The organism is Paenarthrobacter sp. 10L412 (assembly GCF_056395565.1).
Window position 1 is genome coordinate 171260 of the sequence record NZ_JBFTJT010000006.1, and the last position, 230686, is coordinate 401945.

A 230686-nucleotide genomic window follows, 5' to 3' on the forward strand; every position below is an offset into this window, starting at 1 on the left:
GCGGCTTGCCAGTCCCACCGCGAGCGCCACGCCGCAAGCCACCGCCAGGAAAACGACCAGGGTAAACAGGGTGGTTGGATCAGCGATGGACAGGGAACCCACGGGTTCGGCCGAGAAGTAGTTCAACAGGAAACTGCCCAGCACCGCCGCGACCACGGCGGGCCACAGGCCTCCGATGGCGGCAACGGCCACGGCCGCTGCCAGCTGAAGGAGCATGATCATGGCGAAGTTGCGGAAGCCCAGCACAGTGACCATGACTTCGACGCCGGGCGGCAACAACAGGGCAAGGACAAGGCCAGTCACGATGCGTCCACGGCCGATTCCCCGAACCGCGGGAAGGCGCAGCAGAACGGCGTCGGAGTCGCTGCTTTGTGCTTCAGGACCTGGCATGGCTACATCCTTCCACGGTTGGCAGGGTGGGCAGTTCTACCCACCCTGCTGTGCCACCAGTGCCCGCGGTCCGCTCAAGGACTAGGCTTGCATTCAGTATCTGGTCCGGCATGGCGCCGGACAATCCAAAGGTCTATCCAGGGGGATATACATGGACCCGAACAAAGGCGCCGCAGGCAGCGGGGCTTCAGGAAACGGCGCGTCAGGCAACGGCGCGTCAGGCAGCGGCGCTGCCGGGGACGGCCAGGGCCCTGACGCGGGCAAGAGTCCGCCCAAGCCTCCACCGTGGCAGGTGCCCAAACCCGAGCTCCATCCTGAGCTGATCCCTCCTGCCATTGACAGGGACAAAGCTCCGAGCGGACAGGAGCCAGATTCCTCCAGGTCAGGTTCCTCCAAGCCCGAGCCCGGCAAGCCGCTCCCCATCATTGACCCGTTTGCCAAGGAACGTGAACGCGAATCAGCCCAAGCCGAGGCCCGGAAGAAGCGCTCCCGGCGCCGCACCGTCGTCGTGGGTTTGGGTGTTACCGCCCTTCTGGCCGGAACCATCACCGCAGTAGTTGCCAGCAGCGAACAAGAGGCTGACTACGCGCAGGTCTGTTTCAACGATGAAACCGGCGAGCGCGTGGACGATTCCCAGTGCAACAACAGCAGCTCGGATGGTCGCGGCTCAGCCATCTACGCCTGGTACTTCTACTCGCGGGGAGCCACCGTGCCCGCTGTGGGACAGAACCGCAACTCCTACCCGAGCTACACCAAAACAGTTCCGCAGGGCGCCAAGACGTCCACGGGTTACAGCACCAAGGGCGGCACAGTCAGCCGTGGCGGCTTTGGCAGCAGCTCCAAAAGCGGCGGAAGCTCAGGAGGCTAGGCGTGCAGCGTTTGCCCTCCGAGCCCAGGCCCGACTGGAAAAAGAAGATCGAAGAACAGGGCCTGGTCTTTTCGACCACCACCATGCCCGATGGCCGCAAAATCGAATACTGGAACGAGTCGGCGTACTACGAATTCACCATGGACGAGGTGGAGACACTCGAGAAGACTGCCGAGGACATGCACCTCATGTGCCTGGAAGCAGCAAAGTTCCTCGCCACCGGGGCCATGGGCGATATTGGGATCGGGCAACAAGCGCTGGAGCTCGCCGGCGAATCGTTGCAGGCCGGGGACATGGATATCTACGGTCGCTTCGACTTCATCTATGACGGCAAGGGTGGGCCGGCAAAAATGTTGGAGTACAACGCCGATACCCCCACAGGCCTCATTGAAGCCTCCGTTGCGCAGTGGTTCTGGTTGCAGGATGTGTTCCCGGAAAAGGACCAGTGGAACGGAATCCATGAGGCGCTGATCCGGCAATGGAAAAAGCTGCAGTTCCGCACCGGGATGAGCACACTGCATGTGGCTCATTCGGAGGCCGAAGAGTCCGGTGAGGACTGGATGACTGCCGCCTACATGCGGGATGTGGCGAGCCAGGGTGGGTGGACGACCATCGGCATCAATATGTCCGACATCGGCTGGGACCCGAACCTGAACCGCTTTGTGGACCTGGACAATTTCATGATCAGCACCATGTTCAAGCTGTATCCGTGGGAACTGATGATGAAGGAACCTTTCGGGCATCGGTTGCTGACGCGGGCCCACAACCCCCGGTGGGTGGAGCCCGCGTGGAAGATGCTGCTCTCCAACAAAGCCCTGCTGGCTGCCCTGTGGCACCTCTACCCCGGCCACGAGAACCTCCTGCCGGCCTACCTTGGCGATCCTGGCCCGCTCAAGGAATGGGTGGCCAAGCCTCTTCATGGCCGCGAGGGCGATAACATCCGCATCCACGCCCCCGGCATCGAGCTGCAGCAGCCCGGCGGCTATGGCCGTGAAGGGTGGTGCTTCCAGCAGTACCACGCACTCCCCGACTTCGATGGAAACCATCCGGTGCTTGGTCTGTGGGTGGTGGACGGCGAGTCCGTGGGCTGCGGTATCCGTGAATCGGATGGCCCTATCACGGACTATTTCTGCCGCTTCGTTCCCAACACCATTGACGCCCCGGCGCCTGCCGCGCCCACAACTACTTCTTACGGAGCTGCATTGTGAACACAGAAAGCATGAGCACTGAAAACCATGAGCACTGAAACCTCGACGCCGGACGGCGGTTCAGCGGGCGGCGACCGTACCGCCGTCGTACCTTCCAAAGGCCTCCATGCAGGCATCCTGGACCTTGGTGACTCCGTCATGCTCGGGCTGGCGTCAACGGCGCCTGTGTATTCACTGGCCGCTACGCTGGGGCTCATTGTCGCCGTCAACGGCAACTACACTCCCCTGATCCTGGTCCTTGCCTTCATTCCAGTGCTCTTCATCGCCTATGCATTCCGCGAGTTGAACAGTGCGCTCCCTGACTGTGGCACCACGTTCTTCTGGGCCCGCAAGGCCTTTGGTCCGTGGGCGGCCTGGCTGGGCGGCTGGGGCGTGGCACTGGCCGGCATCGTCGTCCTCGCCAACCTGGCCCAAATTGCCGGGAAATATCTGTGGTTGCTGATCGGCGACGGTTCCCTGGCCGGCAACACCTGGCTGGTTACCGCCACCGGGGTCCTGTTCATCGCGTTCATGACCTACGTAAATCACCGGGGCATTCGGCTGGGCGAGCACGTCCAGCGGACCCTGACCTACATCCAGTACATCTCACTGGGCATCTTTGCGGTGGCCATTATTGTTGGGATCGCCGGTGGCGCGCCTGGCGAAGCCAACGGCAGCGACGCCACCATCCAGGCTTTCGACCTTGAGTGGTTCAACCCCGCGGGTGCCTTCGCCGATCCCAGCGCCGTGGTTCACGGAGTCCTGCTGGCCCTGTTCATCTACTGGGGCTGGGACACCTGCCTGGCCCTGAACGAGGAGACCGAAAACCCTGCGAAGACTCCGGGCCGGGGTGCCGTCATCTCTGCGTTCGTCCTGGTGGCCATCTACGTTTCGGTGGCCCTGCTGGTGATGATGTACGCGAGCGTCGGGACCGAAGGCATCGGCCTGGGCAATGAAGCAAACCAGGACGACGTCTTCCTGGCCATGAAGGATGTAGTGCTGGGCCCGTGGGGTTGGCTGATCGTGGTGGCCGTCCTGGCATCCGTGCTGTCCTCAACGCAGACCACCATCCTCCCCACAGCCCGGGGAACCCTGTCCATGGGCGTGCATGGTGCCCTGCCGGCGCGTTTTGGCAAGGTCCACGAACGGTTCCAGACACCGGGTTTCTCAACCCAGGTCATGGGCGTGGCTGCCGTGGCGTACTACGTGGCCATGAGCTTCCTCAGCGAGGACCTGCTGGCGGACTCCATCAGTGCCATCAGCCTGTTCATCGCGTTCTACTACGCCCTGACCGGTTTCTCGTGCGTGTGGTTCTTCCGTTCAACGCTTCGGGATTCTGCCCGCAACCTGTGGTTCCGAGGCATCCTGCCCTTCCTGGGAGCCGTGTCCCTGACGGTGGCGTTCTTCATTTCGGCGGTGCAGATGTGGGATCCGGTGTATGGGGATACCCAGATCTTTGGAATCGGCGGAGCCTTTGTCAGCGGGGTCCTGCTTCTGCTCCTGGGCGTGGTGCTGGCCATCGTGTGCCGTTTCGCACCTGCCACGCGTGGCTTCTTCACTGGGGAGCGCGCTGACGCCGGGCTGGTGCGCGGCGAGTAAACGGCGAGCGGACTAGCGTCGCGCTGCGGTCCACTGACGCAGCCGGGTGGGAATGTCCGGGACCTCGATCTGGACGGCATCCCGCCGCAGCGCGACCAACCAGCAGACCAGGATCGCCACGGCGCAGAACACCCCCGCGCTGGACGCCATGATCCAGAGCCCCGGCGTCTGGACGTTCAGGTCCGCGGCACCCAGCGCCGAGCCGATGGTCTTTGGCGAATAAAAGAAGACCAGCGTGGAAACGACCAGCACAGCGGTCATCACAATTCTCTGCGCCCTGTACCGGCCAGGAGTTTCCTTGATGGTCCAGGCGAATGCCGGCAGGACCACAGCCATCCAGACCCAATGGTGGGACCACGAGACCGGGCTGATGAGCAGCATGGTGAGTGCCGTCGTCGACATCGCAATGACTCGGGCTCCTTGCGAGCTGGCCGCGCGGATCAGGAAGGCCGCCAGCACAACCGTGGCGAGGCTAAGCGCGAGCCAGGGAACGGTTACTGAATCCTGCGGCACGCCGAAGTGCAGCAACGCGCCCTTGACGGAGAGGTTGTCCACGTAGCCGGCGCCACCGATCCGGGACGTGTCAGGGAGGATTTCCAGCCAGAACTGCAGCGACTCAGCTGGCCGAACCACCCATGCCAAAAGGACGGTCCCGGCGAAACCGATGGACATGTTAGCCAGTCCGCGCCAATCCTTACGCATCAGGAAGTACAGGCCAAAGACAAGGGGCGTCAGCTTGATACCCGCCGCTATGCCCACCAGGAAGCCGCTGCCACGGAACCCCCGACGACGGGAGGCGCCCAGCAAGTCGACAGCCATCAAGCCCATGAGCAGGATGTTGATCTGGCCAAATGCCAACGTCTCACGCCACGGGCCGAGGAACAGGACCGCCAGGAACAGGCCCCCCGCAATCCAGCGGCTGCGGCCGGATGACAACGCAGTGCGCCAGTCGTGCTTGGAGGCCCAGTACTTCACAATGGTGGCGGCAACCCAGGCGGCAATCGCTACGCCGGCCACATTGAACAGCATCAGCGCGGCGGGTTGCGGCCAGAGTGCCAGCAGCCCGAAGATGAGCGCTGCGAACGGCGGATAGGTAAAGGGAAGCTCCGGTCCCCCGGCTGCGGCAACGCTTGGGCCGTACAGGTCCGAAGGCGAGGCGCCGGCGTCGTTGAGGATGCTTCCGCCGAACCAGTACACACTGAAGTCCAGGCCCTGCTTACTCCACTCGGCAAGCATCAGCCACACAGGCCACATCAAGAGCGGCCACGGGAGCCAATGCAGTGCGCGTGAAGTGGTGGATGCAGACCTCCCGGCACCCGCCTTAGCCTGTAAATCGACGCCGGGCAGTGCCATGTCTTTATCCCCCAATATTTTCTTTGCGCAGTGGGATCCCAGTGGTCCCCAAATACATACTACTTAAACGCCCGGCGACGGCCCGATCCGGCTGACGGCGCGGGGGGGCGTCTCGGGTGACGGTCCGGGGGCGTCCGCCTCATGCGGGCATCCAGCCGCTTAGGATGCTGGAATGAGCGATTCAACGACGAACACCTCGGACGTGCTGGCCCTCGATTCCCTGTTGACCAGCGAAGAACTGGCTCTCCGCGAGAAGGTCCGGGATTACACAACCCAGCGGATCCGGCCGAATATCGCGCGCTGGTATGAGGACGCAGTCTTCCCGCAGGAGATCGCACCCGAGTTGGGCGAGCTCGGCGTCCTGGGAATGCATCTGGAAGGTTACGGCTGCCCCGGACGGACCGCCGTCGAATATGGCCTGGCAGCCATGGAGCTGGAGGCCGGCGATTCCGGCATCCGCACCTTTGTCTCGGTACAGGGCTCGCTCGCCATGACGGCCATTCACAAGTGGGGCTCGGAGGAACAGAAAGAACAGTGGCTCCCACGGATGGCTGCCGGCGAACTGATCGGCTGCTTTGCGCTGACGGAGCCGACGGCGGGTTCGGACCCGTCATCGATGGCCACTTTCGCTCGTGAGACCTCCGACGGCTGGGTCCTCAACGGCGCCAAGCGCTGGATCGGACTCGCCTCAATTGCCGACGTCATGGTGGTGTGGGCCCAAACGGAAGATAACGCGGCAGGCATCCGCGGCTTCCTGGTACCTGCGGGCACGCCAGGCGTCACGGCCACGCCGATCGAGCCGAAGCTCTCAATGCGGGCATCAATCCAATGCGACATCAAGTTCGACGACGTAAAGCTGGGTCCGGAGGCAATCCTCCCGGGTGCCACAGGACTTCGTGGACCGTTCTCCTGCCTGAACGAAGCTCGCTACGGCATCGCGTGGGGAGCCATGGGCGCAGCCCGCGACTCCTATGAGGCCGCGCTGGAGTATGCCGGTAGCCGTCTCCAGTTCGGGCGGCCACTGGCTGGATACCAACTGACGCAGGAGAAGCTCGTGAACATGCTCCTCGAGATCCAAAAGGGCACCATGCTCGCCCTGCACCTTGGCCGCCTGAAGGACGCCGGGCACCTCCAGCCCCAGCAGATCTCCGTGGGCAAGCTCAACAACGTTCGCGAGGCCATCAAAATCGCCCGGGAGGCCCGCACCATCTTGGGCGGCAATGGCGTCACGCTGGACTATTCGCCGCTGCGGCACGCCAACAACCTGGAATCGGTGCGCACGTATGAGGGCACTGACGAGGTTCACACCCTGATCCTGGGGCAGCACATCACGGGGGTTGCCGCGTTCCGGGGCTGAGCACCCAAGTAAGTCGCAGTTAAGCGCGTTCTGACGGTTCAAAACGCGCTCAACTGCTACATAGTTGGGCCGGGGGTAGGGTAGCCCGGGTCAGGCGGAAACCGTGGCGGGTTGCTTCTTGGCCGCATCCTTGCGGATGGTTGCGCTGATCACCGCAGCTACCGTGCACATCGCAGCTGCGCCCAGCCAGGCGTAGTTGTAGTGCCCGGTAGCATCCCGGATAAACCCGGCGGCCAGGGCGGCGGCAGCCGCTCCGAGTTGATGGGCCGCAAACACCCAGCCGAACACCACGGAGCCATCGGCGCCGAACACCGAGCGGCAAATGGCTGCTGTCGGGGGCACCGTAGCTACCCAGTCCAGGCCATAGACCACAACGAAGATGATCATGCTGGGTTCCACGGATGAGCCCAACAACAGGGGGAGCACCAGCAGGCCGATCCCCCGGAACTGGTAGTACACCGCCAACAGGACCTTGGGGTTGAACCGGTCCGTCAGCCAACCGGATGCGATGGTTCCCACGATGTCGAAGATCCCGACGACGGCCAGCAAGCCCGCCGCTGTGGTTTCCGGCATGCCGTGATCATGAGCTGAGGGAATGAAGTGGGTGCCGATGAGCCCATTGGTCGTGGCGCCGCAGATGGCGAAGCCCGCCGCCAATGCCCAGAACGTGCGGACCTTGCTGGCGCGTTTGAGGACCTGCAGCGCCCGGACGGCGGCGTTCGCGGAATCCGGCTTGGCTGTTACGGAACCCGTCGGTGGCGACGCAACTGCAACGCCCGGCGTCGTGCTCTTTGAACCGGCGGCACCAGCGTCAGGTGCTTCCGCGCCGTAAGGCAACACCCCGACGTCGGCGGGTGAGTTCCGCAGCCACCGCAGGACCAGCGGTACCACCGCGAGCGCACCGGCGGCGATGAGCAGCGACGCTCCCCGCCAGCCCGGGTTCTGGGCCAGGGCGGCGATGAATGGCAGGAACACGAGTTGGCCAGCAGCGCTGCCGGCGGTCAGGATGCCGATCACCAGGCCACGGCTCTTGGCGAACCAGGTGTTGGCGATGGTCGCTGCGAAGACGAGGGCCATGGATCCCGTTCCCAGGCCTATCAGCACGCCCCATGTGAGCAGGATCTGCCATGACTGGTTCACGAACACGGTAAGCGCTGAGCCCAGGCCAATCAGGCAAAGCGCGAGCGAGGTGACTTTGCGTATGCCGAAGCGTTCCATCAAGGCTGCGGCGAAGGGTGCCGTCAGCCCGAACAGGACGAGGTTGATGCTTACTGCAAGGGACAACACTGTGGTGGACCAGCCGAATTCCTCTTGGAGCGGGACCATCAGCACTCCGGGCGCGGCCCTGAATCCGGCCGCCCCAACCAGGGCGAGGAAAGCTACGGCGGCCACCATCCAGGCCGGGTGCAGCCTGCGGCTGGGTCGCTTGCCGGGTTGCTTGCCGGTTGGGACGGCTGCATTGCTTGTCGGAGTTCCTGTGACATCGGGAGCGGTCATGCGGAGATCTCCGTTTCAGGGGAAGTTGTTGGTACGGGTGCTATGGCCAGGGGCAGGGGATGGTCGCTGCGTGTGAAGCTATGCCAGCTTGTATTGGCGGCTGTCAGGTGGACCCCACAGTGCGTGCAGGTGTCCGCCGAGGCTGTGACTTGTCCGCAGTCAGTGTGGACGACCCGCATATGGGACACCTCATCGGGGGCGTCCAGGTGTTTCTCTGCCCAGATGATGATGGCATTGAGGACGGGGAGAGCATCCTCGCCCTTGGGTGTGAGCACGTACTCCTGGCGGGTCCGGGCACCATCCTGGTAGGGACGTTGCGCCAGCAGCCCCGCCTCGAGCAGCCATGCAAGACGTTTGCTGAGCACGTTGTCCGCGACTTCCAAGCGCTGCTTGATGGCGTCGAAGCGGCCGTTTCCGAAGAAGATCTCGCGCAGAACCAGGCTCCCCCATGGATCGCCGAGGACATCGAGGCCACGGGCAAGGCTGCACGTGCGGGCGGACCAGTCGGATCGCAAAGGCATGTGGACAAAGTACATGACTTTTCTAAAGAAAGCTATGCTGCAGGTGGCACCGCAGCGAACTCTGTTGGCTCCTGACCTTCTTTCGAGCTTGGACTGCCCGAAAGCACCCAATTTTGATTGACTTGCCCCCACGTTCGTGGCAAAGAAGGTCAGGAAGCCCGCCCTTCCTCGTTGGCCGCCCTTCCTGGTCGCCCCCCGAAGACCACCGCATGTGATCTTCGGGACACGCCCCACTGGTTTGCCGTAGTTTCATCACTGGTTTACCCGGACTGCCTAGGCTGGCTGCGTCAACTCTGACCACGAAAGGCACCCTGAATGTCCTCGAATATCCCTGAGCAGGTTAATCGTTTCATCAGCGCTTCCCGGCTTTCCCGTCGCGGCTTCCTGGGCACCGCGGCCGCAGCGACGGCGCTTGCGGCCACGGGCTCCCTGCTGCCTCCATCCGTGCAGGCGGCAATGGCCAAGCCTGTCCCAACGGGAAACCTTCAATCCATCAAGCACGTGATTGTGCTGATGCAGGAAAACCGCTCCTTCGACCACTACTTTGGCTCCCTGCGGGGCGTCCGGGGCTACGGGGATAAGTCCGTGACGCGCCTGCCCAACGGGAAGTCGATGTTCGAGCAACCCAGGGCGACAGGGGAAACCGTCCTGCCGTTCTCCCTCCGCAAAGCAGCGGAGCTCGCCGGCCGCCCTGGCTCCGACATCCAGTACCTGGGCGATCTTGACCACTCCTTCACCGGCACTACGACGGCGTGGAACAACGGCTGGTGCGATAAGTGGATTCCTGCCAAGAGCGCCTCAACCATGACGTTCTACGAGCGTGCAGACATTCCACTGCAGTACGAACTCGCGGACACGTTCACCATCTGCGATGCCTACCACTGCTCCGTCAACGGATCCACCAATCCCAACCGCAACTACCTCTGGAGCGGCACCACGGGCAACGAGCCAGGAAGCACCAAGCGGGCCGTGACCAACGCGGCCTACGGCTACACCCACGGCGGCTACGACTGGACCACCTACCCCGAGTGCCTGGAGCAGTCCGGGGTTTCGTGGCAGATCTATCAAGACTGGGACAATTTCACGGACAACGCCGTGGAGTACTTCCAAACCTTCAAGGCAATCGGCAGGAAGATGCTGGCCTCAGTAGAGGGCAACCTGAACACCACAGAGGAGTTCTACGACAAGCTGGCTGGCAAGGCCCCTGCTGAGCAAGACCGGCTTCTTGCCCAGCTGGAGCAGGGCCGGGCTTCGCTCAGCGAGTCCGAGAAAGCCCTCTTCGACAAAGCAATGTGGCGTGGGCGACCCAACACCCTGCTGGAGCGCCTGGGCACGGACATCAAAGATGGCACCTTGCCTCAGGTCAGCTGGCTGGTTCCCTCGGCGGCGGACTCCGAGCACCCAGGAGCATCCACGCCAGTGGGCAGCGCAAACTTCGTGTACAGGCTGCTGGACACCGTGGCCAGCAACCCGGATACGTGGGACTCCACCGCGATCTTCCTCAACTTCGACGAGAACGATGGCTACTTCGATCATGTACCACCGCCGGTCCAACCACGCCCGGAGTCGGGAGAGTCCACCGACTGGACTACCGCACGCCCCATCGGTTTGGGCCCGCGCGTCCCTATGACCATCGTTTCCCCGTGGACCGTGGGCGGCTATGTCAGCTCCGAGGTCTTCGACCACACCTCCGTGCTCCGCTTCCTGGAACGCTGGACCGGGGTTGAAGAGCCCAACATCTCGCCCTGGCGCCGTGAAGTCTGTGGGGACCTGACAGGCGTCTTCAACTTCGATTCCCCGGGGACTCCCCCGGTTTTGGACCACCCCGGCGCTGTGCCTGCCAAGATCAGCAGGTGGCGACCGAACCCGCCGGCGGTCCAGGTGGCCCCCATCCAGGAGCCCGGAAGCCGCCCGGCCCGGCCGCTTCCATACCGGCCCCAGGTGTCAGCCGCGGTTCAGCCAGGAAAAATCACCCTGGCCTTGGCAAACAGCGGCACCCGGTCCACCCACTTCACCATTTATGGGTACACCGGCGAAGTCACCGAACCCCGACATCTGGACGTGCGGGGCAACCAGAAGGTGGAGCTTCCCGTCCCGTCCGGCGAATTCGACGTCGTCGTCACCGGCCCAAACCGCTACCACTACGAGCTGAAAGGCTCGACGGCGGGTGTTGCAGCCGGCGTCGATGTCACCGTGAACGGTCAGCGCGGTAACAAAGCGGTGGAACTGGAAGTACGCAACAACGGCACGGCCACCGTCACGCTTCGGCTTGAGTCCCTGCAGTATGCGGACGGCAATGACACTGTGAAGCTCAAGCCAGGGCAGAACAGGAAGATCGGTTGGGAGACCCTGCAGGGTTGGTACGACCTTCAGGTCACCTCACCCGAGGATGCTTCCTTCCGCAGGCGCCTAACCGGCCGTGAGGAAGACGGCCGGGAAGGTGTCTCGGGCTAGCAGGACCCCCGCCGCTTTGAAGAATCCCGCTCTTGTTCGTCCCACTTAACGCAGAACGGTGAAGAGAGCGAACAAGGGCGGGACTCCGCGGCTCCAGGGCGGCCGCCCCGAATGCGTGGGTGCGCAATCCCTAAGAGCGGGGATAGCCTTCCCTGATGTCGTGGGACCCTGCGACTCCGGCTCGAATCCGGGTAGCAACGAGGCCCGTCCGCGAAGGCCGATATGCCAGCGCCCAGTACACCAGCAGAGCGATTCCACACACCACACCCAGGCTTGACACCATCAACTGCCATTGCGTTTGGGGGTCCTTGCCCCACTCGGCAGCACCGGCCCAGACGGCAAGGTTCTTTGGCGTCATATAGAAGGCAACCGTGGAACAGGCCACGATGATCCACCCTGCTGTTCGCATCCGCCCGTTGCGGGACGGGACCCGATGCATCGCGAACGCCATGCTCGGAAGTGCCACTGCCACCCAGACCCAGTGGTGGGACCAGGAGACGGGGCTGATCAGGAGCATCAGGATGGCCGTGGCCGAGACGGCGATGAAGTTCTCGTCCACATCCACGGCCCACTTAATGATCTTTGCTGCAAGGGCCGCGAGTCCCAGGGAAAGAACCATCCACACCACGCTGGTGAGAGAGGAATCCGGCATGCCGAAGTGCAGGAGCAACCCCTTGACGGACAAGTTGTCCACGTAGGCCGGGCCGCCGATGCGTCCGGTATCGGGGAGGATCTGGGTCCAGAATGCCAGGGATGCTTGCGGCAGGATGACCCATGCGACGGCGATGGATCCGAAGAATCCGGCGGCCATCCATGCCAGCGCCTTGAAGTCGCGGCGGACCAGGAAATACAGGCCGAAGGCCAGCGGCGTGAGCTTCACACCTGCGGCCAGGCCGATCAAGAGTCCTGCGGGCCACCGGATGAGGCCAGCCCGCGCCTTACCGTAGAGCGCGAAGTCTGCCAGGATCACGCCCATCAGGATGATGTTGATCTGGCCGAAAACGAACGTATCCCGCCATGGGCCCAGAAGCAGGATGGCTCCCGTTCCCACTAAAGCCGTGGTCCTGAAGCGATAGTCGGCGAATGCTGAACGCCACGTCGTCAGGCCGAAGTAGTGGCGTGCCAACCAGGCAGCCACCACTGCGGCACCTGCCAAGGCGGCGATAATGAAGACCATGCTGCTGGCAAAGAAACCCATTGCTGCCAGCCCGGCGAAGAGCAAGGCCGCGAACGGCGGGTAAGTGAACGGAAGGCCATCGCGCACAGCATAAAGATCCCCGCCTTGGAGAACCTTGCCACCTCCGTAGAAATAGACTTCGAAGTCGTTCAGGAACGGCTGGTAGTCCGTGTAGAGGAACCAAACGGCGACGGCGAGGGTCAGCACGCCTGCGATGGTCAGGATCCAGCCGCGCTGGGCAGCCGAAACAACCGTGGGTGAAGAAGAAGCCACTGTGTCAGCCGTTGCTGATCTTGGCGAAGGCCTGCTCAAGGTCCGCAATCAGATCCTCGGACTCCTCGATGCCGCAGGATAGGCGCAAGAGGTTCACGGGAACGGCCAGTTCGGTTCCCTTAACGGAGGCGTGTGTCATCTCCGAGGGGTAGTTCATGAGGGACTCGATTCCCCCCAGTGATTCGGCCAGCGTGAAGATCGAGGTGGATTCGGCAACTGTACGGGCCGCGGCCTCACCGCCCTTGAACTGGACAGAGACCATGCCGCCGAACTTCTTCATCTGCTTCGCCGCGAGTGCGTGGCCGGGGTGGTCCGGGAGGCCCGGGTACAGCACGGCTTCAACTTCGGGGCGCTGCAGCAACCATTCGGCCACAGCCTGGCCGTTCTCGCTGTGCCGGTCCATGCGCACGCCAAGGGTCTTGAGGCCCCGCGTGGTGAGGAAAGCATCCATCGGTCCGGAAACGGCACCAACGGCGAACTGGATGAAGCCGATCTTCTCGGCGAGTTCGGCATCGTTGACGACGATCGCGCCGCCCACCACGTCCGAGTGGCCACCGATGTACTTGGTGGTGGAGTGGATCACGACGTCGGCACCCAGGTCCAGTGGGGTCTGCAAGTAGGGAGACGCGAAGGTGTTGTCGACCACCAGGAGGGCACCGGCGTCGTGCGCTATCGCGGCGAGCGCGGCAATGTCAGTGATCTTCATCAGGGGGTTGGACGGGGTTTCCACCCACACCATGCGCGTCTTGTTCGCTGCAACGGCACGTGCCACAGCATCGAGATCGGACATGTCAACAGGAGTGTTGCCGATGCCCCAGTCGCCGAGCACACGGTCGATGAGGCGGTACGTGCCACCGTAGGCGTCGTTGCCCAGGACGATGTGGTCCCCGGGACGTGCCACAGCGCGGATCAGCGAGTCTTCGGCAGCAAGGCCAGAACCGAACGAGAACGCGGCGGAGCCACCCTCAAGGGCTGCCAGCTGCTCCTGCAGGGAGTCACGTGTGGGGTTGCCGCCGCGGCCGTATTCATAGCCGGATCGCAGCCCGCCGATTCCGTCCTGGGCGTAGGTTGAGCTGAAGTGCAGAGGCGGCACCACAGCGCCTGTCCGGGGTTCGAAGGCCTGGCCCGCGTGGACGGCCCTCGTGTTGAACCCGGCGTTGTTGTTGACGGACATGGAAGCTCCTCTTTCAGTGTTCAACGGTTGGAAGTGGGCGCGTGGCGCTCAGTTGCTCAGGTAGGCCAGGAGGTCGTGGCGGGTCAGGATGCCCACGGGCGCCCCCACGAACGTGACCATGACAGTATCGACGTCGGACAACAGCTCGCGTGCCGCGGAGATGGTCTCCAGCGATCCGATAACGGGCAGGCGCTCGCCCATGTGTTCGGCGATCTTGTCCGTGAGTTTGGCTTCGCCGCGGAACAGCTTGGTGGTGAGGCTGCGCTCATCAACTGCGCCCAGGACCTCGCCCATGACCACGGGTGGTTCCTGCGAGAGGACAGGGATGTGTGAGACGCCGAACTCGTTCATGATGTTGATGACGTCTCGAACAGTCTCGTTCGGGTGGATGTGGACCAGGTCCGGCATCTCGCCAGTCTTGGACTTCAGCACCTCGCCCACGGAGGACTCTTCGCCGCCGGAAAGGAAGCCGTAGGAGCGCATCCATTGATCGTTGAAGATCTTGGCAAGATAGCCACGGCCGGAATCGGGGAGGATCACCACAACCACCGCGGACTCGTCCAGGTCCTTGGCGGCCTGAAGTGCGGCGACCACGGCCATGCCGGAGGAGCCACCCACCAGGAGGCCCTCCTCGCGTGCCAGGCGGCGGGTCATGGCGAACGAATCGGCATCCGAGACGGCAATGACCTGGTCCGGCACGGTTTTGTCGTAGTTTGCGGGCCACATGTCTTCGCCAACGCCCTCAACGAAGTACGGGCGTCCGGTGCCGCCTGAGTACACAGAACCTTCCGGGTCCGCGCCGATGACCTTGACCCGGCCGCCGTCGGACGCGGGCCTGTCTGCCGAGACTTCCTTCAGGAAGCGGCCCGTGCCCGTGATGGTGCCGCCCGTTCCAGCGCCGATGACCACGTGCGTCACCTTGCCGTCAGTATCGCGCCAGATCTCCGGTCCTGTTGACTCGAAGTGGCTGCCCGGGGCTGCGGGGTTGGAGAACTGGTCCGGCTTGAAGGCGCCGGGAATTTCCTTGACCAGGCGATCGGAGACGCCGTAGTAGCTTTGCGGGCTGTCCGGGGCGACGGCTGTGGGTGTCACCACGACTTCGGCACCGTACGCTGCCAAGACAGCGCGTTTGTCCTCGCCCACTTTGTCCGGCACCACGAAGACGCACTTGTAGCCCTTTTGCTGGGCTACGAGCGCCAACCCGACTCCGGTGTTCCCCGACGTCGGTTCAACGATGGTTCCGCCTGGCTGCAGCCGGCCGTCCTTTTCCGCTTCTTCGATCATCTTCACGGCGATGCGGTCCTTGATGGATCCGCCGGGATTGACGTACTCGAGCTTGACCAGGACGGTGGCTTTGATGCCGTTCGTTACGTGGTTGAGCTTGATGAGCGGCGTATTACCGATGAGGTCCAACACGGACTGGGCGTACTTCATAGGTACAAAGTTACCGCCTGCCCGTAGTCCGCCCTGCCGTGCCTCACTTGCGCAGCATCACTTCCCGGCGGAGGAGTCGGTTTGCCAGAGGCCCAGGATGTTGCCCTCGGTGTCTTTGAAGTAGGCGTACCAGCCCATGCCGGGGACGGCGTCCTTACCTTGAACGATGGAGCCACCAGCGGATTCCACCTGGCCGAGGGCAGCATCCACATCGTCCACATCGATGGTGAGGATGGGATTCTTCAGGTTGTCTGTGCGTGGAAACAGCGCACCATTGATGGCTCCGGGTTCGCTGGGCATGCCGGTCTCTTCATCTGATGGAGTCGTGATGGCGATCGTGTAATCCATTTCCTGCATAGGGCTGAGATTCCAGCCGAAAGCACTTTGGTAAAAAGTGTTGGCCCTCTCGTTGTCATCCGTGGGAATCTCGAAATGCACTATTCCGGCCATGGTTTGCGCTCCTGGATTTTGGGCTTCGGACGCGGCCCACCCGCGCCACATCAGGGAGTCTAGACCCGTGAAGCGGCCCCCGTAAGAGGCTTACAAGGAGTGAATTGTCAGCCAGCCGTGGGACCATGAAAATATGACCATCGCAGACGCCCCGCCCCTTGTTGCGGCCGCGGCAGACGCTTCCATACGATGGCACCCCGGCGCCTCCTACAGGCTCGACCAAACCATGTTTCCCCTGATGCGGGGCAACGCCGACCCCTCTTTCGCGGCCCATCCCAACGGTTTCTGGATGGCCTTCACCACACCTTCAGGAGCTGTCACCCTGCGGCTCTCCGCGGGTGGACTGGGCGAGGATACGTTCGTTGATGCCCAGGCCTGGGGGGCGGGAGCGGAGGAGGCCGTTGCGGGCGTTCCCCGCCTGCTCGGTGCGGACGACGACTGGTCGGCTTTTGACGAACCCGTCTTCCATGCAACGCTCCCGCGCCTGGTCACTGAAGCACGACGCCGGAACATGGCACTGCGGCTGCCCTCCACCGGGCGGCTGGTTGACTCGCTGGTGCCCACCATTCTGGAGCAAAAGGTCACCACCTTGGAGGCAAGGCGTGGCTACCGGTACTTGATGTACCGCTTCGGAACGAAAGCCCCGGGCAGTGTGGCTCCCGCAGGACTCCTCGTACCTCCCACGGCGCGGCAATGGTTGGCCGTTCCGTCGTGGGAGTGGCATAAGGCGGGAGTCGGGCCACAACGCTCGGCGACAGTGATGCGGGCGCTGCAATCCGCCGTCGCGCTAGAACGTTTGGCTGACCTGGACCCAGCCCGTGCCGGAGCCAAACTGCAGACCATTCCCGGCATCGGCGTTTGGACTGCTGCGGAAGTGGTCCAACGTACCCACGGCTGCCCGGATTCGATTTCCGTGGGCGACTACCATTTGGCCTCTTATGTGGGCTACGCGTTGCTGGGACGGAAGATTGACGACGCCGGCATGCTGGAGTTGCTGGAACCTTGGCGGGGACAGAGACAGCGGCTGGTGCGGATGCTGTATTTGAGCGGCTTCCGGAAGCCAACCTTCGGCCCACGAATGACCGTCCAGGACCACCGCGCCCACTAGAGGTGCAGGCGGGACACGGCTTCCTGGCGCATATCCACCTTCCGGACCTTGCCCGAGACGGTCATCGGGAAGCTCTCGCGGACATCCACGTATTTCGGAATCTTGTAGTGGGCAAGCTTGCCCTTGCAGTACTCGGCGATGTCCTCTGTAGTCAGCGCCTCACTGCCCGGTTTGAGGATGATGCAGGCCATGAGCTCCTCGCCGTATTTGGCGTCCGGAACACCGATTACCTGCACGTCCTGGATGGACGGATGCAGATACAGGAACTCCTCGATCTCGCGGGGATAAATGTTCTCGCCACCTCGGATCACCATGTCCTTGATCCGGCCTTCGATCACCAGATACCCGTCCTCGTCCATGCGGGCGAGGTCGCCCGTATGCATCCAGCCCTCAGCGTCAATGGCCTCGGCCGTCTTGTCCGGCTGGCCCCAGTAGCCCTGCATCACCGCGTAGCCGCGGGTGCACAGCTCGCCGATGACGCCGCGCTCCACCACTTCACCCGTACCCGGATCCACGATCCGGCTTTCAAGGTGCGGCATGGTCCTGCCCACTGTGCTGGTCCGGTGCTCCAAAGTGTCCCCCGCCCGGGTCATGGTGGACACCGGCGACGTCTCAGTCATGCCGTAGCAAATGGCCACGTCCACCATGTGCATCTCATCGATGACCCGGCGCATCACCTCAATGGGGCACAACGACCCCGCCATGACGCCAGTCCTGAGCGTGGAGAGATCGAACGTGGCGAAGTCCGGCAGCGCGAGTTCGGCAATGAACATGGTGGGCACGCCATAAAGCGACGTGCCGCCAAAGTCCTGCACGGCTTCCAACGCCGCAGAAGGGTTGAATCCCCTGCTTGGGATGATGGTTGCCGCCCCGAAGCTCAGGGCATTCAGGTTGCCGATCACCATTCCGAAGCAGTGGTAGAACGGCACCGGAATCACCACGCGGTCCTGTTCGGTGTAGCCCAGGAGGCGGCCGATCGAGTGTCCGTTGTTGAGGATGTTGTGGTGCGTGAGGGTCGCACCCTTCGGGAAGCCCGTGGTGCCTGATGTGTATTGAAGGTTGATGGCATCGTGCGGATCCAGTTCGGCCATGCGGTCCCGTAGGGCAGAAGGCCCGACGCCGTCCGCCCGGGTCAGGAGCTCGGCGTACGTCAGCTCGTGGCCGGCCTCGGGGACACCCGGCGTGAGCCCCGCAACCGGGTCTCCGGGGAGGAAGACGATCTCCCTGAGTTCGGGGCACGTACCCGCAGTCTCCCTGGCCATGCCCACGTAATCGCTGTTCTTGTCCGAGGGCGCAGTCACCAGCATCCGCATGCCGTTCTGCTTGACCACGAAGTCCAGTTCATGCCGGCGATAAGCCGGGTTGACGTTGACCAACACGGCCCCGATCTTTGCCGTGGCGTACTGCAGGATGGTCCACTCGGCACAGTTGGGGCTCCAGATGCCGATGCGCTCGCCTTTCTCCACACCCAGGGCGAGGAGCGCGCGGGCGAGGTGATCGACGTCGTCGTTAAGCTTTTCGTAGCTCCACCGACGGGCGTCCCCGCCGGGCGTGGCAGCGGCTTCTATCAGCGCGTCCCTGAGCGGAAACTGCGCTGCGATGCGTTCAAAATTGGCACCGATGGTCTCTTCGAGCAGCGGGACGTCAGTGTCTCCGGCGGTGTAGGACAACATGACCGAACGCTACCAAGACAGTGCGCGCAACAGAACCGTAAAGTGGACAATCGGCTCCGTGTCCTCCCGGTAGGGTTGGATCCATGAGTGCACCCATCGACCTGCAGGCCACGTTCATCCCCAACGACGACGAATTCTTCCGCGTGAAGCTCGCCCTGGAAATCGCGATCGACGAGGTCGTCAACGAGCCCGGCTGCATCCGTTATGAACTGACCGAAGCCACTGAGGAAAAGCTGGTGCTCACCGAGCGCTGGGAGTCTGAGGAGGCTCTGGAGAAGCACTCCAAGGGCATTGCCGTCCAGGACCTGAACGAGTCCCTCAGCGCCTTGCTGGCTGAGCCGGTCAAGCTCGAACGGCTCTAGCCTCTCCCAGCACCAGCTCAGCGAAATCGCCGCAAGACTGCGGGAACGCCTTAAAGCATCGAGGTCGCCGGAATTTTCCGGCGACCTCGATGCTTTTCCGGCGATTTCGCCGGATGGGTCTAGCTTTCCTGGGCCTCGGCACGTGCCTTGGCCACATGGGCGTGGACTTCTTCCATGTCCAGGCCCTTCACGGCCTCAATAACCTGCTCCAGCTGCGGGCCATTGAGGGCACCCGGCTGAGAGAAGACAAGCACTTTCTCGCGGAAGGCCATGAGCGTCGGGATGGACGTAATCCCGGCTTCGGCGGCGAGCTGCTGCTCAGCCTCGGTGTCCACTTTGGCGAAGACCACGTCCGGGTGCTTCTCGGAAGCTGCCCCGTAAGTGGGCGCAAACTGGCGGCACGGGGCGCACCAGGCAGCCCAGAAATCCACCAGGACAATGTCATTGCCTTCGATGGTCGATGCGAACTGTTCTCCAGTGATGTCAACTGTAGCCATGTTTCCACGGTACGCGACCCCGCTCGCTAAGTCCCGTGGAGAGGGCCGTTGTTCGCTTCCCGCGTCACCGGGAATAAACGGCTACTTGGCCAGGACGTACTTGAGCGCGGACGCGTAGAGAGGAGCCACCTTGTTGTGTCCGGTTTGGTTCAGGTGCACATTATCCAGATAGTTCCAGGTGGCCCCGGCGATAGTTGCTGTGCCGGCCATCGAGATGCGTGGCCAGCCCCGGACAGCAGCTTCGCGGGTCAGGAGCCCGTCCACCCATCGGCGCTGGAAATGGCTGGCGTCATAGCGGGAAAGAACACCGGTGATAAGGATCGTGCTGCGGGGATATTTACGGCGCAGTTCATCCCACAACCGGTTGGCTTGGGACAGGATCGCGGCATCGGTGGCAAAAATCCGGGCATCGTTTCCACCAAGCGTCACCACCACCAGCCCAGGGTTGCCTTGGGGCAGGAGGATCCGGTCCAGGAGCACGGCATCGGTCGCTGAATTGCCACCGACCGCGGGGCTGCCCGAAACGTATCCCATCCCACCGATGCTCCGCACCACCTGGTGGGTGTAGCCAGCGGCCCGGGCACCCTGTTCGCCCCATGAGTCAAGATCCAGCTGCGAGTCTCCAAGGAAGACCACCGTGGAGGCGTCCACTGCTTCGGCTGAATACAACTCCTGCGTGGAATCGTTCCAGATGGTTTCCAACTTTTGGAAGGCAACGTGGGAGCCCCTGGCATCGGACCAGGTATCGCGCACCGGCCAGCCGAATTCGCCCGGATTGATGGACCACACTTTGTACGTGGAGTGCCCCACAATCCGCGCTCCCGTTGCAGGCCCCCAAACAAGCCAGCCGTTGGCGAACTGCTGCACCAGGCCCCCGGCCCGCGGAAGTTTGTCCGTGAGGGGCAAGCCCAATTGTCCGGCTGCTCCACCCAGGGAAACGTAGCGGTTGTGGACATCGCCGTGGGTGGTCGAATGCGCACCCGTTGCCGCCGACCAATAGACCGTGCCGCCCTGGAAGAGTTGGTAGACGAAGTCGTTTTGCCGGTATTCCTCGCTGACCGGATATCCCAGGGCACCGTTCTGGCCTCCAGTCGCGGACCAGTAGCTCCGGATAGCTCCGGTCAGGGCCCTCGCGCCGGTGGCGGGCGACCAGATGATGGTTCCACGCTGGTACTGCTGTGACGAGCCACCGTTTCGCAGGCCCGTCGCTTCATCCGTAGTGGGATACCCAAACTCCCCGCTTTCCAGCCCCGATTGGCGCCAGCGCTCACGTATGGCGCCCATGGAGGGATGTGCCCCAGTCGCCGGGGACCATACGATAAAGCCGTGCTCGAAGAGCTGGTAGGCACCGCCGTCGGGCAGTCCTGTGCGTTCACTGCCAGCGGGGTACCCGAGGAAACCAGCCTCAAAACCCGCTCTCCCCCACGCCAAGTGGATGGACCCCGTTGTGCGTTGGGCACCAGTAGCTGCCGAGAAACTGATCGCTCCTCTTTCGAAGAGTTGCTTGGAACCACCATTGCGCAGGCCGCTTAGAGTGTCTGTTGTGGGATAGCCGTGATAGCCCGCGGGGCCATCGGCTTCCCACCAAGCGTTGCGGACCGGCCCATTGACCACCACACGCGCTCCCGTGCGGGCTGACCACGCGATATCGCCACCGACGAACCGTTGCACGCAACCGGTGCTGGAGCATTCCTCCGCTGCCGTGGGCCGGATCAGAACGCTTCGGGCCCAAGTGCTGGTGCTGTAAAGCTGTCCGATGGCGCCTGCGACGGGAGGGGTGGAAGTCTCAAGCTGGATGCTCCCCGATGGGGCAGCTTGCACAGGTATCTCGGTTCCGAGCAGGCCAAGGACCAACAGCAGCGCCGCCACTGATCCGGCGATTTTGCTTTTCTTCGACGACGAAGCCGACCCCGCACAACCCACTTATCTACCCCTGCATCTTCGGGCCCAAAGGCCCCGTCACTGCTCCCCCACGAAGACAGTGAAGTCAGTATCTTCGACGGCGGCACTTCAGACGGCGACGACTCAGCGTTTGGTGTCACATCGTTATGTTCCCCGAACGGCGGGCACCGTTTCGCTGAGTCGCGGGAAGGCCTGTCATCGCCGGATCCTTCGTCCTAGACTGGCCTCCCATGGTGACGTGGGGACGGGTTGCGTTGCCTGCCCTGACCAGTTCTTGCCCGGCGGCCACGCATTCAATGAAGGGATGAACGTGGAGCCTGAGGATAACAAAGCGCTGGTGAGGCGCTTCTACGAAGCGATCGATGCCGGCAACATCGAAGCGATGGATGACCTGGTTGCCGAAGACTACCTGGACCATCACCCTCCGTTCCCCGGGCTCTCGGCAGGACGGGAGGGCCTGAAGGAGGCCTTCCGCATTTTCCTCAAAGCTACGCCGGGACATCACGTTATCGAGGATCAGATCTGCGAAGGCGACAAGGTAGTCACCAGACTGACCGCCCATGGTCGACACGAAGGCGAGTTGCCCGGTCCACTACCTGCTACAGGCGCTCAACTGGACGAAACCGCCGTCGCCATCCACAGAATTCAGGACGGACGGATCGTGGAGCATTGGTCCGATCGCGACGACCTCGCGCTGATGCAGCAACTGGGCATCATCCACTTGCCGGGCGCCTGAATCGAGCCGTAATTCTCTATGCGAAGCTGCCCGAAGTCTGCGCAAGTAGCCTCGCGTCCGTTGGAGCCAATCCCTGCCTCTTGCTAGCGATTGAACAACTGTTTAGTGTATGAAACATGCGTTTAACCGCAGAGGATTTAACCACCCGTGCACGGATCCGTGATGCCGCCATCGGACTGTTCGGCCGCGATGGTTTTGGCCCTGCTACCGTCCGCGCGGTCGCCTCTGCAGCGGGGGTCAGCCCTGGCCTGGTGATCCATCATTTCGGCAGCAAAGCAGGTCTGCGCGAAGCATGCGACCAGCATGTCCTCGCGCAGACCGCCAGCCAGGGTAGGGAGAAAACAGACCCTGCCACCGCACGTCAATTGATCCAGGACTACCTCAACCACCCGGACCAGTACGCCGATGAGATCGCCTACATTCGCCGCTCCCTGAGCGATGAATCCACGGCCGGGGACGCATTCTTCGACGCCGTGGTGCGCCAGACGCAGGACATCATCGAGGCCGGGATCGCCGTCGGCACCATCCGTGACTTCGACGACGTCCGGTCCACCGCCGTCGTCGTCGCATCAAACAGCCTCTCAATGCTCATGCTGGGCAGGCACCTCTCACGGGCGCTGGGAGCGGACGTAACAGAACCGCACGGCATAGGACCCGAATTGCTGCGGCAACTGACCATCCCCGCGCTGGACATCTACACCAACGGCTTCTACGCGGATTCGCGGTTCCTGGACTCGGCCCGCGACGCCCTGCAGCAAGACACCATCAACCAAGGAAGGGAGCATGCCCAGTGACCCAGGCAATCGTCGTCGAAGGGTTGCGCAAGAAGTTCGGCCAGCGCGAGGTCCTCCACGGACTCGACTTCGCCGTTGAACCGGGAACGGTCTTCGGCGTTATTGGACCGAACGGAGCGGGCAAAACCACCACCATGCGCTGCCTGCTGGATAGTATCCGGCCAAGCGCGGGAACCATTTCAGTGTTGGGGCAGGATCCACGCCGTGCCGGAACCGGACTGCGCCGCAGGATCGGTTATCTCCCTGGCGAACTCCATTTGGAGAACCGAACCACAGGCCGACGCCTGCTTGAACACTTCGCGGCCATCAGCGGCCCGGTACAGCCCAAATATGTCAACGAATTGGCAGAGCGGCTGGATCTGGATCTGGACCGGCAAACCCGCAAGCTCTCCAAAGGGAACAAGCAGAAGCTCGGCCTCCTGCAGGCGTTCATGCACCGCCCCGAGCTCCTGGTGCTCGATGAACCAACCAGCGGCCTGGATCCCTTGGTCCAGCAGGAGTTCCATGCACTGGTCCGCGAAGTGGTGGACGATGGCGCAACGGTCTTCCTCAGCTCACACGTACTGAGCGAGGTCCAGCAGGCCGCCGACGCCGTAGCCATCCTCCGCGACGGTGGCATCGTGACGATCTCCACCGTAGAGGCCTTGAGGAACGCGGCCGTACGGCAGTTGCGGTTCAACGCAACCGGCGCAGAAACGCACGACGTCGGCGCGCTGCTGGCGCGGGTGCCGGGCGTCGCCAATGTTGTGCTGCGGGAGCTTCCTGGTGACGGCGCAGCGGAAGCCACCGTCGAAGCAACGGCGACACTTTCGGGTCTGGTCCAGCCACTGGTGCAGGAGCTGGCGCGGCTGAACCTCACAGACCTCGTCCTGGAGGAACCGGATCTGGAGGAAGCCGTGCTGACTCTCTACACGGGGCGTCATGTGGGCAACGGAAACGGACGAAACGGAAACGGGCGCGGAGGAAACGGGCACAAATCCGTGAGCCACACGGAAGGAGCACACCATGCCTAGGTTCCTCCCCCTCTTCACCAAAGCCTTGACAGACTCGTGGCGGTCCACTGTCGCGTGGGCCTTGGGACTGACGGCTGCGATCATGCTGTACCTGCCCCTTTATCCGTCCATCGGGGGCAGCGCGCAAATGCAGCAAATGATCGACGCACTCCCGCAGGAGATGACCAAGGCCCTGAACTATGACCAGATAGCCACCGGACCTGGCTACACACAGGCCACCCTGTTCGGGTTGATCGGTTTCCTGCTGATGTCCATGGCGTCCGTGGGTTGGGGCGCGGCCGCAGTGGGCGCGGACGAGGAGTCGGGGCTGCTGGAATTGACCTTGGCCCATAGCGTGACCCGAATCCAGGTGGTCCTTGAACGCGCCCTGGCACTCGTGGTGCGCGTCGCGATCCTTTCGGCCTTGGTCTTCCTGCTGGTGCTGGTGCTGAACGGACCCTCGAAACTGGACATCGACGTCGGGCATCTCTTCGGTGCGGTAGTGCTGTTTGCCGCTTTGGCACTGCTGAGCGGAACAGCGGCGCTGTGCGTAGGTGCTCTGACAGGACGGAAGGTTTATGCGATTGCGGCGGGTGCCGCCGTCGCCGTCCTCGGCTATGTCTTCAACGCTGTTGGGAGGCAAAGCCCCGACGTCGACTGGCTGCTGAACCTTTCGCCGTACCACTGGGCATACGGTAATTCACCGGTAACGAACGGTGCCGATTGGGGAGCGGCTGCAGGCTTGCTGGGTATCTCTGCGGCGCTTATCGCCCTGGGCGCGGTTGCACTTCAGCGGCGGGACGTAGGTGTTTGAGTTCGCCTAAGCCCACACGTGCGGAGCTGGCCGGCGGGCTCCCAGGAGCGCATTGTTCTCGCGCCACTCATGGATCCACTCCGGCAATTCCAAGTCAGCCGGTGGCGCACCGAACTCAGCAATGATCTCTTCCTGCGTCACCGGCTTCCCCTTGTTCACCAAGCGGGTTGCTATGTGGGCGCGAGCGTAGATCTCACCGTCCACCACCATGCGCTGCTCAAAGTAGATGGCTTTGGTGTCCAGCCCGATGATGCGCGTTTCGATGGTGTAGCGCTGCCAGAGTTGCAATGACTTGCGGAAAGCGATGGTCTCTGCGGCTGCAACGGGACTCCAGCCGCGCCTGCGCATCTTTCTCCAGATACCGCTGCGAACCATGAGGTCGAAGCGGCCAAGGTCCATCAAGGAGAAATACATGCCGTTGTTCACGTGCATCGCGATGTCGATGTCCGTCGGCAGAACCCGCAGGGGCAGCGAGGACGTTTCCCAAGCACCCAAGGGTGAACGCTTGGATGAGGTGAACAGCAGCATGAGGGTGCGGAGAAGCAAATGCATGCGAGCTATGTTACCCGCGAGTAACTTCGGTGGGAATAGACAGACCGCATAGTGGACAGGGTGTTGGCGCAGCATTAATACATCCAGCGCTTTATGTCCAACGATTGCACAAACGTTTACCGCCAGTTCATCCATCCCGTGCACAATGTCTGAAACCCGGAAACACCGACTCACACCCAGGGGGATCCCTTTGAGCACTCTGCAAACCACCAAGCCGCACGCCGACGTCTGGCCCGACCTCGCCCGGCACCAGGACGTCGTGCTCCGGGACGCCCGGGGCAACCGCATCGAAGGAACCATCGACGGCATGACCGATGACCACAGCACACTCTGGGTACAGCTCAAGGGCGGTTTGGGCCGGCAACTGGTTCACCACATGGACGGATACTGGCTGGAGACTCCCACCGTCTGATCCGTTTTCCAGTGGCGTGCATTGTTGCTGTGGCTAGGATTCCCGTATGACTCAAGCGCGATACCGGGACCTCGTCGAATGGCCCCTCATGGCGACTGCACTTATTTTCCTCATCGCATATGCCTGGCAGGTCATAGGTCGCGTGGACGGGGCGGCCGGCCTCCCCTTCGAAATAATCCTCTGGATTACCTGGGGGATCTTCGCGCTGGACTACTTCGCCAACCTCTGGCTGGCGGAGGATCGAAGGCGATGGTTCGTCTGGAACCTGCATGAACTCCTCATCGTGGTGCTCCCCTTCTTCCGGCCACTCAGGCTTCTTCGGCTGGTCACGCTCCTGTCCGTACTGCAACGCACCGTGGGAGAAACCCTGCGCGGACGCGTAGCCACATACGTTGCCGGCTCGGCCGCCATGTTGGTGCTCATCGGCGCCCTGGCAGTGCTTGACGTGGAGCAGAATGCACCGGACGCCAAGATCCTGACGTTCGGAGACGCCGCATGGTGGGCCATCACCACCATCACCACAGTTGGCTACGGAGACCTCTACCCCGTCACCCCCATCGGCAGGATCGTGGCGGCGGCGCTCATGATGAGCGGGATTGCCGTCCTGGGTATCGTGACGGCCTCTATTGCCTCGTGGTTGGTGCAACGAATCGAGGAAAACGCGGAGGATGTTGCGGCGGCCGCGGAAACCAAAGCAGCAGCCGCCGAAGAACCGGTCCGCGCTGAATTGGCAGACCTTGTCACTGAAATTGCAGCGCTGAGGCGTGAGATCGCCGAGCTTCGGGAGAGCGCGGCTGCCAGGCGTGACACTGGCACGGAGTCGCCAGCCAGCTGAGAATCCCCGGACTCGTTCGAATTCCCCGCCGCACAACGGTGAGTACAGCGAACGAGAGCGGGAGCCGTGGGTTCCTTGGCCCCTGCATTCGCGGCGCGTGCCCCCCCGAACGCGTGCACCCCGAACGCGAAAAATCCCCGGAACCTGTTGGTTCCGGGGATTTCCCTTTGGGTGGCAGATGAGGGATTCGAACCCCCGTAGGCGTTGCCAGCTGATTTACAGTCAGCCCCCTTTGGCCGCTCGGGTAATCTGCCGAACTTCAAAAGAAGATCACTTCCGGAGACCGTTTCTTTTCGATCCGGTAACCGAAGGCAGAGACAACCTTACAGAACTTCCGGCCAAGAATCTAATCGAGGGCGGACACGCCGGAATGGCCTGTATTTCAGGCTTCTCCGAGGATCCGGCCAGCCAGTTTCGCTTCAAACTTTTCTGCTTGCTCAGCCGTGATTTGGTTGAGCTCCACAGCACGCAGCAAATCGGCGTGCACCCCGTCCATCCGCGAGGCCGCATCCGGCACCGGGCTCAGGACGATCGACGCCGCCACTGTCACCGCTGCCACTGCACTCGCCGCGGCTGCCGCTGCCGTACCGATCGAACCAGCTGCCGCGGATGCGGATTTCGTGACGTAGTGGACGGCCTTGTGGCTCATGCTTACCTCCGTGGGTGGGCTCTTCCAACTGGTACAACTCTCAAACATCCACCTCGGTTCCAACCAAGCATGTGCTGTGAGCGAACTGTGAAAGTTATCCACGGCCCCATCCCGCGCCTTCCGTACTAGGCTGGATGGCAGACAAACCGCCCTTACCGGGCCCCCAACCTAAGGAGAGTCATGGCAGGCGAATCAACATTCGACGTCGTCAGCAAGGTAGACAAGCAAGAGGTCGCCAACGCGCTCAACCAGTCCCAGAAGGAAATCGCCCAGCGCTACGACTTCAAGGGAGTCGGCGCGGAGATTGACTTCAGCGGCGAAAAGATCCTGATGAAAGCCAACTCGGAGGATCGCGTCCTCGCCGTCCTGGACGTCTTCCAGTCCAAGCTCATCAAGCGTGGCATCTCCCTGAAGTCCCTGGACCAGGGCGAGCCATACCCCTCCGGCAAGGAATTCCGGCTGGAGTGCACCATCAAGGAGGGCATCGCGCAGGACATCGCCAAGAAGATCAACAAGATCATCCGCGACGAAGCCCCCAAGTCCGTCAAGTCCCAGATCCAGGGCGACGAGCTTCGCGTCACCTCCAAGTCCCGCGATGACCTGCAGGAAACCATGAACATCCTCAAGAAGTTCGAAGAGGCAGACCTGCAGTTCGTGAACTTCCGCAGCTAGACTGCCGACGCTGCACCGCCAGCGTCATAAAAGCCGGGGTCCGGCGCCGCTCAGGCGCTGGACCCCGGTTTTTTATGGGCTGGCTACATCGATTGTCGTAATGGCCGCAGACATTAGGGCACAAAGTTTTTGCGTAATCACCCCATGGCAGTATTCTTCTTCATTAGGCAAGCCTAAGTATGGCTCCCCTGAGTGAAAGAAACGCACATGACCGCCAACTTCCTGATAGGCCTGCGTGAAGGCCTCGAGGCCTCGCTCATCGTGGTCCTCCTGATGGCCTACCTCATCAAGACCGGCCGGCAGTCCCTGCTCCCCCGGCTCTGGACCGGCGTCGGGCTGGCCATTGTCATCTCCCTCGCCTTCGGCGCCCTTCTTACTTTCGGCCCGCGGGGTCTCACCTTCGAGGCCCAGGAAGCGATCGGCGGAGGGCTGTCCATTGTTGCCGTAGGACTCGTGACCTGGATGGTCTTCTGGATGGCGCGCACTGCGCGGAGCCTCGGAAGCGACCTCAGGTCCCACGTGGACAAAGCAGCCGACGGCGCCGCATGGGGCCTTGTGCTGGTTGCGGCACTGGCCGTGGGCCGCGAAGGACTCGAAACGGCACTCTTCATTTGGGCGGCAGCGCAAGCCACCGGCGAAACCACGTTCCCCCTCCTCGGTGCCCTGCTTGGCCTCCTGACAGCTGCCGGACTCGGATACCTGCTCCACCGGGGAGTCCTCAAGGTCAACCTGGGCCGCTTCTTCACCTGGACGGGAGTGGGACTCATCGTCATTGCCGGGGGCGTCCTTGCTTATGGCATCCACGATCTCCAGGAAGCCGGCATCGTTCCGGGCCTGCACAGCCTGGCCTTCGACCTCTCAGCCGCCGTTCCGCCGTCGTCCTGGTACGGAGCCTTGCTGAAGGGCACACTGAACTTCTCCCCGGCCACCACGTGGCTGGAAGCAGCAGCCTGGCTGCTGTATGTCGTCCCGGTCCTGTTCCTGTACATCCGGGCCAACCGCTCCCAACCTCCGGCGGCAGCAGCGAAGACGTCAGCCCCGAAGCCCGCAGTCGCCGTTCAGCAGTAAGAAACCTCCACCCCAACCCGCGCGCAGCCCTCGCACCCCGCGCCTTCCCCCAACACAAAGGACCCCCATGCTTGGCACGTTCCTGTCCACGTCCCCTTCCCCGAAGCTTCGCAGGACCCTCACCGTCATCGGCGTGGCTGCGGCCGTCCCCATGGTTCTGGTGGGCTGCACTGACAATGCGAAAACCACGGCGGCCACGGATGGGCCGATCCAGGTCAGCAGCACCGCGAATGAATGCAAGGTCTCCACAGCTACTGCGCCCAGCGGCAACCTGACGTTTGCCGTGAAGAACGAAGGCACCGAGGTCACCGAGTTCTACCTGCTGGCCGAGGACGGTTTGCGGATCATCGGCGAAGTGGAGAACATCGGGCCTGGAATTACCCGGAACCTGGTGGTCACGGCTCCTGCAGGCAAGTACAACACCGCTTGCAAGCCCGGTATGCAGGGCGAAGGCATCCGGGCTTCGTTCGAGGTCACGGAATCCGGAAACAAGCCGAGCGCGGACGCTGATTTCCAGAAGCTCCTTGAGACCGGCTCCCAGCAGTACGCCGCCTATGTGAAGGATCAAACGGAGCAACTCGTCACGGGCACCAAGGCCTTTGCAGACGCCTTTGCAGCGGGTGACGCCGCCAAGGCCCGTGAGCTCTATGCCGCGACCCGTATGCACTGGGAGCGGATCGAGCCCGTTGCGGAATCGTTCGGCGATCTCGATCCCAAGCTGGATGCACGCGAGGCTGATCTGGAGCCCGGCCAGGAATGGACCGGATGGCACCGCGCAGAGAAGGACTTGTTCCCGCCTGCGGACTACACCGCCATGACGTCGGCCGAACGTACCGCGATTGCCACTCAGCTCGTTGCAGATACTGCAGACCTCGCAACGCGTACCCGCACAGTGGAGTTGACGGCTGACAAGCTGGGCAACGGCGCCAAGGAACTCCTCGATGAGGTTGCTACCGGTAAGGTGACGGGCGAGGAAGAGATCTGGTCCCACACCGACCTCTGGGATTTCCAGGCCAACGTGGACGGCGCCCGCATCGCCTTCGAGAGCCTGAAGCCGGCATTGGAGCAAAAAGACGCCGAGCTTGCCAAGTCCCTGGACGAGAAGTTCACGGCCCTCCAGGCCGAGCTCAAGAAGCACGCCAAGGGCGATGGCTTCTCCTACTACAACGAGCTGAGCCAGGATCAGATCCAGCAGCTCGCCGCGCTGGTCGATTCCTTGGGCGAACCCCTGTCCAAGCTCACCTCGGCCGTCGTGCTGTGAGCGGCTGCCCCTACGGGCACGCCGGCGAAGCCCCGGAGGCTCCAGGTGCCGGACAGCCTGTGAATGTGAACGATTCCGCCCGCCCAGGCGAGGCGACCGGCGTCGTACGTTCCACGGCGACGTCCGACGGCGGTGCGTCGGCTAGCGCTGGCACCTCCCGCCTGTCCCGCCGTGGCCTTCTTTCCCTTGCCGGAGTGGGCGGCGCTGGCGCAGTAGCTGGCATCGCCGCAGGCTTCCTGGGACACGACGTGGTCACAGCCGGTGCTGCATCGGCCGCGGAACCCGACGCAGGGGATGCTGTTGTTCCCTTTTTCGGCGAGCACCAGGCCGGCATCACCACCCCGGCCCAGGACCGCCTTCACATGGCTGCCTTCGATGTCACCACGGAGGACCGGAAAGAGCTGATCAAGCTCTTGAAGGACTGGACTGTTGCGGCTGAGGCCATGACGGCGGGCCGCACCACGGGTGCGACTGGCGCCGTCGATGGCCCTTACGATGCCCCGCCGGAAGACACCGGTGAGGCGTTGGACCTGGCCGCCGCGCAATTGACGTTGACCTTCGGTTTCGGCGCAGGGCTGTTTGAGAAGAATGGCAAGGTGCGCTTTGGCTTGGACGGTCGCAGGCCCGAAGCCTTGATCGACCTCCCGCACTTCCCGGGTGACGACCTTCAACCTGGCCGCACCGGGGGCGACATCGTGGTCCAGGCATGCGCCGACGACCCCCAAGTGGCCGTACACGCCATCCGTAATCTTGCCCGCATCGGCTTCGGAAAGGTGCGTGTCCGCTGGTCCCAGTTGGGCTTTGGCCGCACGTCCTCCACGTCCCGTGCGCAGGTGACGCCCCGCAATCTCTTTGGCTTCAAGGACGGCACCAACAACCTCAAGGTTGAGGACAATGCCCTCCTCGATGAGCATGTCTGGGTACGTTCCCCTGCTTCGTCGAATGAAGAGTGGATGAGGGGCGGCAGCTACCTTGTGGCGCGCAGGATCCAGATGCACATCGAGATCTGGGACCGGACGTCATTGCGCGAGCAGGAAGGCCTGATCGGCCGGACGAAGGGCGTGGGAGCGCCGTTGTCCGGTGGCGAAGAGTTCACGGCGCCCGATTTCAAGCTCGCGGGCCGCAACGGTGATCCACTCATTCCCTTGGACTCGCACGTCCGGCTGGCCCACCCCGACCAGAATGGGGGTGTGCGGATGCTTCGCCGTGGCTACAACTTCACCGACGGCTCAGACGGACTCGGGCATCTGGACGCGGGGCTGTTCTTCATCGCGTTCGTCAAGGATCCAAGGACCCATTACGTTCCCATGCAGCTGGCGCTGGCCAAGGGCGATACCTTGTCCGTGGAATACCTGAAGCACACGGGCTCGGGGCTTTTCGCTGTGCCTCCGGGGATCCAGCAGGGCGGCTTCATCGGCGAGGGGCTTTTCGCGTAGGCTGATTCCTCTTTTGGGCTGATTCCTCTATTACGTTGTGAACCCGCTATTCCGTTGCTGGCCAACCACGGAATAGCGGGTTCACGACGTTTTAGGCCTTGGAAAGCGGCGTCCTTAGGAAAGCGGCCGCCCAGCCATCCGTTCAAGCCGAGTGATGCGTTCCTTCATGGGCGGGTGTGTGGAGAATAAACGCCGCATGCCACCGCCACGGAAAGGGTTCGCGATCATGAGGTGGGAGGCATTAACGAGCCGTTGATCCTGTGGGAGCGGAAGCTGGGAGACGCCCGATTCGATCTTGCGCAGTGCTGAGGCGAGCGCCAGTGGATCGCCGGTCAGCTCCGCGCCGTCCTCATCGGCGTCGTACTCGCGGGTGCGCGAGATCGCCATCTGGATCAACGAGGCCGCGAAGGGCGCCAGCAGGGCCATGGCGATCATCGCGATCGGGTTGGCGTTGCGCCGATCCCCGCCGCCGAAGAACAACAACATCTGCCCCACGGACGTGATCACGCCCGCAACGGCAGCCGCCACGGAGGACGTCAGGATGTCCCGGTTGTACACGTGCATAAGCTCATGCCCCAGGACACCCCGGAGTTCGCGGGCATCAAGGACATGCAGGATTCCCTCGGTGCAGCAGACGGCGGCGTTCTTGGGACTGCGCCCGGTAGCGAAGGCGTTCGGCGTCATGGTGGGCGAGAGGTAAATCCGCGGCATGGGCTTGTTGGCCCGCACGGAAAGCTCCCGGACAATCTGGTACAGCTGCGGGGCCTGCGCTTCGGTGACCGGATAGGCCGCCATGGAGCGGATGGCGATCTTGTCGCTGTTCCAGTAGCCGTAGGCGGTAGTGGCTACCCCGATGAGGGCAAAGATCCAGATGGGCGTGGTGCTGCGTGTGCCGGCCCCGATAATGGCGCCCAAACCCAACAGCACCGCCCACAGCACACCGAAAAGTGCTGCGGTCTTGAGTCCATTGTTGTGTTTGTGCACGGTTGTTCTTCCACTCTCGTTGGCTCGTGAACGGTTCTGTACGGATTAACGCCGACGGCGGTCGCCGTGTTCCGCAGTTGGCATGCCTGGGCTGGCACGCCTGGGCTGGCGTCGACCTTTGGGCTCGCAGACTTTTTGTGCCAACACCGTCCTGCCCGAGGCCTGCTGGCTACGGCACCGGATGCTTCGCATCGTACGCGACGAATCCCGGCTGCAGGCGCGACGCCAGCCAGGCCAAGACAATGCAGACGATCCCGCCGATCAGCAGCACGCCGCCTTCGCTGAGGGATTGGGTGACACCGCCAGCCAGCATATCCCCCACTCGAGGGCCTCCTGCGACCACCACGATGAACACTCCCTGCAGTCTTCCGCGAAGGTGGTCGGGCGTCGCGGACTGGAGGATGGTGGTGCGGAAGACCGCGCTGACAGAATCGGAAATCCCCGCCAGCGCACAACACAGGGCAGCAGGAAGGAGCCAGGGCGTTACGCCCTCGCGGCCCGAATCTCCAGCCAGCAACACCACCAGGCCAAAGCCTGCAATCGAGGCGCCCCATCCGACCACCGACCACACCACTGCGCTGCCCTGGCGCCGCACCCTGCCGAGGGGACCGGAAAACAAGCCAGCCAGGAAGGCACCCACGGCGGTAGATGCCAAAAGCACGCCCACCGTCGTTTCACCGCCGCCAATCATGACTGCACCAATTGCAGGCATCAGGGCACGCGGTTGCGCGCAGATCATGGCGATGAGGTCAATGATGAAGGTCATCCGGACATTGGGCCGCGTACCCAGGAACCGGAAACCCTCCACTACGGAGCGAAGCCCGGGCCTGGCGGCATTCTTTGACGGTGGCAACGGTGGGAGTTTGGCGAGGCCCCACAGGGCAAAGGTGAAGCTGATGACATCGATCGTGTAGGTCCATCCGAAACCGATCGTGGCCACCAGCACGCCCGCCAGGAGTGGTCCGGCGGTCATGGACAGGCCGAACGTCAGCATGCTCAGGGCGTTCGCCGCCGGGAGCAGGTCCTTGCGGACCAGGAGCGGAATGATGGCGCTTCGGGCTGGACCGTTGATGCCTTGGGCACCGCTTTGGATGGCAACCAACGCGTAAAGTATCCAGATGTTGCCGATCTCCAGCCAAGCCTGCAGTGCCAAGCCTGCGGTTGTGGCCCAAAGCACCAGTGATGCGATCAGCGCCACTTTGCGGCGATCATAGGCATCTGAGATGGAGCCACCGTAAAGCCCCGCGATAACAAGCGGAACCAGGGCGAAGATACCCAGGAGGCCCACGTAGAAACTCTCCTGGGTCAGGCGGTAAACCTCCAAGCTGACGGCCACCAAGGTGAGCTGGGTACCGATGGCAGCCACCGAGGCTCCAAGCCAAAGTCTCCGGAAGGCCGGGCTCTCCTTGATCGGGGTGATGTCTGCCAGTAGTTTCGCCACCTAGCCACCCTAGCGACCCCAGTGACGTCGTTGTCCGTTTGGTTTGAATGGTGCGTCTCCCGCCGTAACGCGCTGGTTGGTAGGCTCACCCGGGGGAAGGAGTCCACATGGTCTTGTCGCGACGATTGCTGTTCCGCTCGGGCATCTGGGAAATTGCCAGGCCGCGCCACCCTTTGACGGCCGGGCACGTGCTGATCCGCCTCTCGGACCCCTCCACGGAATTTACGGAATCCTCGGCGGCCGATTGGTTGTTCTGCCACAACCTCGCCCGGGCAGCGTTGGACGACGTCCTTGGCGCGAAGCGGTTCGCCGTGATGTTCGCCCACCGTTGGCACCCGTTGGGTTCCGCTATCGGCGAGCCGGTGGCTGAGTCGTCTACGCCCACGTTTCACCTCTTCGCTCGTTGGGAGGCGGAAAGCACGACGCCGGGACGCCAACTCGCGCTGCCGGCCCACCATCGGGTGCCCGAGCCTGAGGACAGCCTGGACATCATGGATGCGCGGATCCGGGATTCGCTGGGTCTTGGTGCCGCCAGCATCGCGAAAGAAGCCCCTGCACAGGTGGGGTCCGCTCAGGTGGGATCCGCGCCTGTGGCCACGTCCGGCGTCGTACCCGTCCAGGTGCCGGTCCCCTTGGTCGCGACAGTTGATGCAGCCCGCCACCACAGCGTGATTGAGCCCGCCAGCGGGGCGGCTGCGATTTCCAGTGTCCTGCCGGGGGAACTCGTTGCCATGGGTAGCGCCCTGTCTGTCCTGCCGCTGAGCAGTGGACTCACCGGCTTCAGCTGCGTGGCTATCGAAGGAGGGAATCCGGGTTCTGCCCTTCGCATCCACGCCGTGGGTCGATCTGCCGCGGAGCAAGCCAATCCGATGGTGGATTTGTTTAATTTGCCGGAAGTTAGCTTTGCCTTATTGTGAACTGCTCAAAATAAGTGGTTCAATGAGTGCATGACCGATCACACAGCCGACCAGGAAGCATGGGCCAGTGCCCTGCATGCCCACGGCAGGCGTGTGACCAAACAGCGGCTGGCAGTGCTGGCCGCTGTCCAGCACCATCCGCACTCCCCGGCAGAAGGCATCCTTGCCGCTGCCCGCAAAGAGCTTCCTGAACTGACGGCGCAGTCCGTTTACGTTGTGCTCAGCGACCTCACGGATTTGCAGATGCTGCGCCGCTTTGAACCCCCACACTCCCCGGCGCTCTACGAAACCCGGGTAGGCGACAACCACCACCACGCTGTCTGCATCAGTTGCGGCCGCGTGGAAGACGTGGACTGCGCCGTGGGACACGCACCGTGCCTCACGCCGCACTGGGATGAAAATTCCAAGCCAATGACCATCCAGATCGCAGACGTCCTGTATCAGGGCATCTGCCAGGATTGCCAGGCAAAACAACAGCTCCCCAAACAAACGTCCGTAACTCAAAAATAAGAACAAGGAGAACAATGACTGCTATTTCAACAACCCAGTCAGGTGCCCCCGTTACTTCCGACGCGCACTCCAAGTCCGTCGGCGCCGACGGTGCCATCATCCTGACCGACCACTACCTGGTGGAGAAGCTTGCACAGTTCAACCGCGAGCGGGTCCCGGAGCGTGTAGTGCACGCCAAAGGTGGCGGCGCTTTCGGTACGTTCAAGACCACCTCGGACGTATCGGCCTACACCAAGGCAGCATTCCTGCAGCCGGGCGTCGAGACGGACATGCTGATCCGTTTCTCCTCCGTTGCCGGCGAGAATGGTTCTCCTGACACCTGGCGCGACCCCCGCGGTTTCGCCGTGAAGTTCTACACCTCCGAGGGCAACTACGACCTCGTGGGCAACAACACCCCGGTGTTCTTCATCCGCGACGGCATCAAGTTCCCGGACTTCATCCACTCCCAGAAGCGCCTCCCGGGTACCCACCTGCGTGACGCTGACATGCAGTGGGACTTCTGGACCCTCTCCCCCGAATCCGCACACCAGGTCACCTGGCTCATGGGCGACCGTGGCCTGCCGGCTTCCTGGCGTGAAATGCAGGGCTACGGCTCGCACACCTACCAGTGGATCAACGCCGCTGGTGAGCGCTTCTGGGTCAAGTACCACTTCAAGTCCAACCAGGGCGTCAAGACCATCACAGGCGACCAGGCTGAGGAGCTGGCAGGCTCGGATGCAGACTTCTACATCCGCGACCTCTCCGAGAACATCGAAGCCGGCAACTTCCCCTCCTGGGAACTGCACGTCCAGGTCATGCCCTACGAGGACGCCAAGACGTACCGCTTCAACCCGTTCGACCTCACCAAGGTCTGGCCGCACGCGGACTACCCGCTGATCCACGTGGGCACCATGGAGCTGAACAAGAACCCGGAGAACTACTTCGCGCAGATCGAGCAGGCCACCTTCGCGCCGTCGAACTTCGTACCGGGCATCGCTGCCTCGCCGGACAAGATGCTGCAGGCCCGCATCTTCTCCTACGCCGATGCACACCGCTACCGCGTGGGTACCAACCACGCCCAGATCCCGGTGAACCAGCCCAAGAACCAGGTCAACAACTACAGCCAGGACGGCGCCGGACGTTACCTGTTCAACGCCCCCACCACCCCGGTCTACGCACCGAACTCCGTTGGTGGCCCGGCTGCTGTTGAGCCCGCTTCACCGGCAGGTGGCTGGGAGAACGACGGCGAGCTCACCCTCTCCGCACACACCCTGCACTCCGAGGACAGCGACTTCGGCCAGGCCGGTACCCTGTACCGCGAGGTCTACGACGACGCCGCCAAGGCCCGCTTTCTGGACACCATCACCGGTGCCGTGGGCGGCGTGAAGAGCGCCGACATCAAGGAACGCGCCATCCAGTACTGGACCAACGTTGACGCAGAACTCGGCGCCAAGCTGCGCGCCAACCTCGGTACAGGCCAGACCTCCTCCGACGCCGAAGCAGCCAACAAGCTCTAAGCGTCTGAATCGGTAGGAATTACCGCCGAACACCCCGTTGCAGATCTCCGCAGCGGGGTGTTCTTCTTTGTTTTCCACATAGACGGGCTGGGCTCTGGCTGCTCTGGCGCCGCGGTCCATAGGATCCTTCCATGAGCACATTCGAGGGAATTCCGTCCGCAGCCTTCCGCTTCTATGAAGAACTGGAAGAGAACAACAACCGCGAGTGGTGGTTGGAGCACAAAGACATCTACGACGCCGCCGTCAAGGAGCCGCTGGCGGCCCTCCTTTCGGAGCTGGAGCCTGAGTTCGGGCCGGCGAAGATCTTCCGGCCCAACAGGGACATCAGGTTCTCCCAGGACAAGTCGCCTTACAAAACGGCCCAGGGCGCCTTCGCAGCGTCACACGAAGGCCTCGGGTTCTACCTCCAGGTCAGTGCCGATGGCCTGTTGATCGGTGGCGGCTGCCATTCATATACTCCCGCGCAATTGGCACGCTTCCGCGCCGCTGTGGACGCTCCTGATAGTGGAGGGGAATTGCAGCAGATTGTGGACTCAGTTGCCGCAGCGGGTTTCGCCATCCAAGGCGAGAAGCTCAAGACCGTACCGCGGGGCTTCGACAAAGATCATCCCCGCGGCGAGCTCCTGAAGCACAAGTCCTTGTCTGCCGGGGTGGAGGTTGGTGAGCCGGAATGGCTGTCCACGCCGTCAGCAAAACAGGAAATCGCTGACCGCTGGGAAGTGCTGAGGCCGCTGGTGGATTGGGTGGGGAAGCACGCTGCACCGTAGGCCTCTGTCCCGTTCGCGGTGTCCGGTCGCAGTGCCGTAGGGTGACGGCCTAGGAACACCAAAAGCGCCCGGGAATTGACGCTCCCGAGCGCTTTCGATGGTGATTCAAGCCAGCTGTCTGACAAGCAGCTGGGATTGGTTTAGACCCTGGTAAAGGAGTCTTCGTCCTCGTCGCCCTTGACCGCGGGGGTTGCAGAACCGCCATTAACGGCTGCCCTGGCTGAGGCGAACTTCTCGTTGAGCCGCGAGTGGCGCTGCCCGTAAGAGAAGTAGATGACCATTCCAATGACCAGCCAGATCGCGAAGAAGATCCAGGTTTCGACTGCCAGGTTGGTCATGAGGTAGACGCACAGGATCGCGGACACCCAGGGCAGGACCTTGCCGAAGGGGACCCGGAACGCAGGCTTGAGGTCCGGCCGCTTCTTGCGCAACACCAGGATGCCCAGGCTGACCATCACAAAGGCGGACAGCGTTCCAATGTTGATCATTTCCTCAAGGAGATCCACGTTGGTCAATCCGGCCACCAGGGCAACTGCTGCACCACAGATGATCTGCAGGCGTGCAGGGGTGGAGCGCTTTTCGCTGGTCTTGGACAGGGACCGTGGCAGCAGTCCGTCGCGGCTCATGGCCAACACCACACGGGAAAGGCCCATGAGCAGCACCATGATCACGGTGGTCAGGCCCACCAGCGAGCCGAAGGCAATGACCTTGGCGGCGTCATTGTTGCCCACGGCCTCGAAAGCTGTGGTCAGCGTGGGGTTCTTTTCCTCCGCCAGTTGGGTGTAGGAGACCATGCCGGTCAAGGCGAGGGAGACGAGGATGTAGAGCAGCGTGACCACAGCCAGGCCACCGAAGATACCGCGTGGCAATGTCTTCTGCGGGTTCTTGACCTCTTCCGCAGAGGTTGCAACAACGTCAAACCCAATGAACGCGAAGAACACCAGGGCAGCACCAGCGAAAATGCCCAATGTGCCGTACTGGGCAGGAGCAGCACCGGTCAGGAAGCCGAAGAATGACTGCTTCATGACATCGGCGGCACCTGTGCCCGTTGTCGGCTCCGAGGCGGGAATAAACGGCGTGTAATTGGAGAACTTCACGTAGCTGAAGCCCACAACGATCACGAACAGCACTACCGCGATCTTGATCAAAGTGAAGATATTGCCAACGCGGGCGGACAGCTTCGTCCCCAGCACCAGCAGCACCGTGAAGATCGCGACAATGAGGAAGGCGCCCCAATAGAGGTCAACGCCGCCCAGGCTGAGCGCCGGCGGGATGTCCAGGCCCATCAGGGCGAAGACTTTGCTGAGGTAGATGCCCCAGTACTTGGCGATCACTGCGGCAGCAGTAAAGAGTTCGAGGATGAGGTTCCATCCAATGATCCACGCGAGAACCTCGCCCATGGTGGCGTAAGTGAACACGTAGGCCGAGCCTGCCACGGGGATTGCCGTGGCGAATTCGGCATAGCACATGATGGCCAAGGCACACGTGACGGCTGCGATGGCAAAGGAGATGGTGACGGCCGGGCCGGCAAAGTTTGCAGCAGCCTTGGCACCAACGGAGAAGATACCGGCACCGACAGCGACGGCGACACCCATGATCATCAGGTCCCAGGTACTGAGGCTTCGCTTCAGCTTGCGCCCGGGCTCGTCGGCGTCGGCGATCGACTGCTCGATCGACTTGGTCCTGAAAATGTTCATAAAAATGCCACATTCTGGATGGGGGTGGTATAGGACTCATCAAGAATAGTGTCCGGTCAGTGGACGACCATATTTATCCCAGATAGTGAGACGGCCCACGAGTCCACGTTACTGATGTGACTGGTGTGACGGAGGCGAGTAGCCCCCGTCACACCACTAAACACCCGGAACGTCCCAGTCCATGATCGTGGAGCGGATCAGGAACCGCTTACCCTCCGGGGACTCGACAGAGAAGCCGCTTCCTCGGCCTGGGACCACGTCAACAGTGAGATGTGTATGGGACCAGTAGGCGAACTGTTCCCTGGACATCCAGAACTCGAGAGGCTTTGGATCCTGGCCCGCTCCGGTTCCGAAGCCTGCACTGATATCGAACCGGCCCAGGAGCACATCTGAATCGCCGGTGAGGAACTCCCCCGCCGGGTAGCACATGGGAGCGGAGCCGTCGCAGCACCCACCGGATTGATGGAACATGAGCGGGCCATGCTGCTCCCAGAGCTTCCGTAATAGTTCGACGGAGGCCGCGGTGAGCGCCACCCGGGAAAAGGTCTCCCCGGAGAGCGTCACCGCAGCTTCCAATACGGGGTGGTCCATCAGAACTTCAGAACCACTCGGCCATCGATCTTGGAATGCTTCATCTCGTCAAAGACCGCATTGACCTCAGACAACTCACGGGTGGAGACCGTGGGCTTGATCTTGCCTTGTGCGTAGAACTCCAGCGCTTCCTCAAGATCCTGGCGGGTGCCAACAATCGATCCCCGCACCGTGAGGCCCTTAAGGACGATCTCGAAAATGGGTGCCGGGAAGTCACCGGGAGGAAGCCCGTTGAAGACGATGGTCCCACCACGGCGGGCCATTCCGATTGCTTGCCCGAAGGCAGAAGGGTGCACCGCCGTCACCAGGACACCGTGGCAGCCGCCGGTTTCGCGCTGGATGACCTCGGCTGGATCCTCATGCAGAGCATTGACCGTTAGTTCAGCGCCGTGTTCCTTGGCCAACGCCAGCTTGTCGTCGGCAATATCCACGGCGGCCACACGAAGTCCCATGGCTACCGCATACTGGACGGCAATGTGTCCCAATCCGCCGATTCCAGAGATCGTGACCCACTGGCCAGGCCTGGCTTCGGTCATCTTCAAGCCCTTGTAGACGGTAACTCCGGCGCACAATACCGGAGCAACCTCCACGGGATCCGAGCCCTCCGGGATGCGCGCTGCAAAACGAGTGTCCACCAACATGTACTCGCCAAACGAGCCGTCCACACTGTAGCCACCGTTCTGCTGGGACTCGCACAGCGTTTCCCACCCGGTGCGGCAGTACTGGCAATCTCCGCAGGCAGACCACAGCCACGCATTGCCAACAATGTCCCCCACTGCGACGTCCGTAACTCCTTCGCCGAGGGCCACTACTTCTCCCACTCCCTCGTGGCCGGGCACGAACGGAGGGGTGGGTTTGACCGGCCAGTCACCTTCGGCCGCATGCAGGTCGGTATGACATACCCCCGACGTGATCAGGCGCACCAGCGCTTGGCCGGGACCCGGCGTCGGCCTTTCCATCTCCATGACCTTAAGGTCGGTTCCGAACTCCGTAACTACTGCAGCTTGCATGGTTGTGGACATTGACGATCTCCTTTGATCTCTACGAATGGAGCGGGATGGTGCACAGCCAATGCCCCTTTCCGAATAATGAGGGGCATCGGCTGACCACAAACTCCTAGAAGAAGCCGAGTTTGTTCTCGTTGTAGCTGACCAGGAGGTTCTTGGTCTGCTGGTAGTGGTCCAGCATCATGGCGTGGTTTTCACGGCCAATGCCTGAGGACTTGTAGCCACCAAAGGCGGCACCGGCCGGGTAGGCGTGGTAGTTGTTGACCCACACGCGGCCGGCCTGGATTTCCCGGCCCGCGCGGTAGGCGACATTTCCGTTGCGCGACCAAACGCCGGCACCCAGGCCATACAGGGTGTCATTGGCTATGCCGATAGCGTCGTTGTAGTCGCTGAACCTGGTCACGGAGACCACAGGGCCGAAGATCTCCTCCTGGAAGATCCGCATCCGGTTGTGGCCTTCGAAAATCGTGGGCTGGACGTAGTAGCCGCCGGCAAGGTCACCGGAAAGCTCTGCCCGTGCGCCGCCCGTGAGGACCTTTGCGCCCTCCTGCTTTCCAATGTCGATGTAGGAAAGGATCTTCTCCAGCTGGTCGTTGGAAGCCTGGGCACCGATCTGGGTTTCCGTGTCCAGCGGGTTGCCCTGGATGATCTTGTTGGTGCGGGCTACGACATCAGCCATGAAGGAGTCGTAAATCCCCTCCTGAACCAAAGCACGCGACGGGCAGGTGCAGACCTCGCCCTGGTTGAAGGCAAAGAGCGTGAAGCCCTCCTGTGCCTTGTCGTAGAAAGCGTCATTCTGGGCGGCGACGTCGTCGAAGAAAATGTTGGGGCTCTTGCCGCCAAGTTCCAACGTGACAGGGATGAGGTTGTTGGACGCGTACTGGCTGATAAGCCGGCCCGTGGTGGTCTCGCCCGTGAAGGCGATCTTGCGGATCCGAGGGCTGGAAGCCAGTGGCTTTCCGGCTTCGACGCCGAAACCATTGACCACGTTCACTACACCCGCTGGCAGCAGGTCACCGATCAATTCCATGAGCACCAGGATGGAGGTCGGCGTCTGCTCGGCTGGCTTGAGCACGACGGCGTTACCCGCGGCAAGCGCGGGGGCCAGCTTCCAGACGGCCATGAGGATGGGGAAGTTCCAGGGGATGATCTGGCCAACCACGCCCAGCGGTTCCTTGAAGTGGTATGCGGTGGTGTCGTCATCGAGCTGCGAAAGGTGGCCCTCCTGCGCACGGACAGCCGATGCGAAGTAGCGGAAGTGATCGGCTGCCAAGGGAATGTCCGCGTTGAGGGTCTCCCGGACGGGCTTGCCGTTGTCCCACGTCTCGGCAACCGCGAGCAGCTCTACGTTCTCGTCTATGCGGTCTGCGATCTTGTTCAGAATCGCGGCACGTTCCGTAGCTGACGTCTTGCCCCAGGATGGCGCGACCTTGTGCGCGGCGTCGAGTGCCAGTTCGATGTCCTCGGACGTGCCACGGGCAACTTCGCAGAAAGCCTTGCCTGTGACGGGCGTGATGTTTTCGAAGTAGGCGCCCTTGACGGGAGCAACCCACTCCCCGCCGATCCAGTTCTCGTACCGGTCCTTGAAGGTGACCTTCGAACCCTCGGCACCCGGCTGTGCATAAACGGTCATTGCTAGCTCCTTTGCTGCGAATCACGGTGGCTGTCGCCATTGATTCGAGCCTAGGAGCGGGCAGGTTGCAGCTACGTTGCAACCGTGTGAGTCAGCTCACGCTTAATGGTTCAGGCCGACAGTTCCGTTTCGATCCGCTCAAGGTCAGCCACGACGGCGGCACGCTTGGGTGAGCGCGGCGGCAGCAGCTTCAGGACGGCAAGGCGGAGATCGACGTCGTACTTGGCCTCGGGCAGCTCAGCGTACTTTAAGAGCGAATCAACGCTGCCGTCACTCAGGAGCGCTTCCCGCAGCAGATGCGAAACCCGTTCACGCAATTGCACGACGCCGGGCGCCTCCGAGCGCGGCAGGACTGCGCCTTTGTAGATCTCCAAGGCAATCCGGTGGGCACCGCGCTGCAGGCAACTGAGCACCTGACCCGAATCGGGAAGCAAGTCAACAGGCAAGCGGTAGGGCCTCGATTCGGGAACCGCCTCGGGGCTGAGTTCATGGAGAACTTTGCGCAGGCGCACCATTTCCGCCCGCAACGTCACCGCCGAGCCGTCTCCCGGGTATAGCTGGGCGCAGAGGTCATCCGCGCTGAGGCCGGCCGGTTGGCTGCAGAGGATAGCCAGGATTTCGCTGTGCCGGGCCGACACGGAAACGGTCCGGCCATCAATGCTGAGAAGGGCCTGATCGCGGCCCAACAACTGCAGGCTATTCCGATACAGAGTGTGGCTGGAAGCAGAAGTTGAGCTCCGGCGTCGTGGTTTTTCCCGCACGGCAGCGGCGAGCTGGAGACGCTCGATGCGCAACTGCGCCTGTGCAGCCGCAACGGTTGCTTCCACCAGGGAAACCGTGTGCGGGGCCACCGCGGTCTCCGTTCCCGTGATGTCCACGACGCCCAGCACGGCACCGGAATCGGGATCATGGAAGGGAACGGCGGTACAACTCCATGGGTGAACCGATCTCTTGAAGTGCTCCGCACCGGAGATCTGGATGCTCCGATCCAGGGCTAGCGCCGTCCCGGGAGCGCTTGTACCCACTGAGGCTTCGGACCAATCGGCGCCCGCAACGAACATCATTCCCTCGGCCCTGCGCTGCATGACGGGATCGCCATCCACCCACAAAAGCCGCCCGACATCGTCCCCCACCGCCACGAGCAGCCCACTGTCATGGCTGGGCTGGACCAGCAACTTCCTGATGACGGGCATGATCGCGGCCAACGGGTGTTGACGGCGGTAGTCCTCCAGTTCGTCGCGGTCCATCGCGAGCGGCGCTTCCGGAACATCGGGATTGGCCAGCAGGTTGGCCGAACGCTGCCAGGATTCGCGCACCAAGCGCCGGAGGCCGGAGATTTCCTCAGGAGTCCCGGCCCGCAGCATATCCAATTGTTCGTGGCCAGCCAGGGCGCGCTTCTGCACCAGCCTCCCGGCTTCGCTGCCTGGAACAGGCGGATGGATTGGATTCCTCATCGAACTCCCCGGTAATCCGCAGTGACAGTGCGCTGCGTATGTGCTGGCGGCACAGTACCCGAAAGTCTAGTTCCAGGAGTGGAGTTTGTGTACAGCTGACGGGTTTGCGAAGCCTGTTGAGGGCGTTGGCGTGCACAAACCCAAAGGTTAGCCGCGCGAGATCTGGATCATTTCCTCACGCGGAACTACCTTGATGCGTTCCCGGATCACGCCGTTGCCGTTGCCGGATGCGGACTCCGATTTGGACCACGCGGCACCCAGGGCGGCCTCGTGGGCATCCAGGCGGTTCCACCCCTCCCAGGTGGTGTATTCGATGCCGCGTTGCTCAAGGAGATCGATGATGGCCTGCGGATCCGGGTTCTCTGCCGGAGGCAACGTGAGCCGGTCTTCGAGGAGGCAGCCGATGGTCTCCAGTGCATCGCCCTTGGTGTGGCCGATCAGGCCTACAGGTCCGCGCTTGATCCAGCCGGTGGCGTAGATTCCCGGTACGGGCTTGCCGTCGGCCTCCAGGACGCGACCGCCGTCGTTCGGTATGACACCGCGGCGGGCGTCGTACGGAAGCTCCTCAAGCGGCGAGCCGTGGTAGCCGATCGCGCGGTAGACGGACTGCACCGGGTACTCCACGAATTCACCGGTGCCCTTGACGTTGCCGGTTCCATCCAATTGCATGCGCTCGAACTTGATGCCGGAAACCTTGCCGGGAGTTTCCGGCGAGTCCAGGATCTCCACCGGGCTGTGCAGGAAGTGCAAGTGCAGACGGCGCGAGGATGGCTGCTCGGACTCCGCGTGTTCTTCCACCAGCCAGTTGGTCATGGTGTTGACCATGGTCTTGATCTGGTTGTTCGTACGGATTGCCTCATCGGAGGCTTCATCAAACTCGAAGTCCTCCGGGTACAGCACAATGTCTACGTCGTTGCAGTGGGACAGCTCCCGCAATTCCAGCGGCGTGAACTTAACCTGTGCAGGACCGCGGCGCCCAAACACGTGGACGTCGGTAACAGGTGATTTCTTCAACCCCTCATACACATTTTCCGGGATCTCGGTGACCAGCAGCTCATCGGGGTGCTTGACCAGCATACGAGCCACATCAAGGGCAACATTGCCATTGCCGATGACCGCAATCTCCTTGGCATCCAGCGGCCAATCGCGGGGAACGTCCGGGTGTCCGTCGTACCAGGAAACAAAATCGGCTCCGCCGAAGGACCCTTCCAACCCGATGCCCGGGATGTTCAGGTCCGCGTCCTTGATGGCCCCCGTGGAGAAGATCACGGCGTCATAGAATGCACGGAAATCGTGAAGCGTCAGATCCCGACCGTAGGTCACGTTGCCAAGGAAACGGATGTCCCCCCTGTCCAGCACCTTGTGCAGGGCATTGACGATGCCCTTAATGCGGGGGTGGTCCGGAGCCACGCCGTAGCGGATCAGCCCATAGGGCGCAGGGTACGCCTCAAAGAGATCGATGCTGACCTCCACGTCCCCGTCCTTGACCTCGTTGGACTTGGTCAGGATGTCGGCGGCGTACACGCCGGCGGGACCGGCGCCCACGATGGCGACGCGAAGCGGACGTTTGGGGGTGGTTGCGGCTGAGTTGGACACCGTAAGCCCTTCCGAAGCAGTAAGCCACGCCGTTGTTGGGGCGCGCAGATTCCAATTCTAGATGTCCGCCCCGCACCCGGCCTCCTATATGGCGGGAGTCACACGAAAACAGGCGATTGATGCCAACATTGCGGAATATTGCGCTCACGTTTGGTGTTGGCGACATTGTGTCGACACCCGAGCAGATCACCGCAAACTCGTCCACTTCCAGCCAGCCCGCGACTGCGAGTGCGTCCAGCAGTGAACTTCATGCCTCTGGCGGGAGCACCCGCGGACGAAAGCCGGTCTGGAGCGAGTCGACGGCGGGAATCCTCTTTGGGATTGGCGCTTACTCTTTGTGGGGACTGCTTCCCCTGTACTTCCTCGCGCTTCAACCGGCCGGGGCCATCGAAATCGTTGCCAACCGCGTCGTTTGGTCGCTGATCTTCTGTGCGCTGCTGATCACGGTCACGCGGGCCTGGCGGGTCTTTGGCGCAGCCGTGAAGGACCGCTCAGTCTTTGGGCCGTTGGCTTTGGCCGCTGGATTGATCGCAATCAACTGGCTCACCTATACCTTCGGCGTCACCACAGGCCATGCCGTTGAAACGTCCCTCGGATACTTCATCAATCCGTTGGTGTCGGTCCTGCTCGGCGTATTCGTGCTCAAGGAGAAGTTGCGGCCCCTCCAATGGGCAGCAGTGGGCATCGGCTTCATCGCAGTGGGCGTCCTGACCTTTTCCTATGGCCAGCTTCCCTGGATCGCGTTGATCCTTGCCTGCAGCTTCGGCCTCTACGGGTTCGTTAAGAAGCGCGTCGGTCCCAGGGTTGATGCGCTCACCAGCCTCTCCGTTGAAACAGTGGTCCTGGCTCCCTTGGCAGGCGCAACCATGGTTGTCCTGGGCATAAGCGGCGTCGCAACCCTCACCGCACATGGGCCCGTGCATTTCTGGTTGCTTCTGGCATCCGGCGTCATCACCGCTGTGCCGCTGCTATTCTTCGGCGCCTCGGCCCGTCGCCTGCCCATGACCACCATCGGCCTTCTCCAATATTTCGCACCGATTCTTCAGTTCATCGTGGCGCTGGCCGTCTTCAACGAGACCATGACCACGGCCCGCTGGATCGGATTCTGCGTGGTGTGGCTCGCCCTGCTGGTGCTCACGGTGGACATGCTGCGCACAGCGAAGAAGAACTCGTCGCTGAAGAAGAAGGCCCGGATCGCGGCCGCTGCGGGAGCTTAGCCCTGCTGAACTAGCCCCTGCCGAGAACGCCGGAGGCGTGTCACAGCGCTGGAGCGCGTCGAGAACGCCGGAGTTTTCCGGCGTACTTGTAGCTCTCCGGCGTACTCGCAGCTCTCCGGCGCACTCGTAGCTGGCCGGCGTACTCGTAGCTTGCCGGCGTTTTGGGCGTGCTTGAGCGCATCGAGAACGCCGGAGAAGTGCCACAGCGCTGGAGCGCGTCGAGAACGCCGGAGTTTTCCGGCGTACCTGCAGCTCTCCGGCGAGCTCATGGCCTGAGCACTTTTGTTCATTTCTGTTGAGGGGTCCGTTAACCGGACATAAAGTTGCGGAAACTCTCGCCGCCACGTCCACCCCAACACGCCCTTAACGCCCGCCGCCCAAGTAACTCGCAGTAGTGGTTGTTCCCAGCGCTGGGACTTCCGCACCGCTGGTGCCGCGGCACTAGCCGGTGCCCTGCTTTCCCGTTCCTCTCCAGCGTTTGCGGAACCGGCACTCGGGCTGCAGGAACTCATAGACCGACGCCGATTGGTCCTCACCGGAGGACAAAGTGCTGCGGGCATCCCGGAGCTTGCCAACCAGCTACAGGGAATGGGGAAAATCGCCGAAAATTGGTGGACTTCCATGGATAATTCCGCCACCCGCACGTCCTTGTGGAATGACATTCCGCTGACGGGTATCGGTCAGTCAACGGCCGCCACGGGCAACATGGGCCTGCACTTCAACCGGCTCTACGATATGGCGCTGGGGTACGCAGTTCCGGGCAATCCCTATGCCGGAAACCCGGAATTGGCCGCAGACATAGTGGCTGGCCTGAAACTCCTGAACGACACCGCCTATAAGCCGTCCATCAAGGCAGCCGGCAACTGGTGGTTCTGGGAAATAGGCGTACCCCGCAAAACAGCGGACATCCTCACACTGATGTATGCAGAAGTCCCGGAAGACTTACGGACATCATTGCTGGCAGCGGTCCGTTGGTTCGCTCCGAATCCGAATTGGCGTGGACGCGCCACGTCGCTCGCAGAGACCGGTGCAAACCGCGTGGATAAATCCTTGGCCTGCTGCATGCGCGGAATCCTGGACAACAATGTGGACGACATAGCCCTTGGCCGGGACGCATTGAGTGACACCGTCCGCGGCGGGAAAAACAGCGTGTTCACGTACGTAACCAGCGGCGATGGCTTCTACACAGATGGTTCGTTCGTGCAGCACGGTTATCTGCCATATGCCGGAACCTACGGTGTTGTGGCTCTGGCTGGCATCGCCGAGATCATTGCGATGCTCGGTGGAAGCACCTGGGCAGTCAACGACCCCAAGCGTTCCGTTCTCCTGGACGCAGTGGAGGACACCTACGCCCCGTTCGTGTGGGACGGCCGCATCATGGACACCATCCGTGGCCGTGCCGTGTCCCGGCAGCGCGAGCCCGACTACGTCAGCGGCTTTGCCCTAATCTCCGCCGTCTTGTTGCTGGCACCCGGCTGCAACGAGCCCTACCGTTCAAGGTTCCTCGCCTTGGCCAAGGGCTGGCTCGAGCGCTGTGCAGACCAGAAACTCGTGGGGCATCCAACGCAGAGCCTGGCAAAGTCTTTGTTGTCGCTTGGCGTCCTGTCCGATTCCTCGGTAGTTTCAGCACCGGCACCGGTGTATAGCCGGATGTTCGCCGACCAGGACCGGCTGGTCCACCACAGGCCACAGTGGGGCTGCACTGTGAACCTCTCCTCCAAGCGCATCGGCCGCTATGAGTGGGGTAACAGTGAGAACAACCTTGGCTGGTACCAAGGTGACGGCATGACTTTCCTTTGCACACGCCAGGATCCCTCCCAGTTCAGCGCAGACTTCTGGCCCACCGTGGACCCCTATAGCCTTCCCGGGACCACCGTCAACGATCAAGTGCGGGCTAGCGGAGCAGGCACGGCAGGAACCGGCATCCCACGCGCTTTTCAGGCGTTCGCTGGTGGCCTCACAGTAGACGGTAGATGGGGTGTGATCGGCATGGACCACCTCAACCACAACAAGACGCTATCCGGCCGAAAGTCATGGTTCTTCCTGGATGAGACAGTGGTCTGCCTGGGCTCCGCCATCACGGGCACTGGTGGGGCGGCGGTACGGACCACCATCGAGAACAGGTCCTTTGCCATGGGATCCATTCCGGTGGTGCGGACGGATTCAAGGATCCGCAACCTGGCACCTGGGGACGTGTCCGTCCCATTGAAGCGATCAGTCCACATCGACGGACATGGCGGCTACGTTTTTCTGGATGCTCCGGGCGTCTCCGGTGCGGCGGAGCTGGCAGTGGTACGCCGCACGGGCAGCTGGTACGACATCAACTCGGGCGCAGACACCGGCGGATCCCCTGATCCCGTCACCCGGGATTACGTGACCATCACGCATCACCACGGCACAGATCCTGTGGGGTCAGGCTACGCATACATGGTGTTGCCTGCCGCAAGCCATGAGGTCACGTTCTCAGAATCCGCAAACCCCGGCGTGAAGGTGCTGGCCAACTCTGCGGAGGTGCAGATGGTCGAGATGGACAGGAATAAGCTGACGCTGGCCAACTTCTTTGCCGCAGGCGCCGCCAATGGATATACGGCTTCTGGCCCATGCACCATGGCATCCCGCCAGACCGGGGACCAGCTCGCTGTCTCCGTGGCAGATCCGTCCCGGACCCAGTCCAGCGTCCGGATCACCCTGCCAGGGACCCAGTGGCGCACCTTGGCTCAGTCGGATCCTGGGGTGGCCCTGGTGAGCTCCGATCCCCTGGTCATCGAGGTCCAACTCGACGGACATGGCCACCAGAAAAACCTGACCCTGGGCACCTAGGCGGGCTCCGCCGTCGTGCGTTCCGCTGGTTCTTTGCGCCGAGGACGCAGGAACAGTGCAAGACCGCCGGATAGCTCCGGCGGTCTGGACGCGCTCCCGCGAACTCGGCGAACTCGGGCGCGCTCCCGCGAACACGGCGCGCCGCCCCTTAACGCACAAGGAGGGCCGGGGAAAACCCCGGCCCTCCTCCCAAACAAGCGTGGAGACTTACGCGTGGGCCTTGATGGCTGCAGCGAGGACCTCGAGGCCGTCGATGAGCAGCTCATCGCTGATCACGAGCGGCGGAAGCAGGCGGATCACGTTGCCGTAGGTGCCGCAGGTCAGGATGATGACGCCTTCCTGGAGGCAAGCGGCAGCAACGGCCTTGGTGAGCTCAGCGTTGGGTTCCTTGGAGCCGGGTTGAACGAGCTCGATGGCCAGCATGGCGCCACGGCCACGGATGTCGCCAACCACGGAAACTTCTGCTGCCAGTTCGCGGAGCTTGCCGAGGGCGAGCTCTTCGATGTGGCGGGCACGGCCGTTGAGGTCGTGCTGTTCCATGGTGTCGATGGCTGCGAGGGCGGCTGCACAAGCAACCGGGTTGCCACCGTAGGTGCCACCGAGGCCGCCCGGGTGAACGGCGTCGAGCAGGTCCGCGCGGCCGGTGATGGCGGACAGCGGGAGGCCACCGGCGATGCCCTTGGCCATGGTGATGATGTCCGGGACAACACCTTCGTGGTCAACGGCGAACCATTCGCCCGTGCGGCAGAAACCGGACTGGACCTCGTCGGCGATGAAGACGATGCCCTTTTCCTTGGCCCATGCGGACAGTGCCGGGAGGAAACCTTCGGCCGGGACGATGAAGCCACCCTCGCCCTGGATGGGCTCGATGATGATCGCGGCAACCTGGTCGCCACCGATCTGCTTCTCGATCATGGTGATGGCGCGCTTGGCAGCCTCAGCACCGGTGATCTCCGGGTTCTCTTCACGGAACGGGTAGCTCATGGGCATGCGGTAGACCTCGGGCGCGAACGGGCCGAAGTTGGTCTTGTACGGCATGGCCTTGGCGGTGAGTGCCATGGTCAGGTTGGTGCGGCCGTGGTAAGCGTGGTCGAAGGCAACCACTGCGTCGCGGCCAGTTGCCAGGCGTGCAACCTTGACGGCGTTCTCCACGGCTTCAGCGCCGGAGTTGAACAGCACGGTGCGCTTGGCGTGATCGCCCGGGGTGAGGCGGTTGAGCTGCTCGGCCACAGCTACGTAACCCTCGTACGGGGTCACCATGAAGCAGGTGTGCGTGAAGTGCGCAGCAGCTTCCTGGACAGCGGCGACGACGGCGGGATCGGACGCGCCGACGCTGGTCACGGCGATGCCGGAGCCGAGGTCGATGAAGGAGTTGCCGTCGACGTCGCGGATAATGCCGCCGTCGGCGTCTTCAACGTAAACGGGGACACCGGAGGCGACGCCGGCAGCAACGACGGCGGAGCGACGCTCGGCCAGTGCCTGCGACTTGGGGCCGGGGAAGGCGCCGTTGATGTTGCGCTTCTGCTCGATGCGGTACGAGAGTTCGTTCGCGGTAGTAGTCATGAGGTGGTTGCCTTTCTGGGAATTTCGTACGGGTTACGCGAACGCGTTATGCATCGAGTGCAGACATCACGTGCTTGATGCGCGTGTAATCCTCAACGCCGTACATGGAGAGGTCCTTGCCGTAGCCGGACTGCTTGAAGCCGCCATGGGGCATCTCTGCCGTCAGGAGGATGTGGGTGTTGATCCAGACCGCACCGAAGTCCAGGTCGCGGCTCATGCGCATGGCCGTGCCGTGGTCGGTGGTCCAGACGCTGGATGCCAGAGCGTATTCGACGTCGTTGGCCAACTCGAGCGCTTCGGCTTCCGTGCTGAACTTCTGGACGGTGATGACCGGACCGAAGGTTTCCTTCTGCACGATGTCATCGGTCTGCTTGGCGCCGGAGATGATGGTGGGCTCGAAGAAGAAGCCCTTCTCGCCTGCGCGGTGGCCACCGGTCTCGATCTTGCAGTTGGCCGGCAGGTGCTCCACCACCGAGGTGACGGCGTTGAAGTGGTTCACGTTGTTCAGCGGGCCGAAGTAGTTTTCTTCGTCGTTCTGCGAACCGGTGTGCAGGGTCTTGGTGTGCTCCACCATTGCTGCCACAACATCATCGTGGACGGAGTCTTCCACCAACACGCGGGTGATGGCCGTGCAGTCCTGGCCCGCGTTGAAGAAGGCGAACTCGGCGATGGCCGCTGCACTCTTCTTGATGTCGGCGTCCTTGAAGACAATGGCCGGAGCCTTGCCGCCCAGTTCCAGGTGGGCACGCTTGAGGCCCTTGGCTGCGCCGCTGGCGACCGCGATGCCGGCGCGAACCGAACCGGTGATGGACACCAGGCCGGGAACCTTGTGGTCAACCATCATCGCGCCGGTTTCGCCGGTGCCGAGGACAACGTTGAGCACGCCGGCCGGGAAGATCTCGCCGGCGAGGCGCGCCAGGACCAAGGTGGATTCCGGCGTGGTGTCCGAGGGCTTGAGAACAACGGTGTTGCCGGCTGCAAGGGCGGGGCCGATCTTCCAGATTGCCATCAGGAACGGGTAGTTCCACGGGGCAACCTGGGCTACGACGCCGATCGGTTCGCGGCGAACATAGGAGGTGTGGCCCTCAAAGTACTCCCCGGCGGACTTGCCTTCCATGATGCGTGCTGCACCGGCGAAGAAGCGGAGCTGGTCAGCACCTGCGGCAACTTCCTCGGAAGCGATCAGGGACCGGACCTGACCGGTGTTGCGGTGCTGGGCGTCAACGAGTTCGTCGCTGTTGGCCTCCACGGCGTCGGCGAGCTTGAGCAGCATGAGCTGGCGTTGGCCCGGCGTAACGTGCTTCCACGTCTTGAAGGCTTCGCTGGCTGCAGTCATGGCGGCGTCAACATCGGCCTGCACCGAAATCGGCGACTTGGCAACGATCTCCCCGTTGGTGGGGTTCACGATGTCCAGGAGACCCGTACCTGCCGGCGTAACGAATTCGCCGTTGATGAAGTTCTGCAAGGTTTGAACCACGGTGTGCAACCCTCTTTCGGTGTCTGGGGCATGGGTTTTAGCTGATCAGAGCCTATGCCAGCGAAGGGGTCCAAGGAATAGTCAGCTGCACACACCGGCATACCCTCCTTAGTGCGCTTGACCAGCGCCGGGTTACGCTTGTAACCATGGCAATGTCCCTCTCCTCGCTCGTCGCTGTCCCATCCTTGAAGCTCCGTAAAACAGGTAGCGCAGAAACAACCTGGAACCAGGACATCAGTTGGGTGGCCGTGACGGAGCTGGAGGATCCACAACGCTTCCTCAGCGGCGGGGAATTGGTCCTCACCACTGGCCTGCGCCTGAAGAGCGCCGCCGACCAGCGCCGATTCGTCCGGCAGGTCCAGCGGGCAGGTGCAGTGGGCATCGGCTTCGGCATCGGCCTCACCCACGAGTCCGTTCCGGAGGCGCTCATCGCCGAAGCCAACCGTTGGGGTTTGCCCCTGGTTGAAGTGCCGTACGAGATTCCCTTTATCGCGATCGGAAAGCTCGTTGCCGAGTCACACTCAGCTGACCACTACTCAAACCTGGAACGGCTTCTGGCCGGGCACCAGATCCTGGCCAGATCGCTCCTTACTGGCGGCGGCCTGGGCGAGCTCCTGAAACAGTTGGGCAGCATGCTGCGCACTGATGTTGTGCTCACCCAGTTCAGCGCGCAGCTCTACAACAGCGTTCCCGGAAAACCGGCCCCGTCGGCGGACGGCTGGGCTTCGTACCCGATTCCCACCGGCCGCAGGGACGCCTGCACGCTGTGGTTGCGGCAGCCATTCGTGGACTCGGGGATCGTCAGCTACGCGCAGAACCTCATCAGTGTTGAGCTGAACAATATGGTCAAGCAGCGCCAGGCCCAGCGCGCCATGGCCGGGCAGGTTCTTGACGACGTCATCCACGGGACCCTGGAAACCATAGAGGCCGCCCGCCGTTTGGCAGGCGTTGGAATCAACAGCACCAGGAAGAACGTGGTGCTCGTGGCGGAGTCCACTGCACACCACAAGCAACTGGTGAGCATCTCGCTGCCCCAGGCGCTGGAAGCCGGCGTTAGCGCCGTCGTCGGGAAGGATCTGGTCACCGTCATCACCGACGACGGCAGCTCCGCCACGTCCTTGGCCAAGAGCCTGAGCGACCACTTGCAAGAGGCCGGAATCCACGCCGTGATCGGAATCGGCGGCGCCTATACGAAGCCAAACGGCCTGCGTTGGAGCTACTTTGAAGCGCGCGACGCCGTGGCGCACGGCTTGCCGGTCAACGAGCCGGAACGCCTGAGCCTTACGTCTCTTTTGCTCGCCAGCGAGGACGTTCCGTTGGCCGACATGGCCAGCGAATCCCTCACGCCGCTAAGGAAGTTCGACGCCGCCCACGGCTCTGAACTGGTAGCCACACTGGAGAGCTACCTAAATCACAATGGCTCCGTCGCCGCCGTCGCCGAAGCCCTGACCCTGCACCGAAACACCGTGCGGTACCGGTTGGCCCAGATCACCGAATTGACTGGCTACGACCCATCGCAAACCCAGGATCGTGTGCAGCTTTGGCTCGCCCTGGCGGTGCAGCGGCTGGGTTCGCGCAACCCGCGGTAGGCCATCCGCGAGCTCGTACAGAGAGGTTCGCCCAGAGAGGTTCGCCACAAAAGTGTAGACATTAAACATCAAACGTCTAACCTTTAGATATGGCTGCGACGACCCCTCTTACCCCCACCACCGGAAACATCCCTACGATTGCCACTTCTTCTACGGCGACAAACCAACGCCAAGCAGTTCCCAAGACGCGCGTCGTCGCCGTCGTCGGCATCATTGCCGTAGTCCTCATCGGACTGAACCTTCGCGCCGGAATCACCAGCGCCGCGGCGCTCTTCCATGAGCTGCAGCAAGTGTTGGGCTACGGCGCTTTGGTGGCCTCAGTCCTGCCCTCGATTCCGCTGCTGTGCTTCGCGGTTGCTGGGATGGGGACCTCGTGGCTGACCCGCCGCGTGGGTGTGGAGAAGGCTATCGCCATCGCCTTGGCCCTGCTCGCTGGAGGTTTGCTGGTGCGCGGCGTCCCGGCCACCGGTGCGCTCCTCGGCGGAACGGTCCTGGCGATGTCCGGACTTGCCGTCTGCAACGTGGCCATGCCGTCGTTCATCCGCGAGCACTATGCGGACCGCACCTCCATGATGACCGGCCTCTACACCTTCACGATGTCCGGTGGCGCTACCTTCGCAGCGGCAGTGAGCGTTCCCTTGGCGCAGCAGCTCGGTTCGCCATCGATGGGTCTTGCCGCCTGGGGCATCCTGGGTGTCGCAGCCCTGCTCGGCTTCCTGCCGGTGGTCCTGCACTCGCACCGGAATTCCACCAAGACGGACCGTCCGCGAGTATCCATGTGGCCCCTGCTCCGCACCCGCCTGGGCATCCTGATCACCGCCATCTTCACGTTCCAGGCTTTCCTCGCCTACGCCGTGATGAGCTGGTTCGCTTACATCCTCACGTCCCAGGGCCTCAGTGCCTCCGAAAGCGGGCTGCAGTTTGGCATCATGCAGCTGGTCTCCGTGGCCGCTGGCATGATCCTGCTCGCCTTCGGTTCCAGGCCCGGAATGCTGCGGCCTGCCCTCTACCTCGCAAGCAGCTCCACCCTGGTTGCCATTGCCGCCATGATCTGGTTGCCGACCTCCTTGGCATTCGTTTCCGCCGTGCTCTTTGGGTTTGGTTTGGGCATCTTCCCGCTGGTCCTGGTAATCATCAGCCGTAGTGGACGGTCGACGGCGGAAACCACCGCGCTCTCCACGATCGCCCAATCACTGGGATACTTGATTGCGGCAATTGGCCCCTTTGGCATGGGGCTGCTCCACAGCGCAACGGGCGGCTGGGCGCTGCCCCTGAGCTTGCTGTCCATCGTGGCGGTGGCGCTCATGGTTACCTGCCACATGCTCACGAGCAAGCGCACAGCCACCAAGACCGGACCGAGGACAGCATGACCCTTACTCCTTCGCATCGCCCGGCCCTCGCCGAGGAGATCACCGTCAAGCTGCGGGACATGATCAAATCAGGCGAATGGCCGCTCCAGGAGCGCATCCCGGCAGAGCCTGAACTCATGGCAAGCCTGGGCGTTTCGCGGGGAACCCTCCGCGAGGCCATCAAGGCATTGGCGCACTCGGGCATGCTCGAAGTCCGCCGGGGAGACGGCACATACGTGCGTGCCAACAGTGAGATGTCCGGCGCGGCGCAGCGCATGTACTTGGAGCACACCCAGGAACACATCGTTGAAGTGCGGCTTGGCTTGGACACCCAAGCGGCTCGCCTCGCCACAAAGCACGCCACTGTCGAAGACCTGGCTGAGATGCGCCGCCTCCTGGCCCTGCGCCATGACGCGTGGCAGTCCGAGGACTACCCCACCTGGGCCCGGGCCGATTGGGAATTCCATGAACGGGTTGCCCTGGCATCCGGTAATCCGCTGCTGCATCAGCTCTATGTCTCCTTTGGCGGGGTCTTCCACAACGACCTCCTCCGGCAGCAACGCAAGGAAGGCTTCAACGGCATCCCCCGCGAAGGCCACGACGAACTCGTGGATGCCCTGGAAGCACACGATCCCGACGCCGCCGTCCAGAGCGTCTACCGGAACCTGGATTTCTGCGCAGACAAAACCCCTCGTTAGCTCGTCGTTAGTCCGTTGCCAGCCCGCTTATCCGTTGTTGCCCAACCACGAAATAGCGGGCCGACCACGAAATAGCGGGCCTGCAACGTCTTAGGCACGGTCCCGATTTAAGGCACAGTCTCGATTCCCGCCCCGGCCGCGTCCCTGAACTTCGCGTTGATCAGGACAACGTCCCGTCCCGCCCGGTCCAGGAGACTCGCTGCGACACTCGCCCGGTATCCCGTGGCACAGTGCACCCAGATCCTGGCGTCCGGCAACTCAGTGGTCCTGCCGATCAACTCGTAGACCGGAATGTTGAGGGCTCCCTTGACGTGCGAGGCCTTGTATTCCTCCGGGCGGCGAACGTCCAGCACCACGTCCCCAGGCTCCCGGTCTTTGAGGAGTGCAGCCCAGTCCCCGTGCTCGTAGCTCGCTTGGGGAGTGTCCCGCGCCAAGGCGCCGATATCCGAATCACCCGACTCAGGCCCGACGGCGGCATCCGGACTATCGATGCCAATCCTCGCCAAGTCGCGGATCGCTTTCTCCACCTCATCCAACGGGCCCAGCAAGGTAAGGGGTTGATTCCACGGGATGACCCAGCCGAGGTAGCTGGTGAAGTTATCGCCTCGTCCGTATTCGAAGCTCACGCTGCCTTGGAGGTGGCTGTCTGCGAAAGCCACCCTGTGCCGCAGATCCACCACCCACTCCCCCGCCCCCAAGCGCCGGCTCAGCTCCCCGGCGTCCACGGAATCAGGCACCTGAAAGTTCGCTGCACCGGGGCCGGCGGCGTTGAGGGGGCTCATGTGCGCGTAGTAGGCCGGATAGGCTGTGATGTTCTCCAACAACTCGGCCACAAAATGGTCCTCGTTGGGATCAGTAAGGGCATGGTTGGCTGCGGCTTGCTCGCCGATGGTTGAGGCATTCACCTTGCTGGAGGGGCCCACGGAGCAAAAGGAACCGAAGCCGTGTGTTGGATAAAGCGCTGCATCAGGATGCGCTGAATCCATCAGGCGCCGGACCGAAGAATACTGATCGTGGGCCAACTTCGCAGTGTCGTCAGGTGAGACGAGGTCCGTTCTCCCGACTGAACCGTAGAGCAAGCTGCCGCCGGAAAACACGGCCTCAGGGCCGCCGTCGTGCGTGTCATCCCGGACCACGTACGAGAGGTGTGTGTGCGTGTGGCCAGGCGTGGCAACCACCGTCACAGTGAGCTGGCCGACGTGAAGCACCTGTCCGTCTGTGACGGGAACACGTGTGAACTCCACATGGTCATCAGCATTGACCAGGTAAGCGGCGCCATGTGCCTCGGCGAGCAACAATCCGCCGGTGACGTAGTCGTTGTGCAGGTGGGTTTCGGCCACATGGGTGATCCGGACACCGGCTTCCCTCGCCGCCGTCTCTATCCGATCGGTGTCCCGCTGGGGGTCGATCACCAAGGCCACACGGCCGTCATGCACCAGGTAGCTCCGGTCCCCCAACTGGGGTGTTTCGATGACGACGACGTCCATACCTCAGGTTAAAGCAACGCGGGGTCACTTATGCACCATCCGGAGGCCCGGAAAGGTGCGTAAGTGACCCCGCGTTGAAATTAAACTTCTGCGGCTACACCGTCGCGGGAGATGTTGACCATGTCCTCACGCGGGACAACCTTGATGCGCTCACGCGTGACCTCAACACCGTGGGAGCCGCCGGCCTCGGTGGCTGCTGCGCCGAGCGCGAGCTCGTGGGCGTCCAGAGCCAGCCAGCCTTCCCAGCTGGTGAACTGCACGCCGCGGGAGTCCAGCAGATCCACGACGGCGTCTGCCGCGGGAACCTCGGCGAACGGCAGGTTTTGGCGGTCCTCCAGGAGGTACGTCACGGTTTCAAGGGCATCGCCCTTGGTGTGGCCGATGAGGCCGACCGGACCACGCTTGATCCAGCCCGTCGCGTAGAGGCCCGGCACGTGCTGGCCGTCGGCGTCCAGGACGCGGCCGCCGTCGTTGGTCACGACGCCCTTCTTGTGGTCGAACTCGACGTCCGGCAGGGCCGAACCGAAGTAGCCGATGGCGCGGTACACGGCCTGGACCGGGTAGTCGACGAACTCGCCGGTGCCGCGGGCGTTGCCCGTGCCATCCAGCTCGGTGCGCTCGAACTTGATGCCCGCAACCTTGCCCGGAGTTTCCGGGGAGTCAACGATCTCAACCGGGCTGTGCAGGAAGTGCAGGTGGAGGCGACGCGAGGCCTTGAGCTCCGAGAGGTCCTCGGGCTGCTCGGCGATCCAGTTGGTGAGCGTGCCAACCATGGTCTTGGTCTGGTTGTTCGTCTGGACCTGGCGGTCGGACTCTTCGTCGAATTCGAAGTCCTCGGCGTAGAGGATGATGTCCACGTCCTTGGAGTGCGAGAGTTCGCGGAGTTCCAGCGGGGTGAACTTCACCTGCGCCGGGCCGCGGCGGCCGAAGACGTGAACGTCCGTGACCGGGGAATTCTTCAGGCCCGCGTAGACGTTGTCAGGGATTTCGGTGACCAGGAGGTCGTCGGCGTGCTTGGAGAGGACGCGGGCGACGTCAAGGGCCACGTTGCCGTTGCCGAGGACGGCGATTTCCTTGGCGTCCAACGGCCATTCGCGGGAAACGTCCGGGTGTCCGTCGTACCAGGAGACGAAGTCGGCGCCGCCGAAGGAGCCTTCAAGCTCGATGCCCGGGATGTTCAGGTCCGCGTCCTTGATGGCGCCGGTGGCGAAGATGACGGCGTCGTAGTGCTTGCGGAGGTCCTCGATGGAGATGTCCGTGCCGTAGTCAACGTTGCCGAAGAAGCGGATGTCGCCGCGGTCCAGGACCTTGTGCAGGGCGTTGACGATGCCCTTGATGCGGGGGTGGTCCGGAGCGACGCCGTAGCGGATCAGGCCATACGGTGCCGGGTAGCGGTCGAAGAGGTCGATGCTGACGTTGAGCTCGCCGCTCTTGACGGCCTCGCTCTTGGTCAGGATGTCTGCTGCGTACACGCCGGCAGGGCCGGAGCCGATGACGGCGACGCGAAGCGGACGGTCCGCAGAACCTACGGGGGTGCTAATTGACACGGCTGTGTTCCTTCTTCTTCTCAGTTGGTGCGGACTCAGTTAGTGCGGACGCGGGGACGGTTGGGGGTAATCGTGCTGTAGTCAGCGGTCTTGAAATGCTGTGGGGCGAAGGGGCTGACACGGACAACATCGCCGATCACAATGACCGCGGGATTGGCCACGCCGACGGCCTCAGCCTGGTCCGCGATGGATCCCAACGTGCCGATCGTGACGCGCTGATCCGGCAAATACCCGTTCTCAACGATACCTACTGGAGTGTCCAAAGGCAGACCCGAGCCAGCCAGGGCAGCCGCGGAATCGCGCAATTGAGCCACTCCCATGAGCAAAACCACAGTGTGATCCGGCCGGGCAGGCACTTCGGAAAGCTCTTCATGACCGGTCACAACGCTGAAGCCCTTGGCCAGGCCTCGATGCGTGACGGGAATACCGGCAGCGGCAGGAACCGAAATCGCCGACGTCACGCCGGAGACCACTTCAACCTCGACGCCGTTCTGCCGGCAGAACTCTGCTTCCTCGCCACCGCGGCCCAGGACGTAGGGGTCGCCGCCTTTGAGGCGGACCACGCGATTGCCCTTGAGGGCTTCGTCCACGAGGATCCGGTTGATCTCAAGCTGCGGCACAGGGTGATGGCCGGGCGTTTTACCGACCTCGATCACGCGGACGTCCGGAGCAAGTTCCTTGAGCAGCTCACGCGGGCCAAGACGGTCAGCAACCACGACGTCGGCCTGGCCCAGCAGGCGTCGACCCCGGACTGTGATGAGTCCCGAGTCGCCAGGGCCGCCGCCAACCAGCGCAACAGAACCAGCAGGCGCTTTGCCAGCAGCGTCCGGCTTGCGATGACGGCGAAGCGGCAGGTCACCGGTTTCCAGTGCAGTGGCAACAGCATCGCGGAGCGCCATGGCGCGGCGTGGGTCTCCCCCCGCGTTGATGGCGATCTTGACGTCATCAACCACGGCCACGGCGGGCGTCCAGGCAGCTGAGGATTCGTGGTCCGAGGCGTTGACGCACCAGATGCGCTGGGCTTCGGCGTCGGCTGCTACCTGGGTGTCCACAGCGGCAGTGCCCGTGGCGGTCTGAACGAACCAGACGCCGTTGAGGTCTGACGTGCGGTACTCGCGCGGCTCCCAGGTGAGGAGTCCAGCGTGGGCGAGTCCGCGGAGGTTTTCTGAGGCAACGGGAGCGACCACGGTAACTTTCGCACCGGCGTCGAGCAGTCCCTTGGCACGGCGCTCCGCGACGGGCCCGCCGCCCACAACCAGCACCGGGCGGCCGAGCAGCCGCAGTGCCGTGGGGTAAATGTCCTGTATTGCCATAAAAAAACTGTAGGGCGGGCCCGTAATATGCTTCAAAGGCTCGGAAACACCCGGTAACGCTGGGTAATCCAGCGTCACATACGCGTCATCCCTTGTTTCCGCCGGCAAACGTCCGGAAACCGTGCTCTAAAAACCCTGCCGCTAGAAACCGGTGCCGCTAAAACCCGGGCCGCTAGAAAACAGACCAGCCCGTGCGCGTCGTGAATTCGTCCAGGGCAGCCACACCTGCCACCGAGTTCCCGGACCGCCCAAGGCCTGGGCTCCACACACTGATGGCGCATTTGTTGGGGACCACTGCGACGATTCCACCCCCAACACCGCTCTTGCCCGGAAGGCCCACGCGATACGCGAATTCCCCGGCGGCGTCGTAGGTCCCGCACGTGAGCATGACGGCATTGATCCGTTTGGTCTGTGCTGGGGACAGCAACCGGGTGCCGTCCGCTCCAACACCGTTGGCAGCCAGGAATCGGGTTGCGAGCGCCAGGTCTTCACAGGTCATGGCCAGGGCGCACTGCTCCACATAGGACTCGAGGACAGCTTCCACGGGATTCTCCAGGTTGCCGCAGCTGGCAAGGAAGTGGGCCAGTGAGGCGTTGCGGTGGCTGTTGCGGAGTTCTGACGCCGCTACGTAGTGGTCCGCGGCCACGGTGGAGTTGCCGGTTTCGCGGCGCATTAAGTCGCGGACAGCCAGGGCTGCGCTTCCCGTGACGCTCAGGAGCCGGTCACTGACGACGATCGCACCGGCGTTGATGAAGGGGTTCCGGGGAATCCCTTCTTCGCTCTCCAGCTGGATCAACGAGTTGAAGGGGTTGCCTGAAGGTTCACGGAAGACTCGCTTCCAGATGCCGTCGCCGTCGAAGGCCAACACCAAGGCGAGCGCGAACACCTTGGAAATGCTTTGTATGGAGAAAGGCACATGCGCGTCCCCTGAAGAGTAGACGTCACCGTCCCGGGTTGCGACGGAGATGCCGAACTGGTGTGGGTCCACGGCTCCGAGCTGCGGAATGTAATCGGCCACGTTGCCCTGGCCGACGTGCGGCTGTACTGCCCCGACGATGTCGTCGAGGAGATTCTGGATGTCCAAGGTTCTAGCTCCTGGCCTCTGCGTAGGTCCACAGTCGTATCTGGAGATGGGCAAGCAATCGTTCGTCCGCAGACTGCAGGTCCAGCCCTGCCTCTTCGCACGCGCGCCGGAGCCGGTAGTGGACGGTGTTGCGGTGGATGGCCAGTTCCTCGGCGCAGCGGTTCACATCGCCAAAGAATTCGAGGTACGTCAGCAGCGTCAAAGCGAACTCCGGGTAGCGGTCGCAGAGCTTCGCTATGCCCTGGTGGCGTAGCCCCTTCCGGGTTTCCAGCAGATCCAGTAATTCGTTGGTGAGGACCGTGGTTTCCACATCCCTGTAGGAGGCAACACGGATCGACGGGGTGCTCTGCAGCACCTTGAGGACGCTGCGGACGTGGTCAAGCGTGGCGTAGAGCGCGTCCAGCCGCGGAACAATCGGGCCCACGGCGGCTTGGACCTGGAAGTGCAGGTGCGTGGTGGCGTCACGCACAATCGTGTTGACCAGCCGGTTGATGGCGGGCAGGGACTTTACCGGGTCCAGATCGGGAAGGATGATCGCTGTTTCCGTGCCCAGGGCTCCCACCACTGCTCCCGGACGGTACGCCGCCGCATGGATGGATGCGAGGTTGGAGAGCTCACCCCTTCGGAGCTGTTGACCGGGGGCGCTCTGATCCAATCCGCCCGCCGAAATCAGCACCAAGGCAGCAGGTTTGGAGGGATCTATGCCCGCCGACTGGGCCTGCGAGTGAACCTGTGCCGTACCGCTGAGCAGGCTGGACACACGGTCTTCGCGCATCGATTGGGATTGCTGGTTGCGGTGGCGGACCAGTTCAATCGCGGCATGCCGGGCAGCGCCGATCATCAGCCGGTCAGTGTTCGCGGCCAAAGGCTCTGCGCCTTCCTGCAGCCAGATGTAGCCCATCACCCGGCTTCCGGCATGGATGCCAATGGCCACGCGTTCCCGAAGGCCGGCCTCAGGGTTGGCGTCCACATGGACGGGTTCCTCGGTGGCCTGAAGGTGCTTGTAGACGCCTGATTCCTTGAGGAGTTTCTGGTACCGCTCGGGTCCGCGCCGCGCCAGGATGGACAGGCGCCGGAGCTCGTCAACATCGTTGGATGCAGGCGAGTAAGCGAGGACCCTGTTTCCCGGATCCTCGATGACTACGTGGCCGTTGGTCAGAGTTGCGGTTGTTTGGGCGATGGCGAACAAGTCCCTGTGCACCGTGGTGGGGTTCTCCCCGGATACACCGCGTTCACGGATACGGTCCATGGCGACGCTTTCGAACTTGTCCCAGCGAAGGCCGGGGGCTACGGCTACCAGTCCGATACCGGTGGATTGCAGCAGTTCCGCCACGGCTTCGAGTTCACGTTCGTTGCCCTTGACGGCCACGGCCGTGGGCCTGTCGCTGATGATCCGCCGGATTGCCGGCAGCGCCACACGGCCACGGGCACCGATGAGCATCACCAAGGACCCAGGGCGAGTGGCATCCTCGTCTTCTGCGTCCACAATGACCGTTTCACGAACTGTCAGGTTGTCCGCGTCCGGGGCAAGCAACAAGCGTGCGTTGTCCACGCCCAGGTCTTCAAGTACATCGCTCAGCAAGGTGACGACGCCGTCGTCGTCAATGTCCAGGGCCTTCAACGAAGCTATCGCTTCCTCTCGTGTTCAATTCGGGTCAACCGGACGTCCTTCGCCATTGAAGAAGTCCTGCCCATGCTCCTGCGCAATCGCGCACAGCCAGAAACATTACCGGGCCTTCAGGACACCAGTGTTGTCCAGCCAGCACAAGAGCCGGGCCCTGAATTTGGTTCGCCAGCCAATTTGCGCGATTCGCCTGAGATCTAGAGTTATTTACTGTCCCCAACGCCACAAACGCTGTGTGTCGCGCAGTGTCAGAGAACACGTCTGTGCCGTTTGGGACTGTTGAGCTGCCGACGGCGGCGCCGGAGTCAAAGGAGACCCCCAAGTGATACCCACGTCAGTTTCAGAGCATTCTGCTGCCCCTGACCGGTCCGATGAGGCCGGCACCCTGCTTGTTGGCCAGGAGCCAGGCCAGGATTTCTCAACGGAAGAGTCGGGCTACCGGAAGACCCTCAAGCCCCGCCAGATCCAAATGATCGCCATAGGCGGCGCGATCGGCACGGGGCTGTTCATGGGAGCCGGCGGCCGCCTCAATGGTTCAGGCCCGGCCCTGGTCCTGGTGTATGCGGTGTGCGGATTTTTTGCCTTCCTCATCCTGCGCGCATTGGGCGAGCTGGTTCTCTACCGCCCGGCCTCGGGCTCATTCGTTTCATACGCCCGTGAGTTTTATGGCGAGAAAATGGCCTACACGGCTGGCTGGTTGTACTTCCTGAACTGGGCTATGACCTCAATCGTGGATGTGACCGCAGTGGCCCTGTACGTGAAGTTTTGGGGCCAGTTCTGGCAGCCCATCAATGACGTCCCGCAATGGCTCATCGCCCTCATCGCCCTGGTGGTAGTGCTGGCGTTGAACCTTGTGTCCGTGAAGATCTTCGGCGAGATGGAGTTCTGGTTCGCGCTCATCAAGGTGGGTGCGCTGGTGGCCTTCCTCGTCGTCGGAATCTGCTTCATTGTCTTTGGTGGCAGGACAGATGTGGGCGTTCCCGGCCTGAATGTCATCGCGGACAATGGTGGTCTCTTCCCGACGGGCGCTGTGGCCCCGCTCCTGGCGATCAGCGGCGTCGTCTTCGCGTACGCAGCAGTTGAGCTGGTAGGCACGGCCGCCGGCGAAACCGCCAACCCGCACAAGGTCATGCCCAAAGCCGTCAACACTGTGGTGCTCCGTATCGGCATTTTCTACGTCGGTTCGGTCCTGTTGCTCTCCCTTCTGCTGCCCTTCACGTCCTACAAGTCCGGCGAATCGCCGTTCGTGACCTTTTTCTCCCACCTTGGCGATCCCCAGGCCGGCGCGATCTCGGCCTCCGTGATGAACTTCGTGGTTCTGACCGCCGCCCTCTCGAGCCTCAACGCCGGCTTGTACTCCACCGGCCGGATCCTGCGTTCCATGGCAATCAAGGGCTCAGCTCCCCGCTTCACCGCCCGCATCAGCGCTTCCGGTGTCCCTTACGGCGGCATCCTGCTCACTGCCGTCATCACGTTGATGGGCGTGGGCCTGAATGCGATCGTTCCGTCGCAGGTCTTCGAAATCGTGCTCGAGGTCTCTGCGCTGGGCATCATCGGCGGCTGGGCCACCATCATGCTCTGCCACATCAAGTTGCAGGCGTGGGTGCGCAGCGGCAAAGTCGTCAGGCCCGCATTCCGGCTCTTCGGCGCCCCCTTTACTTCCTATCTCACCCTCGGATTCCTGGCCTTTGTCCTGATCACCATGGGCTTCTCGGAAACAGGCCGATGGGTGCTCGCTTCCCTGCTGGTACTGGCACCGCTGCTGGTGGGTGGCTGGTATGCCCACCGTGGCCGAATCCGTAATGAGCAGTCCGCTTTGAACCCGCCCTCAGTTTGAAAGAGAAAACACGTCACATGAGCACCCTCTCCCCCCTTCCAAAAATTGGCACGCCCAGCCGCGCCTGGAGGTCGCGCGCCGATGCTTGGGAGTTCCTGGGATATGCCGTCAAGCAGCTTGCCTTGGACCGTCACGCCGGATCGTCCGACTCAGGTTTGAACTCCCAGATCAGCCGGACTTTTGCGCTCCTGGATGCCGTAGAGCCCTATTGGGCAGAGCCGGGCGTTGCGGCTGTGGCGCAGTTGCGCCAATTGGTCGACGACGGCGATCCCCACGCCGCGCTGGAACTTCTGGGCGGTTTGGCGCACCTTCCTCTGGCTTCCGGAGCGGAGCAAGGCCCAGTTTCCGGGGTTCTCCCGGAGTCGCCGGAGGACGAGGTTGCACAAGCCGAGCAGGCTGACCGTCCTCGCTTTGAGGTTCTGGTGGTGGACAACATCACGGCCCAGGAAGCGGAGGCATTGAAGGGCAACATGGCAGCCCAGCGCCGCCCTTCCGATGCTTTCACCTACGAAATCAATGTGGTCCCCAGCTACGAAGACGCGTTGGTCGCTGTCCTGCTTAACCCCGACATCCAAGCCGTGATCATGCGTCCGGGCTTCTCCGTTCGCAGCTCCCAGCAGCTGGGGAGTGACCTTCGCCGGTTCCTGGCTGGGCACACTCCCGAAGGCCTGCAGGCCTTGCGGCCCGTCAAACGGATCCTGGGCCTGGCCGAGGAAATATCCGGGCTCAGGCCTGAGCTGGACGTCTACCTGGTTGCGGGCGTCTCCATCGAGTCCCTGGCCGGATCACTGACCAGGAAATTCCGGAGGATTTTCCGCAGGCAGGATCACCTGGACCTGCATTTGTCCCTGTTGTCCGGGGTTGCAGAACGCTATGAGGCTCCGTTCTTCACAGCCCTGCTGGATTACAGCCGGCGGCCTGCAAGCGTCTTCCACGCCCTGCCCATTTCGCGTGGCGGGTCCGTCGGGAACTCCCCCTGGATCCGGGACATGGCCGATTTTTACGGGACAAACCTGCTTTTGGCAGAGACGTCGGCAACGTCCGGCGGCCTCGATTCCCTGCTGGACCCGCATGGATCCATCAAGCAGGCGCAGGACCTCGCTGCCCGGGCCTTCGGAGCGCAAAGAACGTACTTCGTTACCAATGGCACGTCCACGGCCAACAAGATCGTTCATCAATCCTTGCTGGCCCCTGGTGACGTTGTGCTGGTTGACCGAAACTGCCACAAGTCCCACCACTACGCCTTCGTGCTCGCCGGTGCCCGCGTTTCATATCTGGATGCCTACCCCTTGGACAAGTACGCCTTCTATGGTGCTGTGCCCTTGGCGAGTTTGAAGCGCAGGCTGCTTGAGTACCGGCGGGCCGGACGGCTGCACGAAGTCAAGATGGTCACGCTCACCAACTGCACCTTTGACGGAATCGTTTACGACGTCGAGCGTGTCATGGAGGAATGCCTGGCCATCAAACCTGACCTGGTGTTCCTCTGGGACGAGGCATGGTTTGCCTTCGCCCGCTCCCACCCCATCTACCGGCGTCGAACGGGTATGGCTTCAGCAGCCGCGCTGGAAGCCTCTTTCAGCAGTCCCGCCTACGCGGCCCGGTATGCCGAGCAGGCAGCGGCCCTGCATGATCCGGCCACCGGTGAACCACTTGATGACGAGGCGTGGCTGAACAGGCGGCTGATTCCCGACCCTGCCAAGGCACGCATCAGGGTTTACGCCACCCAGTCCACGCATAAGACCCTGACGTCCCTACGTCAGGGCTCCATGATTCACGTGTACGACCAAGACTTCATGGCGTCCAACCAGGAGTCCTTCCGCGAGGCGTACATGACCCACACCTCCACCTCACCCAACTACCAAATCCTGGCTTCCCTGGACATTGGCCGACGCCAGGTGGAGTTGGAAGGTTTTGGTTTGGTCCAGAAGCAATCCGACCTCGCCGTCTCTGTGGCACAAGCAGTCGCACGGCATCCCCTGCTGAAGAAATACTTCCGGGTGTTGACCTCGCGGGACCTGATTGAGCCCCAATACCGGGAAACCAGCGCCGCCATGCCGCTGCGGGAGGGATTGGCGGAACTTGAGGACGCCTGGCAACGCGATGAGTTCGTCATTGATCCCAGCCGCCTTACGCTGGACATCAGCAGGACAGGGATCGACGGCGATACGTTCCGCCACAGCTACCTCATGGACGATCACGGAATCCAGGTGAACAAGACGTCCCGGAACACTGTGCTGTTCATGACCAACATCGGCACCTCGCGAAGTTCCGTGGCGTACTTGATCGAGGTCCTGGTCAAACTCGCCGAAGGTTTCGAAAACCCCCATCCCTCATCGCGACCCCGGACAGTGCCCGTGCTTTCGCCGGCGTCTTCGCAGGCCGGAGGATCAGCGGTGGTTGGACAGACGCCGCCGCTCCCGGACTTCAGCACGTTCGCGGCCCGGTTCCGTGTGGACGACGCCTGTGAAGACGGCGATATCCGTGCGGCCTACTTCGAAAGCTACAAGCCTGAATCCACCGCTTACTTGTCCGCCGACGAGCTTGCCCTTGCAGTACGGGCCGGGCAGGAAGTCATTTCCGCCGGCTTCGTCACGCCGTACCCGCCTGGCTTCCCCATCCTCGTCCCCGGCCAGGTCATTACCCGGCAGACTCTGGAGTTCATGGCTGCCTTGGACACCCGCGAGATCCACGGTTTCGATCACGAACGTGGCTACCGGGTATTCGTGGATGGGTCTGCTGTTTCGGGGTCTGTGGTTTCGGCGTCCGGCTCCGCCGAAGCTGGTGTTTCGGAGACTGCTGTTGCAGCGGCGGGCATCGGGCGACTGCCCGCGGCTTCGTAGGACTGGCCGGATACCTGCGCAGCGTGCGCTAGGCGCTTTGGCGGGCCCAACCAAAAGCAGGTGCGATGTACTTCGCGACGTTCCCCAGGAGCTTCGCGTTGTACTCCACCCCGAGTTGGTTGGGCACCGTCAGCAGGACAGTATCGGCAGCTTGGACGGCTGCATCGGCTGCGAGTTCTTCTGCCAGCTCGTCCGGCTCCCCGATGTAGCTCTTCCCGAAACGTGACAACGCGCCGTCGAGAATTCCTACCTGGTCCTGCCGGTCCGCTTGGGCGCGAAGGCCGAAGTAGCGGTTGTCCACCTCATCGACGATCGGCAGGATGCTGCGGCTCACTGAAACACGGGGCTCGAACTGGTGCCCGGCAGCTGCCCAGGCCTCGCGGAACATGTGGATCTGCTCGGCTTGCAGTTGGTCGAACGGGACTCCGGTGTCTTCGGTCAGGAGCGTGGAACTCATGAGGTTCATGCCCTGCTCGGCGGCCCAGACTGCTGTCTTGCGGGTGCCGGCACCCCACCAGATTCGCTGTGGAAGTCCCGGAGAGAGCGGCTGAATAGGCAGAAGCCCGGTGGCTCCGCCTGCGTAGTGGGGATCAGCTTGGGCTACCCCGTGCCCGGCAATGGCTTTGCGGAAGAGCGCGGTGTGACGCCGTGCCATCTCGCCCGTGTCCTCGCCCTCGTTGGGAACATAGCCAAAGTTGGCGGCTCCGTTCAGGGCAGGCTCGGGTGAACCACGGCTTACTCCAAGCTGAAGCCGGCCGTCGCTGATCAGGTCCGTGGCAGCAGCTTCCTCCGCCATATACAGCGGGTTCTCGTAGCGCATGTCGATCACGCCGGTGCCCATCTCGATGGTGCTGGTCCGTGCGGCAATGGCGGCGAGCAGCGGGAACGGAGAGGCTTGCTGCCGGGCGAAGTGATGCACACGGAAGAACGCGCCGTCGATCCCTAGTTCTTCCGCCGCAACGGCCAGTTCGATGCCCTGCTTGAGCGCTTCACCGGCCGATGGCACCAGCGAACCCGGGACGCGCGCCCAGTGGCCGAAGGAAAGGAAGCCGATCCGTTTGTTGTGCATGTCCGGGACAACAGCGGTAGGCGCCCGGTAATTCCTCAGTCGGCGCGTCGGTAGTGCATGGCCACTGCGCCGTTGCTGAGCGGCTCGGCCGAGATCAGTTCGAGGCGCCTGGTGCTGGGCAGTCCGCCCTGGTACAGAGTGGGACCGTGGCCGGTGATCATGGGGTGGACCAGGAACTTGTACTCGTCGATGAGGCCCAGTCGGTCCAGCTCGGTGGCAAGTTTGCCGCTGCCGACAAGAACGCCGTTAGGAGTCCCGTCCTTGAGATCCTGCACCGCAGTGCGCAACTCGCCGACGAGGTGATGGCTGTTGGTCCACGGGAAGTCGCTACGGGTCGCCGAGACCACGTATTTGGGCTTGGTCTCCAGTTTGAGGGCCCAATCGCGCATGGCTGGCGGCGCGTCGACGTCGCCACGGGCCACCAGGGGCCAGTAGTCCTCCATCATTTCGTACGTGGTGCGGCCCCAGAGCATCGCGCCGCTCTCCTCCAGGAGCCGGGTGAAGTGGGCATGCGTCTCGTCGTCGGCGATGCCCTCCCGGTGGTCGATGCAACCATCCAGTGTGACGTTGATGCTGAACGTTAGAAGGCCCATGCGGTGATTCTAGCCAACAGACAGCTTAGCGGCTGCTGCCCGCCAGCAGACCGCGACGCTGCAGCAGGCGCTTCTCGATCGGGCCGAAAACGAGGAGCTCGATCAGGATGCCCACAGCCAGGATCAACAGGATCGCGGACATGACCACGGCCATGTCGGACAGCGCACGTCCTTGGTCAAGCAGCGAGCCCAAGCCGAAGCCAATGGTGCCACCAACAGCGATGATTTCAGCGGCCATCAAAGAACGCCAGGAGAACGCCCAACCCTGCTTCAATCCGCCGATGTATCCGGGAAGTGCTGCGGGAAGCACAATCTGCAGGGCCATCTGCAGCCGGTTCGCGCCGAGCACAGTCCCCACGCTGCGGTATTGCGGCGGGATCTGGTCCACACCGGAGATGAGGCCATTGATGATCGACGGAATGGCACCCATGAGGACAACGAAGTAGACGGTGGCATCGGTCAGGCCGAACCAGATGATCGCGGCCGGTACCCAGGCCACGGACGGAAGGACCTGAAGCCCGGAAATCAGCGGGCCAAACGCACGGCGGAGAGGAGCAACCTGCGCCAGCAACAAGCCCACAGGCGTAGCAACTACTACCGAAATCAGGAAGCCGATCAACCCGCGCTGCAACGAGGTCCATACCGATTCCTGAACCCTGCCTTCGCCCCAGAGCGTCACCAGCTGGTTCAGCACGTCAAGGGGCCCGGGCACCTGGTCACGGCGCTTGAGGCCGAGTGAAACGTAGAACTGCCAGGCGAGGACGAGAACTACCAAGGCAGCGATCGGCAGCAGTACGCGCTTCCATTCGATACCGGCTTTGCGCCCGGTATCGGACTGGAGGTTGTCCAGGCCCGCTTCGAGGTCGCGCAGTTCGGAGGGGTTGCCCTTCAAGGACGGCGACGTAATGTGCTCGCTGGATTCGCTCACGGGCAGGGTCCGCTCTTGGGTAGTGGTGGGGTTACTTGGCATGGCGGCGGATCTCCTCGCGTAGCCGGCGGGTAATGACTCCGGTCAGCTCCCCAGCACGACCAGCATCAGTTCGGTGTTCTTCGGTCACATCCCATTCGGCCACGACACGTCCGGGACGCGAAGACAAAAGCAGCACGCGCTGGCCCAAGCGGACAGCCTCACGAACGTTGTGCGTCACGAACACGATGGTGCGGCCCGTTTCCTTCCAGATCCGCTCGAGTTCGTCGTGCAGGAGATCGCGGGTAATGGCATCAAGGGCGGCGAAGGGCTCGTCCATCAACAACAGCTGCCGGTCCTGCGCCAAAGAACGTGCAAGGGCAACGCGTTGCCGCATGCCACCGGACAGTTCGTGCGGACGCTTGTCGCCGGCACCGCCGAGGTGGACGAGTTCCAGCAGTTCGGTTGCCCGTTCGCGGCGGCTGGCTTTGGTGCTGGACTTGTCAGCCAGCTGAAGTGCGAGCTCGATGTTGCCTCGCGCCGTCAACCACGGGAACAGTGCCGAGTCCTGAAACATGAAGGCCGCGCCGTCGCTGGGCACCTCAAGAGCGCCTGACGTCGGATGCTCAAGTCCCGCCATGATGTTCAGTAGCGTGGACTTCCCGCAGCCGGACGCACCGAGGAGGGCGACGAACTCGCCCTGCGCGATCGTGGCATTGACGTCGTCCAGCACCGGGGCGCCGTCGCCGAAGCGCTTGCCCAGGTTCTCGAGTACGACTGGCATGGTCCCGTCCTTCGTGTTGATTGGTGGAGCTGATATGGCTGAAGGCCGGCCCGCTCCCCCACCCGTATTCCGGAGGGGAAGCGGACCAGCCGATTGGTGCTTAGTCCTGGCCGAGACCTGCAGCGGACGTCTTCTTGCCCTCTACTTCGTTCAAGGCCCGGAGGTCGAAGATGCCGTTGATATCGGCAGCCTTGGTGGTGCCGGCGTCTACGCCGTCCTGGAGGAGCTTCTTGTACGTTCCGGCGAGCGGATCAGTGGTGAAGGTGATGTTCTTCAATGCGCGGTCGATCACGTTGGCGGGAAGCGGCTTGCCAGCCGTGTCCTTGAGGACAGCGTTGATGGTGCTGGCCTTCTCCTCCGGCGAAGCGGAGTTCAACCAGTTCACGGATTCAACGTGGCCCTTGAGCAGTGCCTTCACAGTCTCCGGGTGCTCAGTGGCGAACTTCTTGTTCACGATCAGGATGGTGGTGGTGAATTCGCCCTTGTCCCACAGGTCCTTCTCGTCCACGAGTACCTTCGCGCCTGCTTCGAGGACCAAACGGGAGGCCCACGGCTCAGGCAACCACGCGCCGTCGAGCTTTCCGTCCTGGAAGAGCTTCAGCGTCTGGGCGTTTTCGGTCGGGTTGATGTTGACGTCGCCGCTGCCGTCAGGGTTGGTCTTGTAACCCTGGTGGCCCAACCATGCGCGAAGGGCTACGTCCTGCGTTCCGCCAAGCTGCGGCGAGGCGAGGACCTTGCCCTTGAGGTCTGCCGCGGAGTTGATTTCGGGCTTGACCACCAGCTGGGCTCCGCCTGCTGCGGCGCCGGCGATGATGCTGACGGACTCGCCGTTGCTCTTGACGAACGAGTTGATGGCCGGGTTGGGGCCGATGTACGTGGCGTCGATGGCGCCGGCGTTCAACGCCTCGATCGCGGCAGGGCCTGCGTTGAAGATCTGGGTGCTGAGCTTGGTATCGCCGAGGTCCTTGGCGATGATGCCCTTGCTGATGCCCACCAGGGCGGGGCCGTGCGTCACATTGCTGAAGTAGCCGAGCTTGAGCTCAGCAGCAGGCGACGTTGTGGGAGCTGGGGCAGCCTGGTTGTTCTGGGAGACGACGGAGGCTACTGCGGCGCCAGCACCGATGAGCAGGGCCAGGCCGACGGCCAGGCTGATCTCAAGGGTGCGGCGGCGCTTGGGCTTGGGTGCGGTCTCACCGGCGACGATGCGGGTGGTGCCGGAATCGGGTTTCTGTGACTCGGGGGTGTTTGCCATTGGGGAGGTCCTAAGGAGATGTGGAATGCGAAGGGGGGCGAAGATCAGGCCCCGTAACATCGCCCGTCGAGGGCAAGGAAGGACCATTCCGGAAAGGTCATGCCTTCACAGTAGGGACTGTCATATTTCGGCTTCAATCCCATGGAAACCAAGGTTCACGCAGGGTCACGTGACGTCATATTCGGCGGCAGGCCTTCAAAGTTGCATCGCGTTGTGCGGCACGTGCGTTCACGCAGGGTCACCCGGCGTCATGTTTGCTGCCAGCTCCGCAATGTCCCGCGGCGTCGTGCGGCAGCAGCCACCGATCAGCCGGGCTCCCCGCTCGCGCCAGTCAGCGGCGTTCCCGGCGAGGGTAGTTGTGCCCTGACCACCCGCGGAAGGGCTCCACGTCTTCGTAACGGCATCGTAGGTCTCCCCGGAGTTCGGGTATGCGACCAACGGTTTGTCCGATACTTCGTTCAGCGTCCCAAGCGCCGACGTCACCAGCTCCAGCGGCACACAGTTGACCCCGACGGCGGCCACCCGCGGCTCCGTACGGAGCAGCGCAGCCACCTCAGCCAGAGGCGTTCCATCACTGATGTGTTCCGCATCCCGCAGGGTGAACGTGAACCAGGATTCGACGTCGAACTCCGCCACGAGCGCCAACAGAGCCTCCGCTTCGGCGAATGACGGCAGCGTCTCGCACGCCAGGAAATCGGCACCGGCTTCCACAAGTGCGGCAATGCGTGGGCGGTGGAAATCCATGAATTCCGTGCTGGACAGCGTGTAATCGCCCCGGTATTCGGAGCCGTCAGCAAGGTAGGCGCCGTACGGTCCCACTGATCCTGCCACCAGGAGCGGGCCGCTGGAAGGGTTTGCCTCGGCGTGCTCGCGCCGCGCTTCGTCGGCAAGCTGCACGCTCAACGCCACCAGTTCCAAGGCCTCGCGCTCCCCCAGGCCGCGACGCGCGAACCCCTGGGGAGTGGCCTGGTAGCTGGCTGTGATGGCCACGGAGGCACCGGCGTCGAAATAGTCGCGGTGGACCTGCTTGATCAGGTGCGGCTGCTCCAGCAGAACCTTGGCGGACCACAAGGCGTCCTCAAGATCACAGCCATGGGCCTCCAATTCCGTGGCGAGGGCCCCATCCAGGACGAGGTCCTCGCCGGAGTCCAACAGGGTGCTGAGTGCTGTGTTGTGTGGCATGTAGTGATCTTCCTGCTTAATCGCTCAATGAAAAAACCGCAGCTTGTTCGAAATCCCCGCCGTACAAGGCCGGGAATTTCGAACAAGCTGCGGTCTATCTGACTCTTCGACCTTAGATGACGTAACGCTCGTCCTCGTGGTCGCCCGGGTGGTCCTTGACCAGGCCGGCGGCAAGCGTGTTGCCGTCCATGGGATCGATCACCAGGAACGCGCCCGTACGGCGGTGGTGCAGGTAGTTCTCCAGCGGCAACGGTGCAGCCAGGCGAAGCTGGGCGTGTCCGATGTCGTTGAGCTCAAGGCTCGAAGCAGGCTCAACGTTGAACGTAGCCAGGTCCAGCTTGCCTGTGACGTTACGGACCAAAGCCTGGACCGTGCGCGTACCGTGCTTCACCAGAACCTTCTGGCCTTCGCGCAGGGGCTTGGGCGAGAGCCATGCCAACGATGCGTACAGGTCAGCCGTGCTTTCGCGGACCGTGCCTGCGGCAGCGATGGTGTCGCCCCGGGCAATATCGATCTCGTCAGCCAAACGAACGGCAACGGACTGCGGAGCAGCCGCTTCCTGAAGTTCCTTGCCAGCGAAGTCGATGCCAGTAATCCGGGTGATACGCGGCTCGTGGCCAGGGCTCAGCACAGTGACGTCGTCGCCAACCTTGACGGAACCCTCGGTGATCTGGCCGGCGTACGCACGGTAGTCACGGTAGGCCTCGACATCCAGCCCGCCAGCCACAGCATCAGGCGCCAACGCACCCTGCGGCCGGATCACCAGCTGCACCGGGAAGCGGAAGCTCTCCAGTTCAGCCTCAAGCTCATCGGCTGCCGGGAGGGTTTCAAGGACCTCAAGCAGTGCAGGACCGGTGTACCAGGGAGTGCGCTCGGAGCGGTCAACCACGTTGTCGCCATCAAGCGCAGAAACCGGAACCACCAGCAGGTCAGCAACGCCATCGGAACCGAGTCCCAGCTCGCGGGCAACCTTCTGAACGTCGGTCTCGATGTCGCGGAACACCTGCTCGCTGAAATCGACGAGGTCGATCTTGTTCACGGCCACGATGACGTGGGCAACGCGCAGCAACTGCAGCACCGACAGGTGCCGGCGGGTCTGCTCAAGAACACCCTTGCGGGCGTCAATGAGTACGACGACGGCATCCGCAGTGGACGCGCCCGTCACCGTGTTCTTGGTGTACTGAACGTGGCCGGGGCAGTCCGCCAGGATGAAGCTGCGGCGATCCGTCGCGAAATAGCGGTACGCCACGTCGATCGTGATGCCCTGCTCGCGCTCGGCACGAAGGCCATCGGTCAGGAGGGCAAGGTCGATCCCACCCTTGTCCCCACCAAAGCCGCGGTCGGCAGACGTCCGGGCAACGGCGTCGAGCGTGTCAGCAAGAATGGCCTTCGAATCGTGAAGGAGGCGGCCCACCAAAGTGGACTTGCCGTCATCCACCGAGCCGGCAGTAGCGAAGCGGAACAGGGTTGTGGGCAGGGCTGTTTCCAGGCCGGCAGCCAGTGTTTCGATGCTCATTTAGAAGTAGCCGTCCTTCTTGCGGTCTTCCATGGCTGCCTCGGAGATGCGGTCATCTGCTCGGGTGGCGCCACGTTCGGTCAGGGTGGAGGCAGCGACTTCAACTACGACGTCGGCCACGGTACGGGCATCGGACTCGACGGCACCAGTGCAGGACATGTCGCCCACGGTGCGGTAGCGAACCAGCTTGGTGATGACTTCCTCGTGCGGCAACGGTTCGGAAACCTCGCCTACCGCACGCCACATACCATCGCGGGCGAAAACCTCACGCTCGTGGGCATAGTACAGGCCGGGGAGCTCGATGTTCTCACGCTCGATGTAGCGCCAGATATCCAGCTCGGTCCAGTTGCTGATGGGGAACGCACGGACGTGCTGGCCCACGGTGTGGCGGCCGTTGTACAGGTTCCACAGCTCGGGGCGCTGGTTACGCGGGTCCCACTGGCCGAACTCATCACGGAGGCTCAGGATGCGCTCCTTGGCGCGGGCCTTGTCCTCGTCGCGACGGCCGCCGCCGAACACGGCGTCGAACTTGTTGCGCTGGATGGCATCAAGCAACGGAACAGTCTGCAACGGGTTGCGGGTGCCATCGGCACGCTCGGCCAGTTCGCCGCGGTCGATAAACTCCTGCACGGAGCCAACAACGAGCTTCAGGCCAAGACGCTCAACGGTGCGGTCGCGGAAGTCGATGACCTCCGGGAAGTTGTGGCCCGTGTCCACGTGCAGGACCGGGAAAGGAACCTTGCCCGGCCAGAAAGCCTTGGTGGCCAGGTGCAGCATGACCACGGAATCCTTGCCGCCGGAGAACAGCAGCGCAGGCTTCTCGAACTCGGCAACAACCTCGCGGATGATATGAATCGCTTCGGACTCGAGGGTGTCCAGTGAGCTCAGGCGGGACGAGCCGCCGTCTGCCGCCCCCGCCCCTGCGCCGCGCGGCTGATCTTCGATCAGCCCAGCGCGCGGCTCCGACAGGCCCGAAGCCACTCCCTGGGCGGCAGACGGCGTCTCTAGGTCGCTTTCCAGCACGTCCAGCTCCAGTTCCTCGTTCGTGGTTTGAGTGCTCATGTGTGTAGTCCGCATTCTGTCTTGTCGGATCCTGCCCAACGGCCGGCACGGGGATCTTCACCCGGGGCCACCTTGCGGGTGCAGGGCTGGCAGCCGATGGACGGGTAGCCCTGGCTCAGGAGTGGGTTGACGGGAAGGATGTTGTCCTCGGAGTACTCCACCAGCTGATCGAAGGTCCAGTCGACCATCGGGTTCACCTTGACCAGGCCAAAGCCCTCATCCCAGGTGATCACCGGCGTGTTGGTGCGGGTGGGTCCTTCGTCGCGTCGAACACCGGTGAACCACACCTCATAGCCGGCAAGCGAGCGGCGGAGCGGCTCTACCTTGCGCAGCGCGCAGCACTGGGCGGGGTCGCGGGCGAACAGGTCCTTGCCCAGCAAACGGTCCTGCTGTTCCACGGTGTTCTCCGGGAGGACGTCCACCACATTGACGCGCAGGTTTGCCGCTACTTCGTCGCGGGTCTCATACGTTTCCTTGAAGTGGTAGCCGGTTTCGAGGAACAAAACGTCGACGCCTGGAAGCTGGTCCGCGACCAAGGCCGGCAGTACGGCGTCGGCCATGGAGCATGCCACGGTTACTGCGGGCAGCTCGAAGTTCCGGGCCACCCAGGCGATGACATCGCGGGCGGGCGCGTTCCAGCCAAGCTCTGCAGCTCCGGCTTCGGCCAGTGCTTTGAGTTCTTCGTGTGAGCGCAAAGCGGGCCGTGCGATCGGGTTCGGGAGCGTCTGGGGATCTGTCACTGGAGGTCTCCTTCATCTGCGGAGAGTGCCCACTCTGCGAAGGTCTGGCCCTCGGCGCCAACGGCGACGAATTTGCGGACCACACGCTCCACGTAGTCGGGCAGGTTTTCGACCGTGACCTTGAGGCCGCGGACAGTACGTCCCAAACCGGCTTCCTCACGCTCGTTGTTAGCCAGCCCGCCACCGAGGTGGACCTGGAAACCCGGGGTGGGGTCGCCGTCGGGCGTTGGCAGCATCATGCCCTTGAGTCCGATGTCCGCAGTCTGAATGCGGGCGCAGGAGTTGGGGCAGCCGTTGATGTGCAGGGACAGTGCCTGCGGGAGCTGCTTGCTCTCCACGAGGTCGGCCAGGCGGCGTTCCAGTTCAGCGATGGCGGTTGCCGCGGTGACCTTGGTTTCCACGATGGCCAGCTTGCAGAACTCGATGCCGGTGCAGGCGATGGTGCCGCGGCGGAACACGGACGGACGGGCGGAAAGGCCCAGGGTGTCCAGTTCAGCGATGAGGGGCTCCACCTGCTCCTTGGCGACGTCCAAGATGACGAGCTTCTGGTGAGGAGTGGTGCGGAGTCGGTAGCTGCCGTGCTGTTCCAGCGTGTCGGCGAGCTTCACCAGGGACTCACCGGAGGTACGTCCCACGGTGGGGGTCACGCCGATGAAGAACTTGCCGTCCTTCTGCTCGTGGACGCCGATGTGGTCTCCGGGTGCCGTGGGCTTGGGAGCGGCGGGGCCGTCCGGGAGCTTGAAGCCGAGGTATTCGTCTTCCAGGATCTGGCGGAACTTGGCGGGGCCCCAGTCGTTCATCAGGAACTTCAGGCGGGCTTTGGTGCGCATGCGGCGGTAACCGTAGTCGCGGAAGATGCTGGTGACGCCGAGCCATACTTCAGCGGCGACGTCGGCCGAGACGAACACGCCAAGGCGTTCGGCCAGGCGCGGGTTGGTGGACAAGCCGCCGCCAACCCAGAGGTCGTAACCGGCACCGAGTTCAGGGTGGACAACACCCACCAGGGCGAAGTCGTTGATCTCGTGGACCACGTCCTGGGACGGGTGCCCGGTGATCGCGGTCTTGTACTTGCGCGGCAGGTTGGCCAGCTCGGGGTCGCCGATGAAACGCTCGGCGAGCTCGTGGATGAGCGGCGTGGGATCGATGATCTCGTCCTTGGCGATGCCGGCAACCGGCGAACCCAGGATGACACGGGGAACGTCGCCGCAGGCCTCGGTGGTGGACAGGCCGATGGATTCAAGGCGGCGCCAGATTTCCGGCACGTCCTCCACGCGGATCCAGTGCAACTGGATGTTCTGGCGGTCCGTGAGATCGGCCGAGCCGCGGGCGAAGTCCACGGAAATCTGGCCGATAACGCGCAGCTGCTCGGTGGTCAGCGCACCGCCGTCAATGCGGACGCGAAGCATGAAGTACTTGTCTTCGAGCTCGTGCGGCTCAAGTGTTGCGGTCTTGCCGCCGTCGATCCCGGGCTTGCGCTGGGTGTAAAGACCCCACCAGCGGAAGCGGCCATGCAGATCGGTTCCGTCGATCGAGTCGAAGCCCTCTTTGGAGTAGACAGACTCAATCCGCTCACGAACGTTCAGTCCGTTGTCTTCCTGCTTCCAGGTTTCGTTGGCGTTGAGCGGCGCAGTGCCATCAACCTTCCACTGGCCGTGGGGCTTGGCGGCAGGGCGGGTGCGTGCTGGGCGCGAGGGGACTGCGGAGTCCGCGGGCGCACCGGCTACAGCTGTATCTGTCATACGTCGACTTTAGGTGTGGCCAGTTTTCGTCAGCAAAGGTCCGGAAACGCTAAGTCACCTAGGGAAACATTTCGTCACGAACACGCCAGCGGCCTTGTCCCAAGGGCCGGTATATGCAGGTCCTTTTTGGGCTCCCACCGCGCAAATAAAGGTTAGGACGCCCTTGCCAACACGGCGTCGTAACGCTCCAGTGCTATCTCCGCGAGAACCGGCGACGGCAGCAAGGGAGCCGTAACAATGTCCGCTCCAGCCGTGGCGAGCTGGTCGTGGAAGTAGCCGGTCGCCAGCAGGTACGAGGCGACGAAAACCCTGCCGTTTGTCCCGTCGTCGGCGAGTTCGGCACGCAAGGAGGCGACGCCGTCGGGCACTGTTGGCTGCGCGCTGGCACCGTAGGCCACCCGCACCTTGTTCGGCAGCAGTTCTGCGAGGAGTCGCGCCTGCTCCTCAGAGTCCACCGAGCCGTCCGGAAGGGACGATCCCGCGGCAGCCAGCAACACGCCGTCGTTCTCCTTCAGCCCGGCGGCGCGCAAATGAGTGGCAAGCAGCTCGGCCAGCCGCGGATCCGGACCCAGCGGCCTCGCGGCCACTACTTCCGGCCGGCTCTTGATCGCCTTGGGCACGTCAACCTTGATGTGGAAGCCGGTACTCAGCAAAAGCGGTACGACGACGGCGGCAGTCCCCTCCGGCAGGCCCTCCACCACGCCGGACAGCTCAGGCTCCTGCACGTCCACGTACGCCTCAAGGACCTGCAGGCCCGGACGCAGGGCTTCGATTTCGGCCATGACGCGGCGGATGGCGGCCTGGCCTTCGGCGTTGCGGGTTCCGTGGGCACAGGCGATCAAAACGGGGCTGTTCATGGGAGCTAGCGTAACGTTGAGCCAGCACCTACTGAGAGTCGCAGGCAGAAAGAACCCGTCCACTTGATTTCCATCGACATTGTCCTTCTGTGGCTTGACCTGGTCGGCGTGTTTTTCTTCGCGGTCTCGGGTTCGCTGCTGGCAGCCCGCAAACAATTCGACATCGTGGGTTCTGCGCTCCTCGCGTCCATTGTGTCGCTCGGTGGCGGTGCGATCCGCGATGTCGTCATCAACGCCGGACCCCCTGTTGCTTTCACAAACCCCATCTACTTGATCCCGCCACTGCTCGCTGCGCTGCTGGTCTACTTCCTGTTCTCTTCGGTGCAGCGCTTCACATCCCTCTTAACACTGTTCGACGCCGGCGGCCTGGCCCTGTTCTGCATCACCGGGACGTTGAAGGCACTCACGGCCGGGATGAATCCGGTTGCGGCGATCCTTTTGGGTGTCACCACCGCAGTTGGTGGCGGCCTGTTGCGCGACATCACCGCCAACGAGATTCCTACCCTTTTTGATGCCCGCGACATCTACGCGCTACCTGCGTTTGTGGGAGCCGGATTGACCACCCTGCTCTGGCACCTTGGCCTGTTCAGCGGGCTCACCGCATGCCTGGTGGCCGGCATTGTTTTTGCCTTCCGCGTCACAGCCTGGAGGCGCAGTTGGTACGTTCCCCTGGCCGTGCGCGGATGGCAGCGTGCAGGCACCGGGACGGGCGCAATTTCGGGTGCCCGCGATTAGCTAGGATAAGAGCATGACTGACATGTTCCTCGAGAAGTTCCGCGCGCTGGTCCCAAAGTATCTCGAGGATGAATGGCAGGAAGAAGACGGCCTCACACCAGAGGAACTGGAAGAGGCCCTCACTGATCACTCGTTCACAATCCCGCTGGCTCTGCGCGAGTTCTACCTCGCCCTCGGCGGCTGCGAGGACCTCATGGAGGCGTATCACTACTTCTGGGATCCCGAAGAACTCGAGGTGGACGACGAAGGCTTCCTGATGTTCCTCGAGGACGAAGAGGAACAATTCACCTGGGGCTTCCGCATCGCCGATGTCAGCGTCCCGGACCCCATCGTCTGGCGCCGCAACAACGCCCGAGGCCAATGGAAGAGCGAAGAAGGCACGTTCTCCGAGTTCGTCTTCGACATGTTCGAGTGGGCGTTCAACGACGAAGACTAGGTTCTGACTGGCGGCCCCTGCGCTCCCCTTTGTTGGGGGCGTGGGGGCTGTTTTTGTTGGGGCCGTTGTTGTTGTGGGGGCTGAGGGGCTGTCGGTTCCTGACCATGTTTGGCTTGGGCTGAGCCGTTGTGCACCCTAATTGGGTTGCATCTGGGCTGCCGATCCTCCAAAGAAGGTCACGAAGCCACGCCCCGCCGGCGGCCCCAAAGCCACGCCAGGCTGGCCGACACCACGACGCCGGCGCTCACCCTGGCCCTACCCCGCGCCAATCGCTGAGGGCTGTGGCTTCCTGACCATGTTTGGCTTGGCCTGAGCCGTTGTGCACCCTATTTGGGTTGCCTCTGGGCTGCCCGACCTCCAAAGAAGGTCCCGAAGCCACGCCCCGCCGGCGGCCCAAAAGCCACGCCAGGCTGGCCGACACCACGACGCCGGCGCTCACCCTGGCCCTACCCCGCGCCAATCGCTGAGGGCTGTGGCTTCCTGACCATGTTTGGCTTGGCCTGAGCCGTTGTGCACCCTATTTGGGTTGCATCTGGGCTGCCCGTCCTCCAAAGAAGGTCACGAAGCCACCGCTCCACTGCCGTCTTGCTGTTAAACGGAATGGCCCCGGTCCGCTGCAACGTTACGAGTCATACGCTGCACCGAACCGGGACCACAATCTCCGTTCGCATCAGACCCACCGGAGGCATTTAGTGGATCCGTGAATAGCTTATGACAAGTCTGTCACATATGCAACTTTTGGCGTCAATGATTTTCCAACAACCAAGATCTTATTTACGGACCCGTGGAGTTATCCACATAGCTGCAAAACACCAGCACATTCAGGGTTGAAAGCACGGAAGCATGACCGAATGAACCTCATTGAATTCCTTCGGTCTCGACATGGAGCTGCCAGAACCACAGATCTCAGACGGGCCGGTTTTACAGAACGAGTGCTGTGCGCTGCCACAAGGTCGGGGACAATCGAGCGCCTTCAGCGGGGCGTTTATGTCAGCAAGGGAGCAGACCCCGACGTCGTTGCGGCCTTTCGGGCGAATGGTCGCCTTACGTGCATCTCGGCTGCGCGGTTCTATGGGTTGTGGACGCTTCACGAACCGGAGATCCTTCACCTGGCTTGCGGTAACGGTCTACCCAATCCAGCAGTGGTTAATCACGCAGTAGCCCTTCATCCACGCCACCCATATCTCCCTGTCGTCGGGGTGGCCGACGCTCTGATGCACGCCCTTCGATGCCTCCCTGAGTTGGAATCATTAGTCATGGTTCAAAGCGCGATTGCCCTTGCCTTGCTCACGCCGGACTACCTTCGGACGAGGCTGACCGGGAATCGGAATGGCCGCTCCCGGGCAATCCTCGATCTAGTCCTGCCAAGAGCGGATTCGTTGCTCGAAGTTCTGGCCCACACTCACTTCGTGCGGGCGGGGCTGAGTGTCCGCATGCACGTGCAGCTGCCCGGGGTTGGGGAAGTCGACTGCCTGATCGACGACTGCCTGGTCATCGAACTCGACGGCAGCACCCACTTGGAAGGCAAACAAGTGAAGAAGGACCAATATCGAAACAATGCCAGCATCCGGGGCGGCCACTTGGTCCTTCGCTACTACTACGCGGACGTCGTTCATAACCCTGAGCGAATGGTGTCCGAGGTGCTCGCTGTCTTGGCCAACCGGGAAGCCGGCCACTTCGGACCGTCACGTTTGCTCTCCAAGTGGGTATCGGCGTCGTAAGCTACCGGCCAGCGCGTGGCGTCCTGACCCACTTTGAAGCCAAATCAGCCACCACTCAACCTAAAAAGGGTGCACAACGCCCAATCGGAACCCAAACAAGGTCAGGAACCCACAGCCAGAAAGGACGAAGCTAGCTGCTCCGGTCCACCACTGCGTGCGCGAAGTTAGTCAGCGACGCCTTCACAACGCCCTCCGGCAGCGGCGCCAAGGCGGCAACCGCCTCGGCGGACCACTGGCGGGCGATTTTCCAGGATTCGGTGGTCACCGGGTGCTCGCGCAAACCAGCCACGGCATCGGCAAGGGCGGCATCAGACGTCAAGTCCCCGTCCACAAGTTTCAAGAGCGCAGCCGCTGAGGAATCACCTGCAGCAGCATCGCGGCGCAGCAGCAGCACGGGCAGTGTGGGAACACCTTCGCGGAGGTCGGTGCCCGGGGACTTTCCTGACTTGACCTTAACGCCGGTGACATCGATGACGTCGTCGGCGAGCTGGAAGGCCACGCCAACCTTCTCGCCGTACTCAACCAGGAGGTCCTCGTACGCGGGATCGGCACCGGCGAAGATCGCGCCGAGTTGGCCGGAGGCTGCAACCAGGGATCCAGTTTTGTCGGCGATGACGGACAGGTAGTGCTCCACTGCGTCTTCGTCCTCGCGAGGGCCGACGGTTTCGTGGAGTTGGCCGAGGCAGAGGCGTTCGAAGGTCCGGGCCTGGATGCCGAGAGCACGGGAGCCGAGCTCTGAGACCAGGATGGAGGCGCGGGCAAAGATGAGGTCGCCGGTGAGGATGGCCACGGAGTTGCCCCACACTTCGTGGGCGGTCGGAGCGCCACGGCGGAAGGGTGCAGAGTCCATGACGTCGTCGTGGTAGAGGGTGGCGAGGTGCGTCAGTTCAACCACAACTGCAGCCTGGACAACCTCCGGACGCGAAGCATCTCCAAGGTGCGCGCACAGCAGAGTGAGCAGCGGACGGATCCGCTTGCCGCCGGCTTCCACCAGGTGGCGCGACGTTGCGTCAGCAAGGGGATCGGAGTTGGAGATGGCTTCGCGAAGCTTCTTTTCCACGCGGGCGAGGTTGGTGGTGATGGCTGGGCCGAGTTCGGCGTCGCCGGCGATGGCGGCAAAACCGGCGGGCAGCTGGAGACCCGTTGCGATCGCGGTGGTGTTGGGGGCAGGCTCAACAGAGTCCGGCAGGCCGTGCCCGGCATGCGTCCAGCTGTGTTCGGCAGAGTTCGTCACGGCTTAACCCTAACTAGTTGTTGCGGAAACCGCGGTGTCGGAGTCTGCCGCCTTAAAAGGGCGGACAGAGGAAGTGTTGGACGTGGCCGGAACGAGCATCTCAAGGACGCGGATTACGCGGTCTTCGAAGCCCTTTGCGGACGGGTCCGTGAGGTTGGCGAGCATACGCACCACAAAGCGCATCAACATTGGAATCGGCATACCCGTTCGCAGGGCAAGCTTCATCACGGCCGGCTTCCCGATCAAGGAAGCAAACATTCGACCCAAAGTGAAGTGCGATCCCCACTGGTCCCGCACATAGTCCGCGTACCGCGAAAGGTGGGCGTCGGCGTCGTCGGCGGTCCATCCGGCGGAGGCCGAACGTGAAGCAGAGTCAATCAGGAACTCGGCCGCGAACCGGGCCGACTCCATGGCGTAGGAGATGCCCTCGCCGTTAAACGGGGACACCATGCCGCCGGCGTCGCCCAGCAGGAGCAGCCCGGGCGAATAGTGAGGTGTGCGGTTGAAGCCCATGGGCAGCGCGGCGCCGCGGATCTCCCCCACCCGATTCTCGGGGGTGAAGCCCCAGTCGGCGGGCATTCCAGCGGTCCATTCGCGCAGGACTTGCTTGTAATCCAGCTTGCCGAATTCTTTGGAAGAGTTCAGTATTCCAAGGCCGACGTTGGACGTTCCGTCGCCGACGCCAAACACCCAGCCGTAGCCGGGCAGCGGTTTGCCCGACTTGCCAGGGAGCTCCAGCCAGCCTTCCATCCAGTCGTCTTCGTGCCTGGGAGATGTGAAGTACGTGCGAACGGCGACACCCAGTGGGCGGTCGTCACGCTTGTGCATACCCAGCGACACGGCGGTTCGCGTGGAATTGCCGTCCGCAGCCAGTACGACGTCGGCATGGAAGTCGCCCGTTTCGCCGGTCTTGCGTCCGGACTCGTCAAGGATGGACGCCCGTGCGCCGATGACGCGCCCATCGTCAGACTGCAAGGCTGAAGTGACGCTATGGCGTTCAAGCACGACGGCGCCCGCGGACTGCGCGTGACGGGCCAACTCTTCGTCGAACCCCAGACGTGTCCGAATCAGTCCGTACGTGGGAAAGTCTGAAACCTCGGGCCACGGCAGCTCAATGGTACGGCCGCCTGCAATGAGTCGAAGCCCCTTGTTTCGGCGCCAGCCCTCGGACTCAGCATGCGGCAATCCGAGCTTCTGGATCTCACGGACGGCGCGCGGGGTCAGACCGTCGCCGCAAACTTTTTCGCGGGGAAAGGAAGTCTTTTCCAGCACTGTGACATCAATGCCGGCTTGGGCGAGGTAATAGGCCGCGGTGGACCCAGCGGGCCCCGCGCCAACAATCAGTACTTTCACGTCGTCCTAAATAAGTGGCACGTCAGCTGGGCTGGCTGCCGGACCGGCGCGGTTTGATCTGGCGGCGGAGCTTGGCCACGGGAACGCTTTCGCGGTGCTCGGCCGGCTTCTGCGCGCGGTGTACCGCGACGATGCCGCCGCTGAGGTTGCGGTAGGTGATGTCCGTCCAGCCTGCTTCGCTGAGCCACTGGGCCAGGTGGTCCTGGTCCGGCCAGGCGCGGATGGATTCGGCGAGGTACACGTACGCATCCGGGTTGGAGGAGACCTTGGTGGCGATGGCCGGGAGGGCGCGCATCAGGTATTCGGTGTAGAGGTTGCGCCACAGCGGCACCACGGGGTGGGAGAACTCGGCGATGACCAGCCGGCCGCCCGGCTTGGTGACGCGCAGCATTTCCTCGAGGGCTTTGCGCGGTTCGACAACGTTCCGCAGGCCGAAGGAAATGGTGGAAGCGTCAAAGCTGCTGTCCGCGAACGGCAGGTTGGTGGCATCTCCGGCGATGAAGTCGATGTCCGGGCGGCGGCGTTTGCCCACTTTGAGCATGCCCAGGGAGAAGTCGCAGGCCACAACATTCACACCGGCATCGGCGTACGGTTCGCTGGAGGTGCCCGTTCCAGCGGCAAGGTCCAGGACCTTCTGGCCCACCTTCACATCCATGGCATCCACCACGATCCGGCGCCACCGACGCGTCTGCCCCATGGAGAGGACGTCATTCACGACGTCGTATTTAGGGGCGACATCGTCAAACATCGTCGCAACTTCGTCCGGACGCTTTTCCAAGGATGCTCGGTTCACCCTGCAATTGTCTCAGACATTCAGCCGACTTTGCTGCGCTGTAGAACTCGGCTCAGGTTCTGGCGGCACGCGGGAGTACTGTTGTTCCATCATGACGAGCACGCTCCGTACCTTGACAGTCCCCCTCGATGTCGAATCATCCTCCGGGGGGCTGCCGTCGTTTCTGGTCCGGGACGACGTCCTCTGCTGGTCACGCCGCGAAGCCGGCCTGGTGGGGTACGGCGAGCTGACACGGTTCAACGCCTCGGGCCCTGAGCGCTTCCTTGAGGCTGATATCTGGTGGCGGCACCTCATTCTTGAGGCCGAAATCACTGATCACGTGGAGATTCCAGGCACTGGCCCGGTTGCGTTCGGATCGTTCGCTTTTTCCAAGATGTCCCCGCACGTTTCCCGGCTGATCGTCCCTGAGATGGTGATTGGCATGCGCGACGGCCGCGCCTGGGCCACCCAACTAACGTTCGACGACGCCGAGCTCACCGAGGCGGGCGTCCTCGCCGCCCTGGACCGCTGGCTGACAAGCGCCGACCCATGCGAAGACGATGGTGAGGCCCTAGCGGCAGGAGGGGCCGACGTCGGGCTGTCACCTGACGCTCTTTCGCCCAACGATGCGGCTGGTTACCTCAGCCGCGGTTCCTTGAGCGAAATGGATTGGATGCAGGCCGTCTCCAACGGCGTGGCGGAAATCCGCACCGGCAAGCTGGAGAAACTTGTCCTGGCGCGCGACGTCGTAGCCAACCTTCCTGCCGGCGTGAACGCTGCGGAGGTGCTTCGCCAGCTGGCGGCACGGTACCGGGAATGCTGGACGTATGGTGTTGACGGCCTGGTGGGTGCGACACCTGAAATGCTGATTCAGGTGGAGGGTCGCACGGCCCAGGCCCGCGTGCTGGCCGGAACGTTGGATCGCCGCGACGCCGAAGGTGTAGACGGATCCCCCATGGCGTACGCCGAGCGGGTTCTGGCCGGATCTGAAAAGCAGCGCCACGAGCACGAAATCGCGATTGATTCGCTGACCCGCCAGCTGGCGCCGTTTTCCGAGGCGATGAACTCCCACAGCGAGCCCTTCATTCTGGAACTGCCCAATGTGTGGCATCTGGCCTCGGACGTCAAAGCTGAGCTTGCTGATATCGAAGGCCATGTGCCCACGTGCTTGGCCCTGATCAACGCGCTGCATCCAACTGCAGCTGTCTGCGGAACGCCTACCTTGGTGGCCGGTGCGCTGATCCGAAAACTGGAGCACCTGGACCGTGGCCCCTATGCCGGGCCGGTGGGTTGGCTGGACGCTGCCGGCAATGGCGAATGGGGCATCGCTTTGCGCGGTGCGGTCATCGAGGACGCCAATACAGTGCGCCTTTACGCGGGCTGCGGGATCGTGGAGGGTTCACAGCCGGAGGCTGAGCTTGCCGAGACGTGGGCTAAATTCCGGCCAATGCTTGAGGCCCTGGGCATTCAGCGTTGAATCTGGGATCTCAGACTGGGACTCGCCGAGGGCGCTTGCATATTCGCTAAACTAGTTATCCAATAGTGAAACTTAGTTTCCTGTGATGCACATCTCAGGTTCGGCGCTACACTAAAACCGACTCAGTTCAGCATCCACTGCAACAAAAGGTAAAAAACATGCAGATCTCCCGTTCGGTTCTGTCCGGCACCAAGATGGCCGCCGTGCTCGCAGCAGGCGTCCTGGCCCTGACCGCCTGCGGTGGTGGCTCCTCCACCCCGGCAGCCTCAAGTGGATCGGGCCCCAAGCTCATCAACGCCGGCAAGCTCACGGTGTGCTCGGATGTCCCTTACGAGCCCTTCGAGTTCCAGAAGGACGGCAAGATCGTCGGCTTCGACATGGACATCGCCAATGAACTGGCCAAGGACCTCAAGGCCGAACTCAACGTGGTGGACAGCTCCTTCGAAGCAATCGAGACCGGCACCGCGCTCACTGGTTGCGACGTCTCCATCTCCTCGATCTCCATCACGGACACCCGCAAGAACGTCATGGACTTCTCCAACCCGTACCTTGACGACGACCTCACCCTCGTGGCCACCTCGTCTTCCGGCATCAGCAACCTCGACGGCGCCAAGGGCAAGAAGGTGGGCGTCCAGCAGGCCACCACCGGCGCCCAGTACGCCAAGGACAAGGGAATCGACGCGCAGCAGTTCGAAGACTCCGGGCTCCTGGTCCAGGCCCTCAAGGCAGGCACCATCGACGCCGCCGTCGGCAACCAGTCGGTTCTGGGTTACGCCATCAAGGACGACTCCAAGCTCAAGCGCGTCGAAGACTACGCAACGGGCGAGAAGCTGGGCATCTCCATCAAAAAGGGCAACACCGCCATGGCGGACGCCGTCAATGCCACGCTTAAGCGCCTCACTGATGACGGCTCCATGAAGAAGTTCGAGACGACCTGGTTCGGCGAAGCCACCAAGAAGTAGTCCGAGCCCCGGCTCCCAAGAATCACGCAGGCGGGCCCCGCAACGATCTGTTTAGGCAGTCCGTTCGGGGCCCCACCTGCGCAACACGAATGTGAGAACACCATGGCAATGACTGCACGTCAACGAGCCAAAGTCAGTCTGTACGTCCAGGCCGGGATCTTCGTTGTGGCCGTGGCCGCAGTGATCCTCGCCGTGGATTGGAAGACCGTTGGAAACAGCGTCTTCAACTTCGCCAAAATTGGCCCGATGTTCCCCGACATCTTCCTCATCGGCCTCAAGAACACCCTCATCTATACGGCGCTTGCCTTCGTTGTGGGCCTCTCCGGTGGTCTGCTGCTCGCCTTGATGAAGCTCTCCTCTTTCCCGCTGTACCGCTGGCTCGCCACCGGATACATCGAGTTCTTCCGCGGCGTCCCCGCCCTGCTGGTGTTCATCGCCTTTGGCTACGGCGTGCCCCTGGCCTTCGGCGTTCAGTGGGACGTCAACATCGTGGTGATGGTCTCCCTCGGTATGGTGGCCTCCGCATACATCGCCGAAACCCTGCGCGCTGGCCTCCAAGCCGTTCCCAAGGGACAGATGGAAGCCGCCCGCTCCCTTGGCATGCCGCACTGGCGCGCGATGGTCTCCATCGTCATTCCGCAGGCGTTCAAGATCGTCCTGCCGCCGTTGACCAACGAGATCATCCTGCTCACCAAGGACTCCTCGCTGATCTACGTCCTGGGCCTCACCGCGTCCCAGTATGAGCTGACCAAGTTTGGCCGCGACGGCATCTCCAGCCTCGGAGCCGGGCTGACCCCGTTGCTCGTGGCCGGCGCTTTCTACCTGGTCATCACCATCCCCTTGAGCCTCCTGGCACGGAAGTTCGAAAGCCGCTCCGCGCGGACGAAGCGATAGGCAGGACAGTCATGAACGACGTCGTCAACAACTCAGCGACCGTCCAGGCCGCGGGCGTGAACATCAAGGACCTGCGCAAGTCCTACGGAAGCAATGAAGTCCTCAAAGGAATCTCGCTGACCGTGAAACCAGGTCAGGTTGTCTGCCTGATCGGCCCTTCCGGTTCCGGAAAGTCCACCCTCCTGCGCTGCGTGAACCTGCTTGAGCACCCCAATGCGGGCACCATCAACGTGGGCAAGTTCGAGGCAACCGACCCCGACGTAGACCTCAACCGCATGCGTCAAAGCGTTGGCATGGTGTTCCAGCACTTCAACCTGTTCCCCCACCTCAGCGTGCTGGACAACTGCACCATCTCCCAGATGAAGGTCCTCAAGCGGTCCAAGTCCGAGGCCGCCGAGGTGGCCCGCCGCAACCTGGAGCGCGTTGGCCTTGGACACTTGGCTGACCGTTTCCCGGACCAGCTCTCCGGTGGCCAGCAGCAGCGCGTAGCCATTGCACGCGCGCTGTCCATGGACCCGCAGCTGATGCTCTTCGACGAGCCAACCTCTGCCCTTGACCCGGAGACGGTGGGCGATGTCCTTGCCGTTATGCGCAAGCTGGCCCAGGAAGGCATGACCATGCTGGTTGTTACCCACGAGATGGGCTTTGCCCGCGAAGTGGCTGACCGTGTGGTCTTCATGGATGCCGGCGTCGTCGTGGAAGAGGGCCCGGCGGAACACGTCATCAGCGCTCCGACCCAGGCACGAACCAAGGAATTCCTGCGTCGCGTCCTGGACCCGACGCACATCGACGTCGTGGAGGACTAGGTCCGTCGGGCTCGCTGATTCTTGCGGCTTGCTGGACAGCTGGCGCCGCGTATCTTCTTCCGCGCCACGCATCTTCTTCAGCGCCACAAATACGGGAGGGCGACACCTATATATAGGTGGCGCCCTCCCGTATTTGTGGCAGCTATGAATTTGCGTGTCCTGCAGAAGCACGACGGCGGCGGGGAACCCCGGCTGTCACAAGCTCACGTTCCAGCTTGCCAACTGTCAGGTCACTCCACACCAACCGGAACACACTTCTCCCTGTGGCACGTATCGCATCTTCGCGGCTCTTCTCGTCGATCACAACCTGAGAGGGTGTCCGGCCATTCAGGAATTCCGGTTTCAGATACTTTTCGCGGCCGTCGAATTCCCCCACCACCCTGGCGTCCTTCCAGTAATAGTCCGTATAGACGACTCCTACTTTCGTTCGAACTTCATACTGCAACTCGGGAGCAGCGAAACCGGCGAGATGCATGAGCCCCCGACAGTAGGACTCCCCCGGCGAACCTGAATTTGTAGCAGCAAATTGAACAACCGCTGCCACGCGCTTTGCGGCGGCCTTCGAATACCGGGCATCAATATCATTCAGCAGCTCATCCCTCGTTACGGGTTTGCGATGACGTCCCTGGGATAAGAGGAAATCCATGGGAACAACAGCCTCGGCAAATGGCACGGAGGCTGCGATGTCCAGTGCCGTCCTGACCCGGCCCGTCACCAGGAAACCGTTCGTTTCCTCGGCTTCCTGGAGACCATCGCTGACATAGTGCCGTCGGACGCCTGCTCTGGACCTTCCCCCGCCGGCGTAGGAGCTGAGTGCGTGAACGGGTTGTCGTCCGACGATCGTCGGAATGCCATGAATGGTGGCCGCGGAGTGGTGCGAGAACACCGTGGCGGACGTAAATGTCTCAGCAGCAGCCGCAACACTCAGGGCATAACGCTCCCATCTCTCCAGGGCTGCCCAGCTTTTCGCATCGACATAGACTCCGTGGCGGACTCTCACGAGATTCCCACTCTTCGCTGCCATCGACAGTTTGCGGGAGTCCCCGCCAATGAGGGACAAGTCCTTGGCAAGAATGAGTTTGGGTAGGGTCCGCATGGAGCAAGTCTTTAGACTCGCCGGGTCAAAGAGGAGGGCTTGGTGGCCGTATGTGGAAATCTCAGCGCACCCTTCCGGATGTATGCGGCCACCCTCACGGGATCCGCCACCCGTGAGGACTCCGGCACGACACTCGAACTGCCTGCTGACACATATGCCCGCTAGTGACACCCATATCCAAGTGTCACCTGTCCCTATTAGCAGCGGGGAGACATGTATGTGGCGTGGGCGAATTTGGGTGGCGTGGAAAGCCCCGTTAGCCTGCCGTCAACACCTTGCCCACGGCACCGGAAACTGCTTCCTTGATGCGGGCATGAAGTCCCCGCAGGCCTGCCCGGTCCACGCGCACCTCCACGATGGTGCGTCCCTTCAGCGGCGACTTGAGCGCCTCCGCGAGTTCCGCCGTCGTGCTTACCGCCTGATGTCCGACGCCGTACGCGGCCGCGAGTGCCGCGATGTCTACGGAGTGTGGGGTGCTGAACAGGCGTTCGACGGCGGTGTCGTAGGCCCCTGAGTCCTCCACCGCACCGTGTTCGAGGAGGCTGAAAATGGCGCCACCGGAGTCGTTAAGGACCACAATCCGGAGATCGGGAATGGGTTCGCCGTGGCCGAGAAGCAGTCCGCCGGCGTCGTGCAGGAAGGTGACGTCGCCTAGGAGAAGCGTGGTTTCACGTCCACTGCCCAGGGCAATTCCGGTGGCCGTGGCGATAGTGCCGTCGATGCCGGCGAGGCCGCGGTTGGCGTAGACGGTGGCGATGGGGTCGGGGTGGGGTTGGCCGGCGAGGTCGACGTCGCGGATGCCGTTGGAGGATCCCAGGACCAATTTGCCGCGCGAGTGCTCCCAGACGGTGGCTCCGACGGAAGGACCGTTGGCAGCCGACTCCCCTGCCAATATTCCATCCAAGGCATGTTGGGCGGCAGCACCGGCCAGGAGCCAGGAATCCAGCCACTCGGCAGAGCCCCTGCCTGCAAACGCGGCCAACTCGGGGAGGGTTTCGATGGGTGTCTCGCGGCGTCGGCCGGCCTCGTACCAGGCCACAGGGACCGGCTGGTAAATGGCAGATTCGATGGCGGGGCGGGCCAAGAGCGCGGCTACCGGCCTGGAAAGAGTGGCCCGACCGAAAAGGACCACACGCTCGATCGGTGCAGCCGAGTCCGGACCGAAGTGCTCCAACAACACCCGGTATGGGCCCACGGCATTGGGGCCGAATCGCGCGTTGGATGAAGGTTCGGCAAGCAAGGGAAGGCCGTGCGCGCGTGCGAAGGCCTCGGCCACCGGACCAGCGTCATGGCCTGCCAGAACCACGGTGCGTCGTTCGGCGAGTTCGGTGGATGCCGCCGGAAGATCCAACGCTTGGGGACCGGCGTCGTAATGGAACACGCTGTGACCAGCCGCAGTGGGAAGGGCATCGCCGGGGCCTGGAACCAGGGGGTCCCGGAACGCGAGGTTCACTTGCACCGGGCCCGGCGGCGTGTCCTCGAGGGCGCCCGTGGCAGCATACAGCGCGGTGGCAACTGCCCTCTGGGGACTGTCCCCCGCGGGGACGTCGACGGCGAAGCGAACGTGATCGCCGAACAAGTCCAGTTGAGCTGTGGTCTGGTTCGCCCCGGTTCCGTGAAGTTCCTCCGGCCTGTCCGCGGAGACCACCACCAGCGGCACGGCTGAGTGGTTGGCCTCCATCACGGCGGGCAGAAGATTCCCGACGGCGGTACCCGAGGTTGTCAGGACGGCGGCGGCTGCTTCGGTTGCGAGGGCAAGTCCGAGGGCCGTGAATCCGGCATCCCGTTCATCGATCCGGACATGCAGGAGAACTTTGCCCGCAGCCTCTGCCTCCGCGAGGGCGTAGGCCATGGGCGCAGAACGCGAACCCGGCGCCACCACCACGTGCCGGACACCGCCGTCGAGCAATGCCGTAACGGCGATTCTGGCGGCGGCGATGGATGTCAGAGAGTCCTGGGAAGTCACCGTTCCAGTCTATTGGCGTCCACCGGACCCCAATCCCTCTCTCACATCCAACCGGCTTCCACGGGATCTTCTCTCACATCCAACCGGCTTCCACCGGACGTTCTCTCACATCCAACCGGCTTCCACCGGACGCTCTCTCACATCATGCCGGCTTCCACGGGACGCTCTCACATCGTGCCAGCCAGGAAGGGACCGACCCGAGCCGTCGGGAAGTGAGAGAAGGACCGTCAGAACGCCGCAGGACGTGAGAGAAGATCCGTCAAAAGGCCGCAGGAAGTGAGAGAAGATCCGGAGAGGCAGAAACGCTCCCCCACCCGTCAACCCGGGCGAGGGAGCGATTCTGCCGACTACGCTACTTGCGGAATACCTGGACGATCGACGGTCGCGGCGCCCTAACAGCACCGGCCGCCGGGGTGACTCCAGCGTCCACGTAGTCCGGGAAGAACGAGTGCTGGTCCGCGAACGTTCCTTCCTCTCCCGGGTGCTGAACGGCGACGAAAACGGTGCGCTCCTCGTCGTGGATGATCGGACCGCAGGTTTCGGCGTCTCGGGGAACAGCGAGGAACTGCTCCACCTTTCCGCGCTCGGGGCCGTCGAGGGTGACCTTGAACAGCCCGTCTGCGTAGCCGATGGTGGACGGTGCACCATCGGTTGAGATCCAGAGGTTGCCTATGGAGTCGAAGGCCACGTTGTCCGGGCAGGAGATCGGGGAAACCTTGTCCGCCGGGAATCCTGAGAAGTACGTGGACGTGTTCTTGGCGGGGTCACCGGCCACCAGCAGCAGGGTCCAATTGAACTTGGTGCCGGTCTGATCCGGGCCTTCAGTGATTTCCACGATATGGCCGTCACGGTTCAGCGTACGGGGGTTGACCTCGGTGGCGCCTTCCTTGCCCACCTTGCCGCGGTCCGAGTTGTTGGTGCAGGCCACATAAACCTTGCCGGTGAGCAGGTTGGGCTGGACGTCTTCGCAACGGTCCATCTTGGTGGGGCCAACCTTGTCAGCGGCCAGACGTGTGTAGACCAGGACTTCAGCAACAGACATGCCGGGAACCGCCGAGACGCCACCCACCACCAGCGGCAACCACTCGCCGGTGCCGTCAAATGCACCGTCGGCGGGAACCTTGCCCGTGCCGTCAATTTCTGCAGCCGCGGAGTCCCCTGTGAAGCGGGCAACGTAGAGGTCACCTTCGGAGAGCAGGCTCATGTTGTTCTTCCGCGCCTCAGCCGAGTCGCCGGGCTGGTACTTGCCCTTGGACACGAACTTGTAGAGGTAGTCGAAGCGCTCGTCATCACCCATGTACGCCACAACCTGGCCCGACGGAGCGACAATCACGTTGGCGCCCTCATGCTTGAAGCGGCCCATGGCGGAGTGCTTCTTCGGAGTCGCGGTGGGGTCGAATGGGTCAACTTCAACGATCCAGCCGAAGCGGTTGGTCTCGTTGGCGTAACCGGCGTTGCGCGTATCGAAGCGCGGCTCGTCGAGTTCCCACTGACGCGTGGTCGCTTTCGCGGAGAGGCCGTAGCGCTTGTCGGAATCGCTGGTGCCGGGGGCGGCAAAGTAACCGTTGAAGTTCTCTTCACCGGAGAGGATGGTGCCCCACGGGGTGGTGCCGCCGGAGCAGTTGCCCAAGGTTCCCTTGATCCAGCGGCCCTCCGGGTCATCGATTGTCTTGACCAGGTTGGTGCCTGCAGCAGCGCCGGTCAGCTCATAGACGGTGTCCGTGAGGAAGCGCCGATTCAGGGGTGCACCCTGAACGTAGCCCCAGGGCTGGTTCTTGTTCTTGCGCTCCAACTCCACCACCGTCAGGCCGTGACCGGCCCGGCCGATGGCGCGGGCTTCGGCGGCGTCAAAGCCTACCGGCAGCATGATGTTCTCATTGGTGTATTCGTGGTTCGTGAACAAGACGGCTCGGCGATCCTTGGAGCCGGGAACGGGGATGATGTCCGTGTAGTCGTTGTTGTAGCCGAATTGGCGTGCCTGGGCTGCAGCAGTCTGCGCGTTGAGGTCGAAGGCTGGGGAATCGGCGAAAAGGGGGTCACCCCAGCGGATGATCGGCTTCCAGTCGAACCCCTCTGGAACCGCGAAAGCGTCAACGGCGGCGTCAACCGGCTTGATTGCCGTGAACTGGAGCTTGGACTTCCCGAAGCCCTTCTTGGCTGCGTCCGACAATCCGTTCCCGGCATCGGCGACTGCAGGTTCGGCCCCAGTCACTGCACTACCAAGTACGACGGCGAGAGCACCGGCGGCGCCAAGCCCCAGGGCTGCGCGGCGGGTCATCGCCGTTGAAGCGATGTCGCGGAAGTAGCCGTTGGAGCTCGTGTTGCAAACATCGCCGGCACAGGCGTTGTCGCACTTGAGCGCACACGTGACGGCACTGCGCTTGCCTTTGGTGTGGCCGAACATGGGCAGCAGCGGGAACGTGCGTCCGGTGGTATCAGACATGAGGGGACCTTCCAGAGAATGTACGAGGTTCCCGCTGAGCTTTTCAGCGCAATCCGAATCCGAGAGGACTCTCTGGTTAAGTTTCGGTGAACAGGTCTTCTTGCGAGGAAGCGAGTGCCGAATGTACGCGTCGCAGCCTCTCAAACCACCAGTCGCGACGCTCCCCCGGAGCCGCATACTGCTCCATCAGCCCAGCGTCGGCGACCGCATCGCGAAGGTGGATGGCGCCGTCGTCGGCTACCAAGGGGTCCAGGGTGATGTCCGAGGCGAAGAGCGAAACGGTGCCAAGCCCGCAGGCGTATGGCAGCGAAGGCAGCGCGGCCGCGAGCGCCAGACCAGCACGGATCCCGATGGAGGTATCGAGGGCGGAACTGACGACGGCGGGGAGGCCGGCTTGGGCGACGATGTCCAGGGCGCGTGCCACTCCCCCAAGCGGCGCGACCTTGACGACGATCAGATCCGCGGCCCCTGCCCTTGCGACACGAAGGGGGTCCGCCTCTTTCCGGACGCTTTCATCGGCGGCTATCAGAACGGTCGTTCGCCTGGCGGCAAGGCGACGTCGCACCTCAGCCAGACCCTCAATGTCCGGTACCGGTTGCTCTGCATATTCAAGTCCGACAACTGACAGTTTGCCCAATGCTTCCACAGCCTGGTCAACATCCCAGCCCCCGTTCGCATCGACGCGGATGGCGGCGTCGGGAAGGGCGTCTCGCACAGCGGTGACCCTTGCGACGTCCTCGGCAAGAGACTGACCACGCTCAGCAACTTTGATCTTGACGGCATCCACCCGGCCAAACCGAGCAAGTACCTCCGGCACCCGTTCCGCAGGGACTGCGGGAACGGTGGCGTTTACGGGAATGCTGTCCCGAAGAGCTGGAGGGAACCCGATCCAGCCCGCTTCCAAGGCAGCAGCGAGCCAGCGCGAGGATTCGTCGTCGTCGTATTCCGGAAAAGGGCAGAATTCACCCCAACCCAGCGGCCCTTTCAACAGGAGGGTTTCCCGCTCCATGATGCCGCGGAACTTCACGCGCATGGGCAGTGAAACGACGTGGGCGTTGTCCAGGAGTTCTTCGAGCGAGGGCAAATCAGGAAGGCGAGCAGGCATATTGCCACTGTACCGGCGGCTCCTCACGCCTAACTCAGACGAATGAGGTTATGTGGACAACTGGACCAGGGAGCTTTTGGCGGCCGCGGACTCTTCCACGGCAGCGAGGATGTGCTGAACGTTGAGGCCTTCTTCGAACGACGGCGAGGGCTGCTTTCCGTCCCGAATGGCAAGGAGGAAGTCCCGGATTTGGTGCGTGAAAGTGTGCTCCCAGCCGATGATGTGCCCTTGGGGCCACCAGGCTCTGAGGTAGGGGTGTTCCGGTTCGTTGACCAGGATCCGTCGGAAGCCTTGCTCTCTGATAGGTGCGGTCGCGTCCAGGAAACCGAGCTCGTTCAGGTTCTCGAGATCAAAAGTCAACGACCCGAGTGAGCCATACACTTCGATGAGGAGACTGTTCTTTCTCCCCGTGGCCACACGGGAAGCCTCGACTGAAGCGCCAACGTTTCCTGTGAGGCCAAGGGTTGCCCAGGCAGCGTCGTCCACCGTCACCTCTTCCAAGCCTTCGGGACCGGGACGCTCGGCAACGAAAGTCCTCAGTGTGCCGGTGACCTCCGTGACGGTTTGGCCGGTGAGGAACAGTATCTGGTCAATAGCGTGGGAGGCGATGTCCCCCAAAGCGCCGGAGCCAGCCATTTCCTTCCGCAAACGCCAGGTCATGGGTGATTTAGCGTCGGCAAGCCAATCCTGGAGGTATGCGGCGCGGACGTGACGAACTGTGCCCAATCGTCCCTCGGCGATCAGTTCGCGGGCCAACGCCAGGGCGGGAACCCGGCGGTAGTTGAACCCGATCATGGACTGCACGCCCTTTCCCCGGGCGGTACCGGCGGCTGCGGTCATGGCTTCGGCTTCAGCCAGGGTATTGGCCAGAGGTTTCTCGACGAGGACATGCTTGCCGGCGTCCAGCGCGGCGATGGCGATTTCTGCGTGCATCCAGCCAGGGGCGCAGATATCGACGATGTGGATGTCGTCCCGCTCCATGACGGACCGCCAGTCGGTGGCGGACTCGGTCCAACCGTACTTGGCGGCGGCCTCGGCTACCAGGGAGGCGTCGCGGCCTACCAGGACCTTCTGTTCGAAGGCCGGAACGTCGAAAAAGCTTGCTACGTTCCGCCATGCATGTGAATGGACCTTGCCCATGAAGGCGTAACCAATCATGGCCACCCCCAAAGGACGGGTCTGTTCCCGCTCGAGGTTTTGTTTCGGGGATTTCAAGGCGGGTCTCCTAGAGTGTTTGGGCTGACGGTTCCCAGTCCTCCGGGAGGGCAGCGGAGGTTGGGGCAGAGCTTTCGACGTCTATGAAAGCGCCGGATTCGATTGATTCATTGATTGAGACCATGGCGTCCAGGACGTGGTAGGCGAGGGTCCCCGTGGCCCGGTGTGGGACGCCTGCGCGGATGGAACGTGCCATGTCCAGCACTCCCAAACCGCGGCCGTCTGCAGGACCGGTGGCTGGAATCGTGGTCCAGTCCTCATCCCCGGCCTTCCAGATACGGACGTCACCGTGGAATTCGTTGGGATCAGGAAGGGAAATGGTGGCGTCCGTCCCTGTGATCTCCACGAATCCCATCCGGTCACGTGGTGATTCGAAGCTGAAGACGCTGTGGGACGATGCCCCGTTGTCGAATTGCGCCATGGCGGAAACATGCGTGGGGACGTCGACGGCGAATTCCTCCCCTGCCTTTGGTCCGTACCCGATCACGCGCATTTCCTTGGCTTTTGAGCCGAGGGCAGCAACCCGTCGGACAGACCCGAAGGTCTGAACGAGGGCGGTGAGATAGTAAGGGCCCATGTCGAACAAGGGTCCGGCGCCGTACTGGAACAGGAAACCGGGGTTGGGGTGCCAGGATTCCGGGCCAGGTGTCTGGAAGGTGGTCATGGCCGTGAGGGGCGTTCCGATATCCCCGCGCTCGATAATCCGCCGCGCCGTCTGCAGCCCCGCGCCGAGGAACGTATCGGGCGCGCAACCCAGACGGATACGTGCTGCGTCGGCTGCCTTCAGCAGGCCGAGCCCGGATTCCCGGTCCAAAGAAAACGGCTTTTCGGTCCAGACGTGTTTTCCCGCCTGGACCGCAGCAGTCGCAACTTCCACATGCGCGGCCGGGATGGTCAGGTTCACTACGATTTCGACGTCGGGATGGTTCAGCGCCGCTTCGACCTCACCCCACTCGGGGACGCCGTACTCATTGGCCCGCGACTTGGCGGCATCCTCAAACAGGTCCGCGATGATGTGGACTTTCAGGTCAGGGAAGCGTGTGAGGTTATCCAGGTACTGTTTGCTGATATTGCCGGCGCCGATAACGGCGATCCCGACGGGACCGCTGCCGGTCCCAACAACGCCGTTCATGCCATCTCTCCTGCGTTTACTGCTGCGTTCTCCAGATACCTCAAGCTCTGGGTGATGCCTTCGAAGATGTCCCCTGCGTAGTCGTCGAACTCAACGACGCCCACTTCGAGAGACTTGGCCGCCGCAATGACGTCCAGGACAGCGATCCGGCCCTGGCCAGCGGGTTGCTGCGCTTTGATGTCGGCAGTTATCGGGCCGTCCTTGATATGGATGAACTTCACCCGCTCACCGAGCCGCCGGAGGAGGGCTTCGGGATCCTGTCCTCCCACCGCAGCCCAGTAAACATCCACCTCCAAGACAACCTCCGGATCCAGCAGCCCGGCGAAGTACTCAAGCGCCGTCCGGCCCTCTATCACCGACGCCAGTTCCCACTCGTGGTTGTGATACCCCACCCGAATTCCGTGCCCGGCGCCCTTCTTCGCCGCGGCATTGAGCTTTTCAGCCGTGGCCTGGATGTCCTCGGCCTTTTGCCAATGCTCTGCTGGCAGGAAGGGATCAATTACCGTTGTGATGCCTAATTCCTTGGCAGCCTCGAAGATTTTGTCCTGGTCCTGACTCATCAGCGGGGCATGGCCGGAAGGTGCCGATAAGCCGTGCTCGGCCAGTGCAGCACCGAGCTCCTTGGCGGTGGCCACGAAGTCGTAAGGCTCCACTTGGGTGAAGCCGATCTCTGCGACCTTGCGGATGGCACCCGGGAGATCATCCTCCATGGCGTTGCGAAGGGTGAACAGTTGAATTGAATATGGCATTTGATTCCTTGGAGATTGGGGCTGTGACGGAAGAGTCGATCTCTGGCCACTAAGCGTGGTGGCTGCTGAAGTTCAGCTGTAAAGACGCACGTCAGCGATGCTCCACCAGTTGCCAGCGTCGCCTGTGGAAGAGATGCGTATATAGCGGGCGTTGGTCGCTGCCGTGTCGATGTTCGTTAGCTGCGCGGTGCCAGTGCCACTGGCTTTGAGGGCCCAGTTCGTGCCATCAGCCGAGGTTTCGAGCTGCCAGTTGCGGGCGTAGTCTCCGAGGTTGCCTCCGGAATCCACCGCGACGCGGCTGAACTTCTTTACCTTGCCCAAGTCGACGGTGAGGTTCTGGCCTGCCGCCTGCGCCTGGCCACTTGACCAGCGGGTGGAAGCGTCCCCGTCGATGGCCAGCGGTGCGTCTGCCGCAGAACTCGTCGCGATCGCCGTCGCGCCGGTGATGTCCACCGGTGCGAGGTCGTCCTCGAGTGCTTTCGACGGCGGCCAGGTGAAGGTCGCCAATGCGCCTCCGGGCAGGGTGTACTCGAATGAGCGGGAGCCCACCGATACGGCGAACGAGCGTGGTTCGTCGTTTTCGTTGTGCACGACGAGGGCGGTGGAGCCGTCGGGGTTTCGGAATGCGGCGTCCATGATCTGGCCGTTCCACCCTGTCGTGCCAAAGGAGGTACTGGCGACCCGCACGGCGCCGGGCTTCACAAACTTCGATAGGTGGCCGATGGTGTAATACTCGGCGTTCGTCGTCACGGTTCCGTCTGGATGTGCTGTGACAAGCCCCGTGCAGGTACTGCACCCACCTAAGTGCGGGCCGCCGTTTTCGTCGAGGGCAATGTTCCAGTTCACTGCGGTTTTGGCCCAATTACGTGTGACGCCCAGAGTCACGGTGCGGGCGTGCCAAGTCAGGGTGTCGCGGAAGAACTTAGCTGGCGGGTCATCAACCCCGTGCGAACCGGAACATTCGGTGAACCAGATGTCCTTATTGGGAAACTGGTTGTGCAGCGCCGTCTGGGCGCTGGGGTCTCCGTAGTAGCAATGGAAGGCAGTCCCGGCGATCCATTTCGACGCCTTGCTGGACAGCAGTTGGGCGGCATAGTCGGTTTCAGGGTCCTGGCCTGCGGGTGTCTTGGCGATGTCATCCGGGTGCGTAGCCCAGTTGTGGTCGTAGCCGAGGATCTTCGTGGCAGGGCTCTCCCGCTTGAGCATGGGCCCAAGGGCAGAGATCACCCTGGCTTCGTCAGCGACCGGCATGTCCGTGCCAGGATAGCCATCCGGCTTCCGGAACTGGGGTTCGTTCTGCACGGTCAGATAGTCGATCGGTACGCCCGCGTCCGCGTATGCCGTCACAAACTTGGTGAGGTATTTGGCGTAAGCGTCGGCGTAGGGCTGGCCGGTTTTGAGAGTCCCGCCGTTAAGGGACTCGCCCGTCTTCATCCATGCCGGAGGGCTCCATGGCGTTGCGACGATCTTGAGGGCGGGGTTCAGTTTTTTGGCTTGGCGCAGAAGAGGCAGGATCTGCGCCTCGTCGTGTTTGATGCTGAACTTGTCCATCGGGAAGTCGGTCTCGCCCAGAGGCACGTCGTCGTAGGTGTAATGCGCAGCCGCCGCCGTGAAGTCCGAGGAGCCCACGGGTTGGCGGAGGAAACTAACGCCGATCCCGGCTTGGGGGTCGAAGAGCTTGCGCATGGTCGCTTCCCGCTGGGCTGGACTGAGCCCGGAGATCACGGCGGCCGAGGAGTCTGTTATGGAGGCGCCAAAGCCGTCCATGGTCTGGTAAGTCGTTTCGGGATCGATCACGATCGTCGGAAGTGACGAGGCAGCGGACCCGAATGGTACCGGCGCCTGCTCGTCCAGGAGCTTCGACTGGTCCACCGTGGTGAGCCACACACGCGCCTGCGGTGGCTCCTCCTTTGCCACTGCAGGGCTGCCGACGGAGGACGCGGCCAGGATCGCGGTAGCGGCAACCGCCGCTGCTGACCGACGTCGAAATTTGGCCATGGCGCCCGGGGCGCGCTGTTCACGGCTTGGCCTACACAATTCAGCGGGGACGGTCATAGCTGCTTCCTTGGATGTGAGTGATGGTATCGGGAGGACTGTGAAGGGCTCATTTGATGCCGGTCGCTGCAACGCCTTGGATGAAGAATCGCTGCAGGCAAATGAAAAGCACCACGATGGGGGCGATGACCAGCACCGAGCCAGCCAGCAGCAGCCCGTAATCTGTCGCGCTTTCACCGGTCGAGAACAGGGACAACGCGACGGGCAGCGTGTACTTGTCCTCGCTCTGGGCAGCGACCAGGGGCCAGAGGAAGTTATTCCATGATCCGAGGAAGGTGAGGATCCCCAATGTGGCCAGCGGCGGTCCGCAAAGCGGCATAACGATCCTGGTGAAGGTCCGCAATTCACCGGCCCCGTCGATCCTTGCCGCCTCGATCAGCGAATCCGGGATCCCCATCATGAACTGCCGCATAAGAAAAACGCCCAGGGGTGAGACGAGGAAAGGCAGGATCAGCGCCGGGTAGGTGTTGACCAAGCCCAGCTTGCTGACCATGACAAACAGTGGCACGAATGTCACAACGCCCGGAACCATGAGGGTCACCATCACCAGCAGGAACAGGACCTTCTTTCCCGCGAAGTCCATCTTGGCCAGGGCGTAGCCCACCATTGAACAGAACAGAAGGTTTCCCAGGACCGTGACGACGGCAACGATGAGGCTGTTCATGAAGAAGAGATCTATGTGCAGATCGGTGAACCAGCGCACGTAGTTGTCCAAGGTGGGGTTCTGGGGCCACCATGTGACGGGTCGGCGAAGAAGCTCCCCCTGGGTTTTGAAGGATCCCAGCAGCATCCAGACAAAGGGCAATATGGTTGCGGCTCCGGCAAGAATCAGTCCGCCATATACCCACGGCTGTTTTCCCATGCCGGACTGCTTGCGCGTCGTGACGGCTCTGTGGGGCGCCGGGCGCACCGGCGCTGCAGGAGCGATTTTTGTATTGGTCATCGTCTACTCGCTTCAGTCTTTGGAGCGGAGGGTACGGAATTGGATCAGGCTCAGCAGCGCTATCGCTATGAACAGCACGTAGCTGGCGGCCGAGGCCAGGCCATACTTACCGAACCCGAACTGGTTGAAGGTGAAGTAACTCACCGAGAGCGTGGAGTCCAGGGGACCACCCTTGGTCATCACGAAAGGCTCCTCAAAGAACTGCAGGAACCCAACCGAGAGCAAGACGGCGCCCAGCAGTAGGGTGGGGCGAAGGATAGGGAGTGTGACCCTGACGAATCTCTGCCAGGCGTTGGCGCCGTCCACCTGGGCCGCTTCAAGGATCTCGGTGGGGACGTTTTGCAGCCCGGCCAGGAAGATGATCATCAAGGTGCCCATGTTCCGCCAGACCGCCATCAGAATCATGGCCGGCATGGCCCATTCGGTGCTGTTCAGCCAATCCGGCCCCGCAATGCCCATCCAGCCCAGCACGAGGTTCAGTAGCCCGTCCGGTTGCAGGATGAACCGCCATACGACGGCGATGGCGACGATGCTGGTCACCACCGGTGTGTAGAAGCCGACCCTGAAGGCGCTGCGGAACCGTGTAATGCCGTTGTTCAGTGCCACAGCCAAGGCCAGGCCCGCTGCCATGGTCAACGGGATTCCGACGACGACGAAGTAGCCCGTGTTGAGCAGCGAGTGAAGGAACTGCTGATTGGCGAACAACTCAGAGAATTGGTCCAGGCCGACGAAGCCGACACTGAAGGGGTTCCTGACGTCCTTGCTGGTGAAGTCCGTGAAGGACATCACGAATGAGGACAGCAGCGGCATCAGCATGAAGACACCGAATATGAGGACGAATGGCAGGGCGAACAGCCAGGCGACCAGTGTTTTCCTGCGGCGTCTGGCGGCTGGACTACGGTGTTCCGGCGTCCGGGGCAGGCCAGCGGACGGGGTCCGGCCGGTCTGCCCCGTGGCCGTTGTGGCGGTCATGGTTACTTCCCGGTTCCGATTGAATCGGCCGCAGCTTGAAGGTCCTTCATCGCCGCCGCGGGATCCTTGCCGGCCTTGACGATCTGTTCAAGCTGCGTGTCTGCGGCGGCGGAAACCTGGGTCCATGTGGAGATGGTGGGAGGAAAGTTGGTGTCCTTCAACTGTTCACCGAACACGGCCAGCTTCTTGTCGTCGGCCAGGCTCGGGTCCTTCCAAGCGCTTTGCAGGGCGGGAAGGCTTCCTGATGCCTTGTACCACTTGATCTGGACTTCCGGCTTGGCCAGCCACTGAGCAAGCTTCCAGGCACCGTCCCGGTTCTTGGCGTCCTTGAAGACCACCATGTCTGACCCGCCGATGAATGACGTCCCGCTGACCTTTTTGGGGAAGGGCGCCACCATGTACTTCTCTTCAAAGCCCGGACCGCCGGCCGTGTTGAGCTGAGCGAGGCCGGATGGGCCCAGGATCAATACCGGGGCTTCGCCATTGACAAAGGCCGCCTCGCCGGCGCCAGCCCCTGTTGCGGGGTTCTTGTTGGCTAGCTCGTCGGTGAAGAAGCTCTGGTAATACTTCAGTGCGTCCACAATCTCAGGGGTGTCGAACGTCCACTTTGAGTTGTCCCCGCTGATGAACTGTGCGCCGTTGGACCAAAGGAACGGAAGCATGGACTGGAAGGAATCGGCACCGGACACCGGCAGTTGGAGTGGGTATTTCACGCCGTCCTGAGACTTCAAGGCCTTCGCCATGGCAGTCAAGCCGTCCCACGTCTTAGGAAATTCCGGGTAACCAGCCTGGGCAGCCAGGTCCTTGCGGTAGTACAGGACCCGCGTGTCAACGAACCACGGCACGCCCAGGGTAGCGCCGCCGACCTCCGTGGATTTGACAGAGCTGGGGAAGAACCCGGACGTATCCAGCTCTGCCGGCTTGGGATCGAAGGCATCACTGAAATCAGTCATCCAGGTGGTACCCATCTGGGCAAGATCCGGAGTTGTTCCACCGGCGATGGCCGTCTGGTACTTGTTGTGGGCCGCATCCCAGGGGATGGCCGTAACGTTTACCTTCACTCCGGGGTTCTCAGCCTCGAAATCCTTCATCAGCTCAGGAAGCAACTTCGCTTCGCCTCCCTGCGCCCATAAATTGATCGTGCCGGTGGCGGCGCCGCTCGCGATTGCCTTCCCGGTCTCCGTACCGTTGGAAGCCGGGTTGTCGCGTCCGCAGCCGGTCAGCAACAGCCCGGCGGCAAGGCCAAGCACCGCGATTTTCCTCATTCGGACGCGAGTGTCCGCAGTGGTTTGGATCATCGTTGTTCCCTTCAATCGGACGCTTGAAGCGCCAAGTAGCAGAATCGCCCGATTTATGCGCTTAGATTCCTGTAAAGAAGGGACTCAATGCGCTTAGATCGGTGGGTGTACTCAATCTAAGCGCATTACTGTGACTTTGACAACAGTTTCGGAGGAAACTCCGTTGGGATTACGTTCTTGGGCAGCCGCAGCTTTCGCGAACCACAAGATGCACCGGCAGCTGCCTCTCGACGAGTGGGGCATCGGGCCTTGAGATGGCATCCACCAGGATCTCCACCGCCGTGCGGCCCATCAATTCCATTGGCTGGCGGACCGTAGTTAATGCAGGGCTGACCAGGCGTCCGGCGACGACACCGTCAAAACCTGTTACAGCAACCTCGCCCGGCACCGAGACGCCGGCAGCCTTAAGTGTCTCCATGACGACCAATGCTTCTTCGTCGTTGGCACACACGAAAGCCTCGGGGAGGGAACCGGAGCCCCGGAGGTCCGCGATCCACTCGGCAGTCACAGCACTGGCGCCGGGCCTGCTTTCCAACGCGGGTAGAACGTCCAACCCGTGGGCGTCCATGGCAGCGCTAAAGGCCTTGTACCGTACTTCCGTCTCTACGTTGGGGATGCTGACGAACATCAACTTCTTGAACCCGTGAACTCCCAGCAGGTGTTCCATCAGCTGCCGCACGCCGGAGGCGTTGTCCACCGTCACATGGTGAAGGCCGTCATCGTGCGAGGGTTCGGAGAGTTCAAGAACGGGAATGCGGGCCGAAATGCGTCGTGTCATCTCTGCAGGTATGGTGCGCGGAAAGATGATCAGGCCGTCGACGCGCCCCGCAATGTCAGTCACTGCCCGCTCGCTGCTGGCCTTGTTTCCTCCGCCGATCATCAGTGCGTAGCCCCGGCTGAAACTCTCCAGTTGGACGCCTCGTTGGACTTCGTCAACCCAGACAGGAAACAAACGGCAATTATCATTAGGCGCCACCACAGCAGCGGCGCGGTCCTTCTTCATACCCTCGGCATCGGGCAGGAAATTCAGGAAGTCGAACGCAAAGAGCCCAAGGGCACCCGTTCGTCCTTTGGCAAGGCCGCGGGCGCTGGCGCTGGGCACATACCCGAGGTCACGAGCCGCATCCAGGACAGAATTTCTCGTCGAATCCTTGACCCTGTGAGGCTGGCTGAAAGCAAACGACACCGTGGCAATCGAAACCCCCGCCCGCTCCGCAACATCGTAAACTGTGGGTCCCTTGACCACCGCCACCACTCCCCTAGATACGCAGACTATGCGCTTAACAATAGAGGCGAAAGCCGGAAGCGGATCTCGTCAGCACTACGTGGCATGTCGGTCGCAGATCCCCCGCGCACATCGACACAATGAACTATGGCTGAATCCGTGATCTTGATAAATGGGCTGCCGGGCTGCGGCAAGACCACCCTGAGCAAGCTCCTGGGCAAGGAGATGAATATCCCTGTTGTGTCGAAGGACGACATTAAGGAAGCCCTCGCGGATATCTGTCCTGGACAGATCAGCAGCAGAAGGCTGGGCGGGATTTCTTCAGAAACGATGTGGCGGCTAGTCTCAGCAATTCCGGGAAGCGTGATCGTTGAGTCCTGGTGGTACCGGCCCCGCGACCTTGATTTTGTCCTTGAGGGCTTGGCTCATTCAGGTAGTCCGGACGTGGTTGAAATCTGGTGTGAAGTTCCTCCCAGCATCGCTTGGAGACGCTACGTTGATCGTCAGCGACATGAGATTCATCCGATAGTTCCCAGTGAGCCGGACTGGGCAGAATGGTCGACGAATAGCGGTCCACTTGGGATCGGGCAAACGATCGGCGTCGATACCTCGGGGCCCGTCGAGGCAGCCGCACTCGTGGAGAGGCTGCCAGCATCCTTTGGCATGACTGTAGGGCGGCGCATTTAGGCCAGCCATGTGAAACCCCGCACCTACTCCGTCCAGTATTTCCGTATCTTGCCCAGTGCATCGCTCAACTGCTCACCGGACAAGGTAAGGGAACTTTCCGGCATCCCCAGCTCATCCCATTTAGCAACGACTTGGGTATCGCCGTCGAGCGGCAGGGGCCACAACCAGTAGTGCGCCGTCGACTGAACGATCTCGTCAGTGCTGCTCCCGCCACCGCCGCCAAGAGTAGTCAGGACGGGGCCTGTGACGTCCTCGGTCCCTTCGTACATGGACGGCCCGTGGATGGCTGCAACTGCCTTGCGGCCATCGGGGAAAGCGACGCCGAGCTGTAAACCTGTCCCGGTATCGAGGCTTGAGCGCGGATGGTTGAAGGACCGATCCATGACGTCCCGCCACTCCCGGTCCGACTCGTCGCCACGGCGGACCGACCACACGAGGTCCAACGCACATCCCGTGGAGTACACCTCCACCAGCTTCAGTGCCATCACCATCTGCCGGCTGTGGTGAACGAACTCGCCGATGTGAACCACCCCAGGCAACTCGTCCGACGGCGGACCAGACCATCCGGGGCGGAGTGGCTGGGGTTGGCGCGGACGTTGGGGTGGCTCTGGAAGATCGTCGAAGAACGTCATGCTCCATGCTTACACCGCCACGAAAGCTAAAGGGAGGGTTGCCATCCGAACGGAAGAAGAGAACCGCGCTATCCTCTGATTCACGACTCATTTTCAGGGGAAATATGACGCACGCACCCAACGGTTCCACGACGCCGGCCGGCTGGTACCCGGATCCTTCCTTCCCGCAGCAGATGCGCTGGTGGGACGGCCTTCAGTGGACAGCGCATTTGGCACCAGCCGGCCAGCAGTTCATGCCGCTCCAGCGGGTCCTGATCAGCAACCAGACGCCGGTGTACAACCCCTTCATTTGGGCCTTGGTGCTGCTGCCGCTGGTGTCGCTCCTGCTGCTGCTTACCTGGCAGCCCGAGTTCCGAACCATCACCACCAGGCAGGGCACCACTACCATCGATCCAATGTCGATGTACACGCCTGGCTACTTCCTGCTCCAAGCCTCGGGGCTCATTGTTTATGGCGTGTCTGTCCTGATGGCCTACTTGGACCATCGGCGGCTGGCGCGTTCCGGCGTCGTGCGTCCCTTCCACTGGGCGTGGTGCTTCCTGAGCCCCGTCGTGTACGTCATTGGCCGCACGGTGATTGTCCGGAAGGTAGCTCCCGGCCGTGGGATGGGGCCGGTGTGGGCGCTCATTGGCATGGTGGTCTTGTCCCTTATCGTGACCGGCATCTGGATGGCTAACATGATGCAATCGCTGTACTCCCAGTTCGGATATTCGATCAACGCCTGATGTCCTGACACCAATCCAGGACGTCTTTTGATGGACCCTAACGCAGGGGGATAAATTGGCCGACGCAGCATCGGGGTCCACCCCATCGCCGGATTCAGCATCGACTCCGACGCCGGTATCTGGCTGGTACCCGGACCCTGCGGATCCGCGATACTTACGTTGGTGGGACGGCGTTACATGGACAGCACACCTAGGGCCACCCGCTTCGCCTTTGGCCGCTCAGCGTCCACTGATCAGTGAGAAGACACCGGTCTACAACGCCTATATCTGGACTATCACTGGCCTGCCCCTGCTGATGGTGGTCCTGTTCTTGTCCTGGAACCCGGAGATCCGCTTCTACACGACCAGCAAGGGCACCACATCCCCTGATCCGTCCTCGCTTTTCAACGTGGGCTACTTTCTCCTTTGGGGCGGCCTGGTGGTTGTGTACGGTGCCTCGATCGCATTGGCAGCCCTTGACTATCGGCGCTTGGTCCACGTGGGCGTACTGGCTCCATTCCACTGGGCTTGGGCGTTTCTTGGTGGGGTTGTCTACGTGATTGGTCGGGCAGCAATCGTGAACAAGGTGGCCCCGGGAAGAGGGTGGTGGCCGGTAGGCGTCATCTTCGCGGCGTGGTTGCTCTACGTTGTGGTGGGCTCAATTAAGGCCATGACCTGGATGCAGTCGATGTTCTCCCAGATGGGCTATGGTCCCTGACAACCTGCCTTCTTCGGCTCCCACGGCCCGGTAGGCACCCGTCCTCACACGCGTTAGGTAGACTGCTGACAAATGACGGATGGAAGGACCTCCCGATGAACCGCAAGGCCACTGCACTGGACGTCGCCAAGAGGGCGGGGGTGTCCAGGAGCGCGGTCTCGCTGGTGCTCAATGGCCGCGGCGATGGCAACGTGGCCAAGGAGAGCCAGGACCGGATCCGTTTGGCCGCACAGGAACTCAACTACTCCCCCAACGCGATCGCGCTCAGCCTGCGGAACCAGCGTTCCCGGGTGATCGGCATCGTGTCTGACGAAGTTGTGGTCAGCCCCTTCGACGGCAACATCATCGGTGGCGCGGACGACGTCGCCCGTAGCCGCGGTTTCGTCACCGTGGTCATGGACACCGAGCGCGACGCCGCCCGGGACGCGAGCGCAATCGAAACCCTCCTGGACCGCCAAGTGGACGGGCTCATGTACGTGACCGTGGGTTTGAAGCCGCTCGACGTCCCCCACGGCATGCTGCGGGTCCCGTCAGTCCTGGCCAATTGCTACGACAGCAGCCCCAAGCCTCAACTTCATCACGTCATCCCGGACGAGGTCACCGGCGGCAGGGAAGCTACCGAGCATCTGCTGCAGTTGGGCCATCGGGACATCGCCTTGCTCGCTGGGGCCGAGGAGTCCCCGGCCGCTCCCCTGCGCGTTGAGGGCTACCGGGATGCGTATGCCGCTGCTGGCCTGTCGGTTCGCGCGGACAGGATCACCATGGCGGGTTGGGATATCGACGCCGGTTTCCACGGCGCCATGAAACTGCTCGACGGCGTGTCCCCGGCTGAGCGGCCCACGGCCATCATGTGCGCGAATGACCGTCTGGCAGTCGGCGTTGCCTTGGCCGCTGCCCGTTTGGGTCTCAATATCCCTACGGATCTCTCGGTGATGGGTTACGACGACGAAGCACGCATCGCCGACACCATGGTCCCCGCCCTGACCACCATGGCCCTGCCGCTGCGTGAGATCGGACGCGCGGCCATGACGACGCTCCTGGACACAATCGAAGGCGTATCCGCTGGCGCGGAAGACACGAGCGTGGAAACTATGGTCCGCTGCCGACTGGTTATCCGGGAATCAACCGGCCCTGCGCCAACGCGCTGACCAGTTCGTCGTTGGCCCGCTATTCCGTTGTCGGGCAACAACGGAATAGCGGGTTTCCCACGTCAAATAGGGCCCACACCACCCGGGTTCCCTGGCTGAGCTTGCGAAGTTAGGGAGGTGGTGGGGATGCAAAGCAGGCCCCACAACGCACGACGTCGGCCTGCCGCCTACTCGGGGAGCGTCAACTCCCACACGTTGGCAGTTGCGCCGGCGGGCAGGGTGAGCTGCCACTCCTCGCCGGGCGTCGGGTAGGCCCGAAGCGTCGTGGCGACCGAACCCGTGCGGTAGACCTCCACCAGGGAAGCATCGATGAGGATCCGAAGCTCCTCTCCTGGAGCCAACGAACCCGAGTAGACGACCTGCCGGATGTCCCCGGAGTCACTATCTGAACCCGAGACAAGCACGAGCTCCACGTCACCGGAAGACACGTCACCAGAAGGCACAGCACCACCCTTCACGAGCACCTCGGCAAACGCGGGAACCACCATCGAGCCCGCAGGATCCGAAGCACCAGCAGCACCCTCAAAAACCGCAGCACCCCTGTAAGCCAACACCTCAGGCGCCGGGGAAACAGCCAGTGCCCCGTCAACCAAGGACAGAACGCGAGGATGTGTCAGCACGCCCGACCATCCGGCGTCGTCGATTTCCTCCTGGGTGCGGCCACGGCGGCCGTCGCGTCCGGGACCCTCGTTGGCCCACCCCCACAACAACGCAGCAGGCGAAGAAGCAGCGGAACCGTAAGCGAGCTGGACAATCTGCGGTGCATAGAAGTCGCGCCCAAGATCCGACTTCCCACCGGAGGACGGCACGAACACAGGCAACCCCGTCGCGGGGTCCGAGGAAAGGGAACCGATCAGGTGCCCAACCCCGTTGGCGTGCTCGTGGTCATCGCCGGACAGCCAGAGCGAGAACATCATCACCCAGGCGGAGCCGCCGGAAGAGTCAGGCACCTGCACCAGTTGCGGGCACTCCCAAATCGCGGCCGGTGCGTGAACTGCAGCCACCGGATCGGCAGAGGTCAGCCAGATCCCCTGGTATTGCCAGGAGTCCATGTCCTCCACGGTGTACAGCAGCAAAGCGGCGCGCCCATCAGATAAACCCGCTCCCTGGATGGCGTACCGAGCACCGTTGAAGTGGAAGATGAAGGGATCCCGCACGGCAGTGACCAGAGGATCAGAGGGCATGGACGCGGCGACGTGGCCAGTCTGCTCCCACGTCACCAGATCGGCCGAACCACGGGCAATCACCACCTGCGAATGGCCGCCGTGGTCCTGCACACCCGAATAACAAGCGGTCGGCACATCACCATCAGAGGTCACCACGCCGGTCCAGCAGCCCGCGGAATCCGGACCGCCCGGCTGGGGCGAAAGCGCAACTGGGTGTTCTTCCCACTGGATCAGGTCAGAGGAACTCACGTGTCCCCAGTGGATCTGGGAGTGTCGGGCCGATTCCGGGTTGTACTGGAAGAAGACGTGGTACCGGCCGTTGATGTAGCTGATGCCGTTGGGATCGTTGATCCAGCCTTGGGCCGGGCGCGGGTGGAAGCGCGGGAACGCCGGATCCGGGTGCGCCGAAACAGACAACAGGGAATCAAAAAGTGCAAGGTCCGTCACTGGAACCCTTTCAATAAGAGAAGCTACTTGCCCGTTCCAGCGGTGAGTCCGTCCTGCAGTGCGCGCTGGCCGAACATGAACACCACCAGCGCGGGAATCATGGAGAGGACGACGCCTGCGAGCACCACGGAGATGCTTCCGGTGCCGAGGTTGCCCTGCAGCGACACCAGGCCCAGGGGCAGGGTGAAGTTTTGCTCGGAGATGGTCATGATGAGTGGCCTGAAGAACTCGTTCCAGTGGAAGTTGAACGCCAGGATGCCCACGATCGCCAGGCCCGGCACAGCCAGTGGGGCGTACACGGAGCGGAAGGTACGCCACGGCGAGGCGCCGTCGATCGCAGCCGCTTCAGCGAGCTCACCGGGCAGCCCCAGGAAGTACTGTCGCATCAGGAAGGTGCCGAACGCCGTCGGGATGGCCGGAATGATCAACGCGAGCAGCGTGTCCGAGAGCCCGACGCCGCGGATCAGCATGAACACCGGCACGATCGTCACCTGCGCAGGCACCATCATGGTGGCCAGCACGATCGAGAACAACGCGCCCCGTCCCCTGAAACGAAGGTGCGCGAATGCGTAACCCGCAAGGGCTGCGGTGAGCATCTGCCCGACGGCGATCAGTCCGGTCACCAGGGCACTGTTCAGTACCAGTCCCACAATGTTGAGTTGCTTGAACACCTGCTGGTAGGACGCCAGATCCGGGTTCAGGGGCAGGAACGCCGGTGGCAGTTTGAAGGATTCCGACGGCGGTCGCAGCGAGGTGGATAGCGTCCAGAGAACGGGACCCAGGACGAAGACGGCTGCGATCAGCAAAGCGGCGACGCGCCCGGCAACTGACCAGTCGCGCTTCTTGCGCGTAACCACAGGCGCTGTGGTTTCAACACGTTCAGAAATGAGGGTCATGGCGGGCCTTACTGGTAGAAGACGAATCGTTTGCTGAGCCGGAACTGTGCGGCTGTGATGGCCATGATGATGAGCGTCAGGATCACGCCGATCGCCGAGGCCTGGCCGAATTCGAGGCGTTGGAACGCGGACTCGAAGATCACCATGACGGCGGTACGCGTTGAGTCACCCGGGCCGCCGCGTGTGAGCACGTAGGGCTGATCGAACACTTGCAGCGCGTTGATGATGGCCATCACCGATGCCACCAAGGTGGTGGGGCTCAGCAGCGGCAACGTCACGTAGAAGTGTTTGCGCCAGCCCGTGGCGCCATCGATCGAAGCGGCTTCGTACGTCTCCACCGGGATCGAGGCCAGCCCACCAATGAACAGCAGGAATGAGAACCCGAAGTTCTGCCACACGTACACAAGAATGACGACGGCGGCCGAACCACCTGGCGTCGTCAGCCACGGCACCGCAGGGACGCCGACGAGCGAGAGCAGCCAGTTCACCACGCCAAACTGCTCGTTGAAGAGATAGCGCATGAAGATGGACACCGAAGCTGCGGACAGGATCAGTGGGAAAAAGAAGGCGGAGCGGAAGAACACCCTCAGCCAGGCCGGGAGTTTCTCCTGCACCATGATCGCCAGGCCCAGCGCGAGTCCCAGCTGGAGGGCTACGGCGACGATGACAAACACGATGGTGTTGAGGAACGAGACGCGAACAGTCGGGTCCTGGACTACTTCGGCGAAATTATCGAAGCCCACGAACGTCGGCGCGGAGATGATGTCCCAGCGGAAGAAGGCGAGCGCCACGGACGCGACGATTGGCAGCAGGGTGAAGATGCCCATGCCCACGATCGTCGGGGCAAGGAAAGCCCACGGCAGCCAGCGTTGCTGGACGCGGCCACGCTTGGAGGGCTGGCTGTGCTTGTGGGAGGCCAAACGGCCGCCCGGCTGCTTCCCGGTCCCGGTGGGGGTGCTGGTGGCGGTGCTCATGGCTGCCTCCTCAGGGCCAGTTCAAGATCGCGCTGCATTGATTCGAGGGCCTGCTTGAGTTGGCGCTCGTCCCCGCTGACGGCCAGGGATACGTTTTTCATGAGGGCTGTTTCGACGGCGGCCTGCTGGGGTGGTGCCGGAATGGGACCTGTAGTGGGGAATTTGTCCAGGGTCTCGTAGAAGACTTTCCAGTTCCGTGGACCGGTGCCGGCATAGAGTTTCTCGTTGACCATGGATCGGCGTGCGGGAGTGGTGTTCGGTGTGGGGAACACGATCTGCATGGCCTCTTTGCTGGAGCTGAATTTCACCCATTCCCAGGCTGCGTCCTTGTCCTTGGCGGTCTTCATGATCGCGTAGCCGGCCGTGCCGAATTGGTGTCGCTGGGTCCGCCATTTCGGGAAGAACTGGACGTCGAAGTCGTTCTCTGTCATCCCTGCCTCGTGGAGGCCTTGTACCCAATAGCCGCCCGCCGGCGTCGTACCGATCCTGTTGGAGGCGAAGAGACCGATCAGTGCGCCACCGCCACCTTCCTCTGGCCGGACACCAAGTCCGTCCTTGACCAGGCCGCGGAGGTAGTCGAAGGATTCGAAGACGCGGGGGTCGTCCGCGTTGGGTTCGAGCCACTGGTAGCCGCCGGAGCGGAGGCTGCGCGAGGGATCGTTGGCGTAGAAACCGTCCCAGAGCCATTCGCCGCCGGTGGACTTGGTTTCCTTGAGGAAGCTGGTCTCGTTGGCGTAGAGCCACGGCACCACTCCACCGAAGAGACGGTTGGTCCAGTAATAGGGGGTGAAGTCCTGCGGCTTGGCTTTCTTCATCGCAGCGAGGGTGCTGCGGAAGTCCATGTGCGTCCAGTCGTCGGCGGGGCGTTCCAAGCCGGCCTGACGGAGTGATGCGGTGTTGTAGTACATGTTGGCGGCATTCCAGTCGATGGGGAGCTGGAACAGGCTGCCTTTGTACATGAAGGCTTCCACCAAGCTGGGGTGGACGTCTTCGAAGTACTCCTTCATGTGGTCGGCGTCGCGGCGCAGGTACTCGTCCAGCGGATGGGCCAGTTTCTCGGCGAAGAGCTGGGCACCTTCAGTGGCCACGTACACAACGTCCGGCGGTGTGCCTGCAGCGACCATCGTGAGAATCTTGGTGAAGAAGTCCTTCCAGTCCACGGCCTGGATGGCTTGGACCTTGACCTTGATCTCTGGGTGGACCTTGGCGAAGGCGTCGATGACTTTCTGGCGGGCTGCGGCGTCAGCGGCGGTGCCCATGATGGCGATACTGAGGCTGTTGTCTCCCCGGCCAGGAATGTCTGTCCCGGTCAATCGCGGCCATGACGCCGCTGTTGCTCCGACTATCCCGGCACCGAGGGCTGTGAGGGCTGTTCTGCGTGTGAATTGTCGCAAAGCCCCATTGGTTCCCGGCATGTAGATTTCCTTCCCTAACACGTGTCAGGTAGCCTATTCCTGCTACCTAACACGTGTCAATCGTCACGGGAATGTTGCACCGACCTCACCCCACCGCCCGGCCCTAACCGGAGGGCCGGAGCCACGTCATGATTCTTCGCCGAGGCATTATCCAGTTGAGTTAGGTTAGGTTTACCTTGTTACATAGTCTTTCGTGACTACCCATCCGGACGTTGCCCAAATTTCGTTCGCCACTAACCTGGCGTCCTTCGGCGACCGCACCGCCATCAGCACAGGCGAGCACTCCATCAGCTACCGCGACCTTGCCGCGCGCGTAGATGACATGGCGCGCCAACTCGGCCCTGAGCGCCGCCTGGTTGCCCTTGAAGCTGACAACACCTTGCCGTCGTTGACCGTGTATCTCGCGGCCCTGGCATCGGGCCATCCACTGCTGATCCTGCCGGTCGGCGGCGGAAAAGCAGCCCAAACACTCATTGCCGCCTACGATCCAGACGTCATTGCGCGGTCCTCCAACGGCGAGCCTGTCCTGGACGTGCGCCGCCATGAGACAGCACACCAACTGCACTCGGATCTGGCACTCTTGGTGAGCACTTCAGGCTCCACAGGCTCGCCGAAACTCGTTCGCCTTTCCGCGGCTTCCATTCAGGCGAACGCAGAGGCCATCGCACAGTACCTGCACCTGCGTCCGAGCGATATTGCCGCCACGACACTTCCCCTCTCCTATTGCTACGGGATGAGCGTGGTGAACAGTCATTTGCTGGTGGGTGCATCTTTGGCATTGACAGACCTCTCCGTAGTGGATCCATGTTTTTGGGACCTGGTCCGTACCGAGGGCGTGACCTCGTTCGCTGCCGTCCCCTACAGTTTCGAGCTTCTGGACCGTGTGGGATTCGAGCACATGGATGTTCCGAGCCTGCGCTACATCACCCAGGCTGGAGGTCGTCTGGCTCCCGAGCGCGTCCGATCCTATGCAGAGTTGGGCCGGGAGCGCGGCTGGGACCTTTTCGTCATGTATGGGCAGACCGAGGCCACAGCCCGCATGGCTTACTTGCCACCGGACCTTGCAGCGGAGCATCCACATGCCATCGGCGTCGCGATTCCCGGAGGAGAATTCCGGCTCGAACCAGTGCCGGGCCTGGATGACTGGGAGCTCGTCTACACCGGGCCAAACGTCATACTGGGATACGCCGAGAAGCCCGAAGACCTGGCCCTTGGCCGGGAAATCACCGAGCTCCACACCGGTGACCTTGCCCGGGTCGGACCTCATGAACTCTATGAGATTGTGGGCAGGCGCAGCCGCTTCGTGAAGATCGTTGGGCTCCGCGTTGACTTGGGACGTGTTGAGCGACTCCTTGCAGATCTTGGCCTGACCGCCGCTGCCGCTGGTTCAGACGACGTCGTGGTTGCAGCCGTGGAAGGCCACCACGATCTTGCCTTGGTCGCAAAGAGCCTTGCGCAGGATCTAGGTGTCCCCCGCGCGGCCGTCCAACTGCATGCGGTGCCCGACATTCCACGGCTCGGCAACGGGAAGCCTGACTACCCGGCCATCCTTGCTTTGTCTGCGCAGACTGAGCCAGAGCAGCCGGAGACCCACCCCAGGACAGAAAACCCGGGGACGGAGACTTTGCTTGAGATCTTCGCAGAGGTCCTGGAACGCCCCGACATTACAGAGACTGACAGCTTCGTTTCCCTTGGCGGAGACTCGCTCTCCTACGTGGCGGCGTCGGTAAGGCTTGAGCGTGTACTTGGCCGCATCCCGCAAGGCTGGCACCTCATGCCCATTTGCGAGCTTGTCCCGGCACGTGAAGCCGAAGCCGATCCAGCCCATGAAGAGGCGCGCGCCAAGGCACTTCTCCGGAACTGGCGGGGGAAGCTGACAGCACGTATGGAAACGGGAATCGTGCTCCGCGCGGTGGCCATCATTTTCATTGTGGCAACGCACATCAAGTTCTTCTCCTGGGAAGGCACCGCCCACGTGCTGATGGCAGTGGCAGGGTATAACTTTGCCCGCTTCCAGCTAACGGGATCCCGGCGGGAACGGCTCCGGAGGCAATTGCGTGCTGTCGTGCGGATCGCCGTACCCAGCGTCCTGGTCATCGGCGTCGCTTTTGCCGTGACTGACGACTACGGCTGGCACAACGTGTTCTTGTTGAACTCAATCGTTGGTCCCCAGGGGTGGACGGATATGTCCCGCTTCTGGTTCGTTGAAGTGCTGGTTCATATCCTCATCGGACTGGCTCTCCTGCTCGCTATCCCCGCTGTGGACCGTGCTGCACGCAGATGGCCATGGGCGTTTCCACTCGCCTTGGCCGCCATCGACCTCCTGCAGCGCTTCGACATCATCGAGTTGCCCTATCCTGGCCAAGGGCCTGTCTTGTGGCTGTTCGCCTTCGGATGGGCTGCTGCCGTATCGCGGGAGTGGTGGCAACGCGCCGCAATGACCGCCTTCGCCCTACTCACGATCCCCGGGTCCTTCAGCAACGAACACCGCAGCGCGACCATCCTGGTAGGTTTCCTCATCCTTCTCTGGATTCCTACCTTGCCCGTGCCGCGCGGCCTGCACCGCATCACGGCTCTGCTGGCCAGCGCATCACTGTATATCTACGTCACGCACTGGCTGGTGTATCCGCTGTTTGAACAGACCCACAAAGGGTTGGCCCTCGCGGCATCATTGCTCGTGGGCGTGGCCTACTGGGCTACTGCGACCCGCGCCATGGGCAGCGTCGAACGGTGGCTCCGCAACCGACAAAAGCGGCGCCACTTCAATTCCTCCGACCCACGGCCGGCTGGGGACTCACCGCCAGACGGCGACCCGCCGTCGGCTGGCGTTTCAGTGCTGGATGCGAGGATGCCGCAGCGATCGCGTGCTCGCGGATGAGTGTGAGAAGACCGGCCGTGCTCCCGAAAACGCCCTCCTGCGGCCGTCACGCCGACCCTTCCGATGGGTCGAGGCCCCATCTTCCTCCTGGGAATGCGACGGAGCCAACAGGACCAGCGGCACAATGGTGATCCCCAGCCAGACAATCACAGCCAGCAACGCCAGCATCAGGCCTGTAGTAGGTTCCATACGTTAAGAATAGGCTCATCTGCCCTTGACCATAAGGCGCCTTATTGGTATGAGCGCCGGTATGTGCGCCGCGCCCGATGCGTCCTCACATGAGCCTTTCAGCGAACTGTGGCAGTCTTGATTCAATGAGTTCCCAGCAGTCCCGCCCCATAGCCATGTCCTCTGGCCGGTCAGCACAAGGTCGCAAGCCCGGCGTCGGTACAGGGCTGCTTTTCGCCTTGGCTACCATGGCCAGCATTCTGGGCTTGGTCCTCACGTACTACTTCTTCGTGCGGACCACTATGGGTCAGTTCATCGACGAATCGGCATTGGTTGAGGCCACCGAACTCAGCGGATCTGCGGGCAGGGCGTCCACCAAATTCCTGGATATGCTGCCCATCCTGTCACTGGCGATCGCTATCATCGTGGTGCTCTTCGTGACTGTGGCGCGTCGCCGTTGGACTGCCGCCGGAATTGCCGTGGCCGCTTGCATTGCCGCCAACCTGGCTACGCAGGTATTGAAGTTGTTTATCCCGGACAGGCCCGACCGCGGCGTTCAAACACTTGAACTGAACTCTCTGCCCTCCGGCCACACAACGTTGGCGGCGTCTGCTGCTGCTGCGGTTTTCCTCATGGTCTCGCCCCGCTGGCGGCCCCTGGCGGGCCTCCTCGGCAGCACCTTCGCCGTGGCCACCGGGGTTTCGACACTCATCAACCAATGGCATCGGCCCTCCGACGTCGTAGCCGCCTTCCTCGTGGTTGGCGCCGTCATGCTTCCTGCCGGATGGCTGATCCTTCGCAGCGGGACCAGCTGGAACGTTTGGAAAGGCTACGGCGAGCACTGGGCAGCGTCACGACTCTGGGTATGGTTGACCGCCGCTGCCTTGCTCCTGGCAGCTATCGTCGCCGGCTACTCACTGCTCCAGGTCATGCCGGGACTCAGCCCGGACAGCACCGTTGACTACTTCTGGGCCGGGACTGCATTCATTGTGGTTGCCGGGTACCTGTCAGCCCTTGGCGGGACGTGGCTGTTCGGCCTGGCGGCCAGGAAGCGCTAAAGCACCAGGGCGTTAAGGCTCGACGGCGGCAGCTTACTTCGGCTCGATACGCTGGGCCTGGGCGCGGATAAAGTCCCGATCCTCTTCCGTAAGCAAGGTGCCTCCGTGCCCGTCGACAGGGCTATCCTCACCCGTCTCGTTGTTCAGGATGGCCGTTTGGGTGCGCGGGATGATCATGCTTCCCGGATTATCGATGAGCCATTGCTGCGTTTCCGGTGAAAGTTGATTCCAGAATTCCTTGATGTGCATCGTAATCAGCGCCGCCCCTTCAATGGTTGAGTACATTCCCACACTGGGCAGATTCCCTCAGTGCGTCAAGCATATTTTTACGAGATTACAAACACCTTTACGGATTATTTCGGGGCTGCAACATCTTCGGTTTCAAACCCGGAAAAACTTGATCCAACCTTGAGCCAGTGCCGCATGGACCCTTGATCTGAGACCGCGAAAGTAATCGCAAGGCAGAAGCCACAACAACACGAAAGAAGGTCTCACGGTGAAAAACACAACAATGCTTAAAGGCGCAGCGGCACTGGCACTTGGTGGAGCGCTGCTCCTGGGTGGCGGAGGAACACTTGCTTGGTGGAATGCTTCGGATTCCGCAGCAGCGGGCACCATCGTGGCTGGCAACTTGAATGTCCAAGCCGCAACCGGCGCTTGGACCGACCGCGCAGGCAACCCGGTCAATCTCGCCACGTACCTGGTGGTTCCTGGCGATCTCCTGACCTACACACAGGATCTGGACGTCACCCTCACCGGCGACAAAATGGCAGCCAACCTCGTTGCCGCGAACACCGGTGCAGGCGCAGGATTCGATCCCTCCAACGTCACGGTTACGTCACCCAAGCTGACGGACGCTCACGGGGCCGTCATCGCCAACCCGCTCACCACTTCGCAGCATGTCACGGCGAGCATCACCTTCGAATTCAAGTCCAGCACCTCAACCCGCACGGACAACAACGCAAGCAGGAACCTGGGCAACGTATCCTTCACCCTGACACAGGTCCAGCAGTCCGGCCTCCAGTAGTCCTGCCCCGCAACAACTTCAACAGGAGTGTCAATGAGAATCCCCAGGAGCATCAAGACGGCTGGCCTTATGGTCGCGGCCGTGCTCCTGGGGCTCATGGCCGTCCAAGGTACGTACGCACTCTGGTCCGCTACCGCTGTTGCCCAGCCGGGCACGGTCAAAGCATCCAGTTTTACCGTCAACCTGACAGGGAACCCTTCCGGGTCCTCGGTGCCCATGACCGTCAATGACCAAGCGACCACGTTGGCACTGACCACGGCACAGGCGCCCCTGGCGGACCTGGCCCGCGGCAGCTCCGTTTACACGTCCATGGGAATCGGAAACGCCAGCGACGCCGGTGGGGTCTTTGACATCACCGTCACCGCTACGGCGCCTACTGTCAGCAACGTATCCGGGGGCACCATGGCCGGCTATCTCACTGTGACTGCCGCCAGCGCCGCGTCGAGCACCGCATGCTCATCGGCCAGCGGCTATCAGCCTTTGACCGGGGCAGGATTTACGACGCCGGCAATCGCCAAAGGTGCCACCTCCACCCTCTGCTTCAAGGTGACCTTGGACGCTGCCGCACCTTCCAGCGTCGAGGGAAATTCCGTCTCAATCACTCTTCCGCTGCACGCTCGTCAGAAATGTGGGGTTCCCAATGGTTGCGCCTAGTACCCTCGTAGATCGCAATAGCCTTGATGAGCTCGTGCTGGACACGACGATTGACACCACATTTGGCGAATCTGGCGCCGACGCGTCCGTCGCAGTCGAACCCGAAAATGGGGAACTGAAGGAAGCCGGCCGGCTTTCCTCAGAACGTTCTTCCAACGCACGGGTACTGGCCCGCATCGGCCGGGGACTCGGCGTCGTACTTCTTTCCCTTGCACTCCTGGCAGTCACGGTGCTGATCATGCTGCCCAGGGTGACCGGCTCGCAAACGTATTCCGTGCTGACCAACTCCATGGCACCGAAGTACGCACCTGGCACGTTCCTGGTTTCGCAGGCAGCGGACTTTGACGAATTGAAGCTCGGCGACGTGATTACGTACCAGATCGAATCGGGCAAGCCGGGTGTCATCACGCACAGGATCATTGCTTTCGGGTTCCTCCAGACGGGCGAGAAGACGCTCACCACCAAGGGCGACAACAACGACGTCGCGGATCCCCAGCCCGTTCGTGAGATCCAGGTGCGCGGCAAGTTGCTGTACGCCGTGCCGTTCGTGGGGTTCGTCGCGAACGCCTTGGGCAACAGCGACCGCTCACTGTGGCTGGCCGTGGGCGCCGTGGGTTTGATCGGTTACGGTGGGTTCACCATGTTCCGGGAAATCCGGGGCTCGCGAAAGGAAAGGCAGTCTGCGTGAAGCGGGGAACTGGCCCCTCGGCCAAAGCCTGGGCGGTTGGCCTTTTCTGCCTGACCGTATTGGTGGGCATCGGCGGAACGTCCGCATTCGGGCTGTGGGAGCAGAGCTCCAACGCAACCATGACTGTTCGAGCCGCGGTTTCCACGCCAACGCCTACCCCCACACCAACCCCAACTCCCAGCGCGCCTGTCGTATTGACGTTGACCTGCACGCAGATAACTACGAGCACTGTCCGGATCAGCATCGCAGGTCTGAGTTCCCCCACGGTGATGACGGTCGGCGGCAAGATGAGCACCAGCAGCGTCTATGTCTCCATCCCTGTGCTGCCTCCGTCTGCAACTTTGGATTTGACGCCGAGCAGTCCCATCTTCGCCACCGCCATCCTTGACGGCCACAACCCTGAAGTCGACGTTCAGGTGACAGCGTTGCAAAACACTGGGACCACAGCCACGGGCGAGCTACGCCGTTTGAAGCTCTCCGGTAATGGAAAATTCCTGACCTGTCCGGTGTAGCGCGGGTCGGCCTCGGGCAGCTGCAACCGCCTCGATAGGCTGACCCGATGACGACGATTCAGGCCTTGGGGCCGACCCTGCTAGGGATCGGCCTCCTCGTGACCCTGACCGCGGCAGTGCTGACCACCTATAAAGTGCCGTACAGGTGGGCGCCAGCGTTGGCGATCCTGAGGGGGACAGTTCAGCTGGCCGCTATCAGTGTCATCCTCAGCGGTGTCATCTCAAGTCCCGTCTTCGTGGCGCTGGCGCTGCTGATCATGTTTGCTGTGGCTGCAACAACTGCTACCCGGCGCATTGGGTGGAGTTGGAAAACCCTTGGCCTCGTTGGCGGATCCATGGGTCTGGGGATCGCCGTGACGCTCGGCGTCATCTTCGCCACTGGCGCGGTTGAGCTGACTCCACGTTATGCATTGGCGATTGGTGGCATCATCATCGGCAACGCCATGACCACGGCCACCCTGGCTGGACGCCGTTTCTCGGAGGCCGTTAATGATCACTGGGAGGAAGTGGAAGGGTGGTTGGCCTTGGGTGCAACACCTCGCCGGTCAACGTTGGAATTGGCCCGTCGCGCCGTCTATTCAGCGTTGATTCCCTCCATTGACCAAACGAAGACCACGGGGCTGGTAACTCTTCCAGGTGCCTTTGTTGGGGCGATTTTCGGCGGCGTTTCACCCCTTGAAGCTGGACGGTTCCAGATTGTTGTTCTGGCCGGAATCATGGCTGCCGGTGCGTTCACCGCCGTTTCAGTCATCGCTTCCCGTGCCGCTGTTCGGGTGCGTCCCGCGCCGCTGGGCCGGTGATTGGGCTACAAGCGCCGTGAAGCTCGACGCCGGAGGGAGCCTTGCGCTGTACCCTCCCGTGGGAATCTCGGCTTCGTCGTTGCTACGGGCAATGTGATCCTCATGGAGGTGCCTTCCGGGCCCGTGTAGGCCACATCCGCGGAGCCTCCTGCGGCGACGGCGATCTCGCGAACAAGGGACAACCCGATTCCGAAACTGCGCTGCTGCTGGCCCACGCCCTGATGGGCTGTTCGGGCGAATCGGTCAAAGATCCGCGCCAAGTCAATGCCGGCGATGCCTGGGCCCGTATCGGTCACGGTGATCGTGGTCTGGCCGCCGGCCACGTTGGTGGCGACCATTATGTGGCCTCCCGCCGGCGTATGGACGAGTGCGTTCTCGGCCAGACCCAGGATGGCACGGTGCAGTCTTTGAGGATCAATAAGCGCCCGCGGTTGCCCCACGCTGGAACAATCCACTGTGATGCCACGGTCAACGGCCAATTGGCGGATACTGTCCACCACGTCCTGGGCAACGCCGGCAACGTTGGTCAGGGCAATGTCCGGTTCCTGTCCTGTTCCGGTGGCAGATTCCAGGAGCTCGTTGACTATCGCTGTCAGTGCAGACGTGTCGCTCCGGATCCGGGCAAGCGCTTGGGCGGCGTCCGTATCAGGTGTTGTGCCGCGCTGTGCCAGTTGAATTCTGGCCTCCAGGATGGCCAAGGGCGTGCGCATCTCATGGCTGGCGTCCTGGACGAAGCGCCGCTGCATGGCCAGCGCTTCGCCCAGCGGACGGATCGCACTGCGGGCACTGAGCCAGCCGATGCCCCCAGCCAGCAGGATGCCGGTTGCCCCCGCGATGATCATGGCTTTGATCAGATCGTTGGTATCAAGATAGGCGTACACGGCGCCGGGTTCAGCCGGTTCCGGGCTGCCGGACTGGTTAAGCAGGTAGAGCGTGGACGCCGCCAGGAGGCAGAGGACCAGAACTGCGCAGGCGGCACTGATGCGAAGAGCGATTCTCATGGATGCCCTCCGCAGGAATGCCTGGTCCGGGTCCAAAGGAGCAGGATGTTTAGTCATTCGCATCGCCGATCTGGTACCCCACCCCGTGCACTGTACGGATTATCGATCTGGTGATCTTCCGGCGCAGGTGGTGGACGTAGGTGTCGATCACTCCGGGCAGTTCACCTTGGCTGAAGGTGGCATTGATCAGCTCTTCCCGCGTGAAGACGTGGCCCGGCTGCGCGGCTATCGTCGCGAGCAATTCACTCTCCTTGGCAGTCAATGAGGCGAGGAAGCCGTGAATGGAGCGGATGGACCTGGAAGAAGGGTCCAGTTCCCAGTCTCCAATACTTAAGGTCTTGAACTCTTCCTGGTAACTGCGGGTCAACGCCCTTAGCCGGGCCCCCAGTTCCAAGATGTCGAAGGGCTTGGTCATGTAGTCATTCGCGCCGGCGTCGAGTCCCCTGACCTTCTCCTCCGTTGCGCCGAGGGCGGTGAGTATGAGGATAGGGGTGGCGATACCCCTGGACCTGAGCGCGGCAATCAGCGCGATGCCGTCCATGCCGGGCAGGCCCCGGTCCACCACCATCACATCCCAGATCCGCGAGAGTCCCCGATGCAGGCCTTCATGGCTGTCGACGGCGACGTGAACCTGGTAGTCCGGCTCCAGCAGTTCGGCGATGAGCGGCCCGAGGACGACGTCGTCTTCCACCAGGAGCAGGGATGGCTTGGTTGCAGTGATCACGAATCCATTGTTGCGCGCCGGTCGCTGGCGGACTGCAGCCGGGCCACGATTGAAGGTGCTTGACGGTTCCAGAGACCAGCCATCAGCACGACGACGCCAATGGTTGCCGGAAACGATGCCATGACATCCAGTGGATAGTGCGCGCCGATGTAGACACGGGACCAGGCGACGATCGCTGCGAGGATCATTCCTGTCCAGAGAACCGGCTTCTCCGCGCGGCTACCCCGGGCCAGGAAATACGCTGCAATGGCCAGGGCGACGGCCAGACATGTGTGTCCGCTGGGAAAGCTGTTGGATACCGGCTCCGGCGCCAGCGGGTCCAACAAGAGTGCCGGGTCTGGCCGGATCCTGCCGATGACCACCTTGAACAGCTGGCAGCTCAACCATCCCGAACCCACCGTGAGGGCAAACAGCACAGCTTTCTGTGGGGAACGTCGAATCAGCAGGAGATACAGACTTGTGACGAGCACCACCAGCGCTCCCACCACAGGCTCGAACAGCAGGTTCAAGGCCAGGGCTAAACCGGTCAGGACAGGGTTATGGTTGCGGCTGAAGTTCTGATCCACAGCCAGCTCAGCCGACGTGAAGCCTGGCACGGACTGGACCGTCAGCCCGACGGCGATGACGACTGCCACCAAAATAGGCCCAGCGGCCAGCCAGTGTTTGGGTGCGGGCAGACGCTGTACTGGTACAGGGCCAGGTGTGGATTGCGGGAACATGGGACCCTTCGGCAGGACGTATCGTTCTTCCAATCCTCCGTGAGGGCAATTAAGAACTCGTTAAGAAGTGTGTCTCGGCCGGATTGAGCCGAAGATGGAGGCATGCAACGAGTCATCGGTTGGCTGGCCGGAGCCATCATCGTCACTCTCATTTTCGGAAGCGCCTATGTGACGCTGCAACAGTTGGGCCGGCGCGCAGCGAATGATGCGCCGTCTGCTGCTGCTGCGGCTCGGGTTGAAGGCATTGGTTCGCCGGCGCCGACTTCGCCGCAGCTGGAATTGACTCCTGAAAGGGTGTCTTCGTCGTTGTCTACGGGGCAGATAACAAGCCGGTGTCCAGCACTGCCGTCCTTCATGGGTCCATTCCCGTCCTTCCTGAGGGCGTGCTCGCGGCGGCAAGACGGACCGGATCCGATGCTGTGACCTGGCAGCCGGAGCCTGGTCTGCGGATGGCAGTGATAGCGCGCCCCGCTGGGGAGCAGGTAGTCGTCGCGGGCCAGTCGCTTAAACCTGTAGAGGACAGGAACTGGATGGTCATGATCTTCCTGTCGGCGGCGTGGCTGGGCAGCATGATTGTCCTTGGCCTGGGATACGGCGCGGCAGAGATTTTTCGGCGACGTTCGCTCCGGCGCTACGCTGAAACCGGAGACGCGGGAAAGGACTGGTCATGACTGCTGAAGGAACGAAAGAAGAGCCATGGGTGCTGCTCACGGCGCCGGGCTCGTCGGAGTACTCCATGTACCGCGACCCGGAGTCAGACCCACCGGCCCTCGTTTGCCAAGTAGGGTCGACGACCCTGAAGTATCACCTGCGAGCCATCGAGGATCTGTCCGCCTGGCTCCGTGAACAGCAGGACTGGGTGCCCCTGGGTGCAGCTGACGAGAGCAAACCAGCGCCCGAAGGGAGCGTCGAGGCATGGGGACGGGACCCGGCCAACCCTGTATCCGGGTGGTACGGACTGCGCAAAGGATACCGCGGCCGCTTTGGGATGTACCTCCCGCCGCTGCTCGAAAAACTCGGGCTGGTCGAACTGACCCACGAGAAACGCAACAACATGGTTCGAGCCCTCCCCGACTAACCCATTGCCGTGGAGAAAGCGGCTTCCTAGTCCGGCTGAAGAGAGCGCGGCTAGTAGTTCCGCCGATGCTTCAGCTTGGGGATCGCGACGGCGAACACCGCTGCCGCTGCGAACCCCAGGACGCCGGTGGCCCAGACGCCAGCAGCGAGCGAAATGGCAGCAGTGAGGGCAGACAGGAGCACCGGCCCGCCCGTTGCACCTGAATCGGCAATGAACCGCCAGATGCCAAGGAAGTGGCTCCTTCCGTTATCCGGCGAGAAGTCAGCACCCAGCGTCATAATGAGCCCGGAACTGATGCCATTGCCAAAGCCAATCAGCAGGGCAGCCAACAGCAACGGAACGAACCCACCAGTGAATGGAATGAGGATCAAAGCCGCCCCCATGATCACCGTGGAAGGAACCGCTACCCACTGCCGTCCCTTGCGATCCATGAGCTTCCCAGCCGGATAGAAGACCAACATGTCGATCGCGCCGGACAAGCCGTAGATCAGCGATGCCTGCGTGGCATCCATCCCCAAATGGTCGGCCCACAACGGGATGACCACCTGGCGCGAGGCTCGCAGAGCGCTAAGCAGCAGAATTCCGAAGCCCACAGACAGGAACACACCAGCATGCGAAGCAGCTACGTCGCGCAGCGTTGACGCCGGGATGACTGGTCCGCCGTCGGACGTATCGGGAGCCACCAGATCCGGGATGGTGAGCGACAAAGCAGCAGCGGCCATCATCCCGACAAAGCCAACCCAGTACGCCCCGCTGATTCCCGCGAACTGCATCACGCCGGCACCGATGAACGGTCCGATGAAGATGCCGATCCTCGTGACGCCGCCCAACGTGGACAGCGCACGGGCGCGGAACATCACCGGAACTGCCTCGGTGAGATACTTCTGGCGGGCCAAGTTGAAAACGCTCGCAGACATACCCACCAAGGTCATAGCCGCGGCCAGCAACCAGATCCCATGCTCCATCTGTGGAGCGAAAGCTGCCGCACCGAGGGCAAGGGCTCCTACGGCACCTGCCCCAACAATTGCCCAGCGTTCGCCGAACTTTATAGTGATGAGCGATGCCGGGATATTGAAGAGCCAGGACCCCAAGCCGATCAGCGTCACGATCAACGCGGAGACTGCCACGGATGCTCCAAGATCACGCGCCGAGAGCGCGATCACCGGAAGAACCGCCCCCTCGCCGATACAGAACAACAGCGCAGGCCCGAAGGCCGGTAATGCAATGCTGCGAAGGCTGAAGTTTTGGTCTTCTTGGGTGGTTGTCATCCCCTTCATCCTAGGACTCCAACCGAGCCGCCTCGCAGTTGTCGCAGTTCCGGAGATCCGGAACCGCAACAACTGCTCGCGAGACTAGGCCTCGTCCAGGTGACTAGATGCGGTTAGCCGTTGCCTTCCGACGTCCGGCTGCTGAAAGTGCCAAGCCCATGAGAAGAAGGCCGACTGCCCAGAGGGTGAAGCTGCCGTCCAATCCCGTAGTGGCCAGAGAGTTGGAACTCCCGACGCCGGTCGCAGGGCCTGCTGTCAGCACACCTTGAGTGCCGCCTGCAGTTACTGCGCTACCACCTAGCTGGGCACCGCCGATTCCGGTTGTCCCGACGCCAGCGTTCCCGAATACAGGACCCCCAATTTCGGTCCCCGGATTGTTGGTGCCAGTGTCAATGCCAAGTCCTCCACCACCAGCAGGCTGGCTAACCTCCGGCGGGTTGACGACCGGAGGGTTCACTACCGGAGGATTCACAACGGGAGGGTTCACAACGGGAGGGTTGACGACCGGCGGATTCACAACCGGAGGGTTGACGACCGGTGGATTCACCACGGGAGGGTTGACGACCGGTGGATTGACAGCCGGTGGCGTGATGGCTCCAACTGAAGCGCCCCCGATCCCAAGCGATGTGGAGTCGACCGTGACCGGAGCCGTGATTGGAACAACAACCTGGGTCCCGGAAGCGACGCCGCCCGATCCATTAGTGGTAGCGCCCGAGGTCCCCGCCGGTGCAGTTCCCCCGGAAGTACCGGCAGTGCCAGCCGACGAATCGCCCAAGACACCAGCAGACGTCGAACCAACAGTCACAGGAGCTGTAATCGGAGCAACCACCTGAGTCCCGGAAGCGACGCCGCCCGATCCATTAGTGGTAGCGCCCGAGGTCCCCGCCGGTGCAGTTCCCCCGGAAGTACCGGCAGTGCCAGCCGACGAATCGCCCAAGACACCAGCCGACGTCGAACCAACAGCCACCGGAGCGGTAACCGGAGCAACCACCTGGGTCCCGGAGCCAAGGCCCTTAGATCCCGAGGTCGTAGCACCCGAGGTTCCCGCCGGAGCGGTCCCACCGGAAGTACCGGCAGTGCTGGCCGACGAATCACCCAAGACACCAGCCGACGTCGAACCAACAGTCACCGGAGCGGTAACCGGAGCAACCACCTGGGTCCCGGAGGCAACGCCATCGGAACCGTTGGTCGTAGCACCCGACGCCCCCGAAGGAGCAGTCCCACCGGAAGTACCGGCAGTGCTGGCTGACGAATCACCCAGCACACCAGCCGACGTCGAACCAACAGTCACCGGAGCGGTAACCGGAGCAACCACCTGAGTCCCGGAAGCTACGCCATCAGAACCGTTAGTCGTAGCTCCGGGCGTAGCGGCAGCAGGTGCACTGCCTGTATTCGAGGGTGCGCCGGACGTGGCTGTTGAATCTCCAGCCACACCCGCGGCAGTGGCTCCGATGTTAACAGGGACCAATATCGGAGCCACTACCTGAGCGCCGGATGCGATGCCTTCTCCCCCCGACGTTGTTGCCTGCGCCGGCGCTTGGGCCGGTGCAGAACCTGTTGTTGCTGCTGGTGTTGTCGTGGCCGATGAGTCCCCCAGGACACCCGTCGACATCGATCCCACAGTTACGGGGACCGTCACCGGTGCAACTACTTGGGTACCGGAGGCTGTGCCGCCAGTACCGTTGGTGCCAGCCGCCGTCGTCGAACCGCTTGTTGCAGTTGGAGCGGCAGGTTTGGCTGGGCCCGTCGCAGTGGAGCCCCCCAGCAGACCCACTGATGACGAGCCCAGGTTTATGGGCGCTGTTACGGGCGCGACTACCTGTGTACCGGAGCCGACACCGTTGGAACCGTTGGTGGTGGCAGCTGGCGCTGTCCCCGTAGCCGGAGCGGCTGCGGGTGCCTTTGTGGTTGAGGATGAATCTCCCACGAGGGCCAGTGACGTGGCGCCTGTGCTGACTGGCGCTGTCACCGGTGCCACCACCTGTGTACCGGAAAGGGTTCCGTCCTTTCCACTGGTCGTATCTGCCGCGTTGGCCGCGGTCCCGCCGAGGGCTATCAAGCCTCCGGCAAAGCATGTGCCGATCAGGCACCTGCGAATTGTCGAGTTCATTGTGATCTTCTCCTGAAGGTCTTGTTCCCAAAGACGTCCGATGACGGATCGTCCGGCTAACCATCGGCCGCATGTAGAGGCGCGGCTGGGCTGGGGAACTAGTCAGGAGATGAGCCGGGATCGAATGAAACCGGCTTTGGATGATCTTCATTGCTGGCCGCTGCTGGACCAGAAAGTGTGTCTGCAGGGACGATTGGCGCACCATGCAGGAAGGCTGCGGCAGGGCTTGGCGGCCCGTTTTGTGAGGTACCCGAGCCCGCGCCGGTGACGCCAAGAGGTGTCGTTTCCGGGTCGGCCGGCAGCTCGGCTGGAGCTTCAGGTTCGACGATGACAGAGGCGCCGATTACGGCACCAGGTGAAGCAGGGGCAAAACCTCGCGCCAGAGCAAAGGTCAGTGAAACGTCGCCATTGAGGGTGGGCGGAGTTGTCCCGAGGGGCAGGCCAGCGGATTCCGTCCCCGAACCGCCGCCGGCTGAAGCCGTTGGTGAAGTCCCGACGGCGGGTGGCGGCACAGTTCCGGCACCTGGCGTCGCGGGGAGCATAGGGCCGCCGCCGCCCAGGAGCGGTGGAAGCAGGCTCCCGGGTCCAGCAATCGGAGGTAAGACGCTGCCGACAGGCGGGAGGACCTTATCGATAACCTCAACGATGGGGGCCACGACAGGCTTGGTCACGTCCGTCACCGGGTCCAGGCCGACGGGTTTCAGAACATCATTTACCGGAGGAACAACCGCCTCGACGGTGTCGTCAATAATGCCCGTGGCTGGTTTGACGACCGTGTCCACAACACGGCCGACTGTGTCGCTGGGAACTACCCGGTTAACCACGGGGAGTTTGGCGATGACTTTGTCCGCGGACTCCGCAACGTGCTCAACCACTGGGGTTACAGAGGGAACGTGCACGGTTATCGGATGTGCCGGGACAACGGCTTTCGCGGGAGCCGGCAAGGGTATGTTCGGCACAGGGACAGTGACGGCGGGTGCTGCGGGCTTGGACGTAACGGAAGTTGCAACGGACGCGGCCGCCTTCTTGACCGCACCCGTTGCAGCACTGAGTGTCTTGTTAGTTTGCTTGCTGGCGGTGTCGACTGACGTCACGGAAGACGTCACTCCGCCCAACAGCGAATGGTTATCAGTGATCCCGGAATCGGCGCTGGCGGCCGTCGCGGATAATGCCATCCAAATTGCGGTACCGGCGCCAGCGATCATGACGGAGCGGAGAATCTGAGTAGCGCGCGGAATTACGCGAATGGCCTTCATCTCGACACCCCCCAGGTAGCCGCAAACCGATGGTCGATTTCATCCTAGGACTGGTGTTGCCCAATAGTCCATGGGGAGGCAGTAATCAAGATGACAAATTTGTCAGTAACCTTCATTTATGAAGAAGGGTAAAAGCCAGTCTTCTCGGGTCCAAAGTCGGGCGTTGCCAGGGATCCGCCAGCGCCCCTTCCATGCTGGGCATTGGTTTCCTGGAGCCGTTTGATGAACCAGCGCGACTGCTCCGGTCCATAAGGCAGCACCGGGATGGCCTTGGTTGCATCGTTGGGCATATCGCGGATGGACTGGGTTGCCTGTCGCACGGCAGTGCTCATGGTGTCGGCCATGGTCTTGACGAATTCATCGCTCGCGGGCTTGCCGTGCCCCGGGACCAGGAACTCGTAGCGGTGACGCAAAGCGGAGATGTGCCGGAGGACGTCCGCCCATTCCTCGGGATAGGAGTCCTCAAACGAAGGATGAGCGCCGTGCTCGACGAGGTCGCCCACGAACAGCGTCGAGTTGGTGCCCACCAGGAGGTCACCGTCGGTGTGAGCGCGGCCCAGATAGAACAGTGTGGCTGTAATTCCGCCGAGGTCCACCAGAACAGGCTGGTCGCCAACGATCGCGTTCGGAACAACGATGTCGACGGCGTCACCCTCCCCCGCGGCCATCTCCGGTTCGTTGGTGGCGACGAAGCGACGCTGGTTGTCGGCGTCCCGCTCGATGGTTGCCGCACAGTTGGCGTGCGCCCAAAACTCTGTCACGCCGTCGTCGGCAAAAACAGCGTTACCGAAGAAGTGGTCGTAATGGGCGTGCGTGTTCACTACCACCAGCGGAAGCTGGGTCTTTTCACGGACAGCAGCGAGGATCTCGCGGCCTTGGCGCGGGCCACATCCGGTGTCGATGACCATGGCGAGCTCACTGCCCACCACAAGCCCGGTGTTGAGTAAGGACCCCTCGGTTTCCAAGACGTAGTTGTCCGTGCCAAGTTCATGCCAAGCTGACAATGAGTTCTCCGTATCCAGTGCAATCCGGCGATGTTCAGGCCTCGATTCTACCCATGCGCGGCTGGGAGAAGCCGGAATGACCCGGTGGCAGGTGAACTCGGTACCGGACTAGAGGATGGCTGTCATGACGTTCCAGCCGGACCCAATCTGCCGGGCAGCAAGCCAGCCGCCAGAGCCGTCACCCGGGTAGAGCCACAAAACACCGGAGCTGTTGCGGGCAACGACGTCTATCTTGCCGTCGCCATCGAAATCACCGGGGCCCTCAATAGCGGTCATGACATTCCAGCCGGAACCAATCTGCCGGGCAGGAAGCCAACCACCAGAACCGTCACCGGGGTACAACCACAGAACGCCGGCTCCGTTGCGGGCAAGAACATCAGTCTTGCCGTCGCCGTTGAAATCACCGGGGCCTTCAATGGCGGTCATGACATTCCAGCCGGAACCAATCTGGCGGGCAGCAAGCCATCCACCGGAACCATTGCCCGGGTACAGCCACAGAACACCATTGGCATCGCGGGCGATTACATCGGCTTTGCCGTCCCCGTTGAAGTCACCGGGTGCCTCGATCGCGGCCATCCCATTCCAGCCTGCACCGATCTGACGGGCAGCAAGCCAGCCACCAGAACCGTTGCCTGGGTACAGCCACAAAGCGCCGTTCGCGTCCCGCGCGATGACATCCATCTTGCCGTCACCGCTGAAATCACCGGGTGACTCAATGGACGTCATGGCATTCCAGCCTGCACCGATCTTGCGGGCGGCTAGCCAGCCACCGGAACCATTGCCTGGGTACAGCCACAAAACGCCGCTGCTGTCCCGGGCAAGGACATCGCTCTTGCCATCGCCGTCGAAATCAGTGATTTTTTGGGAGGAAGTCTTGAAGGTGAACTTCCACTCGGCCAGAGCTGCCGGGGCCAATGCATAATCTGCAACAACCCTGGCGGTAATGGTTACAGCTCCACTGCCCGGATAGGTGCCAGGGGCAAGAACCTTTCCACCTACCAAATATTCAACGCCGGCCAGGGCGGGAATCGTGTAGGTATCGTTCGAGGTGCCGTCCCGGTCAGTGAAAACTACTGGCGCAGGCGTCACGGGAAGGTGCCCACCAAATGTGGTGAGCGCTGCGGTGGCATCAACCAAACCGGCGCCACATCCCGCAGGGCAGCCAGCAGGAAGTGGCCGCGACGAGTCCTTCAGTTGCTGTTCCAGGTGCTCCGGGGTGAGAACAACGCCCTCTGCCGAAAAAAGGAGAGCCGCAAGGCCTGCCACATGAGGGGCGGCCATGGACGTTCCCTGCATAAACGCATAGCCCGCCGTGCCCTGCGTGGTTGTCCCTGAGTTGTAGGTGGACAAGATACCGTTCAGTGCCGAGGAACTCATCTCGCCCCCGGGAGCAGTTACATCAACGGCGCTCCCGTAGTTGGAGTACGACGCCTTCGCGCCGGTCCTGTCGCTCGCAGCAACGGTGATGACGTTCGGGCAGTTTGCAGGGCTGGAATCGGCCGCGGGGCGATTGGAATTTCCAGCAGCAACTACTACAACGGCTCCAGCGTTATGGGCGAAATTGATGGCGTTTTGGTAAGTGTCAGAGCACGGCTTGATGCCACCGAGACTGAGGTTGATAACGCGGGCCGGGTTGGGATTGATGGGAGCCCCGCTAACAACGCCGCCTGCCGCCCAAATGATTCCATCTGCGATATCCGATGAATACCCACCACAGGCACCCAACGCCCGAACCGGAAGGATCTTAGCCTTCGGGGCAACACCGGTTACACCGTAAGTGTTGTTGCCGATCGCAGCGATTGTGCCAGCCACGTGGGTTCCATGCCAGGAAGAATTTATCTGCGGGCTGCCCACACCGCATTCATTTGCTGTCGACCAATCCCCGGGATCCGTAGGATCAGCGTCCCGGCCACTCCCATCCCGGGCATCGGTGGCATCGGACATCATGTCGTAGCCGGGCAGGACGTTGGCGTCGAGATCCACGTGACTAGTGATCCCGGTGTCCACTACTGCGACGACTACGCCTTCACCATGGTTGTACTGCCACGCTCCGGAAGGCCGAATGCCAGCCAAATCCTCAGAAAGATCCCATTGCGAGGGATAGTAGGCATCGTTCGGATCAGCCGCCACCTGCATAATGTCGTCGGCTTCGGCGTAGGCAACGTTGGGATCCGCACGAAGGGTTTTCAGGAATTGCTCGGCTTTTGTGCCTGAAAGGGCCTTGGCAAGTTTGATGACCTGGCCGCCCGCTGCGTTCGGGTGCGAGCTCTGGGCAACGACTCCGAGCTTCATGGCCGCATGACCGGCGGCCTGCTCCACGGCAGCCGCAGCCGCTTTGGCGTTGTCCCGTAGCCCGACAATGAACCGGTCCGTTGCCACCTCAGGTGCCGGACGGAGTGATTGAGGGGTGCTCGGGATGATGTCGCTATCTCCCGCTACTGCCGGCTGTACGGCCAGGCCGCCGGTGATGAGGAGCGTGGCCAACGCGAAGCCGACGGTCCTCAAGGATCGCATTGGGGAGGTTTTTACCATGGTTGGGCATCCTAGAACGGCGACTGAGCACGGTAAGGCTGGGTCGCGGCCAACTGGAGACCACCAGTTGACCCCCACAGAAAATTGTACGCAGAGGTGGCAGCACTTTCGGCCAAGTCTTTTGCGAGGATTTGTCGAGGATTTGCCCGACAAAGAGCAGGACCCCGATTGCCCGAATCGGGGTCCCGCAGCTTGGCTGTCTGTCTCGCGCCTACATATCGGCGAGCGCTCCACCGGGGTTCTCGATGGCGTCGGCCACGTACCGAAGGAAGCCGGCCGCGGTCTCGCCGTCGCATACGCGGTGATCGAAAGCGAGGGTCAACTCGGTAACCTTGCGGACGGCAAGTTCACCATTGACCACCCACGGCCTGTCGATGATGCGACCCACGCCGAGCATCGCAACCTCCGGGTAGTTGATGATCGCGGCGGAGCCATCTACTCCGAACACACCATAGTTGTTCAGCGTGAAGGTGCCAGAGCCGAGTTCGGTGGGTGTCGCCTTACCGTCACGTGCGACGGCGGTCAGGCGCCGGATCTCAGCATCCAGCTCGCGGGCGCTCAACTGGTGCGCGTTCCGGACAGACGGGACCACAAGACCGCGATCCGTCTGTGCTGCGAAACCTAGGTTGATTCCGTCAAAACCGACGATCTCTTGGGAGCCATCCTCGGCCACTTCAAAGCGGGTGTTGAGTGCCGGGTACTTTTTTAACCCAGCCGTGATAAAACGAGCAATAAAGGCCAGCAGACCGGGCGTGTCATGCGGAGCGCGCTTCTTCAGCTCAGCCCGCATCTCAAGCAAAGCGGTTGCATCCACATCCACCCAGACCGTCGCCTCAGGGATCTCCGTGCGGCTCTTGGTCATGTTCGCGGCAACCGCCTTGCGAACTCCACGGACCGGAGTCCGGGCCGACACAGACAGGCCGGTACGGGAATCGAGGTCGCCCTGAGCATCGGCGGCAGCCGAGGCCGGAGCCTTCTCACGAACAGGAGCAGCAGGAGCTTCCGGCGTAGAGATCGCCGCTTCCACGTCCCTGCGCATAATCAGCCCACTGGCACCCGAGCCCTCGATGTTCTCGAGGGAAACACCGTGGTCCCTGGCCATCTTCCTGACGAGCGGGGAGATGACCGCGCTGAGCTTGCCGGGGATGCGCGTTCCGGCGACGGCAGGCTCGGAAGCAACCGGCTGATCGGCTCGGGCCTCCATCTGGCGATCGACGACGGCGACACTCGCCTTCCGCGGGCGGGTCCGGCCTCCAGTTACGCCACCAGGAGTGCCGTATCCGATAAGTACATTGCCGGATCCAGCTTTCTCCTCGGTGCGATACGTCTCGGCGGCCGCATCAACCTCGGGCGACGCCACGATCCCGGTCGAGACCGCATCCTCAGCGGAGGAGGGAGCTTCCGGCGCAACGGGAGCTGCGCCTGAACGAGCGATAGAGATCAGGGGCTTGCCGACGTCGAGCGTTTGGCCGGCCTCACCGTGAAGCTCGGCCACCGTGCCCGCATAAGGCGAGGGCACCTCCACCATGGACTTCGCTGTTTCGACTTCAGCGATCGGCTGATCGACCTTGATTTCGTCACCTACAGCGACGAGCCAGTTCACGAGTTCAGCCTCCGTAAGGCCCTCCCCCAGGTCCGGCAGACGAAATACCTGCATATCTGAGCTCATGGTCAGTCCTCCCACTGAAGGTCGTCGACGGCGTCGAGAATACGGTCGACGCTCGGCAGGTAGTAGTGCTCCAACTTGGGAGACGGGAACGGGACATCGAAGCCAGTCACACGGCGGATCGGCGCAGCGAGGTAGTGGAACGCACGCTCCTGCACACGGGCCACGATCTCGGACGACACGGACGCGAAGCCATGAGCCTCGGCGACGACGACGGCGCGGCCGGTCTTGCGCACGGACGCGCAGACAGTTTCGTCGTCGAAAGGGACGAGGGTACGGACATCGATTACCTCCAGCGAGCGACCTTCCTCGGCCGCAGCGGCCGCGGCTGCGAGCGCTGTGGGAACGGAGGGACCATACGCGATCAGCGTTGCGTCAGTGCCGGGACGAGCAACAGCCGCACGACCCTCGGTGGAGGTGCCGGCGTCGTGCTCTGTGCGCAAAGCGTCCAGGTCCACCTGGTCCTTGGACCAGTAGAGCTTCTTGGGCTCCATGAACATCACGGGATCATCCGAGTCGATGGCTTCGCGCAGCATCCGGTAACCGTCTGCCACGGTGGCTGGGGTGTAGACCTTCAGGCCGGCGGTGTGGGCGTAGTAGGACTCGGACGAGTCGCAGTGGTGCTCCACTCCCCCGATGCCGCCGGCGTAGGGAACACGGATTACTAGGGGCATCTTGACCTTGCCCTTGGTGCGGTTGTGCATCTTGGCGACGTGGCTGACGATCTGTTCGAACGCCGGGTAGGCGAAGGCGTCGAACTGCATTTCAATGACAGGCCGCATACCGTTAATAGCCATGCCCACAGCCATGCCGACGATGCCGGATTCTGCCAGCGGGGTATCAAAGCAGCGCTGCTCGCCGAACTCGGCCATGAGGCCGTCGGTAATGCGGAAGACGCCACCCAGGATGCCGACGTCTTCGCCGAAGACCAGCACTGAGGAGTCGGCACGCATGGCGTCGGCCATTGCCGTGTTGAGCGCCTTGGCCATGGTGATGGACTGAGGGCCGCTCGCCTCAGCGGTAGCTGCAGCGGACGCGGCGGCGCTTGCGGTGGCGGCGCTGACGTTGCCGTTAACGTTGGTGGTGACGGTCATTTTGCGCTCTCCTCTCGTGCGAGTTCGCTGGCGAGCAGTTCAGACTGCTCTTTCAGCTGCGGGGTGGGCTTGGAGAACACGTACTTAAAGAGGTCCAGCGGCTGTACTGGCACGTCTTCACCGAGGCCTTCGCGCAATTGGGTGGCGACCGCTTCTGCATGTTCGGCAATGCGGTCGTTGGCGGCGTCGTCCAGGAGTCCTTTGTCGGTCAGATAGGACTTCATGCGGGTCAGCGGATCCTTCGCTTGCCACTCGGCCACCTCACTGTCCGGGCGGTAGCGCGTTGCATCGTCGGCGTTGGTGTGCGCCTGCATGCGGTAGGTGTGGGCCTCGATCAGGAGAGGCCCCGAACCTTCACGGGCCAACTTCACGGCACGGTCCATCACGGCGAGGAGCGCGACGAGGTCGTTGCCGTCCACTCGCTCACCGGCCATACCGTAGCCGACAGCCTTGTGGGCCAGCGACGGCGCCACCGACTGGTGACTGAGCGGGACGGAAATTGCGTATTTGTTGTTCTGCACGAAGAAGATGACCGGCAGATGGAACACGGCAGCAAAGTTCAGGGCCTCGTGGAAGTCACCCTCACTCGTGGCACCATCACCGCACATCGCCATCACCACGGTGTCCTCAGCGCGGAGTTTGGCGGCATGCGCGACGCCGACGGCGTGCAGCAGCTGCGTGGTCAGCGGGGTGCACTGGATCCCGACGTGATGCTTCTTGGGGTCGTAGCCACCATGCCAGTCACCGCGGAAGATCGTCATCGCTTCGACAGGATCCACACCGCGGGTCATCACTGCGACGGCGTCTCGATACGTCGGGAAGAGCCAGTCACCTTCGCTGAGGCACATGGCGGCCGCCACCTGGCAGGCCTCCTGCCCGTGACTCGACGGATAGACAGCCATGCGGCCCTGCCGGACGAGCGCGGAGTTCTGATCGTTGACGCGACGTCCGACGACGAGCTGCTCGTAAGCGGCCATGAGTTCAGCATCGCTGGGCGTGGGGTACTCGTGGCCGGGTTCGGTGCCTTGCTCTTCCTTGGAGCCGAGGGTGCCATCCGGATTCACCATCTGAATCTGGTGCCGGGCAGGCAGCATGTAGTCCTCTACGCTGATGCCGAATTTTCTCTGAACGTCAGCAGCTTGGTCCTCTACTGCCGCTTCCGGCGCAGTGTGGTCTGCGTGGATCGTCATTGGTCCGTCCTTCTCTAGCCACTATGTGCTTCCAGTATGTTCCGGAGAGCTGTTTCGTATCCAGCTTTCGTTCGAATCATGGAAGAGCATGCAGGAAGTGGCTATTCTGAAAGACGAATTGCAAATGTGAGCTGGGTAACGAGCCAGTCCTGTAGACGAATTGGAGACCACGTGAGCGAGACCGAGGCGGAGCAGACCGCCGTGCCACTGGATGATGTTGACCGGGACATCATCCGAGAGCTCACAACTGACGGCCGGATGTCCATTACACAAGTGGCCGAGAACGTGCATATCAGCCGGGCGCACGCATACTCTCGCATTGCCCGACTCACCGGCGAGGGGGTTTTGACCAAGTTCACGGCATTGGTGGACCCGATCAAGGCCGGCCTGCGATCTTCCGCCTACGTCACCCTCAAGGTCCAGCAGCATTCCTGGCGAGAACTGAAGGAACAGTTGCGGGCGATCCCCGAGGTTCACCACATCGCCCTGGTGGGCGGCGACTTTGACGTCATCCTGCTGGTCCGCGCCACGGACAACATCCACCTCCGGCGTGTGATCTTCGACCAATTGCAGTCCATGGACGGCATCCTGGACACCCAAACTTTCCTGGTGTTTGAGGACGTTGATACGCGGTAACTGCCCCGGCCCCAGGCACCTCGTACGGAACGCACATTCGGGGACCATAGACTGTCCCCGTGCCCCTCAAAACTGCCTCCCTCACGCGTGCCGCTGTGCGGGCTGCGGTGTCGGTTGTTGCGATCGCGCTGCTATGGCTGATCGCCGCTTTTCAGTTCTTTTACAGCCCGCCGAGAGTAGTGCCTCACCGAACCGACGCCATCGTAGTTTTGGGCGGGTTAAGCAAGGAACGACTTCCAGTGGCTCAGGAACTCCAGGAGAGCCTGGATATCCCCATTTTGGTGGTCTCGACGACGGGCCTTTCCGGCAACGTTGAGGGTGATGCTTTGTGCCATGAAGACGACGACCCAGACTTGATTTGTTTCCGTCCCTCACCGCTGAATACGCGGGGTGAAGCCACAGGCCTTGCGGAGCTGATCAGGCAGAACGGGTGGAAGTCCGTCACCGTGGTTACGTCCGACTATCACCTGTTGCGGGCAGGTACTTTGATGCGCCAGTGCACCCCTGCGGAGATCCAAATGGTCGGCTCCCAACCCGACCTTTCGGCTGGAGCCTGGCTGGACAGATTCGTGGTCGAAACAGGTGGGCTCATCGACGTGTGGATGCAGCCGGAGTGTTCTTCTCACTAAGGTAGAGGGAGGAACTGTCAGAAAACACGTCGCCGAGCGAGCGTCCATGGAAGGTGCACAAGGTGAGTCCAACACCAGCAGGCCCGCTTCCAGCGGGCCGTCATTTCAGGCGCCGTCGCTTTGGATTTCAGCTCCCGTCGGCTCCTGTCCGCACACAACCTGCGCCCATAACCGACCATCCGCGGCCCTCGTCAGCACCAATCCCCATAGTCCCAGCCAAGAGCTCCGAGCAGCAACAGTTCAAGCGTCGGGTGGCGCTGGTTCTTGTCGTCCTGGTTGTTCTGGCCGTGCCAGCATTGCTCGCAGCGCTGCTTCTCGCGGGTTAGGACTGTATGGGAGACTGTCACCCGCCTTCGATGTGAACGCCAGCCAGCCCTTCCGGTAGTCTTACATGGGCAAATTCGCGGAAGACAGGGGAAATGGCGTGCGCGAGCAGGTTATTGACACGGCAGCAAATATGGTTACGCGCTATTCAGGTGTGACTTCTTTCCTGGATGCCCCTACGATCCCTCAGGGGATCGTTTCCATCAGTGAATCTGGCATACCTATTGATCTGCTCAACAGTAACGTTGGTTCAGATACCACCATCGTCCTGTTTCATGGGGCTATTGAACCCGAACGCTCCTTGCCAGTCCTGACCAGCCAAGGTGTTTCTACCGCCGTCGGTGCAAACAGAGTCTTCATCTCAGACCCGAGTCTTTATCTCTCCCAGGAACTACGTCTTGGATGGTACGCCGGCAGCAGCGCGCAGCCGAATCTCCAGGACCAGGTATATCGCATCATTGAACGCATTATCGCGTCCCATGGCGCCCGCCGCGTAGTCTTCTTCGGAGGCTCCGGGGGAGGTTTTGCCAGTCTCTACTTCGCCGCAAGGTTTCCAAATTCAGCAGCCGTAGTCTTCAACCCTCAAACCAATATCGCAAAGCACAACGGAATCAGCGTACAGAAGTACGCCAACATCGCTTATGGCGTTCCCATCGGTTCCTCGTCACCGGTGTCGGAAATTACTCCTCCCCCTGTAACGAACGTTTGCGAACTGTATAGTGACCTCACGAATGGCTTCGTTATCTATATACAGAACCTCAATGATGAGTTCCATGTAAACAACCACATGAGACCATTCCTTGATGCCGTCCATCACGAGACCCCCGTATTCACTATCCAAGATTCCTGGGAGGAAGGGCACGCTCCCCCGCCAGGACGGCTTCTTACCGAGGTGCTGGCAGGTGTATGCGCCGTGCAGCGGTGGCCGGAGGATGTGAAGGAAGTGGTGGATTATGTCAATTCACCGTCGTTCAAGTCAGGAACCATTTCTTAGGCTTTACACGAACCCCAGCGGCTTGATCTTGGATCCGCCTGTCCTAGAGCCCCTCCCAGCTCCGGTAGGATACATACGTCTCTGTCTTCGCAAGCTTGCTCTTTTGGGGGAAACCGTGCCCAGCATAATGCCTATTTTCGGCACCCGCCCGGAAGCCATAAAAATGGCTCCCATCGTCCACGCACTGCAGGAATCGCCAGAATTCGACTGTGTCGTGACAGTCACAGGACAACACCGGGAAATGCTGGATCAAGTAAACGACCTGTTCGGAATCACGCCAGAACACGATCTCGATATACTTCAGCCGGGTCAGTCCCTGTCGGATATCATGACACGCACGATCAGCGGGCTGGACAAGCTTTTCGCCGTCAACAAGCCTGATGCCGTCATCGTCCAGGGCGATACGACCACTTCAACCGCTGGGGCCATCGCAGCTTTCTACCATGGCATTCCGGTCGTACACGTGGAGGCCGGCCTTCGTAGCGGCAATTTGCTTTCCCCCTTCCCTGAGGAAGCTAACCGAAAGATCACGAGCCAGATCACAGCGCTGCACCTTGCACCGACCACAACTAGCCGAGGAAATCTGCTGGCCGAGGGCGTGAATGCGAAGGACATCGTTGTTACAGGCAACTCGGTAATCGACGCATTGTTCACCACCGTTGACAAGCAGATTCCTTTTACAGATCCTCAACTTGAGGAACTCGCATCCAGCGGTCGCAAAATCCTGCTCGTCACCACACATCGCCGCGAGAATCAGGGCGATGCGATGCGCGGGGTTGGTCGCGCACTGGCCCGTATCGCGGATGCAGAGCCGGACCTCGCCATCGTTTTGCCGGCTCACAAGAATCCGGTAGTGCGGGAAGCAGTTCTGCCAGCGCTTGCCGGAAAATCGAACGTAATTGTAACGGAGCCACTGGCCTACGGTGAATTCACCCGTTTGCTCTCGCTGGCACACATCGTTCTCACTGACTCGGGTGGAGTTCAGGAAGAGGCCCCGAGCCTCGGCAAACCCGTACTGGTCATGCGGGAAAATACTGAACGTCCAGAAGCTGTCGAGGCTGGTACCGTGGCCCTCATTGGAACTGATGAAGAACAAATTGTTACCCATGTTGAGATGCTGCTGCACAACCCGGAGCACTTCGCCACGATGGCCAACGCTGTCAATCCTTATGGTGATGGTCGCGCTTCTGAGCGCACTGTAGCTGCTATCGCTGAGCTCCTGGGTGTGGGGCATCGTATCGACGAATTTGGCGTGACCGTTCCGGTCTAGTATCGACGGTCCTTGCAATAGGCCTGTCATGTAGTCGGTGCCTCATTTACACTCTGTAAAGCCCGTGAAAGATGTGGTCAAGTCATTGAGTTTGACGCTCTTCCCCGTCATTCTTTTGCCATAGGTCCAAGGTCTCAGCCCTACGAGCCCAAGGATCCTCCGTGGCAAAGTTTAGAGTAGAGACGCCCACGTCCCGAGCCACAAGCGCTCGGCATTTGACAGCGAGCCTTATGGCCGCCTTTGTCCTCGTAGCGGGGTTCCTACACGGACCCACGGCACAAGCAGCCCCTCCCCCGGTATATCCTGTTAGCGGCTATTTCATATATGCCAGCACCAGCGATGCCGTGAACGCGCAGAAGCTAGCTGATATCAAGGCTGTCGGTGGGGATACCGTCATAACCTTTGGGTCCCGCCTGAAGCCAGCCACTCTGGCCGAGATACCAATTGATTGCAAAGTTAACGGTGTCAATTGCGCGCAAGCGGCCGCAGCTGGAGTAAAGGTCAACCGATACTTTACCTACTACGACTACAGCCTGTGGGGAACCAAGTCTCTCGTTTGTCCTCGAGACCTTTCGATTGCGGCTAATGGAAAGCCTTTCACTATCTTTGTTCTTCCTAACCAAGGGACTAGCTGCACATCCTCCAACGGTCTGTATGACGTCGTCGTCGTGAGCGGCGCCACCAATTCTGGGACATCAGGAATCAACGTTTCGGTAACCAAAGCAGCCTCTGCCCTCGGCATGAAATATTTCGCAGGTCTGCCCCTTCCCGACAATCGCACCGACATGGCCTGGCTACCAGATGAGACATATATCCCCGCCTTGACACAATTCACGGATCGATTCCTTCGCTATCAGAAGGCCGTAATAGATGTCCCTGCACTGGCTGGTTTCTACCATTCTTACGAAATGCCGGTCACCGACTCGACACATTACGACCCAGTTCTAAATCTTTATAGAATCGGCAATAAAGCCATAGCCCAAGTTCTGCCTGGACGGAACGCAATTGTCAGCCCATATCTCGACGCCCGCAGAAGCACGGGAAGCTACACAGTGGCAAAATTCCGTTCTGGCGTGGAGAGGATTGCAACGACAGCAAACGGCATAAAGCTCGCTATCGCTGTGCAGGATGGCATGGGGACTGGCAAAGGTGGTGCATACTTCGGAAACGAAGCGAACGCCCCGGTCGACGAATTTGCGGCGTCAATTGTCGGGGAAGGTTCTTGGGGAAGCAAATATCTTGCTCCTATTCGTGATTACTTTGCCGCTGCGGCAGACGGACTTGCAGGCAGCGGGGTTCAACTTTGGGCAAACATGGAAGGAATGGCTCCTAAAACCAGCCAGAATCCTTGTGACGACAATGGGCGGGGCCAGACAACCAAGGGAAGAATCGACAGGCAGCTCCAACAGCTGGGTAACTCTCCAATGAAAGTAATCTCCTATAGGTGGGACGGCTACTACACGTGTACCGGTACATGGGCTCCCATGTCCGAGCGCATGAAGACTTTCAGCATGACTCCCGTCATTACAGACTCTATCTTTTACGGCAACGGCGATGTTCTGGTTACGGGTCACAACCTTAGCGGCGGGACCGTTGAGGTGAAGTGGACAGATACCTATGGGCGCACGTACGAAAAGACCGTCGCTGCTTCAACCTACAATCCAGATTATGGCAATCAACGCGGCATTAACCCACGGCTTGAGTCCGTGACGGCCAAGCTTGGAAGTACCTCACTGGGTATTGGCAAATACTACATGATCAATGTAGTCAACGGTTCGGGAGTGAAGAATGACGCGTTCTATTCTGATCGCGGCTAAGAAGTACGACGCGTGAGGGTTCCGCAGCCCGGGGATTGAGCCATTTCGAATTCATCTCGGGCCTTAGCCGCCGGTACACAAACATCAGTTAGCGACTAGCCACAAGGAATCAACCAAGGCCCGCACTTCCCCTCCGGGGTGGTGCGGGCCTTGGTTGGCGTCCTAACTGACAGATTCAGATAGTCCGAGCTCTGCAGCCTTCCTGGCACAGTACTCCGTGAGAAGGAACCGAGATTCGCGGAGTGAGTATTCCAGGCTCAGCATGATCTCAATCAACGCACGACTATTGAATGGCAAGAACACTCGGTGCGAAAGATCCAATTCGGAGTACCACAACGAGGCCCATTTACTATTCCGATGCTCCCAGTAAAACAGATCGTGCCAGTCAAGATTGAAAAGCTTCTTGGTGGTGAACTCGGAGTACTCAACGTACTCCTTGAAGATATCGATCATTTCCTCGGAACGGCCGATGGGACTGCGACTGAACTTTCCAGCCAAGACTTCTGGCGTAGGTTCCGCCGAGTCCCTAAGTTTATAGAATGCGGTTCCGGTCTCCGCAATAGTGGATATAAGAGAGATGTCCTCGTCCGAGAAGTTCTCAGAGTAACACTGCGCTAATGCAGGGAAGCGAGCACCTCGAGGGAACGACTGAACATACATTTTCACCCACTCTGCCGCTGGGTCATACGGATGCAGTCGAATGATCCTGTGAGGCAGTCCTAGCTCGCGCGCCCAGTCGGAAGCACCGAGCAGGTCTTGGATAGTTTCACCCACTGCTCCCTCAAATCGGAAGTACGTGTATGCGTATGAGCCCTCCTGAACTTGATTAGCAGCGGCAAAAGCGGTGGCGCGGGAATCAAGACCGGCGGTGAGGGATATGTTGGTTTTCCCCAGCCCAGTCAACAACTGCACATGGCGCTCAAGAACCTGAGCGAATGCTTCCAGTATTACGCCACTGTCACCGAGCGGCTGAACATCTTCCCAAGGATAGAACCGCGTGTGTTTCGTGCTGGATGTCTGCCTATCATTGCGAATGAGGCAGTTGGCAAACAAGGGGAGGACGGACTCGAAAGGCGTCAAAAGGCCTGGATAGTACTTGCCACCAGCATCTGTATAGAGGGGCGATTCCATGATCCCGGCCGACTTGGCACTCTGATTGCATCCTGCGACCGTCGCAGTCAGCCGGCTGTGTGACGATGCTATGAATCTTCCGTCCTTATCAGTCCAGAAAAGGGCAACAGTGGCATGGCAGTCCGGGATAACCGTGACTTCGTCTTTCTTACCGAACGCGCACAAGAATCGACCACCCAGGTATGCCAGGTACTCAACCGCTGCCTGCTCATCCCTCTGAGTGAGAATCTCATGAGTTCGTTTGGCCAACTCCGGCATGGATGTTTCGCCCAATTCCAGATCCACTGCTTGTCCGATGAAGACCACCCAGTAGTCACTGTCTCCCCCAGAGAAGCGGGCCCACTTCGTTAAGGGATGGAAGTAGAAGCTATAGCCGCCAAAGGAGGTCCCCTGCCATCCTTCGCATTGTTCCGGTAACTCTATGTCGGCATCAGAAATGATATATCCACGAACAAAGGCACTTTCCATGGTGTCTCCAAATCAATTTTGTTAAAAACTTCGCTCAGCATTCATCGATTACGGTCGGGTCGCGTCTGATGACTTCGAAGGGCTGCTCCCGTACCCGAGAGGAACTAGCTACATCATCTAATTGCCTTGCTCAAGGGCCAACTGAACAGCAGACAAGTAGGCTGCATCGACTGCAGACTGAGCTGCGCCGGCACGGATTGAATGCCTCCCGCGCGACATCTTTTGATGCCAGGAGTCGGGGTCACGGATCAATTGAGTGACGCGTTCAGCAATTTCCAAGTTGTCTGTTGGAACCGCCGGCTTTTGTCCCCCGAAATTGCCCCAAAAGCCACGCTGCAGGTTCTCGCCTTCTTGCAGACCCACTACTCCTTGAGAGCCCGCAGCAACGACAGGTGTACCCAGAGCCAAAGCCTGCGCGGCGCCGCGGCCGGAAGCGAACGCCAGGACAGCACCGCTCAAGACCCTGGTGGTCTCGTGGGAATTGACCCAGCCCATCCAGTCGATCGAAATGTTGGGCACTACCGATAGCGTGTTGACGAGGTGCTCGCGGAAATCTCCCACGGCGCCGCCGGAACCTGCAATCCTTAGTCGCCATTGCAGTTCAGGAAATTGTTCTGCAAGCATCTTCGCGGTGGGCACCACACTCTCAACCAGTGACTGCTTGTCCCGGTCCATGCGGGCAAGGACTACGATGTCGCCGCGCCCGTCTCGAACCCGTTCCAGGATTGGTCTGATTGGCCTGTCAAAGATCTCATCCTCCACGCCATTACGGATCAATGAGACCTTATGCGCCGGCACACCACCATTCGCCACAAGGTTTTCGGCAACGGCGGGCGATACAGCAGCGATCAGAGCAGCCCGTTGATGCCAGGTCGAGACCGCATCCAAGTATGAACCGTGGAAGGTGGCCATGAAAGGGATCTTCCAGGCGGCTGCCAATTGGAGCCCGATTTCCCGGGAGCGGAACGGGTGCGCGTGGATCAGATCGTAGTGACGGTCCCTCAGCAGTGGCTCTAACTCCTCGGATGTTGCTGAGGGGAGGAGATCAACGACGCCGGCTCCGAGCGCAAGTAAGTGGTCCGTGAGACGTGAAGGCGGACACGCAACATCAATAGTGTGACCTGCCCGGACTGAGGCACGGACAGCGAAAGCAACGTTCTCGTGGAGACCGCCCCACGCTGCCTGATACGTAACCAGCGTCAAGATCTTAGTCAACAGACACCTGCCCTGCGGAACGTCATCGGCCAAGGGCGAGGTAATTCCACTACATCTGTGAACTTTACTGCCTCTGTGCGTAAGGGGTACTCACCCCTCCATTCGGACGTCTCCAACACACCTTCGAGCACGGCGGTTATGCACTCTTCGAAACCATTCCTGTACTCCCCCGCGGCTGGTTTCCGGAGGTGCCAGAGATCCGGATATCCGCGTTTACCAAAGGGGGCAAGGGCTGCCAGTAAAGAATCGTCCTTCACGGCTTCGCCCGATGAAGATTGGCTGACGAGTTTATGGCACAACTCGTTGAGTTCCATTTGCTCAAAATCGGGGATACCAAGCCCAGGTTCCCACACTGCATTCGAGTCCCAGCCCACTCGTGGATTCCCGTACGATACGGCGCAGATCTTCGCGAAGGCTGAGCTCTCTTGGAACATCGACCTTGCACGTTCCCCCAATGCCCCATGGCTGTCCACTGACGCCGCCACGAACGCAAGTACTCCTGTGGGTCGATGCGACCATGCTTCGGACGAATCCCAGGCTGTTTCAAAGCGGGAAGTCCATCCCGGGGCAAGCCGATTTAGAGCACGTACGGCGCCGAATCCTGAAAGTGATCGTCCAACGTTTGCCAACTGCACGGGATAGTTGACTGCCGTTGCAAGGAAGTCCGAGAGCGCCTGAAAATTCTCGATGCGCTGTCCGCTGTTTCCAATGGAATTAGGGTCGATGGTGTGCTGCCAAAAGCGGTTCCCTCCCAAGAAGGTGGCATATCGAGTGAAACCACCTCCGATAACCCCAGGCACCGCAGCAATAACATAGGCGCTGAAGGCGCGAGGGGCGGCACCGAGTGCCGACCGCCTGAGTGTCACGCCGAAATCAGAGCTCATCCTTAGCTCGGAAGTAAGACCTGATTTAGATTCCGGACTTACGTATTCAGAACTTGAATCGAAAAGTATTTCCAAACTGCGGAAAGAAAGGTCATTCGCGTCCGTGAACCTCGTCAAAACTTCACGGACCACACCATGAGGCACGCCATCCGGGACCACGCACAGTGTCCCCTTTCGGCGATACGCATATTCCGGCGTACCGTCTGTTGCTTGAGGCGGACGGCTGACCAGTCCTTCAAAGCGAACACGTTGAACCGAGATTCCCTTGTTCTTCATCAGCCGTTGGATAAAGAGCCAGATATCCTCGGAGACCGGAAAGTCCGCTGAGAGTGTAATACTCTGCGCACGGGACTGAAGGAATACTGGGAGCTGCCAAGCGAGGAATACCAACGTAAACATGTCGTTGGAAACATGCGACACATCAATTCCCTGGTAGTCGATGTACCACCTGTTGCGGGATTGCAGTTCGAGGTTGCGTGAAGCGGTAAAGGAGAAAGTGACCTTCGATCCCTTGGCTTTGGGTTTCTGGATCTTTATGCGAAGTGGATCCGTGGCCATGGACATCAGCTGGCCCTCTGCCAGAGCTCAAGGCCAGCCCTGTCAATCGTGCTCTCTTCGGGTACCTGAGAGCGGCTGAATCCAGCGTTGGCAAGGACGTCCACAGTTGACCCTCCGTCTCCAACGGGAGCGGAAGTGAGGTAGACGCTCTCAACCAGGTGCAGATCGTTCAGCACTGCTGCGAGTCTGGCAAGGTCACTGTCATCCAAGCTGCGGTTGACCAGCAGGCCCGCTGGCTCAGTGATTAACGCGCCAAGCTCATAGCCGAGCTCCTTGGCTGCCAGCGAACCTGTAGAGATGGTTTTGAGATTGCCGCCCAACGCTTGGGCCGCGATGTCGGCCAGACGATCATCCATTTCCACGGCGACGGTTAACATGCCGAGGCGGGCACGTTCTTCAGCCAAATGGAACGTCAGGCTGTCAATGCCCCAGTCGACCAGGACAGATTCTGTTCCCGCCAGAAAAGCCCCAGCCTTCATGTTTTCAGGCGATGCGAGGAAGCCTCTGGGTGCAATCGAGCCCGAGCGTGAATAGAGGTCACGCATCCAGATGTGATTCTGCACCGACGGCCAAAGGGATTCGACCAAGCTGTCCACCGACAGGAGCGGTGAGGAGGATTTCGCAGCGGCTTCCTCGGAAGCTCTGTTGCCGGGACTGTTGGAAGGCCGTGATTCCGCGCTGTCGTCAAAGAGACGTCCCAGGCGCAATTCAAGGGCCTGCTGACGATCTACGTGATCTTGATAAAGATCGATGATCTCAGCAAACCGGAATCGCTGTTGGTCGGAGAGCGACTGACCCTGTGATGCGAGCTTCGCCAATTCCTGGCGCATCGCTTTGAGCTGCTGTCCGTCTGTAACCTTGGCTAAATCAACCAAGACTGTTTTGAGTTGGCGATCAATCGCATCCCCTTGGCGGACGGTTTTGGATTCGAGCTGCTGAGTAACGGCTATCAGAGCTGCATGGCGTTTTTGGCCGTTGTTTTTCAGTGTCTGAGTCGTATCCACTGAAAACTGCAGCTGGGTTCCAAGCAGGAGTACTGCACTTGCCACAGCTGCAAAGGGCAGGGCAAGCCAGCGTTCATCCGAGCTGAGGACCCAAATTAGTATTCCGAATAGCGCCAGGGCCAGCAAAGCCGTGTGCAGCTGCGTCATGCGTCGGCGTAGGAGCCTTTTAAACGTTCCGAGATTCATTGTGCGCTCCCCTAAACCGAAACGTGGGCAATGGGATCGCCGAAGACCTCGGCGTCGCCCGTAGCAAATAGTTCGTCGTCGGCGACCTGCCATGTGTGGCTGCTGACGTCTGCTGAACGGCGCACAAAATAGTTGAAGCGGTCCGCAGCATAGATCCGGCCGCCAGCACTCTTGACGCTCTTGAGGAAGGTTGAGTCCTCGGAACGGCCGAGTGCTTCAAAGCGGTGCTCACGAAATACCTCGGCTGGCGCTGTGAGCGTAGCACCGCGAACAAAGTCCGTGTACCTGTGCTCATGGGCACCGTAGGACAGGATTGTCGCGTCCTTGCTCTCGAAGTAGAAGTACGTCGCAGCTTTGCCCACCAGGTCTGCCTGCGAAAAGTTCAGGGCGTGCACAAGGTCAGGGAGATAGTTTTCGCCGTAGAAGTCGTCGTCATCCATTTTGGTAAGAATGTCCCCTTCGGCAGCGTCTACCAGGAGGTTAAGGCACTCTCCCAACGTGACCGTCCTCGCGGCAGAGATGACGCTGACATTGTTCAAGCCCATATCCGAGGCCTTCGCCTTTATCTCGGTGGCGTTGATGTCAAAGCCGTGCGTCAGAATTACCAGTTCCTTTTCCACATCTACTTGCCGTGCCGCATTTTCCAGAATCGAGTCGATGGCGTGAGGCCGATATGTGGGCGCCATGATGGACACGGACCGATCCCGGGCGGGAACGGGCAGATTGACGCTACCCAAGATCTGATCAACTCGCGAGGCGTACGTGTGGTTCTTCCAGATCTCGCGCTGCGCACGGTGGACGAGCCGCTGCCGATAAGACTCGCTGCGCATCAGAGCCCTCAAATGCGCGTGGGTTTCCTTCTCGTCAGCCGCTGTCAGAATCGACTGGTCGGGGAAGAACCGCTCGATGGCGGGGCTCGGAGGACTGACCACGGAGGCACCGCAGGCAGTAATTTCGAAGATACGACGGGCGCACATGCTTGGCGAATCGACCACCGAGTTCACGTTGAGGAACACTTTGTAGGCGTGGTATGCCGTCACCATTTCCTCATAAGGAAGAGAGCCCACCACATTCTTGTCAAACGGTTCAGGGAACTGGTAGTTGGCATCATTACCCAGCTGGCGCGAAAAAATGTCCAAGCCAAATTGCTGTGCAGCAGGCAGCAGATAATCCATCTGCTGCCGACGCTCCGGGTATTTGTGCCGGAAGTACATACCGCCGAAGGCTATGGCTCGATCCCGCTTGATCTTGTGGGGTCTTGCGGGGTTGTGCATTCGCGGTTGGGCAGCGAAGGGCAGAACGTGGATGCGCTCATGGCCGAGAGCCTCAACATACTTTGGTACGCAATTGACGTCCGACGTGAAAACAACATCAAAGAGCTTGGCACTCTTGAGGAAGTCATCAAAGTGGGGAGGATCTTCTTTGTTCCAGAAGACCGTCGGTATGCCCTGCTCCTTGCACCAAGCAACGAGCTCACTGATCTCGGCACGCGGAGCAAGGCTGCCTGTCAGCTGGTACAACCACGCACTGTTGTTTCCTTGCCAGGCTGATTCAACGAACAGGAGGTCCGGTCTAGTCTCTTCGAGCTGGGCCTTCCACGTTTTCGGCTCCACCGCGATGTTGTTCCACTCAAAGGAAAATGCGGTCTGTGAAAAGGGGTCCAGAATTGAAGCTACTGTAATGTCTGCGACTCGGTCGTTCGCCCCAAGTGCCTCCATGGCCGGGAACTTGGCACGATCAAACACCTCCGCCTTAGCGATGGCAGGAGCCTGCTTCTTGGGCGGAGCTGCTTTCTTCTCCGAAACCACAGCTACGCGCTGAGACGAGGATTCGGTGGTCAGGCGGCCTTGCCATCGAGTGGCGTCTTGAAGCAGCCACTCAACTTCTTGCACTGCAGCTTCAATACTGGCAGCGGCATCGCCCGAGATTTGCCCTTCCGAAATCCTACGGCGAAGGCGCGTAAGTGCTGCGGGTGTCTGGTCTCCGTGCGTGGATGGTGTCCGCTCAGACAGCATTCACGATCTCCTGGTCAAGGTTCAGCGCACCGCGCGTGTCAATGACAATCTTGCCGGACAGCAGCTCAGGGGCGACGGCCTTGACGTCGTCGTGATCAACCAGAACGACGACTACATCCGAGCGCTGGATGGAATCTTCGATCGAAACGAGCTCAACGTTGCTGCGGTTAACCAGCTGCTTGGGGAGTTCTTCGACGTGCGGTTCAGCAACGTTGATACGGCGATCCTGCAGGGCCTCGGCGAGGTGCGCTGCGATCTCGATGGCGGGTGATTCGCGGAGGTCGTCGATGTTGGCCTTGAATGCAAGTCCCAGGACTGAAACCTCTGCCGTGGAGGGCAGCGTCTCCAGAGCTGAAACGACCTTCTCGAAGACCCACTCCGGCTTGGCATCGTTGACTTCACGTGCTGTACGGATCAGGCGGGATTCCTCGGGCGCTGCTGCAACAATGAACCAGGGGTCCACAGCGATGCAGTGGCCACCCACGCCGGGACCCGGCTGCAGGATGTTGACGCGGGGGTGGTGGTTGGCCAGGCGGATCAGTTCCCAAACGTCAATGCCCAGCTTGTCGCTGATGACGGAAAGCTCGTTGGCGAAGGCAATGTTGACGTCGCGGTAGGAGTTCTCCACCAGTTTGGCCATCTCGGCGGTGACGGCGTCCGTGGTCAGGATTTCACCCTGGCAGAACACGGCATACAGATCTTTCGCCTTCTCCGCGGCCTCGGCAGTGATACCGCCAACAATCCTGTCATTGGTGACGAGTTCGATCATGACGCGTCCCGGAAGGACACGCTCCGGGCAGTGGGCCACGAGGATGGCAGGCTTCGAATCGGAACCATCAAGGCTAAGGTCCGGCCGGAGGTTCAGGATGTACTGGGCCATGTGCTCGGTGGCGCCGGGAGGGGAAGTGGATTCCAGGATGAGGAGTTCACCACCCTGCAGCTGCGGCGCAATGGCCCGGGCTGCAGCTTCGATGTAGCTCAAGTCGGCGGAGCGGTCTTCCTTGAACGGTGTGGGGACGGCAACGATGTATGCGTCAGCCTGGGGAGTGGAAGTACTCGCGCTCAGGTGGCCCTGGCTCACAGCACCGGCCACATGGACTCCGAGGTCCGGTTCAACGAACGGAACCTGGCCCGCGTTCACGGCATCCACCGTACGCTGGTTGACGTCGACGCCGATGACTTCGATGCCGTTCGTGGCCAGGATGGCTGCGGTTGGGAGGCCTATGTATCCAAGGCCGATGACTGCTACTCTTTTGATGGTGTTCAAAGCAATGTTCCCCTTTTTTGTTTAAAATCTTGAGTCTGAGCTAAAGCGTGACGTGTTCCATGGGATTGCCCCAGAACCTGACTTCTCCTGAGGCAAGGAGTTCGTCGTCGGAGGCGTTCCAGGTGTGTCCCGATCCGCTCCTGAGTTGGTAGTAGTTGTATCGATCAGAGGAATAGATCTTTCCCCCTGCTTGGGACACTGCGTTCAGGAAGGCAGTGTCTTCGCCGCGGCTCTTGTCCTCAAATGGATGCTCTTCAAAGACGGAGCGTTTCGCCATAATGGTGGGTCCCATGACCAGGTGGCTAAACCTGTGCTCCATATGTCCAAAGCGGTACACAGCAGCATTCCTGCTCGAAATGAACATAAAGTGAGCGAGCTTGCCCACTACGTCCGCCCCCGAGTACTGCAGTGCATTGACCTGGTCCCGTAAGTAGTCAGGACCGTAATAGTCGTCGTCATCCATCTTGGTGAGCACCGCGCCACTGGATTCGGCAACGCACTTGTTCAAGCAGGCTCCCAGGCTCAGCGATTCCGGCTCTTGGAGCAACGTCAATTGAGTCACGTTGTACTTCTTGCGAAGCCGCCGGATAGTGGAAGCATTGGGTTTGAATCCGTGCGTCAGCAACACGAGCTCAACGTCCACTCCCCGCTGGGAGCCAACTGTTTTGAAGATGTGCTCCAGTTGGTGTGGGCGAATAGTGGAAACCAAGGCAGTGACGGTTTCCGGCTGAACAGGCCTTTGACGGGCCGGCAGCACTAGCCGTACAACTTCCTCAGCCCTGTGGGCGTATGTGTGCTCAGCCCAGATACGTCGCTGGGCCAAGTGCACAGCACGATCATTGAGTTCGGGGCTGCGTATCAGTGCTTTGACGACGTCCGCCGCCTGCTCCGCATCGGCAACGCTGTGGATTTCGTTGTCGGGGAAAAAACGCGGCAATGCAGGGCTGGGCGTCGTTACTACCGGTGTTCCGGAGGCCGTGATCTCAAAGATTCGACGCGCACACATGCTCGGTGAATCCACCACGGAGTTGACGTTCAAGAAGACCTTGTACGCCTTGTACGCAGTGAGCATCTGGTCATAGGTAAGCGAACCTACTACATGCGCGTCATAGGGTGCAGGGAACTGATATTCGGGATCTCCGCCCAACTGCCGGGAGAAGATTTCAAGACCATTCTTGAACGTGGACGAACCCGTGATTGCGCCGTCCAAAAGAACCTGCAGTTGTTCCCGGCGTTCTGGATACTTGTGCGCAAAGTACATCCCCGCAAAGGCCACATCCCGGGAATGCCTGCCGTTTGCGGGCCTCACCGGGTTATGGATAGCAGGCTGGGCTGCAAACGGAAGGACCCCGATCCGATCGTGGTTAAGGGCCGCACGATAATCCGGAAGCTTGTTCTCGTCCGACGTGAAGACGGCGTCGAACTCGCGCGCCGCGGGAAGAAAGTCCTCAAAGTGCGGAGGGTCTTCCTTGTTCCAGAAGACGGTAGGAACACCCTGGGTGCGGCACCACTGCATCAAATCCAGGAACTCTTGTCGCGGCCCGTTGCTGCCTGTGAGCTGGTACTGCCACGAGCCGGAGTTGCCGTTCCAGGCGGACTCGACAAACACGAAGTCCACGCGCTGCTCTTGCAGTTGATGGAGCCAATTGTCCTTTTCGAGGAACAGCACGTTCCACTCGTAAGAAAACGAACGCGCAGAAAAATCGTCGAGGATGACAGCGACAGTAAGATCGCTGCGGCGGGGAGGGACAGCCGGATAGTCAAAGGTGCCGAAGGACAAAGAGCGTCCGTCCTTGGCCCGGAGCGTCGTGCCGTGAGCGCTGCGAACAGAGCTCGCTGTGGCCGTTTTACGGCGCAGATACCATTTTCGCAGCTGGGTCAGCCCTCCTTGACGGAAATGCCACGCTGCGGTCCTCGCATCGGACAGGTATCGCATTACGCTCTGCTCCTGCGCATCTTGCTACGAGTCAGGACTTCCGTCATTTGTAGATTGGCCCGTGCTTCATCGCGGACACGCGCAGCAGACAGATTATTTCCCTTGGCCAAATGACCGGTGAAGTCTTGGTAGGCGCGAACGGTTTCAACGGGATCACCGTCCATAATCAGGTGGCCTTTGTCCAGCCAGAGGACTCGGCTGCACATCTTGGTGATGGTGTCCAAGGAATGGCTGACCAGGAAGACACAGCCTGCTTGCTCCCGTAGCTGGTCCATCCGACGCTTACTGCGGTCGCCGAATTGGGCGTCTCCGGTGTTCAAGGCTTCATCCACCAGGAGAATCTCAGGATCAATGCTGGCGGCAATTGCGAAGCGAAGCCTCGAGGCCATGCCCGAGGAATAAGATTTCATCGGCAAGTAAATAGAGTCCTCTAATCCGCAGAGCTCAACGATGCTGTCGAATCTGGCTTCCACTTCCTGCCGGCTCATGCCCATGGCAAGGCAGCCGAGGACCACGTTCTGGTGTCCCGAAAGGTCTGGCATCAGCGCAGCATTGACACCGAGCATGATAGGTGTGCTTGAAGCAAAGATTGCCCCGGAGGTCGGACGTAATTGTCCACTGATGAGCTTCATCAACGTGCTCTTGCCAGAGCCGTTTCGACCGATTATTCCTACAGACTCCCCACGTTCAACTACAAGGGACAGCTCGTAGAGGGCGCGCACCGTGACGGTGTTGGGCCGGCGACCTAGGCGGCGGAAGAAGCTGATATCACGCCGTTCCCTGGCAACGGCCTCCGAATCCGTCGTCATTACTCGGTATTCCATGACGGATCGGTCAACCACCACACAAGGATGGCCCTCGACGTCCAGGACTTGTTCATTCGCGACCATAAGATTCCTCCCCCTGCCAGAAAAAGACCATGCCCACTATCAGCGCACCCAGCGCCCAAACGCCTAAGGTGGCCCAGGACTGCCAAGTTGGAGGCTGGGCGTAGAGAATACAGTTTCGGATGATATCGATCACGTTAAACAAGGGGTTGACCTTCAAGACCGCAAGAACCCCAGGGTGCTTCACAAACTTCTCGTAGGAGTAGAAGATTGCGGAGCCGTACATCCAGGCGCGCATGAAGAACGGCAGCAGATGGGTAGCATCGTGGACGCGCGAAATGATGCGGGCCAGAATCAATCCCACGCCAAGATTGAAGACTGACTGAAGCAAAAGTGCCGGGATGATCAGTAGCCACAGCCACGTAATCTTCTCGACCGGCGGGATCAGGGTGATGATCAGAAGCATCGCGAGGATCAGCGGCACGTTGGACATCATTTCCCGGATGTTCATGCCGATCGGCAAAGTCGCCCGCGGAAAGTTGAAAGCCTGGACCACGGACTTATTGCTGTGGATGGACCGGGCACCGCTCGTAATAGCGCCCGATGTGCCTTGGAATATGAAGATTCCAATCACCAGGTAACCAACGTAATTCTCGATGCCGCCGCTGGTCTGGAGCAGGATGCCGAAAATAACGTAGTACGTCAGGCCATTGAAGATCGGGTTGAGCAGCAACCATGCACTGCCCAAGCGGTCTCGTCGCGTGCCACTCTGCACCCTGGCGCGGGCGTCATAGAAAATGAACTCACGGAAGTCCCAGAGCTGAACCAGATAGTCCAGAAAGCCCGGGCGCGCACCAACGCGCGTCAGGCGGCGCATGTCCACAGCCAGTGGTTGTACCAGTGCTGGCTCGGGCAGTAGTGCTTTTTTCGCCGACATCAGCTGACCCTCCTTACGTTGTTAGACGCCCAAATTTTCATAAGCCCGGATGTATGCCTGGGCATTTGCCTGCCACGTCCTCGTGGCCAATACTTCCTGCCTGCCAGCGGCGCCAAGCCGCTTCCGTAAACCTTCATCATCAAGCAATTCGTACAACACCTCAGCCAGTCCCCCGGGATCTTCGGCGTTCGCCACTCTGCCGTTTACGCCGTCGTGCACTATCTCCCGCAAGGCCTCCAGGTCGCTGGCTACCACAGGCCGGCCGCAAGCCAGGGCCTCCACAGGTTTGAGCGGCGTCACGGCCCGGGTAACTGCCAGGTCCTTACGTGGAACCACAAAAATATCCAGCGCCAAGTGGTAAAGGCGAGCCTGCTCCGGAGGAACACGCCCCGTGAAGATGGTCCGTTCCGATAGTCCCAAGCGCCGGACTTGGTCCTGAAGCGCGGGCGCGGCAGTGCCGTCCCCGACCAAAACCAGCTTCAACTGTGGCAGTCGTGGCGCAAGCAGCGCAAATGCTGTGACCAGATCGTCAAGGCCCTCGTAGTCGACAAGGCTGCTTACTGTCCCGATATAAAGCCCGTTCGGGTCCAGTCCCAGAGCCGGCCGCGCCTCGCCATGATCGAGCGGTTCTTCCAGGTAAGCGCCGCCCACGGCATTCGGGCAGATAAGGATTTTGTTGTCCGGAACGCCCATGGCCACGATGTTGTGTTTCATGGACTCGCCGAGCGTCACCACCAGGTCCGCGCTCCGCATGACCTCGGCTTCCCGTTCGGTAAAAAGCTTGTACCGTTCGCTCCGGCGAGCTTCCTCGCCACGGGTTGATGCCCATGTGTCGGCCAATTGCCCACGGACTTCGTAGGCCCACGGGACATTCAGGGCGTTTGCGACTTCCCGGGCAACCAGGCCATTGACGAAGTGGGTGGTGGTATGGAGGATCGACGGCCTGAAGTCACGCGCAAGGGACAAAATGCCTTCGGCCTGCTGCTGTAAACGACCATGCATGGACGGCTTCATTCGCGCCGGCAGGAGACGTTCGTAGCGCACGCCGTCAACGACGTCATGCTGTCGCGCTGTCGCCGCGCCGATCTGCACGGGGTAACCCAGGCGCGTTACGGCCATTGCTTCCCAACCGGCGTCCTGTTGGGCTGTCAGGATGGAATGGCTGCGCCGGGCGTAGCCGCTGCCGGTGTGCGGCACAGAGTTCGTCAGCAGATGCAGGACCCTGCGCGGTTGCGCTTTCACTGCGGATGCCGTCAGCGATGGACGCCACCCTTGGAAGACGCGGACTTCGGACTCAAGCCGCTGCCGCTGTTTTCCCATGCCGCCCCGCTCGCCAGCGAGGACGACGACGGCGCCGCTCATGTCGCCGTCGTACCACTTGCGTCTGGCGAGGGTCGCCGGAGTCCGGGTCGCCCCTGCGGCGAGGGGCAGGAAAACATCCGCCCACGCTGGCTGCCCGGCAGCAATGGCTACTTCTGCGGCTTTGCGGGCGCGGTCGCCTTCAAGACCGGCACGAACGCCATGTTCAAACCGACGGGTAAGCCCGGCGGTGTCCCCCGCGGCGTGGCTGGCCAGAAGGAAGGGGGGACGGGCGGAATTGGGCGCAAGCCTGGCCACGAAACGGGCCAGCGGCCTGACGATCCTGGACGGCAGCCGGCGAAGGACCTGGAGGAACAAGACAAAGGGCGACTCAGTGAGGTGCTCTGACACGGTTCCCGCAGTCAGGGCAATGTTCTTGAAGAGTTGGATCACGCAGTCCCCCGGGCATCGGTTGACTCCGGATTGACCAAGGAGGTTATTGAGTCCATGTATCGCAGGGCCAGTTGGGCGTAGTCGGCGTTGTCGCGGACCCAGTCGCGTCCACTGGAGCCTGAGGCAAGCCGGCTTCGGTCCTCGGAGAGCTCCCGCCACAGCTGCGCCACTGCTTCTGGGTTCGCCGCGACGACGTCGCCTCCCCCGGCTTCAACGATGATGCGTTCCGCCTCACCCCGAACTACCGCCGTGACGTGCCTGCCGATGGCCAGAACCTCGTAGGTCTTGGACGGGACGGTTGTCTCGAACGATTTCCAGTCATCACGGAGGGACACGATGCACGTATCGGCCTCACGGTATTTGTCCATGACTGCCTGCCCCTGCAATGAAGGGAAGAAGGTCACGGGCGCATTGAGCTCGCGGGCTAACTTCACCAGTTGCGGCCGGCTGGTGCCGTGACCCACCAATGTCAGGTGGAATCCCTCGCCGAGCAGTGCACTTGCCCTGATGAGGATGTCCAGGCGCTGGCTTTTGCCATGATTCCCGAGGTACACGGCATGAAAGACGTCCCGTTCCAAGGCCGGGGGCTCAAGGAAGGGCATGGAGTTCAAATCAAGGCCGTTGCTCACCGTGACGACGTTCTTAATGCCGCGGTCCCGCAGCGTCTCCGCAAAGCCGTCGGTGACCGTGACAACCAGGTCCGCTCGCTGCTGAACGAACTCGACCACACGCTCCACCAGGCTTTTGACACTGCCTTGCACGATTCGGGCGTCCCGGGCCAGGTCCGGCCAGGCATCCCGCATCTCGACGATGAACGGCACCCTGCGAAGTCGGGAAAGCACGTATCCAGTGGCCAGCGTCGGGAGGCTCGGAGCTGTGGCGAGAATCGCATCGGGTTTCTTGCCGCCCAAACCTATGGGAACGGACATCACGGCGGAGAAGAGTTGGTCAACGAAACGTGCCAGTGGCGAGGTGCCAAGATGCCGGAGGTACGGCACGCGCCTGATGGTTTCGCCGTGCGGGCCTTCCTGGTGGGCGAACGCGAATCCGGCCTTTCGCCGGGGCAGATCCCGCTTGCCGTTGGGATAATGCGCAACGGGAGCGACGACGTCCACGTCCCAGCCTGCCTTCCGGAATTCCCGGGTCAGGGACAGCCAACGGCGCTGTGGCGGGCTGTGCTCCGGCCAATATGAGTGGGTGAGAAGCATTAGACGCAACGGGAATGCAGGATTTACGGCAGCCGCGTCCCTGGGGAGGGAAGTATCCATGGACTACTTGCCGTTGAGGCGGGGTCCGCGGATCCCCTTTGAGCGCAGGGCACGGAAGTACGCAAGGCCCAGCAGCAGCAACACCAAGACCGTCAGGCCTTGGACAAGGGGGTTGTTCTCCGCCACGGGAGCCAGGGCCACCTTCAAGGGGCCGGTGATGTCTGCGCTGACAACTGGCGGGGCTGCGGTTTTGGTAGGAGTGGGTGTGGGCGTAGGCGTCGGCTCGGCGGTGGCCGTGGCGGTTTCGGCGGGAACCTCGGGCTCTACAAAGAAGTTCTCGACAGCAACATCAGTGGGGACAGCAGGAGTGGGAGACGTAGCAGGCGGAGTCACAGCAGGCACTTCCGCAGGCGGAGCGACGGGCTCGACGACGGGCGGCACCACGGGTGCGGGAGCTGGCTCTTCGGAGGGCTGGGCAGGTTCCGTAGGAATAGGTTCCAGAGTGGCGGGAGGCGAGGACGGCTGAATGACGGGCGGGATGATGACCGGGAACGTAGGCTCAGGCGTGGGCGATGGGTCCGCCGGCTGTTCCGTGTCTGTGCCGGGGTTGGTTACCGTAGTGGCCATGGCTGGTTGGGTACCAAAAAACCCGAGAATAGCCAGCATGATGACCACAAGTGCGGCTTGAACACGTCTAATTCCGGTGCCCAACTTTCCCCCCGTTAATATGTCGTACAAAACGCCAAGGGCGTCCGTTCCAGTGCGTCCACCTGAAGGAGGGTAGGCGCGGCCGCCAACAGCAAGGAGGGCAGCCCGATTTAGTCTAGCGTATGGATAACAGTCATTTGATTCCGTAGGATCGTCTGCTGATGCCGACCCCAAGGAATTCATGACGCTCATTCGCGGAAGCCGTCCACGCATCAAAGTCATCCTCGCGGCACTTGTGCTCATAGCCGGAGTTGGAGGGACCGCTTTGGTTGCGCCCAGCCCCAGCATGGAGGCGGAGCGGCCGATTCAGGATCCACAGCCCTCAGCAGCCCCGAAGAAAACACCGGCCGTCAAGGCACCGAAAGCGGCAAGCTACCCAATTGGTGGCTATTTCGTCTACGCCACTCCTAGCAGTTCCCGGAACCTGCAGAAGCTCAGCGAAATTAAGGCAGCAGGCGCTGACACCGTCATCACTTTTGGAACGCCTCTCGCGCCAGCTACCCTGGCAACGCTTCCCAAGGAGTGTGTCATCGATGGAGTGAACTGCGCCCAGGCTGCTGCAGGAACTCTGGAGGTCAACCGCTATTTCACGTACTCCGACGGTAGCGTGTGGAGCAGCCAAGCTCTGAAGTGCCCCAAGGACCGCAGGATCACCACCCAAGGCAAGGCATTCGTTGTGCTGGTCCTCCCAGCCCAAGGCAGCGGCTGCACGTCTACGAACGGGAAGTATGACGTGGTGGTTGCAGGCGGTGGCACTGCGGGCGGCATGGATCCAGCAGCTTCCCTGGCCTTGGCGGCCACGAAACTGGGCATGAAGTTCTATGCCGGCATGCCCCTTCCCGTGAAGAGAACGGATACGCCGTACCTCCCTGATGTTTCCTATCAGGGGACCCTTGCGCTCTTCACGGAGCGCTTCCTTCAATATCAGGCTGCGGCAAATGACGTGAAGGGCCTGGCTGGCTTCTATCACAGCACAGAAATGCCCGTCACCGATGGCCACACTTTCGATCCCATCCTGGATCTGTACCGGATGCAGAACCAGGCCATCCACCGAATCCTCCCCACTCGCGGCGCAATCATTAGTCCCTACCTCGACGCGCGGGTCAGCGCTTTCAGTATCAGCCTTACAGAGGCTCGAAACGGGATCCGAAGAATTGCCCAGACGGCCAGCGGACTGGTCCTGAACATTGCCATCCAAGACGGCATGGGAACCGGCAAGGGTGGAGCGTTTCAGTCGAACGAAGCGAACTCGGCAGTTGACCGGTATGCGGAGAGCATCGTGGGCAAGGGCTCGTGGAGCAGCAAATACGTGGCACCTATTCGGGACTATTTCCTGGCGGCCGCTGCGGGCATTTCCGGAACAGGCGCCGTCCTGTGGGCAAACTTGGAGGGCATGGCTCCGGCCACAGCCTCCAACCGTTGTGGTGACAGTCTCCGCGGGCAAAGCTCCAAAGCGAGGATAGACCGGCAGCTGCAACAGCTATCCAACGCGCAGAAGATCATTTCCTTCATGTGGGATTCGTATTACACCTGCGTTGGTACGGGCGTTCCCCTGAAGGCCCAGGTGGAGTCCGGAATCGCAACACCAATTATTACCGACGCGACTTTTGACTCAACCACCGGCCAAGTGCGGATAACGGGCTTCAATCTTGCAGGTGGCAATGCCCAGGTGAAGTGGACCACCAAAGGCGGACAACGCCTCGTGAAAACCGTGAAGCCCACCAGCACAAATACGGCCTACGGAGTCCAGAGCGGTATGAACCCTGAACTGGAGATGATCCTCGTGAACGTTGGTAAAACTACTCTGGCTGCCGGCCGCTACTACACCGTCAATGTCACCAACCAATGGGGTGCGGAAAACGACGATTTCTATTCGCAGCGCATCTACACAGCACAGTCTTCCCGGGACTCCAAAGGCTAGCCCCGGACCGGGCGTGTTTGTCCATTTGTTAGAATCGACTCTGCTGCTGCCAACTCTAGGAATACATGACGCACCCCATTGATACCGAAGCCGTTGCGACAGACTCCCGTCCGCGTCGTCAAAAGAGCTCTAAAAAGACGGCTCGAAACGTCCTCCTCGGCTTCGCGGCAGCAGTGGTGATCATCGGCTTGGTCTGTGGTCTCTACATCTTTAACCTGGCTCAGACTTTCAATTCCGGGACCACCAAGATCGAGAACGCTTTCCCGGACGAGGCCACACGACCTACCAAGAACGTCACAGGTGCCATGAACATCCTTGTCATGGGCAAAGACAAGAACGCGGACAGGTCGGTGGACACCGATGACTCCGCCCCAACGGACCAGCGAACCGACACTCTGATCTGGGTCCACATCCCGGCGGACCGGAAGAACGTCTTTGCCGTTTCGATCATGCGTGACACCTGGGTGAACATTCCTGGGCATGGCGAGGCGAAAATCAACGCCGCAATGGCCGACGGCGGGGTTGCTTTGACTGTCCAGACTGTGGAGTCGCTCTTTAAGCAGCGCATCGACCACGTAGCAATGGTGGACTTCGAGGGCTTCAAGGGACTTACTGACGCCTTGGGTGGCGTGGAAGTCAACATCAAGCAGGGCTTCACGCCCAGCGTGCTCAAGGGCAAAGTTACGTTCCAGGCTGGCAAGAACCTGCTCGACGGCGAGAAGGCGCTGGCTTTCGTACGTGAGCGCAAGTCCTTCCCTGATTCTGACTACACACGCGTCAAGAACCAGCAGCTCTTCCTGAAGGCCGTCATAAGTAAAACGATCTCCCGGGATACCCTCACCAACCCGGTCAAGGTCAACAACATGGTGGACGCGATCTCCCCGTACATCAGTGTGGACAAGGACTTTGATGCCGCCACGCTCGGTGGCCTGGCATTGCAGTTCAAGGACCTTCGCGAGAAGGACACCGTGATGTTCACGCTGCCTAACCTTGGCGTCGGCACCTCCACTGACGGACAGTCGATCGTGTTGGCAGACAACGCAGCCATTTCGGAGATTGCCACGGCTATTGGACAGGACAACTTGGCCGCTTATGTCGCTGCCAAGGGCTTGGGGAACTAAGCCCTCTATCCCGGGAGCTATCCCAGGGTAAGTGCGTTGATCAGATGAAGAACCGGTTCTTCGACGTCATCTGATTCAGCCTCTGGCACCACACGGCCCTGTCAGGTCCAGACCTGACGATCGTGTTCACCCCGCTGGCAGTATCCAGAACCGTCCAGAACAAGACCGGACTGGCGATCGCCACGTCGTCAAACACCTCCAGTGCGAAAGACGTACACAGATATTCGGACCGCACTGCCTTACGCGAAGATTGTGGCTGTCGGCCCATCCACGCCATGGGAGCTAACCCCTGACGTTGTGTAGTTCGACAAGGTCGTTCAGGAAGCAGCGGCCAGCGTGAAAGCAAAGTACGTGATCCTGATCCAACCTAACGTCATCACTAAAGCGATGATCCTCCAAGATGGTGCGCACGTAAATGATGCCGGCCATAAGGCCATAGCGGAACGCGTTACTGCTGCGCTCCGCTAACGTCATAGAATGTGGCCATTCATTCAGCTTGTTTTGGGGGAACTGTTCATGCTTGATCGTCGTCTTATTGCTGCTCTGACCATATCCTCTGTCATCCTCGTGGGCTGCTCGACTGTCACCGCCACCGATAGCCGCCCGTCGCCTAATGCGGAGGACTCTGCAGCCATCTCTGCGGTAGCGGCAGACATCAACCCAGCGTGAAGCAGGTGCCGTCGAAGCTGCCCGTAGTTTGTGTCACGGCGAAGGCGTCTCCCATTGGCAGAACTCGGAGCTACTCAAAGCAGTGCAGAGAAATTTCGCAGACCCCGTGAGCATAACCCTGACCAAGGAAGAGGCGCAGTCCATCTTTGAGGTGACGCTCAACGATTTCTGCCACGCCTAAACAGGCGAGGGAAATCCGGCCAGAATATCGGCCCGGAATGCGTGGCCCTTCTCCACCTTCGAGTACAAGGTCGTGTTTTTGCAATCCCAACTAACCACCACTTAAACATCAAAAGCTCCCACCCTCGCAGAGGGTGGGAACTTCGTTACATGAGGGAACATCACCGTGTCTTATGTTGCCCTTGACGATAGCTTGACTTGCAACAATCGAGCGCGATGCATAGGGTCCGCGCACGAGGCCCTATGCTTACCTCAAATCCGTTTGACTTGCATTTGGGGGACTCGTGCGTTTTTCTCGCCTACTCGCTGCTGCCATCATGGCTGGCGCTCTTGCCGTTTCGACTGGCTGCTCCGCCACTCCACCACCGGTATCTGACAAGGTTGCCAAGTACTACGAAGACAACAAGACGCCGGAACCATCGCCCAAAGCCGTCAAAGCCACCCAGCCTGTCGCTGCCTTCATCGGTGACTCATACACGCAGGGCACCGGCGCTAGCGTCGGAAACAACTGGGTCAAGCTAGTGGCCAGTGCGGTCGGCATCTCGGATCTCAACCTTGGGCGAGGCGGAACCGGATATGTAGCCGTGGCTGGAATGAGTGGATGCGGTCTGGAAAAGTGCCCTGCCTACCCTGACATGGTTGCCCAGGCTGTCGCTTCGAAGCCTTCCATCGTTGTTGTTGCCGGAGGGCAGAACGACTTCATCAACTTCAGCCGTGATCCCGAGGGTGAGGTTGCCGCAGTGCGAAAGACGTACACAGATATTCGGACCGCACTGCCTGACGCGAAGATTGTGGCCGTCGGCCCGTCCACGCCGTGGGAGATAACTCCTGACGTTGTGGAGTTCGACAAGGTTATTCAGGAAGCAGCGGCCAGCGTAAAAGCGAAGTACGTGAGCCTGATCCAACCTAACGTCATCACTAAAGCGATGATCCTCCAAGATGGTGCGCACGTAAATGACGCCGGCCATAAGGCCATAGCGGAACGCGTTACTGCTGCGCTCCGCTGACGTCATAGAATGTGGCCATTCATTCAGCTTGTTTTGGGGGAACTGTTCATGCTTGATCGTCGTCTTATTGCTGCTCTGACCATATCCTCTGTCATCCTCGTGGGCTGCTCGACTGTCACCGCCACAACCGATAGCCGCCCGTCGCCTATGCGGAGGACTCTGCAGCCATCTCTGCGGTAGCGGCAGACATCAACCCAGCGCTTGAAGCATCCTTGAGGTGACGCTCAACGATTTCTGCCACGCCTAAACAGGCGAGAGAAATCCGGCCAGAATAACGGCACGCAACGCCTGGCCCTTCTCCGCCGTCGAGTACAAGGTCGTGTGTTTTGCAATCCCAACTAACCACCACTTAAACATCAAAAGCTCCCACCCTCGCAGAGGGTGGGAGTTTGGTTACATGAGGAACATCACCGTTTTATGTTGCCCTTAGTATTGAGTTCGTCACACAACCAAACACTGGGGGAGCTTTTGAACTCGAAGGCACGCATCATTGTCGATAACCATCAGGCTGAGCATGGTCTCCGCTCGGCCATAATTTCGGTCCCGGACAGGGAAGACCAGGCGTTATTCTTTGAGTCTTACAATGGGCCACTCTCCATCGAAGCAGGGTCTGACCCGTTCGTCTTGGCGACACTGCATCTCTTTATGGAAGCAGGCACTGATGTCCATGTAGACGGGAAAGTTTCGGCCCGTCTTATCCGTAACCTGCGCGAACTCCAAGACGTCTGGGTGAGCTGGAGGCCTGAGAAGTACTCGCGGATCGAGATCACTGCCGACGAGATCAGCACCGAGGTTCCTACGCCTAACACTGCCATTGTCGCTTTCTCGGGAGGCGTCGACGCGACCTACTCCGTGCGGACACACACTCAGGAACCTATGCGGCCTGGGGAGGCTAAATTGGAGGGGGCGTTGTTCGTTCATGGGTTTGACATCCCACTTGAGAACGCTGAAGACTATGTTTCCGCTCGCACGCGCGGCGAGAAGATGCTGGTCGGTCTTGACTTGGATAGTTATGGCGTCCGGACGAATTATCGCAGCCTCGGTCAGGACTGGGAGGACGGGTTCGGGCTGGCTGTCGCCGCATGCCTCTCTCTGTACCAGGACCGTTTCTCCACCGGCTTCATCGGCAGCAGCGAACCCTACGACGCGTTGGTCTTGCCGTGGGGATCTAGCCCCGTCACGGATCACATGTACGGCACGGGGAGGATGGAGATACTGCATGATGGCGCCGGCGCCAGCCGCACGGACAAGATTGCCGTTTTAGCTGAGTGGCCGGAGGCAATGGAGCATCTGCGCGTGTGCTGGCAGGGTAGCTATGGTGACAGGAACTGTGGGCAGTGCGAGAAGTGCATCCGCACATACCTGAACTTCAGGGCTGCTGGGGTCGAGAGCCCTGGGATCTTTGACAAAGTTCCCGACTCGCGGGCCATCCGTAGCCTGAAAGCCGGCTCTCCGCCGCTGCTGAACGAGCTGCGCAGCGTTGCTGATCACGCGGCCAAGAACCGAACTGGTGGCGAATGGCTCTCCAACCTCCGCGTGGCCATCATGATCAACAGCTTCCGTGTCCGGGCAAAGCAGAACAAGAAGCTGCTGAGGTTTGTGCGTAGCCTTACCCGCCGGTGAGGGTTTAGGAAGGAAAACTGCGGGGATCAGGTATCAACCTGATCCCCGCTGTTTTCATCTAGGCCAAGGATCAGGACGACGGCGGAGTGTTCGCTTCGTAAAACACGGTTACAAGCGCCAGGCCCTGAGTCGCAGCGGTCCCCGAGGGCGTGTACGTGGCGATGACGTCCCGGTCCTGCGTCGCTAGTCTCTTACCTAGCCCTACCCCGGCGCTGGCGTGTCTTGGGTATATGTACGAAACGCCCACAGCCCCTACGTTGATGGATGTGGCGTAAGCGTTGTTTACTGCAGAGTGTCCGACCACCATTGTGTTGCTCGTTCCGGCGTTGAACGCCGTGAGAACTTCCACACGGACGGCCGTGATGGAGCCTCGATAGAGGATCCTCCCGATGGTTTTTGTCAGGTTGGTGTAGAGAACGTTGCTTGCCATTGCCGTGACAGTGACTGTATGCCCAGAGCTGGACGTTGAGGGTTCTCCACCGTCAAAGCGCCCACGGGTGCTCGGGTCGACGCGCTGCCCAACTCCGTCCGGGATTACCTTGCCAGACACTACAAAGTCTTCTCCCGCCAGGAGCATGATCCACTCGTTGACGCCAGGGTTGAGCGAGCCGCTTAGGAAGTTGTCGCTTACGGTGAACCGCTTCGGGACATAGCTGCCAACGTTGCCACCGATGTTGAATACGCGGTTCACACCGGCTGCCGTAGTTATCTGGTTGTTGTTGAGGCGAAGACCAGACACGCCACGTTCCGCCACAGCCCCGTTTGACACGCCGAAAACGGCATCCATCGTTCCTAGGGCAAGCATCTTATTGTCGCGGATCCACACGTCTTGGCAGTGCCCAAGGTTCGCGAACACTTTGGTGGAGTCTGAGTAGGCGGCGGGCACTGTTAGGGTGTTGTCCTCAACTTTGATGTTGTGTGACGACTCCACAATACTGATCGGGTTGAAGATCGAAGTGCCGACTCGGTAGGTGCCTGAATTCCGGTGGACTCTGCCATCTGCGCAGCCAAGTGCGAGTTCGCAAAATGTGTAGTACCAGTCTGCTTGGCAGTCTGTGATTTCGAAACGGCACATGGCATTAAGCGTGACGAGACTAGAGAACATTTCGCGGTTCGCGGGCCGGATGTTTGCCATGCGGAATCCATTGCACCCCCCCCCGCCCCAAACGGGGAAGAGTGCGTCCACGTCGAAGCCCTCAATGGCGACGTTTTCAATCATCTCCATGACGGCGTTCTGGCCGTCAACAGGATTGCCCTTCAGTGGGTGAACGGTGGCACCGGTAATCGCATAGGGTGAAGAGTCCGCAAGAGAGAGCGTGTCTCCACTGATCGACAGTACCTTGCTGAAGTAGAGCTGATTGGGGACTTCCACGGCACTTGCAACGTAGTTAGCGACGCTGCGGACTGCTACGAAATCGCCGACTACAACCGTGGAGAAACCGCCGCCGCTGGACGCCGTTACGGTCGTGCTGCCAAGTGCCACATCAGAAATAGCGACACTGCTAAAGATCTTCCCTGCGCCGTTCGGACCGTAGAACCCTGCCCCGTGGATGTAGCCAGAAACGAATGCTCCCTTATCGATGGGGACTGTTGACACAGTGTTGTTGTAGATGACTGCCTTGTCGCCCTTATACCGCACGTTACTGCGGCATCGGATGGAGCGGGAGATCCTGTATGTCTTCCTTGGGAAGTAGATCGTTCCTCCGCCCGCGGATGCTACGAGAGTGCCTAATGCCTCAATCGCTGCCACGTCATCAGTCGTGCCATTGCCGACGACACCATGGTCTAGGACGTTGTAAACAACTTCATCTTGCCCAACTGAGCGCCCCCCGCCGCGTGGCTTTAGGCCATAAGTGGCATTAAGTGCCGTGTCTTGGAGGCGTGCGGGGAGGTTGGCGTCAGCAGCTTTGACAGCCGGGGGAAGGGTGAAATCATCACCAACAGTGACGGTGCGAATAGTCATAAGGTCTCTCCCTGTTTGTGTTTGAAGTCGCGGCCCCGGATCTCTGCCGGGGCCGTGCCGCTAAAAGAAATGCAGGGGGCTCCCTACCGACTAGTACTACAGTCGCGCTTATTTTCGGTGTTGTCGGGGTTCTAATCCGACTTCGGCCCTGGATCCTGTTAATCATGACGGGTGAGCGATGATGTTTGGGTGGCAGAAATCCGGGAATGGGCTCAGGGCCTTGAGGAAATCAGGGATCTGATCGGGCGTGAGTTCGCGCGCACGGAGCCGCAGAACAACGCGGTCAACTACATCCGCGGCCTGCTTTCGGATGAGGAGCGAAAGAACTCCTGGACCTTGTCCGAGCGCGCCGGGCAGGACACCTCGGATGAGATGCAACGGCTGCTCTCGACCACGGACCTGGGACCCTGACGCCGTACGTGATGCCCTGGTCGTGAGAAGGCGTCTGGGCGATGCGAAGAGGATTTTGGCCATTGATGAGACCGGGTTCCTGAAAAAGGGGACCGCCTCGGCAGGAGTGGCCCGCCAGTATTCTGGCACCCCCGGGCGGGTGGAAAACTGCCAGATCGGGGTGTTCCTGACCTATGCCTCACCGGCCGGGCGGACGTCCCTGGACCGGGAACTGTACCTGCCCAAGGCCTGGATCGAGGACCGTGCCCGCTGCAATCGCGCGGGCGTCCCGGAGGAGCGGGTGATGGCCACCAAACCCGCTCTCGCGGCCAAGATGATTGAGCGTGCACTGGATGCCGGCATCCAGGTCGAATGGGCTACCGGGGACGCGGTCTACGGCCAACACGCCGGGCTGCGCCGTCGGCTGGAAGCCCGCGGCCTGCACTACGTCATGGCCGTTACCATGAACCAGCGCGTTATCACCCCGGCTCCCGGTTCATTCGGCACCGAGGACAGGGCCGATGAACTCTTCGCCGCCCTCGACGGACGGGCCTGGCACACCCGGACTGCCGGGACCGGGACCAAGGGCGAACGGCTCTACGCCTGGGCGAGGATCCGCATCAGCGGCCCCGCCGAAACCGGGGAACCCTGGCTGCTGGCCCGCCGCTCCCTGAAAGACCCCACAGACCTGGCGTACTTCATCTGCTTCACGCCCGAGAACGTCACCCTGATCGAATTGGCCACAGTCGCCGGGCCACGCTGGGCCATCGAGGAAACCTTTCAAACCTCCAAGGGCGAAACAGGGCTCGACCACTACCAAGTACGTCAAAACACTGGATGGTACCGGCACGTAACGCACTCCATGTTCGCCCACGCCTTCCTAAGCGTCATACGCTCAAAAAAAGGGGACCCTTACGCGGGCTCCGAGCAACTGGTAAGGCTCTCACTGCCCGAAATCAGGCACCTCATCACACGAATCGCCTGGCACCGACAACCAGACCCCCACCACGTTCTCCACTGTTCGTTCTGGCGACGAAAACACCAACACCGTGCCCAGCAATGCCACTACAAAGTTCGCGGACAGACCCTACAAACGCGGCTGTAGTACCAGGGCGTGTCTCCTAGATCCTGGAGGACTTGTTCGAGATGCTTGATGTCCACTGACGGGCAGTCGATCGTGTTGGCAGACAATGCCGCCATTTCGGAGATTGCCACGGCCATTGGACAGGACAACTTGGCCGCCTATGTCACGGCCAAGGGCTTGGGGAGCTAAGCCTTCCATCCCGGGAGAAATGGCCGGATAAGTGTGCGGGTCAGATGAAGAATCTGTTCTTCGATGTCATTTGATCCAGCCGGTGGCACCATGCTACTCGTTCAAGCCCCGAGGACGCCAAGTCCAACTGGCCCTCCAGTTCTGCCACATCCAAAACATTCTGGTCACTCGTGTAAATGAAATCGTCCTTTGCGTGAACCGAGCTTCGTTCAGTCTGTGCAAGCGTGTAGGCATGCACGGAAGGACGCGTCCAGAAAATTCCGTTGCCGACGATGCGGGCGGGGACACCGGCTGCTGTGGAGTTGGACGGGACGTCCTTGGTTACGACAGCGCGTGCCGCCAGGATGCTGCCCGAACCTACCTTTGCCCCTTTTAGCAGCAAGGTGTCCTCGCCGAGCCACACGTGGTCACCAACCCAAATCGAAGCGCTGGGATTGATTCGCTGGTGGGTCAGCGCGGAATAAACGAGATGAGGATCTGCCGTGCGGAGGACAACGCGCGATGCAAACATGGCGTCGCTCCCGATGATGACGTGTTTACGTTCCGTTGGCAGAAAATGAGCCTCGGCCGTGAATGATGCATCCGGGCCGAGATAGAATACTGATTCTTCAAAAACGGTGGCAATCAGCCGCAAGTATCGTTCTGAGCGGCGTATGTGAATGACTGCGCCGTCGCCTAGGAACCGAAGCCTTGAATTTCGCAACTTGACGCCGTCCTCCACGAACAGAACATTTCCCTTTCCGGCAAACTCCACCGAGGAACGGAGAAACTCTGATTCGGATGACTGATTCCAGTGAACAACGTTGTCCGTGATGGTGGAGATGTCCGCGTAAGAGCGAATAACTTGAGCTTGCCCCAGTCTTCCGGAGCCGGTCCCAGCGGCGTTATCCGACATGTACTGGCACCTCATTCAAGGCTGACGCCTCATCCACCATGGCAACAACACTGGAGGCCTTCCAGTCCACTGCTCCAAAGATCTCCCCCGCCTCGTCAGGAGAGTCCGACCGATGAATCACGATCAACAGATGTTCGGCTTTAGCGGCGATGACTAATCTCAAGGCAAGCAGGTCCGCCATGGCCCAGCCGTCCAGAGGCTCCACGACGGCAACATGTGAAGCTTTATGCTCGCCACGGTCAAGGGTCTCGGACACATCGATTTCGGCATCGCTCACGAAGTGGACCTCCATCGTGTCGCCGTCGATGTCTGCGCCGTAGCTGCGATACCGAAAACGGGCGAAATGGTCACCGTCCAGGACCACATACGTCTCTGGATGCTTCGCATGGAGCCTTAGAGTGGCTGCACTCATTGAATGCTGCCTTTCCTGCTTCGAATCCTGCATCAAGGAACCGGGCAGAGTGCCAGTCCACTGAGTCCCGTTGGCTTCGATCGCTACAACCGCTGAGAGATGCTGGATCGGATCGTAGGCCGGATAGAGCTGTTGCTTTTCCGAAGTGAACTTCAGGAAGTCGTAGGAATGTTCGGACATCGACTGCAGGAATCTGGTCTGGCCCAGCCAACCTTCAACGAACCAGTTGGCGCGGGCAATCTTAGAGCCGGCAGAATCAACCCGAACCTGCACTTGAATGCCGTTCTCTTGGGGGAAAGAACGTACTTCATCGGCACCCATCTCCCGGTGCTGCGGACCGCCCAGGAACCCGCGGATAATGCCTAACATAGCTGGCAAAGCCGCCCGTGCCACGTCAGAGTGGACACCATTGATTCGGTATTTCGTGAGGTTCGGAACGTCTTGGACGAGCTCGATGAGTGAGTGGTTGCTGAGTTCATCGGAGTTCGTGTAGAAGTAGTCGACTCTTCGTCCCTCGGCGAAGTATTCGCGCAGGCTGTCCTCGGGCTGCTGCACGTCGTGGAGTGCACGGTTGCGGAACAGGTTGTCTCGAAAGAACGGCTTGTTGAAGTAATACGGCAAATTCATTTGCGGCACGGCTAGCAGGAGCTGGGCGGCCGGGAAGTCCTTTGCATAGTGGATGGCTATGCTGCCGCCTTTGGAAGCTCCGAAGAACAGCATTTGTGCTGGGTCGATACCGAAGCGAGTCCGCAGTTCCTCGATGGCCTGCCAAACCCGGTGGTACAAAGGCCTGCCAGCGTTGTCCACCATCATGTAGGAGCCTGCGGCAAGGTAGCGGTCCTGAAAACACACCATAAGAGTGTCCTTCAGGTCGGCGTCGGTAATGGCCTTGAGGTAACTGACAGCGTAGGAGATCCGCGAAGTTGAGGGCCCGAAGCCCGGGAAAGTGATGAAGAGCTTTTTGGGATTAGTGGTATTTCCCCGCAGCGAATAGTAGGTGTCCCCGTGCTGTTCCACGCCGTACTGGTGATCGTACTTCAACTGCTGCGGAGTAGTGAAAGCACCGCGTCCAATCTTCAGCTCATACGGTGCGTCAATGTCCAAGGTAAACCGCTTCGGGTCCTTCGACGTGACGATGATGTTGCGATATTCAAGCGGGAAGCCGCGAGCTGGGGGTTCTATCTTGTTCCCATAGACCACTTCGCCGTCCTGGAGCAGCCTGAATCCCCTGCCCTTATGCACTTGCCACTTTGCAATAGTCAGTTTTGCAAAGTAGGTTCCTTGCGGCAGGTTTTCGGACGCCAACCTGCGGATGCTGCCTTCCAAGCCCTTTGCCTTGATGAATCGCCGTGCTGGTGCGTTGGCTGGGGATGCCATCAGTTTGCGGGCGAAGCCTGTGCCAGCCTGGGAGTAGGCAGCATCTACCGCGATACCAGTGATGGTGCGTTTAATGCCTCGGATCTTCCTCATTAGAGACTCAGCATCCTCTCAACGATTTTGGCATTGATTCTTTGGGGGTCCACTCCCTGGAAGAAGCGTTCGCGGCGGGCACTGAATACTTCATTTGGCCGGAGGTATTGCTCTTGGACAATGTGGTTGATCAGGTCTGCATGCTCCTCAAAGACCGGGCCCAAGCCATCATCGCGGTAGTCCACTCGGCCTTCGTAGGGTTGCTCATGGAAGAAGTCCGCTGCGTCCCAGTGGTAATAGGCAATTGGCGTGCCGATGAAGGCGGCATCAAGCACGGCCGAACTGTAGTCCGTGAAGACCATCTCAGCCGACGCAATGGCTTCGCGATAGCTCAAGTCGGTCCTGACAACGTTCTTGGAGAACCTGAATTGGCCGGCTCTCTTTTCCACGTTTGGATGGAGTTTTACGTGGAGAGTCCGGCCAGTTTCTTCAAGGAACGCCAGGAGCTCCGGATCCGCGAGGACGGCGTCGATTGCACGGAAGTACTCCGACTGGGCGAACTGTTCGCTGGACACTTGGTGCAGGTTGAAACGCCACGTTGGCATGAACAGCAAATGCTGTGGCTCATGCGCCGTTCTGGTCAAGGTCTCGAAGCGGGGCAGCCCGGAGTTCAAGGTTTCGACGGGAGCAAGCTTGCCCAGATAGTCGGCTTCGAGTTGCCCGGTGGCCACGAACACATCGAAGTACTTGGAGAGGATCCAATCGGTCATGTCGTTCAACTGGATGCCGTGTTGCAGATACACAAAGCGGGAGTTCGCGAAGGACTTGCCTCGGTATCTGATGTTGTAAATCTGGGACGAAACCACCAGGTCCGAGATGAGGAACTTCTCGTAGAACTCGGTGGTGAAGATCGGGATCAGTTTGAAGCCCTTTGCTTGCAGCCGTTCCCAGTCCGGCGATTTTGGGTTCAAGGCAAAGTACGCCTCCGTGAACTCCTCGTGGTTCACCATGAAATATTCATAGAGGTGCTCAGCATTGTCGTCTGCCTGTAGGGGCCTATCAAAGAAAATCATGGTTGAGGAGGGAGTAATAGGCCGGCTGTAGAAGTCGTAACTGGCAGCCCGTGAATAACCAGGCCGTAGATCTCTCGGCCGATATGACTTCTCGATGACCACAGTGTCCGGGCCGAAGCCTAATTCGTAGAGGGGCGGCTGAGACCCGTCCGTGGGCTGGCCTTCCCTGAAAGACAGATATGAATCACTGTCGCTCAACTGCTTGTAGAGGTGGGTATCGGACTCCGGGTCAGACAGCCAGCGAATCCAGGACGCCTCCACCGGCTGCAGCGGTTCAACGAAGCGAAGCAGCTCGACGAGACGATACGTCCGGACGACGTCCCGGAGATTAGCCAAGCCAACCTGTGTCACCTTTCCAGCCCGTATGCCGCGAAGGAACAACGCTACGTACCGCACCAGGTGAAGACGGACTTCCTTCGAAGCCGCTGGGATCAGTGGGACCAGCCGAGTGACGTCTTGCGCTATTTGCAGGCCAATGGCGGATTTGGTGTCAGATGCGACTGAGAAGCCAGTGGTGAGAGGCTTTACCGTTCCGATAGACCAGTACAGACGGTAACTGAGATACAGGGCTGAGCGGTCGACGTCGCCAATTGCTTCCAACGCATCCCTCAACCGACTGGTGTTGAAAACAACACCGAATACGTCCGTATCTCGGGCGTAGCGATAAGCGTCGTCAATTTTGGTCGCAGCCACATTCTTGGCGATCACGCCTGTGTACAAGACCGGCTCAGCCAGATAGACCGTCCGCGGACGTAAGTACTCCAGCATCGTGGTCATGTAGGTGGGGGCAAGCTGATGCGACGTCCTCATGAACACCACGTATTTGGTTTCGACGGTTTCGCTAAGCCGTGTGATTTCCTCCGTGGTGAGCGGTTCGTCAACCTGGAGTATGGAGAACTGCGCTTCATACCGAAGCCTTGCAGCGATGAGTCTCCGGTACATCACAGACTCCCGGTCAACACCTCCGGGAGCCTCGAGGACGATGGTGACCAGGGGAATTGAGTCGGGCATTTGAGTCCTAGCGAATCGACGGCACGAAAACCCGCGGGCGCAGATCCCTAATGCCTACTTGTAGTTCAGATACACAGTGCGGACTCAGACCGGATCGTGTTGCGGAAAATAGGATTTCTGACCTTGCATAGACCGTGGTCTATCGTGGAAAAGATCCCCAGCTATCAGTTGCCATCCAATCCAAGGAACACATGACGCTCCCCGCTGACCAAGAAACGACTGCGACAGAGCGACCACGTCGTGCCGGGAAGCCTCCCCGGAAGACCGTACGGAATGTTCTTCTCGGCTTCGCGGCGGCGGTGCTAGTGGCTGGCCTTCTTGGCGGCGCGTATGTTTTCAACCTGGCCCAAACCTTCAATGCTGGGACCACCAAGATCGAGTCCGCATTCCCCGATGAGTCCACCCGCCCGCCGAAGACCGCAACCGGGGCGATGAATATCCTGGTGATGGGCAAGGACAAAAACCCAGACTGGGACCTGGATACGGCGAACACCGCAGCGACTGACCAACGCACGGACACGCTGATGCTGGTCCATATTCCTGCCGACCGAAAGAACGTGTTCGCGATTTCCATCATGCGCGATACCTGGGTGACCATCCCGGGTAAGTGTGAGGCCAAGATCAACGCAGCCATGGCCTACGGCGGAGTCGCCCTGACAGTCCAAACTGTTGAGTCGCTTTTCCAGCAGCGCATCGACCACGTGGCAATGGTGGACTTCGAAGGTTTCAAGGGATTGATCGACGCTCTTGGCGGCGTTGAGGTCAACGTAAAAACCCTGTTCTCCCCCCAGCACGCTACCGGGTCACACTTTCAATGCCGGCAAGCAAACCCTAAATGGAACCGAGGCGTTGGCCTTCGTTCGTGAGCGCAAGTCTTTTCCTGACAACGATTACACCCGTGTCAAGAATCAGCAGCTCTTCCTCAAAGCGGTCATCAGCAAGACGATCTCCAAGGACACCCTGCTGAACCCGGTGACGATCAACAACATGGTGGGAGCCATTTCACCGTTCGTGAGCGTGGACAAAGACTTCGACGCCGCCACGGCCGGGAGCCTCGCGTTCCAGTTCAAGGACCTCCGCGAGAGCGACACCGTCATGTTCACCCTGCCCAACCTCGGCGTGGGCACATCGCCGGACGGGCAATCGATCGTGGTTGCAGACATGGCGGCGATTTCAGAGATCGGCGCGGCTATCGGAAGGGACGAGTTGGCCGCCTATGCCACCTCTAGTGAACTCGTGAACTGATTTCATCGACTGGTAAATGGCGACATCAATATGAAGTCAGTTCCCAACCATAGTTCAAAAACACTTCAGCAACATCGAATGCAACACGATCTCAAATCTCATGGGCGGGGCACGGAAACTGCGGCACCCTTTTCCAGTAGTCTAAGATCCATTTCAACCAGTGCCCCTGAATGACGCCGCGGAAAGCTTCCCCAAGAAGCATCAGCGGCTGGTTTTCAATGAAATTCCTTCATCCATCATTCCAGCACCCGGTCTGGCGCGCTTCATCACGAATAGTGAACAGACCAACAGAACTGCCAAGTAGGCCATGGCGGCCAATAACGACCCGCGAAGAACAATTAGAAGATAGAAGGGGAGTATGCATCCAAGTAAGGGAGGTGATGAAGACACCGACAGGATACGTTCGGCCCTCTTGTCAAAAGACCGAAAAAGGTATCCCAGAAAGAACATCCCTACAACCAGCCCGACCCAACCGCCGTTGATGAACAACTCAGACCATATTGGCGCGGACAAGTTGCCGAAGCCGTACCCCTTAAAGTTAGCTAGCAGCGTCCCCGTGTCTATGGGTTTGTCTTGCCAAATAGATCTCGGAATCCAGAAGAACAAAACACCTAGAAGTTGCTTGCCCCAAGGGACCCCATTGGCTTGCACAAATTCAAGTGTGTTGACTAGTTGTGCGAACGCATCGAAGTCACCCCCGGTCATGGATTTCAAAGGGTCCTCAGCCTGCACAGCATTGTCTGTCGAATATCGGAACGCATCCAGCGCAGGGAAAAGCACTACAAGGCCGAATAACGCCGAAGAGGCCATAAGACGGAAACGAAAAACGGTTGCGTAGGCGCCAACCGATGCCACCACAGCAAGAATAACGGTCCCGAATACATATCGAGGGCTGCTAATCGGGTTAACGCTATAAAGTAGAGCAGCTAACAAGACGAGTGGAAGGAAACGAGGTCCCGGCAATCCCTGCTTTCGGTATGATGCCCGAAGTTGCATCTGGGCGAGAAACGCGACCAGCAGCGTCATACTCGTGCCGGCAACGATCACCGCATTCATCGTCTCCTCCGGCCAGATCGATGCACGAACTTTCGCTAGGGCGACCCTGCTTTCCAGAAAGGTTGCCAATCCCATTCGGCTCATGTAGAAGATAGAGAACGAAAGGGCGACAGCCGCCAGAGCATTGGCTCTAAGAGGAGAAATCAAAACTTCGGCACCATCGTTGCTAAAAGTCCTCCGCCCAGCTAGCCAGCTGCCTACGATGAGCGCAAGGCAACCCACCAGGACCACAAGTACGGCCGTTCCTACGTAATCAGCACTTATTCCGGGGGTTGTTCCTGGCCAGAAATCCATTCGTGACTGCACAAAGGGCGCAACGCCCATGAAGACGTACGTAAAGAGCCAGAAAATCATCTCATAAAGTCGCCGTGTAGAGGATCCTAGGATCCACGCAAATCGGAAGCCGGCCAAGACGATTATCGCCGTAAAAAGTGACGCATCACTTTGGCTGCTGCTAGATTCCGTCAGTGCAAATAAGAGCATTGGTGAGAGAAAGCAAAGTCCGAGCACACCAAAGGTTAATACTATAGGTCCGCTCAAACGCGCCTGCTTCCGGTCAAGCATTCGACTCCTCAAGCCTCGCCGAAGTACTCTGGGAGAGTGCTCAGCGTTGTACAATAAAAGAATTTTCGGGGCGGAATGATGTAGTACCTTACCGGAATCAAATCTAGCGCGAGCGAGGCAACACTTTCGCAGGGCGAGGAGCATCCCCTGCTTGAGTGCCATTCAAGCGGCCACTGGCATCAGCAGCATTGCTACGACTACCGGCGGCTGAACTCACTTGGGCGTCCTTACGGTTGTAGTAGCTGTAGGCGTATGCATCCGGACCCTTAATAGGTAGCCGGTTTAGGACAATCCCTAACAAATTCGCCTGAACAAGTTCCAAGGCAACTAGCGATTTTTGCAGGTCTTGTGACTTCGTCTGCTGCGCCGCAACTACCATAACAACACCGCCGACGTGCTGAGCTAGGACCGCGGCATCTGTCACCGGAAGAAGTGGCGGAGCGTCAATAACAACCGTGTCGAACGCATGTTCAAGCCTAACAACAAGAGCCTTCATCTCTTCGGATCCGAGAAGTTCACTCGGGTTCGGGGGAATTTGGCCAGATGAAAGCACAAAGAGATTGTCCTCTCCCCAAGGCTGGAGCAAGTCGTTGACGTCAGCTTCACCAATCAGTGCAGTCGTCAGGCCGGCATTTCGATCTAGCCCGAGGTACTCATTCACTGTTGGACGGCGGAGGTCAGCGTCAATCAAACAAACCGCTTGGCCAGCCTGGGCCAGCGCAATTGCAAGATTAGTTGCTGTGGTGCTCTTTCCCTCCGAGGGAAGTGAAGACGTGACAAGAACAGTCTTCGCACGGCCGGCAACATTTGCGAACTGTAGATTCGTTCGAAGTTGACGGAAGGACTCTGCACGAGGGCTTTGGGCAGGCGTTTGAGTCAAAAGCGGCTTCCGTGTTGCATCCGCATCAAAAGCGATGCCACCAAGTAGAGGTGAGTCGGACACTCGTCGCAAATCGGTCTCGCCTCGTATACGACTGTCGAGAGTGCCACGGAGTATCGCGGCGCCTATTCCGAGGGCAAGTCCAGCAATGAGACCAAAGAGAATATTGAGCCTGGTGTTAGGCGCCGATGGTGACGTGGGCGCCTCGGCGGGACTAATTATAGAGAGGCTGACGGGAGATGTGCCCCCCGCCTTGGGGCGTTCCAGCGTGTCTACGGCCTGAACAAGACTGTTGGCAACCGCCTGGGCAATTGCGGCGGCCTGCACTGGAGAGCCGTCACTCGCCGAGACGTTGATGAGCACCGTATTAAGTTCGGTACTCGCCTTTACGCGTCCAGCTAATTCATTGGCATCGATCTCCAACCCCAGGGCATCAATTGCTGGTTGAAGTACGATGGGGCTCGTTACTGTCTTTACGTATGATTGAACCCTTGCTTGACTAAACGTATTTCCCTGCTGCAACTCAGAAACGCTACCGGAACCCTGAATAGCGACGAAGAGCTTGGCCTCCGAGGTATAGGTAGGCTTCACCAACAGGGCGGACGCGCCGCCCACTAAGAGCCCAGACATCGTAAGTGCCAGGATCAGTATCCAGTTCCGGCGGAGTATCCGACCATAGTCACGTAAATCCAACGTGGCATCCCCCTACGTCATTCCCGGGCTGGCTTGCGAGCTCGCCACCAGAACGGCGGTATCAAGTACTTGTCTCAGATATTGTAACGGCTGAGGAGAACAGCCGTCGTTCATGACCCTTTGGGGTCACTGGAACTGATTCGAAGAAGTAGGCCGAGTACACTTGCGGAGCTAATCCAGGCATAAGCCGCTCGTCGCGGGGATGGCTCGATACGTATAATGAGCCGTCCCTGCGCTCCTCCCCTCGCTGGTTGAGTCCAAGCTACCATCGGGGCGGTTTTTGACTGTTGCCCGCGCTTTCATGGTGCCATTGAAGTCGGCCCCAAATCGGCTGGTGAGCCAATAGGAGTGACGCCGATTCCGGAGTGGGTCGATAAAGAATGCGAACTTCAACTAGGCGTCAACTCGTATTTAGTATTTACAAATGAACAGCAAAAATAAGTTGAATTGCGTAGGCCAAGATACCTCAAATCGATTTGTTTGAGAAATCATCGGTAGCGCCGGATTGCTCTGAACCTTGATATGCATCAATGAGCTGAATCAGCGATGACTTAGAATCAACTTTGCGAATAAAGAAGGCGCCATTCTTTTGCGCTGCGCAGAGATCCTCAACCGTTGCAGCCCCAAACATGGCAGGCCTTAAGTAATGCAGGTTGGGAAGAGCCGAAATGTCATCGCCCAATAGCAACTCGGGACCACCGGCTTGAGTGTCCGAGGCCCAGCGGGAATTATGTATAAACGACTGTATTGCCATTTCATCTGGGGCAAAAGAGTTGCGAAATATGGCATATATAGGTAAGTCGAGCGAGGCCAATGCCTCTTCCAAACATCCTACTGTTAGGGCCATCCATTGCGAACCGGCCACAACCTCAAGAGTCGTACGTCGACGAGGTGCCATTCCCGTCACTTGTTTCACCAAGAAGCGGAGTAGGCGCCTCACTGAAGCAGGGAGGCGAATTGGAAAATTCAAATCGAACCAATGCCGCAGTTCATAGCGATCCGTGTGCCATCCGGCTTTACTTTTAAGTCGATATGCACGCGCGAACTGTCGACGCGGGCTTGATGCAAGAAATGTGGCTAGCTCTTCAACCTGACGGACGGGGTAACAGTGTCCAGACAGGAATACAACGTGATCTTCGGGGTCCCCACTCTTGATTGCAGCGGTACCGCAGGATCGCATTGCATCGACCACAGAATAGCCTCCCCAATGCACGTCATATCTCTCCCTTACAAAGGTGACATTCTTTGGCATCGTTCCATCAGCCGACCTGAGGTAAGACTCCATATCCACCGCCTTGTCTAGATGGACCCACACCGGATTGGGCGAAAGCTTTTGACACAAGAGTCGGAGCATCGGAGCATCATCATGGGCAAGTACTACGAAACGGATTGCCATTATGGCCACCTTCAGCGATTAATATTTTGCATTATCAACTGTCGTTACATTAACTGAGGCTTTACTATATATAGCCATGAGCTGCTGATACACGGCAGATATTGAAAACTTATCTTGCACCAAACGTCGGGCTTGAATGCCTAATCTCGCCCGCAGTTTAGGATCGTCAATAAGCATCTTTAAGGGCTCGACCAATGCCCCCTCATTCTCGGCAATAACGATTCCAGCTCCGTACTCCTTCACATATGGAGCTAATCCGTTCGACTGGGTGATAATGACAGGTAGACCTAGTGCCATTGCTTCAAGTACAGACATAGGAAACGGCTCATCCACTGACGGAAGTACGTAGACTGCAGCCGTCCTCATACGGTCCAAGGTCTTTTCTGGCCCAACCGCGCCTTCCCAAGTCACGTTCGACGCAGCTGGCAGCGAGTCAATAAAAGCTTGGACGGCCCCGCCTTCGCCCTCGTCTGGACCCACCAAGGAGAAGTGGACCTTATTTTCCACATTCCCGAGTTCTCGTGCTGCCTTCAAAAACTCCAAAGGCCTCTTGCGAGGATGCAAACGGGCAAGGTAAAGAACATCGACGAGATCGAGTTCACGATTGACGTCCGTTGGAATCGGCACGCCGTTCGGCAATCGAGTTAATTTTTCGGCAGGTATTTTAAATAATCTAGAAAGTGATGCCTGCTCTCTGGACGTCAGATACAGCACGCTGCAGGCCCCTACGACAACTGCACTAGACAGCGAGAGGTCCAGTAGACGAGCCAAACGCCGGTTGGACTCGTCGATCATCCCATGGGTTTGCACGACATATGGAACACGGGTCAGTAGAGCCAATACTGCTGCTGGCAGCGTCACAAGATCCCTGGCCAAATGAACGTGGACTACGTCATAGGAGCGGATACGGCTCATCAGATGTCGCAACATGGACGGCGACATCAGTCCGGCAAAGCCAGTACCAGGAACTACCCGCCTGACACGGAATAGCCTGATTTGAACTCCGTCAACGCTGTCGGGAAGGTCGTCGAAACCCGACGCTCCCGCTACAAAATCAACTATGTGGCCGGCCGCCCTCAGTTCGCGCACATGATTCAATGCCACACGCAGTGGTCCACCGTAAGCGTTATCGGGGGTCAACAGTGTGACCACTTGAAGAATCCTCATAACTTACTTTCCACCAAGGCCACTGTTTTCGAACCTCGATCCCTGTAGTGTCAAGGGATTGCCTGCCCAAATGGTGTTGGACGGGATATCACCTTTCACAACTGAACTCGGTCCAATGACGGCGGATATCCCTATTCGGCTTCCGCCGAGAACAACACATCTGGACGTTACCCATGCTCCAGCGGCAACTTCGATCGGTCTTGTAATCAAAGCCATGTCCTTACGGTGCGCATGACTGCCGGTTGTCAGAAAACAATCCTGCGATATCACGGCATTTTCACCAATGCAAATCAAGTCTTGATTGTGAATCCAAACGCCTTCTCCGATCCAGGCATCATGCCCAACTTTCAGTTTCCAAGGAAAGGCAACACGTGTTCTTGGGCGAAACACCACACCATCTCCAATCTCGGCTCCGAAGGCCCGGAGTACTGACGTACGAAGCTTCGAACTGGGCTGCCACGAGTTTGTAACAAAGAGACGTTCGGCAATAGCCCACAGATACATGAAGACGGCGGGTTTATCCCAAGTCATCCGTTCACCTGGCGCTTGCGCCAACGCAATTACGGGCACCCCGTCGACAAATTCACTATTAGGAACGCGGATTGATTGATCTGCGCGTGGCACATTCTTGTGAATAGGCGACTGATCAATTGGTTTTTTCATTATCAGGTAGCCTCCGGGGATGATCCTCTAATGGCAAATGTATTAGATGTAATTACTACGGCATGACCACAACAAAGTGCCAAAAACACGCCATGCATGCCCAGTGAGAGACTCATTGGGATCACAAGTAGCAGGCCGATGACTGAGCCAATCAGTCCGTTATGGAAGAGCTTCCTTGTCATATCGAGGGACACCAAAACGACCTGGCCAACGACCGAAGAGAATATTGACATGGCAAAAGTTAGGCCAAACAGGATGGCAGCCCAACGATCTGGATTTACTTGTCCCGCACTTAACCAATTGACTAAAGGCGAAACCCATATCGCCAGGGCTGCCCCGATGACTGCGGATGTAAACAACGAGCCGACTACAGTGGCACGTGCCCGGCTGCGAAGAACGGAGAGATCTCTGTGTGGCACCCAACCCCGAAGCGCGTCAATTAGGGGAGATGCGGCCGTAAAAAGCTGCTTGGTAAGGCGGTCCATAACGGCATAGGGTCCCACCGCTATAGGCGCAGTATATCCAAGCATAAGAAGCGGGCCGCTACTATAAATGGCTGAAACTGTCGCGGCGGCCATACCAAACCGGTGAGTGAGCAAGTTATGCTTAATGCTCTTCACAGGTGGATGTTCAAGATCCGAATATGGTTCGATATATTTTCGGATCCACAACGAACATAGGATAACACCCCCCACGGCGCCGCATATTTGCCCGATCAGAGCCATCGCCATATTGTTGAACTCAAACATTAGGAAAACCCCCAGGATTAGTCCAATAATCCGCGGAAAAGTTTCCCAGTATAGCAATATGAACGGTTTCCTCTTTCCGATCAGAAACCAATTAAGCCGCAGGCCTAATAATCCGGTTGATATGATGCCCAGTATTGAATACTGATTTGCACCATTTGGTACTAGAAAATAGCAGCCCAAGCATGCAAGAACTAACGTTGGACCAAGGATAACTAGCCGAGTCCGCCATGATTCAGCAACAATAGTAACGTACTCCTGCGGCGACGCCCGAGCAATTATTGCGGGTCCTGACAAAGCCCAACCGTAGCCTATTATGATTGTTGCCATCACTCCGATTGATTGGCCAACGGCTGCAGAGGCCCAAGACATGACGCCTCCGACAGACATCATCATCGGGATTGCAACTATTGTTGCTATGCCAGTCAGCCCTACGTTTAGCGCGTAGCCAACGACAACGACCGGACCACGACCTCTACGCCTTCGCAACCGCTTTCGCTTCAGCGGCGCTGTGGTGGTTGGAGTCTCTTCAGCCATGTGGCCCCCAGTCACGAATGTGCTTCTCGCAATTCAGCAGCTAGAAGTTCTTTTGCCTTTGCTGCCGCTTCAGACAGTGTGTCAACCATATATACATCTGGAAACGACTGGATGTAATCGCTAAAGATTGCCGAGATCTTCCCATTTGCGTTATCCATGGCGATCGTGGGAATCCCCATCAGGGCTCCCAAAAACATGCCATGCAGTCGATCAGTAACGAGTATCCGACCACGTGAGAGAGTCCTCCTGGCGCCTCGAAGGTTCAGGTGCGCCGCGCGCCCGTAAGACCATTGGATCGAACCTTGGAGCCTATTGCGCAGGGGCGTCACAACCCTAGCGATGTTCTCTGGCATACGATAGACCGCCCAGAGACATTGATCCACAGTATTTAGAGTCCAGTCAGTAACTTCGTGTTGTATATCGGAGAATACATTCTGCGAGCGATCGGTTATTGACTCCGCATCATTGCGCAAAAGCAACAAGACATCGCAGTCGGGTGCCTGCGATCGGTCAAGGAAACCCAGCCCAAGAGCTAGATCAGGACAGTAGACGTGCCTAGACGTCGGAAACCAGTCCGCGGCCCTGTGCAAGTCTTTGGACTGCCGGAACATCAGCGTAAGATCGCTATGTTTGTTGAGAATTTGCTGTGCTCGCTCCAGCCCTTCAGTGGTTTCAAAGTCTAGGCTCTGGGGCAATTGGATGATCTGACGGTCAGGGAATTCAGTAACCACTAGTTCCCTGAATGCCTGATGCTCATGCCATCGATCGCCAAAGTTGCCCCCTCCTGTTATGAGGATGGGTCCCTCCGGAAGCCTGCGCCGAAGATCTGACGGATCAAAGCAGAACACATCCGCCATGTACTCGACCCTTACACCCAGTTGCTGGAGGTAGGCCATGGCACCGAGCCAAATGAACGAATCACCGGCATTCTGATGTCTGGGGAAGTCCAGGAGAGCGACACGCGAACCTGGCGGCAACAAACTTCCAAGCGTATTACGTGCTTCGTCCTGCAGAGAGATCAACGGGTTCATGGTTGCCATGTTAGGGCGTTCTTGGCGCTCGGTTGAATCTGTTGAGCTGTTGTTCGGTGCAGACTAACTTAAGTTCCATCTCTGTGCAGTCAAGCAGCTAGTATTGGCCCGTGACTCACTCATCACTGCGCATCACCATACTTGGTCTAAATTACGCCCCCGAACCAACGGGCAATGCCCCGTATACAACTAGCCTCGCAGAAGGACTGGTCGCCGCCGGGCACAGCGTTCAGGTGATAACCGGTTATCCACACTATCCCAACTGGCAACGCGATCCAGAATACACGGGATGGAAGCGCATAGAGGTCATAAATGGCGTGACTGTCAAACGGCTTCGACACTACGTTCCCCGTAAGCCTTCCCTGGTTAACAGGATGCATATGGAGCTTAGTTTTGGTCTCCGCCTCATGTTCGCGCGATGGGGAAAACCAGATGCAGTGCTTGTTGTAAGCCCCGCCCTTTTTTCGAGTGGGATGGCGATTGCCCGGGCGAAACTTCGGCCAAGCCGCCCTGCCGTAGGCCTCTGGGTTCAGGATATATATAGCAGGGGCATCGTTGAGACTCGGTCGGGAGGTGGCCTTGTCGCTACCCTCATGGGCAAGTTCGAATCGGCAATACTTAAGGGTGCCGACGGCGTCACGGCCATCCACGACCGGTTCCGACAGTACATGGTGGAGTCCCTTGCGGTAGCTCCGGACCGCATACGAGTTATCAGAAACTGGACGCACTTGCCCGCTGCCCCAAAGACTGGCCAGGCAGAAATGAGAGCCAGGCTGAACTGGGCGCCCGACGACATTGTCGTTCTGCATGCAGGCAACATGGGAAAAAAGCAGGGCCTGGAGAACGTAATCGACGCCGCACGCATAGCGGAAGCCCGAGACAGCCAAGTCCGGTTCGTCTTAATGGGCGACGGAAACCAGCGCCCACGGCTTGAGGAGATGGCGGCTGGCCTGCGCCGGATCGACTTTGTGGACCCACTTCCTGACGGCGACTTCCAGATAGCCTTGTCCGCCGCAGATTTCCTTCTGGTCAACGAGCTTCCCGGTGTCAAAGACATGGCGGTTCCCAGTAAATTGACGTCGTACTTCAACGCCGGCGTCCCTGTGATCGCGGCAACCGATGACGGAAGCGTGACGGCAGCGGAAATTGCTTCGTCCGGCGGGGGCGTGCGCGTTGATGCGGCAAACCCCACGCTTCTGGTAGATGAGATCGAACAGCTCGCTTTGAAACCTATTCAGGCGCAAGAGCTTGCAGCAAACGGGCTGAGGTTCCGAGCTGTCACATTATCTGAAAATATTGCCATCGCCGACTATGATGAGTTCCTGTCGACGATAGTTTCGGCCCGGAGCCGGTAGGCCCGCCAAATGTCGTAATCGAAAATTCTCTAGTGGGGGCATCCATGGTAAAACGTGCACTAATTACGGGTATTACAGGTCAGGATGGTTCTTACCTGGCTGAGCTACTTCTTCAGAAGGGCTACGAAGTGCATGGCCTGATCAGGCGGGCTTCAACTTTCAACACGGCACGGATTGACCACCTTTATGTAGACCCTCATGACGCCGGTGCGAAACTATTTTTGCACTATGGTGACTTGAGTGACGGCGCTCGCCTCGTAACATTGCTCGCTGAGATCAAGCCACACGAGGTCTACAACCTTGCGGCACAGTCCCATGTAAGAGTTTCATTCGATGAACCGGAACACACAGGTGATACAACGGGAATTGGGTCCATTAGGCTCCTCGAAGCAGTTCGAATGTCCGGAATAGAGACCAAGTTCTACCAGGCTTCTTCATCTGAAATGTTCGGAGCCACTCCTCCTCCCCAAAACGAGGAAACTCCGTTCTACCCACGATCGCCCTATGGCGCAGCTAAGGTCTACAGCTACTGGGTTACAAAGAACTACCGCGAGGCGTATGGAATGTTCGCTGTCAACGGCATTCTCTTCAACCACGAATCACCACGTCGCGGCGAAACGTTCGTTACCCGCAAAATCACACGGGCGGTTGCTGCCATTAAGGCCGGACGTCAGGATTTCCTCTACATGGGCAACCTCGACGCTGTCCGCGATTGGGGCTACGCAGCCGAATATGTCGAAGGCATGTGGCGCATGCTGCAAGTGGATGAGCCGGACGATTTTGTGCTCGCAACCGGAGGTAACTACACAGTGCGTGACTTCCTACAGATTGCTTTTGAACACGCTGGCCTGGATTGGGAACAGCACGTGCGTTTTGACGAACGCTATCTGCGGCCGACAGAGGTAGACGCGTTGGTCGGAGACGCTTCGAAAGCCCATGAGAAACTCGGGTGGAAGGCCACCGTTGAGACGCCCGAGTTGGCTCGAATCATGGTCGATGCCGATATCGAAGCTCTGAAGCATGCTGGCAACCACTGGATCGACAGTGTCGACCTTGAGAGCTGGAAAAACTAATGACCGTATCCACTGCATTTCAGGCTGGTCCATTGGATCGCGATGCGACCTTCTACGTGGCGGGCCACAAGGGCTTAGTGGGCTCCGCTATTTGGCGGAAGCTGAAGTCCGCAGGGTTCGCAAGCTTGATCGGTCGGACCTCGTCAGAGCTGGACTTGAAGAGCCGGGAAGCTGTCTTTTCCTTTTTCGCTGAAACAAAACCCAACTATGTCGTTTTGGCAGCAGCGAAGGTAGGCGGGATATTAGCTAACAACACGTATCCCGTCGACTTCCTGAGTGAAAACTTACAGATACAGCTAAATGTATTGGATGCCGCTCGAGAAAACGGTGTTGAGCGTGTACTGTTTCTTGGTTCGTCCTGTATCTACCCCAAGTATGCTGAACAACCCATCCGAGAAGATTCACTTCTCACCGGCCATCTGGAACCGACGAACGACTCATACGCAATCGCAAAAATCGCCGGCATCATGCATGTACAGGCAGTACGGCGCCAGTACGGGTTGCCTTGGATATCTGCAATGCCGACAAACCTGTATGGCCCCGGTGACAATTTCTCCACGACTGGTTCGCATGTGCTTCCTGCGCTTATCCGCCGTTTCGATGAGGCAGCTGCCTCCGGAGCAGCAGTGGTAACCAACTGGGGTTCCGGTTCGCCCCGTCGGGAGTTCCTGCACGTCGATGACCTAGCCTCAGCGTGCCTTCATCTGATGGAGAATTACGACGGTTCCGAGCATGTGAATGTCGGTACAGGGGTGGACGTGACGATTAAAGAGTTGGCTGAGATCGTGGCTGAAGCCGTCGGATATGAGGGCAGCATTGAATGGGATACATCGAAACCAGATGGAACGCCCCAAAAACTTCTCGACGTTTCAAATCTAACAGCGGCTGGCTGGACGGCATCCATCGGTCTGGAAGACGGTATCCGTTCAACGGTTGATTGGTACCGATCGAACTATTCACAAATTCGTAGCTAATCTTCAAAAGATTTCGCCGTTCGTAAAGCAAATGGGGGGCTCCTTGAGTCGTGACAAGGATTGGCAGGTACGGGCGTCCCGCAGACTCCGAGTCGCGGATGCTTTCGTCATTGGGTGGGCCGTCGTTGGCGCATACATTATTCGATTTGGCGTTGAGCCAGATTTTGTGATTTCAGGTGAGGAGCCCAACTACGTGTGGGTGTCCGCGGCTCTGGCTGTCGTCTGGTGGTTCATGCTCGGTGCCTGGAACAGCCGACAAAGTCGTATCTTGGGCGCCGGACCTGACGAATATAAGAGAGTAGCCGCTGCCTCGCTCTGGCTCTTTGGACTGGTCGCAATCTTCTCTTACGTCTTCAGGATCGAGACTGCCCGAGGCTATGTGGGAATTGCTTTGCCCGTCGGATTGGCAGGGTTACTACTAGCACGGTGGTTGCTCCGCCAGCACCTCAGCGTCGCCAGACAAAAGGGCAACAGTATGTCCCGGCTACTGCTACTGGGTGGCCCAAGCGCGGTCGCGCATCTTGCATCTTCGCTTCACAGTGCCAAGCATTCAGGCTACCTGCCGGTCGCCGCCTACACTCCTGGTGACGGAGGGGCGCCGCGCCTTGAACCCGATTCCGGGCTCCCAATTCTCGGCCACAAGACCGATATGGAGTCGGTATTGGCGGCAATCGACAGCTGCCAAGCGGACGCCGTGGCTGTTTCGGCGGGCGTTCAGCTTCATCCCCAAACCATTCGGCATTTAGGCTGGGAATTAGCTGCTCGAAACGTGGGACTTATCATGGCTCCTGCCCTGACGGATATTGCCGGCCCCAGGATACATACACAGCAGGTGGCCGGCCTTCCTCTCATCCACGTGACGACTCCTACGCTCGAAGGCGGCCAGAGGGTAGCGAAACGTCTTTTCGATATCGCGGTGTCGGGTTTTCTCATTATCCTGGCTTTTCCCTTGATGCTGTTGCTGGCGGTTTTGGTAAAACTGGATAGCCGCGGACCAGTGCTGTTCAAGCAGGATCGTGTGGGCATTGAGGGAGAGCATTTCCAGATGTTGAAATTCCGCTCAATGGTTCTGGACGCCGAGGCGCGCTTGGTCGAGCTCGAGCATCGAAACGAGGGCAACGGACTCTTGTTTAAAATCAAGGATGACCCACGCATCACGCGTGTAGGACGTATTCTTCGCAAATACAGCCTCGACGAACTGCCTCAGCTGTTCAATATATTTTCCGGTGCAATGAGTCTTGTCGGGCCTCGACCACCCCTACCCCGCGAGGTCGAAGCCTACGAGCAAGATGTCCGGCGACGGCTACTTGTCAAGCCCGGACTGACCGGCCTGTGGCAAGTAAGCGGCCGCTCCAACCTATCCTGGCAGGATTCTGTCCGGCTTGACCTCTACTATGTAGAAAACTGGTCACTGGCCGGCGATCTGGTTATCATCCTGCGAACTGTGAGGGCCGTGTTTCATAACACGGGCGCCTACTGATCGACGGAACTAACTTGAACATTGAAAAGAGAGTTGTAGCGGCGATGTCACCGAAATCTACTCGTGCCCGACGGAGAAACCGAAAGCGACTAGCACTGGCCGCAATCTGGACAACTGTATTTGCCTTGCTCCTCTTGGGAGCTAGCGCTTGGTTAGGGTTTAGGGCTACAACGGCTCAGTCCGAGTTGGAGGCCGCAACGGCGCTGCTTCCGACGCTCAAGTCTCAAATAGGCGCTAATGATGCGGCTGGTGCATCGCTAACGGTCGAAGCGTTGGTCCGGCACACTGGCGCAGCCCGCGATGCAGCAAGTGACCCCCTTTGGAAAGCGTCCGCGGCCTTACCCTGGCTGGGCGCCAACATGCAGGCGGCGAGTGAAGTGGCAACATCAGCAGACGACGTCGCACGACTGGGGGCCGTGCCACTGGTGAAGGCGTTTCAGTCGCTTGACTGGAAGACGCTGACTCCGGGTTCCAACGGTATGGACCTCTCCTCGTTACAAGCGGCGGCGCCCCAGGTTGAAGCTGCCGCCCATGCGGTTCGAGAATCTGCACAGCGTCTCAACAATATTCCGACAGGAGAGCTCCTTCCGCAGGTTTCAAAACCTCTTCAGGAGGCCCGGAATAAGTTGACCGCCCTCGAGCAGGACTTGAATTCAGCAGCCGACGCCGCGAGCCTAGCACCGGACATGCTGGGGGCCGACCGCTCTCGTCGCTACCTGCTGCTCATGCAAAACAATGCCGAGTCCCGTGCAACGGGTGGAATTCCAGGTGCGCTGGCGGTTCTCACCGTGGACAAAGGCAATCTGACACTAGGGTCTCAAACCAGCGCAACCGCGCTTGGCACCTTCGTACCGCCCATATCTATTGATGCTGAGCAGCAGGCAATTTACTCTGCTCGAGTCGGAAAATTCATGCAGGACGTCAACCTAACCCCTGACTACCCCACCACTGCCAAGACGGCACAAGCAATGTGGGAAAAGAGCACAGGCGAGCGGCTAGATGGCGTCCTATCATTGGATCCCGTTGCTCTGAGCTATATCTTGGAGGCAACGGGCCCAGTTAAGATCTCCGATCCCGTAGTTCGGCAGATCGGACGGAACCTGCCGGCCCAACTCGATGCTAACAACGTTGTTAAAACGTTGCTGTCAGATGCTTATGGCAAGATCGACAGACCTGAACTCCAGGATGTCTACTTTGCCGGGGCGGCCAAGGAGATTTTTTCCGCCGTCTCCTCTGGAAAGTCCGATCCCAAAAAGCTTATGGATGCCTTCGCCAGAGGTACTAAAGACCGCCGAATCCTTTTGTGGTCTGCCTCAACTGATGAGCAAGCCACTATCGCCAAGTATGGACTTGGAGGCACCGTGTCCGGATATGCCGTGTCACCGGCTCAGTTCGGGGTTTACTTCAATGACGGCACCGGCGCTAAAATGGACTATTGGGTGAAGCGGACCGTTCAAATAGCCAAAGATTGCACAAGGGATGGATACCGCGAAGTGGTTGTCCGCGTCACTAGCACCAACACTGCCCCTTCCAATGCCGCAACATCCCTGCCAACTTATGTGACGGGCGATGGCGTCTACGGTGTTCCGGTGGGTGCCGTCAAGACGAACTTGGTCGCGTACGGCCCCGTTCAATCCAATATTGACATTGTAGTCAAGGATGGTGAAAAAATCCCCTTCGCTGCCCAGCGCCACGGTCAGAGGGCGGTGGGAACCGCCACAATTCAGCTGGCTCCGGGTCAAAGTAGCAGCGTCGACTTCAATTTCGGCCACATCGTCCAGCATGCAGAGCCCCAAATAGTTGTCACGCCTACAACGCAACCAGTCAAGGATGTCATCAAGGTCGGAGCTTCGGCGTCGTGTGAATAGGACAAGACGAGTTCGTTAATCCTTTGTAACGCGTTTGGATTTTCTTTGCTGCGAGTACCACTAAAATGGTAAGTTCTACTTGGGCAACACATGAGATTTCGCCTTAGGGTCGCTCAGGACCTCGGAAATCTCCAACACACACGTGGTACTAAATCGGGTCTCAGGGGGACACACATGAAGAAATCTCTTGCAGCGCTTACGCTCGCAGGTTCCATCGCACTTGTCGGCGCAGTTCCAGCCGTCGCAACTAACTACCCAGCACCGAACTCCAGCGTTGCAGTTTCCGACGCATCGGTGGCACCGGGAGAAGCATTTACTTTTAGTGGCACTGGTTTTACTCCGGGTGAAGGTATTACTATCACCGTCACGCCGACCGGCACGCCGGCAGCTAGCGGCGGCAGCGTATCTGCCGGTAGCCTGTCCGTCTCAGGTCGCATTCCGCTGGCACCTTCAACTTTGGGCGCTGTAGCTGACGCAAACGGTGCTTTTGCAACGCCGATCGTTATTGACACTCCGGGTGCATACGCCTTGACTGCTACCGGCAACACGTCGGGCCACACGGTTGGTCCTGTCACCGTGGTGGTCGGGGGCACCGCCCTTTCCAACACCGGCGGCAACTCCGGCACGGGAACGGGTCTGGCGAACACTGGCGGTGTTCCGCTGGCAAACACTGGCGCTGACTCCAGTCTGATCCTTTGGTCTCTCGTGGGCGCAGGTGCGTTGGCAGCCGGTACCGCATCCGTGGTGGTCGCCCGCCGCCGCGCCAAGAACACTGAGGCTGCTGCCTAAGGCACCACGCTTCAAAACCAGGGTGGCTTGTCGACGGAGATTGTTTCGTCGACAGCCACCCTTTTCTATCTTCACGTTCCTGATCCAAGACCTTCTGTGGTATTCATATGATCATGGGGCGACATTGGCGTAGGCGACGGTGGCATTGCGAGCTACGTTTGCCGGCGTACCGGGTACCGACACTGCCCCAAGGATTTCCCCAATACGTTCTCTTGGCACTGCTGACAGTTGCCGCCGCTAGCGTCAGCGCTTGGGCACTTATCCGTACTTCCTGAGGTGCAATTGAAAAACACACTCCCCTGGCGGATAGCTTTGGTTGCATATTTGGGGGGCTTGGCTGTTGTTGGTTTTTGGCCTTCTCCAGTGGACCAACCTATCCAAGGTACGCTCGCGACTTTGCTGAATTTTCTGCATCGGCACGGCGTACCGTCTTGGTTCGACTACCACGTGGTGGAATCCTCGGCAAACGTAGTTATGTTCATTCCCCTCGGAATCTTTGCCGCTATGGCCTTCCCAACACGAGCCTGGTGGGTCATCGCTGGGCTTGGAATCATAGTCTCCACATGCATGGAGCTCGGGCAATTACTATTCATTACAGCCCGTTTTTCAAGCGTGGTTGACGTTGTCATGAACACACTTGGGACTGTCATTGGCACGGCAGCAGTGGTGTTGGTTGCCCGGAGGAGCCGCAGAAGATTCGCCTAGTCTCAGGCAATTCCTAACCGATGAAGCCCTTCATCCAAGTCTTCAAATCCTCACCGAATTCAGGGCGCTCGGAGGCCAAAGTGATCACAGCTTTCAGGTAGCTGAGCTTGTCGCCTGTATCGTAGCGTCGACCGCGGAAGACTACGCCGTAGACACCTGAGCCCTCGCCCTCCCCTGCGGCGAGAGTTTGCAGGGCGTCGGTCAGCTGAATCTCTCCGCCACGGCCGGGCCCAGTGTTCTCCAAGACGTCGAAGACAGCCGGGTGCAGGACATAGCGTCCAATAATCGCCAAGTTGGACGGTGCATCTTCCACCGTGGGCTTCTCAACCAGCTTATTCACCCGGACGTACCCTTCACCCTCAATGGACGAGATGTCCGCACAGCCGTAGGCGCTGATCTGTGATGGCTCTACCTCGATCAGAGCGACGACTGAGCCACCGGTCTTGTGCTGGACTTCCATCATTGTGGTCAGGAGTTCGTCGCGTTCATCGATAAGATCATCTCCCAACAGAACCGCAAACGGTTCATCGCCGACGTGCTGGCGGGCGCAAAGCACAGCATGACCCAGGCCCTTTGGTTCACCTTGGCGAACGTAGTGGATAGGCCCAAGCGCCGATGCGTGTTGGACGGCGTCCAAGCGCGCCTGGTCGCCCTTAAGCTCCAAGGACCGTTCAAGTGCCGGAGTCCTGTCGAAATGGTCTTCCAGCGCCCGTTTGCTTTGGCCCGTGATCATGAGGATGTCGGTGAGTCCGGCATCTACAGCTTCCTCGACCACGTACTGGATGGCCGGCGCATCCACAACCGGCAGCATCTCCTTCGGCATTGCTTTGGTGGCGGGCAAGAATCGCGTACCCAGTCCAGCAGCCGGAATTACAGCTTTGCGCACAATATTCCCCCATGTAGTCATGAGCAAACTCTATAAACCCTCACGGGAATTACGAAATTTGATATACGTATATTAGTTAATGATTTTCAGAGTGTCTAGCTTTTTGATTCAGGAGACGCTTCAACTTCGTGATCAAGCTAAGGGCAGGTGTTTTCCGGTTACCCAGAAAACACCTGCCCTGTAAAGACCTGTTACTTGCTGAAGCCTAGGCCTTTGCCTTGGCGCGACGAATCAGCGCTGCCGATCCTGCGCTGGCAGCCAGGGCGCCCGCACCAACAAGCGACCACATGATGAGGCTGGAATCGACCGCGGTGCCAGCCTCCGTAACGCTGGAAGCACCAGTGAGTCCGGAAGTGCCCTTGCCGCCACCATGGTTGCCGCCGCCGTTGTTGTTGCCTCCACCATTGCCGGAATTCACAGTTATGGCCGCCCAACGCGTGTTGCCGGACGTGGCACCGACGGCAGCGATCTTGTAGTTGCCACCATCCGTAAAGGTAATGGAGGTGGAGAAAGCGCCGGTGCCGTCAGCAATAACGCTGAAGCTCGACGGAGCAGGCCGCTCGCCGGACGAATCCTTCTTGCCGCCGGTCCGCTGGAACGTAACATTGATGGTTTCGCCGGCGAAGTAGCCACTGCCGGCGAAAGTGATGGATTCGCCGGCAGCTATGGTGCCGTCGGAAACGGTGCCCTGCTCGTTGCCCGGCGCTGGGTAGGTGGATGCCACGGCCGGAGCGGTGCCAGCCAGTGCGATTACTCCTGCAAGCGCAAGCGCTGCAATAGACTTCTTCAAATTGTCCCCCCTGAGACGAATTACGATATTCATGTGATGTTGCGGATGCAGATCCCCCATGGAATAGCGTTCCGAAATCCCAGCTGTCTATCCAGGGACGACGATATCATTCAGGGCTTGCCCATAGCAGGGCTACTTCATAGTAGTTACACAGGATTAACCTATCGTCTATCTGGTCGACTCGCAGTCACGAAGTCGCCCAGTGTCAGGTTTATCGACCGTTTTTGACAGCAGACTTGCGATAAATGACAACCTCACGGTGGAGCAGTCAGTAACGTTGTCCACTCTTTGACTTGGCAATGCGTGCCCTGCCTGCCACTAGACACCATGGGCGGGCAGTGTGGTCGGTCCGTCGGCAGCGGTGCCGGTCACACCAAGACCCAGATCTAATCCACATCAACTACCCTTGCGGAGCCCCTTGGCTGCGGACAAGCATAGGTGGGGTCGACAACCCTTCCACTACAGCGAAGCTTCAAATGATCATTGCCTCGCGGAGCTTGCCGGCTGACCAAGAATTGAAAATGGCTCCATCATTCCGCGTCATGGATCGGCGTGTGCGCACACTTCCAACATGTGACGTGCCGCCGAAAGGCTTCGGTTCCTTGTGGGTTTCGACCGGAGACTTGTAACAATGACAACGTCACCAGCGCACCGTCAGTAAGTAGTTCAATCTGACCCTGGCAGTGCGAGCAGTCCGTGCCAATACACCCCCATTGGCGGGCAGTGTGGTCGGTCAGCGGCGGTGACCGACCACACCACAAACCAGAATCCAATCCATCAGGGGCTTAGTGTCTCAGCGCGGTCCATCGCAGCCTCAGCAGCTCCGGCGTCGCCCGTTCGCTGGTAAATCGCCGAGAGAATGCGCCAAGGTGTGTCCAGTGTCGGATCGAGTGTCGCTGCCTTTTGAAGGTCATCAATGCTCTCGGAAGTACGTCCAAGTCCGAAATTCGCCACTCCACGTTGGACAAAGAGACTGGTCGATGAGGGCGCCTCCGCCAGCAACTCGTCCAGCACTTCCTTTGCGTCATCCAGTTCACCGCTGTAGATGTATCCGATGGCAAGTGCAAGACCGGCCTCTTGAGAATGCGGAGTGGACTCGCGCGCCAGGCGCGCCCATTCAACTGCGTGCTGGGCTGAGAGCTGGTCCCCCGTTGTCGCAGGCCCGGCAAAGGCCTGGGCCGCGAGCAATGCCGTATCGCTGTCCCACGGCCTCAGGCTGTGGCCCAGCTGAAAGGCCTTGTCCGCACCCTCAGCATCCCCTGCCCGGGCCGCTTGGGCGCCAGAGCTCATTGACCACTCCGCCAGAGTGGCCGGGACCGCCACTGCCAGGCAGGCGAATGCAAAGGCAAGCCCTCCGGCGCGCGGAAGCAGGGGGCCGAACCTCGTTGTCCACGTGTTGACTGGTGGTTTGACCAAAGTGGAGGCAGCCGGAATGCTATCCCGCCCCACCAGACCACCGCACAGCAATGCCACCACCGCCGTGGTGCCGATGGAAGTGAAATGCGTCAGAAGAGCAATCCAGTACGCCAATATGGCAACGCCCGTTATCACCAAGTACCGCTTGAGATCGGGGTCCTGGGCCTCCATTAGACGCTTTCGGACCAACCACACAGCGGTCCCCACGCAGGTCAGAGCGAGTAGAAGCAAGGGAAAGCCGCCCGCGGCCAATGCTTGCAGCATCCAATTGTGCGGAGAGTCGGTCGGGAAGGTATCGCCAACACTTCGGGCCCAGTCATCATTCAGGTACCCAGGCAAAGCGTCGACGAAGCCACTGGGACCAACCCCGGATAGCGGATGGTCGGATATCAAGGCCAGGCTTCTATTCCACAGGAGCAATCGCCCGTCCACGGTTCCGGCTGAGAGCAGCCGTTCCCTCGTGGCCGGGACGATGAAAACAGCAAGGGAAAACCCGGCAGTAACCGCTCCTGCCCCCAATACAGTCCTAAATGTGGACCATTTTCGGCTTCGCATCCACAGGATGGCGACATACAACGAAACCATCGCCAACCCGAAAAGAGCTGCTCGCGATCCGGAGAGGATGGCAACAAAGGCGCTGGCCGCCAGCCCTGCGCGCCGCAGCCACAATTGCCAACCCTCTTCAGAGGAAGACTGTGAAGATAGAACCCCCGCGATGATGAATCCGATGAGTCCCTGATCCGTTGCGTTGCCTAGGGTTGCACCCGGCCGGTCATCCAAACCGCCGCCTAAAGGGCGCAGGCCAATGGATTCCATGACGGAGACCGCAAGCAGGGGAAGGGACACGGCCGCCAGCGAAAGGCGCAGGACCTTCCATTGAGGAAGAGACCCACTCCCGCCCAGCAGCTTGGCGCCGACTACGAAAATGGCCACGTACAACCCGAGTGTTAGAAGGCCCTCATACCGTGGCCACCGCCCGAAGAAACTGGGCCAGGGGCTTCCAGATAGCGACATTGCGAGCAAGATCCACAGCGCAAGGGAGAAAACGAAGACCCCCAGCAAGCGTGGGACCCGGGCGCCCGCTGGTGAAAGAAAGCCAAAAAGGACGGCGAGAATCATTATCGTGATTTTGATCCAGACGAATCTGAAGAGCCCACCAGGCTGAAACGCCAGAATGGAAGTGGCCGTCAGAAGGATACACAGCCCGGGAAACCGCGAGGTTGCCAGGGAGATGCGCGGGCGGCTCGATTTTTTGCTCACAGTCTTCCCCCAACATTTCCTTTTCCACAAAGCGAACTGCACAGATGTTCAAGAATGTGCCAACCAATTCGCCAACATCGAAAGTCGAACGGTGATTGGCAACACCGATTCCTGTGGGTTTCAAACTCAAGAATGGAGGAGCTCCGGAACCCTGCCAAAGATCATGCATGGCCCTTGTCATTATTTGACTTGTTGACGAGATCGTGGATTTCGTCGCTACACTAAGCCTAAATTTACAAGCTTCAGGGCTCAGAGACTTCGTTCACCTCTGGGAGCCGCTTGTGCATATTGGGGGGCCTATGCTGCACTTTGCCACAAATCTGCGTGTCTGGATTTCCGTCTTACTTGCTGCGGCAGCCGGGATGTTTTTCTTAGGCGCCCTCCAAGCAAGCGCTGCCGAAACTTCACTTGCCAGCATTAGCGGTAAGGTCACCGCTCCCACGGGAGTCATTCTCAGCAACGTGAGAGTGGAGGTGTATGAAACCAATTCGCCTGACTTCTACGTCGATTCTGTTTCGGTGGCTTCCGATGGCAGCTACAACATGCCGGGACTCCAACCAGACAGCTACAAACTGAAATTCTCGGCAAACGGCACAGGCGCCCTGGACACGTGGTACTCCAACGCTTCCACGTTCGACGAGGCTACTGCCGTCACCCTCACCAGCGGTCAGAACCTCCTTGGGGTCAATGCGACGCTCGTCAAGGGCGCCTCCGTCAGCGGCAAAGTCACCGCGCCAGCCGGCGTCACCCTCAGTGGCACAAAGGTGGAGGCCTACCCAACCAGCGGAGGCGACCAGTACGCGGCGACCGCCTACGTTGGTTCCGATGGCAGCTACAAGATCATCGGCCTTCCTACTGGCAGCTACAAACTAAAGTTCACGGGGTACAACACAGGTGCCCTGGATCAATGGCATAGCAACGCCGTGTCCTTCGAAACAGCTACGGCGGTGTCCCTCACCGCCGGGCAGGACCTCACTGGAATCAACGCGACCCTCGTAAAGGGCGCCACAATCAGCGGCAAAGTCTCCCCACCTGCCGGCATCGACATCAATGGCGCAAGTGTTGAGCTCTACAAGGCAAGCTCGGAGAATTCCTTCGTAGGCTCCGCATACGTCAATTCGGACGGCACCTATAAGTTCATTGGGCTGCAGGCCGGCAGCTACAAGCTGAAGTTTGCCGGTGGTGACACAGGGGCGCTGGATCAGTGGCACAGCAACGCTGAGTCCTTCGGTGCCGCCACCGCCGTCGTCATAACCTCCGGCCAGGATCTCACTGGCATCAATGCCACCCTGGTCAAGGGCGCCACCATCAGCGGCAAGATCACGGCACCCGCCGGCGTCAGCCTCCAAAGCACGCGGGTCTACGTCTACAAAACCAACGACCCAAACTCCTACGTCGCCTCCGCCTATCCTGCCTCCGATGGAAGCTACAAGATCATTGGGCTTCCGGCCGGCACTTACAAAGTGAAGTTCGGTGGAAACAATACGGGGGCTTTGGAGCAGTGGTACAACAACACTGCGTCCTTCGACACTGCCACCGTCATCACCGCCACTACAGGCCAGGACGTTATCGGCATCAACGCAACCCTCGTCAAGGGCGCCACAATCAGCGGCAAAATCACAGCACCCGCCGGCGTTGCCCTGAACAGTACCTATGTGGATCTTTACAAAGCAGACGACGCCGACTCGAACTTGAGCTCCGCTTGGGTTGATTCGGATGGCAACTACAAAATAATTGGTCTCACGGCGGGGACCTACAAGCTGAACTTCACTGGATATAACAACGGTGCCCTGGAGCAGTGGCACAGCAACACGGCATCCTTCGATGCTGCCACGGCAATTACCCTCACCACAGGGCAGGACGTCACCGGCATCAACGCCACCCTCGTCAAGGGCGCCACCATCAGCGGCAAAATCACCGCGCCCGCTGGAGTGACTCTGGGCTACAACACGCACGCGTACGCCTACAGAGCCAGCTTCTCCAGCTCCCCCGTTAAGTCGGTTTCTGTAAGTTCTGATGGCAGCTACAAAATCATTGGGCTCCCTGCAGGAAGCTACAAGCTGAAGTTCAGTGGATACAACACTGGTGCCCTGGACCAGTGGCACAGCAATGCGGCATCCTTCGAGACGGCCACCGCAATTACTCTCACCACAGGCCAGGACCTCACCGGGGTCAACGCCACTCTGGTCAAGGGCGCCACCATCAGCGGCAAGATCAGCGCACCAGTGGGAGTCGACCTCACGAAGACGCAGGCAACGCTGTACAAGACAAACGACTCGTACTCTCCTGTGGATTATGCCGACGCCAACCCGGACGGCACTTACAAATTCACTGGACTACCTGCTGGCAGTTACAAACTGCAATTCTCCGGATATGGCACGGGAACACTGGATCAGTGGCACCTAAGGGCGAACTCATTCGACACGGCCACTGTCATCGCTCTCACCACCGGACAGGACCTCACCGGCATTAATGCCACCCTCGTTAAGGGCGCAACCGTCAGCGGCAAGGTCACCGCCCCCGCCGGCATAGACGTCCGGGACACCAGCGTGCTGATTTACAAATCCGACTCTTCCTACCCCACAATGGGCTCCGCACGCCCTGCTTCCGATGGCAGCTACAAGATCACCGGGCTTCCGGCCGGTAGCTACAAAGTGAAGTTCGACGGCGATGGCACCGGCGCCCTCGAGCAGTGGCACAGCGGCGCGGCCTCCTTTGAAACCGCGACGGCAGTCACTCTCACCGGCGGTCAAGACCTCACAGGCATCAACGCCACATTGGCCAAGGGCGCAACGATTAGTGGCAAGGTCACGCCACCGGCCGGAGTCAGCCTCGGATACCTGCAAGTTTCCATTTACAGTTCCGACAACAGGTACTCGTATGTGGATTACACCTACATTGGATCGGACGGCAGCTACAAATTCGCAGGGCTTACGGCTGGCAGCTACAAGCTGAACTTCGGCGGTAACGACGCAAGGACTTTGGGCCAGTGGTACAGCAACGCTGCGTCGTTCGAAACGGCCAACCTAATAACGGTAACCACCGGTCAGGACCTGGCCGGCATCAACGCCACACTCGTGAAGAGCGCGACTATTGGCGGAAAAGTCACCGCACCCGCCGGCGTCGACCTCGCGAACGCGAGCGTCTACGTGTACAAGTCCGATGACCCTGGATCCTACGTGTCGTACTCGTACGTCGGTTCCGACGGAACTTACAAGGTGAGTGGCCTCCCTGCAGGCAGCTACAAAGTGAACTTCGATGGAAACAACACTGGTGCCCTGGAGCAATGGCACAGCAATGCCGCCTCCTTCGACACCGCCGCTGTGGTCACCCTGACTACCGGCCAAGACCTGGGAGGCATCAACGCCACCTTGGTCAAGGGCGCCACTATCAGCGGTAAAGTCACCGCCCCTTTAGGCGTCAATCTAACCAACACCCAGGCCGAGCTGTACAGGACAGACTCCAAGGACTACAGCGTGGACTCGGCGGACATTGGTCCCGATGGCAGCTACAGGTTTAGCGGACTCACAGCGGGCAGTTACAAAGTGAAATTCACCGGAAACGAGACAGGGGCGCTGGATCAATGGCACAGCAACGCCGTGTCCTTTGAAACTGCTACCGCCGTCGCCGTGACCACCGGGCAGGACCTCACCGGCATCAACGCCACCTTGGTCAAGGGTGCAACGATCAGCGGGAAAGTCACCGGCCCGGCGGGTGTCAGCCTTTCCACCATCAGGGCCTACGCCTACAAGTCCGACAGCGAGTCCTACCCGATCGCGAACTCCATCCTCAGTTCCAATGGCAGCTTCAAGATCATCGGGCTTCCCGCTGGCAGCTACAAACTGAAATTCTCCGGCTCCAACTCCGGAGCGCTGGACTTATGGCACAGCAACGCCTCGTCCTTCGCCACCGCCACACCCATCACCCTGACTACCAGCCAGGACCTGATAGGAGTCACTGCCACCCTCGTCAAAGGTGCGACTGTCAGCGGCAAAGTCACGGCACCGGCCGGCGTCAGCCTGAGTGGAGTGAGCGTCTCCGTCTACAAACCCGACAACTCCTACTCCTCCATCACGAGCACCTACGTCGGTTCCGACGGCAGCTACAAGCTCATCGGGCTTCCTGCCGGTAGTTACAAAGTGAATTTCTCCGGTTCCGGTTCCGGCGCCCTCGACCAGTGGCACGCCAACGCTACTTCCTTCGCTACGGGCACCGCCGTCACCCTGACCACAGGCCAAGACCTCACCGGCATCAACGCCACCCTCCTCAAGGGTGCGACGATCAGTGGCAAACTCACTGCACCAGCCGGGACCAATCTGGATAATGCCTACGTTTACGCTTACAAAGCCGACGACCCCAGCTGGTACGTGCAATATGCATCCATCGGTTCAGATGGCAGCTACAAACTCATTGGTCTACCGGCAGGCAGCTACAAACTGAACTTCAGTGGATACGACACCGGGGCCCTCGATCTCTGGTACAAGAACGGGACTACCTTCGCCACCGGCACGTCCGTAACTGTCACCGCAGGACAGGACCTCACCGCCATCAATGCTGCCTACATCAAGGGCGCCACTGTCAGCGGCAAGATCACAGCGCCGGCTGGTATAGCAGTTCAAAACACGAGAGTGGAGCTTTACAAGAGCGATTCGGCCAACTCTACTGTGGAGTCCGCCAGGGTTGCTTCGGACGGCAGCTACAAGATCATCGGGCTTCCTGCAGGCATCTACAAACTGAAATTCGCGGGAAATGGCTCCGGTGCCTTGGACCAGTGGCACGCCACCGCTGCTTCCTTCGCCACGGCCACCCCCATTGCCCTAACCAATAGCCAAGATCTCGCCGGCATCAACGCCGCCCTCGCTAAGGGTGCGAGCATCAGCGGCAAGATCTCGGCAGCTGCCGGAATCACTCCGGCCAACGCCTACGTCCACGTCTACTCGGCAGCCAACGCCGGCTCGCCGGTGGAGTCGACTATGGTCAGCGCGGATGGCAGCTATAAGATCATCGGTCTGCCCACAGGTTCCTACAAAGTCAAACTTCAGGGCTCCAATAGTGGGGCAACCGACCAGTGGTTTGGCGGAGCCTCGTTTGAAACGGCATCATCACTGGCACTGACCGCGGGACTGGAAAAGACAGCAGTCAATTTCACGGCCCAACTCGGCGGTTCAATCGCCGGCAAGGTCTCCGGATCCAAGCAAGGCTATTCACCAGTCACGGTCCTGGACGGAACCGGCAAACCCGTCAAGCAAGGCTACTCGGATCAGGCCGGCAACTTCAGCGTCGTGGGACTTGCTGCCGGCTCCTACAAGGTGGCGTTCAACCGTTCCAGTGGTTATTCCACTGAGGAAGCCCAGTTCTACCAGAACAAGCCCGAGTCCGCGGGTGTAGGACAGGCCTCCACGCTGACAGTCCAAGCTGGAAAGCCAGTCCTGAACGTCAATGCGGCTCTGACCTCCGGCAGCACCCTCAGCGGATCTGTTCTCGACAGAACAGGAAAGCCCGTGGCCAGTGTTCGTGTGTACGCCTACACAACCAACGGCTCGCTGGTCACGCGCAGTTCCTACACGGACTCAATGGGCAAATACTCGATTCCAGGGCTGAGCACGGGCCAGTATCTGGTCAAGGTCAGTACCGGGAAGCCGGAACTGGGAGACCTGTATTCAGGGAACGTGACAACCGAAGCTACGGCAAAGCCCGTGGCCATGGTCAGCGGCAACACGACGACGCTCAACCTCGCCTTCCCAGCCCAAGCGCTAAGTCCGGCTCCGGTGCCGACCATCACGGGAACAGCGAAAGTCGGATCGACACTCACCGCGGTACCGGGTGTGTGGGGACCAGCCCCGGTGACCCTGACCTACCAATGGAAAGCCAACGGTGTCTCGGTGGTTGGCGGTACGGCGGCTACATACGTGCCGGTGACCGGTGATGTGGGCAAGACTCTGACGGTCACCGTCACGGGGAGCAAGGTCGGGTACACCACTTCCAGTAAGACCTCCGTGGCGACAGCTGCAGTCTTGGCGCTACCTTCCTTGGCGCCGGCTCCCGTGCCGACTATCACAGGCACGGCCAAGGTCGGATCAACCCTCACCGCGGTACCGGGTGTTTGGGGACCAGCCCCTGTCACCCTGGCCTACCAATGGAAAGCCAACGGTGTCTCGGTGGTTGGCGGCACGGCGGCCACATATGTGCCGGTGACCGGTGATGCGGGCAAGACCATAACCGTCACCGTGACCGGCAGCAAGATCGGCTACGCCACGGCCAGTAAAACCTCCGCAGCAACCGCCGCAGTCCTTGCCCTGCCAGCGTTGGCGCCGGCACCGGTACCGACCATCACGGGAACGGCGAAAGTCGGATCGACACTCACGGCGGTACCTGGTGTTTGGGGACCAGCCCCGGTGACTCTTGCGTACCAGTGGAAAGCCAACGGTGTCTCGGTGGTTGGCGGCACGGCGGCCACGTACGTGCCGGTGACCGGTGATGTGGGCAAGACTCTGACCGCTACGGTGACGGGAAGCAAGGTCGGATACACGACGGCCAGTAAAACCTCCGCAGCTACCGCCGCGGTCCTGGCCCTGCCAGCGTTGGCGCCGGCTCCGGCGCCGACCATTACGGGAACGGCCAAGGTCGGATCAACCCTCACCGCGGTACCCGGGGTGTGGGGACCAGCACCGGTCACCCTGACCTACCAATGGAAAGCCAACGGTGTCTCGGTGGTGGGCGGTACGGCGGCCACGTACATCCCGGTCACCGGTGATGTCGGCAAGACATTCACCGTCACCGTGACGGGCAGCAAGATCGGCTACACCACGGCCAGTAAAACCTCCGCAGCTACCGCCGCGGTCCAGACCCTGCCAGCGTTGGCGCCGGCTCCGGTGCCGACCATTACGGGAACGGCCAAGGTCGGATCAACCCTCACCGCGGTACCCGGCGTGTGGGGACCAGCACCGGTCACCCTGACCTACCAATGGAAAGCCAACGGCCTGGTCATCACCGGCGCCACCGCCGCGACGTACGTACCGGTTGCAGGGGATGCCGGCAAGACCATCACGGTCACTGTGACCGGCAGCAAGACCGGATACACCACGGCCAGCAAAACCTCCACACCAACCGCCGCGGTCGCTTGAGACAAGCTCAGCGTCAGCATCCACAAGTCTCTGTGAAAGGGGCCCCTACCCCGCACCGCCAGACAGAAACGCCCTCACATCCCCAGCAACCCGCTCCGGGCACTCCCACAACACCAGATGACCCGTCTTCTCGTAGATCTTCAACTGAGCTCCACGGATACGGCTGGCAAGGGTCTCTTCATGGTGTCGCGGCACTATGTGGTCATGGGCGCCCCACAGGATGAGCGTCGGAGCTGAGATGGTTCCGGCTTCGGTTGGCGGGACAGCCTCGTAGTAGCCGCGCAAGGAAGCCCTCCAAATGGCTGCCGGCATCGCCAAACCGTCCTGCACCCTGTCCTCGATGTAGGCAGCGGGCACGGTGTGCAGCAGCCGGTACCAGGACAGAGATTCCCGAACCCAGTCCTCCGAAATTGGATCAGTGAGCGCCTCTATCTCATTCGTAAGGAATGGTTTCCCATGCAAGGTCAACGGAGATCCAACCAAAATCAGGGATGCCACGAGTTCCGGATGCGTCGCGGCAAGTTGTTGCGCCACGTATCCGCCGCTGGATGAACCCAGTACATGAGCCCTCGTTATGCCCAAGGCATCAAAAACAGAGAGAACATCTTCCACAACCGCTGTCAGCGAGTACCCGTCTTCAGGTTTGTCGGCCCCACCATGACCGCGCAGGTCCGGTGCCACCAGAGTAGAGGACGGCAGCGAGGCAATTAGCCGATCAAAACTCCGCCAGGATTCACCCCACGCATGCAATAAGACCAAGGGCGCGGCGCCGTCGTCGTTCGCTTCACCAAGGTGGCCCTGCACAAAACAGGGCACGTTGATCCCGGTGCGCAGAGCGATTGTCCTGACCTCGGACTCCATGCGGTCAGCGTACGCCCGCGCTGGTTACTGGACGACCCTCCTGGCTGAATCCGTTGGCGTCTGGCATTCCCGCAGCAGCCATTGTCGAAACCGACCAACCGCCGGGCTCTTCTGGTTGGTGGGGAGCCCAGGTGCTGTGCGATGATGCCGAAATGGAACCGATGACCTCTGAAGTATTGCGTTATGCCGCCTTTACCAATGCTCCCGACGGGGGAAATCCAGCGGGAGTTGTCCTGGACGCAATGCGGCTGTCTGACGCAGAGATGCAGGCCATCGCGGCCGAGATCGGATACGCGGAAACGGTCTTCGTTACCGAGGCGAGGGTTAATGGGGACTCCCGCCGAAACCGTGTCAGGTACTTCTCCCCGATTGCCGAGGTGCCGTTCTGCGGCCACGCCACAATTGCTTTGGCCGTCGCGCTGTCCGGGCGCGATGGTACAGGGACCTTTGTCTTCGACACGGCCGTGGGACCTGTCGCGATTGAGACTGAAGGTGAGGGCGCTGCGGTGGCAGCATCGTTCACAAGCGTTGAGCCGAGGGTGGCCGATTTCCCTGACGGTGTCCTGGCCACCCTTCTCGGGCTGCTCGGTGTGGGTCGGGCCGACCTGCACCCGGCGTACCCTCCGATGGTTGCTTTTGCCGGAAACTGGCATCCAATCCTCGTCTTCGCGGATCGAAGGACCTTTGACTCGTTTGCTTTCGATCCGGATCCCATGCGTACGCTGATGGATTCCCAGAACTGGGCTGGCACTGTCACGACGCTCTGCGAGATTGGACCGAACGAGTACGACTCCCGAAACCTCTTCCCGGTTGGCACCATAGCTGAAGATCCGGCCACCGGCTCGGCAGCCGCTGCCTTCGGCGGATACCTACGCTTGCTTTCACTCGCGGAGCCGCCAAGCCGTGTGGTGGTGCGCCAAGGCAGCCACGTCGGCCGCGCGAGCGTGCTGACTGTCGACATTCCTGTGTCAGGCGGGATAGTCGTGAGTGGTGAAGCAGTCGAGCTCTCTTGAACTGTGATGTGGCCCTACGGCAATCTGGCTGAATCCGTTGCCGTCTGGCATTCCGCGCAGCATCCCGAGTCTTCGGAGGATTCATCGCTGACTGTTGCAGCAGGCACGGCGCAACAAACGTCGCCACGCCACGCGTCGATACCTTCGCGCACGGCAATGGCGGCAATCACCAGCGCAGCGCCAGCATCGGCCCACCACCAAGCCAGCGTGCTGTTCAGGACCAGGCCAATGAGCAGCACAGCAGAGAGATACGTACACAGCAACGTCTGCTTGGAGTCAGCTACGGCCGTCTTGGAACCGAGCTCTCGCCCGGCTCGGCGCTGGGCCCAGGACAACACGGGCATGATCGCCAGGCTGACGGCCGCGATCACGATGCCTGGCGTCGAGTGCTGGGCCTCTCCCCCACCCGTGAGGGACCTGATGGCATCGAGCGCGACGAAGGCGGCAAGGGCGAAGAAGGAAATCGCGATGATCCGAAGGGTTAGGTGCTCGCGCCGCTCGGGGTCCTTGGCGGAGAACTGCCAGGACAATGCCACCGCGGAGGCCACCTCGATGACCGAGTCCAGTCCAAAGCCGATCAAGGCCGACGAATCCGCTGCACCGCCAGCCCACAGTGCCGCTGCCGCCTCGATCACGTTGTAGGTGATGGTGGCGGCAGCGAAAAGTCTGATGCGACGTGTCAGGACGGCTCTGCGTTCCGATGCTTCCAGCCGGGCGATGCTCATGCCACGCATGTCCCGTCAGGAGCGCAGCAGTTGGGATCCACCGCCAAGACCACACCGATCAGGTCCTTGATGGCGTGACCCAGGCGGGCGTCGGCCAGTTCATAGCGGGTCCTGCGCCCGTCGGGAACCCCGACGACTAAGCCGCACCCGCGCAGGCAGGTCAGGTGGTTGGACATGCTCTGGCGGGAAACGTCCAGGGAATCTGCAAGCTCCGAGGGAAAAGCGGGCGCATCAGCCAGGGCCAGGAGTACGCGTGCCCTGGTGGCGTCCGAGATCGCATAGCCGAACCGGGCCAGCACCGGAGCGTGGGTGAGGGTTTCCATGTCGTTAAAGTACAGCGCATGATGTATTCATGCAATCGTGTACTGAATCTCAGGACTAAACACTAAAGCCGCACCTTCCCGCACCGGGACGCGGCAGCTCCGCCGTCGTACGCTTTACCGACATGGCAGAGGCGGACCACCCTGTTAGGTGGCCCCGCCTCTGGTGCGTTGGGATTATCCAGTCCTGCGCCCGTCTTTCGGGTTACCTGTTGCGTTGGTATGCAGGGTGGGTCCCTCCGCGTGCCGACCTGGAATTGCCGGCAGTCATGTGAAAAGTTGCGGTTTAGAGGATGCCGGTCGGAACCAGGAGGACCCAAGCCAAGGCGGGCGCCACGAGGACCACTCCACCGGCGTAGATCATCAGCTGCTTGTAGACGCGCTGCCGGTCCGAATCCTGGGCGTTGGCCACGATCAGTGCGCCGTCGGTGGAGAAGGGCGAAACGTCCACCACGGTTGCTGCGATTGCAAGGGCTGCGACCGTTCCTGATGCACTCAACGTGCTGGAGGCCAGCAGGGGCCCGGCGAGTGGGATGAACGCGGTCAGCAGCGCTGTGGACGAGGCAAACGCTGAACCGACACCGATGACGTAGCAGAGAACCAAAGCGATCAGCAGCGGTGCGCCGAGAGCCAAAGCCATCTCCGCAAGGGTGTCGATAACGCCCACATGCTGCAGCAGGGAGACGTAGGTGATCATGCCGGCCACCAGGAGGACGGTGGACCAGGAAACGCCGCCGATGAAGGTCCGGTGTTCCTTAATGTTGACCAGCGCCAGCAGCAGGCCGGCGGAAAGAGCAACAAAGCCAATCGGCATCCTGAAGCCCAAGGTGCAGACGAGCATTACAGCGATCAGCACGAGCGTCAGGATCTGCTGGCCGTGAGGCCGCGTGGTGCGGGGAGTCTCGAGATCCACGTTCTGGACCCCAGCGCCGTCCTTCAGCTTTCCGAAGACGGCGAACAAAGCCAGGGAGAGCGCCGAGAGAAGCAGGTTGATGGCGAAGCTCGCCGCGAAGAGTCCGCCCTGGGAAATCGGGAAGCCGTTATCGTGGGCGATGTTGTGGACCAGGACGCCGGCAACCGAGAGCGGCGAGAACCCACCTGCGTGTGCTCCATTGATGACGAAGGCACCCATGAGAACGGGGTGGATGCGCGACTCGTAAGCGAACCCCATGGCAGCAGGGGCCAGAAGTGCGACGGCGGCAGGCGAGAAAGTGCCCAGCGAGGTCAGTGCGGCAGCAATAAGGAAGAAGACCCACGGCAGCAGCATCGTCTTACCCCTGACGAGGCGCACGCAGTTCTGCACGATGATGTCGATGGTTCCATTGCGGTTTGCCATGCTGAAGAAGTAGGTCACGCCGATGATCGTCAGGACGATGCTGGCCGGGAACTCCTCCAGGATCTCCTTATCGGACATTCCCAGCATGAAATACCCGACGCCGAACGAGGCTACCAGCCCCATCACACCAATGTTCAGGGGCCACTTGGTAGCGACAACGAACATGAGGACGAGGATGACCAAGGGAATGATCTGGGTAGCGGTCAGGGTCTGCTCCGTTCCCGAGGTGGCCGCCGGGTTGAAAATGGCGCCTCCGAACATCAGAGCGGCCAGACCCAGGACAGCAATCACGGCTGCTGTTATCAGCAGGATACGGCGGCTGCGGTTCGGACGTTTGGAACCAGCCTCCTGAACATCATCCACTGATGTGGAGGCGGCTTGGTAATCGGTCTTAGTCATGATCTTTACTCCTCGTTGAGTGGGCTGATGTCACTGAGCGGCTGATGCGAAGGAAGGTTCGACGGCGGTGCCGAGGAGTTCCGGGAGATGCAGGGTGGTGCTCGCGATGGTGCGTGCCGTCCGGTCCACCCCGACCAACAGGGACCCGTCGCGTTCTTCGCTCCAGGTCTCGATCACGCCGGCAGGAGTCCGAAGCCGCAGGATGGATCGCGGTTCGCTGCCCGTGATGCTGTTGAGGACAGTTCCTGGGGTACTTGCTGCAAGCGTCAGGGCGATGCTTCCGGTAATTGCCAGGGCCGGGTGGGGCTTGCCCATGGAGAGCATCATGACGTTGACGTCGGCAGTGTCATCTGTGCCGGGGGCTCCGACTATTGCGAGCTTGGGAATAGCGCGGGCAGCGTCCTTGACCGTTGGGGCCAGACCCATCCGGACGGCAGCCTGCCGCCGAATCTGGTCCAGGGTGTCCAACTGGAGCTTCACTCCCGCCTGCCAACTTTCGAAGCGGGCTGCGTCCAGGCCCAGCTCCTCAGCCTTGACGATCACAACGGGAGCTCCGGCGTCGACCATTGAAACTGTCCAGCGCGTCCCGCCGGCGCTTATCGTGTCCGTTGGTTCGCCGGTGGGCAGCAACTTCCCGGTCGTCTTTCCGGCGGGATCCTTGAAGCCCAGGCCCACCCGGTAGCCGGGAAATACGACGCCGGGCATCTCGGCATCCGGGACGATCGGCAAAGCGCCCGCTGGGGTGGCAACGCGCTGGATGATGATCTGGCCCGTGTTGGTGTTGCGCGTGACGATCCGGGTGTTGTCGCCGCTGGGCGTGACCCAGCCCTTCTCGATCGCGTACAGTCCAACAACCGCCGAGCAGTTTCCGCAGTTACTCCCCCAGTCCACGGCTGCTTCCTCGATGCCCACCTGAGCGAAGGTGAACTCGACGTCGACATCCGGGTCGGAGGGACGGCGCAGAATCATGGCCTTGCTGGTGGTGGAGGTTGATCCTCCGACGCCGTCAATCTGGCGGTGGTCAGGGCTGCCGAAAAGCCGGGGCAGCAAAGAGTCCAGGTCCTTGTGGGTTTCGTCCAGGTGTTCACCTTCGAAGACCCAGCACTTGCTGGTGCCTCCACGCATCCATTCAGCTTCAATCTTCATGGCAGTCCGTCCATCTCCTCATGCCGCGCTGGGTTTCAGGGGCCTACAAGAAGAATGATCCGGATCACAAATGAAGACAATGTTAGATATTTGATGGGGTGTGTAAAGATACTTCATTCACTGTGGTGTGAACGTTTTGAAGCTGCTTGTTTGCTGGCTATTGGCTGCTTGCCGGGCTGTGGCTAGTTGAATCCGCGCAAGATTGCATAGAATGAACCAAAATCAGAGGAGAGTTAACTGATGCTTAATGATCATGGCCAAGAATTATTCGACATTCGCCGGTTAGCTCTGCTGGTCGAGGTGGTGGAGCAAGGCTCCATCACTGCTGCAGCCGATCTGATGCTGTACACGCCATCGGCGGTTTCCCAACAATTACGGAAGCTCGAGCAGGAAGTAGGGCAGCCGCTTCTTACGCGCCGCTCCCGCGGTGTGGTGCCGACAGAAGCCGGCCAGGTGCTCGCCGGGCATGCGCGCAAGATGGTGGGACAGATGCGCGCCGCCCGGAACGACCTCGACCAGATCGCCGGCCTCCGCCGCGGCTCCCTGACGGTGGGCACGTTTCCCACTCTCGCAGGATCGTTCTTGCCGCTCGTGATCCGCGCCTTCAAGAAGCGATACCCGGCCATCAGCCTGTCCGTCCGAAGCGCGCGTTTTGAGGAACTGGTCTCGGACCTCGAATCCGGGGAGACTGGCCTTTGCCTGCTCTGGGACTACCCTTGGCATCGCTTCCATGACGACGCCATCCGGACAACCGAGGTGTTCCAGGAAAGCACAGTCATCCTCGTGGCCAAAGGACATCACCTGGCCGACCTCGATGAAGTAAAGATGGAGGACCTGAAAAAGGAATCCTGGATCGTCCGTGCGGATGCTCATCCTGTGGTGGAAGTTCTTAAGCGCTCAGCCAACGAGGCGGGCTTCGAGCCGACGATCGGGTTCCTGGCCAACGACTACCAGGAAGCGCAGGCCATGGTCAGCGTCGGAATGGGCGTCGCAATGGTGCCCAAAACCGCCGTCGCACTTCAACACCCGGACGTCCGGGTGCTGAGCCTGGGCGCTGCGGCCCCACTGCGCCGGGTCCTCCTGGCCCAGCGCCAGGACAAGGTCTACGCCCCGGCAGAGGTCGCGTTCCACACCACACTGTTGGAAATCGCCCGGGAGCATGTTGGGGATTACCTCTAGGATTGGCTGGATCTCAGCGAGACCATCCCCTGCCCCGCTGGAACGGATATCCTTTCTTATGCCCATCCCGGACCAACCGTCGTCGAACATCCCCGAAGAACCTGGAGATACATCGGGGGTCCTTCACGACAAGCTCACAATCCCGGAACGATACGTAGCACCCCGGAGTCAAAGGGTCCTCTACGTCCTCGCGGTTATCCTCGCGGTGGTCGGCGCCGGAACCTTCTTCCTCATCCTCGCCGAAGTCCAGCAAAAAATAGATCTGGCCACAGTGGATGGCACGGTCAGCTCGTGGTTCGTGAGCCAACGTTCACCGACGGCGACCACGGTCATGGCTGTCCTCGCCACGATTTTCGGGCCTATAGTCATGCCCATCATCGTGGCGGCTGTGACCGGGATCTGGATTTTCAGGGCGCGAAAGCTCTGGCGACCGCTCTTGCTTGCCGGGGCCATGCTGACCGGCGTAATCCTCGCCCAAGTCATTACGCGTTTGGTCGAACGGCCAAGACCGCCCATGGATCTCATGGTGCTCGGCGCTGACAGCACCTACTCTTTTCCGTCGGGCCACGTACTCGGCGCCTCCGACTTCCTTCTCGTGGGAGCGTTCCTCGTCTTTTCCCGCCGCCGCAGGATAGGTGCCGTTATTGCGGGCTTCAGTGCCGCCGTCGCAGGGATCGCCACCCAAGCCATCAGTAGGCTCTACCTCGGCTACCACTGGCTCACGGATGTTCTCGCCTCCGTCTCCTTGTCACTCATAGTGCTGGCCGCAGTGATTTGCCTTGGACACCTGGCGCACGACCAAGGCGCTGCCCGGGCCTGAGGAGATGGCTGAGAAAAAGCGCGGCTGACGCACCACCTCAGCTCCCCCATCTCGGCGGGTCAACTTCAGAACACGTTCTGAGTTAGTTTGCAGCAGCCGCAGACCACCCCGTCCGGGTAACCCGCCGTGACGGCGAGGCTCTCGTTCTTATGTCCGAGAGCGCCGATGCGGCACGCATTTCACTGCTGGAACTGGCAGCCCAGCTGGTTGCAGTCTCAACAAGCACGGAGGGAACGCTTGCCGCCCGCATGAGCGATCGCTTCCCGTGGATGCTTGCCCTGAGTCCAGCTGACCGCGAGGTTTGCGCCGATGATGTCCTGGCTGCAGCCAGAGCGTCCTTCGCTACCAATCAGCCTCATCTGGCCATTGCAGAATTGACCTCATGGCGTGAGACTGCCACGGCGATCGCAGCCGGCCTCCGCAAGGAACCTTTGGAGTGGCTCGACGACTCGGAAGCCGTCGAGCGTCCTTAGCACATGGCGAGGAGGGAAAAGACCGAAAAAGTTCAACTACCCTCTTCGCGGCGAACTGGGTCTTGTGCAGCGTGGTGGGCTACCCACGAACGGTAGCAGCACAAGCCCAAGAGTTGAGTGATATCCACCGGACACTTTCCGCACTCTGGGCGAGATAGGACCCACCGTCGCCGCGCGGTGTTATGAACTGGGTTTCATTCGCATCTTGCGCAGGGCGGCTACCGAGAACACCCCGGCGAGCGGCAAGGCGACGACGACGGCGCTCAGCCACGCGCCTGTGCCCTGCCAGCCTTGGACGGCGGCGTTGAGGGCCTGGACGCCGGTCGCCGCGGCGGCGAGCAGGAAGGCCGCGGCCGCGAGCGCCGGCGCGAGGCCTGCCGGGAGTACGGCTTCGCGGGGCAGGAGTCGCCATACGAGGAGGAGGACAAGGCCCAGCACCCCGAGGACTACGCGGTATTCGACGACCTCGCCCCAGTGGTGCTCGGCGGCGGCCTGGGCGCAGTCGAGCCCGGGGTAAGGGGCCTGTAGGACCGCACATCTGGCGGCCGTGTAGGCGACACCGGGCAGGTCGCCGGCTACGAAGCCCGCACCCCAGATCCGGCCGAACAGCTCCGATATGGCGCCGCTTACCCCGACGGCGATTGCGCCAACGGCCGCGAGGCCAACCACGGGGCGCAGTAACGCGCGCAAGGGCAGCCGGGCGACGTCGTGAAGTGACGGGCGCAGGACTGGCGTCACAGTGCTGACCGGGCCGAAGCGGTGGACAGCTTCGCGCTCGGCGTCCTCCGGCCTCATGCCCTGCCCGCGGAGCCGGGCGGCGCATTCGCGCAAATGCGCCTCGGTCTCGGCGAGGAGCCGGCGCCCGGCGACGGGATCACCGTCCCGCGCTACGATGAAGAGCTCGTCGAGGTAAGCGTCGATGGACCCGCCTTCAGTCCCGGCGCCGTTCTCCGCGCTCACGACGCCGCTCCAAGAACACCGCGGACCGCCGCGGAGAAGCCTTTCCATTCCTCCACCCTGCGGGCCAGCTCGGCGTGCCCGGCCTCGGTGAGGGCATAGACGCGCCGGCGACCGCCGGGGTCATCCGCCCAGCGGCTTGCGACGCACCTCGCCGCCTCGAGCTTGTGCAGCGCGGGATAGACCGAACCCTCCTGGAGCTCGATCCGCGCGCCGCTGCGCTCGTGAATGCGTGCGATCAGCGCGTAGCCGTGTGCCTCGCCCGCACCGAGCGAGCTGAGCAGAAGAAGGTCAAGCTGTCCGTTCACTGAACTACGTCCCATACCTAGGGAGTCTAGGTATGGGACGCGGTGCTGACAAGAGCATCCGCATTCCTGTCGAAGTCAGCATTGCGTTCCATCAGTTTTAGGTGTTTCAAAATTTTCCAAGATTCTCGTTACAGTTTGTTGACTGCCGGACATTAACAGGGCATGAGCTTGCAAACGATGGGGGAACGCGTGGATCTGGAGAGGGAACAACGGTTCCTGGCCGCTCACACGGTGGCCCACGACCGTATCTACCGCTATTTCCGACGCCGGACGGACGGCGCCGCCACCGCGGAAGATCTGAGCGCCGAGGTTTTCAGGATTGTCTGGGAGAAGTCAGGACACGGCGACGACCTCTCGACCATCGTCCTTTTCGGCGTGGCGAAGAACGTACTCCGAAACCATGACAGGTCCGTTTCCCGCTCTGCTGGACTCATTGGAGCTTTGCGGTTGGAGCGAACTGATGGAACACCTGCTGAGGGCTCCCCCGTCCTGGATGCAATCGAGCTGCTTGCCCCGAAGGAGCGGGAGGTCTTACTGCTGACGTACTGGGACGGACTCACCGCCGTCGAACTATCCCAACTCCTCAATATCTCGGCAACTGCCGTGCGGATGCGCCTGCACCGGGCTCGGAAAGAACTGGGCCGGATACTTCAAATGGAAACAGTGTCAGAAGGAGCACCGGAATGAGTCACGACCACTCTGCTTTCGACCTACTCTCGGCCGCCGATCCTGCACTCACAATCACCGACGAGGAACTGAACCGCAGTCGCCAGCGATCGTTGTCGTTCGTCAATTCAGAGGCCACTCATATCGCGATCGGCGGATCCATCCATGACTTCCACCGGATGCCTGCCAAACGTCACTGGGGGCGCTTCGCAGTCGCCGGGCTTGCCGCAGCGGCAGTCGCAGCGAGTGTACTGGTCGGTTCGACCCTGGCTTCGCGTCCGGACAACACTGCTGCGGTCCCGACCGCGGAAGCAGTCACCCCGACGGCGACACCGACCGGTTCTGGAAAATCTTCCCTGTCGGGGCCCACTATTACCGATTCCTTTGGCAACGTCGATTACTACACCACAGTCCCCGGTGACACGACAGCAGCAGTGGCTGCATACTTCCAGATCACCGAGAAGAAACTCGCTGAATTCAATGGGATTCAGGTAGGCAGCGAACTGGCACCCAACACCACGCTACGACTAATCCCTGCTCCAGGTCCGATCAACGGGGCGAAAGGGACGGCTACCGTGGATGCGAACGGCATACCCACTAGTTACACAATCGAGCCCGATGACACCCTCGCCGGCATCACTTACCGGTTTGGAATCACAGAAGAACAGCTGGCCGAGGCGAACAAGGTCGCGTTCACGTACGAGAAGGGCAATGTCTACTTTGTCCGCGCAGGGAACCACATCCAGCTCCAGAAAAACCCTGTGGACAGCAGATCCGGCCGAGGAACGAGCATCAACAATTCCTTCGGCCAAACCATTTACTACACCACCGTCGACGGTGACTCTTTGGACAGCCTCGGCTACAAATTCCGGTGCACCACCGACCAGTTGCTCCGGTGGAACACAACCCTTACGACAGATCGGCCCATCCCCGCAGGGACCAGGGTAAGACTCATGCCCGGCGAAGTCGCGATCGAGGGCGCCCATGGCACATTCACCACCGACGCCGAAGGCGTCCCCCTGACCTACACCACGGCTCCAGGGGACACTGAGCGGCAGATCGCTTTCCGCTTCGGCGTGCCTGAAATCGCGGATCTGGAATCGGCGAACCGCCCGCTCACCGGCACCGACCGTGTCTGGTACGCCTTCTCAGACCTGCCCTCCGGAGAGTTGGCCCCAGGCCAGACAATCAGCCTCAACCTGACCAAGCCCATCCACAAATGACCCCGCAAGCTAAGCCGGCGAAGCCTTCTCATTAGCAGAAGGGGGGCAAGTTGAGCGTCGAACAACCAGGTTTGCCGGGCAGACGATTTGCTGGTCGGTTGACTCCCCTTTGATCAGGCTTAGCGAGAGACGGCCGGCGAGTACGCCTTGCTCAAACGGTGTTTGATGGACGGTTGTGAGGTCCATCGTTTCTGCCATCGGGTGGTCGTCGATCCCGATGATTGACATATCCTGGGGGACGCGAAGGCCAGATCGCCGCAGGCTTTGGAGAGCGCCGTAGGCAACTTCGTCAGAAAAGGCAAATACTGCGGTAGGCAGGCGAGACAGGGTCAGAATTTTGTCCATGCCCTGGGAGCCGCCATCAAGGCCCCATGGAACGGAAACCACGAGTTCCTCATGAGCGTCAATACCTGCCGAGGCGAGTGCACTCCGGTATCCTCGCTCGCGGCCAACGTCGGCGGAGTATTGTCTGCCTTCCGGGTCAACACTGCTGATCATCGCGATCCGCCGATGTCCCAGCCCCAGCAGATGATTGACGGCGTATCGCGCCGCCAACTCCTCATCGATCCCGACCGAAGGACGCCCAGGGGTAATGCTTCCCGCCACAATGGCGTGAACCCCCATGGCGTCAAGACGCTCCCACTCCTGGCATCAACCTCGACCGGCCTCAGCGACACGGGCAGCTCCGCCGGTGGCCTCGAGCTCGCCGGTGCGGCTCCCGGCGCCTTGCTGGCAGCCGTCATGTTCGCTCTCGTCGGATCACTGCTGGCAGTGCTCGGGCTTCCCGCTGCGTTGCGGCGGCTTCGTCCGGCCCGTCCGCGACTGTCCTTGTGGGCTGTGGCGCTCATGGTCGCCGGCTACATCAGCTACTTCGGTATCAGCTTCGCCAACCTGGACAGGATCGCCCTGGCCATGGGCGGCGTGGATGCGGCCGCCGCCCTGGATGCATCACCCGCCGGGACGTGGGGCCAGCCGTTCTACCTGCTCTTCGCCATAGGCCATATTATTGGCACGCTACTGATCGGCCTCGCGGTGATCCTGGCCGGCCGCGCCGTCGGGGTGCCGTGGTGGGCTGGCGCGCTCATCATCTGCTGGACCATCGGCCACGTCACCAACATCGTCGTCGGCAACGAGTGGTTCGCCGTGGCCGGTGGCGCGCTTGAGATCGTCGGGCTCACATTCGTTTCGGCGGCGGTGTGGCGGTCGACGAACGCGGACTGGGTGGCGCGGGGCTGACCCAAGGTATCCCCTCTCATTGATCCATACTCACCGGGTCGATTTCGCTTGGACTGAGAGACGATGGAGGAGAAGGAGGAGCCATGTCAGCACTCACTCACACCATAGAAATCGACCGTCCGCCAGATGAGGTTTTTGCGTATGCGAGCGACCCCCTGCGCTTCCCGGAGTGGCAGGCTGACGTCCTGGAGGTGCACTTCGAGGGCGACGGCGGCAGGGAGGTCGGGTCGCGGTTCACCACCACCCGGCGGATTGGACCCAACGAGCGCACGATGACCCAGGAGATCACGGACGTCGAGCCGCCCCATCGGTTTGCCGCACACGGCGTAGAGGGCCCGATCCGCCCTCACGCGAGCATCGACGTCGAACCGCTCGACGACGGCGCGAGGTCGCGTGTGACGTTCGAGCTCGATTTCGAAGGGCACGGCTTCGGCAAGGCGCTCGTGCCCGCCGTACGTCAGCTCGCCTCGCGAGGTGCCCCAGCGAGCCACCGGCGGCTTAAGGAGCGGCTCGAGGGCCCCGGATAGCAGCCTTGAGGGAGCGGATACCTTCTTGCCGAAGGATTCTGATCGTCATAACAATGACAAGACCGTGGAGAAGGGACCACGCAACTTTGGGTGGGTCAGCTAATGGACCGGGGAAGAAGACCAAGGTCATGGCGATGGAAGCCGCGGAGAAAACGATAGCTGCGATCAGCGGCGCGGGGGTCATTGTTTTCAAATCACTCAGATTCCAGATCCCAACAAAGATGCCGGCGAGAGCAACCACGCCGAAGGCTACGCAGATGGCAACGACGGCAGCGATCCATCCGGCCGGTACGGATTTGCCCGCAGCCTGGTAGTCCTGAAACTGCCCGTTGCCCCCTACCGTGTACACGACCGTAATCCACGCAGTGAACACCCCAAACATCAGATCGATGAATCCCAGACAATAGCGCCTGAACCTTGTGGCACCGTCAGGAATAAGTGCGGGCGCTCCGCTTGTCGGCACCGTCTCAACGTCGTACTGACCTGCAGAATCTGACTGATCGGTCTGCGGCTGTTCTTGTCCCATTGGCGCGCCCTCTCGCATGCAACGGGGACGTCCCCCACGTTGCCATCACGAAGTGTATCCCGGCCCCACTGACATTGCCGCGGGAAGGGCGTTATCTACCAGGACGGCTGCGATCGCGGCGGCGGTGGCGAAGGTGTCGGTGTTGAGGACCCGGCTGCGGGCCGAGGCGCCGTCCAGGAGCAGCGCCAGTTGCTCGCCGAGCTCTTCGGGGTTGTTGGCGCCGGCCTCGCGGGCGGTATCGATGAGCCGGGCGGCAAAGTCTTTCTTGTAGTTGCGGGCGTACTCGCGTGCCGGGTGATCGGGGTCGGGGATTTCGACGGCCGCCGCGATGAATGGGCACAGGGGCGCATGGATGTCGAAGATGGCGAGGAGCCGCTCGCGGGGCGTGAGGTCGGTTCGATCGAAGACCTCCGGCAGGATATCGGGATCGAACTGGCGGAGGCACTCTGCGATCAGATCGTCCTTGCCGGGAAAGTGCTGATAAAGCGTTCGCTTGGACACCTCAGCCACCGAGCACAGCTGGTCCATCCCGGTGCAGTTGATGCCTTGGTCGCGAAACAGCTGTTGTGACGCACTGAGGATGCGCTCCCGAGCACCTCTACCGCGGCGCAAACCCCGCGGCCCCTTCTCCAACTCCGTCATGGAACCAGCTTAGCCCAAAAGCGGTACTGATCGGTGTACTTAACTTGCACTCCATCCAATGACGTGGATACGTTAAGCACTCAGATCGGTGTACTTAGCATCGGCGCGGCAATGAATGGAGCACTCATGGGAAAGCTTGATGGCAAGGTCGCAGTGATCACCGGCGGATCCACCGGCATGGCACTGGCAGGGGCAAAACTGTTCGTCGAAGAAGGAGCACACGTCTTCATCCAGGCCCGACGGCAAGAAGCTTTGGATGATGCCGTCAAACTGATCGGCCGCAACGTCACCGCCGTCCAGGGTGACGCGGCCGACTTGGACGACTTGGACCGCTTGTACGACACCGTCAAGCGGGAAAAGGGTTCGATCGATGTGCTGTGGGCAAGCGCCGGGATGGGCGAACCGGCCGCCCTCGGCGAGATCACCGAAGAACAATTCCACCGCGCCTTCTCGCTCAACGCGCGCGGCACGCTGTTCACAGTGCAGAAGGGACTGCCGCTGATCAACGACAACGGCTCGATCTTCATGACCGGCTCCAACGCCTCGCTCGGCGCCTTCCCCGGCTGGAGCCTCTATGCGGGAAGCAAAGCCGTTCAGCAAGCCTGGGCCCGCGTCTGGCTCAACGAACTGCGCGACCGCAAGATTCGCGTCAACGTCCTGACCCCCGGCCAAGTCGCCACAGCCAAACAGGCAGAACTTTTCGACGACGCAACCAAGGCAGCATTCGAATCCCTGATCCCCCGCGGAACGATGGGCCGCCCCGAAGAAATCGCCTCAGTCGCCTTGTTCCTCGCTTCCGCCGACTCCAGTTACGTCAACGGCCTGGAACTGGTGGCCGACGGCGGCACCACCGCACTCTGAACCCCACCTTGAGAAGAAGAAAAGAGCACAAGTCATGAGCAGCATTACTCTTATCGGTACCGGAAACATGGCCCGCACCATCGGCACGCTCGCGGTGGCAGGCGGCAATACCGTCGAGGTCATGGGACGCGATCAATCCAAGGCCGATCGACTGGCCAAAGTTCTCGGCGGGGGCACGACGGCGGGCACGTGGGGTGCCGCTCCGACCGGGCACATTGTGATCACCGCCCTGTTGTACGACGGCGTCGTTCCGGTGGTCGCCGAGTTCGGAGACGCCCTCGCGGACAAGGTCATCGTGGACATCAGCAATCCCTTCAACCCCACGTTCGACGGGCTGGCCCATAAGGACGCGACCTCAATCACGCAGGAAGTCGCCAAAATTGCCCCTGTTGGCTCCAGCGTGGTGAAGGCATTCAACACGATCTTCCGCAATGTCCTGGAGAAGGGTCAGCCCGACGTCTTCATCGCCGGTGACAATGGGCAGGCAAAGGAGGACGTGGCGGCATTCATCAAGAGCCTCGGGCTGCGCGCTCGGGACGTCGGCGGCTTGAAAATGGCGCACTGGCTCGAAGGAATGGGCCTGGTCACGGTCGGCCTCGCTGGCAACGGAGTGGGTCACTGGGACTTCGCCCTCGGCGCCAATGAATTCACCCGCTGAGCCGCCTGGGGGCAGGGACCTTCACCTAGTCCTGTCGGATTTGCATCATCAGTCCGAAGAGGTCCGGGAGACCGTGCTCTTCACTGATTTGACCGTTTGTGAATCGATAGATGTTCATTGCCTGCGTTTGGATGGGTTTGCCTGTCGCAGGTACGCCGAGGAAGTCTCCTCGGTGTGTGCCACGAAGGATGAACCGTGCGGCAACCGTGTTTCCTTCAATGATGGTTTCCTCCAGTGACCACTGAACGTCGGGAAACGCCTGTCGCATTATCCCGATGATTTCGAGGTAGCCGCTTGGACCCTGCACCGGTTCTGGCAGAAAGGGCACATGGAACGTTGCCGACGGCGAGATGATCTCATCACCAATCTTTTCGTCGGCTGAATTGATGAATTCAACGAATCGGTCCATGCGTCCGCGGAGCTCTTCAGTCATTTTGCTGCTTCCTTCACGTCTCTATTGGGTACGGCATATACCGCTGGTTAGCGGCTATTAATTGATGAACCCGGGTCCCGCAAGCGTGTCAGCTCGCTCGCTCGGCAGCCGCCGTCGACCGATTGGCATTTCGCAGCCGGCCCAGCAGTTCCACGAGATCATGCGTGTCCTGCTCGGTAAGCACGGGATTCAGCCGCAGATCCAGCTCGGCTTCAACAGTCCTCCTGGCCCGTTCCAGCAGCATGCGGCCGTCCGCCGTTAGCTCGATGAGGGAGGATCTGCGATCGTCCGGATTATTTCTCCGACGGCAATGTCCGGCCTTTTCAATCCGGTCAATGAGCTTGCTCGTGCCCCCGACGGTAATCGCAAGAGCCGAGGCCACATCGAAAACCCGACACGCACCCAGGCGATCGACGACGGCCATTGGTTCAAATCTGCTCATAGGGAGGCCATGCTCTTTGCGCAATCTGCTATCGAGCGCGTCCCACAGCTCGGTTTCCAATCGGGTCAGTTCGCTGAAGAGAGGATATAGAGACCCAGTTTCGATGCCCTTGATCATGAAGAGACTCTAACACTTTGCTTCCATGGAATATAGTTCTACGGAAACAAAGAAGTGGAGTTACAAGCGGCTGCTGGGCGGAGCCTAGAGCTTCGCCCAGCCTCCGCAGCCTTCGGTGATGAACCTCTGGCCCTGAACCAGTTTCACCATGGGGAATCCACTCGTCACAGCTCCCTCGGAGCTGTCAATGCTGTCTGGGCGCGTGATCTGCCAGGAGCAGGCCCGTGTGACTTCTTTCGTGGTTCGGTACGTGCCCGGCGCGATATCCTTCCCAACGATCCACGTCCCGTCTTGGATGATCCCGTCTTGAATGGTGCTCGGAGCTTCCGGAGCAGCTCCTGGAGCAGCGGCAACGGCCGAATCACGAACGGCTTCAGTCCCGGCAGCAACCACGCCGAGGAAAAGCGAGGCCGCTCCCGCGACGGCAACCACTATCGCCGCCTGTTTGCTTGGTAGCGCAACCCAAGAGGGCCTCTTGAAAATGAGCGAATAGAGCCCAGTAAGCAACGCTGCCAGGCCGATGAAGATCAGGATCGATTCGCCGTTCCCCGTAACAGCGTTGGCAAGGGCAAGTACGGCAAGCAATGCGCCGACGATCCAAAACGATGGACCGAAGCGTTTCCTGGGACCGCTGGACCAATTTTCCGGCGCAGGATTCTGCGGAAAGCGTGGGGGTCCGAAGCCCGGATGCTGGAAGGGCTGCTGCTGGTAGTAGGGCTGGTATTGGAAAGGCGCCTGCTGGAACGGTGGCTGCTGATAGAGGTGTGGCGCCGGTGCAGCAGCGGGTGCTGCAAAGGGCTGCGACGAGCCGTACGGAGGCGAGCCCGGCGGCGCGAAGGGCTGCGGCTGCTGTAGCGGCACTGCTTGCACATCCGGCTGGCCGTACGCCGGACCGTCCGTGTCATTTGTCATCAATTCCCCTAATGAAAGTAACCGGCATGGCGCGTTCTCAACAGCTGGCCCAACTACGCATCAGACTACGACACCGAGTCATAAACTGAGGGGGCACGAAGCAATCGCGATTTGCTTTGTTGAACGTGCTTGAGAACGGAGAGCGCCATGCTCAAGATGCTCATGTGCAAACTGAACTTGAGCCACGCCTGGCACGTGGAATCAGCAGAGGATGGCAGCGGCCGTTACAGGCGTTGCACGAGGTGCGGTAAGTACGACCGTGACTGGGACGGTAGCGGCTTCATGCATTGAACCGGCCTATGCCTTCATGTTCTCCTGCGATGGCGTTGCCGGAAGCGACAAGGTAAAAGTGCTGCCCCTTCCGGGTGTACTGGTGCATGTGATGCTGCCGCCGTGGCGTTCCACGATGGACTTGGTGATGGACAATCCAAGGCCAACGCCTGGAATGGCCGCCTGCCGGGCAGCACCTGTCCGGAAGAAGCGCGTGAAAATCTTCGACGTCTCCTCGGTGGTCATACCCATGCCGGTATCTTGAACTTCCAGCTGGATCCACCCATCGTTCCGGGCCGCCCTCACGGTCACCCGTCCGCCACCCGGGGAGTACTTGATGGCATTGGACACGAGGTTATCCAGGGCCTGTCCAAGCCTCAACGGATCAGCATCGGCCCACAACGGTGAAGGCACGTCGGCCACAAGGCCAACGTTGGCAAAATCCGCCTGCGCGTGGGCTGAGACCAAGCTGTTTTCAACCAGGCCCGCGACGTCGGTACGCCGCAGGTGGATGCTCTCCACTGCGGCGGCTGACATGAGCAGATCGTCCACCAGAACGCGGAGCCGCTCCGCATTGCGCTCGGCGACTTCCAACCGGGTCCTCGCTCTATCCGAGAGCTCTTCATCGCCCCGGAGCACCAAGTCCAAGTTGCCAAGGATCGAGGTCAGCGGGGACCCGAATTCGTGCGAGACGTTGGCAACCAGTTCATCCTTGGCCGCGAGGGCCTGGACGACGTCGGTCACGTCGCGAAACACGATCACGGCTCCCCCGAACCCTTCGTCGACCCCGTATTTCATGCTGCGGGCGGCGGTCGAAATGGCCCGCTGTTCTGCTCCCGTTCCGAACCACACCAGGTAATCCGAATACGTTTCCCCTTGGGCTGCCCTTTGAGTGGGACTCTTTTCGGGCGGAAGCGGTGTCAGCCGATCCTGACCAAAGATCAAGAGCTCGTCCCGTGTGGAAGCTGCTCCAGACCGGGATGGAGTAGCCACGCGGTGGAATTCTTTTTGTTGGTTGTTGGTCAAAAGCGTCTCGCCCTTGGAATCGACGGCGACAATTCCGACGTCGATTGTGTCCAGGATCGTCGCCAGCAGCATTTCGCGATCCCTGCTCGCCGCGAGCAATTGCCGCAAAGCTTGGTCACGCTGCCTGACTCGCTGTTGCTGGATCCTTGCATTCGAGCCGGAGAGGCGAATGGTGAGTGCGACGGCAAACATCACCAGAGGCAAGACGATAACCGAGAACATGTCCGAGGATGGAGGCTTTGGCAAGTGCGAAATGAACGGCGGAAGGGCAATTACGAGGGGCCCCAGAAAGCTGATGATAAGGCTTGACCTCGTTCGCAGACCTGATGCGGATAACCAGATCACAGGAAAAAGTGCGAGAACGACGAGGCCTGGCAGAGAGCCATATGCACCACTTCGCGTAAATGCGAGGGCAACCAGGTCCAAGACCGGGATGGCCAGGCTCGCGCCCGGCGCAAGGCGCTCCCACGGTACGAGGAAGCAACTCAGGAACAGGAGTGCATGCATGAAGATTCCACTGACAAACAACCCGTTCTGCATGAGATTTGGCCATAGAGCTGGGGCAGAGACGAACAATCCTCCGACCACCAGGGTCAAAGGCAATTCGCAGACGGCTATCCGGGCCCGGGGCGTCAGTCTTCTGAAGATGCGGGCGGCTGTGCGAAGCAAAGGCTGCTCAGTCAAGGCAGAATCCTTCGTTTGGGGGACACGGACCAAATATCGTTTCGCGCCGATTCCGGGAAGAGCGGGGGCGGAGCGTAAAACCGGAACGTTGGGACGGCGCATATTGCACATATTAGGTGCTATAAAACTTGAATGCTTGTATCGTACGTATTGGGTGACGCTTCCCGCTCTGCGCTGGGCTTGCGGGGATGTGCGCCGACTCGAGGGAATCAATGAACGAGCCTGGGGTTGCTGTAGTCATTGAGGACGATGAAGACGTCCGGAATTTGGTGGGCGCCATCCTAAAAGAGGCGGGTTTTGTGGTCCACTCCGCCGCCACCGGACGTGAAGGCGTCGAAGTTGTCCGACATCATCAAGCCGTGGCGGTCACATTGGATGTCGGACTTCCTGACATGGATGGTCACGAGGTTTTACGGCGAATCCGACAATTCAGTGATGCCTATGTCGTCATGCTCACTGCACGCAAAGACGAACCGGACACCCTGACCGCTTTTCTGACGGGCGCGGACGACTACGTGAAAAAGCCGTTCCTGCCTCGCGAGCTAAGGGCAAGAGTCACAGCGATGATGCGGCGGCCCCGCGTGGGCGTTGGGTTGTCTTTGCCTGAGGATGCCAGCGACACTGGCTTGGCCCGTTCGAATGGACGCAATGATGCGGTCATTGAACACAATGGATTGTCGTTGAATTACAAATCCCGGGCAGTTGCCCTTGATGGTTCTCCCCTGACCTTGACCAGAAGCGAATTCGATCTGCTGTTGGATCTGCTTCGCAACCCGGAGGAAGTGCGGTCAAGGGCTGACCTGGTTCGAGCTGCCCGTGGCGACTATTACGACGACGACGCATATATCAGCGAGGCCGACGAACGAGCCGTTGAAACCCACATTGGAAATCTTCGCCGAAAGCTGCGCGAAGATTCACAGTCTCCCCGGTTTCTGCAGACGATCCGGGGAGTCGGATATCGGCTCGCCCCGAAAAGACCCGATTAGGAGATGGGACCCGGTTCCGGGCTTTCATTCCTCAGAACGTAGCTTTCCCTGAGCTCCTTGACCGTGCGCTGACCACAGTCGGCAATCTCATCAAGGAGAGGCTGGGCATCGAGTAATTCGCCGTTCAGAACGTGTTCCTCAAGTAAGGCTGCAAGAACCGAAAGGCGAACGCCACCCACCATGGAAGACGAGGTCCTGAGGCTCAAGATCGTGTCCAGGGCCGCCGCTTCGTCACCACGCTCGACGGCGGTGGCGAGGCTTTCGTACCTTACTCGCCAGAGTCGGGCAAAGTCGCTTGCAAACTTGCGCGCTGTGCGCGGATCGCCCACCTGATCTTCCAGGAGTTGGAATTCCGCGAGGTCCAATATCGGCCGCCGATCGGCGTCGAACTTCCACGTGGAACCCTCCGCCGGGCCGATATGGTCGGAGTCCCCACGCTCGTCGACCTCACTGAACTCTGAACTGAACATAACTCGATGCTACTTCCTGAACTCAGATTTAAACCGATCTTGTGCTGATCTTGAGCAAATCCTCAGCTCCTCCTGATTTCTTGAGTTTCTTTTATTGCGCAATTTAGTTAATGAGCTCATCCACCGCTGAGCGTCGTTATGGTGTTGATGACCGCTGGTCCCAGGATGGCAATAAAGAGAACCGGAAAGATGAAGAATAGCAGGGGAAAGAGAATTGTTACTGGAAGCTTCATTGCTTTCTCCTCGGCGCGTTGCCGGCGCTTAACCCTCATGACCTTCGCCTGAACTCTCAACACGCGGCTAATGGCAATCCCGTACGTGTCTGCCTGGATAACCGCCTGCACGAAGCTTCGGAGCTCAGGAATATTGGTCCGTTGGGCCAACGCGAGATACGATTCGCGTCGGCTCCGTCCAACCTGCATGTCCTGGAGTGTCCTGACAAGTTCTTCCGCCAGCGGTCCCTTGCCGTTTTCGCCCGCGCGAGCCATGGCTCCTTCGAAGCCCAAGCCGGCCTCGACGGAAATGAGCATTTGATCCATAGTATTGGCGAGTTCCAACTGTATTTTCTTCTGCCGTTCCTGACCTTTGCTATAAAGCATCAGGTCGGGAATGAAATATCCCAGCAGGACCACAAAGATCCCCACAAGCTTGATGAGTCCGCTCTGGCTGGTGGTAGTGATAAAGAAACCGAAAATCGCGCCGAGAAGGCCAAGCGCAGGCTTGGCTGCGAGGACACGTCCAAGCGGAAGCGAAGTCGGACGCCCGGCCAGCGCCAGCAGCCTATCCAGCTTCTGGACGTAGCTGCCAGGGGTCAGCCTGTATCCCAGGCGCTCCAAGCCCCCGCTCCTGTTCCGCTGCTCCACGTCAATAGCGATTTGACCCCTGGAGAGCAGCTCGCGGACTGCCCGCGGGGTCCTTCGGTCAGTTGAAAGGAGGGACCACGCGAAATAGGCGCTCGGCAACGGAACGAGCAACAAGGATAAAAGCAGGAAAGGGTGCAAGGTTCACCTCAAAATTTCAAATCGATGATCTTGCGCATCCACAGACCACCGATGGTCATCAAGATGACGGAAGCCACGATCATCACCCAACCGAGCGGATTGGTAAACATCACGTTCATATAGCCGGGGTTGACGATCATGAGCATGATGACGATTCCCACGGGAAGAGCCATCAGGATGTACGCGGAAAACTTTCCCTCTGCAGCCAGGGACTTAATGTGTCCTTTGATTTCACTGCGTTCGCGAATGGTGTCGTTCACCTGGTCCAGCACGTCTGCGAGGTTCCCACCCACCTCGCGGTTGATCTGGATCGCTTGGGCTATCCACACGAAATCCTCGCTTCGCATTCTCTCCGCCGTATCGTTCAGGGAAGCTTGCAGGTCCCGTCCCAGGCTTGTCTCCGTGATGACCCTGCGCATTTCTTCGGATGTGGGGCTGACTGATTCCGTAGCAGCGGCGTCGATGGCGCGGAGGATGCTGTGACCAGCCCTTAGTCCACCGGAAAGCAGCTGTAGTGTGTCGCCCAATTGATCCTCGAATTTGTCTCGTCTTTTGCCCGCGCGGAACTTCAGGACCAGCCGGGCCACGAAGGGTGCCAGGACACTGAGGAGAATCGCGACGAGAATGCCACCGACAACCAGCCCGATCAAAGCTCCCACCACCGCGCCCGCGATCACCAGGACGACGAAGTCAGCCTGACTCATTCGCACGCCAGCGTCATCGAGTTGTTCGCGGTTGAAAAGCCGAACGTTGCGCCGGGTCAACACACCATGAATCATGTCCGTGGCTGACCCCGTAAATCGCGTCAGATGGGAACCGGGAAGCACCTGGTAGGGCCTCCTCCTGTCCAACGGCACCTCGGGTGCCTTTGGCAGAATGACGGCTACTCCGAACAGCACGATGGCTGACAGCATCAGGGCCAGCCCGAAGAAAAGAATCATGGCACGCTCACGTCCTCGGCGGCGACGTCAGTGGAGCCGCAAAAAGCTCGGGCGAAACATGAATGCCCAAGTCCGTGAAACGATCGATGAACCGCGGACGGATGCCCGTAGATACCGGTCGGCCCAGAAACCTACCGTGAGCATCAACGCCGGCCGAATAGTCGAAAACAAACGCGTCCTGGAGTGTGACGATATCGCCCTCCATGCCTTGAACCTCAGTCACATGGGTAATGCGGCGTGTTCCATCGCGGAGACGGGAAATTTGGATAATGAGATTAACGGCGGACGCGAGTTGTTCGCGGATTGCCCGCAGTGGCAAGTCCATTCCGGCCATAAGGACCAGCGTTTCAAGCCTGGCGACGGCGTCGCGGGGAGAATTGGAGTGCACTGTTGAGAGGGAGCCGTCGTGCCCGGTGTTCATGGCTTGCAGCATGTCCAGCGACTCTCCCCCGCGCACCTCACCAACCACGATCCTGTCTGGGCGCATACGGAGGGAGTTCCTGAGCAGTTCCCGGATAGTGACTTCACCCTTGCCCTCCGTGTTTGGCGGTCGGCTCTCAAGCCTGACCACGTGCTGCTGCTGGATCTGCAGTTCCACGGCATCCTCAATAGTGACGATCCGATTGTCCTCAGGGATGAAAGAAGACAGGACATTCAGCAAGGTGGTTTTGCCGGTTCCAGTACCGCCGGAAACAATAATGTTCAATTTCGCTTTGACGCAGGCATTCAGGAGTTCGGCGATTTCAGGAGTAAGTGTGCCAAAGTCGATCAAATTTCTGATGGTCAAGGGCACTTTGCTGAATTTTCGGATTGTCAGGGACGAACCACCAACAGCAAGCGGCGGAATCACTGCGTTGACGCGTGAGCCGTCTTCCAACCGGGCGTCGACCAGCGGGGATGACTCGTCGATCCGGCGTCCCACCTTGGAGACGATGCGTTCGATAACTCTTCTCAGATGATCTTCGGAGCTAAATCCGGAATCAGTGAGGATGAGCTTGCCGCGCCGTTCCACGTAAATCTGGTCCATTCTGTTGACCATGATTTCCGTAACTTCAGGGTCATCCAGCAAGCGTTGCAGGGGCCCGTAGCCCAGGACGTCGTCGGCCACATCCGCCACAAGCCGGCTGCGCTCCTCCGGAGAGAGCGGCACCTGCTCAGAGTCAATGATCCTGGTCAGCTCTTCCCGCGCAGCCGTCCGCAGCTCCTGCTCACTCAAGGCTGAGTCGTTGAATCTTGCCCCGAGGCGTTCAAACAATGCGGTTGCAGCCCGTCGCTTCAGGGCAGCGAACGCGTCCACCGGCTGCTGGGCCTTTGGCATCGGAGCGTCCGGATGATCGGCCAATTTCACTGAGAGGTGGGGTTTCGACGCAACCGTGGCCTTCGTTTGAAGGTTTGGTTTGGCCTGCTGTGCGGCCTGCGCAAAGGTGGGGTTCGTCGTCGAGAGTGGCTTGGGACCTTGCCCAGGCGCAGCCGCTGGACCGGCGGATTCTTCCTCAGCGTCGCGCAGGCGTTCAGACAGCTTCACTGGACTACCACCCTTCTGTGCAGTTTTCGCTGGGCCGAGGCCCGCCATGCGGGGTTGAAGCGTTCAACGAGATGGTTCAAACCCTTGATTGCTGGGTCCTTCGCCCCCTCTTGAAGCACCGGAATTCCCCGGTTGGTGGAGAGCGCGACTGCTTTTGACCGAGGGATGCTCACATCAACGGGGGCACCAACGGTGGATTCAACGTCCTGGACGGACAACCCGGACTTGGAATCGGCCATATTAAGCACCACATGGCGGGTTTCCGGGAGCAGATTCAGCCTACGAAGGATGTCCAACCCTGAGCGTAGCCCTCGAACACTTGGCACATCCATGGCTGACACCCACACTGCATCGGTGCACTGCTCCAGCGCCGCGAGGCCGATTTCAGGCAGCCCGGGGGCTGTATCAACCACCACATACTGAAACTCTTCGGCAAGTTGCTCAAGCAGCCGGCCGACTTGTTCGGGAGTAATTTCGTCTGCTTCAACCGGATTTTTGGGCGCGCACAAAGCATAGATGCTCGCCGGATGGACCGTGAGAAATGCCTTGAGTACCAAGGAATCCTGGCTGGCCGACGGCGTGACCGCGTCAGTAACAGTGTGTTCCGGATTGAGGTAGAGTCCCGAGGCGACATCGCCGAACTGCAAATCCAGATCCACGATCACTACGCTCATGGGCGCTAACTTGCCCAACCCCACGGCAATGTTCGTGGCGATGGTCGTCTTACCTACGCCACCCTTGGGAGAAAAGACGCCGATCACCAGGCCCTTAGGTGCTCCTGCTGGCTTGGGTTCCGAAGTCCGCTGACGGGTGGCGAAGGACTGGCACGCGCGCTCCAGGGTGACCCTGATCTCGGCCATGTCCGCAGAGGGGCTCATGATGTCGCGGATGCCGGATCGCATCGCCTGAAGAATAAAGTCCGGCTGCGGCTCCGCGACAAGAAGCACGCTTAGCTCCGGTACCTGAACGTTAAGGACCGTAGCCAAGCGCATCGCTTCCTCCACCGGCACGTCCGGTCCCAGAATCAGCACCTCAAGTTGTCCCTGGTTCAG

The 230686-nt window shown here is 60.7% G+C and carries 200 protein-coding genes, 1 tRNA gene and 2 pseudogenes (2 of these 203 cut by a window edge); 85 read left to right on the top strand and 118 right to left on the bottom strand.

The window, feature by feature from the left end; genetic code table 11:
• Positions 1 to 390: the beginning of a sensor histidine kinase gene (locus AC1DD7_RS08865; protein ID WP_477514643.1), read on the bottom strand. 1134 nt of this gene lie to the left of the window's left edge; the window shows 390 of its 1524 coding nt (coding positions 1-390); the start codon lies at positions 388 to 390; its stop codon lies beyond the left edge, outside the window.
• 151 nt (positions 391 to 541) lie between these two features.
• On the opposite strand from AC1DD7_RS08865, the gene AC1DD7_RS08870 reads away from it, so the two are divergent.
• Genes AC1DD7_RS08870 through AC1DD7_RS08880 form a run of 3 tightly spaced genes read left to right on the top strand, consistent with a single transcriptional unit; the run spans position 542 to position 4044 of the window.
• Positions 542 to 1258: a Tat pathway signal protein gene (locus tag AC1DD7_RS08870; protein WP_477514644.1), complete on the top strand. Its 717-nt coding sequence runs from the start codon at positions 542 to 544 to the stop codon at positions 1256 to 1258.
• A gap of 2 nt (positions 1259 to 1260) precedes the next feature.
• Positions 1261 to 2466 carry a glutathionylspermidine synthase family protein gene (locus AC1DD7_RS08875; RefSeq protein WP_477514645.1) on the top strand — a complete coding sequence of 402 codons (1206 nt, stop codon included), beginning with the start codon at positions 1261 to 1263 and terminating at the stop codon, positions 2464 to 2466.
• A 27-nt stretch (positions 2467 to 2493) separates the two neighbouring features.
• Positions 2494 to 4044 carry an APC family permease gene (locus AC1DD7_RS08880; RefSeq protein WP_477514646.1) on the top strand — a complete coding sequence of 517 codons (1551 nt, stop codon included), beginning with the start codon at positions 2494 to 2496 and terminating at the stop codon, positions 4042 to 4044.
• A 12-nt stretch (positions 4045 to 4056) separates the two neighbouring features.
• Here AC1DD7_RS08880 and AC1DD7_RS08885 read toward each other — a convergent pair whose 3' ends face one another.
• Positions 4057 to 5397, bottom strand: a complete 1341-nt coding sequence (locus AC1DD7_RS08885) for a glycosyltransferase 87 family protein (RefSeq protein WP_477514647.1) — start codon at positions 5395 to 5397, stop codon at positions 4057 to 4059.
• Positions 5398 to 5569: 172 nt separating this feature from the next.
• Between AC1DD7_RS08885 and AC1DD7_RS08890 the strand changes: the two genes are divergently transcribed.
• Positions 5570 to 6754: an acyl-CoA dehydrogenase family protein gene (locus tag AC1DD7_RS08890; protein ID WP_477514648.1), complete on the top strand. Its 1185-nt coding sequence runs from the start codon at positions 5570 to 5572 to the stop codon at positions 6752 to 6754.
• Positions 6755 to 6844: 90 nt separating this feature from the next.
• Here the strand turns inward: AC1DD7_RS08890 and AC1DD7_RS08895 are convergent, their stop codons facing one another.
• Both AC1DD7_RS08895 and AC1DD7_RS08900 read right to left on the bottom strand, forming a co-directional pair.
• A complete protein-coding gene (locus AC1DD7_RS08895) occupies positions 6845 to 8251 on the bottom strand; it encodes an MFS transporter (protein ID WP_477514649.1) in 1407 nt (468 codons plus the stop codon).
• Positions 8248 to 8772 (bottom strand): winged helix-turn-helix transcriptional regulator, encoded by a 525-nt coding sequence (locus AC1DD7_RS08900; RefSeq protein ID WP_477514650.1) that lies wholly within the window; start codon positions 8770 to 8772, stop codon positions 8248 to 8250. Before AC1DD7_RS08900 ends, AC1DD7_RS08895 begins: the two co-directional genes overlap by 4 nt.
• Before the next feature lie 315 nt (positions 8773 to 9087).
• Here AC1DD7_RS08900 and AC1DD7_RS08905 point away from each other — a divergent pair, with 315 nt between their 5' ends.
• Entirely contained in the window at positions 9088 to 11226 is a 2139-nt protein-coding gene (locus tag AC1DD7_RS08905; protein ID WP_477514651.1) for a phosphocholine-specific phospholipase C, read from the top strand.
• A 130-nt stretch (positions 11227 to 11356) separates the two neighbouring features.
• Here AC1DD7_RS08905 and AC1DD7_RS08910 read toward each other — a convergent pair whose 3' ends face one another.
• Genes AC1DD7_RS08910 through AC1DD7_RS08925 form a run of 4 tightly spaced genes read right to left on the bottom strand, consistent with a single transcriptional unit; the run spans position 11357 to position 15734 of the window.
• Complete coding sequence (locus AC1DD7_RS08910) at positions 11357 to 12676, bottom strand: glycosyltransferase 87 family protein (RefSeq protein WP_477514652.1); 1320 nt, start codon at positions 12674 to 12676, stop codon at positions 11357 to 11359.
• 4 nt (positions 12677 to 12680) lie between these two features.
• Positions 12681 to 13850 (bottom strand): cystathionine gamma-synthase, encoded by a 1170-nt coding sequence (locus AC1DD7_RS08915; protein ID WP_477514653.1) that lies wholly within the window; start codon positions 13848 to 13850, stop codon positions 12681 to 12683.
• 48 nt (positions 13851 to 13898) lie between these two features.
• On the bottom strand, positions 13899 to 15284 hold the full coding sequence (locus tag AC1DD7_RS08920) for a cystathionine beta-synthase (RefSeq protein ID WP_477514654.1): 1386 nt from the start codon (positions 15282 to 15284) through the stop codon (positions 13899 to 13901).
• Positions 15285 to 15341: 57 nt separating this feature from the next.
• On the bottom strand, positions 15342 to 15734 hold the full coding sequence (locus tag AC1DD7_RS08925; protein ID WP_477514655.1) for a VOC family protein: 393 nt from the start codon (positions 15732 to 15734) through the stop codon (positions 15342 to 15344).
• Positions 15735 to 15867: 133 nt separating this feature from the next.
• On the opposite strand from AC1DD7_RS08925, the gene AC1DD7_RS08930 reads away from it, so the two are divergent.
• Complete coding sequence (locus AC1DD7_RS08930; protein ID WP_477514656.1) at positions 15868 to 16842, top strand: DNA-3-methyladenine glycosylase family protein; 975 nt, start codon at positions 15868 to 15870, stop codon at positions 16840 to 16842.
• On the opposite strand, the gene AC1DD7_RS08935 is transcribed toward AC1DD7_RS08930, so the two are convergent.
• Positions 16839 to 18515 (bottom strand): AMP-binding protein, encoded by a 1677-nt coding sequence (locus tag AC1DD7_RS08935; RefSeq protein WP_477514657.1) that lies wholly within the window; start codon positions 18513 to 18515, stop codon positions 16839 to 16841. The two genes, AC1DD7_RS08930 and AC1DD7_RS08935, sit on opposite strands and share 4 nt — an antisense overlap.
• Positions 18516 to 18598: 83 nt before the next feature.
• Here AC1DD7_RS08935 and AC1DD7_RS08940 point away from each other — a divergent pair, with 83 nt between their 5' ends.
• Positions 18599 to 18877, top strand: coding sequence for a putative quinol monooxygenase (locus AC1DD7_RS08940; RefSeq protein WP_477514658.1), 279 nt, complete (start codon positions 18599 to 18601; stop codon positions 18875 to 18877).
• Positions 18878 to 18996: 119 nt separating this feature from the next.
• On the opposite strand, the gene AC1DD7_RS08945 is transcribed toward AC1DD7_RS08940, so the two are convergent.
• Positions 18997 to 19374: a thioredoxin family protein gene (locus tag AC1DD7_RS08945; RefSeq protein WP_223946614.1), complete on the bottom strand. Its 378-nt coding sequence runs from the start codon at positions 19372 to 19374 to the stop codon at positions 18997 to 18999.
• Between the two features lie 81 nt (positions 19375 to 19455).
• Positions 19456 to 21243 carry an SGNH/GDSL hydrolase family protein gene (locus AC1DD7_RS08950; protein ID WP_477514659.1) on the bottom strand — a complete coding sequence of 596 codons (1788 nt, stop codon included), beginning with the start codon at positions 21241 to 21243 and terminating at the stop codon, positions 19456 to 19458.
• Between the two features lie 343 nt (positions 21244 to 21586).
• Between AC1DD7_RS08950 and AC1DD7_RS08955 the strand changes: the two genes are divergently transcribed.
• The 4 genes from AC1DD7_RS08955 to AC1DD7_RS08970 all read left to right on the top strand — a co-directional run bounded on the left by AC1DD7_RS08955 (position 21587) and on the right by AC1DD7_RS08970 (position 24612).
• Entirely contained in the window at positions 21587 to 22012 is a 426-nt protein-coding gene (locus AC1DD7_RS08955) for an ester cyclase (RefSeq protein WP_477514660.1), read from the top strand.
• A 116-nt stretch (positions 22013 to 22128) separates the two neighbouring features.
• Entirely contained in the window at positions 22129 to 22806 is a 678-nt protein-coding gene (locus tag AC1DD7_RS08960; RefSeq protein WP_477514661.1) for a TetR/AcrR family transcriptional regulator, read from the top strand.
• A complete protein-coding gene (locus AC1DD7_RS08965) occupies positions 22803 to 23819 on the top strand; it encodes an ABC transporter ATP-binding protein (RefSeq protein ID WP_477514662.1) in 1017 nt (338 codons plus the stop codon). Before AC1DD7_RS08960 ends, AC1DD7_RS08965 begins: the two co-directional genes overlap by 4 nt.
• The gene (locus AC1DD7_RS08970) at positions 23812 to 24612 is read left to right on the top strand and encodes an ABC transporter permease subunit (RefSeq protein ID WP_477514663.1); all 801 of its coding nucleotides are present in this window, start codon (positions 23812 to 23814) and stop codon (positions 24610 to 24612) included. Before AC1DD7_RS08965 ends, AC1DD7_RS08970 begins: the two co-directional genes overlap by 8 nt.
• A 6-nt stretch (positions 24613 to 24618) precedes the next feature.
• On the opposite strand, the gene AC1DD7_RS08975 is transcribed toward AC1DD7_RS08970, so the two are convergent.
• The gene (locus AC1DD7_RS08975; RefSeq protein WP_477514664.1) at positions 24619 to 25164 is read right to left on the bottom strand and encodes an acyl-CoA thioesterase; all 546 of its coding nucleotides are present in this window, start codon (positions 25162 to 25164) and stop codon (positions 24619 to 24621) included.
• 190 nt (positions 25165 to 25354) lie between these two features.
• Between AC1DD7_RS08975 and AC1DD7_RS08980 the strand changes: the two genes are divergently transcribed.
• Together AC1DD7_RS08980 and AC1DD7_RS08985 are read left to right on the top strand one after the other, a co-directional pair.
• Positions 25355 to 25576 (top strand): hypothetical protein, encoded by a 222-nt coding sequence (locus tag AC1DD7_RS08980; protein WP_442016453.1) that lies wholly within the window; start codon positions 25355 to 25357, stop codon positions 25574 to 25576.
• A 46-nt stretch (positions 25577 to 25622) separates the two neighbouring features.
• Positions 25623 to 26411: a potassium channel family protein gene (locus AC1DD7_RS08985; RefSeq protein WP_477514665.1), complete on the top strand. Its 789-nt coding sequence runs from the start codon at positions 25623 to 25625 to the stop codon at positions 26409 to 26411.
• Positions 26412 to 26583: 172 nt separating this feature from the next.
• Here AC1DD7_RS08985 and AC1DD7_RS08990 read toward each other — a convergent pair.
• Positions 26584 to 26665 (bottom strand) — tRNA-Tyr (locus AC1DD7_RS08990).
• Between the two features lie 128 nt (positions 26666 to 26793).
• On the bottom strand, positions 26794 to 27060 hold the full coding sequence (locus AC1DD7_RS08995; RefSeq protein WP_442016455.1) for a hypothetical protein: 267 nt from the start codon (positions 27058 to 27060) through the stop codon (positions 26794 to 26796).
• 180 nt (positions 27061 to 27240) lie between these two features.
• Between AC1DD7_RS08995 and AC1DD7_RS09000 the strand changes: the two genes are divergently transcribed.
• The 4 genes from AC1DD7_RS09000 to efeB all read left to right on the top strand — a co-directional run bounded on the left by AC1DD7_RS09000 (position 27241) and on the right by efeB (position 31497).
• Positions 27241 to 27732: a YajQ family cyclic di-GMP-binding protein gene (locus AC1DD7_RS09000; protein WP_018776783.1), complete on the top strand. Its 492-nt coding sequence runs from the start codon at positions 27241 to 27243 to the stop codon at positions 27730 to 27732.
• A gap of 207 nt (positions 27733 to 27939) precedes the next feature.
• Positions 27940 to 28800: an iron uptake transporter permease EfeU gene (gene efeU, locus AC1DD7_RS09005; RefSeq protein WP_477514666.1), complete on the top strand. Its 861-nt coding sequence runs from the start codon at positions 27940 to 27942 to the stop codon at positions 28798 to 28800.
• A gap of 67 nt (positions 28801 to 28867) precedes the next feature.
• Entirely contained in the window at positions 28868 to 30061 is a 1194-nt protein-coding gene (efeO, locus tag AC1DD7_RS09010; RefSeq protein WP_477514667.1) for an iron uptake system protein EfeO, read from the top strand.
• Entirely contained in the window at positions 30058 to 31497 is a 1440-nt protein-coding gene (gene efeB, locus AC1DD7_RS09015; RefSeq protein WP_477514668.1) for an iron uptake transporter deferrochelatase/peroxidase subunit, read from the top strand. The genes efeO and efeB overlap by 4 nt, the downstream gene beginning before the upstream one ends.
• Positions 31498 to 31611: 114 nt before the next feature.
• Here the strand turns inward: efeB and htpX are convergent, their stop codons facing one another.
• Together htpX and AC1DD7_RS09025 are read right to left on the bottom strand one after the other, a co-directional pair.
• Positions 31612 to 32481, bottom strand: a complete 870-nt coding sequence (htpX, locus tag AC1DD7_RS09020) for a zinc metalloprotease HtpX (RefSeq protein ID WP_477514669.1) — start codon at positions 32479 to 32481, stop codon at positions 31612 to 31614.
• Positions 32482 to 32650: 169 nt separating this feature from the next.
• Positions 32651 to 33922 carry an MFS transporter gene (locus AC1DD7_RS09025; RefSeq protein WP_477514670.1) on the bottom strand — a complete coding sequence of 424 codons (1272 nt, stop codon included), beginning with the start codon at positions 33920 to 33922 and terminating at the stop codon, positions 32651 to 32653.
• Between the two features lie 107 nt (positions 33923 to 34029).
• Here AC1DD7_RS09025 and AC1DD7_RS09030 point away from each other — a divergent pair, with 107 nt between their 5' ends.
• The 4 genes from AC1DD7_RS09030 to AC1DD7_RS09045 all read left to right on the top strand — a co-directional run bounded on the left by AC1DD7_RS09030 (position 34030) and on the right by AC1DD7_RS09045 (position 37612).
• Positions 34030 to 34839: a hypothetical protein gene (locus tag AC1DD7_RS09030; protein WP_477514671.1), complete on the top strand. Its 810-nt coding sequence runs from the start codon at positions 34030 to 34032 to the stop codon at positions 34837 to 34839.
• 30 nt (positions 34840 to 34869) lie between these two features.
• Positions 34870 to 35349, top strand: coding sequence for a Fur family transcriptional regulator (locus tag AC1DD7_RS09035; protein WP_224088431.1), 480 nt, complete (start codon positions 34870 to 34872; stop codon positions 35347 to 35349).
• Between the two features lie 14 nt (positions 35350 to 35363).
• The gene (locus tag AC1DD7_RS09040; protein WP_477514672.1) at positions 35364 to 36845 is read left to right on the top strand and encodes a catalase; all 1482 of its coding nucleotides are present in this window, start codon (positions 35364 to 35366) and stop codon (positions 36843 to 36845) included.
• A gap of 131 nt (positions 36846 to 36976) precedes the next feature.
• Positions 36977 to 37612 (top strand): DUF2461 domain-containing protein, encoded by a 636-nt coding sequence (locus AC1DD7_RS09045; RefSeq protein WP_431116049.1) that lies wholly within the window; start codon positions 36977 to 36979, stop codon positions 37610 to 37612.
• 140 nt (positions 37613 to 37752) lie between these two features.
• Here the strand turns inward: AC1DD7_RS09045 and AC1DD7_RS09050 are convergent, their stop codons facing one another.
• From AC1DD7_RS09050 to AC1DD7_RS09075, 6 genes are all read right to left on the bottom strand, one after another.
• A complete protein-coding gene (locus AC1DD7_RS09050; RefSeq protein ID WP_431116051.1) occupies positions 37753 to 39309 on the bottom strand; it encodes an amino acid permease in 1557 nt (518 codons plus the stop codon).
• 156 nt (positions 39310 to 39465) lie between these two features.
• On the bottom strand, positions 39466 to 39900 hold the full coding sequence (locus AC1DD7_RS09055) for a DUF779 domain-containing protein (protein WP_477514673.1): 435 nt from the start codon (positions 39898 to 39900) through the stop codon (positions 39466 to 39468).
• The gene (gene adhP / locus AC1DD7_RS09060) at positions 39900 to 40922 is read right to left on the bottom strand and encodes an alcohol dehydrogenase AdhP (protein WP_477514674.1); all 1023 of its coding nucleotides are present in this window, start codon (positions 40920 to 40922) and stop codon (positions 39900 to 39902) included. The genes AC1DD7_RS09055 and adhP overlap by 1 nt, the downstream gene beginning before the upstream one ends.
• 94 nt (positions 40923 to 41016) lie before the next feature.
• Positions 41017 to 42540, bottom strand: a complete 1524-nt coding sequence (exaC, locus tag AC1DD7_RS09065) for an acetaldehyde dehydrogenase ExaC (RefSeq protein ID WP_431116054.1) — start codon at positions 42538 to 42540, stop codon at positions 41017 to 41019.
• A gap of 110 nt (positions 42541 to 42650) precedes the next feature.
• Complete coding sequence (locus AC1DD7_RS09070) at positions 42651 to 43994, bottom strand: GAF domain-containing protein (RefSeq protein ID WP_477514675.1); 1344 nt, start codon at positions 43992 to 43994, stop codon at positions 42651 to 42653.
• A 147-nt stretch (positions 43995 to 44141) separates the two neighbouring features.
• Positions 44142 to 45590: an FAD-dependent oxidoreductase gene (locus AC1DD7_RS09075; RefSeq protein WP_477514676.1), complete on the bottom strand. Its 1449-nt coding sequence runs from the start codon at positions 45588 to 45590 to the stop codon at positions 44142 to 44144.
• Between the two features lie 128 nt (positions 45591 to 45718).
• On the opposite strand from AC1DD7_RS09075, the gene rarD reads away from it, so the two are divergent.
• The gene (rarD, locus tag AC1DD7_RS09080; protein WP_477514882.1) at positions 45719 to 46807 is read left to right on the top strand and encodes an EamA family transporter RarD; all 1089 of its coding nucleotides are present in this window, start codon (positions 45719 to 45721) and stop codon (positions 46805 to 46807) included.
• A 453-nt stretch (positions 46808 to 47260) separates the two neighbouring features.
• Positions 47261 to 49627 carry a polysaccharide lyase 8 family protein gene (locus tag AC1DD7_RS09085; protein WP_477514883.1) on the top strand — a complete coding sequence of 789 codons (2367 nt, stop codon included), beginning with the start codon at positions 47261 to 47263 and terminating at the stop codon, positions 49625 to 49627.
• A 207-nt stretch (positions 49628 to 49834) separates the two neighbouring features.
• On the opposite strand, the gene gabT is transcribed toward AC1DD7_RS09085, so the two are convergent.
• The gene (gabT, locus tag AC1DD7_RS09090) at positions 49835 to 51190 is read right to left on the bottom strand and encodes a 4-aminobutyrate--2-oxoglutarate transaminase (protein ID WP_477514677.1); all 1356 of its coding nucleotides are present in this window, start codon (positions 51188 to 51190) and stop codon (positions 49835 to 49837) included.
• A 46-nt stretch (positions 51191 to 51236) separates the two neighbouring features.
• Positions 51237 to 52667 carry a gamma-aminobutyraldehyde dehydrogenase gene (locus AC1DD7_RS09095; protein WP_442006669.1) on the bottom strand — a complete coding sequence of 477 codons (1431 nt, stop codon included), beginning with the start codon at positions 52665 to 52667 and terminating at the stop codon, positions 51237 to 51239.
• 146 nt (positions 52668 to 52813) lie between these two features.
• Here AC1DD7_RS09095 and AC1DD7_RS09100 point away from each other — a divergent pair, with 146 nt between their 5' ends.
• From AC1DD7_RS09100 to AC1DD7_RS09110, 3 genes are all read left to right on the top strand, one after another.
• Positions 52814 to 54256 (top strand): PucR family transcriptional regulator, encoded by a 1443-nt coding sequence (locus tag AC1DD7_RS09100; RefSeq protein ID WP_477514678.1) that lies wholly within the window; start codon positions 52814 to 52816, stop codon positions 54254 to 54256.
• A gap of 89 nt (positions 54257 to 54345) precedes the next feature.
• Entirely contained in the window at positions 54346 to 55626 is a 1281-nt protein-coding gene (locus AC1DD7_RS09105; RefSeq protein ID WP_477514679.1) for an MFS transporter, read from the top strand.
• Entirely contained in the window at positions 55623 to 56303 is a 681-nt protein-coding gene (locus AC1DD7_RS09110) for a FadR/GntR family transcriptional regulator (protein ID WP_477514680.1), read from the top strand. The genes AC1DD7_RS09105 and AC1DD7_RS09110 overlap by 4 nt, the downstream gene beginning before the upstream one ends.
• Positions 56304 to 56410: 107 nt before the next feature.
• Here AC1DD7_RS09110 and AC1DD7_RS09115 read toward each other — a convergent pair whose 3' ends face one another.
• From AC1DD7_RS09115 to AC1DD7_RS09135, 5 genes are all read right to left on the bottom strand, one after another.
• Positions 56411 to 57790, bottom strand: coding sequence for an MBL fold metallo-hydrolase (locus AC1DD7_RS09115; protein WP_477514681.1), 1380 nt, complete (start codon positions 57788 to 57790; stop codon positions 56411 to 56413).
• Positions 57791 to 57870: 80 nt separating this feature from the next.
• Positions 57871 to 59337: an FAD-dependent oxidoreductase gene (locus AC1DD7_RS09120; protein WP_477514682.1), complete on the bottom strand. Its 1467-nt coding sequence runs from the start codon at positions 59335 to 59337 to the stop codon at positions 57871 to 57873.
• 35 nt (positions 59338 to 59372) lie between these two features.
• Complete coding sequence (cobA, locus tag AC1DD7_RS09125) at positions 59373 to 60650, bottom strand: uroporphyrinogen-III C-methyltransferase (RefSeq protein WP_477514683.1); 1278 nt, start codon at positions 60648 to 60650, stop codon at positions 59373 to 59375.
• 172 nt (positions 60651 to 60822) lie between these two features.
• On the bottom strand, positions 60823 to 61734 hold the full coding sequence (locus AC1DD7_RS09130) for a glutaminase (protein WP_431116066.1): 912 nt from the start codon (positions 61732 to 61734) through the stop codon (positions 60823 to 60825).
• Positions 61735 to 61738: 4 nt separating this feature from the next.
• The gene (locus AC1DD7_RS09135) at positions 61739 to 63355 is read right to left on the bottom strand and encodes a PucR family transcriptional regulator (RefSeq protein WP_477514684.1); all 1617 of its coding nucleotides are present in this window, start codon (positions 63353 to 63355) and stop codon (positions 61739 to 61741) included.
• 388 nt (positions 63356 to 63743) lie between these two features.
• Here AC1DD7_RS09135 and AC1DD7_RS09140 point away from each other — a divergent pair, with 388 nt between their 5' ends.
• Together AC1DD7_RS09140 and AC1DD7_RS09145 are read left to right on the top strand one after the other, a co-directional pair.
• Entirely contained in the window at positions 63744 to 65195 is a 1452-nt protein-coding gene (locus AC1DD7_RS09140) for an amino acid permease (RefSeq protein ID WP_477514884.1), read from the top strand.
• Positions 65196 to 65212: 17 nt separating this feature from the next.
• Entirely contained in the window at positions 65213 to 68035 is a 2823-nt protein-coding gene (locus tag AC1DD7_RS09145; RefSeq protein ID WP_477514685.1) for an aminotransferase class I/II-fold pyridoxal phosphate-dependent enzyme, read from the top strand.
• A gap of 28 nt (positions 68036 to 68063) precedes the next feature.
• On the opposite strand, the gene AC1DD7_RS09150 is transcribed toward AC1DD7_RS09145, so the two are convergent.
• The 11 genes from AC1DD7_RS09150 to AC1DD7_RS09200 all read right to left on the bottom strand — a co-directional run bounded on the left by AC1DD7_RS09150 (position 68064) and on the right by AC1DD7_RS09200 (position 79799).
• A complete protein-coding gene (locus tag AC1DD7_RS09150; RefSeq protein WP_477514686.1) occupies positions 68064 to 69104 on the bottom strand; it encodes an LLM class flavin-dependent oxidoreductase in 1041 nt (346 codons plus the stop codon).
• A gap of 35 nt (positions 69105 to 69139) precedes the next feature.
• Positions 69140 to 69697, bottom strand: a complete 558-nt coding sequence (locus tag AC1DD7_RS09155) for a dihydrofolate reductase family protein (protein WP_477514687.1) — start codon at positions 69695 to 69697, stop codon at positions 69140 to 69142.
• Between the two features lie 25 nt (positions 69698 to 69722).
• Entirely contained in the window at positions 69723 to 70667 is a 945-nt protein-coding gene (locus tag AC1DD7_RS09160; protein ID WP_224088454.1) for an ABC transporter permease, read from the bottom strand.
• Positions 70657 to 71388: an ABC transporter ATP-binding protein gene (locus AC1DD7_RS09165; RefSeq protein ID WP_224165081.1), complete on the bottom strand. Its 732-nt coding sequence runs from the start codon at positions 71386 to 71388 to the stop codon at positions 70657 to 70659. Before AC1DD7_RS09165 ends, AC1DD7_RS09160 begins: the two co-directional genes overlap by 11 nt.
• Positions 71389 to 71488: 100 nt before the next feature.
• A complete protein-coding gene (locus AC1DD7_RS09170; protein ID WP_477514688.1) occupies positions 71489 to 72640 on the bottom strand; it encodes an ABC transporter substrate-binding protein in 1152 nt (383 codons plus the stop codon).
• Positions 72641 to 72868: 228 nt separating this feature from the next.
• Positions 72869 to 73822 (bottom strand): homocysteine S-methyltransferase, encoded by a 954-nt coding sequence (gene mmuM, locus AC1DD7_RS09175; RefSeq protein WP_477514689.1) that lies wholly within the window; start codon positions 73820 to 73822, stop codon positions 72869 to 72871.
• A 112-nt stretch (positions 73823 to 73934) separates the two neighbouring features.
• Entirely contained in the window at positions 73935 to 75338 is a 1404-nt protein-coding gene (locus AC1DD7_RS09180; protein WP_477514690.1) for a sulfate adenylyltransferase subunit 1, read from the bottom strand.
• Entirely contained in the window at positions 75339 to 76400 is a 1062-nt protein-coding gene (cysD, locus tag AC1DD7_RS09185) for a sulfate adenylyltransferase subunit CysD (RefSeq protein ID WP_442004535.1), read from the bottom strand. It abuts the gene before it with no gap.
• Positions 76397 to 77140 carry a phosphoadenylyl-sulfate reductase gene (locus tag AC1DD7_RS09190; RefSeq protein WP_477514691.1) on the bottom strand — a complete coding sequence of 248 codons (744 nt, stop codon included), beginning with the start codon at positions 77138 to 77140 and terminating at the stop codon, positions 76397 to 76399. Before AC1DD7_RS09190 ends, cysD begins: the two co-directional genes overlap by 4 nt.
• Positions 77137 to 78879: a nitrite/sulfite reductase gene (locus tag AC1DD7_RS09195; RefSeq protein WP_477514692.1), complete on the bottom strand. Its 1743-nt coding sequence runs from the start codon at positions 78877 to 78879 to the stop codon at positions 77137 to 77139. Before AC1DD7_RS09195 ends, AC1DD7_RS09190 begins: the two co-directional genes overlap by 4 nt.
• A gap of 152 nt (positions 78880 to 79031) precedes the next feature.
• Entirely contained in the window at positions 79032 to 79799 is a 768-nt protein-coding gene (locus AC1DD7_RS09200) for a sirohydrochlorin chelatase (protein ID WP_477514693.1), read from the bottom strand.
• Between AC1DD7_RS09200 and AC1DD7_RS09205 the strand changes: the two genes are divergently transcribed.
• The 4 genes and pseudogenes from AC1DD7_RS09205 (at position 79800) to AC1DD7_RS09220 (ending at position 82628) form a co-directional block, all read left to right on the top strand.
• A complete protein-coding gene (locus tag AC1DD7_RS09205; protein ID WP_477514694.1) occupies positions 79800 to 80471 on the top strand; it encodes a trimeric intracellular cation channel family protein in 672 nt (223 codons plus the stop codon).
• Positions 80472 to 80484: 13 nt separating this feature from the next.
• Positions 80485 to 80907 carry a hypothetical protein gene (locus tag AC1DD7_RS09210; RefSeq protein ID WP_477514695.1) on the top strand — a complete coding sequence of 141 codons (423 nt, stop codon included), beginning with the start codon at positions 80485 to 80487 and terminating at the stop codon, positions 80905 to 80907.
• Between the two features lie 851 nt (positions 80908 to 81758).
• Positions 81759 to 81887: pseudogene (locus AC1DD7_RS09215) on the top strand (type IV toxin-antitoxin system AbiEi family antitoxin domain-containing protein); the annotation flags it as partial.
• 276 nt (positions 81888 to 82163) lie between these two features.
• The gene (locus AC1DD7_RS09220) at positions 82164 to 82628 is read left to right on the top strand and encodes an endonuclease domain-containing protein (protein ID WP_477514885.1); all 465 of its coding nucleotides are present in this window, start codon (positions 82164 to 82166) and stop codon (positions 82626 to 82628) included.
• Between the two features lie 130 nt (positions 82629 to 82758).
• On the opposite strand, the gene AC1DD7_RS09225 is transcribed toward AC1DD7_RS09220, so the two are convergent.
• The 3 genes from AC1DD7_RS09225 to AC1DD7_RS09235 are packed head-to-tail and all read right to left on the bottom strand — an operon-like array spanning position 82759 to position 86008.
• Positions 82759 to 83862, bottom strand: a complete 1104-nt coding sequence (locus AC1DD7_RS09225; protein ID WP_431116084.1) for a polyprenyl synthetase family protein — start codon at positions 83860 to 83862, stop codon at positions 82759 to 82761.
• A 9-nt stretch (positions 83863 to 83871) separates the two neighbouring features.
• On the bottom strand, positions 83872 to 85215 hold the full coding sequence (locus tag AC1DD7_RS09230) for a geranylgeranyl reductase family protein (RefSeq protein WP_477514696.1): 1344 nt from the start codon (positions 85213 to 85215) through the stop codon (positions 83872 to 83874).
• A gap of 22 nt (positions 85216 to 85237) precedes the next feature.
• The gene (locus AC1DD7_RS09235) at positions 85238 to 86008 is read right to left on the bottom strand and encodes a demethylmenaquinone methyltransferase (protein WP_477514697.1); all 771 of its coding nucleotides are present in this window, start codon (positions 86006 to 86008) and stop codon (positions 85238 to 85240) included.
• A gap of 91 nt (positions 86009 to 86099) precedes the next feature.
• On the opposite strand from AC1DD7_RS09235, the gene AC1DD7_RS09240 reads away from it, so the two are divergent.
• From AC1DD7_RS09240 to AC1DD7_RS09255, 4 genes are all read left to right on the top strand, one after another.
• A complete protein-coding gene (locus AC1DD7_RS09240; protein ID WP_477514698.1) occupies positions 86100 to 87464 on the top strand; it encodes an isochorismate synthase in 1365 nt (454 codons plus the stop codon).
• A gap of 158 nt (positions 87465 to 87622) precedes the next feature.
• Complete coding sequence (locus AC1DD7_RS09245) at positions 87623 to 88426, top strand: ABC transporter substrate-binding protein (RefSeq protein ID WP_477514699.1); 804 nt, start codon at positions 87623 to 87625, stop codon at positions 88424 to 88426.
• A gap of 102 nt (positions 88427 to 88528) precedes the next feature.
• A complete protein-coding gene (locus tag AC1DD7_RS09250; RefSeq protein WP_223934202.1) occupies positions 88529 to 89320 on the top strand; it encodes an amino acid ABC transporter permease in 792 nt (263 codons plus the stop codon).
• A gap of 11 nt (positions 89321 to 89331) precedes the next feature.
• Positions 89332 to 90126 (top strand): amino acid ABC transporter ATP-binding protein, encoded by a 795-nt coding sequence (locus AC1DD7_RS09255; protein WP_442016497.1) that lies wholly within the window; start codon positions 89332 to 89334, stop codon positions 90124 to 90126.
• Positions 90127 to 90268: 142 nt separating this feature from the next.
• Here the strand turns inward: AC1DD7_RS09255 and AC1DD7_RS09260 are convergent, their stop codons facing one another.
• The 12 genes from AC1DD7_RS09260 to AC1DD7_RS09315 all read right to left on the bottom strand — a co-directional run bounded on the left by AC1DD7_RS09260 (position 90269) and on the right by AC1DD7_RS09315 (position 106346).
• Positions 90269 to 91222, bottom strand: coding sequence for a hypothetical protein (locus tag AC1DD7_RS09260; RefSeq protein WP_477514700.1), 954 nt, complete (start codon positions 91220 to 91222; stop codon positions 90269 to 90271).
• A 256-nt stretch (positions 91223 to 91478) separates the two neighbouring features.
• Complete coding sequence (gene menD, locus AC1DD7_RS09265) at positions 91479 to 93188, bottom strand: 2-succinyl-5-enolpyruvyl-6-hydroxy-3-cyclohexene-1-carboxylic-acid synthase (RefSeq protein ID WP_477514701.1); 1710 nt, start codon at positions 93186 to 93188, stop codon at positions 91479 to 91481.
• A gap of 352 nt (positions 93189 to 93540) precedes the next feature.
• A complete protein-coding gene (locus AC1DD7_RS09270; RefSeq protein ID WP_477514702.1) occupies positions 93541 to 95631 on the bottom strand; it encodes a PhoX family protein in 2091 nt (696 codons plus the stop codon).
• Between the two features lie 76 nt (positions 95632 to 95707).
• On the bottom strand, positions 95708 to 96736 hold the full coding sequence (locus AC1DD7_RS09275) for an o-succinylbenzoate synthase (protein ID WP_477514703.1): 1029 nt from the start codon (positions 96734 to 96736) through the stop codon (positions 95708 to 95710).
• Positions 96737 to 96784: 48 nt separating this feature from the next.
• Positions 96785 to 97894 (bottom strand): Gfo/Idh/MocA family protein, encoded by a 1110-nt coding sequence (locus AC1DD7_RS09280; protein WP_477514886.1) that lies wholly within the window; start codon positions 97892 to 97894, stop codon positions 96785 to 96787.
• A gap of 67 nt (positions 97895 to 97961) precedes the next feature.
• Positions 97962 to 99083, bottom strand: a complete 1122-nt coding sequence (locus AC1DD7_RS09285) for a Gfo/Idh/MocA family protein (RefSeq protein ID WP_477514704.1) — start codon at positions 99081 to 99083, stop codon at positions 97962 to 97964.
• Entirely contained in the window at positions 99080 to 99832 is a 753-nt protein-coding gene (locus AC1DD7_RS09290) for a sugar phosphate isomerase/epimerase family protein (protein WP_477514705.1), read from the bottom strand. The genes AC1DD7_RS09285 and AC1DD7_RS09290 overlap by 4 nt, the downstream gene beginning before the upstream one ends.
• Before the next feature lie 72 nt (positions 99833 to 99904).
• The gene (locus AC1DD7_RS09295) at positions 99905 to 101887 is read right to left on the bottom strand and encodes a discoidin domain-containing protein (protein WP_477514706.1); all 1983 of its coding nucleotides are present in this window, start codon (positions 101885 to 101887) and stop codon (positions 99905 to 99907) included.
• Positions 101888 to 101936: 49 nt separating this feature from the next.
• Positions 101937 to 102749, bottom strand: coding sequence for a carbohydrate ABC transporter permease (locus tag AC1DD7_RS09300; protein WP_477514887.1), 813 nt, complete (start codon positions 102747 to 102749; stop codon positions 101937 to 101939).
• Between the two features lie 93 nt (positions 102750 to 102842).
• The gene (locus AC1DD7_RS09305) at positions 102843 to 103802 is read right to left on the bottom strand and encodes a carbohydrate ABC transporter permease (RefSeq protein WP_477514707.1); all 960 of its coding nucleotides are present in this window, start codon (positions 103800 to 103802) and stop codon (positions 102843 to 102845) included.
• Positions 103803 to 103804: 2 nt separating this feature from the next.
• Positions 103805 to 105100, bottom strand: a complete 1296-nt coding sequence (locus AC1DD7_RS09310) for a sugar ABC transporter substrate-binding protein (RefSeq protein ID WP_477514708.1) — start codon at positions 105098 to 105100, stop codon at positions 103805 to 103807.
• Positions 105101 to 105269: 169 nt separating this feature from the next.
• Positions 105270 to 106346 (bottom strand): LacI family DNA-binding transcriptional regulator, encoded by a 1077-nt coding sequence (locus AC1DD7_RS09315; protein ID WP_477514709.1) that lies wholly within the window; start codon positions 106344 to 106346, stop codon positions 105270 to 105272.
• Between the two features lie 126 nt (positions 106347 to 106472).
• On the opposite strand from AC1DD7_RS09315, the gene AC1DD7_RS09320 reads away from it, so the two are divergent.
• Entirely contained in the window at positions 106473 to 107012 is a 540-nt protein-coding gene (locus AC1DD7_RS09320; RefSeq protein ID WP_477514710.1) for a P-loop nucleotide/nucleoside kinase family protein, read from the top strand.
• A 23-nt stretch (positions 107013 to 107035) separates the two neighbouring features.
• On the opposite strand, the gene AC1DD7_RS09325 is transcribed toward AC1DD7_RS09320, so the two are convergent.
• Entirely contained in the window at positions 107036 to 107644 is a 609-nt protein-coding gene (locus tag AC1DD7_RS09325) for a hypothetical protein (protein WP_477514711.1), read from the bottom strand.
• Positions 107645 to 107748: 104 nt separating this feature from the next.
• Here AC1DD7_RS09325 and AC1DD7_RS09330 point away from each other — a divergent pair, with 104 nt between their 5' ends.
• The 3 genes from AC1DD7_RS09330 (at position 107749) to AC1DD7_RS09340 (ending at position 110214) form a co-directional block, all read left to right on the top strand.
• Positions 107749 to 108369: a DUF2510 domain-containing protein gene (locus AC1DD7_RS09330; RefSeq protein ID WP_477514712.1), complete on the top strand. Its 621-nt coding sequence runs from the start codon at positions 107749 to 107751 to the stop codon at positions 108367 to 108369.
• A 55-nt stretch (positions 108370 to 108424) separates the two neighbouring features.
• Entirely contained in the window at positions 108425 to 109066 is a 642-nt protein-coding gene (locus AC1DD7_RS09335) for a DUF2510 domain-containing protein (protein WP_477514713.1), read from the top strand.
• A 95-nt stretch (positions 109067 to 109161) separates the two neighbouring features.
• Positions 109162 to 110214, top strand: coding sequence for a LacI family DNA-binding transcriptional regulator (locus tag AC1DD7_RS09340; RefSeq protein ID WP_477514714.1), 1053 nt, complete (start codon positions 109162 to 109164; stop codon positions 110212 to 110214).
• A gap of 167 nt (positions 110215 to 110381) precedes the next feature.
• Here the strand turns inward: AC1DD7_RS09340 and AC1DD7_RS09345 are convergent, their stop codons facing one another.
• Genes AC1DD7_RS09345 through AC1DD7_RS09360 form a run of 4 tightly spaced genes read right to left on the bottom strand, consistent with a single transcriptional unit; the run spans position 110382 to position 115112 of the window.
• A complete protein-coding gene (locus AC1DD7_RS09345) occupies positions 110382 to 111827 on the bottom strand; it encodes a glycoside hydrolase family 32 protein (protein WP_477514715.1) in 1446 nt (481 codons plus the stop codon).
• A gap of 23 nt (positions 111828 to 111850) precedes the next feature.
• Complete coding sequence (locus AC1DD7_RS09350) at positions 111851 to 112723, bottom strand: carbohydrate ABC transporter permease (protein WP_442004564.1); 873 nt, start codon at positions 112721 to 112723, stop codon at positions 111851 to 111853.
• Between the two features lie 8 nt (positions 112724 to 112731).
• Positions 112732 to 113697 (bottom strand): carbohydrate ABC transporter permease, encoded by a 966-nt coding sequence (locus tag AC1DD7_RS09355; RefSeq protein ID WP_477514716.1) that lies wholly within the window; start codon positions 113695 to 113697, stop codon positions 112732 to 112734.
• A complete protein-coding gene (locus AC1DD7_RS09360; protein ID WP_442016517.1) occupies positions 113694 to 115112 on the bottom strand; it encodes an extracellular solute-binding protein in 1419 nt (472 codons plus the stop codon). Before AC1DD7_RS09360 ends, AC1DD7_RS09355 begins: the two co-directional genes overlap by 4 nt.
• Before the next feature lie 193 nt (positions 115113 to 115305).
• Here AC1DD7_RS09360 and AC1DD7_RS09365 point away from each other — a divergent pair, with 193 nt between their 5' ends.
• Entirely contained in the window at positions 115306 to 117990 is a 2685-nt protein-coding gene (locus AC1DD7_RS09365; RefSeq protein ID WP_477514717.1) for an AMP-binding protein, read from the top strand.
• A 314-nt stretch (positions 117991 to 118304) separates the two neighbouring features.
• Entirely contained in the window at positions 118305 to 119216 is a 912-nt protein-coding gene (locus AC1DD7_RS09370; protein ID WP_477514718.1) for a phosphatase PAP2 family protein, read from the top strand.
• Positions 119217 to 119249: 33 nt separating this feature from the next.
• On the opposite strand, the gene AC1DD7_RS09375 is transcribed toward AC1DD7_RS09370, so the two are convergent.
• Positions 119250 to 119501 carry a hypothetical protein gene (locus tag AC1DD7_RS09375; RefSeq protein WP_477514719.1) on the bottom strand — a complete coding sequence of 84 codons (252 nt, stop codon included), beginning with the start codon at positions 119499 to 119501 and terminating at the stop codon, positions 119250 to 119252.
• A 211-nt stretch (positions 119502 to 119712) separates the two neighbouring features.
• On the opposite strand from AC1DD7_RS09375, the gene AC1DD7_RS09380 reads away from it, so the two are divergent.
• The 5 genes from AC1DD7_RS09380 to AC1DD7_RS09400 are packed head-to-tail and all read left to right on the top strand — an operon-like array spanning position 119713 to position 122897.
• On the top strand, positions 119713 to 120243 hold the full coding sequence (locus AC1DD7_RS09380) for an alternate-type signal peptide domain-containing protein (protein WP_477514720.1): 531 nt from the start codon (positions 119713 to 119715) through the stop codon (positions 120241 to 120243).
• 33 nt (positions 120244 to 120276) lie between these two features.
• Positions 120277 to 120897: a SipW-dependent-type signal peptide-containing protein gene (locus AC1DD7_RS09385; RefSeq protein ID WP_442016522.1), complete on the top strand. Its 621-nt coding sequence runs from the start codon at positions 120277 to 120279 to the stop codon at positions 120895 to 120897.
• Positions 120884 to 121585: a signal peptidase I gene (locus AC1DD7_RS09390; protein WP_477514721.1), complete on the top strand. Its 702-nt coding sequence runs from the start codon at positions 120884 to 120886 to the stop codon at positions 121583 to 121585. Before AC1DD7_RS09385 ends, AC1DD7_RS09390 begins: the two co-directional genes overlap by 14 nt.
• Positions 121582 to 122097, top strand: a complete 516-nt coding sequence (locus AC1DD7_RS09395) for a hypothetical protein (RefSeq protein WP_477514722.1) — start codon at positions 121582 to 121584, stop codon at positions 122095 to 122097. The genes AC1DD7_RS09390 and AC1DD7_RS09395 overlap by 4 nt, the downstream gene beginning before the upstream one ends.
• A 47-nt stretch (positions 122098 to 122144) precedes the next feature.
• Positions 122145 to 122897: an ABC transporter permease gene (locus AC1DD7_RS09400; protein WP_477514723.1), complete on the top strand. Its 753-nt coding sequence runs from the start codon at positions 122145 to 122147 to the stop codon at positions 122895 to 122897.
• Between the two features lie 5 nt (positions 122898 to 122902).
• On the opposite strand, the gene AC1DD7_RS09405 is transcribed toward AC1DD7_RS09400, so the two are convergent.
• From AC1DD7_RS09405 to AC1DD7_RS09415, 3 genes are read right to left on the bottom strand one after another with little or no spacing between them, the layout of a single operon-like run.
• Positions 122903 to 123955 (bottom strand): sensor histidine kinase, encoded by a 1053-nt coding sequence (locus AC1DD7_RS09405; protein WP_477514724.1) that lies wholly within the window; start codon positions 123953 to 123955, stop codon positions 122903 to 122905.
• Complete coding sequence (locus AC1DD7_RS09410) at positions 123948 to 124622, bottom strand: response regulator transcription factor (RefSeq protein WP_477514725.1); 675 nt, start codon at positions 124620 to 124622, stop codon at positions 123948 to 123950. Before AC1DD7_RS09410 ends, AC1DD7_RS09405 begins: the two co-directional genes overlap by 8 nt.
• Positions 124619 to 125341, bottom strand: a complete 723-nt coding sequence (locus AC1DD7_RS09415) for a phosphatase PAP2 family protein (RefSeq protein WP_477514726.1) — start codon at positions 125339 to 125341, stop codon at positions 124619 to 124621. The genes AC1DD7_RS09410 and AC1DD7_RS09415 overlap by 4 nt, the downstream gene beginning before the upstream one ends.
• 332 nt (positions 125342 to 125673) lie before the next feature.
• Between AC1DD7_RS09415 and AC1DD7_RS09420 the strand changes: the two genes are divergently transcribed.
• Together AC1DD7_RS09420 and AC1DD7_RS09425 are read left to right on the top strand one after the other, a co-directional pair.
• The gene (locus tag AC1DD7_RS09420) at positions 125674 to 126012 is read left to right on the top strand and encodes a hypothetical protein (RefSeq protein WP_477514727.1); all 339 of its coding nucleotides are present in this window, start codon (positions 125674 to 125676) and stop codon (positions 126010 to 126012) included.
• A complete protein-coding gene (locus tag AC1DD7_RS09425) occupies positions 126009 to 126419 on the top strand; it encodes a DUF6855 family protein (protein ID WP_477514728.1) in 411 nt (136 codons plus the stop codon). The genes AC1DD7_RS09420 and AC1DD7_RS09425 overlap by 4 nt, the downstream gene beginning before the upstream one ends.
• Before the next feature lie 50 nt (positions 126420 to 126469).
• Here AC1DD7_RS09425 and AC1DD7_RS09430 read toward each other — a convergent pair whose 3' ends face one another.
• Both AC1DD7_RS09430 and AC1DD7_RS09435 read right to left on the bottom strand, forming a co-directional pair.
• Positions 126470 to 127687 carry an MFS transporter gene (locus AC1DD7_RS09430; protein ID WP_477514729.1) on the bottom strand — a complete coding sequence of 406 codons (1218 nt, stop codon included), beginning with the start codon at positions 127685 to 127687 and terminating at the stop codon, positions 126470 to 126472.
• Between the two features lie 103 nt (positions 127688 to 127790).
• The gene (locus tag AC1DD7_RS09435; protein WP_477514730.1) at positions 127791 to 128174 is read right to left on the bottom strand and encodes a hypothetical protein; all 384 of its coding nucleotides are present in this window, start codon (positions 128172 to 128174) and stop codon (positions 127791 to 127793) included.
• A 151-nt stretch (positions 128175 to 128325) separates the two neighbouring features.
• Between AC1DD7_RS09435 and AC1DD7_RS09440 the strand changes: the two genes are divergently transcribed.
• From AC1DD7_RS09440 to AC1DD7_RS09450, 3 genes are all read left to right on the top strand, one after another.
• Positions 128326 to 128520, top strand: coding sequence for a hypothetical protein (locus tag AC1DD7_RS09440; RefSeq protein ID WP_477514731.1), 195 nt, complete (start codon positions 128326 to 128328; stop codon positions 128518 to 128520).
• A gap of 30 nt (positions 128521 to 128550) precedes the next feature.
• On the top strand, positions 128551 to 129006 hold the full coding sequence (locus AC1DD7_RS09445) for a hypothetical protein (protein ID WP_477514732.1): 456 nt from the start codon (positions 128551 to 128553) through the stop codon (positions 129004 to 129006).
• 180 nt (positions 129007 to 129186) lie between these two features.
• The gene (locus tag AC1DD7_RS09450; RefSeq protein ID WP_477514733.1) at positions 129187 to 129813 is read left to right on the top strand and encodes a hypothetical protein; all 627 of its coding nucleotides are present in this window, start codon (positions 129187 to 129189) and stop codon (positions 129811 to 129813) included.
• An 82-nt stretch (positions 129814 to 129895) separates the two neighbouring features.
• On the opposite strand, the gene AC1DD7_RS09455 is transcribed toward AC1DD7_RS09450, so the two are convergent.
• The 6 genes from AC1DD7_RS09455 to pdhA all read right to left on the bottom strand — a co-directional run bounded on the left by AC1DD7_RS09455 (position 129896) and on the right by pdhA (position 138539).
• Positions 129896 to 131053, bottom strand: coding sequence for a hypothetical protein (locus AC1DD7_RS09455; protein ID WP_477514734.1), 1158 nt, complete (start codon positions 131051 to 131053; stop codon positions 129896 to 129898).
• 116 nt (positions 131054 to 131169) lie between these two features.
• On the bottom strand, positions 131170 to 132057 hold the full coding sequence (locus AC1DD7_RS09460; protein WP_477514735.1) for an MBL fold metallo-hydrolase: 888 nt from the start codon (positions 132055 to 132057) through the stop codon (positions 131170 to 131172).
• A gap of 108 nt (positions 132058 to 132165) precedes the next feature.
• Positions 132166 to 134589: a S8 family serine peptidase gene (locus tag AC1DD7_RS09465; protein WP_477514736.1), complete on the bottom strand. Its 2424-nt coding sequence runs from the start codon at positions 134587 to 134589 to the stop codon at positions 132166 to 132168.
• A 211-nt stretch (positions 134590 to 134800) separates the two neighbouring features.
• Positions 134801 to 136258: a dihydrolipoamide acetyltransferase family protein gene (locus tag AC1DD7_RS09470; protein WP_477514737.1), complete on the bottom strand. Its 1458-nt coding sequence runs from the start codon at positions 136256 to 136258 to the stop codon at positions 134801 to 134803.
• Between the two features lie 2 nt (positions 136259 to 136260).
• Positions 136261 to 137349, bottom strand: coding sequence for an alpha-ketoacid dehydrogenase subunit beta (locus AC1DD7_RS09475; protein WP_477514738.1), 1089 nt, complete (start codon positions 137347 to 137349; stop codon positions 136261 to 136263).
• Positions 137346 to 138539: a pyruvate dehydrogenase (acetyl-transferring) E1 component subunit alpha gene (pdhA, locus tag AC1DD7_RS09480; RefSeq protein ID WP_477514739.1), complete on the bottom strand. Its 1194-nt coding sequence runs from the start codon at positions 138537 to 138539 to the stop codon at positions 137346 to 137348. The genes AC1DD7_RS09475 and pdhA overlap by 4 nt, the downstream gene beginning before the upstream one ends.
• A 171-nt stretch (positions 138540 to 138710) precedes the next feature.
• Between pdhA and AC1DD7_RS09485 the strand changes: the two genes are divergently transcribed.
• The gene (locus AC1DD7_RS09485; protein ID WP_477514740.1) at positions 138711 to 139175 is read left to right on the top strand and encodes an Lrp/AsnC family transcriptional regulator; all 465 of its coding nucleotides are present in this window, start codon (positions 138711 to 138713) and stop codon (positions 139173 to 139175) included.
• A 59-nt stretch (positions 139176 to 139234) separates the two neighbouring features.
• The gene (locus tag AC1DD7_RS09490; protein WP_477514741.1) at positions 139235 to 139804 is read left to right on the top strand and encodes a YdcF family protein; all 570 of its coding nucleotides are present in this window, start codon (positions 139235 to 139237) and stop codon (positions 139802 to 139804) included.
• 191 nt (positions 139805 to 139995) lie between these two features.
• Here AC1DD7_RS09490 and AC1DD7_RS09495 read toward each other — a convergent pair whose 3' ends face one another.
• Entirely contained in the window at positions 139996 to 140151 is a 156-nt protein-coding gene (locus AC1DD7_RS09495; protein WP_477514742.1) for a hypothetical protein, read from the bottom strand.
• Positions 140152 to 140195: 44 nt separating this feature from the next.
• On the opposite strand from AC1DD7_RS09495, the gene AC1DD7_RS09500 reads away from it, so the two are divergent.
• The 3 genes from AC1DD7_RS09500 (at position 140196) to AC1DD7_RS09510 (ending at position 144209) form a co-directional block, all read left to right on the top strand.
• The gene (locus AC1DD7_RS09500; RefSeq protein WP_477514743.1) at positions 140196 to 141122 is read left to right on the top strand and encodes a hypothetical protein; all 927 of its coding nucleotides are present in this window, start codon (positions 140196 to 140198) and stop codon (positions 141120 to 141122) included.
• A gap of 127 nt (positions 141123 to 141249) precedes the next feature.
• Positions 141250 to 142392: a non-hydrolyzing UDP-N-acetylglucosamine 2-epimerase gene (gene wecB, locus AC1DD7_RS09505; protein WP_477514744.1), complete on the top strand. Its 1143-nt coding sequence runs from the start codon at positions 141250 to 141252 to the stop codon at positions 142390 to 142392.
• Positions 142393 to 142736: 344 nt separating this feature from the next.
• The gene (locus tag AC1DD7_RS09510; protein ID WP_477514745.1) at positions 142737 to 144209 is read left to right on the top strand and encodes a DUF4434 domain-containing protein; all 1473 of its coding nucleotides are present in this window, start codon (positions 142737 to 142739) and stop codon (positions 144207 to 144209) included.
• Between the two features lie 162 nt (positions 144210 to 144371).
• Here the strand turns inward: AC1DD7_RS09510 and AC1DD7_RS09515 are convergent, their stop codons facing one another.
• The 12 genes from AC1DD7_RS09515 to AC1DD7_RS09570 all read right to left on the bottom strand — a co-directional run bounded on the left by AC1DD7_RS09515 (position 144372) and on the right by AC1DD7_RS09570 (position 160224).
• Entirely contained in the window at positions 144372 to 145808 is a 1437-nt protein-coding gene (locus AC1DD7_RS09515; RefSeq protein ID WP_477514746.1) for a hypothetical protein, read from the bottom strand.
• Between the two features lie 117 nt (positions 145809 to 145925).
• Complete coding sequence (locus AC1DD7_RS09520; protein WP_477514747.1) at positions 145926 to 147023, bottom strand: glycosyltransferase family 4 protein; 1098 nt, start codon at positions 147021 to 147023, stop codon at positions 145926 to 145928.
• On the bottom strand, positions 147020 to 148465 hold the full coding sequence (locus AC1DD7_RS09525; RefSeq protein ID WP_477514748.1) for a hypothetical protein: 1446 nt from the start codon (positions 148463 to 148465) through the stop codon (positions 147020 to 147022). The genes AC1DD7_RS09520 and AC1DD7_RS09525 overlap by 4 nt, the downstream gene beginning before the upstream one ends.
• A gap of 5 nt (positions 148466 to 148470) precedes the next feature.
• Complete coding sequence (locus tag AC1DD7_RS09530) at positions 148471 to 149616, bottom strand: hypothetical protein (RefSeq protein ID WP_477514749.1); 1146 nt, start codon at positions 149614 to 149616, stop codon at positions 148471 to 148473.
• A gap of 50 nt (positions 149617 to 149666) precedes the next feature.
• Positions 149667 to 151670, bottom strand: a complete 2004-nt coding sequence (locus tag AC1DD7_RS09535) for a glycosyltransferase family protein (protein WP_477514750.1) — start codon at positions 151668 to 151670, stop codon at positions 149667 to 149669.
• Entirely contained in the window at positions 151660 to 152937 is a 1278-nt protein-coding gene (gene wecC / locus AC1DD7_RS09540) for a UDP-N-acetyl-D-mannosamine dehydrogenase (protein WP_477514751.1), read from the bottom strand. The genes AC1DD7_RS09535 and wecC overlap by 11 nt, the downstream gene beginning before the upstream one ends.
• A 40-nt stretch (positions 152938 to 152977) precedes the next feature.
• The gene (locus tag AC1DD7_RS09545; protein ID WP_477514752.1) at positions 152978 to 154873 is read right to left on the bottom strand and encodes a glycosyltransferase family protein; all 1896 of its coding nucleotides are present in this window, start codon (positions 154871 to 154873) and stop codon (positions 152978 to 152980) included.
• A complete protein-coding gene (locus tag AC1DD7_RS09550) occupies positions 154873 to 155763 on the bottom strand; it encodes an ABC transporter ATP-binding protein (protein WP_477514753.1) in 891 nt (296 codons plus the stop codon). The genes AC1DD7_RS09545 and AC1DD7_RS09550 overlap by 1 nt, the downstream gene beginning before the upstream one ends.
• The gene (locus AC1DD7_RS09555; protein WP_477514754.1) at positions 155750 to 156637 is read right to left on the bottom strand and encodes an ABC transporter permease; all 888 of its coding nucleotides are present in this window, start codon (positions 156635 to 156637) and stop codon (positions 155750 to 155752) included. Before AC1DD7_RS09555 ends, AC1DD7_RS09550 begins: the two co-directional genes overlap by 14 nt.
• 21 nt (positions 156638 to 156658) lie before the next feature.
• On the bottom strand, positions 156659 to 158389 hold the full coding sequence (locus tag AC1DD7_RS09560; RefSeq protein WP_477514755.1) for a glycosyltransferase family 4 protein: 1731 nt from the start codon (positions 158387 to 158389) through the stop codon (positions 156659 to 156661).
• Positions 158386 to 159657 carry a glycosyltransferase family 4 protein gene (locus AC1DD7_RS09565; RefSeq protein ID WP_477514756.1) on the bottom strand — a complete coding sequence of 424 codons (1272 nt, stop codon included), beginning with the start codon at positions 159655 to 159657 and terminating at the stop codon, positions 158386 to 158388. Before AC1DD7_RS09565 ends, AC1DD7_RS09560 begins: the two co-directional genes overlap by 4 nt.
• 3 nt (positions 159658 to 159660) lie before the next feature.
• A complete protein-coding gene (locus AC1DD7_RS09570) occupies positions 159661 to 160224 on the bottom strand; it encodes a hypothetical protein (RefSeq protein WP_442016556.1) in 564 nt (187 codons plus the stop codon).
• A 262-nt stretch (positions 160225 to 160486) separates the two neighbouring features.
• Here AC1DD7_RS09570 and AC1DD7_RS09575 point away from each other — a divergent pair, with 262 nt between their 5' ends.
• From AC1DD7_RS09575 to AC1DD7_RS09600, 6 genes are all read left to right on the top strand, one after another.
• Positions 160487 to 162226, top strand: a complete 1740-nt coding sequence (locus AC1DD7_RS09575) for a DUF4434 domain-containing protein (protein WP_477514757.1) — start codon at positions 160487 to 160489, stop codon at positions 162224 to 162226.
• Positions 162227 to 162291: 65 nt separating this feature from the next.
• Positions 162292 to 163347, top strand: a complete 1056-nt coding sequence (locus AC1DD7_RS09580; RefSeq protein WP_477514758.1) for an LCP family protein — start codon at positions 162292 to 162294, stop codon at positions 163345 to 163347.
• 336 nt (positions 163348 to 163683) lie between these two features.
• Positions 163684 to 163815, top strand: a complete 132-nt coding sequence (locus AC1DD7_RS09585) for a hypothetical protein (protein ID WP_477514759.1) — start codon at positions 163684 to 163686, stop codon at positions 163813 to 163815.
• 9 nt (positions 163816 to 163824) lie between these two features.
• Positions 163825 to 164016, top strand: coding sequence for a hypothetical protein (locus AC1DD7_RS09590; protein ID WP_477514760.1), 192 nt, complete (start codon positions 163825 to 163827; stop codon positions 164014 to 164016).
• Positions 164017 to 164480: 464 nt separating this feature from the next.
• Complete coding sequence (locus tag AC1DD7_RS09595; RefSeq protein WP_477514761.1) at positions 164481 to 165203, top strand: SGNH/GDSL hydrolase family protein; 723 nt, start codon at positions 164481 to 164483, stop codon at positions 165201 to 165203.
• A 645-nt stretch (positions 165204 to 165848) separates the two neighbouring features.
• Positions 165849 to 166826 carry a hypothetical protein gene (locus AC1DD7_RS09600; RefSeq protein WP_477514762.1) on the top strand — a complete coding sequence of 326 codons (978 nt, stop codon included), beginning with the start codon at positions 165849 to 165851 and terminating at the stop codon, positions 166824 to 166826.
• 70 nt (positions 166827 to 166896) lie between these two features.
• Here the strand turns inward: AC1DD7_RS09600 and AC1DD7_RS09605 are convergent, their stop codons facing one another.
• Positions 166897 to 168789 (bottom strand): glycosyl hydrolase family 28-related protein, encoded by a 1893-nt coding sequence (locus AC1DD7_RS09605; RefSeq protein ID WP_477514763.1) that lies wholly within the window; start codon positions 168787 to 168789, stop codon positions 166897 to 166899.
• 189 nt (positions 168790 to 168978) lie between these two features.
• Between AC1DD7_RS09605 and AC1DD7_RS09610 the strand changes: the two are divergent.
• Positions 168979 to 170107: pseudogene (locus tag AC1DD7_RS09610) on the top strand (IS701 family transposase); the annotation flags it as partial.
• Positions 170108 to 170492: 385 nt separating this feature from the next.
• Here AC1DD7_RS09610 and AC1DD7_RS09615 read toward each other — a convergent pair.
• Genes AC1DD7_RS09615 through AC1DD7_RS09625 form a run of 3 tightly spaced genes read right to left on the bottom strand, consistent with a single transcriptional unit; the run spans position 170493 to position 175253 of the window.
• Positions 170493 to 171347 carry an acyltransferase gene (locus AC1DD7_RS09615; RefSeq protein WP_477514764.1) on the bottom strand — a complete coding sequence of 285 codons (855 nt, stop codon included), beginning with the start codon at positions 171345 to 171347 and terminating at the stop codon, positions 170493 to 170495.
• Positions 171337 to 173229, bottom strand: coding sequence for a hypothetical protein (locus tag AC1DD7_RS09620; RefSeq protein ID WP_477514765.1), 1893 nt, complete (start codon positions 173227 to 173229; stop codon positions 171337 to 171339). Before AC1DD7_RS09620 ends, AC1DD7_RS09615 begins: the two co-directional genes overlap by 11 nt.
• The gene (locus tag AC1DD7_RS09625) at positions 173229 to 175253 is read right to left on the bottom strand and encodes a CDP-glycerol glycerophosphotransferase family protein (RefSeq protein ID WP_477514766.1); all 2025 of its coding nucleotides are present in this window, start codon (positions 175251 to 175253) and stop codon (positions 173229 to 173231) included. Before AC1DD7_RS09625 ends, AC1DD7_RS09620 begins: the two co-directional genes overlap by 1 nt.
• Before the next feature lie 191 nt (positions 175254 to 175444).
• Here AC1DD7_RS09625 and AC1DD7_RS09630 point away from each other — a divergent pair, with 191 nt between their 5' ends.
• Both AC1DD7_RS09630 and AC1DD7_RS09635 read left to right on the top strand, forming a co-directional pair.
• The gene (locus AC1DD7_RS09630; RefSeq protein ID WP_477514767.1) at positions 175445 to 176119 is read left to right on the top strand and encodes an LCP family protein; all 675 of its coding nucleotides are present in this window, start codon (positions 175445 to 175447) and stop codon (positions 176117 to 176119) included.
• Positions 176103 to 176498, top strand: coding sequence for an LCP family protein (locus AC1DD7_RS09635; RefSeq protein ID WP_477514768.1), 396 nt, complete (start codon positions 176103 to 176105; stop codon positions 176496 to 176498). Before AC1DD7_RS09630 ends, AC1DD7_RS09635 begins: the two co-directional genes overlap by 17 nt.
• A gap of 201 nt (positions 176499 to 176699) precedes the next feature.
• Here the strand turns inward: AC1DD7_RS09635 and AC1DD7_RS09640 are convergent, their stop codons facing one another.
• From AC1DD7_RS09640 to AC1DD7_RS09670, 7 genes are all read right to left on the bottom strand, one after another.
• Complete coding sequence (locus AC1DD7_RS09640; RefSeq protein WP_477514769.1) at positions 176700 to 178118, bottom strand: hypothetical protein; 1419 nt, start codon at positions 178116 to 178118, stop codon at positions 176700 to 176702.
• Positions 178119 to 178221: 103 nt separating this feature from the next.
• A complete protein-coding gene (locus tag AC1DD7_RS09645; protein ID WP_477514770.1) occupies positions 178222 to 179691 on the bottom strand; it encodes a tyrosine-protein kinase domain-containing protein in 1470 nt (489 codons plus the stop codon).
• A gap of 466 nt (positions 179692 to 180157) precedes the next feature.
• A complete protein-coding gene (locus AC1DD7_RS09650) occupies positions 180158 to 181087 on the bottom strand; it encodes a beta-1,6-N-acetylglucosaminyltransferase (protein WP_477514771.1) in 930 nt (309 codons plus the stop codon).
• A gap of 18 nt (positions 181088 to 181105) precedes the next feature.
• Positions 181106 to 182239 (bottom strand): glycosyltransferase, encoded by a 1134-nt coding sequence (locus AC1DD7_RS09655; RefSeq protein WP_477514772.1) that lies wholly within the window; start codon positions 182237 to 182239, stop codon positions 181106 to 181108.
• An 18-nt stretch (positions 182240 to 182257) separates the two neighbouring features.
• Positions 182258 to 182917, bottom strand: coding sequence for an LbetaH domain-containing protein (locus AC1DD7_RS09660; RefSeq protein WP_477514773.1), 660 nt, complete (start codon positions 182915 to 182917; stop codon positions 182258 to 182260).
• A gap of 2 nt (positions 182918 to 182919) precedes the next feature.
• Positions 182920 to 184200: a polysaccharide biosynthesis protein gene (locus tag AC1DD7_RS09665; RefSeq protein ID WP_477514774.1), complete on the bottom strand. Its 1281-nt coding sequence runs from the start codon at positions 184198 to 184200 to the stop codon at positions 182920 to 182922.
• An 11-nt stretch (positions 184201 to 184211) separates the two neighbouring features.
• On the bottom strand, positions 184212 to 185231 hold the full coding sequence (locus AC1DD7_RS09670; protein ID WP_477514775.1) for a polysaccharide pyruvyl transferase family protein: 1020 nt from the start codon (positions 185229 to 185231) through the stop codon (positions 184212 to 184214).
• A 110-nt stretch (positions 185232 to 185341) separates the two neighbouring features.
• Here AC1DD7_RS09670 and AC1DD7_RS09675 point away from each other — a divergent pair, with 110 nt between their 5' ends.
• The 7 genes from AC1DD7_RS09675 (at position 185342) to AC1DD7_RS09705 (ending at position 193475) form a co-directional block, all read left to right on the top strand.
• Complete coding sequence (locus AC1DD7_RS09675) at positions 185342 to 186586, top strand: glycosyltransferase family 4 protein (RefSeq protein WP_477514776.1); 1245 nt, start codon at positions 185342 to 185344, stop codon at positions 186584 to 186586.
• Between the two features lie 44 nt (positions 186587 to 186630).
• Positions 186631 to 187659, top strand: a complete 1029-nt coding sequence (gene gmd / locus AC1DD7_RS09680; protein WP_477514777.1) for a GDP-mannose 4,6-dehydratase — start codon at positions 186631 to 186633, stop codon at positions 187657 to 187659.
• Entirely contained in the window at positions 187659 to 188633 is a 975-nt protein-coding gene (locus AC1DD7_RS09685) for a GDP-L-fucose synthase family protein (protein ID WP_477514778.1), read from the top strand. Before gmd ends, AC1DD7_RS09685 begins: the two co-directional genes overlap by 1 nt.
• Before the next feature lie 31 nt (positions 188634 to 188664).
• The gene (locus AC1DD7_RS09690) at positions 188665 to 190113 is read left to right on the top strand and encodes a sugar transferase (RefSeq protein ID WP_477514888.1); all 1449 of its coding nucleotides are present in this window, start codon (positions 188665 to 188667) and stop codon (positions 190111 to 190113) included.
• 359 nt (positions 190114 to 190472) lie between these two features.
• Positions 190473 to 191981, top strand: coding sequence for a DUF4012 domain-containing protein (locus AC1DD7_RS09695; protein ID WP_477514779.1), 1509 nt, complete (start codon positions 190473 to 190475; stop codon positions 191979 to 191981).
• Between the two features lie 174 nt (positions 191982 to 192155).
• A complete protein-coding gene (locus tag AC1DD7_RS09700; RefSeq protein WP_477514780.1) occupies positions 192156 to 192770 on the top strand; it encodes an LPXTG cell wall anchor domain-containing protein in 615 nt (204 codons plus the stop codon).
• A 276-nt stretch (positions 192771 to 193046) separates the two neighbouring features.
• Positions 193047 to 193475 (top strand): VanZ family protein, encoded by a 429-nt coding sequence (locus tag AC1DD7_RS09705; RefSeq protein WP_477514781.1) that lies wholly within the window; start codon positions 193047 to 193049, stop codon positions 193473 to 193475.
• Between the two features lie 13 nt (positions 193476 to 193488).
• Here AC1DD7_RS09705 and galU read toward each other — a convergent pair whose 3' ends face one another.
• The 3 genes from galU to AC1DD7_RS09720 all read right to left on the bottom strand — a co-directional run bounded on the left by galU (position 193489) and on the right by AC1DD7_RS09720 (position 197500).
• Positions 193489 to 194382: a UTP--glucose-1-phosphate uridylyltransferase GalU gene (gene galU / locus AC1DD7_RS09710; protein ID WP_477514782.1), complete on the bottom strand. Its 894-nt coding sequence runs from the start codon at positions 194380 to 194382 to the stop codon at positions 193489 to 193491.
• Between the two features lie 184 nt (positions 194383 to 194566).
• Positions 194567 to 195151: a hypothetical protein gene (locus tag AC1DD7_RS09715; protein WP_477514783.1), complete on the bottom strand. Its 585-nt coding sequence runs from the start codon at positions 195149 to 195151 to the stop codon at positions 194567 to 194569.
• A gap of 777 nt (positions 195152 to 195928) precedes the next feature.
• Positions 195929 to 197500 carry an O-antigen ligase family protein gene (locus AC1DD7_RS09720; RefSeq protein WP_477514784.1) on the bottom strand — a complete coding sequence of 524 codons (1572 nt, stop codon included), beginning with the start codon at positions 197498 to 197500 and terminating at the stop codon, positions 195929 to 195931.
• Between the two features lie 689 nt (positions 197501 to 198189).
• Between AC1DD7_RS09720 and AC1DD7_RS09725 the strand changes: the two genes are divergently transcribed.
• Entirely contained in the window at positions 198190 to 204951 is a 6762-nt protein-coding gene (locus AC1DD7_RS09725) for a carboxypeptidase regulatory-like domain-containing protein (RefSeq protein ID WP_477514785.1), read from the top strand.
• A 45-nt stretch (positions 204952 to 204996) separates the two neighbouring features.
• Here AC1DD7_RS09725 and AC1DD7_RS09730 read toward each other — a convergent pair whose 3' ends face one another.
• Positions 204997 to 205812 carry an alpha/beta fold hydrolase gene (locus AC1DD7_RS09730; RefSeq protein WP_477514786.1) on the bottom strand — a complete coding sequence of 272 codons (816 nt, stop codon included), beginning with the start codon at positions 205810 to 205812 and terminating at the stop codon, positions 204997 to 204999.
• Between the two features lie 161 nt (positions 205813 to 205973).
• Between AC1DD7_RS09730 and AC1DD7_RS09735 the strand changes: the two genes are divergently transcribed.
• The gene (locus tag AC1DD7_RS09735) at positions 205974 to 206825 is read left to right on the top strand and encodes a PhzF family phenazine biosynthesis protein (protein ID WP_477514787.1); all 852 of its coding nucleotides are present in this window, start codon (positions 205974 to 205976) and stop codon (positions 206823 to 206825) included.
• A gap of 14 nt (positions 206826 to 206839) precedes the next feature.
• Here AC1DD7_RS09735 and AC1DD7_RS09740 read toward each other — a convergent pair whose 3' ends face one another.
• The 4 genes from AC1DD7_RS09740 to AC1DD7_RS09755 all read right to left on the bottom strand — a co-directional run bounded on the left by AC1DD7_RS09740 (position 206840) and on the right by AC1DD7_RS09755 (position 210751).
• The gene (locus AC1DD7_RS09740; protein WP_477514788.1) at positions 206840 to 207550 is read right to left on the bottom strand and encodes a cation efflux transmembrane domain-containing protein; all 711 of its coding nucleotides are present in this window, start codon (positions 207548 to 207550) and stop codon (positions 206840 to 206842) included.
• Complete coding sequence (locus tag AC1DD7_RS09745; RefSeq protein ID WP_477514789.1) at positions 207547 to 207873, bottom strand: ArsR/SmtB family transcription factor; 327 nt, start codon at positions 207871 to 207873, stop codon at positions 207547 to 207549. Before AC1DD7_RS09745 ends, AC1DD7_RS09740 begins: the two co-directional genes overlap by 4 nt.
• A gap of 283 nt (positions 207874 to 208156) precedes the next feature.
• Positions 208157 to 209605 carry an SLC13 family permease gene (locus AC1DD7_RS09750; RefSeq protein WP_477514790.1) on the bottom strand — a complete coding sequence of 483 codons (1449 nt, stop codon included), beginning with the start codon at positions 209603 to 209605 and terminating at the stop codon, positions 208157 to 208159.
• Positions 209606 to 209635: 30 nt separating this feature from the next.
• Positions 209636 to 210751, bottom strand: a complete 1116-nt coding sequence (locus AC1DD7_RS09755) for a PrpF domain-containing protein (RefSeq protein ID WP_477514791.1) — start codon at positions 210749 to 210751, stop codon at positions 209636 to 209638.
• Between the two features lie 240 nt (positions 210752 to 210991).
• On the opposite strand from AC1DD7_RS09755, the gene AC1DD7_RS09760 reads away from it, so the two are divergent.
• The 3 genes from AC1DD7_RS09760 to AC1DD7_RS09770 all read left to right on the top strand — a co-directional run bounded on the left by AC1DD7_RS09760 (position 210992) and on the right by AC1DD7_RS09770 (position 213223).
• Positions 210992 to 211930 carry a LysR substrate-binding domain-containing protein gene (locus tag AC1DD7_RS09760; protein ID WP_477514792.1) on the top strand — a complete coding sequence of 313 codons (939 nt, stop codon included), beginning with the start codon at positions 210992 to 210994 and terminating at the stop codon, positions 211928 to 211930.
• Between the two features lie 58 nt (positions 211931 to 211988).
• Positions 211989 to 212750, top strand: coding sequence for a phosphatase PAP2 family protein (locus AC1DD7_RS09765; protein ID WP_477514793.1), 762 nt, complete (start codon positions 211989 to 211991; stop codon positions 212748 to 212750).
• A gap of 149 nt (positions 212751 to 212899) precedes the next feature.
• Entirely contained in the window at positions 212900 to 213223 is a 324-nt protein-coding gene (locus tag AC1DD7_RS09770; RefSeq protein ID WP_477514794.1) for a prevent-host-death protein, read from the top strand.
• A 180-nt stretch (positions 213224 to 213403) separates the two neighbouring features.
• Here the strand turns inward: AC1DD7_RS09770 and AC1DD7_RS09775 are convergent, their stop codons facing one another.
• Complete coding sequence (locus AC1DD7_RS09775) at positions 213404 to 214231, bottom strand: permease prefix domain 1-containing protein (protein ID WP_477514795.1); 828 nt, start codon at positions 214229 to 214231, stop codon at positions 213404 to 213406.
• A complete protein-coding gene (locus AC1DD7_RS09780) occupies positions 214180 to 214503 on the bottom strand; it encodes a PadR family transcriptional regulator (protein ID WP_442004631.1) in 324 nt (107 codons plus the stop codon). The genes AC1DD7_RS09775 and AC1DD7_RS09780 overlap by 52 nt, the downstream gene beginning before the upstream one ends.
• A 147-nt stretch (positions 214504 to 214650) precedes the next feature.
• Between AC1DD7_RS09780 and AC1DD7_RS09785 the strand changes: the two genes are divergently transcribed.
• Positions 214651 to 215175: an RNA polymerase sigma factor gene (locus AC1DD7_RS09785; protein WP_477514796.1), complete on the top strand. Its 525-nt coding sequence runs from the start codon at positions 214651 to 214653 to the stop codon at positions 215173 to 215175.
• Complete coding sequence (locus AC1DD7_RS09790; RefSeq protein ID WP_477514797.1) at positions 215172 to 216377, top strand: LysM peptidoglycan-binding domain-containing protein; 1206 nt, start codon at positions 215172 to 215174, stop codon at positions 216375 to 216377. The genes AC1DD7_RS09785 and AC1DD7_RS09790 overlap by 4 nt, the downstream gene beginning before the upstream one ends.
• Positions 216378 to 216386: 9 nt before the next feature.
• Here AC1DD7_RS09790 and AC1DD7_RS09795 read toward each other — a convergent pair whose 3' ends face one another.
• Positions 216387 to 217001 (bottom strand): LacI family DNA-binding transcriptional regulator, encoded by a 615-nt coding sequence (locus tag AC1DD7_RS09795; RefSeq protein WP_477514798.1) that lies wholly within the window; start codon positions 216999 to 217001, stop codon positions 216387 to 216389.
• Between AC1DD7_RS09795 and AC1DD7_RS09800 the strand changes: the two genes are divergently transcribed.
• Together AC1DD7_RS09800 and AC1DD7_RS09805 are read left to right on the top strand one after the other, a co-directional pair.
• Entirely contained in the window at positions 216990 to 217613 is a 624-nt protein-coding gene (locus AC1DD7_RS09800) for a hypothetical protein (protein ID WP_477514799.1), read from the top strand. The genes AC1DD7_RS09795 and AC1DD7_RS09800 overlap by 12 nt on opposite strands.
• An 83-nt stretch (positions 217614 to 217696) precedes the next feature.
• Entirely contained in the window at positions 217697 to 218140 is a 444-nt protein-coding gene (locus AC1DD7_RS09805; protein ID WP_477514800.1) for an SRPBCC family protein, read from the top strand.
• On the opposite strand, the gene AC1DD7_RS09810 is transcribed toward AC1DD7_RS09805, so the two are convergent.
• Together AC1DD7_RS09810 and AC1DD7_RS09815 are read right to left on the bottom strand one after the other, a co-directional pair.
• Positions 218112 to 218666: a hypothetical protein gene (locus AC1DD7_RS09810; protein WP_477514801.1), complete on the bottom strand. Its 555-nt coding sequence runs from the start codon at positions 218664 to 218666 to the stop codon at positions 218112 to 218114. The genes AC1DD7_RS09805 and AC1DD7_RS09810 overlap by 29 nt on opposite strands.
• A gap of 45 nt (positions 218667 to 218711) precedes the next feature.
• Positions 218712 to 219308: a TetR/AcrR family transcriptional regulator gene (locus tag AC1DD7_RS09815; protein WP_477514802.1), complete on the bottom strand. Its 597-nt coding sequence runs from the start codon at positions 219306 to 219308 to the stop codon at positions 218712 to 218714.
• Between the two features lie 126 nt (positions 219309 to 219434).
• Between AC1DD7_RS09815 and AC1DD7_RS09820 the strand changes: the two genes are divergently transcribed.
• A complete protein-coding gene (locus tag AC1DD7_RS09820) occupies positions 219435 to 220169 on the top strand; it encodes an SDR family NAD(P)-dependent oxidoreductase (protein WP_477514803.1) in 735 nt (244 codons plus the stop codon).
• Between the two features lie 34 nt (positions 220170 to 220203).
• Positions 220204 to 220827: an NADPH-dependent F420 reductase gene (locus tag AC1DD7_RS09825; RefSeq protein ID WP_477514804.1), complete on the top strand. Its 624-nt coding sequence runs from the start codon at positions 220204 to 220206 to the stop codon at positions 220825 to 220827.
• A 25-nt stretch (positions 220828 to 220852) separates the two neighbouring features.
• On the opposite strand, the gene AC1DD7_RS09830 is transcribed toward AC1DD7_RS09825, so the two are convergent.
• The 4 genes from AC1DD7_RS09830 to AC1DD7_RS09845 form a co-directional block, all read right to left on the bottom strand.
• The gene (locus AC1DD7_RS09830) at positions 220853 to 221260 is read right to left on the bottom strand and encodes an ester cyclase (RefSeq protein ID WP_442016609.1); all 408 of its coding nucleotides are present in this window, start codon (positions 221258 to 221260) and stop codon (positions 220853 to 220855) included.
• 88 nt (positions 221261 to 221348) lie between these two features.
• Positions 221349 to 221819 (bottom strand): MarR family winged helix-turn-helix transcriptional regulator, encoded by a 471-nt coding sequence (locus AC1DD7_RS09835; RefSeq protein ID WP_477514805.1) that lies wholly within the window; start codon positions 221817 to 221819, stop codon positions 221349 to 221351.
• An 84-nt stretch (positions 221820 to 221903) separates the two neighbouring features.
• Complete coding sequence (locus AC1DD7_RS09840; protein ID WP_477514806.1) at positions 221904 to 222731, bottom strand: hypothetical protein; 828 nt, start codon at positions 222729 to 222731, stop codon at positions 221904 to 221906.
• Between the two features lie 297 nt (positions 222732 to 223028).
• Positions 223029 to 224711, bottom strand: coding sequence for a sensor histidine kinase (locus AC1DD7_RS09845; protein WP_477514807.1), 1683 nt, complete (start codon positions 224709 to 224711; stop codon positions 223029 to 223031).
• Between the two features lie 212 nt (positions 224712 to 224923).
• Here AC1DD7_RS09845 and AC1DD7_RS09850 point away from each other — a divergent pair, with 212 nt between their 5' ends.
• Positions 224924 to 225697, top strand: coding sequence for a response regulator transcription factor (locus AC1DD7_RS09850; RefSeq protein ID WP_477514808.1), 774 nt, complete (start codon positions 224924 to 224926; stop codon positions 225695 to 225697).
• Here the strand turns inward: AC1DD7_RS09850 and AC1DD7_RS09855 are convergent.
• The 5 genes from AC1DD7_RS09855 to AC1DD7_RS09875 form a co-directional block, all read right to left on the bottom strand.
• Positions 225694 to 226167 carry an Hpt domain-containing protein gene (locus tag AC1DD7_RS09855; RefSeq protein ID WP_477514809.1) on the bottom strand — a complete coding sequence of 158 codons (474 nt, stop codon included), beginning with the start codon at positions 226165 to 226167 and terminating at the stop codon, positions 225694 to 225696. The genes AC1DD7_RS09850 and AC1DD7_RS09855 overlap by 4 nt on opposite strands.
• Positions 226168 to 226283: 116 nt before the next feature.
• Positions 226284 to 227168, bottom strand: coding sequence for a type II secretion system F family protein (locus AC1DD7_RS09860; protein ID WP_477514810.1), 885 nt, complete (start codon positions 227166 to 227168; stop codon positions 226284 to 226286).
• Positions 227169 to 227176: 8 nt separating this feature from the next.
• Positions 227177 to 228109 (bottom strand): type II secretion system F family protein, encoded by a 933-nt coding sequence (locus AC1DD7_RS09865; protein WP_477514811.1) that lies wholly within the window; start codon positions 228107 to 228109, stop codon positions 227177 to 227179.
• Between the two features lie 7 nt (positions 228110 to 228116).
• Entirely contained in the window at positions 228117 to 229427 is a 1311-nt protein-coding gene (locus AC1DD7_RS09870) for a CpaF family protein (protein ID WP_477514889.1), read from the bottom strand.
• 203 nt (positions 229428 to 229630) lie between these two features.
• Positions 229631 to 230686: the 3' portion of a CpaE/TadZ family protein gene (locus AC1DD7_RS09875; RefSeq protein ID WP_477514812.1), read on the bottom strand. It continues 141 nt past the right edge of the window; the window shows 1056 of its 1197 coding nt (coding positions 142-1197); the start codon falls outside the window, past its right edge; it ends in the stop codon at positions 229631 to 229633.

Excerpts from the sequence above, each read along its gene's own strand:
- AC1DD7_RS08870 (WP_477514644.1), top strand. The coding sequence starts at position 542 with ATGGACCCGAACAAAGGCGCCGCAGGCAGCGGGGCTTCAGGAAACGGC.
- AC1DD7_RS08880 (WP_477514646.1), top strand. The coding sequence starts at position 2,494 with ATGAGCACTGAAACCTCGACGCCGGACGGCGGTTCAGCGGGCGGCGAC.
- AC1DD7_RS08885 (WP_477514647.1), bottom strand. The coding sequence starts at position 5,397 with ATGGCACTGCCCGGCGTCGATTTACAGGCTAAGGCGGGTGCCGGGAGG.
- AC1DD7_RS08890 (WP_477514648.1), top strand. The coding sequence starts at position 5,570 with ATGAGCGATTCAACGACGAACACCTCGGACGTGCTGGCCCTCGATTCC.
- AC1DD7_RS08895 (WP_477514649.1), bottom strand. The coding sequence starts at position 8,251 with ATGACCGCTCCCGATGTCACAGGAACTCCGACAAGCAATGCAGCCGTC.
- AC1DD7_RS08900 (WP_477514650.1), bottom strand. The coding sequence starts at position 8,772 with ATGCCTTTGCGATCCGACTGGTCCGCCCGCACGTGCAGCCTTGCCCGT.
- AC1DD7_RS08905 (WP_477514651.1), top strand. The coding sequence starts at position 9,088 with ATGTCCTCGAATATCCCTGAGCAGGTTAATCGTTTCATCAGCGCTTCC.
- AC1DD7_RS08915 (WP_477514653.1), bottom strand. The coding sequence starts at position 13,850 with ATGTCCGTCAACAACAACGCCGGGTTCAACACGAGGGCCGTCCACGCG.
- AC1DD7_RS08920 (WP_477514654.1), bottom strand. The coding sequence starts at position 15,284 with ATGAAGTACGCCCAGTCCGTGTTGGACCTCATCGGTAATACGCCGCTC.
- AC1DD7_RS08925 (WP_477514655.1), bottom strand. The coding sequence starts at position 15,734 with ATGGCCGGAATAGTGCATTTCGAGATTCCCACGGATGACAACGAGAGG.
- AC1DD7_RS08930 (WP_477514656.1), top strand. The coding sequence starts at position 15,868 with ATGACCATCGCAGACGCCCCGCCCCTTGTTGCGGCCGCGGCAGACGCT.
- AC1DD7_RS08935 (WP_477514657.1), bottom strand. The coding sequence starts at position 18,515 with ATGTTGTCCTACACCGCCGGAGACACTGACGTCCCGCTGCTCGAAGAG.
- AC1DD7_RS08940 (WP_477514658.1), top strand. The coding sequence starts at position 18,599 with ATGAGTGCACCCATCGACCTGCAGGCCACGTTCATCCCCAACGACGAC.
- AC1DD7_RS08945 (WP_223946614.1), bottom strand. The coding sequence starts at position 19,374 with ATGGCTACAGTTGACATCACTGGAGAACAGTTCGCATCGACCATCGAA.
- AC1DD7_RS08960 (WP_477514661.1), top strand. The coding sequence starts at position 22,129 with ATGCGTTTAACCGCAGAGGATTTAACCACCCGTGCACGGATCCGTGAT.
- AC1DD7_RS08970 (WP_477514663.1), top strand. The coding sequence starts at position 23,812 with ATGCCTAGGTTCCTCCCCCTCTTCACCAAAGCCTTGACAGACTCGTGG.
- AC1DD7_RS08975 (WP_477514664.1), bottom strand. The coding sequence starts at position 25,164 with ATGCATTTGCTTCTCCGCACCCTCATGCTGCTGTTCACCTCATCCAAG.
- AC1DD7_RS08985 (WP_477514665.1), top strand. The coding sequence starts at position 25,623 with ATGACTCAAGCGCGATACCGGGACCTCGTCGAATGGCCCCTCATGGCG.
- AC1DD7_RS08995 (WP_442016455.1), bottom strand. The coding sequence starts at position 27,060 with ATGAGCCACAAGGCCGTCCACTACGTCACGAAATCCGCATCCGCGGCA.
- AC1DD7_RS09000 (WP_018776783.1), top strand. The coding sequence starts at position 27,241 with ATGGCAGGCGAATCAACATTCGACGTCGTCAGCAAGGTAGACAAGCAA.
- efeU (WP_477514666.1), top strand. The coding sequence starts at position 27,940 with ATGACCGCCAACTTCCTGATAGGCCTGCGTGAAGGCCTCGAGGCCTCG.
- efeO (WP_477514667.1), top strand. The coding sequence starts at position 28,868 with ATGCTTGGCACGTTCCTGTCCACGTCCCCTTCCCCGAAGCTTCGCAGG.
- AC1DD7_RS09030 (WP_477514671.1), top strand. The coding sequence starts at position 34,030 with ATGGTCTTGTCGCGACGATTGCTGTTCCGCTCGGGCATCTGGGAAATT.
- AC1DD7_RS09035 (WP_224088431.1), top strand. The coding sequence starts at position 34,870 with ATGACCGATCACACAGCCGACCAGGAAGCATGGGCCAGTGCCCTGCAT.
- AC1DD7_RS09040 (WP_477514672.1), top strand. The coding sequence starts at position 35,364 with ATGACTGCTATTTCAACAACCCAGTCAGGTGCCCCCGTTACTTCCGAC.
- AC1DD7_RS09045 (WP_431116049.1), top strand. The coding sequence starts at position 36,977 with ATGAGCACATTCGAGGGAATTCCGTCCGCAGCCTTCCGCTTCTATGAA.
- AC1DD7_RS09050 (WP_431116051.1), bottom strand. The coding sequence starts at position 39,309 with ATGAACATTTTCAGGACCAAGTCGATCGAGCAGTCGATCGCCGACGCC.
- AC1DD7_RS09055 (WP_477514673.1), bottom strand. The coding sequence starts at position 39,900 with ATGGACCACCCCGTATTGGAAGCTGCGGTGACGCTCTCCGGGGAGACC.
- adhP (WP_477514674.1), bottom strand. The coding sequence starts at position 40,922 with ATGTCCACAACCATGCAAGCTGCAGTAGTTACGGAGTTCGGAACCGAC.
- exaC (WP_431116054.1), bottom strand. The coding sequence starts at position 42,540 with ATGACCGTTTATGCACAGCCGGGTGCCGAGGGTTCGAAGGTCACCTTC.
- AC1DD7_RS09070 (WP_477514675.1), bottom strand. The coding sequence starts at position 43,994 with ATGAGGAATCCAATCCATCCGCCTGTTCCAGGCAGCGAAGCCGGGAGG.
- gabT (WP_477514677.1), bottom strand. The coding sequence starts at position 51,190 with ATGACTACTACCGCGAACGAACTCTCGTACCGCATCGAGCAGAAGCGC.
- AC1DD7_RS09100 (WP_477514678.1), top strand. The coding sequence starts at position 52,814 with ATGGCAATGTCCCTCTCCTCGCTCGTCGCTGTCCCATCCTTGAAGCTC.
- AC1DD7_RS09105 (WP_477514679.1), top strand. The coding sequence starts at position 54,346 with ATGGCTGCGACGACCCCTCTTACCCCCACCACCGGAAACATCCCTACG.
- AC1DD7_RS09110 (WP_477514680.1), top strand. The coding sequence starts at position 55,623 with ATGACCCTTACTCCTTCGCATCGCCCGGCCCTCGCCGAGGAGATCACC.
- AC1DD7_RS09115 (WP_477514681.1), bottom strand. The coding sequence starts at position 57,790 with ATGGACGTCGTCGTCATCGAAACACCCCAGTTGGGGGACCGGAGCTAC.
- cobA (WP_477514683.1), bottom strand. The coding sequence starts at position 60,650 with ATGGCAATACAGGACATTTACCCCACGGCACTGCGGCTGCTCGGCCGC.
- AC1DD7_RS09145 (WP_477514685.1), top strand. The coding sequence starts at position 65,213 with ATGAGCACCCTCTCCCCCCTTCCAAAAATTGGCACGCCCAGCCGCGCC.
- AC1DD7_RS09150 (WP_477514686.1), bottom strand. The coding sequence starts at position 69,104 with ATGCACAACAAACGGATCGGCTTCCTTTCCTTCGGCCACTGGGCGCGC.
- AC1DD7_RS09155 (WP_477514687.1), bottom strand. The coding sequence starts at position 69,697 with ATGGGCCTTCTAACGTTCAGCATCAACGTCACACTGGATGGTTGCATC.
- AC1DD7_RS09160 (WP_224088454.1), bottom strand. The coding sequence starts at position 70,667 with ATGCCAAGTAACCCCACCACTACCCAAGAGCGGACCCTGCCCGTGAGC.
- AC1DD7_RS09165 (WP_224165081.1), bottom strand. The coding sequence starts at position 71,388 with ATGCCAGTCGTACTCGAGAACCTGGGCAAGCGCTTCGGCGACGGCGCC.
- AC1DD7_RS09170 (WP_477514688.1), bottom strand. The coding sequence starts at position 72,640 with ATGGCAAACACCCCCGAGTCACAGAAACCCGATTCCGGCACCACCCGC.
- mmuM (WP_477514689.1), bottom strand. The coding sequence starts at position 73,822 with ATGCCACACAACACAGCACTCAGCACCCTGTTGGACTCCGGCGAGGAC.
- AC1DD7_RS09180 (WP_477514690.1), bottom strand. The coding sequence starts at position 75,338 with ATGAGCATCGAAACACTGGCTGCCGGCCTGGAAACAGCCCTGCCCACA.
- cysD (WP_442004535.1), bottom strand. The coding sequence starts at position 76,400 with ATGAGCACTCAAACCACGAACGAGGAACTGGAGCTGGACGTGCTGGAA.
- AC1DD7_RS09195 (WP_477514692.1), bottom strand. The coding sequence starts at position 78,879 with ATGACAGATACAGCTGTAGCCGGTGCGCCCGCGGACTCCGCAGTCCCC.
- AC1DD7_RS09210 (WP_477514695.1), top strand. The coding sequence starts at position 80,485 with ATGACTGACATGTTCCTCGAGAAGTTCCGCGCGCTGGTCCCAAAGTAT.
- AC1DD7_RS09220 (WP_477514885.1), top strand. The coding sequence starts at position 82,164 with ATGGTTCAAAGCGCGATTGCCCTTGCCTTGCTCACGCCGGACTACCTT.
- AC1DD7_RS09240 (WP_477514698.1), top strand. The coding sequence starts at position 86,100 with ATGACGAGCACGCTCCGTACCTTGACAGTCCCCCTCGATGTCGAATCA.
- AC1DD7_RS09245 (WP_477514699.1), top strand. The coding sequence starts at position 87,623 with ATGCAGATCTCCCGTTCGGTTCTGTCCGGCACCAAGATGGCCGCCGTG.
- AC1DD7_RS09250 (WP_223934202.1), top strand. The coding sequence starts at position 88,529 with ATGGCAATGACTGCACGTCAACGAGCCAAAGTCAGTCTGTACGTCCAG.
- AC1DD7_RS09255 (WP_442016497.1), top strand. The coding sequence starts at position 89,332 with ATGAACGACGTCGTCAACAACTCAGCGACCGTCCAGGCCGCGGGCGTG.
- AC1DD7_RS09260 (WP_477514700.1), bottom strand. The coding sequence starts at position 91,222 with ATGCGGACCCTACCCAAACTCATTCTTGCCAAGGACTTGTCCCTCATT.
- AC1DD7_RS09270 (WP_477514702.1), bottom strand. The coding sequence starts at position 95,631 with ATGTCTGATACCACCGGACGCACGTTCCCGCTGCTGCCCATGTTCGGC.
- AC1DD7_RS09275 (WP_477514703.1), bottom strand. The coding sequence starts at position 96,736 with ATGCCTGCTCGCCTTCCTGATTTGCCCTCGCTCGAAGAACTCCTGGAC.
- AC1DD7_RS09280 (WP_477514886.1), bottom strand. The coding sequence starts at position 97,894 with ATGATTGGTTACGCCTTCATGGGCAAGGTCCATTCACATGCATGGCGG.
- AC1DD7_RS09285 (WP_477514704.1), bottom strand. The coding sequence starts at position 99,083 with ATGAACGGCGTTGTTGGGACCGGCAGCGGTCCCGTCGGGATCGCCGTT.
- AC1DD7_RS09290 (WP_477514705.1), bottom strand. The coding sequence starts at position 99,832 with ATGCCATATTCAATTCAACTGTTCACCCTTCGCAACGCCATGGAGGAT.
- AC1DD7_RS09295 (WP_477514706.1), bottom strand. The coding sequence starts at position 101,887 with ATGACCGTCCCCGCTGAATTGTGTAGGCCAAGCCGTGAACAGCGCGCC.
- AC1DD7_RS09300 (WP_477514887.1), bottom strand. The coding sequence starts at position 102,749 with ATGGGAAAACAGCCGTGGGTATATGGCGGACTGATTCTTGCCGGAGCC.
- AC1DD7_RS09305 (WP_477514707.1), bottom strand. The coding sequence starts at position 103,802 with ATGACCGCCACAACGGCCACGGGGCAGACCGGCCGGACCCCGTCCGCT.
- AC1DD7_RS09310 (WP_477514708.1), bottom strand. The coding sequence starts at position 105,100 with ATGATCCAAACCACTGCGGACACTCGCGTCCGAATGAGGAAAATCGCG.
- AC1DD7_RS09320 (WP_477514710.1), top strand. The coding sequence starts at position 106,473 with ATGGCTGAATCCGTGATCTTGATAAATGGGCTGCCGGGCTGCGGCAAG.
- AC1DD7_RS09325 (WP_477514711.1), bottom strand. The coding sequence starts at position 107,644 with ATGACGTTCTTCGACGATCTTCCAGAGCCACCCCAACGTCCGCGCCAA.
- AC1DD7_RS09330 (WP_477514712.1), top strand. The coding sequence starts at position 107,749 with ATGACGCACGCACCCAACGGTTCCACGACGCCGGCCGGCTGGTACCCG.
- AC1DD7_RS09340 (WP_477514714.1), top strand. The coding sequence starts at position 109,162 with ATGAACCGCAAGGCCACTGCACTGGACGTCGCCAAGAGGGCGGGGGTG.
- AC1DD7_RS09350 (WP_442004564.1), bottom strand. The coding sequence starts at position 112,723 with ATGACCCTCATTTCTGAACGTGTTGAAACCACAGCGCCTGTGGTTACG.
- AC1DD7_RS09355 (WP_477514716.1), bottom strand. The coding sequence starts at position 113,697 with ATGAGCACCGCCACCAGCACCCCCACCGGGACCGGGAAGCAGCCGGGC.
- AC1DD7_RS09360 (WP_442016517.1), bottom strand. The coding sequence starts at position 115,112 with ATGCCGGGAACCAATGGGGCTTTGCGACAATTCACACGCAGAACAGCC.
- AC1DD7_RS09370 (WP_477514718.1), top strand. The coding sequence starts at position 118,305 with ATGAGTTCCCAGCAGTCCCGCCCCATAGCCATGTCCTCTGGCCGGTCA.
- AC1DD7_RS09375 (WP_477514719.1), bottom strand. The coding sequence starts at position 119,501 with ATGTACTCAACCATTGAAGGGGCGGCGCTGATTACGATGCACATCAAG.
- AC1DD7_RS09385 (WP_442016522.1), top strand. The coding sequence starts at position 120,277 with ATGAGAATCCCCAGGAGCATCAAGACGGCTGGCCTTATGGTCGCGGCC.
- AC1DD7_RS09390 (WP_477514721.1), top strand. The coding sequence starts at position 120,884 with ATGGTTGCGCCTAGTACCCTCGTAGATCGCAATAGCCTTGATGAGCTC.
- AC1DD7_RS09400 (WP_477514723.1), top strand. The coding sequence starts at position 122,145 with ATGACGACGATTCAGGCCTTGGGGCCGACCCTGCTAGGGATCGGCCTC.
- AC1DD7_RS09405 (WP_477514724.1), bottom strand. The coding sequence starts at position 123,955 with ATGACTAAACATCCTGCTCCTTTGGACCCGGACCAGGCATTCCTGCGG.
- AC1DD7_RS09415 (WP_477514726.1), bottom strand. The coding sequence starts at position 125,341 with ATGTTCCCGCAATCCACACCTGGCCCTGTACCAGTACAGCGTCTGCCC.
- AC1DD7_RS09425 (WP_477514728.1), top strand. The coding sequence starts at position 126,009 with ATGACTGCTGAAGGAACGAAAGAAGAGCCATGGGTGCTGCTCACGGCG.
- AC1DD7_RS09430 (WP_477514729.1), bottom strand. The coding sequence starts at position 127,687 with ATGACAACCACCCAAGAAGACCAAAACTTCAGCCTTCGCAGCATTGCA.
- AC1DD7_RS09450 (WP_477514733.1), top strand. The coding sequence starts at position 129,187 with ATGCCTTCTCCCCCCGACGTTGTTGCCTGCGCCGGCGCTTGGGCCGGT.
- AC1DD7_RS09455 (WP_477514734.1), bottom strand. The coding sequence starts at position 131,053 with ATGAAGGCCATTCGCGTAATTCCGCGCGCTACTCAGATTCTCCGCTCC.
- AC1DD7_RS09465 (WP_477514736.1), bottom strand. The coding sequence starts at position 134,589 with ATGGTAAAAACCTCCCCAATGCGATCCTTGAGGACCGTCGGCTTCGCG.
- AC1DD7_RS09470 (WP_477514737.1), bottom strand. The coding sequence starts at position 136,258 with ATGAGCTCAGATATGCAGGTATTTCGTCTGCCGGACCTGGGGGAGGGC.
- AC1DD7_RS09475 (WP_477514738.1), bottom strand. The coding sequence starts at position 137,349 with ATGACCGTCACCACCAACGTTAACGGCAACGTCAGCGCCGCCACCGCA.
- pdhA (WP_477514739.1), bottom strand. The coding sequence starts at position 138,539 with ATGACGATCCACGCAGACCACACTGCGCCGGAAGCGGCAGTAGAGGAC.
- AC1DD7_RS09500 (WP_477514743.1), top strand. The coding sequence starts at position 140,196 with ATGGGCAAATTCGCGGAAGACAGGGGAAATGGCGTGCGCGAGCAGGTT.
- wecB (WP_477514744.1), top strand. The coding sequence starts at position 141,250 with ATGCCTATTTTCGGCACCCGCCCGGAAGCCATAAAAATGGCTCCCATC.
- AC1DD7_RS09515 (WP_477514746.1), bottom strand. The coding sequence starts at position 145,808 with ATGGAAAGTGCCTTTGTTCGTGGATATATCATTTCTGATGCCGACATA.
- AC1DD7_RS09525 (WP_477514748.1), bottom strand. The coding sequence starts at position 148,465 with ATGGCCACGGATCCACTTCGCATAAAGATCCAGAAACCCAAAGCCAAG.
- AC1DD7_RS09530 (WP_477514749.1), bottom strand. The coding sequence starts at position 149,616 with ATGACGCAGCTGCACACGGCTTTGCTGGCCCTGGCGCTATTCGGAATA.
- AC1DD7_RS09535 (WP_477514750.1), bottom strand. The coding sequence starts at position 151,670 with ATGCTGTCTGAGCGGACACCATCCACGCACGGAGACCAGACACCCGCA.
- AC1DD7_RS09545 (WP_477514752.1), bottom strand. The coding sequence starts at position 154,873 with ATGCGATACCTGTCCGATGCGAGGACCGCAGCGTGGCATTTCCGTCAA.
- AC1DD7_RS09550 (WP_477514753.1), bottom strand. The coding sequence starts at position 155,763 with ATGGTCGCGAATGAACAAGTCCTGGACGTCGAGGGCCATCCTTGTGTG.
- AC1DD7_RS09555 (WP_477514754.1), bottom strand. The coding sequence starts at position 156,637 with ATGTCGGCGAAAAAAGCACTACTGCCCGAGCCAGCACTGGTACAACCA.
- AC1DD7_RS09565 (WP_477514756.1), bottom strand. The coding sequence starts at position 159,657 with ATGGATACTTCCCTCCCCAGGGACGCGGCTGCCGTAAATCCTGCATTC.
- AC1DD7_RS09570 (WP_442016556.1), bottom strand. The coding sequence starts at position 160,224 with ATGGCCACTACGGTAACCAACCCCGGCACAGACACGGAACAGCCGGCG.
- AC1DD7_RS09575 (WP_477514757.1), top strand. The coding sequence starts at position 160,487 with ATGACGCTCATTCGCGGAAGCCGTCCACGCATCAAAGTCATCCTCGCG.
- AC1DD7_RS09580 (WP_477514758.1), top strand. The coding sequence starts at position 162,292 with ATGACGCACCCCATTGATACCGAAGCCGTTGCGACAGACTCCCGTCCG.
- AC1DD7_RS09590 (WP_477514760.1), top strand. The coding sequence starts at position 163,825 with ATGTGGCCATTCATTCAGCTTGTTTTGGGGGAACTGTTCATGCTTGAT.
- AC1DD7_RS09600 (WP_477514762.1), top strand. The coding sequence starts at position 165,849 with ATGGAAGCAGGCACTGATGTCCATGTAGACGGGAAAGTTTCGGCCCGT.
- AC1DD7_RS09605 (WP_477514763.1), bottom strand. The coding sequence starts at position 168,789 with ATGACTATTCGCACCGTCACTGTTGGTGATGATTTCACCCTTCCCCCG.
- AC1DD7_RS09615 (WP_477514764.1), bottom strand. The coding sequence starts at position 171,347 with ATGTCGGATAACGCCGCTGGGACCGGCTCCGGAAGACTGGGGCAAGCT.
- AC1DD7_RS09620 (WP_477514765.1), bottom strand. The coding sequence starts at position 173,229 with ATGAGGAAGATCCGAGGCATTAAACGCACCATCACTGGTATCGCGGTA.
- AC1DD7_RS09625 (WP_477514766.1), bottom strand. The coding sequence starts at position 175,253 with ATGCCCGACTCAATTCCCCTGGTCACCATCGTCCTCGAGGCTCCCGGA.
- AC1DD7_RS09630 (WP_477514767.1), top strand. The coding sequence starts at position 175,445 with ATGACGCTCCCCGCTGACCAAGAAACGACTGCGACAGAGCGACCACGT.
- AC1DD7_RS09640 (WP_477514769.1), bottom strand. The coding sequence starts at position 178,118 with ATGCTTGACCGGAAGCAGGCGCGTTTGAGCGGACCTATAGTATTAACC.
- AC1DD7_RS09650 (WP_477514771.1), bottom strand. The coding sequence starts at position 181,087 with ATGGCAATCCGTTTCGTAGTACTTGCCCATGATGATGCTCCGATGCTC.
- AC1DD7_RS09660 (WP_477514773.1), bottom strand. The coding sequence starts at position 182,917 with ATGAAAAAACCAATTGATCAGTCGCCTATTCACAAGAATGTGCCACGC.
- AC1DD7_RS09665 (WP_477514774.1), bottom strand. The coding sequence starts at position 184,200 with ATGGCTGAAGAGACTCCAACCACCACAGCGCCGCTGAAGCGAAAGCGG.
- AC1DD7_RS09670 (WP_477514775.1), bottom strand. The coding sequence starts at position 185,231 with ATGAACCCGTTGATCTCTCTGCAGGACGAAGCACGTAATACGCTTGGA.
- gmd (WP_477514777.1), top strand. The coding sequence starts at position 186,631 with ATGGTAAAACGTGCACTAATTACGGGTATTACAGGTCAGGATGGTTCT.
- AC1DD7_RS09685 (WP_477514778.1), top strand. The coding sequence starts at position 187,659 with ATGACCGTATCCACTGCATTTCAGGCTGGTCCATTGGATCGCGATGCG.
- AC1DD7_RS09690 (WP_477514888.1), top strand. The coding sequence starts at position 188,665 with ATGGGGGGCTCCTTGAGTCGTGACAAGGATTGGCAGGTACGGGCGTCC.
- AC1DD7_RS09695 (WP_477514779.1), top strand. The coding sequence starts at position 190,473 with ATGCAGGCGGCGAGTGAAGTGGCAACATCAGCAGACGACGTCGCACGA.
- AC1DD7_RS09700 (WP_477514780.1), top strand. The coding sequence starts at position 192,156 with ATGAAGAAATCTCTTGCAGCGCTTACGCTCGCAGGTTCCATCGCACTT.
- galU (WP_477514782.1), bottom strand. The coding sequence starts at position 194,382 with ATGACTACATGGGGGAATATTGTGCGCAAAGCTGTAATTCCGGCTGCT.
- AC1DD7_RS09725 (WP_477514785.1), top strand. The coding sequence starts at position 198,190 with ATGTTTTTCTTAGGCGCCCTCCAAGCAAGCGCTGCCGAAACTTCACTT.
- AC1DD7_RS09730 (WP_477514786.1), bottom strand. The coding sequence starts at position 205,812 with ATGGAGTCCGAGGTCAGGACAATCGCTCTGCGCACCGGGATCAACGTG.
- AC1DD7_RS09735 (WP_477514787.1), top strand. The coding sequence starts at position 205,974 with ATGACCTCTGAAGTATTGCGTTATGCCGCCTTTACCAATGCTCCCGAC.
- AC1DD7_RS09740 (WP_477514788.1), bottom strand. The coding sequence starts at position 207,550 with ATGAGCATCGCCCGGCTGGAAGCATCGGAACGCAGAGCCGTCCTGACA.
- AC1DD7_RS09745 (WP_477514789.1), bottom strand. The coding sequence starts at position 207,873 with ATGGAAACCCTCACCCACGCTCCGGTGCTGGCCCGGTTCGGCTATGCG.
- AC1DD7_RS09750 (WP_477514790.1), bottom strand. The coding sequence starts at position 209,605 with ATGACTAAGACCGATTACCAAGCCGCCTCCACATCAGTGGATGATGTT.
- AC1DD7_RS09755 (WP_477514791.1), bottom strand. The coding sequence starts at position 210,751 with ATGAAGATTGAAGCTGAATGGATGCGTGGAGGCACCAGCAAGTGCTGG.
- AC1DD7_RS09760 (WP_477514792.1), top strand. The coding sequence starts at position 210,992 with ATGCTTAATGATCATGGCCAAGAATTATTCGACATTCGCCGGTTAGCT.
- AC1DD7_RS09765 (WP_477514793.1), top strand. The coding sequence starts at position 211,989 with ATGCCCATCCCGGACCAACCGTCGTCGAACATCCCCGAAGAACCTGGA.
- AC1DD7_RS09770 (WP_477514794.1), top strand. The coding sequence starts at position 212,900 with ATGTCCGAGAGCGCCGATGCGGCACGCATTTCACTGCTGGAACTGGCA.
- AC1DD7_RS09775 (WP_477514795.1), bottom strand. The coding sequence starts at position 214,231 with ATGGAAAGGCTTCTCCGCGGCGGTCCGCGGTGTTCTTGGAGCGGCGTC.
- AC1DD7_RS09780 (WP_442004631.1), bottom strand. The coding sequence starts at position 214,503 with ATGGGACGTAGTTCAGTGAACGGACAGCTTGACCTTCTTCTGCTCAGC.
- AC1DD7_RS09785 (WP_477514796.1), top strand. The coding sequence starts at position 214,651 with ATGAGCTTGCAAACGATGGGGGAACGCGTGGATCTGGAGAGGGAACAA.
- AC1DD7_RS09790 (WP_477514797.1), top strand. The coding sequence starts at position 215,172 with ATGAGTCACGACCACTCTGCTTTCGACCTACTCTCGGCCGCCGATCCT.
- AC1DD7_RS09795 (WP_477514798.1), bottom strand. The coding sequence starts at position 217,001 with ATGGGGGTTCACGCCATTGTGGCGGGAAGCATTACCCCTGGGCGTCCT.
- AC1DD7_RS09805 (WP_477514800.1), top strand. The coding sequence starts at position 217,697 with ATGTCAGCACTCACTCACACCATAGAAATCGACCGTCCGCCAGATGAG.
- AC1DD7_RS09810 (WP_477514801.1), bottom strand. The coding sequence starts at position 218,666 with ATGGGACAAGAACAGCCGCAGACCGATCAGTCAGATTCTGCAGGTCAG.
- AC1DD7_RS09815 (WP_477514802.1), bottom strand. The coding sequence starts at position 219,308 with ATGACGGAGTTGGAGAAGGGGCCGCGGGGTTTGCGCCGCGGTAGAGGT.
- AC1DD7_RS09820 (WP_477514803.1), top strand. The coding sequence starts at position 219,435 with ATGGGAAAGCTTGATGGCAAGGTCGCAGTGATCACCGGCGGATCCACC.
- AC1DD7_RS09825 (WP_477514804.1), top strand. The coding sequence starts at position 220,204 with ATGAGCAGCATTACTCTTATCGGTACCGGAAACATGGCCCGCACCATC.
- AC1DD7_RS09830 (WP_442016609.1), bottom strand. The coding sequence starts at position 221,260 with ATGACTGAAGAGCTCCGCGGACGCATGGACCGATTCGTTGAATTCATC.
- AC1DD7_RS09835 (WP_477514805.1), bottom strand. The coding sequence starts at position 221,819 with ATGATCAAGGGCATCGAAACTGGGTCTCTATATCCTCTCTTCAGCGAA.
- AC1DD7_RS09840 (WP_477514806.1), bottom strand. The coding sequence starts at position 222,731 with ATGACAAATGACACGGACGGTCCGGCGTACGGCCAGCCGGATGTGCAA.
- AC1DD7_RS09850 (WP_477514808.1), top strand. The coding sequence starts at position 224,924 with ATGAACGAGCCTGGGGTTGCTGTAGTCATTGAGGACGATGAAGACGTC.
- AC1DD7_RS09855 (WP_477514809.1), bottom strand. The coding sequence starts at position 226,167 with ATGTTCAGTTCAGAGTTCAGTGAGGTCGACGAGCGTGGGGACTCCGAC.
- AC1DD7_RS09865 (WP_477514811.1), bottom strand. The coding sequence starts at position 228,109 with ATGATTCTTTTCTTCGGGCTGGCCCTGATGCTGTCAGCCATCGTGCTG.
- AC1DD7_RS09870 (WP_477514889.1), bottom strand. The coding sequence starts at position 229,427 with ATGCCAAAGGCCCAGCAGCCGGTGGACGCGTTCGCTGCCCTGAAGCGA.